The organism is Peribacillus sp. TE19612 (assembly GCF_056279465.1).
Window position 1 is genome coordinate 115,344 of the sequence record NZ_JBWCCL010000002.1, and the last position, 230,686, is coordinate 346,029.

A 230,686-nucleotide genomic window follows, 5' to 3' on the forward strand; every position below is an offset into this window, starting at 1 on the left:
ACAAATCAATATTATGTTTATTATATTATAAACTTTATAGGGAAGTGTTTGTTTAATGAAGGACGCGGAAATGTTTTGGAGCGCATCTCAGGATGAGCTTAAACAAGGGTACATCGAAGGTGAGAATCAATATGTTTGTTTGCTGTGTGGAAATGCAGTTGAAAAGGGGATAGTATACCCGAAAGATGGAGTTCTTTATGAAGCGAAGAGGTATATGCGCATTCATATTGAACATGCACACAGCTCGGTTTTTGAATATTTGATGGATCTCGATAAAAAACTTACAGGTCTCACGGACCATCAAAACCGTCTTCTTCGCCTTTTTTACCAAGGGAAGAATGATGCTGAGGTTCAGGAGGAAATGGGAATTGGCAGTCCTTCCACCATTCGGAACCATCGTTTTGTGTTGAAAGAGAAAGAGCGTCAGGCTAAGTTGTTTTTAGCCCTGATGGAACTTTTGAAAGATAAAGATGAACACGCGCCGGCATTTATCCCGCTTCATCAAAAAGCAAGGATGGTAGATGATCGTTATAACGTTACTGAGGATGAAAAGGTGACTGTACTTAAAAAATACTTCCCTAAAGGCAGTCAGGATGCATTAAAGTCTTTTCCGCCAAAGGAAAAACAAAGGCTGATCATTCTCCAAGAAATTATGAACCGTTTTGAAAATGAGCGGAAATACGAAGAAAAAGAAATCAATCAAATATTGGGTGCCGTTTATCATGATCATGTTCTTTTGAGAAGATACTTAATAGAATATGGATTCTTGGATAGAAAGCCTGATGGGAGCCAATATTGGCTGAAGAAATGATGACTGGGGGCAAGAAAGATGGATCGTAAAAAAGAATTGAAGCAATTGTATAAAGAAACGAAGGTTGAAGCAGGGGTATACCAAATCAGAAATACGGTAAATAATAAGGTCTTTATCGGAAGCACCAGGAATTTAAAGACGTTGAAGGGCAAACAATTTGAATTGGAAGTCGGGACAAACACCAATAAAGAGCTGCAAAGTGAGTGGAACCAATATGGGAAAGATGCTTTTTCTTTTGAGGTACTGGAGGTATTGAAGCCAAAAGAAACAGGATTTTTTGATGCTAAAAGGGAATTGAAAAAACTTGAAGAAAAGTGGATGGAAAAAATACAGCCTTACGAAGAACGGGGATACAATAGAATGAAGCCCTCTGACTTGTAAGTGGCCTTTAGGGATTCTCCTTGATTCCCAGCTCCCGATTTACCTTTGATGCATTTCATTCTTATTTCTTTATGAAAAATAAGGTATTATGGAAACAGATGGTAATATATATTAGTATTTATGATTAGGGGGTGCTGGGATGGAAAATGGAGATGGATATCTACGGGCGAAAAAAAGGGTTGAAAACCTTAAGGCATTCTACATTCATTTAATGGTGTATGTATTGGTGAATGTCATGTTGATTGCGATTAACCTATTGACGGATCCCGGTTATTGGTGGTTCCTTTATCCCCTTGGAGGGTGGGGGATTGGTGTTCTGATACACGGTATTACCATTCTTGCACAAGGAAACTTCGGGTCTGAGTGGGAAGAAAGAAAAATAAAAGAATATATGGAAAAGGATAAAAAGAACGGCTGAATTTGGGCGTGTTCAAAACAGGGAGTCATTTGTGGCTCTTTTTTTGTGGAAAAATAATCGGTGGATCTCACTTGTTGTAAGGTTTTAAATGGTTTAAGCTAGTAATGAGGGACCTATATGAAAAAGGGGGAAACCCTTGGAGGACCTTCACTAAATAATAATTAATCTTAGGAGTTGCGAATGAAAAAATTAGGATGGACCATAACGGGGATAGGGGCAATCATGGCGCTGGGGGCCTTGCTTTATCCTTTGAATGTTATTGATAAAACTCTATGTATATATTTATTGCTCGGCGGTGCAGGGCTAATGTTTGTCGGGTCAATGTTCAGGGCCTTTTCGCTCCTGAAAAGATGACTGATTTTTACGTTTGATAAAAACGCTCGATTAAGGTGATGACATGGACAAAAACCAATTGAAATATGCCCAGCAGCATCTGGCTAATGAACGCACCTTTTTGGCGTGGATAAGAACGGTGATTGCAATAGTGGGAGTTGGTTTTCTTGCGACAAGCCTGCATTTTACGATTGGTGTGCATCGGGATGCCCGGATTGACTTGATCAGCATCGTGCTGGGGATGTTTGCGTGTGCATTGGGACTTGTGATTACCGTTCTGGCGACAATCGGTTATCTTCAGAAGAAACGGCAAATCAATGAAGGGACTTTCCAGCCTTCAAGTGCGCACGTAATTCTAATCGCTGTTTTTATGGTCATATTATTATCGATGATCATTTTATATTTTGTTTTCATTTAAAACTGTCCTAACCTGAGTAGGACAGTTTTTTCAGTTTCTGCTATTATATACTTATTCTTACATCGTTACGGAAAGATTTCTTCCATTAATTTAATGCCATCAAAAAACGAAAGTTTGAAAAACACTGTATTTCAGGTTATGAAAGAATCATTCAAACTTAGACAAATTCGAAGAAAACGAGTTTGCCTGTAATTTTATGACGGTTACAATTTGGGCGTAGATTTCCGGTCCAGGCACTCGCTTTCCGAGGGCGGCCTGGGTGCGCCTGCGGAGTCTCGCACCTTCCTCTACAATCAACTTCGTTATGAAAATCAGATATAAATCATACTAAAGGAGTTGAAGGTATTGCTACTTTAGGTCCGTTGGTTTCGTGAGCGTCATTTGATGCAAGATACGTTTTCCGAACCCCTTCTGTCGACAAACTGAAATAATTAAAACCTTTTTATCATTAACAACAATGTTGTGCACGTTAAACATGGTGAAATTTGAAACCGGAAGGGTATATAAGAAGTAAGGAAAAGATCGATCAAGTTTAGTCTTTTGCCTTCCTTTTAAAAATATAAACCATCATTTGTTTGTGAATAAACTTCACATGGGCAATGCTAACTTTATAACCCTTGAACGTACTTGCTTTATTCAATTTCATCACGTTTTAAATATTTGTTTAATTTCCTTTTTGTGAGATATGATAAAGAGGAATTAAAAGGAGGTCATCGTGATGGTGGATATCAAAAAAGGTGAAAGTTCTTTTTTTGTCGAAGAATCTGGTGAGAAACTAGCGGAAATTACATTCTTTAAATCAGGTGATGATGAGATCACGGTCGATCATACCGTTGTTTCTGACAAGCTTCGCGGGCAAAAGGTAGGAAACGCCCTTGTTGAAAAGGTCATAGGATTCGCAAGGGAGGAAAACCTGAAAATTGTTCCGGTATGTTCGTTCGTTCAAAAACAATTTGAAAAAAATGCAGAATACGAGGATGTATTGGCTAAATGAACCAGAGAGCTGACTTAGGGGATGATTACTATCACCTATGTTCAGCCCTTTTTCATTTTTCAGATAATCTTTACACCCCCAATAAAATAATGGTAAAGCCTTTCCTCCTGCAGTTATGTTCGCATTTAATATAGGGGAGGTGCTAGGATGGCCATCAAATTACAAACCCTATTGAATCGCGCAAAGGAAAATATGGGAAGCGGTATGAACCCGGTCGTGAACGAGACGATACTCGAAGTGGTGAAATTAGCTTATGAAGCGGGGATATTTGTTCAAATAACGGCTGGTTATCGAAGTTTCCGAGAACAAAATGAACTGTATGAACGAGGCAGAACGAATAAATCCAAGCCAATTGTGACTTATGCCAGAGGGGGGCAATCCTTGCATAACTATGGCCTTGCAGTCGATTTTGTCATCGTTAGTGATGACGGCAAGCGGGCATTGTGGACAGAGGGCGAAAAGTGGACAAGGGTGGGAGCCATAGCAAAATCCCTGGGATTTGTTTGGGGAGGGGATTTTGAATTGTTCCGTGATTTTCCGCACCTTGGAATGTCAGGCGGTTTATCAACGAGAGATCTTCAAAGGGGATGGCGGCCGAATCTTGTATCAAGAGTGGCGTCAGCAATCAGTGAAAATGAAGCTGAAAGGGAAAATGGATGATTCTTTTTTTAGGAATCAGATAATTAGTGACTGACATCATGTGGATGATGCGTGACAATAATCAATTAATGGGGATATCCTATGTTTTTAAAAATTAAAAATTGAAAAAACTTTTTTTGTAAAATGTGGCCATGATAGGTATGTAAGCGGATACAACAAATCTTTCAATTTAGAATTATCAAAAAATTTAAAAAAACCTGTTGACTACTACCTGAAATACACGTAAGATAATCACAAATACAAGACATCAAACATAAGCGTTTCGAAAAATATGAATAATGCGAAAAGCATTGAAGAGGATAAGTAGTCTTTTAAAAAGGCAGTCACAGAGAGCCGGGTAGCTGAGAGCCGGTATTGTCCCGAAAGATGAACTCACCTTGGAGTTTCAGCTTGAACGTCAGACTAGTAGAGCTGAACGGGTGCGTACCAGTACCCGTTACCAAAACAGAGAATAGTGTAGTCTATTCAAAGTGCGCATGGAGTCTCATGCGAAAAAGGGTGGTACCGTGGAGTGGCTCATCAAGCCTTTTCACCCCTTTAACTTGCCGAGTGCAAGTACATTTGGGGTGAAAAGGCTTTTTTTGTATGCTTAAAAAGCTGAAAATTCTGAATCTTGAGAAAACATTCAATCAGGAAAGCGAAGGAGGTTTTTACGAAATGACACAAAAGTCAGTTGTTGCTGATCGGAAAAGTGGTAAGACACATTATAGTGGTGCCGAATTTCTGCTGGAAGCATTGAAAAAGGAAAATGTTGATGTCATCTTTGGTTATCCAGGAGGTTCTGTATTGCCGATTTATGACAAGCTTTACAGTTCAGAACTTTTTCATATTTTGACAAGGCACGAACAAGGTGCGATTCATGCAGCGGAAGGATACGCCAGGATTACCGGCAAGCCGGGGGTGGTCATCGTCACATCCGGTCCAGGGGCAACGAACATCGTCACTGGTTTGGCCGATGCAATGATCGACTCTTTACCGCTAGTTGTAATTTCGGGTCAGGTAGCTACCAGTGTAATTGGCTCGGATGCTTTCCAGGAAGCGGATGTACTGGGGATTACTACCCCGATCACAAAACATAACTATCAGGTAAGAAAGCCGGAAGACCTTCCGCGCATTATAAAAGAAGCGTTTTATATCGCTTCCAGCGGCCGGCCTGGTCCAGTATTGATCGATATACCTAAGGACATGGCCATTTTGGAAGGTGTATCGACGGATGAGGAGCCAGAAATGAATCTCCCTGGCTATCAGCCGACGACCAAGCCGAATTACTTACAGATCAGAAAGCTTGTTGAAGCCGTAAGCGGGGCGAAAAGACCGGTCATTCTTGCAGGGGCAGGTGTCCTGCATGCAAAGGCCTCCCATCTATTAAAGGAATATGTCGAGCAGCAAGGCATTCCCGTCGTTCACACTTTATTGGGTCTTGGTGGCTTTCCGGCGGAACATCCACTCTTTATCGGAATGGGTGGTATGCATGGCTGCTATGCAGCGAACATGGCGTTAGCGAAATGTGATCTGTTAATCAATATCGGTGCAAGGTTCGATGATCGATTGACTGGGAATCTAGCGAAATTCGCACAGCACGCAACGGTTGCCCATATCGATATTGATCCAGCGGAAATCGGTAAAAATGTGCCGACAAAAATTCCAGTCGTCGGAAGTGCCAAAGAAGCACTCTCGGAATTGATTGCGCAAAATGGCAAGAAACCGGAAATTGATGAATGGACAACACAGCTTACTGCATGGAATGAAGAGTTCCCATTGCGTTATACCCATGAAGAAGGCGTATTGAAACCACAGCGGGTCATCCAGATGCTTCATGAAAAAACGAATGGCGATGCCATTGTTACGACGGATGTTGGACAGCATCAAATGTGGGCAGCACAATACTATCCATTTAACAAACCGAATTCATGGGTCACTTCCGGTGGATTGGGGACGATGGGCTTTGGCTTACCTTCGGCTCTCGGAGCGCAGCTGGCGAATCCGAAAGCGACGGTGCTTTCCATATCGGGGGATGGTGGATTCCAGATGTGCCTGCAGGAACTCTCGGTCATTGCCGAAATGAATCTGCCAATCAAAATCATCATCGTCAATAACGGTGCACTAGGGATGGTAAGACAGTGGCAGGAACTCTTTCATGATAACCGTTTCTCACACAGTATTTTTCAATCGCATCCGGATTTCGTGAAATTGGCCGATGCTTATGGAATTCCGGGATACAAGGTGACGACGGAGGAAGAAGCAAGCAACTGCCTGGATGTAGCGTTAAAGACTGATGGTCCAGTGTTGATTGATTTCCGCGTAAAACAAAACGAAAATGTCTTTCCGATGGTAGCACAAGGAAAAGGGCTAGATGAAATGGAAGGAGTTTAATCAATGAAGGGAATTCTTAGCCTCACCGTGAACAACCGGCCAGGCGTCCTTAATCGGATTACGAACCTGTTCACGAAAAGAAATTATAACATTGAAGGCATGACTGTCGGACCTTCCGAACAGGATGGCATTTCAAGGATGACCTTTGTGGTCGATGTCGATGACGAAACTGTCATTGAACAGATCACCAAGCAGCTGAATAAGCAGATCGATGTTTTGAAAGTATATGATATTACGAATCAATCGATTGTGGCGAGGGAACTTGCACTCATTAAAATATTGGTGACTACACAAACCCGAGCCGAGATTTATTCAGTCATCGAACCCTTCCGAGCTTCAGTTATTGATGTCAGTAAAGATAGCGTGACAGTCCAAATCACAGGGGAATCGGATAAAATCGAAGCCTTCATTGAACTGATCAAGCCGTATGGCATCAAGGAATTGGCAAGGACAGGGACTGCCGCCATCCCGCGTGGAATGCAAATTGCACACGCTAAGAGTGCGACAATCGTATAAAACAAAAAACAAAAAACAAAAACAAAAACAATGATGAAAAGGGAGATGTAATTATTATGGCAAAAGTATATTATAACGCAGAAGCAAACGAGAATTTCTTCAACAATAAAAAGGTAGCGGTCATCGGATATGGTTCACAAGGACACGCACACGCTCAAAACCTACGTGACAGCGGTGTAGATGTAATCATCGGAATCAGAAAAGGTAAATCCTTCGATAAAGCGGTGGAAGACGGCTTTAATGTTTACACAGTGAAGGAAGCAGCTGAACAGGCAGACGTGATCATGAACCTATTACCGGATGAAACTCAGCCGAAAGTATACCAAGAAGAAATCAAACCGGTATTGCGTGCAGGTCAAGCGTTAATGTTCGCACACGGATTCAACGTCCATTTCAATCAAATCGTTCCTCCGGCAGACGTAGATGTTTTATTAGTTGCTCCAAAAGGTCCGGGACATCTTGTTCGCCGTACATATGAACAAGGTGCAGGGGTGCCGGCATTGTTCGCCATCTATCAAAATGTTACGGGTGAAGCAAGAGAATTGGCACTTGCATACGCTCGGGGAATCGGTTCTTTAAGAGCTGGCGGTTTGGAAACCACTTTCCAGGAAGAAACGGAAACGGATCTATTTGGAGAGCAAGCTGTACTTTGCGGCGGATTGACTGCCCTTGTGAAAGCTGGATTCGAAACCTTGACAGAAGCTGGATATCAACCGGAAGTAGCATATTTCGAATGTTTGCATGAACTTAAGTTAATCATCGACCTTATGTATGAAGGCGGTATGGAAAACATGCGCTATTCCATCTCTGACACAGCTCAATGGGGAGATTTCGTTTCTGGACCACGCGTTGTGACGGAAACTACGAAAGAGGCAATGAAAGCGATCTTGAAAGACATCCAAGACGGTGAGTTCGCTAAAGGATGGATCTTGGAAAACCAAGCGAATCGTCCAGTCTTCAATGCGATCAATAATCGTGAAAACCAACATCAAATCGAAGTGGTTGGCCGTGAATTAAGAAAAATGATGCCATTCGTAAAACCTCAACAAAAAGAGAAAGAAGTGGTAGCCGTTGCGAAAAATTAATATATTTGAAACCACACTTCGTGATGGGGAGCAATCCGCCGGTGTAAATTTGAATTTTACCGAAAAACTTGAAATTGCTTATCAGCTTGAAAGATTGGGTGTTGATATAATCGAAGCCGGTTTTCCGGCAGCATCCAAAGGGGATTTCAACTCCGTACAGGAAATCGCGCGCAAAATCAAAAACAGCTCTGTCACAGGGCTGGCGCGTGCTGTAAAAGGAGATATCGATGCAGCTTGGGATTCATTAAGGGGCGGCGCAGAACCAAGATTGCATACGTTCATCGCCACTTCGCCCATTCATCGTGAATATAAGTTGAAAATGTCTAAGCAGCAAGTGATTGAAAGGTCGGTTGAAATGGTTAAGTACGGAGCAGCGCGTTTTCCGATCGTACAATGGTCTGCAGAAGATGCAAGCCGTACGGAACTTGACTATTTGGCTGAAATCGTTGAAGCGGTCATTCAGGCTGGTGCCAAGGTCATTAACATCCCTGATACAGTAGGATATGCAGCTCCAATCGAATATGGCAACATTTTCAGATACCTTCGTGAGCATGTTCCTTCTATTGATAAAGTTAGTTTATCCGCACACTGCCATGACGATCTTGGAATGGCGACGGCCAATTCATTGGCGGCCATCGAAGGCGGGGCTACGCAAGTCGAAGGCACAATCAACGGAATTGGTGAACGTGCCGGAAACGTGGCACTTGAAGAAGTGGCCATGGCACTCTACATCCGTAAAGATTTCTATCAAGCGGAAACGGGTCTTGTATTGAATGAAATTAAAAGGACCAGTGATTTGGTCAGCCGCCTTACGGGAATGCAAGTTCCTGCTAATAAAGCCATTATTGGTGCCAATGCTTACGCACATGAATCAGGCATTCACCAGGATGGCGTGTTAAAAGAAAAAACGACATATGAAATCATATCACCTGAACTAGTCGGGGTTTCGTCCAATTCACTCGTTTTAGGAAAGCATTCAGGACGCCATGCTTTCAAAGAAAGATTACAAGAGTTGAATTTTACGGTAACGGATGAGGAAATGAACTCATTATTCGTCCAGTTCAAGGAATTGGCCGATAATAAAAAGACCATGACGGATGAAGATATCGTTGCGCTGGTGCTTGAAGAGAAAGCGACGGATATCAGTTTCTATGACATGATTTCCTTACAGATTTCACATGGCACCCATCAAACGGCGACTGCGACGGTCACACTGAAAAAAGGCGATAATGAAGAGATTCAGGAAGCGGCTACAGGTGCAGGAAGTGTAGAAGCCCTATATAACACGCTTGAAAGATGTTTGGGCAAAGAGATCAACTTGCTGGACTATCGAATTCAATCGGTAGGCGGCGGAATGGATGCCCTTGCTCAGGTTTTTGTGAAAATTGATTATAACGGTGTGGAAACAAGCGGCAGGGGTCTTGATCAGGACGTCTTGGAAGCATCCGCCAAAGCGTATTTGAACGCTGTGAACCGTGTGATCATCATGAAGGAACTGGAAGAAAAAGCAGTATTACAATAGGAAGGGGAGATTTCGATGAAAAGGAATATTGCGGTGCTTCAAGGAGATGGCATCGGGAAAGAAGTAACAAGAGGCGCTGTAGAAATCCTCGAAGCCGTTGCCCAAAGATATGGACACGATTTTGAATTTCAATATGGTGAGATTGGCGGAGGGGCCATCGATAGCACAGGTTCACCCCTGCCGGATGAAACAGTCGAGATTTGTAAAAACAGCGATGCGGTATTATTAGGGGCCGTTGGAGGACCTAAGTGGGATGACCAGCCTGCGCACCTAAGACCGGAACGAGGTTTGTTGAAAATCCGAAAAGATTTGAATCTTTATGCTAACATCCGTCCAATCAGCTATTATTCCAGTTTGTCGGAATCTTCTCCTCTTAAGAAGGAATTCATTGAAGATGTGGATTTCGTGATTGTCAGGGAACTAACTGGCGGCCTTTATTTCGGAAAGCCAAGTGAGCGCGTTGAAATAGAAGGGAAAGAGGCGGTCGTCGATACACTTTTCTATCAGAAAAGCGAAATGAAACGCATCATCGAACTTGCTTTTTCATTAGCATCGGAGCGTAAGAAAAAAGTAACATCCGTGGATAAAGCGAATGTTCTTGAATCCAGCAGGATGTGGCGTGAGACGGCTGAAGAAATTGCCAAGGACTATCCGGATGTAACCCTTGAGCATATGCTTGTTGATAATGCAGCCATGCAATTGATCAAAAACCCGAAACAATTTGATATTATCGTGACGGAGAATATGTTCGGTGATATTTTAAGCGATGAAGCGTCGGTATTGACTGGCTCGCTTGGAATGCTTCCTTCCGCCTCCATATCAACAAATGGTCCTAATCTATATGAACCGATTCATGGCTCTGCCCCGGACATCGCAGGCAAAAACCTGGCTAATCCGATTGGGACGATTTTATCGGCTGCTTCCATGCTGCGTCTATCCTTTGGTTTGGAAGATGAGGCGAAAGCAGTTGAGCAGGCGGTGGAAACGGTCCTTGAATATGGCTTGAGAACAGGCGATATCGCAAATGGCCAACCGACTATTACGTCTACCTCAGAGATGATTGCAGAAATAAAAGCAAATCTTTTAGACCAGGAAGCCATTTCCAACATCATGGGAGCTTACGCATAAACTTCTTTCACGGCCTAACATTAGGCCGTGTTTTTTAAAAAAAATACAAGATTGATCGAGGTGGGATAGTGATGGGTAAGTCGATAATAGAGAAAATATGGGATCGCCATATTGTAAATGAAGAGGAGAATAAACCGGATTTGATTTATATAGACCTTCAATATATTCATGAAGTGACCTCTCCTCAAGCATTCGAAGGATTGAGATTAAAAGGACGCAAAGTCAGGAGACCCGATCGTACTTTCGCGACAATGGATCATAATGTGCCAACCGTTAATCGCTATTTCATCGAGGATGATATTGCAAGGAAACAACTAGAGGCGCTTGAGCAAAACTGTAAAGAGTTCGGTATCCGACTTGCTGATTTAGACAGTCCGGATCAAGGTATCGTTCACGTTATCGGGCCGGAATTAGGGCTTACACAGCCAGGGATGACGATTGTCTGCGGAGACAGTCATACTTCCACACATGGGGCGTTTGGCTCGATTGCGTTTGGAATCGGTACGAGTGAGGTCGAGCATGTTTTGGCCACACAAACCCTATGGCAAACAAAACCCAAAACATTGAAGCTTGAGGTTAATGGCAAGCTTGGTCATGGCGTGATGGCGAAAGATGTCATTTTATATGTGATTTCTAAATTCGGCGTCGATTTCGGTACGGGGCATATCATTGAGTATTGCGGGGAAGTTTTCTGGGATATGTCAATGGAAGAAAGAATGACGGTCTGCAATATGTCTATCGAAGGCGGGGCAAGAGCAGGGCTGGTAGCTCCTGATGAAACAACGTTCTCTTATTTGAAAGGTCGTAAATATTTGCCGAAAGGCGAAGAGTTCGAGCAATGTGTTCAGGACTGGAAGTCACTTTCCAGTGATGAGGATGCTGTTTATGACCAAGAAATCATTCTTGATGGCAGCCTGATTTCACCAATGGTCAGCTGGGGGACAAATCCTGGAATGGCTAGTGGCGTGGACGGAAAAGTACCTACTTTCGCAGAAGATATCATGGATCCTAAGGAACTGAATCGAGCCATTGAGTATATGGGCCTTGAGGAAGGGATGCCGATCACGGAAATTCCCGTACAACATGTATTCATAGGATCGTGTACCAATTCACGCATTGAGGACTTACGGCAAGCCGCAGAAATGATTGATGGCCAAACTGTTCATAAAGGGGTTCGGGCGATGGTCGTTCCTGGTTCACAAAGCGTCAAAAGGCAGGCGGAAGATGAAGGGTTGGATGAGATTTTCAAATCTGCAGGCTTTGAATGGCGCGAATCGGGCTGCAGCATGTGCCTGAGCATGAACCCTGACGTGGTTCCGGCCGGCGAGCATTGTGCCTCCACAAGCAATCGGAACTTCGAAGGCAGGCAAGGAGCTGGAGCAAGAACACACCTGGTTAGTCCGGCTATGGCTGCCGCGGCCGCCATTCATGGGAAATTTGTCGATATTAGGAATTTGAATAGAACTGAACAAGTCCAATAAGAATACGAATTAACCGGAGGTGCAGAAAATGGAACCCATTACTATATATAAAGGAAGAGCGGCGGCACTTGACCGTAAAAACGTGGATACGGACCAAATCATTCCAAAGCAATTTTTAAAAAGGATTGAGCGAAGCGGATTTGGCGAATTTTTATTCTATAACTGGCGTTTTGATGAAACTGGGAAGAAACGTCCAGATTTTGAGTTGAATCAGCCCCATAATCAAAACACGTCCATATTAATAGCAGGTGAAAATTTTGGCTGCGGATCGTCCCGTGAGCATGCCCCTTGGTCTTTGAAAGACTACGGGTTCGATATCATCATCGCTCCGTCTTATGCTGATATCTTTAAAAGTAATTGCATGAAAAATGGCATGGTCCCCATCGCTTTGACCCAGGCTGAAGTTAACTATTTAATGGAGAGAGTGTCGGCACCTGATTATGAGTTGACGATCGACCTTCCCAATCAGACATTGAAAGATGGTCAAGGGTTTGAAACGAGCTTTGAAATTCATCCATATTGGAAGGAAATGCTCGTCAAAGGCTGGGATGAAATTTCGATAACGCTTCAATATGATAAAGAGATTTCTGCCTATGAATCTCAAAAAAAGGCTGTATCGAGTATATAATAGAAAAAGGTCATTTCCCGTTCTCCTTTCTTATTTGAAAGGAAGCGGGATTTTTTTATCGCGGAAAGAAGGTAAGTCGTGCATCCGTCCATATAAATTTTTGTGTTTCCAGCTATTACATGCTAAACTGTTTCTCAAAAAGCGAACGGTGAGGCGGAAAATAGGATGGATGATGAGAACAACCAAAAGAAGGCCGGAGAAACAAAGATTATCGCCTTTCCAAATCTCGGTGAGAGGCTGATAGTAAAAGGACTGGATGAGCTTGGTAACAGGAACTTTAAAGCGGCTGCACAGCTTTTCAGCCAAGCCAGGGAGTATGAGCCCGAAAATGATGAAGTTTGCATGGGACTGGTGGTCTCACTAGTTGAACTTGAGTATTACCAGGAGTCAAAAGAGTTGTGTATAGAGATGCTGAATAAAGGCATTGGCGACTATTTTCAACTGATCAATATTTATTTGATGGTACTGCTGCAATTAGGCGAGCACCAGGAAATGGTCACGACGATCGAACTGCTATTTGAAGAAAACCAAATTCCCTTTGATAAAGAGGAACATTTCGAAAAGATGCTCCAGTTCAGTAAAAGGGCCCTTGAGGATAAAAAAGAAGAGAAAGAAAGCCAAAATCAACAGCTTTCAGAGGAAATGCAGGAGGATGAACTTTTTGAAGGGAAAACGGATAATGAAATGCTTATGGTCATTTCAAAACTCACGAATATCAATATTCGACCATTTATCCCTCAAATCGAAGAATTTCTACAAAATGATGAGGGGCATCCTTTCTTCAAAACGATGCTCCTTAACATCCTTATCGACCAGGAATATAACGAGGAAATGACGGTGAGGAAATTCAATCAATCGAAGTCGGTCATCCCAAGGGAATTGAAAAGTTTGAAGGAGACGGACTTCTATAAGAAGGTAACCGGACTGGCCGAAGAGGAAATCAGTCAGGATAATCCGAGCTTATATGAAATGGTCCATAGTTTGATTGAACGTCATTCTTTTTTATTGTTTCCTTTTGAACCAGGACCTGAAAGCTTGCCTGCATGGGCAGCTGCCTACCATGCCTTGGCGGAAGAGTACATGACCGGGGAAGTTTCCGTGAGGGACTTAGCGGACCTTTACCAGGCAGATGAGGAAAGCGTTGCGGATATTCTTTCCTATATAAAAGAAATTGAAGAAATTTCTTATCCTATTATTTAAGCTATTGCTGTTGTAACAGATTAATCCTGTGGTATAATGTAGTGGTTGTAATGTATAATTCGTCTAATTTTGACGATTTCCCCATTATTTTGGGGGTATATTTGAAGGATGACTTGTTAACACTTGCAAAGCATAATCATCCAATGCTTATTATTGAAGTATATAGATTTTTGGAGGGAAACACATGTCTGTAAAATGGGAAAAACAAGAAGGTAATCAAGGCGTACTAACAATTGAAGTTGACGCTGCAAAAGTAAACGAAGGTTTAGACGCAGCTTTCAAAAAAGTAGTGAAACAAGTAAATGTACCTGGCTTCCGTAAAGGTAAAATGCCACGTCAAATGTTCGAAAAAAAATTCGGCGTAGAATCTCTTTACCAAGATGCGCTTGATATCATTCTTCCAGATGCTTATGCAAATGCTGTCGAAGAAGCTGGAATTCAGCCTGTAGATCGTCCAGAAATCGACATCGAGAAAATGGAAAAAGGCGAAAACCTGATCTTCACTGCAACTGTAACAGTTAAGCCTGAAGTTAAATTGGGAGATTACAAAGGTGTTGAAGTTGAAAAATTCAATACTGAAGTAACTGACGAAGATGTTGAAAACGAATTGAAAACTTTACAAGAGCGTCAAGCTGAACTTGTCGTTAAAGAAGAAGGACAAGTTGCTGAAGGCGATACGGTTGTACTTGACTTTGAAGGATTCGTTGATGGTGAAGCATTCGAAGGCGGAGCTTCAGAAAACCATTCATTGGAAATCGGTTCAAACTCTTTCATCCCAGGATTCGAAGAGCAACTTGTCGGTCTTGAAACTGGCGCTGAAAAAGATATCGAAGTTTCATTCCCTGAAGAATACCATGCTGCTGAACTTGCAGGTAAACCAGCAGTATTCAAAGTGAAAATTCACGAAATCAAAACAAAACAACTTCCTGAGTTGGATGATGAGTTCGCGAAAGATGTCGACGACGAAGTGGAAACTTTGGCTGAACTTAAAGAAAAAACAAAGCATAAATTAGAGCATGACAAAAAACATGAAGAAGAAAACTTCATTCAAAACACTGTAATTGGTAAAGCTGTTGAAGGTGCAGAAATCGACGTTCCTGAAGCGATGATTTCAAACGAAGTTGACCGCATGATGAATGAGTTCTCTCAACGCATCCAATCTCAAGGTCTTAATTTGGAACTTTACTACCAATTCTCAGGTCAAGACGAAGAAGCTTTAAAAGCGCAAATGAAAGAAGAAGCTGAAGGACAAGTTCGTACGAGCCTGACTCTTGAAGCAATCGCAGAAGTTGAAAAACTTGAAGCGACTGACGAAGATGTAGAAGCTGAACTTGCACAAATGGCTACTATGTACAATATGGAAGTTGACGCGATCAAACAAGCTCTTGGAAACTTAGAAGGAATCAAAGGTGATCTTAAAATTAAGAAAGCAATTGACTTCTTGGTAGAAAACAGTAAAACAGTTGACGCAAAATAATTTTTATAAATAAGTAGATTTAAATATTTCCTTTAAAAAAACAAGGCGCGAGTAATCGTGCCTTGTTTTATACATATTGAGAATTAGTGTAAATTTAAAATATCGGTTATTTCCTGATTGATTTTTTTTGGATTTCGGTGTAGATTAGTTCTAATACCGCATATACATATTTATACAGCAAATCCTGCTTTTAAAAATCCAAAGTTTTGGGCATGCTGGTAAAGGGCAAATACATATTGATTGATTATTGTACTTATTTAACAACTCGGACCGTGAGCATTTTTGTTACTAAACTTCCAAGAACATGATAAAATGCAAAACATACTAGGGATTTTGGAATGTTTAAGCAGATGTGTACCTAGTTTTTTTATTTACGATTAGGTACCGCTATGTAATAGAGTTGGAAGAGTATTTAAAGGGGTGAACGTACATGTTTAAATTTAATGATGAAAAAGGACAGTTAAAATGTTCTTTTTGCGGTAAAACACAAGAACAAGTCCGTAAACTGGTTGCTGGTCCAGGTGTCTATATTTGTGACGAGTGTATAGAACTTTGTACGGAGATTGTCGAAGAAGAGCTGGGAACTGATGAAGAAGTAGAATTCAGAGATGTTCCTAAACCTATGGAAATCCGTGAAATTCTTGACGAATATGTGATTGGACAAGAACAGGCAAAGAAATCTTTGGCTGTAGCTGTTTATAACCATTATAAACGTATCAATTCCAATAGCAAAGTCGACGATGTTGAGCTTTCTAAAAGTAACATCGCCCTAATCGGACCGACGGGAAGCGGGAAAACCCTTCTTGCGCAAACATTGGCACGTTTACTGAATGTTCCTTTTGCCATTGCTGATGCCACTTCCTTGACGGAAGCTGGATATGTTGGGGAAGATGTTGAAAACATCCTTCTCAAATTAATCCAAGCAGCTGATTATGATGTGGAAAAAGCGGAAAAAGGCATCATTTATATTGATGAAATCGATAAAGTTGCCCGTAAATCGGAAAATCCTTCTATTACACGTGACGTGTCTGGTGAAGGTGTGCAACAAGCTTTATTGAAAATTCTTGAAGGAACGGTTGCAAGCGTTCCGCCTCAAGGTGGACGTAAACATCCACATCAGGAATTCATCCAAATCGATACGACCAATATTTTGTTCATCTGCGGCGGTGCCTTTGATGGCATCGAACCGATCATCAAACGCCGTCTTGGTCAAAAAGTCATTGGCTTTGGCTCTGACGTGAAAAAGGATGATATTGCAGAAAAAGAATTGCTTTCCAAAGTCCTTCCTGAAGACTTGCTTCGTTTCGGATTAATTCCGGAATTCATCGGACGTCTTCCGGTAATTGCGACTCTTGAGCAATTGGATGAAGCGGCTTTGATTGAAATCCTTACACAGCCAAAAAATGCCCTTGTTAAACAATATCAAAAATTACTTGAGCTTGACGATGTTGAATTGGAATTCGAACAGGAAGCGCTAAGTGAAATTGCTAAAAAGGCAATTGAACGCAAAACTGGTGCACGTGGTCTGCGCTCCATCATCGAAGGCATCATTCTTGAAGTGATGTTCGATCTGCCTTCACGTGATGATGTTGCAAAATGTGTAATCACAGGCAGCACGATTTCGAAAAATGAATCTCCAAAGCTCGTCCTTAAAGACGGCACAACCATCAAAGGACAAGAAAAGAAAACATCTGCTTGATTTATAAGGAAAAGAAAGGCTGCCAGTTAATTCTGGCAGTCTTTTTGTTTATAGACCAAAGTTGATTGTAACGGAAGGTACGAGACACCTGCGGGAATACGCGTACAAGGGAGACCCTGCAGGCGCAGAGCGCCGAGGGCGGACCGCCCGCGGAAGCGAGTGCCTGTAGTGGAAATCAACGTTAAAACCTCAAAAAAGTAGGGTAAAACCAGTTAATTTCGAGTTGTTTACAGTCTGAGACTGCCAGTTCATCCTGGCAGTCTTTTTCTTTTCCTTTTTTTCAAATTGTTGTTGTACAGGATAAAAACGCCAATTTTTCAACACGAATTTCTTGGATAATTTCGCCCTTCCAAAGGAGATACTAACAGAAATGACAAACTAGGAGAGTGCAGGAGGGAATACGATGAATTGGACAGGATTGGCGTTGTTTATCCAGCTGTTTTTTGGGATTATTATTGGATTGTATTTTTTGAACTTATTGAAAGGCCAGCGGACACAAAAAGTTTCCATTGACCGTGATTCACGTAAGGAGATGGACCAATTACGGAAGATGAGATCGATTTCGTTAACAGAACCATTGGCGGAAAAAGTTAGACCAAGCACATTTAATGAAATCATCGGTCAAGAAGATGGAATTAAATCTTTAAAAGCTGCTTTATGTGGGCCGAATCCCCAGCATGTGATAATTTACGGTCCTCCTGGGGTAGGGAAAACGGCAGCTGCCAGACTTGTTTTGGAAGAGGCGAAGAAAAATGGCAAGTCCCCTTTTAAGAATTCGGCCGTTTTTGTTGAATTGGACGCCACCACAGCTAGGTTCGATGAACGAGGGATTGCCGATCCGCTCATCGGTTCTGTGCACGATCCAATCTACCAAGGAGCCGGGGCAATGGGACAGGCAGGCATTCCGCAGCCAAAGCAGGGTGCAGTCAGCAATGCACATGGAGGCGTACTGTTCATAGATGAAATAGGGGAGCTGCATCCCATACAGATGAATAAACTGTTAAAGGTATTGGAGGATCGTAAGGTCTTTCTGGAAAGTGCCTATTATCAAGAGGAAAATCAAAATATTCCCACTCACATCCATGATATTTTTAAAAATGGACTGCCCGCTGACTTTCGGTTGATTGGAGCTACTACAAGAACACCAAATGAAATCGCGCCGGCGATACGTTCAAGATGCATAGAAGTGTTTTTCCGTGAACTGGACCGGGAAGAAATAATCGCCGTGGCCAAGAATGCCTCAGATAAAGTGGGGATCACCATCAGTGAAAAAGGCTTGCAATCGATTTCGGATTATGCCCGAAATGGCAGGGAAGCTGTCAACATGATTCAGACTCTTGCAGGAATATCAATTAATGAAAACAGGACCTTCATCAGGGAAGAAGATATAGATTGGATGGCCCATAGCAGCCAGCTGACCCAAAGAATGGACAGGAAAATAGAAGCGAATTCCAAAATAGGCCTTGTCAATGGTCTTGCAGTCTATGGTCCAAACAGCGGGGCATTGCTGGAAATTGAGGTTACGGTCATGGCTGCCTCTGATGAAAAAGGTTCGATAAACATCACCGGTATCGTTGAGGAAGAAAGTATCGGCGGCGGGAGTGGCAAATCGGTTCGACGCAAGAGCATGGCGAAAGGTTCGATTGAAAATGTCATTACGGTTTTACGTTCGATGGGGGTGCCTGCCGATCAATTCGATATCCATGTGAACTTTCCGGGCGGAAGTCCAGTGGATGGCCCTTCTGCAGGAATTGCAATGGCCACAGGCATATACTCGGCCATATATAAAATCCCTGTTGACCATACTATGGCGATGACTGGGGAAATAAGCATTCATGGTGGCGTTAAACCGATTGGCGGTGTCATTCCTAAAATCAAGGCGGCTAAACTTGCCGGGGCAAAAAAGGTAATCATCCCAGCCGAAAACATGCAGCCGCTTCTATCTGAAATCAAGGATATAGAAATCATTCCTGTTTCGAATGTGAAAGAAGTGCTGGATCAGGCACTGAAAAAAGAATTGATGTCGGAACAAATCCTCACAACCTTGGACCTATCAAAAAAAGAAAGTGTATAAAGGATATGCCCCGGCTAAAAATAGTACCGGGGCATTTTAAGGACCATATTGGCGTTCACGGCCACCCTGCCGTAAAAAATAAACACGCATTCAGGCGTGCTTTTTTATCTAATATTGGAGATAATAATAGCAGTCGAAACGTGTTAAGGTAAACGAATAGACACTTCTATATAAATAGGATAGAATTGTTAAAAGGTTGAGAACATGGGTAAATAGTTTACAACGACGATACTAAATAGATGGAGGTGTCAGGAAATGACTGATAAAGAAATCATCGTCCCCCTCCTGCCGCTTAGAGGACTGCTTGTATATCCAACAATGGTACTTCATTTAGATGTAGGCCGAGATAAATCGGTACAAGCCCTTGAGAAAGCAATGGTGGAAGACCATCTTATATTTTTGACGACACAACAAGATGTTTCGTTGGACGAACCAGGTGAAGAAGATTTATTTACAATGGGAACTTTAACAAAGGTAAAACAGATGTTGAAGCTTCCGAATGGTACAATCCGGGTGTTGGTGGAAGGGTTGAACCGCGCAGAAGTCATGGAATTTTACGATTATGAGACACATTATGGTGCCAAGATTAAAATATATGAAGACAGTGATGAAAAGGATGCTGAACATCAAGCATTAATGCGCACACTACTGGATTATTTTGAACAATACATAAAAATGTCCAAGAAAATAACCGGTGAAACGTTTTCGTCCACTTCGGATATTGAAGAGCCTGGGCGATTAGCGGATATAATCGCTTCCCATTTGCCTTTGAAATTGAAGGAGAAGCAAGAAGTGCTTGAGACCATTGATATGAAAGAGCGTCTTAGCCGTGTAATCGAGATCATTAATAACGAGAAAGAAGTTCTTTTTCTCGAGAAAAAGATCGGCCAGCGTGTTAAACGTTCGATGGAACGGACTCAAAAGGAATATTATTTACGAGAGCAAATGAAAGCGATCCAAAAGGAATTGGGCGATAAAGAAGGAAAAACAGGGGAAATTGAAGTCCTGAACGAAAAGATAGAAGAAGCGGATATGCCTGAGCATATCAAAGAAACGGCATTAAAGGAATTGGACCGTTATGAAAAAGTTCCTTCGAGCTCAGCCGAAAGTTCTGTCATCCGCAACTATATCGAATGGCTGATCTCTCTTCCTTGGACCAAAGCGACCAAAGATGACTTGAATATTCATAAAGCCGAAAAAATCCTGAACCGGGATCACCATGGTTTGGAAAAGGTGAAGGAGCGTGTGCTTGAATATTTGGCCGTGCAGCAATTGACCAAATCATTGAAGGGACCGATCCTTTGCTTGGTGGGACCGCCAGGAGTCGGGAAAACGAGCTTGGCTAAATCGATCGCTTCATCCCTGAATAGGAATTTCGTCCGTATATCTTTAGGTGGGGTGCGCGATGAATCAGAAATCCGCGGACATCGCCGCACATATGTAGGGGCAATGCCGGGACGGATCATTCAAGGCATGAAAAAAGCTGGTACGATCAATCCGGTCTTTTTACTGGACGAAGTGGATAAGATGTCCAATGACTTTAGGGGAGATCCATCTGCAGCGATGCTTGAGGTGCTCGATCCAGAGCAAAATCATAATTTCAGTGATCATTATATTGAAGAAACCTATGATCTTTCCAAAGTCATGTTCGTCGCAACGGCAAATAATTTGGGATCGATCCCTGGTCCGCTTCGTGATCGTATGGAAATCATTTCGATTGCAGGTTATACTGAGATAGAGAAACTTCATATAGCCAAGGATCACTTGCTGCCTAGACAGCTTGAAAACCATGGTTTATTGAAGACACAATTGCAAGTCCGTGAGGAAGCTCTTACAAAAATCATCCGTTACTATACTCGGGAAGCCGGTGTTCGGAGTCTGGAACGACAGCTTGCAGGCATCTGTCGGAAGACTGCAAAAATCATCGTGTCCGGAGATAAAAAGCGGGTCGTCATTGCTGAAAAGAATGTCGAGGAGTTTTTAGGGAAAACCATGTTCCATTATGGACAGGCGGAGGTCGAGAACCAAGTCGGTGTAGCAAATGGTTTAGCATACACGTCGGTAGGTGGCGATACGCTGCAAATCGAGGTTTCCTTATCACCAGGTAAAGGGAAGCTGATCCTGACAGGAAAGCTTGGCGATGTAATGAAAGAGTCAGCCCAGGCTGCTTTCAGTTTTGTCCGTTCAAAAACCGAGAAACTTCAGATTGATGCGAACTTCCATGAAAAATATGATATTCATATTCATGTCCCCGAAGGTGCGGTTCCAAAAGATGGCCCTTCTGCAGGCATCACGATTGCAACAGCGTTAATATCGGCCCTTACAAATAGGCCGATCAGAAAAGAGGTAGGCATGACAGGCGAAATTACATTACGCGGACGGGTTCTTCCGATCGGCGGGCTTAAAGAAAAATCTTTAGCGGCCCATCGCGCAGGACTTACGAAAATCATCATCCCGCAAAATAACGAAAAGGATATTGATGATATCCCGGAAAGTGTCCGTAAAGCATTAACATTTGTTCCAGTTTCACACGTCGATGAAGTCCTTGAGCATGCATTGGTAGGTGTGAACGAATGAAAGTAACAAGTTCAGATATTGTCATCAGTGCTGTGAAGCCTGAACAATATCCCAATACTCCAATACCGGAATTTGCCTTGGCAGGCCGTTCCAACGTTGGGAAGTCCAGTTTCATCAACAAAATGATCAATCGAAAAAACTTGGCGCGCACATCCTCTAAACCGGGTAAGACGCAGACCTTGAATTTTTATATCATAAATGAAGCACTCCATTTTGTGGATGTACCGGGTTATGGTTATGCAAAGGTATCCAAGACGGAGCGTGATGCTTGGGGGAAGATGATCGAAACGTACTTCACTTCCCGTGACCAGCTCCGCGCTGCGCTTCTGATCGTCGATTTGCGTCATCCGCCGACAAAGGATGATATCGCAATGTATGAATTCCTGAAGCATTATGACCTGCCCCGGATCGTCATTGCCACCAAAGCGGATAAAATTCCAAAAGGCAAATGGCAGAAACACTTGAAAATCACGCGCCAAACGTTAAATATGGAAAAAGAAGATGAATTGCTTCTATTCTCTGGTGAAACAGGTGAAGGTAAGGAACAAGCATGGGGCGTCCTTAAGAAATATATGTAAAAGAAAAGGGTATTCCGCATCTGGAATACCCTTTTTCATTATGGAATCGAAAATCGTCACTTTTTTCGAACCAAAAAATAAATGCCGATCGCCATCAAGGCAAAGGGCCAAAACCTTTCGATGTTCGCGGTGGTTGTTTCAACAATCCCGAAAGACGTTGTGATTTTATCATAGAATAAGAATGTGATCGAGACGATGAATATGACCATTCCGTGAAACATTCCAGAATTTGTTTTACGTGCCCGGAGAATAAAACCCAGTGAGATGATTAAAATAAAGATACCTATATCATCCGGCCAAATCTCCAGGTTCTCGGCGATGTGGAAGTGAGCCCCGAACCCAAGTAAGATGACGCCTGGCAGGATGGACTCATATTCATTACCGCTATATGCCTGAATCAGGAAGGCGGCACCGACAATACATAATAAAGTGGGCCAGCTAAAAAAGCCCGGAAAGATTTCGATTTGGGAATGTTCAAGAAAAAAATAGAGCCCGAAACCGATTAAAACGATTCCTGGGAAAATACGATGCGTTTTCATTTTATCCTCCTATGCAATTCGATTACTTGAAGTTTTTTGCCATTTTTGATATGGTACTTTTGTACACAATGTCGAAATATGTATGTAACTTTACAAATCCCGCTTAGACACCTTTTGTAGCATTGAGGCGTTTTGGCTGTCTTTTCATGGTAGCATACGTTTTCATAAACTGTTCATATTATTTGCGTGAATCCATTTTAGTACATGGTATAATTAATTTACATGAAAAATTTTGGGGGTGCAAAACAAAAGGATGCATATTCTAGCGGTTGGTATAAATTACAAAACTGCCCCTGTAGAAATTCGGGAAAAACTATCGTTTAACGAAGCCGAACTTGCCGAGGCAATGAAAGCTCTTAAAAATAAAAAAAGCATCTTGGAAAATATTATTATTTCAACATGTAACAGGACGGAAATCTATGCGGTCGGGGACCAGCTTCATACAAGCAGGTATTATATCAAGGAATTTCTTTCGGAATGGTTTAACATCGATAAAGAAGAATTTTCTAAATATCTGTTCATTTATGAAGGCGATGGGGCTGTCGAGCATTTATTTTCAGTTACCTGCGGCTTGAATTCCATGATACTGGGAGAAACTCAGATTTTGGGACAAGTACGTTCAAGCTATTTGTTAGGGCAGAAGGAAGATACGATCGGTACCGTTTTTAACCATCTCTTCAAGCAAGCCCTTACATTAGCTAAAAAAGCTCATTCGGAAACCGAAATCAATACCAATGCCGTTTCCGTCAGCTATGCGGCAGTCGAGCTTGCAAAAAAAATCTTCGGAGGCCTGAACGGCAAGAATGTCTTGATTCTTGGGGCCGGTAAGATGGGTGAGCTGGCCATTCAAAATCTGCATAGCAATGGCGCCGACAGCATTACGGTCATTAACCGCACCTTTCAGAAAGCGGTCGACCTGGCTGAGAGATTCAATGGTACGGCCAAACAGCTGCAAGAGCTTCAATGCGCTTTAGTGGATACCGATATCCTGATTACTTCCACTGGTGCAAAAGATCTTCTTGTAACAAAAGAAATGATGTCATTCGTCAATAAGCTTCGTAAGGGCCGTCCTATTTTCATGGTCGATATCGCAGTGCCGCGTGACCTCGATCCAACATTGGCCGAGCTGGAAAATGTCTTCTTGTATGACATTGACGATCTGGAAGGGATCGTGCAAGCCAATATCGAAGAACGTAAAAAAGCTGCCGAGAAAATAGAAATGATGATCGAATCAGAAATCGTGGATTTCAACCAGTGGATTAATTTACTTGGTGTGGTTCCCGTCATTTCCTCTTTACGGGAAAAATCCCTATCGATACAAAGGGAAACGATGGAAAGCATCGAAAGAAAGCTTCCGCATTTGAGCGAACGTGACAAAAAAGTCCTGAACAAGCATACGAAAAGCATCATCAACCAAATGCTGAAGGATCCGATACTTTATGCAAAAGAACTGGCAGATGAGCCGAATGCAAAAGAGCAATTAAATAATTTCGTGAAAATCTTCCATTTAGAGGAATTGATTGAAGACCAGCTGGTTGCGGATGAAAAAGAACGGAACAGCTCCAAGTCATCCCTATTGAATCCAGTTCCTGTCCAGTAATGAGGTAGATATGGAATTACTAATGACAAGATTGCATGAAGCCACTGTTTTGCTGTATGCCATCAGTATGCTTTTATATTTTATTGATTTCCTTAATAATAACCAGAAGGCGAACAGGGTCGCCTTCTGGTTGCTTTCTATTGTTTGGGTGCTGCAAACAATTTTTTTGTTTCTGTATGTGTTGAAAACGGGAAGGTTCCCGGTATTGACGATTTTTGAAGGCCTATATTTTTATGCATGGGTCCTCATATCGCTATCCTTGATCATTAACCGATTGCTAAGAGTCGATTTTACGGTCTTTTTTACGAATGTATTAGGTTTCATGGTTATGGCCATCCATACCTTTGCACCTGTTCAGATAGAATCTCAAGTGCTTGCACAGCGCCTGGTTTCAGAGCTATTGCTCATACATATCACTTTTGCGATCCTATCATATGGGGCATTCACGCTTTCTTTCGTTTTTTCACTTCTATACTTAATTCAATATGATTTATTAAAACGGAAGAAGTGGGGAAAACGCCTGCTTCGACTTGGCGATTTAACAAAGCTCGAGCATATGTCCTATGTCCTCGCAGTTATAGGTGTTCCATTATTAGTGGTCTCCCTCATCCTGGGGATTCAATGGGCTTATATAAAAGTCCCTGGGGTATCCTGGCTGGACATGAAGATCATCGGCTCATTTATTTTGCTTATTGCTTACAGTGTGTTTTTATACTTGAAAATTCGGAAACAAATGTATGGAAGGACGCTAGCCTTTCTGAATATTGGATCTTTCATGATTGTGTTAATTAACTTTTTCCTTTTCGGAAGCCTTTCAACATTCCACTTTTGGAATACATAGGAGGAAACTATGAGAAAAATAATTGTCGGATCAAGACGTAGTAAATTAGCGATCACCCAAACGAACTGGGTTATCGATCAACTTAAAGGACTTGGGGTCCCATACGAGTTCGAAGTGAAGGAAATTGTCACAAAGGGTGACCAAATCCTTGATGTAACACTTTCCAAGGTCGGCGGAAAGGGCTTATTCGTTAAAGAAATCGAACAAGCGATGCTGGATAAAGAAATTGATATGGCCGTACATAGTATGAAGGATATGCCGGCAGTGCTGCCTCCAGGTTTGACGATTGGCTGCATACCACCGAGGGAGGACCATCGGGATGCTTTGATATCTAAGAACCATGAAACCCTTTCCGAACTGAAGCCCGGTTCCATCATAGGTACTAGCAGCTTGCGGCGTGGCGCGCAAATTTTGGCTAGAAGGCCGGACCTTGAAATCAAATGGATTCGCGGAAATATCGATACCCGTCTGAATAAGCTGAAAAGTGAAGATTATGATGCTATCATTTTAGCGGCAGCCGGACTATCAAGAATGGGTTGGGAGCAGGACATCGTAACGCAATTTTTAGATGAAGATATTTGCATTCCGGCAGTGGGACAAGGAGCTCTTTCCATTGAATGCCGTGAAGACGACAAAGAACTGCTGGCGGAACTTGCGAAGTTGACATGTGAAAAAACGAAAAGAACGGTTGAAGCGGAACGTGCCTTTTTGGATAAAATGGAAGGCGGATGCCAGGTGCCGATTGCCGGTTTTGCGGTGGCAAAAGATAATGGGTCCGTTTCCTTGACGGCTTTGGTCGCTGCTCCGGATGGAAAGGTGATATATAAAGAAATGGTTGAAGGTGCTGATCCAGAGGCGGTTGGGCATGCTGCTGCCAAACAGATTAGCGAAATGGGCGGTAAAGAATTGATCGATCGCGTTAAAGAAGAGCTTGATCAGTAATGAACCCAGTTCAACCTCTTAAGGATTATCAGGTATTGATCACCAGAGGGAAAGGACAGGCAGATGGTTTAAAAGAGTCGATCGAAAAAAATGGCGGAACGCCGCTTCTTGTGCCATTGCTTGAGTTCACTCTTCCAGATCATATGGAAGATGTGCAACAGCGGTTTGAAGAGTTGCTTACATATGACTGGATCATTCTGACCAGTCAAAATGGGGTGGATTTCTTCTTTAAGCTTCTTGGAAACCAGCCTTTGAAGCTTCCGAAAATAGCCGTAATCGGCTCCAAAACAGAAGCGGCCCTGAAACGGCATGGTTATAGGGCGGATTTCGTTCCAGCTCAGTTTGTTGCCGAAGGGTTCGTGGCGGAGTTCAATACCCTGCTTGATCCGGGTGCCCGCGTGTTGCTGGCAAAAGGAAATCTCGCAAGGGCGGTTATAGCGGAGGCGATCAATGAAGCTGGAGCAATCTGTGATGAAGTGATTATTTATCATACAGTGCTTCCTCGAAGCAGTGAAAAAAAGCTGGTTCAGCTTATAAAGAACCATGAAATCGACATCATGACCTTTACGAGTTCATCGACGGTCAATCATTTTTTACAGATCATGAAAAGCCATGAATTGGATACATACATAGACCGGATCATCATCGCCTGCATCGGGCCGATTGCCGCTAAAACGGCTGAAAAACATGGGCTATCCGTCGATGTCTGTCCAGATGTTTATACGACGGATGCCATGGTTGCGGAGATAATACGCTTTATCTTGAAAAGAAATAAAAAGGGAGGAACTTTCAAATGAAAAACATTCCATTCAATCGCCACCGTCGCTTGCGTGCAAGTGCTGGCATGAGGGCTTTAGTTCGTGAAACACAATTGCATAAAGAGGATTTAATTTATCCGATCTTCGTCATCGACGGAAAAAATGTGAAAAATGAAATCAACTCCATGCCAGGTATCTATCAGCTATCCATGGATAATCTGGGGGCCGAAATGGATGAAGTCGTGAGTCTGGGCATTAAATCAGTCATTTTATTCGGTGTCCCTTTTGATCATGATAAAGACGAACAGGGAACAGGGGCATTTCATCACAACGGACTTGTGCAAGAGGCCACCCGCTTTATTAAAAAACAATATCCTGAAGTTATTGTCATAGCGGACACCTGCCTTTGCGAGTATACAAGCCATGGCCATTGCGGGGTCGTTGAAGGGGAAAAAATCCTTAATGACGCTTCTCTTGACCTGCTTGCCAAAACGGCAATCAGCCAGGCTGAGGCCGGCGCAGATATCATTGCGCCTTCCAATATGATGGACGGTTTCGTTGCGGCCATCCGTGCAGGTCTGGATGAAGCGGGTTATGAAGATATTCCGATCATGTCCTATGCGGTGAAATATGCTTCGGCTTTTTACGGCCCATTCCGTGATGCTGCGAATGGTGCGCCACAATTTGGCGACAGGAAAACTTACCAAATGGATCCCGCCAATCGCCTTGAAGCGTTTCGTGAAGCTGAATCCGATGTTGCTGAAGGTGCGGACTTCCTAATCGTGAAACCAGCCCTTTCCTACATGGACATCATCAGGGACGTTAAGAATAACTTTAATCTTCCGATCGTTTCCTATAATGTCAGCGGTGAATATTCAATGGTCAAAGCTGCTGCCCAAAACGGCTGGATTGATGAAAAAGCGATAGTGATGGAAATGCTGACAGGCTTGAAACGCGCAGGTTCCGACTTGATCATTACGTATTTTTCAAAAGAGGTAGCACGCTGGATAAACGAAGATAATCAATGATAAAAAAATATAACCTGTAATGGAAAAAGGGGATTGAATCATGCGGTCATATGAAAAATCGAAAAAAGCGTTTGCCGAAGCAAAAAATTTGATGCCAGGCGGCGTGAACAGCCCGGTACGTGCCTTCAAATCTGTGGACATGGATCCCATTTTCATGGAGCGTGGAAAAGGCTCGAAAATGTATGATATCGATGGAAATGAATATATCGACTATGTTCTTTCATGGGGACCGCTCATCCTGGGTCACACGAATGACCGTGTCGTGGAATCATTGAAAAAAGTAGCGGAGTCAGGTACAAGCTTTGGAACCTCTACACTGATTGAGAATGAACTGGCCAAGTTGGTCATGGAACGGGTGCCTTCGATTGAAATGATCCGGATGGTATCATCAGGAACCGAAGCGACGATGAGTGCGCTAAGGCTGGCACGAGGCATAACAGGCCGTGATAAAATCCTGAAATTCGAAGGTTCCTATCATGGCCATGGCGATTCATTGCTGATCAAAGCGGGTTCCGGCGTTGCAACATTAGGTTTACCGGATAGCCCTGGTGTACCGGAAGGCATTGCAAAAAATACGATTACCGTAGCATATAATGATCTTGCTGCAACCAAATATGCGTTTGAACAATTTGGCGAAGACATCGCCTGTATCATCGTAGAACCTGTTGCAGGGAACATGGGCGTGGTTCCGCCACAACCTGGTTTCCTCGAAGGCTTACGTGAAGTGACGACCCAATACGGAGCTCTATTGATCCTTGACGAAGTCATGACAGGGTTCCGTGTCGGCTATAATTGTGCACAAGGCTATTTTGGCATCGTACCTGACCTGACTTGCCTTGGGAAAGTAATTGGCGGCGGCTTGCCTGTCGGAGCATTCGGAGGCAAGCGCGAATTCATGGAACAAATTGCCCCGAGTGGGACAATCTATCAAGCGGGAACATTGTCTGGTAACCCTCTTGCCATGACGGCCGGCCTTGAAACGCTGAGCCAATTGACTCCAGAATCTTATGATGAGTTCACCCGAAAAGGGGATATGCTCGAAAAAGGAATTGGAGCGGCAGCGGATAAGTACGGTGTTCCCCATACATTCAACCGTGCCGGCTCCATGATTGGACTTTTCTTTACTAATGAAGATGTCATAAACTATGATACAGCGAAAACATCCGATTTAGAGTTCTTTGCTTCCTACTTTAGGGAAATGGCGAATCAAGGCATCTACTTGCCGCCGTCACAGTTTGAAGGGTTATTCCTTTCCACTGCACATAGTGATGAAGATATCGAAAAAACCATTGCAGCGGCAGAACAGGCTTTTGCCAAATTAAAAAAATGATTCAAGGCTTCATGAGCTACCGCGATATTCGATAATGATAAATTTGAACTGGCTACCATTTTTCCAAAAACTTTTGGAGAAAGGCAGCCAGTTTTTTTGAATTCAATCCGTATGTGTAAGAACCGTATTTAATTGGAGGTAGGTCGAAATAATTGGTAGAAAGCAAAATTAATAGGCCGTTGCGAATTAATATGGCGGTAGGTCGAGTCGGATTTTTCAAGCTGAATGTTATTCCCGCTTTATTTTAGCCTGAAAATTGAACCTCCTTCTTTTAAAAGGTTCAGGGAATACCTAAGGAGTGCTGCAAATGAAATTAAGGAATAAACAGCTTCCTGTCTTCATAGATTGATATTGGTATAGGTACCGTTTCATGAAGCTGAAAGGAGGAGTTGTCTTGTCGCAAGAAAATGAATCGTATTTACGATTTTCTTTAGAGGAATCCGTTTGGTTCCAGAAGGGACAGGAAGTGGCTGAGCTATACTCGATTTCCCTTGATCCAAATGTGTCGATTCAAGAAAGTGATCAATATGTTTTTATACGAGGCTCGTTAGATTTAAGCGGTGAATACAAAGACTCGCAAAATGGTGAAGAAGAGGAGTTTTCGCAGACCTTTTTGCCAAAAGCGGTTCAAAAGGTCGAGAGGCATCCCAATGGACTTAATGAGTTCACACACCGTTTTCCGGTTGATATAACGATTCCGAATAATCGGATTGCCTCTTTGGATGAGGTCGATGTCTCGATTCAAAGCTTTGACTATGCCATGCCAGAGCATAACTGCCTGAAATTGCAGGCGGACCTTTTGATAACCGGAATCTATAATGATTCATATGTGGAAGAACGGTTTGATACTGAGCAGGAAGTTGGGGAAACGGAGGATCAGGAAGAAACGGATGGGGAAAATGAGTCATATATTCCTTATGCAGCTGCAGTGCCGCCAATCCCGGATTTTCAGCCCGTTTTCCGTGATGAGGAGGAAGAAGAGTTATACGCGCCTTTTACTGCAGAGTCAAAACGGGTTTCTGAAGCAAATGAAGAAGAAGAAGAGGAACCGATTTATTTAAGCGATCAGCATAATGCTCCCGTTTTTGAAATTCCCGTTTCACCATATCCTGAAGAGGAGGAATGGGAAACGGAAGTGCATAGACAGGAAGAAGTCGAAGCTGTAGAGGAAGAAGTAATTGGTGATCCGCCTGACTCCACGGAAAAGGTACCTTTCATGGGAGAGGCAAAATTGGAGGAAGAACCAAGCAGGCAGGATTCCTTGGAGATTCCTAGAGTGACATTTATAGAAGAAGAACCAAGTCAAGCAACCAATCATCAAAGTAGCCCAGTTTCAAATGTAGAAACCGAGGATGTCATCCGGCAGGAAGACGATGCCGTTGCAGCGGGTCCTATCCTTAATGAGAATGTGAAGGTGGAGCAGGAAGAGGAATCCAATTCGTCCATAAGCGATCTATTCAAAAAGAGGGAAAGGCCTGCGCCTCCGGCTAAGGAGGGTAAGAATTTCAAAGGCAGGAAACAAGCAGCGGAACGTGATGAAAAAGAAATGGCCGATCAGGATGAAAAGCAGCTTTCCATCATGGATTTATTCGGACGGAAACAAGAAGAAGAACTGGTAAGGATGAAGGTTTGCATTGTTCAGCAAGGGGAAACGCTTGATGACTTGGCTCAGCGATATGATGTTACGGTTCAATCGATACTTTTCAGCAATGAATTGGAGTCGAATCAGAACGTCCATGAAGGGCAAGTCATTTATATACCGAAGGCGGTTGCGTATAAGAATTGACCGGGACAGAGAGCAGGGCATATGCTCTGCTCCTGTTTTTTAAATGCTAGAGGAATCGGATTGTTTAGTTTTTTTAGAGAAAGTGAGTGAGTCTCGTGAGGGAAAACGAGAATCAGCAGCCTGCCAATCGGGATCGGGACACGGAGACCGTATTGAAGGAATATGCCATGTATGTACAATATATTGAGGACTTTGGGCGTGTAAAAAAAGTATACAGTGATCGCGGTACATTTGCCTTGAAATCCATGTTACCGCATAACGGCATTGATTTTATCAAAAATGTTCAAAAACTGTATCATCGCGGCTATAATCGAATCGTTCCCATTTATCAAACGATGGATCAGCGTTACGCCGTTCTTCATAATGGACGTTTGTATTACCTGATGCCCTGGCTCAATGATGAAAGGGACGGGGAGCGCGATGAAAAGCATAAGCAATTGTTCAGGGAGCTTGCTCGGATGCATACACTTTCCGTTAAGGAAATACAAGTGGATATTGAGGAACGGGAAGCCCATTATGAGCGGACGCTTGATGCCTGGAATAACGAAAAGGAATTTATAGAAGAGTATATTGTCAGCTGTGAAAAGAAGTGGTATATGTCTCCATTCGAACTGACGGTTTGTTCTTTCTACACTGATATTTCACAGGCGCTGAAGTACTCGATCAAGAAGTTTGAAACCTGGTATGAAAAAACGAAGGATAGTGAAAAGGTTCGAACCGTGGTAACGCACGGAAAGGTTTCTTTGAAGCATTTCGTTTATGATGAGCGGGGATATGGCTACTTCATCAATTTTGAGAATTCGAATACGGCTCCGCCGCATTTCGATTTACTGCCATTTCTCGTTAAATCGGCCAGGACCTATCCTGTCCAATGCGATGACTGTGTTGACTGGCTATATAACTATTTTCGTTATTTTCCGTTAAAAGAAGAAGAATTACTGCTCATGCAAAGTTATCTGGCATTCCCTGGATCAGCTTTGGAATTAGTGAAGGGTTATTCCGATGGCAGGGGCCATCGTTCAGAGCTTGATAATGTTACTCAACTGCAGCGGCAATTTTGGCTATTGAAAAATATTGAATATATGGTGATGAGAATCGAAGAAATCGAACAGAAGAAAAAGGCCGCTGCCGAGGCTGCCAAAGAAGAACAATCACCCCCAAGCTAAATATACATGATTGGATCATCTCCAGTCATGTATATTTTTTTGCTGTAAGGGAATAATTAAATCCATTCGAAATACAAAGACATGGCCAGGAAAATAAACGCGATAAGCAGGAGCATATCGAAGAAAGTCGGGAAAATCAGCGTACGTAATCCTTGGAATACGATAAAGGGGACGATGAACTGCTGGCAGACACCGCGGAATTTTTTCACCCAAGGCGGTAAAGTATAGGGAGTATATCTTCGCTTCATATTATTACCTTCCTTTTTAGGACTTCTTATATTCTATGGGTGGGCAGTGAAAAAGGTGAAACAGCCGTCACATTCACTGTTCCTGGAGGATAAAATAAAGAAAATGAACATGAATGCATCAAATGGGATGATTCCTGAGAAAGTAAGCGAAAAGATGATTGACTGGAGCCCCATGTTTTTTGTACTATATACTATATGCATTCAATGTTTTTACATATGAATATAAATCAATGCAAAGACCGGAAATAGTAAGATGAAATGCACTTTTCAGAGAGGAAACCAAATTGGTGCGAGGTTTCCAGGCAGCAGCATCCGAAGTCGTCCGCGAGCAGTCTTCGTGAACTTCTTAGTAGCGAAGGCCGGTGAAGAGCCGTTATCCGATTTGAGAGCCGAAAGGGATTTTTTTCTTTTTCGGAAAAAAGGTGGCACCGCGAACAACTTCCTTCGTCCTTTTGTGATGATGGAAGTTTTTTTTATGCCCAAAAGGAGGAAATGATATGGAAGAGAACCAAATTTCAATGCCGACTAAATATGATCCGCAGACGATAGAGAAAGGCCGCTACAAATGGTGGCTTGATGGAAAGTTTTTCGAAACGACAGGTGACGATAAAAAAGAACCATATACGATTGTCATCCCGCCGCCTAACGTTACAGGTAAGCTGCATCTTGGCCACGCTTGGGATACGACACTTCAAGATATATTGACACGCATGAAAAGGATGCAGGGCTATGATGTTTTATGGTTACCAGGCATGGACCATGCCGGTATCGCCACTCAAGCGAAAGTAGAACAGAAACTTCGTGCGGATGGCGTGAGCCGTTATGACCTTGGGCGTGAAAAATTCGTGGAAGAGACATGGAAATGGAAAGAGGAATATGCGAGCCATATCCGTGAACAATGGTCAAAGCTAGGTCTTGGACTTGATTATACACGTGAACGTTTCACTCTGGATGAAGGGCTTTCAAAAGCAGTACGCGAAGTGTTCGTTTCGCTTTATAACAAGGGCTTGATTTATCGCGGCGAATACATCATCAACTGGGATCCATCAACGAAAACGGCGTTATCCGATATCGAGGTTATTTACAAAGATGTGCAGGGCGCATTTTACCATATGAAATATCCATTGGTTGACGGATCGGGTGAAATTGAAATTGCCACCACCCGTCCAGAAACGATGCTTGGCGATACTGCTGTTGCTGTACACCCTGAAGATGACCGTTATAAACACTTGATCGGCAAAAAGGTCCGCTTGCCAATTACAGGCCGGGAAATCCCGATTGTCGGTGATGATTATGTCGATATGGAATTCGGTTCAGGCGCGGTCAAAATTACTCCTGCTCATGACCCGAATGACTTCGAAATCGGGAACCGTCACGATTTGGAGCGCATCCTTGTCATGCATGAAGATGGCTCGATGAATGAAAAGGCCGGTAAATATGAAGGCATGGACCGTTTTGAATGCCGTAAGCAAATCGTCAAGGACCTTCAGGAAGAAGGAGTACTCTTCAAAATCGAAGATCACCTTCACTCAGTAGGCCATTCAGAGAGAAGCGGTGCTGTTGTTGAACCATATCTTTCGACGCAATGGTTCGTTAAAATGCAGCCGCTGGCTGATGCTTCCGTTGAGCTTCAAAAAGGAACCGATGAGGAAAAAGTTCATTTCGTACCGGACCGTTTCGAGAAAACGTACCTGCATTGGATGGAAAATATCCGCGACTGGTGCATTTCCCGTCAGCTTTGGTGGGGTCACCGGATTCCCGCCTGGTACCATAAAGAAACAGGTGAAGTGTATGTAGGTCATGAAGAGCCTGCGGACGCTGAAAACTGGGAACAAGATACAGATGTCCTTGATACATGGTTCAGCTCGGCATTATGGCCGTTCTCGACTATGGGCTGGCCTGACAAGGACAGTGTCGATTTCCAACGTTACTATCCAACCGGGGCACTTGTGACAGGCTATGATATTATTTTCTTCTGGGTATCGAGGATGATTTTCCAAGCTCTTGAGTTCACAGGTGAACGACCATTTGAAGATGTGCTGATCCACGGTCTGGTTCGTGACGAACAGGGGCGCAAGATGAGTAAATCGCTTGGCAATGGTGTCGATCCGATGGATGTCATCGATCAATACGGTGCCGATTCCCTGCGTTACTTCTTATCTACGGGCAGCTCGCCAGGCCAGGACCTCCGTTATAGTACGGAAAAAGTCGAAGCAGTTTGGAATTTCTCCAATAAGATTTGGAACGCATCCCGTTTTGCTTTGATGAACATGAATGGCATGACGTATGACGAAATCGATTTAAGTGGTGAGAAGTCTGTGGCCGATAAGTGGATCTTGACGCGTTTGAATGAAACGATTTCCAACGTAACCAGACTTGCGGACCGTTATGAGTTTGGTGAAGTGGGCCGTGTGCTATACAACTTCATTTGGGATGACTTCTGTGACTGGTATATTGAAATGGCGAAGCTTCCGCTATATGGAGAAGACGAAGCGGCTAAGAAAACGACGCGCTCGATCTTGGCGTATGTACTGGATAATACAATGAGATTGTTACACCCGTTCATGCCGTTCATTACCGAAGAAATCTGGCAGAACCTACCGCATCAAGGTGAGTCCATCACTGTTGCCGCTTGGCCGGAAGTGAATGAAGAGTTGACAGATACAGCTGCAGCCGAGGAAATGAAGCTGCTTGTTGAAATCATCCGCTCCGTCCGTAATATCCGTGCTGAGGTGAACACACCGCTAAGCAAAAAAATCAATTTGATTTTAAAAGCGAAAGATGAGGCCATCTTAGCGACATTACAGAAAAACAGCAGCTATATCGAGCGTTTCTGTAATCCTGAACAATTGACGATCGGAATCGAAGTCGAAGAGCCTGCTCAAGCCATGACAGCTGTCGTAACTGGTGTAGAACTAATCCTTCCGCTTACAGGACTGATCAATATTGACGAAGAAGTGAAACGTCTTGAAAAAGAACTCGACAAACTTAATAAAGAAGTTGAGCGTGTACAGAAGAAATTAGGCAACGAGGGCTTCGTTAAAAAGGCGCCGGCAAGCGTCATCGAAGAAGAACGTGCCAAGGAAAAAGACTATAGCGAAAAACGCGACTCTGTAATCCACAGGATCAGCGAACTGAAACAACTGTAAAACAAAAGGATGAACCAGCTTGAAGCCGGTTCATCCTTTTTCTGTTTAAAAGCTATTTAAGAAGAGGATATGCTTTCTTTTATGAATGTAAGGTACTCCCATACGATATTCATATCACTTAGTGCACTTAGTGTCCGGCTCCCGACGACATCCTCAATTTCGTTCAGCATGAGGCTGCCATCTTCGGCAAATATGAAATCGATACCGACCAGGCCGAAATCAAATGACCTCATTACTCTTTCAACAAGGGCTAATTCAGCTGCAGTCAGCTCATATAGCGAAGCCGATCCGCCCAGCGTATAATTTGCCTTGAAACTGGAAGCGGATTCCCTGAGTACAGCAGCCTTCACTTTATTACCAACCACAAAAACGCGGATATCCCTACCGAATAAGCCAGGTTTTTGGACTATCCAATTCCCATCATTCAGTTGGGCAAGATCATCGGCATGCTCGATTAGAAATACTTGTTTCCCGCCGCGGCCGCTAGTTTCTTTAGCAATGAAAGGGAGCTCCATGTCATTGGCACTCGGCTTTCCGTTACAATAAACGGTATCGGCCATTGGAATCCCCAGCGAGGACAAATATTGATGCGTCTTTGCTTTGTCATTCGCGATTTCCGATACGAAGGAGGAGTTAAAGCAAGCAATCCCCAATTGCTCAAGTTGCTTTGTAAAAAAAGGATCGATGGTCCGGACGATGGCAAAGTCCGGCAATGAAATTGGCTGCATCTCATGTTCAACATATAACTTGTTGAAACGATGACCGATCCTAAGGTCTTCCCGAAAGTGAAAGTGTAAATCAAGATCAAGCTTACTGGCTTCGTCAAGCATCCAATCTATGTATCCTTTATTTTTCAAGGCATCCTCACGGTTATAAATCAACCAGCCTGCTTGTTTTTTCATCAGATGCACTTCCTTTTCCTAATTCTTTCAAGATATGATCGAACATGCTATCGGCGATGTTGATGCCTGTACATTCATAAATGTTCAATAAATGCGAATTTGAATTCACTTCGCACAAAAGCGGACCTTCTTCACCAAACAGCAAATCGACGCCAGCGAAGTCGGCACCCAGAATTTGCGCACATCGAATGGCAAGTTGTGCTTCTTCACTGGTGGGGATATATGGTGCAGCCTGCCCCCCGGCAGTCATATTAGCTCGGAAGTCCTGCTCGGAATGACGTTGCATCGCTGCTATGACTTGATTGCCCACGACATTCACGCGAATATCCCGACCTTTACTGTGCTCGATGAATTCCTGGATGATAAATGGTTTGTGGCCAAGATCACGGATCGTCTTTAGTAACTCATCCTCTGTTTGGATTAAATATACTTGTTCCCCAAAAGAACCGTAAGCTTCCTTAACGATAAGAGGATACCCGAGTTCATTGCCGATTTGGATAAAAGCATCCATATTGACCCTTTCAATCCCTTCGTACGTAAAAGGGGGAAATATGGTTTTCGGCATCGGTATCCCATGCCCTGTTAAGGCTTGATGTGTTTTTGCTTTGCTGTCGCATATATCGATTGCTGCACTGCTGTTATATACGGGGATGCCGAGCAATTCCAAATGGCGCGCCAAATGAATGTCTTTATCCATGAACAGAACAAAATCCGGCAGCTTATCAAAGGTTCCTTTAAGCAGCGGCACTCCTTTTTCGATTATGGGCATGAGATCTGAATTGCGGATAAGGGTTGCCATGATATCTTTTCTTTCAGCCGCCTCTTTAATGAACAAAGCTAAACTGGAAAACTTATCATGCTGTAAATAGCCGTTGACGACAATCCAACAGCGGAAATCTGAAGGTTTCATGGTAAAACACTACCTTTCATCTAGGTTAATCGTTCATATATTGATAAAATAATCTTAACGCATAAGAGCGGTATAAAGAAAGAGGAGGCTTCACGATAATGGTTACAACCATGAAAGAAATCAATCAATTTTTTGAACGGCGCCAAGTTCAATTGGGCATGAATTTTGGCCTGTCACGGATGGAAACTTTGTTAACTGAATTAGGCGACCCGCACAAGGAGCTAAAGTATATTCACATTGCAGGGTCCAACGGGAAAGGATCGACACTGCAATATATTAAAGAAATTCTGCTTGCCCAAGGGATTCGGGTCGCTTCCTTCACATCTCCTTATTTAATACGGATGAATGAACAGCTGAAGGTGAATGAGGATGAAATCAGTGATCAGGATTTCATCGATGTCTTCCGGAAGCTTTGGCCGATCATCCATGAGATGGACAGTAAGGGGAATGGTCCCACTCAGTTCGAAATTTTGACTGCCATGGCATTCTCTTATTTTAGCAAAAAGGAAGTCGATTTGGTTTTGATGGAAACCGGTTTGGGAGGCAGGCTTGATACAACGAATGTCATCCAGCCGTTTCTTTCGATCATTACCTCGATCTCTTTGGAACATACGAACATCCTGGGTAACACACTTGGGGAAATTGCTTTTGAGAAGGCAGGCATCATAAAAAGCGGGGCGCCGATCATCAGCGGAGTCACAGCCGGGGAACCAGCAAAAGTAATTGAAGAAAAGGCGTCAGCTCTAGGCGTACCTTATTACCAATTGGGTAAAGAATTTCGTGTTAGCGATATGAAGCAAAGTGAACGTGGGCAAAGTTTCTCATTTTCGCTTGCCGACAGGTCAATCGAAAATGTGGAAATGCAGATGCTGGGCCGTCATCAAATGGAGAATGCGGCACTGGCCATTGCTGCAGTCATTGTAGGAATGGAAAATATCGATGAAAAAAGCATCCTTGAAGGAATAGGGGCAGCGAAATGGGATGGACGCTTTGAAAAAATATCGGATGAGCCATTGGTGATCATTGATGGTGCACATAATCCTGCTGGCATCGACGTACTGAAGGAAACGCTAAAAGTGCATTACCCCGGCTATAAGTACCGATTCGTATTCAGTTCATTTAAAGATAAAAACTATTCCGAGATGCTTCATGGACTGGAAACGGGGGCGATGGAAATCATCATTACCGAATTCGACCACGAACGGGCGGCGGATGCGAAAACGCTTTATGAAAAATGCAGTCATCCAAATAAAAGTATAAATAAGGATTGGCAGGCGGCGATAACGGAAGGCAGAAGGAAAACGGGGGATAAAGAGATTCTTGTCATTACAGGGTCCCTTCATTTCCTTTCACTTGTGAGGGAGTTCCTAATCAGAGAAGATGCCTAAAGGATGTGCATTACCGTAATGAGGCATTTTATCATGGAAACCAAAGCAAAAGCGGTTTGCCTACAGTAGGGGGTTTGTGCAATTTAAACGTTGATTGGAACGTAAGGCACTCGCTTTCCGCGGGCGGTCAGCCCTCGGCGCCTTTGCGCCTGCGGGGTCTCCTCTGGACTCGCTTTTCCCGCAGGAGTCTCGAACACCCGCTCCAATCAACTTTGTTTTAACTTTTATAGAGAACCCCTTTGCCAAAAGTCTTTATTGTTTTCGTGAAATTGAGGCTGTCATTGACTTCACTTTCATTTATGATTTGGTGAAAGATATGTATTCAAAGGTCCTTTTCTCTTGTTAACAGAGCTTCTTGAAAAGAAAAAACTCCAATAGAGTGATTGATAACAAATCACCTAGTTTATTTGTTAAAATATGTTTATATATTGCATTCCATATGAATGTTGAATAGTGGGATCTGCTTAATAAAATGACGGGAGGGATGAGCATGAAGAACCCAATGGTTAATTACATAGCGGAAGGGACTTTTATATCAGGGTTTCAAAGAAAGGCAATCGAATCCTCATGCACTTTGTATAAATGATGGCTATCCATATCTATCTCTTCGTATTGGGCTTAATTTTAGGCTCATTCTTTAACGTTGTCGGTTTAAGTGTTCCAGCTGGTCATTCATTCGCGAATCGTCGCTCCGCCTGCCCTTCTTGCGGGCGTACATTGACATTCTTCGAGTTGATACCGGTTATTTCTTATATGTTGCAAGTCGGTAAATGCCGGGGCTGTAAAGCAAGGATATCCCCCCTTTATCCGGCCGTGGAAATGCTGACCGGTGTTTTGTTTGCCTCTGCTCCGATATTCCTTGGCTGGTCGGGCGAACTGTTGGTTGGCTGGATATTGATTTCATTATTTATGATCATCTTCGTGACTGATGTCGCCTATATGCTCATACCCGATAAAATACTGCTTTTCTTTATAGTGATTTTTATTGTTTTAAGAGTCTCATTTCCACTGACGCCCTGGTGGGATTCAATTGTCGGGGCAGCGGTTGGTTTTAGCCTGCTGTTATCAATCGCGGTCGTGAGTAAGGGTGGCATGGGTGGCGGTGATATCAAGCTGTTTGCAGTGATTGGCTTCGTATTGGGAATGAAAATGGTGCTGTTATCGTTGCTTTTTGCGTGCTTTTATGGGGCATTGCTTGGCATCATCGGGTTGCTGACCGGAATCTTAAAAAAGAAAACCCTTATTGCTTTCGGACCGTATATCGTTTTTGGGACATTGACTGCTTATTTTTGGGGCGATTCGCTATTACATTGGTATGTAACATTTTTAAGATGAGCTTAAAGGACCATCCTGATCCAAGAGGAATTTGTCAAAAATCACCTGTACAATGGCTCAGTAGGGAACCATCCCCATTTGGAGGCAAGAGATTATGAAATGATAGAGGGATGTATGTAATTGGTGAGAGTGATATGGAATGGTTTCATGAAGCAATAGTACCAGTACCTGGAATTCCTTTTTTGTTACCCATATATGAATAGGGAAATTTGACGAAACCTATTAATGACAAGACGACAAAAGTCTTGTTATTTTTTTTTACCTCTATGTTAGGATGAAAAAAATGATCTGGAGGGGAGGAAAAAAATTGGGCAAGCCGGAACAAAGCAAGGGTGTAACGATTAAAATAAATGGGGAAGAAAAAGTATTTGCCGATAAAAAAATTGAAAGTCAAGAGGCGGCGAGTAAGGAGCAGGAACAGGAACAAACTGATGAGAGTTTCGAATGGATACTCCCTGAGGATTCAAATGAAAGCAAGATTGTATTGGTACCCACACCGCCAAAGAAGAAAATGCCGAAGCTCATCGGTTTTGGTACCGGGTCACTGAAAGGCTCGGATAAAAGACCGATCAAGACATTCATGATCGCAGTCATTTGTGCTGTGTTTTTTGGGTCGATTCTTGGCTTGATCGCCGTTAAAACGATTACAAAGGAAAAAGCCGAAGTATCTTCGGTCGAGACCCCGATTCCAACTGAAGCCACCGTTGAAGATAAAAAAGCGGCAGTGACTGAACCGGGAAACCAGCTGAAGACATTCCTTGTACAGGGAGGAGTATTCAGCAGCGAGGATGCGGCAAGGCAAATTCAAAAGAAAATCATTGAAAAGCAGGTTCCTGCTGAAATCTTCAAATTGGAAGAAAGCTATTATCTATTTCTGGGATCGGCAGAGAGTCTAGCTGCAAGTAAAGAACTGGCCTTGTTCTTAAAGTCATATGATGTGGATGTATATTGGAAGGAAATCAATTTTGAAGCGGCCGGGACAAGCCAAGAAGATGAAAAAACCCTCGACAAGATGAAGGCAGTATATGCTTCGTTGGCAGAAACATCCGCAACAAAGCTTCGCGGAAAGGCAGGGACGGTAAACGGGGAAACCCTGAAAAAAAACATGGATGAACTGAAGGCGGGGAAATTATCGCCGGCGTTTTCAAAGATGAACGATGACCTGACTGCTGCGGCAAAGTCGATTGATGAATATGAGACTTCCAAAAATGAAGAAAAGCTATTCCAGGCTCAAGAAAGTCTTCTGAATTTTTTATTGAATTACCAAAAGTAAAGAAAAAAAGGGGGGCTGCCTAATGGGACAAGCCTCCCAATATGAAACCATCTGTGACACCTTTTTTATTTTCCGGGAAATACTTACAGGCATTTGTCGATTCCTAGTAAACAATAATTGTGGATTGCACCATTATTTGATAGGATAGATATGTATCTCCCTATGTAAAGAAAGGTGACTTTTATATTATGCAGCCATTGATTTTAGCTTCTTCATCACCACGTCGTAAAGAACTTCTGCAATTTCTTCAAATCCCCTTTGAAAGCATGAATTCCAATGTTGATGAAAGTATTGATGAAAACATGTGTCCTGATGCAGCGGTGAAAGAACTGGCATCCCGTAAAGCGGAAGCCATCGCAGCAAAATTTCAGGATAGCTGGGTAATCGGCTCTGATACCGTTGTAGTCCTTGATGGTGAGATCTTGGGTAAGCCGGTAAGCAGGGCGGACGGAAAAAGAATGCTGGAAATGTTATCAGGACGGACACATGAAGTATACACAGGTGTCGTCATCCTGTTCGGCAAGCATCGCAGAGTATTCGCAGAAAAAACGGAAGTGACATTTTGGGAGCTGCCAGAAGCTGAAATCGAACGATATCTGGATAGCGGGGAACCTTTTGACAAAGCTGGCGGCTATGGGATTCAAGGATACGGATCTCTTCTTGTCAAACAAATCAAAGGGGACTATTTCTCAGTCGTCGGGCTTCCGGTCTCAAGGCTGGCCCGGGAACTTAAAGCGATGCAGGAAGAGTTAGGATAATCTGATTTCCTCTGGCATCTTCCCTTTTCTAAGGAAGGGTTGATCTTTTGAGCGAAAAAATGTTGATACGGGATTACCCGAAAGAAGAGAGGCCGCGCGAAAGGTTTCTCCAGGACGGGCCGCAAAGTCTTTCCAATCAGGAATTGCTTGCTTTGCTATTGAGGACAGGATCAAGGGAAGAATCAGTCCTGCAACTATCCGGCAGACTTATCAATTCCTTCAAGGGCCTGCGCCTGTTAAAAGAAGCCTCAGTGGAAGAACTGACCGTGATTAAAGGGATTGGTGAAGCAAAAGCGATACAAATCCTGGCCTCTGTCGAACTTGGCAGGAGAATTAACAATTTGAATGACCAAGACCGTTATGTGATTCGATCTCCTGAAGATGGAGCTAATTATTGCATGGAGGAAATGCGGTTTTTATCACAGGAACATTTCGTCTGTCTCTATTTAAATACGAAAAATCAAGTGCTACAAAAAACTACGGTATTCATCGGGAGCCTCAATGCCTCGATCGTGCATCCGCGCGAGGTCTTTAAAGAGGCTTTCAAAAGGTCAGCTGCCTCTATCATTTGTCTTCATAACCACCCCTCCGGAGACCCCTCTCCCAGCAGAGAAGATATTGAAGTGACGAAAAGGTTAGTCGAATGTGGTAAAATAATCGGGATTGAAGTATTGGACCATATCATCATCGGGGAACATAAATATGTTAGCTTGAAGGAAAAAGGTTATTTATGACACTATCAAAATTTTTGACGATACGATATAATATTGTTTATGATTTTTAAAAGAGGAAACTTTTTCAAAACTCTTATTGTCAAAAAACGACAAATTATTATTTGAACTTATAAAAAGGCATTTTTGTTTACGAAAGGGAGATACCATAATGTTTGGAATTGGAGCAAGAGATATAGGGATTGATTTAGGAACGGCGAATACGCTTGTATATGTGAAGGGAAAAGGCATCGCAGTACGTGAACCATCGGTTGTAGCGGTGCAAACAGATACAAAGCAAATCGTTGCAGTCGGAAACGATGCGAAAAACATGATCGGCCGTACACCTGGTAACGTGGTTGCCCTGCGCCCGATGAAGGACGGAGTAATTGCCGATTATGAAACGACGGCTACCATGATGAAGTACTATATGAAGGAAGCTCAAAAGAAGGGCGTATTCGGCAACAAGCCATATGTCATGATTTGTGTGCCTTCTGGAATTACGGCAGTCGAGCAGCGTGCAGTCATCGATGCAGCAAGACAAGCTGGAGCCCGTGACGCATATCCTATCGAAGAACCGTTTGCAGCAGCGATCGGTGCGGACCTTCCCGTTTGGGAGCCTACAGGCAGCATGGTCGTTGATATCGGCGGAGGAACGACGGAAGTGGCCATCATTTCCCTTGGCGGAATCGTTACAAGCCAATCGATCCGTATTGCCGGTGACGAAATGGATGATGCCATTATCGTTTACATCCGTAAGAACTACAATTTGATGATCGGTGAGCGTACTGCTGAAGCGATCAAAATGGAAATTGGGTCTGCTGGAGACACCGAAGGCGTCGAAAACATGGAAATTCGCGGCCGTGACCTATTGACTGGATTACCGAAAACGATCGAAATTACAGCTGAGGAAATATCCAAAGCATTAAGCGACACCGTTTCTGCAATTGTGGATTCCGTGAAAAACACTTTAGAGAAAACACCACCTGAATTAGCCGCTGACATCATGGACAGAGGCATTGTACTGACAGGCGGGGGTGCTTTGCTGCGCAATTTGGATAAAGTCATCAGTGAAGAAACGCAAATGCCGGTGATCATCGCTGAAAATCCGCTGGATTGTGTTGCGATCGGAACGGGAAAAGCGCTGGACCACATTCATTTATTCAAGACTAAATCAAGAGATTCGCGATAAGCATTACTTCTCAAATAGGGCCGGCTCAACAAAAGGTGCAATTTTGAGCCGGTTTTCTTATGTTTTGCTGTTTCATTAAATCCATAGTGTAATTTTAAAACCATAGAGTAAATTTTAGATAGAGGTGTAATCACCATGCCACAGTTTTTTAATAAAAAGCTCCTTCTCTTGCTCGTTAGTATTATCGTTCTCGTGGCATTGATCGGTTTTTCATTAAGGGAGAGAGAAGAGTTGACCTGGCCGGAGCAATTCCTGAAAGATACGACAGGCTGGGTCGGAAATGTGTTTAATAAGCCAGTATCGGGTATAACAGGTTTTGTAGGGGGCTTAAAAGACCTTCAACATACATACGATGAAAACAAAAAATTGAAAGCCCGCTTGGATGAATATGTATTATTGAAAACCCAAGTCCAAGATTTAAAGGAAGAAAATGAAGAACTTCGCGACAACCTCAAAAAAGAAGATGACCTGCGGAAGTATTCGCCCACTCAGGCGACTGTCATCGGACGTAATCCCGACCGCTGGCATGAAATGCTGACGATCAATAAAGGGAAGCGTAATGGGGTAGAAAAAAACATGGCAGTCATCACGTCCAATGGGTTAGTCGGTAAGGTGAAATCAGCGACGGATTTCACGGCCTCGGTTCAACTTTTAAGTTCGATCGATAAAGCCAACCGTGTCTCAGCCATCGTTCAAGGTGATGATAAAGCATATGGCTTGATTGAAGGGTTCGATGATAAGAAGAACCTTTTGCTGATGAAGCGGATTCCATATGATAAAAAGATCAAGAAAAATTCATTGGTCATCACATCCGGTTATGGAGGAATCTTTCCGAAAGGTCTGCTGATCGGGAAAGTTGTCGATGTCAAAGTGGATCAATATGGATTGAACCAGACTGCATATATCGAACCTTCGACGGATTTTTATGATATTAATAATGTAATGGTCGTTCAGCGTGAAGTGGACGGTGTACCGAAAGAAAGTGAAGGGGAGGATGAAGCTGAGTGAGATATTTCATCCTTTCTTTCATAGCCTTGGTTTTTTTTGTTTTTGAAAGCATCTTCGCCCAGATGTTCGCTGGAGATGCATTCGGGGCCGATAAAATCCTCGTTCCCCATTTCATGATGATATTCGTTTTTTTCCTGACCATGTACGGGTCCAGGAAAATGGGTATGCTTTATGGGGCGATTCTTGGGTTGACTTATGATGTCGTATATACGGAAATCCTTGGAATTTACATGTTCCTGCTGCCTTTTCTTGCCTATCTGATATCGAAAAGCATGAAAATCCTGCAAAATAATATTTTGATTGCCTGCCTTACGGCGCTTTTATTCACGGCAGTTTTAGAGGTTGTCATCTTTCAGATGAATATTATCCTATCGTTTGCAGATATGGGATTTGGTGAATTTGCGGAACGGAGATTGATTCCGACATTATTATTGAATCTCACATTCATTATCATCAGCTGCTATCCTTTAAAGAGAATGATTGAAAAGCTTGATTTGCAAGGAGAATCGGAATAACGTTCCTGTGTCTTAAGAAGCAGGTGGGAAATGTATTTTCTCTTTTCCGTGTACGTAGAAAAAGGAAATTTGTTTTCCTATGTCGAATTATATTTCATTGAGGTGAAACAAACGTCATGAATAAAAGAATTCAGCAAAATGTCATGATTAAGGGAACAAAAGACGGGTTTATGCTTCATCTCGATGATTCTTGCTCATTTTCCGAATTATTGAAAGAGTTAGAAGTGAAGCTTTCGGCAAACTATCAGTTTCAAGAAAATGACCCGTCCATTTCCGTAAAAGTACATACAGGGAACCGCTATCTTGATGAACAACAAGAAGAAAAGATTAAAGAGGTCATCCATAAAAAGAAGAAGCTTTTCGTGGATGAGATAATTTCGAATGTCCTGACGAAGGATGAAGCGAAACGATGGAAAGATGAAAACCAAGTGACTACCGTGACCAAGGTGATAAGGTCGGGACAGGTTTTTGAAGTTCCCGGTGACTTACTGTTAATTGGGGATGTCAATCCCGACGGAACGGTTCGTGCGGGTGGCAACATATATATCATGGGACAGCTAAAGGGAATAGCCCATGCCGGATATAAAGGGAATAATGAGGCCATCATAGCTGCCTCTGTCATGAAGCCTGCCCAGCTGCGCATTGCCGGACAAGTGAATCTATCTCCTGATCAATATACAAAATGGGGACATGACTTGGAATGTGCCTTCATGGATGAAGAAGAAAATATCATTATAGAAAAACTGCAAGTTTTAAAGAAATATAGACCTAATTTAAATAGATTAGAAGGGGGTCTCTAATCGTGGGAGAGGCAATAGTTATAACATCCGGTAAGGGTGGTGTCGGGAAAACGACCACCTCCGCCAATTTAGGAACATCTTTAGCTCTTCTAGGCAAGAAGGTTTGCTTGATTGATACGGATATTGGTCTTCGGAATTTGGATGTGATCATGGGATTGGAGAATCGCATCATCTATGATTTGGTCGATGTGGTCGAAGGGCGCTGCAAGATACACCAGGCGCTCATTAAGGATAAACATTTCGAGGATTTGCTTTATTTGCTTCCTGCTCCGCAAAATAGTGATAAAACAGTGGTGAATGAAGAGCAGATGAGGAAACTCATAAGCGATATGAAGCCTGACTATGATTATGTCATCATTGATTGCCCTGCAGGCATCGAACAGGGTTTCAGGAATGCCATAGCTGGGGCAGACAAGGCAATTATCGTTACGACGGCAGAGAGACCGGCTGTAAGGGATGCTGACCGTATTATTGGCCTGCTTGAAAAAGAAGAGCATATTGAACCGCCTCAATTGATCATCAACCGGATACGCGGCCATTTGCTTCATGAGGATGAAGAAATGGATATCGATGGAGTTGCCGATTTTCTTAAGATTGATTTGATCGGCGTCATTCCTGATGATGACCAGGTCATTGTGGCAGCTAATAAAAAGGAACCCATTGCCTATAATCCGGACAATAGAGTCTCGCTTGCCTATCGGAACATTGCCAGAAGGATCCTTGGTGAATCTGTGCCCTTGACTCCAATTGGCAGCGAACCAAAGGGCTTCATGTCCAAGTTGAAAAAATTCTTTAGCGTGCGGTAAATCTATATTCTTTTTGTCAAGAAGCGGGGAGCATTTGATGCCCTCGCTTTTTTTTGCACGGAACTTCATGAAAATAAAAAAGACAAGCCGTATCCCGGCTTGCCTGTTCTATATGCTAAAATGCAGCGGGTTATCCGCGTCTTCCGCCTCTGCCGCCGCGTTTTGATTCAGTGCTGCGTTTAAGAGTCGATAAATTTTCTTCGCTAGTCTTTAAAAAGCGCACCATTTTATCTTCGAAATTTTCCTTTGGTTGGAAATTACCTTTTGAACGAAAATCTTTAGAACGGCTATCCCCTTGGCGTGGTGGGCGTTTGGTATAAGAAGAGGTTTGCCCTTCGGGTCTATCTATAGCCTTTTTGATGGACAAGGCAGTTTTTCCGTCTTTCTCACTAATCACTTTTACTTCAATTTGGTCGCCTACTTTAAGATGGTCATTTACGTCTTTTACATAGCTATCTGCTACCTCACTGATATGCACAAGACCTGTTGAGCCTCCTGGTAATTCTACGAATGCTCCAAAATTAGTGATACCTGTTACTTTACCTTGTACTTTGCTGCCTATTTCGATTGACATAAAAAAATGTTCCCCCTCAATAATGTTAAAACCACTTTATTATAACAAATTTCGGGGAACAATATCAATCTCAATTATTAGATTTTCTGAATCGATACAGAAATCACCTTGGAAATTCATTAGTTTCCGGATGATTTTTCATTGGAAAAAATTTTTCAGGATGTGCAGAAAGAATATCTTTTCTCCGTCATAGTCTGGACAAGTTGCTCATACGTTGTATTATAGCGCTTTGACATGAGCTGGGGGGGAAGTCTGGAATGGATGATCGCAGGAAAGATATCCGCAATCGTATCGCCAAGAGACGCAAGTTTAATGATAAACCTGCAGGAAGCAGTAGTTGGACGGAGATCAACAATGAGGAACCATATGGGATTGATTCATATAACGGGTATTCCGAAAAAGACCATCCGCTCTTCAAGAAAGAATATTTTTTCTTTAAAGTCCTTGCCAGTGTATGCCTGTTCCTGATTGTCGCGGTGATGTTCAAACACCCTTCTGTGCGGCTTGACCCTGCCAGGAGTTTTGTCATGGAGAACATGAACAAGGAATTTCAGTTCGCTTCAATCTCCAATTGGTACGAAAGTGCGTTTGGTAAACCAATCGCTTTTTTACCGAATGAAGCCAATACGGAAACTGTTGATTCGAATGAAGAATATGCAATGCCAGCTTCTGCGAAAATTACCCAAAACTTCGAGACGAACGGTGAGGGAATCATATTGGAAACGAGCAAAGGCTCAAAGGTCGAGGCCGTTAATGAAGGGGTAGTCATTTTTGCCGGTGAAAAGGAGGGGATCGGAAAGACGGTAGTCATTCAGCATGCCAATAAAACTGAATCTTGGTATGGGCAGCTGAAAGAAATTGATGTGAAATTGTATGAGTTCGTTAAAAAGGGCAATGAAGTCGGACAGGTTACACTAAGTGAAGATGGATCCAAGGGCAGATTTTATTTAGCGATAAAAGAAAATGATGCTTTCGTCGATCCTAAAAAGGTGATTTCCTTTGAGTGAATATGGGAAGTTACTGTTTAAAATCAGGGTGCACCCGACACTGTGGTTTGTCATTGGCATCGCCATCCTCACAGCCCATTTTGTTGAAGTGATGATGCTGTTGCTCATCGTCTTCATACATGAGATGGGGCATGCCGTCTGTGCGCAGCACTTCAAATGGCGGATAAAGTCAATCCAGCTGCTTCCTTTTGGCGGGGCTGTCGAGACTGAGGAATATGGAAATAAGAGTTTGAAGGAGGATTTGGCGGTGGTGCTTGCCGGTCCGCTTCAACATGTTTGGCTCATTGGTGCAGCTTTTTTGCTCTATTTCTTCACTATTATCCCATATGAGCTGTACCAGCCCTTTTTGTATATGAATCTCATGCTGCTTATTTTTAACCTGCTGCCAATTTGGCCCTTGGACGGGGGACGCTTGCTATTCATCGGTATTTCCCTATACTGCACCTTTTTGGAAGCGCAGAAACATACCCTTCACTTTTCTGCAGTATTCGCTGTCCTGGCTTTTTTGACCTGGATCATACTGGATCCGCTCAATTTGAACATCTGGCTCATCATCTTTTTCATAAGTCTCTCACTCGTCATGGAATGGCGGCAGAGGTATTACGCGTTCATCCGCTTTCTTCTGCAGCGCCATTACGGGCATACGAATGATTTGGCGAAACTGAAGCCGATATCGGTGGATTCACAAGAACCGATTTATAAAGTGCTGGAACTGTTTCAACGCGGCTGTAAACACCCCGTCATCATCATGAAAAACGGGAAAGAGAGCGGCTCATTGGATGAAACGGAAATCCTTCACGCCTATTTTTCGGAGAAAATGACGAACGGGAAAATCGGCGACCTATTATATTCTTATTAAATATGTTATCCTTTCTTCAAATTGAGGAGAGGATTTTTTTTGATGAAAAAAATGATCGCGAACCTAGCTTCACGCGAAAAAAGAGTGGCCGTCCTTGAGAATGGCGTTTTACGTAAACTTGAAATCATGCCGCCTCAAAAGCGCAGTACGGTCGGTAATATATATCTTGGGAAGGTTACGAAGGTGCTGCCGGGAATGGATGCCGTCTTCATTGATTATGGTGCAGAGAAGAATGGTTTTTTACACCGTGACGAGATTCCCTCCTTCCAGCTTACAAAAAAAAGTGATGGGAAAGCATCCATCGGTCAATTTGTCCGTCAGGGAGAAAAGCTGCTAGTTCAGGTGACTCGGGATGAAACGGGAACAAAAGGAGCTAAATTGACAGGGCTGATCGAGTTTTCAACGGAGTCCCTCGTATACATACATGGAATAGATTATGTTGGTGTTTCAAAGAAATTCAAAAACGACGATCTTCAGAAGCAATGGCGGGAAACGGCCATGCGGCATAAAAATCCTGATGAGGGATTGATTGTCCGCACCTCGATGGAGAACGAAAGTGAATCGGTTTTCCTTGACAGGTTAACTGGATTGCGGGAGCTCCATAAAGGGCTTGAAGTCAAGGCTGCATCCCTAAAGGCCCCGTCCCTTCTCTATGAGAGGGACGCTTACCTTGATATGATCATTTCCGAAATGTCGGGAACGGCGACCGGGGAACTTGCCATCGATGACTTCGAGGCCTATCGCGAGTTGAAAAAGTGGATACAGGAAAACCGTAAGGAGTGGGAAATATCACATGTATCGGGTACCAGGAATATTTTTTCCGAATGGAATGTGGAAGCGCAAGTTGAGAAAATGGCCAAGAAAATCGTTTGGCTTGATAATGGCGGATATTTAATTTTTGAAGAAACGGAAGCTTTCACCGTAATCGATGTCAATTCAGGTAAGTTCACCGGCAAGGTGGAGAAGGAAGCAACATTGTTTGCGGTTAATCAGGCTGCGGCGAAAGAGGTCGCCCGTCAACTGAGATTGAGGAATATCAGCGGAATCATCCTGATAGATTTCATCAATATGGACCAGTCCCGGCATAATCAGGAAATCATCGAAATCGTCAAAAAGGAAGCGGTGAGGGATGAGAAGCGAATCCAGGTCATCGGTTTTACGGAACTGGGCATTTTACAAATGACGAGAAAGCGAACCTCCCCGTCTTTAAGTGAAATGACGACGGTGCCTTGCCCTGTGTGCAGTGGAAGCGGTAAAATCGAGAGCCCGGAAACGGTGGCCTTCCGGTTGGAACGTGAACTGCTGGAACACAGGAAGACGGATGATGAAGCGGTATGGGTGGAGGTAAGTAAAGCGGTGGCGGACGTGCTGCTTGGTGAAAAGGAATCATATCGGCCGGCATTGGAGGAATTGATCGCTAAAAAGTTATTCCTGTCTTTTATCCCAGGTTTGACGAATGCCTATTCCATCAAGCGATTCGGAAGCATTCAGGAAATCGGGCAGGCTTTCGATTGAAGAGCGGGAATTGTTATAAATATATTGACAGCCTTTCCTGTTTCATGATAGGATTTTAATGTTATGTTTGTAGCACCCGTGCTACAACCGCTCAACATCAGGTTTTAAGCTTTTGCCTTTTTGGTAAAACGCCTGTGATTGGCGAGTCTGAGACATTTAAGGAGGTGCAAGTATGTACGCAATTATCGAAACTGGCGGTAAACAAATTAAAGTAGCAGCTGGCGAAGCGGTTTACATTGAAAAATTAAACGCAGAAGCAGGCGAAACTGTTACATTTGACAAAGTTTTATTCGTAGGTGGCGAAGACGTGAAAGTCGGTGCTCCACTAGTTGAAGGCGCTACTGTAACAGGTACTGTCGAAAAACAAGGCAAGCAAAAGAAAATCACTGTTTTCAAATACAAAGCGAAGAAAAACAATCGTAAAAAACAAGGTCATCGTCAACCATACACTAAAGTTGTTATCGAAGCAATCAACGCGTAAGGGCTGATTCTAAGATGATCAAAGTTGTATTTGATGCTCCGCAGGAACGGATTGCTTCGTTCACCTTAAGCGGACATGCTAATTTTGCTAAAAAAGGTTCTGATATCGTTTGTGCAGGTGTATCGGCTGTTTCCTTCGGGGCAGTCAATGCCATCATGTCCTTAACGGACGTAGAGCCTGAGATTGAGCAAGGGAGAGAAGGTGGCTATCTTCGCTGCGCCATTCCGGGGAATCTTTCGCCGGAATCGGAAGAGAAGGTTCAGCTGCTTTTGAACGGAATGCTCATATCGCTGCAAACCATCGAACGTGATTATGGTAAATACATGAAAATTATCCTCAACCAATAGGAGGTGGAACAAATGTTAAGATTAGATCTTCAGTTCTTCGCTTCGAAAAAAGGAGTAGGTTCTACAAAGAACGGACGTGACTCAATCTCCAAGCGTCTTGGCGCTAAACGTGCAGATGGTCAATTCGTATCTGGTGGTTCTATCCTTTACCGTCAACGCGGAACAAAAATCTATCCTGGTGAGAACGTAGGCCGTGGTGGAGACGATACTCTATACGCTAAAGTAGACGGTGTTGTTAAATTCGAACGTTTCGGACGTGACCGTAAAAAAGTAAGCGTATATCCAGTTGCACAAGAAGCATAATTGGCATCTTTGAACAGAGGCTGACTCAAAAGGGTCTGATTCCTTCTACAAGACACTATATACCGCGTCATTTTTAATAATGGTATGCTATATAGTGATGAAGGGGTCCGGCCCTTTATTTATACTATAGGAATGAACCAGCATTTTGCAGGAGACTTTAGTCATTAGTATAAGGAAACAACCTCTGACTTACAAAAGGCTCGCCAATAGGCGGGCTTTCTTAAACTTTCAGGGGGTAAATCCAAGATTATTCATCCATCCGATTTGGTTAAACCAAATAGACACTTCAATTCAACTATAATATCTCCAATTGGTGCATAAATAAGGCCCATTCTCTTTTTTAGTTCAAATGGCTCTACCATCGTCCAAAGAACTCAGGGTGTGCGGCTGTATTTTTTGGACGGGGGCTTTCATGTGAAGGCATGTGAATCGAGCTTCATTTCCTGTTTGTTGTTTTTTTGATATACTGTACAAATGGAAGTATTCAACATGATAGAGCTGAAAAAAGTTTCTTTATCATAATTGAAGGTGTTAATAATGGATAAAAATTGGACGACTATTGAAACTCTGCGTCAAACCAGGCATGACTGGCTGAATAAAATTCAAATCATCAAAGGGAATCTGGAGTTGAACAGAATTGATCGTGTCAAGGGCATCATTGATGAAATCATTGTTGAAACCCAGAATGAAGCACGACTTTCCAGTTTGAATTTACCCAAGTTCACCGAGATGCTATTGACGTCGAATTGGAATAATGGATCATTTTATTGCGAATATGAAATCATTGATGTTTTTGAAGGCTCAACCGAGATGGACGGGCTGATGTATCGCTGGACAAACGATTTCTTCAAGATTCTGGATAAAAACCTGGATCCGTTTTTTGAAAATATACTGGCTGTTTCTATGTGTAAAAAAGAAGTGAGCGATATGCACTGTACATTTCATATGCAAGGCAGGTTCATTGATCAATCCCCAGTGATCGAGTTTTTGGAAAGTTCATTAACGGCCGAGCAATCAATTGAAATTCTTGAATGTAATGAGGATGAAATATTTTTTAAGATGGATATTAACTTTTAGAGAAGTATACAGCAAGAATTGACTTGCAGAAAACAAGGAAGTGATAGCATGTTTGTCGATCAAACGAAAGTCTATGTAAAAGGCGGAGACGGTGGTAACGGGATAGTTGCTTATCGTCGTGAGAAATTCATACCTAAAGGCGGACCAGCTGGCGGAGATGGCGGTAATGGGGCCAATGTCGTATTTGAAGTGGAAGAGGGCTTGCGTACATTAATGGATTTCCGTTACCAACGTCACTTTAAGGCACCTCGCGGAGAACATGGAATGTCCAAAAACATGCATGGTGCGGCTGCAAAAGATATGGTCATCAAGGTTCCACCTGGCACCGTTGTCATCGATGATAAAACGAAGGAAGTCATTGCTGATTTAGTTGAGCACGGACAACGCGCCGTTATCGCCAAAGGTGGCCGCGGAGGCCGGGGAAATTCCCGTTTTGCCACGCCTGCCAATCCTGCACCCGAAATCGCGGAGAATGGCGAACCCGGCCAAGAACGCGATATCGTCATGGAATTGAAACTGTTGGCTGATGTCGGTTTGGTTGGTTTCCCAAGTGTAGGGAAATCCACTTTGCTTTCTGTCGTATCCGCAGCAAGGCCTAAAATTGCCGAATATCATTTTACAACGATCGTACCGAACCTCGGAATGGTGGAAACGGAAGATCACCGCAGCTTCGTCATGGCCGATTTACCTGGTTTGATCGAAGGTGCTTCAGAAGGAGTGGGACTTGGACATCAATTCCTGCGCCATATTGAAAGAACGAGGGTAATCGTTCATGTAATCGATATGTCTGGTCTCGAAGGCCGGGATCCATACGAAGACTACCAAACAATCAATAAAGAATTGGAAGAGTATAACCTGCGCTTGACTGAACGTCCGCAAATCATTGTTGCAAGTAAAATGGATATGCCGGACTCAGAAGATAACTTAGCTGCTTTCAAAGAAAAGCTGGAAGAAGACTATCCTGTCTTCCCGATTTCTGCCGTGACGCGTGAAGGGATCCGTGAGCTTCTTTATGCAATCGCTGATAAAATCGAAGAGACCCCTGAGTTCCCTCTTGAACATGAAGAAGAGAATACTGGAATCCACCGGGTTCTATATAAACATACATCACAGTCGGATGAATTTAACATTGAACGCGAACCCGATGGCAGCTTTGCCGTATCAGGATTCAAGATCGAGCGTCTATTCAAAATGACTGACTTCACCCGTGAAGAGTCCATACGTCGTTTCGCCAGACAGCTTCGTTCATTCGGCGTCGACGAAGGCCTTCGCCAAAAAGGTGCGACAAATGGCGATATCGTCCGTATCCTTGAATATGAATTTGAATTTGTTGATTGATTGGAGACCATGATGGCAGGCAAAAGGAGGCGTGCGGAGTTTGAATAAGTCCGATCAGAAATTTTTCCTCGTTCGAGAGGATGTTCTTCCCGAAGCGATGAAAAAAACGCTGGATGCAAAAGAAATGATTGAACGGGGAAAAGCGGAATCAGTTTGGGAAGCGGTACAGCGAGTAGACCTAAGCAGGAGTGCTTTTTACAAATACCGTGACACGGTTTTTCCGTTTCATACAGTTGTTAAGGAAAAGCTGATTACACTGTTCTTCTATCTTGAAGATCGTTCTGGTACTCTATCGGAGCTTTTACGGCTCGTCGCCTCATCCGGTTGCAACATCATGACCATCCACCAAACGATTCCTTTACAGGGACGTGCAAATGTCACCCTATCCCTAAATACGGGTGGGATGACGATGGATATTAATGAACTGCTCACTAAACTGCGTAAAATGGAGTTCGTCGAAAAAGTCGAAATCATTGGTAACGGCGCATGATAACAGCCTGTACATTACACATGTACAGGCTGTCAGTTTGTAGATAAAAGGTTTCCCGAACCTTTTCCAACTGATACTGAACAAAAAAGTTTGCCTATTCGTTTCATGCGGTGAGACCGTAATGGATTTATGTTGGGGACGATAGTAGCTCCGCGAAATAATCCGGAAGCCTTCATTAAGATGCAATAGTAAATCTGTTCAAACAGGTCGGTATCTTTAAAGCGTGGCTCATAATTTTTGCGAACGTTGAGAAGCAAGGCATTTATCATGGAAACCGTAACCTAAAGACCAACGGGCTACCGGACCGCCCGCGGAAAGCGAGTCCTGGAGCGGAAATCAACGTCAACGTTTAAAAACCTAAAACAGCCTGAAGACAAACTCATTTATTATCGGGTTTGTCTTCAGGCTGTTTTCATTTGTAAGAGGAAATTAACGATTAACTATTGTAAAAAATCAGAAAATGGCATAACATAAACAATAGATTTTCCGTGAAAAGGAGTTTATAATATGACAGCAAAAATTGCATTTCTTGGACCAAAAGCAACGTTCACGGATTTAGCTGTATCGCGACTATTTCCTAATGATATAAAAATACCGATGAACACGATTCCGGACTGCCTTGATGCTGTTCGGGACGGGGAAGTGAATCACGCGCTCGTGCCGATCGAGAATGCTTTGGAGGGTTCGGTAAATATAACGATGGATTACTTAGTCCATGAAGTCACATTGCCGATGAAAGGCGAAGTGACGATTCCAATCCAACAGCATTATATGGTGCATCCGGATCATGCATACCCTGGTTTCAAACCTGACATGGTTTATTCGCATTCCCATGCCATCGCTCAATGCCGCAAATTTCTACATAATGAGCTAAGGGGCATTCCATATGAGTATGTCACATCCACAGCAGCCGCTGCTAAGATGGTGATGGAGAATCCCGATATCAATATTGCTGCCATTGCAAATGATATGGCTGCAGAGGAGTACGGTTTGACGATTGCCAAACAAAATATTCACGATTATGAACATAATCACACCAAGTTTATCGTCGTATCCAACAGTGAAGTTGACTATGAAGGGCATTTGACCGTTGAAGGGGATAAAAAAACGACCTTGATGATTCAGCTGCCTGCCGACCACTCAGGGCAGCTGCACCAAGTGCTTTCCGCTTTTTCCTGGAGGAAACTTAACCTTTCCAAGATTGAATCAAGACCCATGAAAACTGGATTAGGCAATTACTTTTTCATCATCGACATAGAAATGTCCCTTGACGATGTCCTGATCCCAGGAGCGATCTCTGAGCTCGAGGCCTTAGGATGTACGGTATCGATCATGGGAAGCTATACATGCTTTAAAGTCCAAACTGGTGTACCGCAACGATAATTCATCATTTGTGAGATTTCTTTCAAAATGATGAATGGTACAAACTCAGCTAAATGAATAGGAAGATGCCCCGGGAGTTTTCCCGGGGCATTTTTTAGTGAGTATTCGTTAAGCTTTGTATGAAATATATATAGATAGGCAGCAGGATTCTAGATGCAAAACAAACACGAATTGTGCTGAAAGCAAATACAATAAGTAAATCTCGGTAGGCCACATGTGGAACTAGCAAATACATATTTTGAAAACTAATTCAGTGGATGCACCTTTTTAATCAAAAATGCAGAGAGAGGGTGGTGGTCAGCAGAGATGGATAATCAATTCAAAGAAACTTTCGGTTCGTGGACCCAAGCGATAGGAACCGTCATTTCAGCTGTTGCTGGTACACCATCAAATGTCTTGGACGAAGAATTTCGTGAGAACTTGGATTTGATTGGAAATGAACTTCAAGCAACAGGAAATGCCTTATTGGCCGACGCGGAAGAAACCTGGTCTCTAGATAAATTCGGTAATATAATACAGGCAATCGGGAATTCGACTGTTATCTTAGGCTTAGTCATTGATTTTGATGAAATAACGAAACAGGAATTAAACATCAAAGGCAATCTGATCCAAGCGTTGGGCGGAGGAACCGCTTTGGCGGGGGCATACGAGAATCCGGATGAACCGGAGCAGGCCTTCAATGCTACGGGAAATTTGTTGCAGGCGATTGGGAATTCGATGCAAGCGATAGGTGGAATTGCCGAACTTAAAAATAGCATTCTAGAAAAAGATCAAGATAAGGATCAAGAACAAGAAGAACAAGATAAGGAGCAGGAACAGCAAAAATATCAATATCCTTATTTGGAAGAGAAGCAATCTGATGCAGAATTAATCCAAGTGATGGGGGGCTGGGTTCAGGCGGTCGGTTCCGTCATTAGCCTTATTGGGCAGTTGAGAAGTAACGAAGATGAAAACTCCGGCGATGGAGCTCAAATGAAAGCAATTCCAATGATGAGTGAGTATGAGGGCCCATAAAAAAATCCTCAAAAGCCCTATCTTTTGAGGATTTTTCGTTCATTCAATCGACTAAAATGCCGGCATCCCTCAAAGCGCTCTCCGCTTCGTCGAGCAGTTCTTCAGATGATGCGCTCAGTGTATGGAGATGGATGCCGCTCGTTAGTTCCGATAAAAACGATGCATTCGTTGCCGTCACCCTTGAAAGGAATTGCTGGACCTCTTTACGGCTGCTGACCATGATGGAAGCGGTTAGGTCGCCGTATACGGGGTGCTCGATTTTGACATCTTTCACCGTGATGCCGATATCCACTAGTAAATATAGTTCTTCTTGGGTCCGGGAAGGATCGTGCTGGCAAGCGATGATCCTTTCCGGATTCTGCGTGCTCCCCGTTTGTAGGTACAGATAGCCTTGGCTTGTGGCAATGATAGGTTCATTCCGCGCTTTCAGGAGGGTAATGTCACCAACGATAACCTGCCGGCTTACATTCGTTATCTGCGAAAGCTCGCTGCCCGTTACAGGCTCCGTGCTTGTTTGCAATAAATGTAAGAGTTTCGTCCGTCTTTCTTCCCCAAGTAATTTCTTTCTTTCCATAAACATTCACCTCTTTAATTACAAACATTCTAACACAGATTGGAGGGTATTATCGAATGGAAGCTATTCCTTCGATGCAGTCCGCCAACTTGTGAATGTCGTCGGCCGTCGTGTTTTTGCCAAAGGAAAAGCGGACGAATTGATGGGCTTCATCTTCGCTTTTTCCAATGGCCATCATCGTTTTTGAAGGATCCTGTTTACCGATTTGACAGGCGCTTCCCGTCGAAACGGCAAATCCTTTCTGGTTTAATTCTAGCATGATGTACTGTCCTTGCAATCCAGCGAAGGTCAGCGCCAGTATGTGAGGCAATTGCTCGTATTTTGCTTCGATGATTTGAAAATCGATTTTCCTTTCCGTCAGCCGTTGAATCAATTGCGTCCTAAGTGCTGAAATCCGTTTTCGTTCATCTTCCATGATGTCGCCCAATTTCTTAGCAGCGGTCACGAAGGAAGCTATCCCGGGGACGTCCACTGTTCCTGGTCTGAAACCATATTCATGAGTGATGTTCGGTACCGAAGCCTTCAACTGATGGATGGCCGGGAAAATGACGGCCCCAGTCCCTTTGGGACCATAAACTTTATGACTGGAAACGGATAGTCCATCACATGAGGCGGCTATCTTGCCAAGCGGTAATTTAGCAAATGATTGGACGCAATCCACATGAAAAAAAGCCTGGTGTTTTCGAACGATTTCACTTATTTGCTCAATGGGTTGAATGACCCCGATTTCCGAATTCACATGTTGGACAATGACCAAGCATGTTCTCTCCGACATGCATTCCTGCAGATGTTCAATATCAACACGGCCATCTTCCAAATGCCGTAAATAAGTAACCTCGAAGCCATCTTGTTCAAGCTTTTCGACGAAATTGGCAAGAGATGCATGTTCAGTCCGGCTTACAATCAAGTGGTTCTGCCAGGATGGTTTCGAAGCGATGAATGTATCTATCGCAAGCATGTTGCTTTCTGATCCGCCGCTCGTAAAGATGATTCCTTCCTTTTTTATGTTCAGCATTTCTGCGAGTTGCTGCCGTGACATATCCAATAAACGTGCCGCTTCAGAGCCAATATCATGCAAACTGTTCGCATTCCCGAAAAACTTCCGGGACGCTTGGCTGAATACGTCGAGAGCCTCCTCGTCAATCGGTGTTGTAGCGGCGTAATCCAAATAAATCAAGAAATCACTTCCATCCTTTAATGTTAAAAAACTCTTGATAATAGTTTAATAATATGTAAATATAGTTGTCAAGACACCTGTCATAAACAGGAGGAATGAAATAATGGTAAAAGCGGAAATCATCGTGATAGGCAGCGGGATTGCTGCCTTGAAAACGGCATTGGAAGCAAGTGAGCATAAGCATGTGATACTCATCACAAAATCAAATATCCGTCATGGTAATTCATATTTAGCTCAGGGCGGGATTGCTGCTGCAATATCTGATCGTGACAGAGTATCCTTACATAAAAAAGATACTCTGGCGGCTGGTCAGAGATATAACAAAGTGAAGGCAGTGGAAAAACTCGTCGAAGAGGCACCTTCGGTTATAGCTGAACTTATAGAATCGGGTATGCAATTTGACCATGATCATGACGGAACTCTATTGCTTGGCATGGAGGGCGCCCACAGTGAACGAAGAATCCTCCATAGTCACGGTGATGCTACCGGAAAGTACATCATGGAACATCTTATAGGCTGCTTGAAAAAATCATCGATTACTGTGATGGAGGATGTTACTGCAGTGGAGTTGATCATCGGGAAAGATGATTCTTGCATAGGCGTCAAAGCACTTGATAAGGCAGGGGAACTCGTAACCTATCATGCTGAACAGACGGTTTTGGCAACAGGCGGCTGTGGCTCCCTATACCATTTTACTTCAAATTCACAAACGGTTTCAGGTGATGGAATCGCACTTGCATTCAAGGCTGGTGCAAAAGTTCGTGACATGGAATTCATACAGTTCCATCCGACCCTGCTTTTTGTAAATGGCAAAGCGAAAGGTCTGGTTTCAGAAGCGGTTCGCGGGGATGGTGCGAGGTTAGTGACGGAAATGGGAAAGCCAATCATGGAGGATGTCCATAGCTTGAAGGATCTAGCACCAAGGCATATTGTTGCACAGACGATCTTTTCTTATATACAGCGCGGTGAAAAGGTATTTTTGGATATTTCGATGATCAAGGATTTTAAAAATCGTTTTCCGACAGTGACCTCATTATGTGAAAAAAGCGGGCTGGACCTTGAATTGGGGAAAATTCCGGTTGCACCTGGAAACCATTTTCTAATGGGAGGGATTGAAGTGGATGAATCGGGGCAAACCTCAGTACCCTCTTTGTATGCAGTTGGTGAAGTGGCATGCACTGGTGTACATGGTGCAAACCGATTGGCAAGCAACTCGCTTCTCGAAGGACTGGTTTTTGGAAATACGCTAGGCCGTTTCCTTGCTAAAGTGCCGTCAAGGTCAATACCGCAAGAAAAAGAGCAGTCCAAGTGTTCCAGCCAAATTTCCTTTTTACCTGATTTCACGACATTGCAGGAAAAATTAATGAACGAAGCGGGAATCGTTCGAAATGAAGCGGGTTTAACTCGTCTGAAGGATTATCTTGAAACGTTTAATATTGAAAAATTGCTGCATGTGGAAGTAACGGCATTATCGATACAAGAAATAACGAAAATCAATGCCTTAATCGTGGCGTGGCTGATTGCCGAATCCGCATTGACCAGGACGGAAAGCAGGGGCGGTCATTACCGCAGTGACTATCCAAGCGAAGATGACACCCAATGGCTTGATAATTCGGTTATCCTTGCTTGCACGGATGTGAAAAACCGAGTGAAAGGGAGACAACTATATGAATATATTGAAGCTTAAGCAGATGCTGCAACAATTTTTAATGGAAGATATAGGGGAATGCGATGTAACGAGTGATACGATTTTTGATCAAGGTGAACAAGGAACCTTGACATTCATCGCAAAAGAAGGCGGGGTCTTTAGTGGAGGGGCCGTCATCCAGACGGGATTTGCATTGTTGGATGAGAAAATCGAGGTTTGCGTTTTTGTTAAAGATGGCGAAGTTTTTGAAGAAGGACAGCAGCTTGCAAAAATGACCGGCGATATGGCCTCTCTTTTAAAAGGGGAACGGGTCGTTTTGAATTTAGTGCAGCGTATGTCCGGAATTGCGACACAGGCTCATAAAGCTGCCATGATATTAGCGGGGACGAAGACGAGAGCGTGTGATACGAGGAAAACTACACCAGGCCTGCGGATGCTTGAAAAATATGCGGTCCTCTCAGGCGGGGCATTCAATCACCGTTATGGTTTATATGATGCAGTCATGATAAAGGACAACCATATTTCTTTCGCTGGGTCCATAACGAAAGCGGTACAAACGGTAAAATCCAAACTGGGACATACCACTAAAGTGGAAGTGGAAACGGAATCACCACAACAGGTGCTTGAAGCAGTGGAAGCCGGTGCAGATATCATCATGTTCGATAACCGGAGCTCCGAAGAAATCAAGCAACTAATTAAATTGGTTCCCGCCCACATCATAACTGAAGCTTCTGGAGGGATCCATTTAGACAATCTAGCCTCATATCGGGAAACAGGGGTAGATTATATTTCGTTGGGCAGCTTGACGCACAGTGTCAGGGCACTGGATATTAGCGCAAAGGTCAAAGAACGTGAGGGGATATTGAAATGAACATATTGGAGATGGCTAAGACAGCAGGAAATACATTGCCTGAAAAGTATAAAACGATGACAAGGGAAGAGATGGAGAATCGGGTCCATGACATCAAGAAACGACTGGGGAACCGTCTTTATATCCCAGGCCATCATTATCAACGGGAGGAAGTCATTCAATTTTCGGATTCAACGGGGGATTCACTTCAATTGGCTCAGCTTTCCGCGCAAAATCGAGAAGCGGATTATATCGTGTTTTGCGGCGTGCATTTCATGGCGGAAACAGCCGATATTTTGACCGAAGAAGGGCAGACGGTTATCCTTCCTGATATGCGTGCAGGCTGCTCCATGGCGGATATGGCGGATATTGAACAAACGGAACGAGCGTGGACAAAGCTTCAGGATTTATTTGGCGATACGATCCTTCCGCTGACTTATGTTAATTCCACCGCGGCCATCAAAGCTTTTGTAGGGAAAAATGGCGGGGCGACGGTGACATCCTCCAATGCACAAGGGATGGTCTCGTGGGCCCTCGCGCAAAAAGAAAGAATCCTTTTTCTTCCCGATCAGCATCTGGGGAGGAATACAGCCTTTGACCTTGGAATCCCATTGAATGAAATGGCCGTTTGGGATCCGCATAAAGATGAATTGATCTATGAAGGGGAACTCGAAGATTTGAAGGTACTTCTTTGGAAAGGACATTGTTCAGTCCATGAAAATTTCACTACGGCTAATATTGAAACGCTTAGAGCGGAGCAGCCTGAAATGAATATCATCGTTCATCCCGAATGCCGCCGTGAGGTAGTCGCCCTGTCAGATTATGCAGGTTCGACATCGTACATCATAAAAATGATCGAAAGCGCAGAACCGGGTAGTTCCTGGGCAATCGGCACGGAAATGAACCTTGTCAAGCGACTTATCGCCAATAATCCTGACAAGAACATCATCTCGTTAAATCCGAATATGTGTCCATGCCTAACAATGAACCGGATTGATCTGCCTCACCTGCTGTGGGCGCTTGAATCCATTGAAGAAGGTATAATCATCAATCCGATAAAAGTGGAGAAGAGCATTGCGGATAATGCCATCCTGGCTTTAAACAGAATGCTGGAACGCGTTTGAGTTAGTGCAAAAGACTTTGAATCATAAGAGAAAGAGGGGGAAGACACCCGTTCAGTTAGCTGACCTAATGAGGATTGAATGGTTTATCCCGAATACAATTTTATCAAGGGATTATTGCCGTGATTTTAAAACAAGACCGAGTAATAATCCACGTGTATTTTTACTGTTTTAGCTGAAACTCACAAGATGGAAGAAAATTGCGACACACCTGCCGAATAACTGGCTAGCCGAGACCCCACAGACGCTTGGCGGACAGTCGGCGGAAAGGGAGCGGATTTCTGAAATCGACTATAATTTTCACCATAAAAAAAGTAGACAAACTCGCTTTTCTTCGAATTTGTCTTCAGTCGGGAAAGGGGGACAAGCTCCCCCTTTTTTTGTTTTGAAACAAGTAAGAACTTTTAAAGGTTATTCGCTTTAAAAGTATTGCCTTCATTCATATCACCGGATTTAAATCCTTTATTGAACCACCGTTTTCTCTGTTCGGATGTACCGTGCGTGAAGCTGTCTGGAACCACGTACCCCTGTGCCTTTTTTTGGATACGGTCATCTCCCACACCACTTGCTGCATTCAAGGCTTCCTCAAGATCGCCTTCTTCAAGCAAATTCTCTCCTTGGACATGATGTGCCCAAACTCCAGCCAAATAATCGGCCTGTAATTCAAGACGGACAGAATGCCTATTATATTCAGTCTCGCTGACCTTTGACCGATCTGGCATTTCCTTTTCCGTTGTCCCTAAAAGTGTCTGAACATGATGTCCGACCTCGTGGGCAATGACATAGGCCATGGCGAAATCCCCGGGTGCCTGGAATTCTTGCTTCAACTCTTGATAAAAGCTGAGATCAATATATAGTTTCATGTCACCAGGACAATAAAATGGCCCTACCGAAGAAGCTGCCATCCCGCATGCCGATTCGACACTACCTGAATACAGGACAAGGGTAGGTTCCCTATATACCAGTCCATTTTTACGGAATTCTTCTGTCCAGACCTGCTCCGTTTCTGCAAGGACGACAGATACGAACTGCGCAAGCTCCTTCTCTTCATCCGTTTCGACATAAGAGCTGCCATTGTTCGATTCAGTAGAATTCAAACTTCCCAGCAATTCACTTGGATTACCGCCAAGGAGCGTCACGATCAAGACAATTACCAATCCGACCCCTCCGCCGATTCCGGCCATGCTTTTTCCGCTCATCCCTCTTTTGTCCTCGACGTTCGAGCTGCCCTGTCTACCTTTCCATTTCATTATTATTCCCCCCAGGAATGTAAGATAAGTACCTGAAGACAAAGCCTTAGGCCATTTACTTTCTTATACCCGGATTTCCCTGAATTTAGACAGAAGCTTGAAAGAAGCATTTCAGAACAGGTGGCTTCCTAACTAAAAAACCATTGCCTCCTCTCTTAGAATGAATGCAATGGTTTTTTAACATGTCATATCATTTATTTCTTTTCCAAAAAAGTACCTTCCATGTCCCTAAATCATTGATCCAATCATAAAAGTCATTTTTCACGCATATGTTTTCATGATAAAAATAATAGCATTTCACCCACTGCTTCATAGAATATATGGACATATGCACAGGAGGGGTTAACAGCGTGAAAATTCATATAGTCCAAAAAGGCGATACACTTTGGAAACTCGCCAAAAAATACGGCGTCAGTTTTGAAGAACTTAAAAAAGTTAACACGCAATTGAGCAACCCGGACATGATGATGCCCGGAATGAAAATTAAAATTCCAGGGACATCCGGAGCTGTAATAAAAGAAACGGGTAAACCAAACGTGAATATTCAGCCGGGAATGAAAGAATCCCAAATTCAACCGTATCAGGCTCACCCAGCACCAATGAAAGAGCAGCAAATTATGCAAAAACCGGCTGTAAAAGAACAGCCGAAATTTCAACAGCCCGTAAAAGAGCAACCGAAATTTCAACAACCGGTAAAAGAACAGCCAAAATTTCAACAGCCCGTAAAAGAGCAACCGAAATTTCAACAGCCTGTAAAAGAGCAACCAATCGTTCAAAAACCAAAAAAAGAGCAGCAAATCATTCAGCCAAAGCCTATCATTAAAGAAAAACAAAAAGTCGTTCCAAAAGAAATGCCGGTGCCGATGCCGGTAATTCCAGAAATCGATGTCAATAATTATTATATGGTCAACATGACCAATATGAGTGTGCAAAAGCCCCCTGCACCACCGCCTTTACCAAAGAAAAAAGAAGAGCCTGCAGTCACTAAAAAGAAGAAGAAAAAGCCAGCTGTACAGTCAGCTCAGGATGAGCCGGCGGATGATTGTATTCCAGTAACGCCAATCTTGCCTGGAAGCGGCTATTGCATTCAACCGCCACCGTGGGCGCAGATGCACATGCAAGGCATGCAAGCCCCATATCAAGGCGTTCAAGGGTATCAGGCGGCTCCGGAAATGCATGGTTATCATATGATGGAAGAGAGCTCTGATATTTGGGGAGAATCTCCTGACATGCCAATGATGGATCATGGATTTGTCCAAGGGGCGAGCATGAATGCACCAAGCCAGCAATATTATCCATATCAAGCCTCCGCGCCGGTTCCGCACCATTATTATGGAGGGATGAATCAACAACCTCAAGCAGGTTCATATATGCAACAAGATTATGAGTCACCAGGCGAATCACCTTCCTACAATCAAAACTTCCCTCAGTTTTCACAGACTGCCGGTGAGGAAGAGGAAGATTGCGGCTGTAATAAGGGGCTACTAGGAACTTATGGACCGGAAGGAAAGGGACAGTATCAAGGGAACCAAGGGATGGATGCACATCACCATCCGGATTATCACCAATATCAATCCGTTCAATCACAGCAACAGGCCCCATCCCCTGGGATGTCACCTAAAGAGTCTCAGATGGGAATGGATATGCAATATCAATTTGATGATGAGTCAGTAGAATCGGAAGAATTCATGATGATGGGCGGCCAAAACGGAGGTCAGCCAGGTATGATGATGGGCGGCCAAAACGGAGGTCAGCCAGGTATGATGATGGGCGGCCAAAACGGAGGTCAGCCATCAGGCATGATGATGGGCGGCCAAAACGGAGGTCAGCCAGGCATGATGATGGGCGGCCAAAACGGAGGTCAGCCATCAGGTATGATGATGGGCGGCCAAAACGGAGGTCAGCCACCAGGCATGATGATGGGCGGCCAAAACGGAGGTCAGCCACCAGGCATGATGATGGGCGGCCAAAACGGAGGTCAGTCACCAGGCATGATGATGGGCGGTCAAAATGGAGGTCAGCCACCAGGCATGATGATGGGCGGCCAAAATGGAGGTCAGCCACCAGGCATGATGATGGGCGGCCAAAACGGAGGTCAGCCCGGCATGATGATGGGCGGTCAAAACGGAGGTCAGCCACCAGGTATGATGATGGGCGGCCAAAACGGAGGCCAGCCACCAGGTATGATGATGGGCGGCCAAAACGGAGGTCAGCCGGACATGATGATGGGCGGTCAAAACGGAGGTCAGCCAGGTATGATGATGGGCGGTCAAACCGGAGGCCAGCCCGGCATAAAGGAGATGCAAATAGGGGGTCCTCCAGGGATGATGGGCGGCCAAAACGGAGATCAGCCAGAGATGATGGGCGGTCAAACCGGAGGCCAGCCCGGCATGATGGGTAGCCAAAACGGAGGCCAGCCATGGATGATGGGCGGCCAAAACGGAGATCAGCCAGAGATGATGGGCGGTCAAACCGGAGGCCAGCTCGGCATGATGGGTAGCCAAAACGGAGGCCAGCCATGGATGATGGGCGGTCAAAATGGAGGTCAGCCGTGGATGATGGGCGGTCAAAATGGAGGCCAGCCAGGGATGATGGGCGGTCAAAATGGAGGCCAGCCGTGGATGATGGGCGGCCAAAACGGAGGTCAGCCATCAGGTATGATGATGGGCGGCCAAAACGGAGGCCAGCCGTGGATGATGGGCGGTCAAAATGGAGGCCAGCCGTGGATGATGGGCGGTCAAACCGGAGGCCAGCCCGGCATGATGATGGGTGGTCAAACCGGAGGCCAGCCCGGCATGATGATGGGTGGTCAAAACGGAGGTCAACCAGGAATGATGCCTGGACAATTTGGTGGTCAGCCGGACATGATGCGCGGAAAGCTTGGGGGGCAGCCTGAAGCTATGTTACCTGGACAAATGGGAGGCCAGCCAGGCCAATTCGGGGGCGTTCGTGCACCTGAAACATTTGGGATACCGACATATGTAGATGAAAGCGATGACTACTAATTATCAAGGAGACAGTGTTTTTAACACTCGTCTCCTCTCTTATTTAAATCGTAAGCCAAAGAATGTCCACCATATTCAAAGCAGTGTCTATTTAATAACTTTTGAAAAAGGTCATTCAATGATCCTTAAAGGATTTGACAGTTTTGAAAAATGGGATCGGCAAAGAGAACTGACTTCTTTATTAAAACAAAAGGGATTTCATCAAACGTATTATATTCATCAGAATTTAATGCCCTTTCAATTTAAAGGGAAATGGTATGGCAGTATGGACTATTTTCCGCCGAACAAGAAAAAATTCAGGTTTTCCAATGATAAGGACCGCTTAGAAGGCATTCAGTTACTGGAAAGCTTCCATGATGTGTCGGAAAATCTCTCCATTAACGCGCCTGTGTTCAATCAATCAAAAAAGTGGAAAGAACGCTTATCACTATTTAAAAAGAACTTTTCTTATGTTCGCCAATATGTTTCCGAAGATATTATCAAGGAATGGATTAGATGGGGGGAATGGTCGCTAGAGGGGTTTGATAAATATCAGTCTTTATGGGATAAGGAAAAGAAAGTCATCATTCATGGTGATTGCGCCCACCATAATTTCTTGCGGAGAGCGGACGGAACTTTGACTTTAATCGATTTTGACTTAATGGCAAATGCCCCAAGGTGCATTGATTATTTACAGTATGCAAATCGAATTTCGCAACATCTGGAAGATGCGGCCAACGAGCTGTGGGAAGTGCCGCAATTGCAAAGGTATCAGTCAGACCTGGCCTTTTTATATGCTTTAACTTACCCTACCGATATCTTCCGTGAATGGAATCGTCTTAATAAAAGTTCTTCCCAGCTTCATTCGGTCTGGAAAATGACCGTGGAAGGTTTTTCGGAGCGGATGGAGATGAATGAAAAATTGGCGAAAAGGATTTCTTCCCTTAATAGGAATTAAAACGGGTTTTTGGCCGTATCTTACAGAGTACATTTCCCTTTCGACACCCATGCTAATTATGAGCGGAATATAGCTCATTCTATTGCAATGGGAGGGTTATTGGTGCAGAAAATAAAATGGGCACAGCCGCTTTGTACGGTATTGGCCGCCGTCAGTTTGGTTGGATGTGCTAATAATGATACAGCGGAAAATGAAAATATCACGAATGATACAGGGTACCATGAAAAAGATGCATTGGTACGAAACATCAATTATGAGAATATGGTGCAAGGTTTATACAATAAAGATGATGCGTACAGTAAGAGTGACCGTAACTACCATGGACATGAAAGTAAGCCGCTAAAGGCAAAATCATCTTATTATAATTCTTATGAAGGCTCTTTAGCCGACAGAGTAAATGGTGTCGCCAATAAAGTGGAGCCAGTTAGCGATGCCAGGACAATCATCATGCAAGATGAAATGCTGGTAGCCTTGCTGCTTGATGACTACAGCCAAGCAAAAGATGTCAAACAAAGAATCAAAAAGGAGATCGGACCGCTTACCAATGGCCGTACCCTATATGTAACCACCGATGAAGGTGTCTATTTCAGGACGATGACACTTGATAACAATCTTCGGGATGGCGATACGAGGGAAATGATCATTTTGGATGCCAATGACATGTTCGATAACCTTAACATCCACGAAAATCACTTAAAATAATTTGTGGGCTGACCCGACTTGGAGTCAGCTCTTTTTGATTTTTTTCTGGTTAATAATCCTTATTTGGGTCAAACTACATAAAAAGTAAACGCCTTAAGAGGTGAGTATATTGTTTAATCAACTTAGAATCCAATTTTTCATGGCACTTTTCATATTGCCATTTTGCTTAACCGTTTTTGCGGAAGAAACCGTTCAAAAGGAAAATGATCCAATTGAAAGGAAGGTCATTCTTCAGCGTATGTATTTGGATGGCGAGTTAAGTGAAGAGAAATTGACAGAAACAATTTGGTCGATGGAGGACTTTTGGGCAAAATATGAAGGATGGCAAGTAGTCGATCAAAATGAAGAGCAGATTGTCATGAAGAAAATTGAGAATGACATATCTCCGCTGTTAAAAGCGAATGGTTACCTTGGGATGAGGGAAGATGGTACATTATCCATTTTTATCGGAAGGCCTGAGCACGCCAAGATCATTCATACATTCTACCAAATAGACGTTGGTAAACTTGAAGTATACAAGCAGGAGGAACTGCAAAAAGGGATTCCGATCATGAATAAAGACCAATATAAACAGCTCATTAAAGAATATGAGCCATATTCGGTAAACTAGGGTGGGATGATGTCCCACCCTTCAGACTGTTGACTAACTCGATAATAATGGGGTTGTCTACAGTTTTTTTTTGTTTACCATTACCGTTGATTTCCACTGCTGGCACTCGCTTTCTGCGGACGGTCCACCCTTGGTGCTTTTGCGCCTGTCGGGTCTCCATTGGACGCTGGTCTTGCACGCCTGTTTCAATCAACTTTGTTTTAAGCATTACTTTGCCGATTATGAAATAACTTTTAATGAACAACACCCCCTTTTTATGATAAAATGAGAGGTACAGCAAAATCAGGGAGAGAATTAATTTGTATGATTATATAAAAGGCAAGGTCGATTATATTGGACCTGAATACATAGTTGTGGAAAATGGGGGGATCGGATATCAAGTGATGACGCCGAATCCTTTTATTTTTTCCGCTCAATACCAGAAAGAAATCCAAGTTTTTTTGTATCATTATGTTCGTGAGGATATGGTGGCATTATACGGATTTCAGACTCGTCAAGAAAAGGCGTTATTCATAAAATTATTGAATGTTACCGGAATCGGGCCGAAGGGTGCTCTAGCCATATTGGCATCAGGCCAGGTTGATCAGGTGGTACAGGCGATCGAAAATGAAGATGAATCATTTTTGGTGAAATTCCCGGGAGTCGGAAAGAAAACGGCACGGCAAATGATTCTCGACTTAAAAGGGAAACTGGAGAACATTATTCCGGATGCGTTTCCAAGCTTGTTTAACGAAGGCGTCACGGCTGCAATCAGTCCAAATGGTTATACGGAGGAATTGGATGAAGCCATTCTTGCATTGAAGGCTCTTGGTTATTCTGAAAAGGAAGTTCAAAAGGTTGCCAAGAAATTGCAGGCTGAAGATATGACGACCGAGCAATATATTAAGAAAGCATTGCAAATGATGTTAAGATAAGGAGTGGCGCAATGGAGGAGAGAATATTCAATCAGGAAGCCGATTTGAACGAACTGTCCTTTGAACAAAGCCTGCGGCCGCAAAACTTAAAGCAATATATCGGACAGGATAAAGTGAAAGCGAATTTGAGTGTATACATCGAGGCGGCAAGGATGCGTGAAGAAACGCTCGATCATGTACTTTTATATGGACCGCCTGGTCTTGGCAAGACGACGCTTGCCGTCATCATCGCCAATGAAATGGGTGTAAATATCCGCACGACTTCCGGTCCCGCCATTGAGCGGCCGGGAGATCTGGCGGCCATTTTGAGTGCACTTGAACCAGGTGATGTATTGTTCATTGATGAGATTCACCGTCTTCCCCGTGTCGTTGAGGAAGTGCTATATCCGGCTATGGAGGACTTTTGTCTGGATATAGTAGTCGGTAAGGGACCGGAAGCCCGTTCGATCAGGATCGACTTGCCGCCGTTCACCCTCGTAGGGGCCACGACACGGGCAGGCTCACTGTCTGCACCGCTCAGGGACCGTTTTGGTGTTTTGAGCCGTCTTGAATATTATACGGAAAACCATTTGACTGATATCATCATCCGTACAGCAAGAATCATGGATACGGAAATGGATGATCAAGCAGCGGCAGAGCTTGCAAGAAGGTCAAGGGGCACCCCGAGAATTGCCAATCGTCTTTTACGGAGGGTCAGGGATTTCGCCCAGGTACGCGGTGATGGGACGATAACGGCCGAGCTTGCCGATTATGCGCTTGAATTAATGCAGGTCGACCGTTTAGGACTCGATCATATTGACCATAAATTACTTAAAGGGATCATTGAAAAATTCCGTGGCGGGCCCGTGGGCCTGGAAACGATTGCGGCAACGATTGGCGAAGAGGCACATACGATCGAAGATGTGTATGAACCATATCTGTTGCAAGTCGGTTTTCTTCAGCGTACCCCTAGAGGCCGGATGGCAACACAGCTTGTTTATGAGCATTTCGGAATGGAGATGCCTGAATGATGAATATACCAAAGATGGTCATGATTTTGGGTGTGGTTATATTCGTGATTGGTTTTGCGATGAAATATATTCATCTCGGCAGGCTGCCGGGAGATATTTTTCTGAAAAAGGGGAATACGACTTTTTACTTTCCTATCGTTACATCAATCATCGTCAGTGTTGTGTTGTCCGCAATTTATTATTTGATCGGCCGTTTTAAATAATGATTACAGCTTGATAGACACGTAAGGAAGTGGAACAGATGAAATTGGATATGTTTGATTTTCATTTACCGGAGGAACTGATTGCCCAAGTTCCTTTGGAGGATAGGGAAGCAAGTAGATTGATGGTACTGGACAAAGAAACCGGTAAGCTCCAGCATGATGTATTCAGCCATATCACGGAATATATCCAACCGGGAGATTGCCTGGTGTTGAATGATACAAAAGTGCTTCCGGCCCGACTATACGGCAGTAAAGAAGGGACGGGTGCAAAAATCGAAGTATTGCTGCTTAAGCAAGAGCATGATGATGTATGGGAAACGCTTGTGAAGCCGGCCAAACGGATTAAGGAAGGCTCGACGATCGTTTTCGGCGATGGTAAGCTGAGTGCCGTCTGTACAGGTGTACTCGAGCATGGCGGCCGAATCCTTGAATTTAAATATGAAGGCATATTTTATGAAATATTGGAGAAGCTGGGCGAAATGCCGTTACCTCCGTACATCAAGGAACAACTTGACGATCAGGACCGCTATCAAACCGTTTATGCGCGGGAACGGGGATCTGCAGCGGCACCTACCGCTGGCCTGCATTTTACGGAGGATTTGCTTGAGAAACTTAAAGGGATGGGTGTCCACATCGCCTTCATCACGCTGCATGTCGGGCTTGGTACATTCCGTCCGGTAAGTGTCGACGATATTGACAGCCATGAAATGCATTCGGAATTTTATCAAATGACGGAAGGCACTGCCAGATTACTGAATGACGTGAAGGGAAAAGGCGGGAAAATCATTACGGTCGGCACTACGTCCACAAGGACATTGGAAACGATTGCGTCCCGAAATGATGGGGTTTTCAAGGAAGAGAATGGCTGGACGAGCATCTTCATTTATCCTGGTTATGAGTTCAAAGGGATCGATGCGATGATAACGAACTTCCATTTGCCTAAATCGACTTTAATCATGCTTATTTCTGCACTTGCAGGCAGGGAGCATGTCCTTCATGCCTATGAAACGGCTGTGGAAGAAAAATACAGGTTCTTTAGTTTTGGAGATGCAATGTTAATTAAGTAATATAAGAGTGAGAAGCTCTTGAAGGGAGTTATTGCGTTGACTGCAATACGATATGAGTTTATCAAAACATGTAAACAGACAGGGGCACGGCTAGGCCGGGTCCATACGCCGCATGGTTCTTTTGAAACACCGGCATTTATGCCGGTTGGAACGATGGCTACTGTCAAAACGATGTCCCCGGAAGATTTGAAACAAATGGGGGCAGGCATCATCCTGAGCAATACGTACCACCTATGGCTGCGTCCAGGGCATGAAATCATCAAGGAAGCTGGCGGATTGCATAAGTTCATGAACTGGGATCGGGCGATTTTGACCGACTCAGGCGGCTTTCAAGTCTTCAGTTTAAGCGAGTTCCGCAAAATTGAAGAAGAGGGTGTGCATTTCAGGAACCATCTGAATGGCGATAAATTATTTTTATCTCCGGAAAAAGCGATGGAAATACAAAATGCGCTTGGCTCCGATATCATGATGGCATTTGATGAATGTCCGCCATTTCCGGCGACTGAAGAGTATATGAAGAAGTCGGTTGAACGGACATCGCGCTGGGCGGAACGCTGTTTGAATGCACATGAGCGTCCAAATGACCAAGGGCTGTTCGGAATCGTTCAAGGCGGGGAGTTTGAAAATCTTCGCAAACAAAGTGCAAAAGACCTTGTCTCCCTTGACTTCCCGGGTTATGCTATTGGAGGACTATCCGTAGGGGAACCGAAGGATATCATGAACCGCGTCCTTGAGTTTACAACTCCGCTGCTGCCATCTGACAAACCGCGCTATCTTATGGGGGTCGGTTCACCGGACTCATTGATCGATGGTGCACTCCGCGGTGTTGATATGTTTGACTGTGTACTGCCGACGCGAATCGCGCGTAATGGTACGCTCATGACGAGCAATGGGCGGCTGGTTGTGAAAAATGCGAAGTATGCACGCGATTTCGGTCCAATCGATGAAAATTGCGATTGCCATGTTTGCAAGAATTATAGCCGGGCATACATCCGCCACTTGATTAAATGTGAAGAAACCTTTGGAATTCGCCTTACGACTTACCATAATCTTCATTTTCTGTTAAACTTGATGGAACAGGTCAGACAAGCTATTCGAGAAGATCGTCTTGGAGACTTTAGGGAAGAGTTTTTTGAGCAGTATGGTTTCAATGAACCAAATGCGAGAAACTTCTAATTCCATAAATATTTTAATGAACGAAAGGAGTGAATATACTTAAATGGGTTCTTTAACACAAATACTTCCGTTGATTTTAATGTTCGTATTGTTCTATTTCTTATTGATCCGTCCGCAGCAAAAACGCCAAAAGGCTACGCAAAACATGCAAAGCAGTTTGAAAAAAGGTGATAAAGTTGCTACTATCGGCGGCATGCACGGAACAATCGATGCAATCGATGAACTGCAAATCGTCATTAAATCACCAGACGGTACAAAACTGACTTTTGACCGTGCAGCAATCCGTGAAATTACGGAAAGTGCACCGAATAAAGAAACATCCCTATAAAACAAACGAAAACCGGGCCATGTGCCCGGTTTTTTGCTGTCTTTTTTTAATCGGAGCGTGAGTCGGAACTCATGTTGACCCCAAGAACGCCACCCATCATGGCCGTAATCACAAAACAGCCATAGTATATCCATTGCTTGATGGTGAAAAGGGCATCGTGACCTAAATATTGAAAAAGGAACACGACCAACAGATAAAGCAGCCCAGTGCTTCCGCCCAGGAATAGTCCTTGCTTTTTCCCTTTGCCTCCTGAAATGAATCCACCAATGAACAGCGATAAAAAGGACACGATCATGACCACGTATGTCAGGGATGATTCCGTCAGTGAAGTAAAACGAAGAAGGATGGAAACGATTAAACTAGCAATCATCGCTATGGCAAAGATGGAGCCTACGCCATAAATTACGGCGACACTCATTTTTTTAGTTTCGATGGGTATTCCTCCTTTTTAAAAGGCTGATACGTATAGCCTGTTTATGTGTTTGTACAAGCATATTCCCGATATCGAACCTTTAGACCAGGTTTAAGAAGCTTCCCGTAAAATTAGAAAAGATTATGGAGTAATTTTTCAATTCCCAAGCCATGCTATGGATGAAGGAAGTGTTGTTGAAGTGGATATCTATCTAGGGATTATTTTTCGAACGACGGTAATCTATCTGGTCATCTGGTTCCTTTTTCGAATGATGGGTAAGCGGGAAGTTGGGGAACTGAGCGTTCTCGATTTAGTGGTATCCATCATGATAGGGGACATTGCTGTGCTATCCTTTGAAGATTTGGAAAAACCGTTTATCCGACAAACTATCCCGATGTTTGTCCTCGCGATCCTCCAAATTACATTGGCATTTGCCTCATTGAAAAGTGTTAAACTTCGCTATTTCATGGACGGTAAGCCCCTAATCATCATTAATCAGGGGAAAATAGATGAAAAAGCGATGCGCAGACAACGATATAATTTTGATGACTTATTGACCCAACTTCGTGAACAAGGAATTATTGATATAAACGAAGTGCAATTTGCCATCCTTGAAACTTCAGGAAAGCTCTCAGTGATTAAAAAAAGCGACGAAGAAGGGGTGGAAAATCAGGTACCATTCCCGCTGATTGTCGACGGAGAGATACAAGAAAAAAATCTTGATAAAATTGGGAAAAATCATGTTTGGCTTTTGAATCAGTTAAAAGAACATGGAGAAACGAAGGTTAAAGAGATTTCGATTTGCGGGTACATAGATGGCCAAATTTACATCGATAAAAATGAAACGAAGAAATGAACCGAAGCCTTTGAGTGCTTCGGTTCATTTTATTTCCAAGCCAATTTTGACAAATAGCCGCCCACTACAGGAATCCTGATCAGATCTGCCTTTTTTATGCTGCCGGTCATGAGCAGGAAAAATGTGAACAGCAGGATAACGACGGTTACGGAAAGCAAAAGCCGTATGCCGATAGGCTGTGAAGAGAGGGGGAATTGATAAAGATAATAACCGCCCCATCCTGAAATTAAAGCAAGGACCAGAGCTGACATATAGCTTCGGAAATGAAGCGTGAAAGGGACAACCTTCAGTACGGTTGAAAAATGCAGGAAAGTAACGAGCATCGTACCGACAGCTATCCCGATTGCGGCTCCCATGATCCCGAAACTTTCCTTTGAAGCCAGCAGCCAGATTACACCGATTTTAAGAATGTTTCCAGCCAGGCTGTTGAACATTGCAGCCTTTGCAAGGTCCAGTGCTTGCAGCATGGATTGCAGCGGATATTGAAAATAATAAAGGATGAAAAAAGGTGCCAGGAATTTAATGAAAACAGCAGCATGCGAAGATCCATACATGACCTGTAAGATCGGTTCGGCAAAGATGAACAGAATGACGATAGCTAAACAGCCTGTGATAAAGGTGATTTTCAGGGCTTGTTGAAGCCTGTGTTCAACGAGTAAAAAGTTTCCGGTCGTACGGGCTTCGCTTACTGCCGGGACAAGTGCCGTCGCCAATGATGATGTAACGAAGGAAGGAAGCATGAGTAAAGGCAGAGCGTATCCAGTTAACTCCCCGTATTGACTGGTGGCTGCGGCCGCGGTGACTCCGGCAAGTGCCAAACTCTGGGCGACCACTATCGGTTCGAAAAACCACGATACGGATCCAATCATCCTGCTTCCGGTGGTAGGAAGGGCAATCCCCATCAATTCGGTGAACGTTCCTTTTCCAGATTTGACGTTCTTGAAGAAACCCTTTCTGAACTTAAAATGTTTCTTTATTTTAAAGCTGGTCAATAAGTAAATGAGAGACACGAGCTCACCGATAATCGATGCAAACATTGCCCCGGCTGCCGCATATTCGATTCCATATGGCAAAAAGGCTTTGGTTAGGACGGCTATGAAAGTGATTCGGGCCACCTGTTCGATAACTTGTGAGAAAGCGAAGGGCTTCATATTTTGCTTGCCTTGGAAATAACCGCGCAGTACGGATGAAATGGCGATAATCGGGACGATTGGGGCAATCGCCATAAGCGGCCATACCGTCCGTTCGTCCGTGAATAGGTATTCTGATAGAACCGGCGCGAAAAGCAGCATCGCAGGAGTGAAAATCATCGATAGAGTAAAGGTGCAGGCCAAAGAGACGACGAGGATTTTCTTGATTTTCCGTTCATCACCTCTGGCATTGGCTTCGGCCACGTATTTCGAAATGGCGATTGGCAGGCCTAACTGGGTTATGTTCACGACGAGAAAGAGTGTCGGTAAAGCCATCATATATAAACCAACGCCTTCTTCGCCGATGAAGCGGGCGATGACAATACGGTTAATAAAACCAAGAACCCTTGTAATCAGGCTTGCGATTAATAAAATCAGCGTCCCTTTTAAAAATTTGGACATTGAACTCCCTCCCTGCCTTCTCAAAAAAGCGGTTATGCTATACAATTATCTATATGCTTGTACTTGGACAAAGCATGACAAAAGTGTTTGTTTGCGTACTAACAAATGATAAGAAACCCTTCTAAGAAAATGCGCATTCATTTGAGAATCATTTTACTGGAGGCAAAATGATGGCAAAAAAGAATCATCCCTATCAAAGGTATTATCTAAAGGTGCGTCCATTTTTGAAGAGTAAGCGTGAGGAATTCCAAATGGTCGGATTGAATGCCGTAACAGAGGAAGACATATGGGGAACCTTAACCAAAAATAAATGGAAGCGCCCTCAGGAAAACATTCACCTTCATGAACTTGTCGCAGATATCGTGACATTTTCGAGCAACCAGTTCATGACCTTCCAAATGGTCGAAGCTTATAAATCACCGAACCTATTCGAGCCGCTTTCCGAAGAGGAATTGAAGGAGCTTTTGAAAGAATAACGCAAAGATATACTTAAATTGACAGCTGTTTGTATATGACTCATAATAGATATGGTTATGCTTTTTTTGGAAAAAGCATGGGAAGCTGTGTCCTTTTTCTCAAGAAACAAAGGATATGCAGTTATCATATAAACAAAAAATGACGGTTTTATTAACTTCAGGAACAGGCGTATTATAGAAAGGGGCCTACTACATAATGGTAAAAAGAAGCAGGATCGTTGCGTTTTTTCTAATCGCACTTTTGATTTTCGCAGCGATGGGGACGACTTCAAAAGGAATCCTAAAGGATATCAAGCTGGGTCTTGATCTTCAAGGCGGGTTTGAAGTGTTATATGAAGTAAAACCGCTGTCAGGGGAAAAGATCACCCCGGAAGTTTTACGGGCTACAGTAAGCTCACTTGAACGGCGTGTTAATGTGTTGGGGGTTAGCGAGCCTAACATACAAATAGAGGGGAAAGACCGGATCCGCGTTCAATTGGCTGGGGTCAAAGACCAAAACAACGCTCGGGAAATCCTTTCTACACAAGCTAAATTATCCTTCCGTGATTACAACGATAAGGAAATGATGACCGGTGCCGACCTGAAAGAAGGCGGCGCGAAACAAACGTTCCAAGAGAATAAACCGGTTGTCGAAGTCACGCTGAAAGACGTGAATAAGTTTAAAGAAATCACTCAAAAAATTTCCTCGATGGAAAGGCCGACAAATGTACTTGCAATCTGGCTGGATTTCGAGGAAGGAAAAGATTCCATTAAGGATACCTCTTCACAAGACAATATGATTTCAGCTCCAGCTGTCAGTGAAGTTTTCAATACGAATAAGGTGTTTATTACCGGTCAATTCACATTGGAAGAAGCGAAAGAGCTTGCAGCCCTTCTGAATGCAGGTGCCCTGCCTGTTGATTTGAAAGAAAAATACTCCACTTCAGTAGGTGCCCAATTCGGTGCAGGTGCACTGAATGATACCATTTTTGCAGGAATCATCGGAATTGCACTTGTTTTCATCTTCATGCTTGTGTATTACCGCTTCCCGGGATTCATTGCAGTCGTCACTTTAAGCATCTACATTTTCTTGACGCTATTAGTGTTTGATTGGATGAATGCGGTCCTTACGCTGCCAGGTATTGCGGCATTGGTACTCGGGGTCGGGATGGCTGTCGACGCCAACATCATAACCTATGAGCGAATCAGGGATGAATTGAAACTTGGCAGATCCGTAAAGGCAGCATATAAAGAAGGTACCAAGAATTCACTTGCTACAATCACGGATGCCAACTTAACGACCCTGCTGGCTGCGGCCGTACTGTTCTATTATGGAACAAGCTCGGTTAAAGGATTTGCCACCACTTTGATCATTTCGATCTTAATGAGTTTCATTACAGCCGTTTATGGTACACGCCTCTTCATGAGCCTGTGGGTGAATAGCGGGTTCCTGGACAAACGTACAGGATGGTTTGGCGTGAAGAAGAAAAATATTCACGATTTATCCGAGAAAATGGATTTAATGTCATTGCCAACACGCTTTGATAAAATCGATTTCGTGAAACATCGGAAAGTTTTTTACGGCATTTCAATCGGTGTCACCATTATCGGGATCATCTTCCTGCTCGTCTTCAGATTGAATCTTGGGATTGATTTCACGAGCGGCACCCGAATCGAGATTGCGTCCAAAGACGTCTTGACGACTCAGCAAGTCAAAACCGAAATGGAAAAGGTCGGTATCGACGAAGATGATATCAAGGATGTCAGGCTCGCTGGACAAGACAATAAAAATGCTGTCGTTCGGACAGTCGGTGTCCTCGATAAGCAAGAGATTGCTGAATTGAAGGACCATTTCAAGAAGGATTACGGAGCAGAACCGAATGTCAGCACCGTATCACCGACAGTAGGAAAAGAGCTTGCGAAAAATGCCATGTTTGCGTTAGCGATTGCCTCAATCGGAATCATATTGTATGTATCGATACGTTTTGAATGGCGAATGGCTGTACCTGCCGTGGTCGCGCTTATACATGATGCATTCTTCATCATCACGATTTTCAGCTTGCTCCGGCTCGAAGTGGATATCACCTTCATTGCTGCGGTTCTGACAATCGTCGGTTATTCGATCAATGATACGATCGTAACCTTTGACCGTATTCGTGAAAACCTGCGCTTCAGCCGTAAAATCAAAACCGCCGAAGAGCTAGAGAACATTGTGAACATCAGTATCAGGCAAACGCTGACTAGATCCATTAACACGGTTCTGACCGTTCTCATTACGGTCATCGCGTTGATGATCTTCGGCAGTGAAGCTATTCGTAACTTCTCCATTGCCCTGTTTATCGGTTTAATATGCGGCGTGTATTCATCGCTATTGATCGCTTCCCAATTCTGGCTTGATTTAAAAATCAGGGAATTGAAGAAGAAAGGTCCGCTGAATACCGCAAAAGAAAAGAAACAAAGTCTTGAAGGACAAGTTTAATAGGTGAAAGGGGGCTGGCATGATGCCAGCCTTCTTTTTGTTGAACTAGCTTATTGAATAGGGAATTACAACCAATTATGAGTTTAAAATAAAATTGAAACTGGTATATTCGTTTTGTATAATGAGTAGGTTGAGGGGTGAATAAATGTTAAAGCCAAAAACCCGGTGGAACTTGCGAACTGCCGATGAAAACAAAGTTGCTGTACTAGCTGAAGAGCTTCATATCACACCTTTGGTTGCAGCCCTGCTTGTGAATCGAGGCCTGGATACGATTGAAAGTGCCCGATCGTTTTTATTTGTAAAAAATCAAACTTTTCATGATCCATTTTTATTGAAGGATATGGATAAAGCAGTATATAGAATAAAGGAAGCCATTCAAAATGGAGAAAAAATACGTATATTCGGTGATTATGATGCGGACGGCGTGACATCGACCACCGTGATGATGACGGCGCTGACGAGATTGGGGGCCGATGTTGATTTTTATATCCCGAATCGGTTTACAGAAGGATATGGTCCGAATCCGATGGCATTCCGCCTTGCAGCCGAGCAAGGTGTGAAGGTTTTAATCACCGTCGATACCGGAATTTCCGCTGTCGATGAAGCTAAGCTTGCCGCCGAGCTAGGCATGGATTATATTTTGACTGACCACCATGAACCGGGACCGCAATTGCCTGAGGCATTGGCGATCATCCATCCTAAACTTGAGGACAGTTCCTATCCATTTAAAGAACTTGCCGGAGTAGGAGTCGCATTTAAGCTTGCACACGCCTTGCTTGGGGAATTGCCTGAGGATTTGCTAGAAATAGCGGCAATCGGGACGATAGCGGATTTAGTGCCTTTACAAGGAGAAAACCGCGTCATTGCTGCGAAAGGCATCGAGCAGTTACGATTGACTCGCCGCCCGGGACTTGTTGCGTTAATGAAAGTGGCGAATGTTCAGCAGGAAGCATTGAATGAAGAATCGATCGGCTTTGCAATGGCACCGAGGATCAATGCTGTCGGCCGCCTTGGAGATGCCGATCCCGCTGTTGATTTATTGATGTCCGCAAATCTGGAAGAAGCAATGGAACTTGCTAATGAAATCAACGATATCAATAAAGAGCGGCAGGAAATGGTTGCAGCAATGGCTGAGGAAGCGATTGCTGAAGTCGAGGAAAACTTCCCGCCGGAGTCCAATGGCGTGCTCATCATCGGCAGGGAAGGCTGGAATGCCGGAGTTGTGGGGATTGTGGCCTCTAAACTTGTTGAACGCTTTTACCGGCCGACGATTGTATTGAGCTATGATCGGGATAAGGGATTAGCAAAAGGTTCCGCTCGGAGCATCGTTGGTTTCGATCTTTTTCAAAGTCTTTCCCAATGTCGTGAAATGCTGCCTCATTTCGGTGGACATCCCATGGCAGCTGGAATGACGTTGAAAATAGAAGATGTCCAGGAGCTTAGGGACCGCATGAACTTGATTGCTAAGGAAGAACTGAACGAAGAGGACTTCACACCGATTACAAACTTGGACGGTGCTACGACTTTAGCTGAAGTTTCCGTTCAAACGATTCAGGAAATGAGCTTGCTTGCACCATTTGGGGTTGCGAATCCCAAGCCGAAGATTTTGATAGATTCCGTACAACTTTCAAGTGTCCGCAAAATTGGTGCCAACCAAAATCACTTGAAGGTTCAGCTGGAAGATGGTGAAAAACACAAACTTGACGGTGTGGGCTTCGGTCTCGGTCATTTTGTCGATGAAATAGCTCCGCACGCTGAAGTTTCGGTGATTGGAGAGCTCTCCATCAATGAGTGGAATAATATGAAAAAGCCCCAGATCTTTGTCCAGGATGTCTCGGTGGACCATTGGCAATTATTCGATTACCGCGGCAAGGGACAGGCAGAGAAGTGGCTTGCCGACATTCCTGCACAAAACCGGAAGATCGTTATTTTCTCGGAAGATATTTATAGCAGATATCCATTTTTGCAAAACCATCCAGATCTCGTTCATATCGAGAATGAACTGGATGCTGAGCAGCTCGACTGCTTCGAAGGGCATTTGGTACTCATGGACATGCCGCCCTCCAGGGAATATTTGAAACGGGCGGTTGCCAAAAAGAACCCTTCCCGTATCTACGCTCACTTTTCCCATGAACAGGACCATTTCTTAAGTACGATGCCGACAAGGGATCATTTTAAATGGTTTTATGCCTTCCTTGCCAAGAAGGGTCCGCTTGATGTGAAAAGATATGGTGATGACCTGGCCAAATATCGCGGCTGGTCAAGAGATACAGTGGATTTCATTTCTAAGGTGTTTTTTGAGCTTGATTTTGTTACAATAGAAAATGGGTTAATTATGCTCACAACCAATGCGAAAAAACGCGATCTCAGTGAATCTGAATCGTATACAAGAAAGAAAGAGCAATTTGAGCTTGAACAAGAGCTTGTTTATTCTTCCTATCAGCAATTATTCGATTGGTTCAATCATTATTTAGTTCATGAGGCAACAGACCTTGAGGAGGAAACAAAGCAATGGATTTAAAGCAATATGTAACAATTGTGCAAGACTGGCCAAAACCGGGTATCGTCTTCAAAGATATTACAACATTAATGGATAACGGCGCAGCTTATAAATACGCAACAGACCAAATCGTCGAGTATGCTCGCGATAAAAATATCGACTTGGTGGTCGGGCCGGAAGCACGCGGATTCATTATCGGATGTCCAGTCGCATACTCATTGGAAGTGGGCTTTGCACCAGTGAGAAAAGAAGGAAAACTTCCACGTGAAACGATAAAAGTCGAATATGGTTTAGAATACGGCAAGGATGTATTGACAATCCATAAAGATGCCATTAAACCGGGACAGCGTGTCCTGATTACGGACGACTTGCTTGCTACCGGGGGAACTATCGAAGCGACGATCAAGTTGGTTGAACAGCTTGGCGGAATTGTAGCTGGGATTGCCTTCCTTATTGAATTGACTGACTTGGATGGAAAAGATAAATTAGACGGCTATGATGTCTTGACATTAATGAGCTTTTAATAAAGGAGAGCACTCTGACCAGGGTGCTCTCTTTCTGTTTTCCCCATTTTAGCTGGATTTTGTCGAATTTCCAGTGAAAAAAAGCACTATTCTTAATAAAATACACGTTTAACTCTTTACATCCTTGCCTTTTTTTTCGATAATAGTAATAATAAAGAGTTTTTCTGCTAATAAGTTTATTTGCACTTTTATCCGTTTAAGCGGATTTATTTTTTTTCGCAAAAATTGTCACGTTTTGCAGAATAAAGGGAAGTGCTACCAATCATACTCAATCCGGATCATATCCGGTGGCAGTTAAAGTGGGGTTAAGGTGATTAAATGGCTAATGATCAAATATTGACTGCCGAGCAGGTTGTAGAACGGGCCAGCTTATATCTTCAGCCGGAAGAAGCTGAATTTATTCATAGAGCGTTTAAGTATGCAGAGTATGCTCACCGAGAACAATTCCGTAAATCGGGAGAGCCTTATATTATTCATCCGATTCAAGTGGCGGGCATTCTGGCTGATCTTGAAATGGACCCTGCAACCATTGCGGCAGGTTTTTTACATGATGTTGTTGAAGACACGGAGATCACTTTGAAGGATATTGAAGAAAATTTCAGTCCTGAAGTCGCCATGCTTGTGGATGGCGTGACCAAGTTAGGGAAAATCAAATACAAATCACAGCAGGAGCAACAGGCGGAAAACCATCGGAAAATGTTCGTGGCGATGGCCCAGGATATACGGGTCATCTTGATCAAGCTTGCGGACAGACTGCATAATATGCGGACATTGAAGCATCTGCCCCAGGAAAAGCAGAGAAGGATATCGAATGAGACGTTGGAAATCTTCGCACCGCTTGCCCATCGTCTCGGTATCAGCACGATTAAATGGGAACTGGAAGATACTGCACTAAGGTATTTGAATCCTCAGCAGTATTACCGAATCGTCAACCTGATGAAGAAAAAGCGTGCAGAACGTGAAAACTATCTGGAAGAAGTCATTGATGAAGTGCGTAAAAACGTTGAGGAAGTCAACATTAAGGCTGACCTATCCGGAAGGCCGAAACATATATACAGCATTTATCGCAAAATGGCTTTGCAGAATAAACAGTTCAGCGAAATTTATGATTTGCTTGCCGTTCGGATCGTCGTCAATAGCATAAAAGATTGCTATGCCGTTTTAGGGATCATCCATACATGCTGGAAGCCGATGCCTGGCCGATTTAAAGACTATATCGCGATGCCGAAGCCGAATATGTATCAATCGCTCCATACGACGGTGATCGGACCGAAAGGCGATCCGCTGGAAGTGCAGATCCGTACTTCCGATATGCATCGCATTGCCGAGTTCGGGGTTGCTGCGCACTGGGCTTATAAAGAGGGAAAAGATGTCGGTGAACAGCCTTCACTGGAAGAAAAATTGACATGGTTCCGGGAAATTCTTGAATTCCAGGATGATGCGACTAATGCCGAGGAATTCATGGAATCCCTTAAAATAGATCTTTTTTCTGATATGGTATTCATTTTCACTCCAAAAGGCGATGTCATCGAACTGCCATCAGGATCCAACCCGATTGATTTCGCTTACCGGATTCATTCGGAAATCGGAAACAAAACGATTGGTGCCAAAGTGAACGGGAAAATGGTACCGCTGGATTATAAACTGAAAACTGGCGATATCATAGAAATCTTAACATCGAAGCATTCATATGGTCCAAGTCAGGATTGGCTTAAACTAACGCAAACATCTCAAGCGAAAAATAAGATCCGCCAATTTTTCAAGAAGCAGCGCCGGGAAGAAAATATCGAAAAAGGCAAAGAGCTGGTTGAAAAGGAAATCAAGGATATGGAGTTCGACCTGAAGGAAATCCTGTCTGCCGAGAATATCAGGCGTGTTGCGGATAAATTCAACTTCCTGAATGAAGAGGATATGTATGCAGCAGTCGGATATAACGGAATAACAGCCCTTCAGGTAGCTAACCGCCTAACCGAAAAATGGCGTAAGCAGAAAATGGTCGAGCAGGAAGCGGATATTTCTGAAGCGGTAGCCGATCTGAAAACCTTCTCCAATACATCTAAAAAACGTGACTCGGGCGTACAGGTACCAGGGATTGATAACCTGCTTATCCGCTTATCACGCTGTTGCAACCCAGTACCAGGGGATGAAATCGTTGGTTATATAACCAAAGGCCGTGGAGTTTCAGTTCATAGGCAAGATTGCCCGAACCTGGATAGCGGGGATGCCGATCATCGCCTTGTACCGGTTGAATGGGAAAGTACGATTAACGAACGCAAGGAATACATCGTGGAAATTGAAATCAGCGGCTATGACCGTCGCGGCTTATTGAATGAAGTCCTTCAAGCCGTCAATGAAACCAAGACCAACATTTCAGCGGTCTCGGGTAAATCCGACAGGAATAAGGTGGCGACCATTCACATGTCGATTTATATTCATAACATTGCCCATTTGCAAAAAGTTGTCGACCGTATTAAACAAATTTCAGATGTTTATTCCGTTAGAAGGATCATGAACTAAGGAGTTTTTATTGCCATGCGTGTTGTTTTACAACGTTCCAAAGCGGCAAAAGTAGTTGTCGCAGACCAAATAATCGGACAAATCGACAGCGGTCTCGTCCTGTTGGTTGGTGTCACCCATGGAGATACGATCGATGACGCCGCCTATTTGGCCGAAAAGATTGTCAATCTTAGAATATTTGAAGATGAAAATGAAAAGATGAACCACTCACTATTGGATGTGGGAGGTTCGATTTTATCCGTTTCACAATTCACCTTATACGGCGATTGCCGTAAAGGCCGTCGACCGAACTTCATGGACGCCGCCCGTCCTGAAGAGGCAAATGAATTATATGAAGCATTTAACGAGGAACTCCGCAAAAAAGGCGTCCATACGGAAACAGGTCAATTCGGTGCCATGATGGATGTTCAGCTTACTAATGACGGTCCCGTCACCTTAATACTTGAAAGCAAAAAATGACCTGCTGCGGCAGGTTTTTTTTGTAGAAAAGCCAGCTTCGATGCGAAGCTGGCTTTTCTAGTTCTTATTTAAAATACCGTGCCAAGCCATTATAGATGGCCGATGTGATTCTTTCTTGATACTCATTCGATGTTAATGTCAACTCTTCCACTGGATTACTTAAATAACCTAGTTCAATGAGTGTAGCTACCCGTTTATTTTCACGGGTAACATGATAGTTCCCGTATCGTGATCCGCGATTGGGCACCTGCATGGTGGAACCGAGTGAATTGGCCAGTGTAGCCGCCAACGCACGCTGGTAGTCATGATAGTAGTATGTGGTTATCCCGCTGGTGATCTGGTCCTTGGTGCTATCATAATGGAGGCTGATGAAAGCATCCGCGTTATGTATATGAGAAGTGCTGACCCGGGAAGGGAGTGGAACATAGGTATTTCCGCTCCTGGTCAGGATCACTTTAGCTCCTGCCGCCTGAAGTTTGTCCCGCAGCAATTCTGCCGTTCGAATCGTCAGGTTTTTCTCAAGTGTTCCACCGACCCCGATTGTACCGCTATCCCTGCCGCCATGTCCGGGATCGATCACAATCGTTTTATCCTTTAGGTATTTCTCAACGCCAGGTCGTTGGATCTGCTCGGCATTCCCTTCGATCGTCACGATCCATCCGGCCACATAAGCTGTTTTTCCGCCCTTTAGTTTAATGGAATACCAGTCGCCTTCCATACCTGATGCCGTGAATGTTTCACCTGCATTGGCCTGCTCTACAATCCCCGAGTTGCCATCCGGCTCATTTCTAAGGATCGTACCATCATGAATGATGGTAATCTTGTTTCCTTTTACATCAGCCTTTTTTTCCTTCGCCGTTTGCTCAACATTCTCTTTTTCCAGGTACCAACTCACTACCCAGCCCTTTTTGGAACCAGTGAGTTGGATTTGTGTCATATTTCCCTTTGTTTGGAGCACGGCGTAAGTCTCATCCTTGTTCACCGAACCGATGACCTTGCTTGAGAGCGAGGCTTCATTCCTGACATTTAAACCTGTAGCGGTCACCCTTGCAGTTGCGCCTGCCGTGTCCTTTTTCATATCAACATGATCTTCGCTTACTTGTATGTAAGGTTCAGCTACCCAACCGTGGGTTCCTTGGAAATCAATTTCAGCCCATTCATTTTCAACCCTGTAGACGGTCACTGACGTATTTTTATTCAGCTTTCCGAGAGCGGCACTGCTTGTCGACGGTTCCGAACGGACATTGAGCCGGTCCACCAAAGTTACTCCGGTTTTCAAGGATTGATTCGTTCTTTTTTCCTTAGTTGGATCTTTCTTCGCTGTTTTTTCTGATGCGGAGGGAAGTGTAATGTAGTCAGAAGAGACCCAGCCTTCGATATCCGCCGTTTTGACCTTTATCCAATTCTCATTCTTTTCAATGATGTCAACAAAGGTTCCTTTACTCAAGGAACCAACCGTTTGAAATGTAGTGCCGGGACCTGTTCGGACACGGACGGAGCTGCCTGATATCGTCCCTTGTCCGGATTCCTTTTTGACCTGATTGGTATCAGACCCTGTTTGTCTCTCCACTAACCAATTGGCAACCCAGCCCGTTTTGCCGGTGCCAATCCGGATTTCAATCCAGTCGCCATCTTCATTCAGAATGGGATACGATTCCCCTTTTGACAGTTTTTTTACGATAGGGAAACTGAGACCTGCACCTTCACGGACATTGACCACTTGGGTCGTCACGATATTTTCCCCATCATCTTTTCCAAAAGCGTGATGGACGGGGAAAATCGCTGAGAATATCAGCATCAGTGTCAGGCCGAATAAACCCGATTTCTTCTTCATAAGTTGTCTCTCCCTTTTAATGTCTATATGTATGTATTCTCGTTCAATGAAAATTTCCCTCTCTCCGTGTGCAAAAAACATTTTTTTTAGGAAACAATAGAGCTTATATAACTGTAGGAGGGAAACCACATGAAATTCAGCGAAAAAGATCAAACGAGCTTAAGCGGAGGCAACCAAGTACTGGGTGTCGATTTTCACGATTTCATCCAAAAGGAACAAAGCGCAAACCTTGTTGAATTGGCATCCGAATTCGGGGTCAATGTCCGGACGATCAAAAATTTGAAAAAACGTTTGAACCAGTAAAAAGCGACAAAAATCCTCAGTCTGCCTTGACATTTGATGTTAACGTCCGTATGATTATAAAATATCAGACTTATTACTGCAATAACCAATGATGGAGAAGAGTAATTAAGAAACACATGAAAAGAGAGGAAATGCCGAGGCTGAAAGCATTCCACATGATGACTTAATGAAAGAACCCTCCGTAGGCTTCACTCCGAACGGATTTACTTAATAGGAGATGGACGTAAAACAGGCGTTAACTGTTTTTGAGCGGGGGCACTTTTTTTTGTGCTTCAACTAGGGTGGCACCACGGGATATCCAAACTCTCGTCCCTTGTAACATATACGTTACAAGGGGCGGGAGTTTTTTGTTTGGAAAAAATCAGTATAGCGTGCCGTATAAGAAAGGGCGCTTTGCTTTAAAGGAGGAAACACATATGTCTATTCAGATTCCTAGAGGTACCCAGGATTTATTGCCTGGTCAAACGGAAATTTGGCAGTATATCGAGAACACAGCGCGTGATATTTGTCACCGTTACCAATATAAAGAAATCCGCACACCGATTTTTGAGCACACGGAATTATTTTTACGCGGTGTTGGGGATACAACCGATATCGTTCAAAAAGAGATGTATTCATTTCAAGATCGCGGTGAAAGGAACTTAACCCTTCGTCCGGAAGGCACCGCATCGGTTGTACGGTCATATATCGAGAACAAAATGTTCGGGTGGGCCAATCAACCGGTCAAGCTTTATTATATCGGGCCGATGTTCCGTTACGAACGTCCGCAAGCAGGTCGATTCCGCCAGTTCGTTCAATTCGGCATCGAAGCTTTAGGAAGTAAGGATCCCGGAATCGATGCAGAGGTTCTGTCACTTGCGATGAACCTGTACAAGGAACTTGGTTTGAAAAAGCTGAAGCTAGTCATCAACAGCCTTGGTGATAAGGAAAGCCGGACAGCGCATCGCAATGCGTTAATCAAACATTTCGAACCCCGCATCGGCGAGTTTTGCGGCGATTGTCAAAACCGCCTCGAAAAAAATCCTTTGCGTATCCTGGATTGCAAAAAGGATCACGATCACGAATTGATGAACACGGCTCCTTCCATCATTGAATATTTAAATGATGAATCCCGTACTTATTTCGAAAAGGTGAAACAGCACTTAACCGATTTGGAAATCGATTTCGTCGAAGATCCGACTCTAGTGAGGGGCTTGGATTACTATAATCATACCGCATTTGAAATCATGAGTGATGCAGAAGGCTTTGGCGCCATCACTACACTATGCGGCGGTGGCCGTTATAACGGGCTGGCTGAAGAACTTGGCGGACCGGAAACACCAGGAATCGGCTTTGCACTTAGCATTGAACGGCTGATTGCTGCCCTCCAAGCAGAAAACATCGAGCTTCCGATCAAAAAGGGAATTGACTGCTATCTTGTCTCACTAGGTGAAACAGCCAAGGATTATACCGTCAAACTTGCCCATCAATTGCGGAATGCCGGTTTTACCGTCGAAAAAGACTATCAAGATCGTAAAGTGAAAGCACAATTCAAATCAGCCGACCGCCTCGAAGCAAGATATGTGGCGACACTTGGGGATGATGAATTGGCAAATAATAAAATCAATGTAAAGTTCATGGAAACCGGTGAACAAGTCCAAATGGATCTTGCAACATTCGTTGAACAATTCAAAAAGCTACAGGCTTAAGGGGGAAATACCATGTTTGGCAGAACATACTTCAATGGTGAAGTGACAGAAGCAGTTATTGGTGAAAAAGTAACATTAAAAGGATGGGTACAAAAACGCCGGGATTTGGGCGGGGTCATCTTTATCGACCTACGTGACAGAAGCGGAGTCGTCCAAGTCGTTTTCAATCCGGACATTTCGGCAGACGCGCTTGCCACAGCCGAAAAAATCCGTAATGAATACGTCCTTGATATCCAAGGGACAGTCATCAAACGTGACGAAGCCAACTTCAATCCGAACGTAACAACAGGGACCGTCGAAGTTCAAGCCGAAAACGTTACAATTTTAAACGAAGCAAAGACCCCTCCATTCATCATTGATGAAAGAACGGATGTATCAGAAGACATCCGCTTGAAATATCGTTATCTGGACCTGCGTCGTCCGGCGATGTTCGAAACATTGAAAATGCGCAACAAAACAACAAAAGCGATCCGTGATTACTTGGACGGTGAAGGCTTCCTTGATATCGAAACACCTATCTTAACAAAAAGTACACCTGAAGGAGCACGTGATTATTTAGTGCCTAGCCGCGTGCACGAAGGGGAGTTCTATGCACTTCCGCAATCACCGCAAATCTTCAAGCAGCTATTGATGGTATCCGGTTTCGAACGTTATTATCAAATTGCCCGCTGTTTCCGTGATGAAGACTTACGTGCTGACAGACAGCCTGAATTCACGCAAATCGATATTGAAACAAGCTTCATGAGCCAAGAAGATATCATTAACACGGCAGAAAACATGATGGCTAAAGTGATGAAAGACGTAAAAGGATTGGACGTAACACTGCCATTCCCTCGAATGACTTACAACGAAGCGATGAGCCGTTACGGTTCCGACAAACCGGATACACGTTTCGGAATGGAACTTAAAGATGTTTCCGAAATCGTCAAAGACAGTGATTTCAAAGTGTTCACCGGTGCTGTTGCAAGCGGCGGTCAAGTTAAGGCGATCGTCGTTAAGGGCGGAAATGCGGATTATTCCCGTAAAGACATTGATGGCTTGGCTGAATTTGCAGCGATTTACGGTGCTAAAGGCCTTGCATGGCTGAAAGTTGAAGAAGACGGCGTAAAAGGGCCAATCGCCAAATTCTTCGCAGAAGATCAAGAGCAATTAGTATCTGAATTGGAAGCTGAAGTGGGCGATTTAATTCTATTCGTGGCAGATAAGAAAGGCATAGTCGCAGATGCACTTGGAGCACTTCGCATCAAGCTTGGTAAAGAAAGAGGCTTGATCGATCAAAGCAAATTCAACTTCCTGTGGGTGACGGACTGGCCATTACTTGAATATGACGAAGAAGAAGGACGCTACTATGCAGCACACCATCCATTCACAATGCCATTCCGTGAAGACATGGACAAACTGGAATCAGACCCAGCAAGCGTCCGTGCACAAGCATATGACCTTGTCTTGAACGGCTACGAACTTGGCGGTGGATCACTGCGGATATTCGAACGCGACGTTCAGGAAAAAATGTTCAAAGTTCTTGGATTCTCTGAAGAAGAAGCAAACGCACAATTCGGCTTCCTAATGGATGCATTCGAATACGGAACACCACCACACGGCGGAATCGCCCTTGGACTCGACCGCATGGTCATGCTGCTTGCAGGCCGCACGAACCTTCGCGACACCATCGCGTTCCCGAAAACAGCAAGCGCAAGCGACCTGCTCGTTGACGCACCGAGTACCGTAAGTGATAAGCAATTGGCCGAACTTAACCTAAGGCTTGCTGCACTTAAAAAATAATTCATTTGAGAAAAATATGAAAAAATACCTAGGTGTTTTTCCTTGAAACAGAGTTAAGCATTATGCTATGATGTTTTCAATAAGTAAGAGTCCTGATGTGTTCGTTCTTTAACCTATAAGTTTTGACCGAACACTTATAGTTACCGGGAGCACTAGTTTCCTGGCCGCGTAAAAGCCTCCCTCGAAGAGGACTTACAAACGCGAGGAACCGAGCACCCACCTGCGGAGAGCGGGTTCAAAACAAAGGCGTAAACGGCACAATTGGGACTCTTACACCTTACAAAGCAACTCATGTTAAATAACATGGGTTTTTTTGTGCGTTAAAATAGTTAACTCACGAGTAAATGGGGTGAACTCACGAGTAAATAGCGGAAATTCACGAGTAAACGATCCGGACTCACGAGTAAAAGAGCCAAATTCACGAGTAAATAGCGGAAATTCACGAGTAAATAGCTGAAATTCACGAGTAAATGGCGCAAACTCACGAGTAAATGGCGCAAACTCACGAGTAAATGGCGAACTCACGAGTAAAAGAGCCAAATTCACGAGTAAAAGAGCCAGATTCACGAGTAAATGGTGCAAATTCACGAGTAAACGGCAAACTCACGAGTAAATGGCGTGAACTCACGAGTAAATGGCGTAAACACGAGTAAAAGAGCCAAATTCACGAGTAAATGGTGCAAACTCACGAGTAAATAGCGGAAATTCACGAGTAAATGGCGTGAACTCACGAGTATATGGTGCAAATTCACGAGTAAACGGCGCAAACACGAGTAAAAGAGCCAAATTCACGAGTAAATGGTGCAAATTCACGAATAAGCTACAAATCTCATGGATTAAAAAGAGTGAAATTACGGTAAAACGTCTGATTTCAGATCCTAGCAGGAAAAAAGGGCTTTAATAAAGAAGCTAAAGGAGAAGGAGTTGATGTATGGATGTTAAAACCGTGTGAAAGGCCTATGAAAATGCTCAAACTGGAGGCATTAAGCAGGAGGCTATCAGCAAATCATCCAAAACAGGAAAGAATAAAGAACGATTTCCGGAAAATCCGTACAGGATTTAACGGGGAGCGGAGTATCGGAAAGGAGTTGAAGAATCTTCCGAAAGAATATCGAGTATTTCATGATTTGAGGTTAGACCACGCTGGGAGCCGTTATTTTCAAATGGATTTCCTAATTATCACCCGGAATTACTGTATCATCATTGAAGTGAAAAACTTTGCGGGAACGCTCTATTTTGACCGCACCTACCCCCAATTGATTCGTTCAAAAGATGGACAGGAACAGGCATATCTGGATCCTCTAATCCAGGTCGACGTGCAAAAATCCCGATTAAATGATTGGCTTACTTTTCACAAATTCCCCTCGTTGCCGATTGAAACGCTAATTGCCTATGCAAATTCGAATACAATTATCAAAACTACCCCAGGTTTTACCCCCATTTTCAAAAAAATCACGGGAAAAGAAACCCTCATCACCAAAATCCATACCCTCATCACCAAAATCCATACCCTCATCACCAAAATCCATACCCTTGAAGAAAAGTATCCTTCTGAGCAATTAACCCAAAGGCAGAGCACTAGACTTTCGAACACGATTCTGCAAAAGAACACTCCACATAATCCTGATATACTCAAATTATATCAAGTCGATGAGCAAGATCTGCTAAAAAGCGTTCAATGTCCTGAATGCGCTGCTCTCCATATGCACTATCACTGGGGCAAATGGTCATGCAGTCAATGTTCTTACGCCTCCAAAGATGCCCACATTCAAACTCTTCGCGATTTTGCTCTCCTCATAAAACCCAATATAACAAATAAACAAGCACGGCTCTTTTTACAAATAGATTCAATTGATATCATGCAGCGGATGCTGTCTGCACTGGAATTGCCTTATTCGGGGCAATTTAAAAATAGAGCTTACAGACTTGATGGATTAATTCACGAGTAAATGGCGCAAACTCACGAGTAAATGGCCCAAACACACGAGTAAATGGCCCAAACTCACGAGTAAACGATCCAGACTCACGAGTAAAGACCCCAAACTCAAAGAAAACAACCAAAAAAACATCGAATATACTTCAAAAATTCCCTTTTAAGTAACATTCCGCAATATAGATTCGTAAATTATAGTAAGGTTGAGCAATAGTCAGCCAAGGATAGAAAGTAGTGAGGGCTTTGAAAGATTTATTGTATGCAAAGAGGATGGAAATGCTTCAATTAGTGGAGCGGCTAGTGAATATAGATAGTGGTTCTCATACGAAAAAGGGTATTGATGAAATTGGTTCGATTTTGAAAACGAAATTTGAAAGCCTGGATTTTATTGTGGATACCGTTGAGCAACAGAATTATGGCAATCAGCTGGTCATCCAGCATCGTGATGCGCATCAACCGCATATTCTGGTCGTTGCCCATATGGATACGGTTTTTCAGGAGGGCACAGCGCAAAAACGTCCTTTTAAAGTGAAGGGAAATCGGGCATACGGTCCTGGCGTGGCGGATATGAAGTCTAGTTTGGTTGAGCTTTTTTATGCGATCCTTTGCCTGAAACAGACGGGGCAGACAGGCTATAAGCATATCCAGATCATTCTTAATAGTGATGAGGAAATCGGGTCTCCGTCATCTGCTTCACTCATATCGGAAAAGGCAGCCAATAAGAAGTTTGCGCTTATTCTTGAACCGGCAAGGACGGACGGTTCGCTTGTCACGGCAAGAAGGGGATGCGGTCAGTTTAAAGTGGATATTGCGGGGGTGGCCGCCCATTCAGGGATCGAGCCGGAAAAGGGACGAAGTGCAATTGAAGAATTGGCCCATAAGATCATCGCCTTACATCGATTGAATGATCTGCAGAAAGGAATCAGCGTCAATGTCGGCATGATTGATGGAGGTTCCGCTGTCAATACGATCGCTTCCCATGCTGCCGCTTTTGTGGATGTGCGGATTTCGGAAAAAAGGCAGGAAGCCATCATCCTCAAGCAACTGAAAAAAATCTGTGCCGAAACCTATATTCCAGGAACGAAAACGACATTAAGCGGGAAAATGGACCGCTCTCCCATGGAAAAGAATGAGAAAACGAACTTGCTTTTAGAGACGATCCGTCAGGCTGGGAAGGAAGTCGGCATCGAAATCACGGATACGGCCACGGGTGGAGGTTCGGATGCTTCCATCACTTCTGATTTGGGCATCGCGACAGTGGATGGACTCGGGCCCATTGGAGGGAATGCACATAGTGAAGAGGAGTATTTGGAAATTCCCAGCCTTACGGAAAGGACACTCCTATTGGCAACCGTCATTCAAAAATTATCAAAAATGACCTAGCACACTAATTCCGATTAGACTGCTCATATTTCGCTTGTCATAAATGATGTTTATGATATATTGTTAATTGGGAAGCTAAATAAGAACAGAATTTATTGGAGTTGAATATATATGCTGCATCAATTTTCACGTAATGAATTGGCAATTGGCAAGGAAGGAATCGATATTCTGAAAAACACGACCGTTGCTGTCCTGGGTGTTGGAGGCGTTGGTTCATTTTCAGCCGAAGCATTGGCACGCACCGGTGTAGGCCGTATTATTCTTGTTGATAAAGATGATGTCGACATCACAAATGTAAACAGGCAGATCCATGCTCTATTATCAACAGTCGGTCAACCGAAAGCGGAATTGATGAAAAATCGAATTCAAGACATCAATCCTGACTGCGAAGTGATTGCTCTTAAAATGTTCTATACAGAAGAGACGTTTGAGGAATTCTTCAGCTATGGTCTGGACTATGTCATTGATGCATCGGATACGGTCATTTATAAAATGCATGTGATGAAGGAATGCCTGAAACGGAATATCAAGGTGATTTCAAGCATGGGGGCCGCTAATAAGATGGACCCGACGCGTTTTCAAATTGCCGATATCTCCAAAACGCATACCGATCCGCTAGCCAAGGTCATTCGTACTAGATTGCGTAAAGAGGGCATAACAAAGGGAATTCCCGTTGTCTTTTCCGACGAGAGCCCTATTGTCATTCGTGAGGATGTGCGGAAAGAAGTCGGCAATGATGAGGCAAAAATCCGTAAAGCCCAAATGCCTCCGTCTTCGAATGCATTCGTACCATCCGTTGCGGGTTTAATTGCAGCAAGCTGGGTGATCAATGATCTATTAAAAGACATTGAAGTTCGCCGTGTAAACGATTGATAAAATCAACTGACTCTACAATGGGTCAGTTTTTTTGTGTCGAATAGTAGATATTCCCTTTTAATAACTTTTTTATCCATATCATATAGACGGGGTCGAAAGAATGAGATAAACTATTTTCAGAATATTATTTTTATTCAGATATTCTATTTGTTTAAAAGAACATACAAAACAAGGGGGTTTCAAATGAAGAAGAAAAAGCTAGCAGGAGTGTTTCTATCACTTTCATTGGTTGCAGGGGCGCTGGCAGGTTGCAGCGGCGACTCGAAAACTAGCAGTTCAGGCGGGGGTTCATCAAAATCGGGTGACACCATTAAAATTGGGGCCAACCTTGAATTATCCGGAGGTACGGCATCATTCGGCCAATCGGCTGCCGATGGTTTGAAACTGGCCATCGATGAGATTAATAAAGAGGGCATCGACGGTAAAAAACTGGAGATCGTTAAGGTTGATAATAAATCTGATGCAGCAGAAGCTACAAGCGGTTCGATCAAGTTAGTCAGCCAGGACAAGGTTGTGGCTGTAGTCGGATCTGCAACGAGCACGAATACATTGGCACAGGTTCAAGTCGCACAAGATAATAAAGTTCCTCTCCTTACACCAACTGCTACAAATCCCGACATTACCAACAAAGCTGGAAAATTAAATGATTATGTGTTCAGAACTTGCTTTATCGATCCATTCCAAGGTACGGTGGCTGCCAATTTCGCATCTGACGAAATTGGAGCAAAGACGGCTGCGATCTATGTGGATAGCGCAAGTGATTATTCTAAAGGATTGGCCGCAGCTTTTAAAGAAGCATTCACTGCCAAGGGTGGTAAAATCGTGGCGGAAGAAGCTTATGTAACGAAAGATACTGATTTCCGTTCTACATTGACACGTATCAAATCGGCAAAACCTGAGTTCGTTTTCCTTCCTGGTTATTATGAGGAAGTCGGATTGATCCTAAAACAGGCACGTGAAGACGGCATAGACCTTCCATTCATGGGTGGGGACGGCTGGGATTCCCCGAAGGTCGTTGAAATTGCCGGAGCGGATGCTTTAAAAAATACGTATATCACGAATCACTATTCCCCGGAAGATGAAGATGCAAAAATCCAGGATTTCGTTGCAGCCTTCAAAAAGGAATACGATAAAACACCGGATGCCTTTGCCGCACTTGGCTATGACACTGGGTACTACCTGGCAGACGCCATCAAGAGATCTGGAGATGCTTCACCTGAAAAAATCAGACAAGCGTTGGAAGATGTCAAAGATCTTCAATTAGTTTCCGGAACGCTGAACCTTGATGAAAATCATGATCCGATCAAATCGGCGACCATCTTGGAATATGTGGATGGCAAACAAACATTCAAGACAAAAATCAATCCATAATACCTTACGTGGATAGGGGGCAAGTCCCCCCTATTCTATATTCACTTAAAAAACACCTTAACGGGGAGAGTGCAATATGGAACTGATTCAGCAATTGGTAAATGGCATTTCACTCGGAAGCATTTATGCTTTGATCGCGCTTGGCTATACGATGGTATACGGAATCGTCAAGCTCATTAACTTCGCCCATGGCGACGTATTCATGGTTGGTTCATTTGTGGGCTTTTACGCCATTACCGTAATGGACTTATCCTTCATACCGGCTTTATTGATTTCAATGACCACATGTGCCATCTTTGGCGTTTTAATTGAACGTATTGCTTATAAACCCCTTCGTAATGCAACACGGATTGCGGCCTTGATAACGGCCATCGGTGTTTCCCTTCTGATAGAAAATGGGCTGATTTACATCCGGGGCGCCCAGCCGGAAGCCTATCCAAATAATGTCCTTCCGATGGATAAACTCGATATATTCGGAGTTTCCATCAGCAGTCAATCGATATTGATCTTATCCGTATCCATCATATTAATGATCATCCTACAATTCGTTGTCCATAAAACCAAAATCGGCAAAGCGATGCGTGCCGTTTCTTTCGATTCCGAGGCGGCTAAGCTGATGGGAATCAATGTGAACAATACGATTTCCGCTACGTTCGCCATAGGTTCGGCCCTGGCAGGGGCGGCTGGTGTCATTTTTGGCATCTACTATATTAAAATCGAACCGTTGATGGGTGTCCTTCCTGGCCTTAAAGCATTTGTTGCAGCCGTCTTGGGTGGCATCGGCATCATTCCGGGAGCGATGGTCGGCGGTCTGCTGCTTGGAGTGATCGAGGCTTTGGTCAGTGCCGCCGGTTACTCATTATGGCGCGATGGTGTGGCTTTCGTCGTACTTATCTTGATTTTGATTTTCTTGCCGCAGGGACTGTTCGGTAAAAATAAAAGAGAAAAAGTATAGGGGAGACATGGCGATGACTACTTTAAAGAATTCAAAGGGTTTTTGGCTCTCGATCGTGCTCGCACTTATTTTTTTCGGAATCATGCAGTACACCATTTCAAACGGTATCCTCAATCCATTTTATATCAACACGCTCATGTTCATCGGCATCAATATCATGCTGGCGACGAGTCTTCATTTAATCATTGGAATAACCGGGCAATTCTCGATCGGGCATGCCGGTTTTTTAGCGGTTGGGGCCTATGCTTCGGCAGTCATGACAATGAAGCTGGAACTTCCTTTCATCATAGCTGTATTGACTGGGGGCGTTATCGCTGCTGTTGCGGGTATGGTGATCGGAATACCCAGCTTGCGCCTGAAGGGGGATTACCTGGCGATAGCCACCCTTGGTTTTGGGGAAATTGTCCGGATCGTCCTTTTGAATATTGAATATGTAGGCGGTGCAAGCGGGATGCAGGTATCCCACCTGACTTCTTGGCCATGGGTTTTTGCCTGTGTGATGATCACCGTCTTAGTGATCAGGAATTTCACCAATTCGACTCACGGGCGTGCATGCATATCCGTAAGGGAAGATGAAACGGCGGCTGATGCGATGGGAATCAATACGACCTATTATAAAGTGGCGGCCTTCGTCATCGGAGCTTTCTTTGCCGGAATTGCCGGATCGCTCTATGCCCATAATTTTTATATTATCCAGCCATCGAATTTCGGTTTCCTGAAATCCTTCGATATACTGATTTTCGTCGTACTTGGCGGTCTTGGAAGTCTTTCAGGTTCGGTTTTGGCCGCCATTTTACTGACGATCGTGACGACCTTCCTTCAGGATTATCCGGAAACGAGGATGATCATCTACAGTCTTGTCCTGATCCTGATGATGATTTTCCGCCCGCAGGGGTTAATGGGAACAAAAGAAATCACATCATTGTTCACACAAAAAAAAACGAAAGGGGGCCCAAAGGATGGAAGCCACAATACCGTTGCTTAAGGTAGATTCGGTGGGTATCCGCTTTGGCGGATTGAAAGCGGTGTCCGATGTGAACGTGGAATTATTTCCAGGGGAACTTGTAGGCCTGATCGGGCCGAATGGAGCTGGGAAAACGACATTCTTCAATTTATTGACGGGTGTGTATGTCCCTACAGAAGGAACGATCGCCTTGAACGGGGAAAATCTAAATAAGCAGCCGCCTTATAAAATTACCCGAAAAGGGATCTCGAGGACCTTTCAAAACATTCGCCTCTTCAGTGAGCTATCCGTGATCGATAATGTGAAGGTTGCTTACCACTCGCTTGCCAAGCATGGAATTCCAAGCTCCATATTCCGGTTGCCCGGACATTTTTCAGGGGAAAAGGAAATGGATGAAAAGGCGCTCGAATTTTTGCGGATTTTCAATCTAGACCATTTTAAGGATGAAAAAGCGAAGAACCTTCCATACGGACAGCAAAGGCGGCTGGAAATTGCCCGTGCCCTTGCCGCCAATCCGAAACTTCTTTTACTGGACGAACCGGCAGCCGGGATGAACCCCCATGAAACGAAAGAATTAATGAACCTCATTGCTTTTATCCGGAGGGAATTCAACCTTACCGTTTTGCTCATCGAACATGATATGTCACTGGTCATGGGTGTATGCGAACGGATTTATGTCCTTGATCATGGACAGCTCATCGCTCACGGAAAGCCGGAAGAAATCCGCAACGATCCAAAGGTTATCGAGGCATATCTAGGGGAGGAGGTTTCCTGATGCTGAAAATAGAGGACATCAATGTTTATTACGGCAATATCCAAGCGCTAAAAGGGGTTTCCATGGAGATAAATGAGGGGGAAATCGTGACTTTGATCGGGGCGAACGGAGCGGGAAAAAGCACGCTGCTCAAAACGATTTCCGGTCTGTTAAAACCAAAGCAAGGAAAAGTTCTGTTCGAAGGCGATTCGATTGGGGGAAAAGCGGCACAGGCCATCGTGAAAATGGGCATATCCCATGTTCCTGAAGGACGACGTGTCTTCGCCAACATGACGGTGGCCGAAAATCTGGAGCTTGGAGCTTATTTGCGGAAAGACAAAGATGGCATCAATAAGGATATGGAAAAGGTATACGAGCTATTTCCGAGGCTGCTTGAGAGAATCAAACAGCAGGCTGGCACGCTTTCAGGCGGCGAACAGCAGATGCTTGCAATGGGTCGGGCTTTAATGGCGAAACCGCGATTATTACTGCTCGATGAACCTTCGATGGGCCTTGCACCGCTTCTGGTGAAGCAAATATTCAACATCATCCAGGAAATCAGTGAGTCCGGCACAACGATCCTTTTGGTCGAGCAAAACGCCAACCTCGCCTTATCCATTGCGGATCGGGCGTATGTCGTTGAAACGGGCCGAATCGTCCTGTCGGGCAATGCCGAGGAACTAACATCAAGTGAAGAAATAAAAATGGCCTATTTAGGAGGCCACTGAACCGCCGTTTGGCGGTTTTTTTGTTTGTTGATCGGGTTATGCAAAATATGCAGGAAGATAAAAAAGCACAGGGTTTCATGCATGATTTTATACATCCAATATAGTATTATTCAATTTTGATATAGGAATTAAGACTAAAAAAACACGAAAAAACTGGGTTTAATTCCCTATCAATATACTTGTATTTTGGTAAAAATGTAATTAATAGGATGATGAAAATAAGAGGATGAATAAAATTTTTTGATCTGTAAATAAGGATTTTGTAATATCAATATAATTTAATTATCAGTTTTTTCTGATTATATCGCTTGTTTTCGCAATATTTAAAATATATAAAGATAAAAATGATATAGCACTACCTGTGAAAAATATCCTATTTAACGAAATCTTCTCGAAATTATTGTATAGACGGAATGAAAATTATGCGGTAAACTATTTTTCGAAATATTAATTTAATTTGAAACATTTCATCTAATCAATTTTTTTCTGAAGGATCATGAATAAATATTCATGCATCAGAGCTTGATTACAAAATGGGGGGATTATTTATGAAAAAGAAAAAATTAGCAAGTGCATTCCTTTCTCTATCACTTGCTGCAGGAGTGCTAGCGGGTTGTTCCGGCTCTGGTTCATCTGAAAAATCAAGCGGGGATGGAGATACGATCAAAATCGGTGTCAACCTTGAATTATCAGGCGGTGTCGCTTCATATGGACAATCGATTGCAGAAGGTCTGGAGCTTGCAACTGCAGAAATCAATAAAGAAGGCATTGACGGTAAAAAAATCAAACTAATTAAAGTTGATAATAAATCTGAAGCGTCCGAAGCGACAAGCGGAGCGATCAAGCTGACATCACAAGATCAGGTTGCAGCGATCGTAGGCGCAGCAACAAGCACGAACTCGATTGCACAAGTACAGATTGCCCAAGATAATAAAGTGCCGGTCATCTCACCTTCAGGTACAAGCCCTGAAATCACTTTTAGCAAGGATAAATTGAACGATTACGTTTTCAGGACAAGCTTCATCGATCCGTTCCAAGGGACGGTAGCTGCAAACTTTGCCGCTAAAGAAATCAAAGCGAAAAGTGCAGCCATCTATATTGACAGCTCAAGTGATTATTCAAAAGGGTTAGCAGCTGCCTTTAAAGAACAATTCGAAAAGAATGGCGGAAAAGTTGTTGCTGAGGAAGCTTACATTGCGAAGGATACTGATTTCCGTTCCACATTGACTCGTTTGAAATCGGCAAAACCTGATTTCATTTTCCTTCCTGGTTACTATGAGGAAGCTGGTCTGATCGTGAAGCAGGCACGGGAAACAGGACTTGACGTTCCATTCATGGGCGGCGATGGCTGGGATTCTCCTAAGCTAGTTGAAATTGCCGGTGCAAAAGCTCTAAATAATACGTTCATCACGAACCACTATTCTTCAGGTGATCCTGATGAGAAAATTCAGAATTTTGTGTCAGCATTTAAAGCGAAGTACAAAGATAAGTCACCGGATGCATTCAATGCCCTAGGATATGACACAGGATACTTCCTTGCAGACGCGATTAAACGTGCTGGTTCAGCGGATTCGGAAAAAATCAAAGAAGCGCTGGAAAAAACGGCTGACCTTGAGCTTGTTACGGGTACATTCACATTGGATGAAAAACATAATCCAATCAAATCTGCCACCATCCTTGAATTTAAAGAGGGAAAACAAGTATTCAACACAAAAATCAATCCTTAATTTCGGAGAACAACTCCAACCCTTTCGCCGGCCCTTCATTAATAAGAAGGTGCTGGCGAATTCTCATTTTTCAAGCATACCGGGTGCTGAACATCCCCTTAGCGGAATGAAAAGAGTCTGGACTAATCACTCATAAAATTAGATTTTCAAGGAGAGTCGAACATGGAATTGATACAACAGTTAATAAACGGGGTTTCATTAGGAAGTATTTATGCCCTTATCGCTCTCGGATATACGATGGTTTACGGGATTGTTAAATTGATAAACTTCGCACATGGCGATGTATTCATGGTCGGCTCATTCGTTGGGTTTTACTCAATAACGGTCCTGGATCTGTCATTCGTGCCCGCCCTATTAATCTCGATGACGGTCTGTGCGCTGTTTGGAGTATTGATCGAGCGTATCGCGTACAAGCCATTGCGTAACGCAACACGTATCGCGGCACTTATCACTGCCATCGGTGTTTCCCTTTTGATCGAATACGGATTCATCTACGTCCGCGGTGCACAGCCGGAAGCTTATCCGAATGATGTATTGCCGACAGACAAGTTCAATATTTTTGGAGTTTCCATCAATAGTCAATCGGTTTTGATTTTTGGAGTGGCTGTAGTCTTGATGATCATCCTTCAAATCATCGTTCATAAATCAAAAATTGGAAAAGCGATGCGTGCCGTTTCCTACGATGCGGATGCAGCTAAGCTGATGGGTATAAATGTCGATAACACGATTTCTGCCACCTTTGCAATCGGTTCCGCATTGGCTGGGGCAGCGGGCGTCATTTTCGGTATTTACTATATTAAGATCGAGCCGCTCATGGGTGTGCTTCCGGGATTGAAGGCATTCGTTGCCGCCGTACTTGGAGGGATCGGGATTATACCGGGCGCGATGGTCGGTGGCCTATTGCTAGGTGTCATCGAAGCTTTGGTCAGTGCCGCCGGTTACTCATTATGGCGTGATGCTGTAGCCTTCGTCGTACTGATTCTTATCTTGATTTTCATGCCACAAGGCTTATTCGGTAAAAACAAAAAAGAAAAAGTATAGGGGAGACAAAGCAATGACTACAATTAAGCGAGCAAAAGGTTTTTGGCTCTCGATTTCACTATCATTGATCTTTTTCGCCGTAGTTCAAGTGTTAATCGGCGGCGGATCGCTAAATCCTTTTTATCAAAATACGCTCATGTTCATCGGGATCAATATCATTCTGGCAGCGAGCCTGCACTTGATCATCGGGATAACCGGGCAGTTCTCCATCGGACATGCCGGATTCCTGGCAGTCGGTGCCTATGCTTCAGCCGTCATGACGATGAAGCTGGAAATGCCATTTTATGCGGCATTGATAGTCGGCGGTTTGGCGTCAGCGCTGGCAGGATTGATCATCGGAATTCCAAGCTTACGCTTAAAAGGTGACTATCTGGCGATTGCGACCCTCGGTTTTGGGGAAATCGTCCGGATCATGCTTTTGAATATCGATTATGTCGGCGGGGCGAGCGGCATGCAGGTTTCCCATTTGACCACTTGGCCGTGGGTATTCGCTTCCGTCATCGTAACGATCATCGTCATCCGAAACTTTACTAGCTCGACCCACGGAAGAGCCTGCATATCGATCCGCGAGGACGAAACGGCTGCCGATTCGATGGGAATCAACACGACCTATTACAAAGTTGTCGCCTTTGCGATCGGTGCTTTTTTTGCCGGTATCGCTGGGGGGCTTTACGCTCATAACTTCTATATCATCCAGCCATCGAACTTTGGATTCCTGAAATCATTTGATATTTTGATCCTTGTCGTTCTTGGCGGTCTTGGAAGTCTTTCCGGTGCCGTATTGGCCGCGATATTACTGACGGTAGTCACGACTTTCCTGCAGGATTATCCGGAAACACGAATGATCATCTACAGTCTTGTGCTTATCGTGATGATGCTCTATCGCCCGCAAGGTTTAATGGGTACCAAAGAAATAACATCCATGTTCAAACGTAAAGGAGGAAGCAGCCATGAAAAAAATAAAAACACCGCTGCTTAAAGTCGATTCGGTCGGCATCCAGTTCGGAGGGCTTAAAGCCGTTTCTGATGTTAACGTCGAGTTATATCCAGGAGAACTTATTGGCTTGATCGGGCCGAACGGCGCTGGAAAAACCACTTTCTTTAACTTGCTGACAGGAGTTTACGTCCCGACGGAGGGCACCATTTCTTTGGAAGGTGAGAACTTAAGAAAACTGCCCCCATATAAAATCACGCAAAAAGGGATCAGCCGGACATTCCAGAACATTCGCTTATTCAGTGAACTATCCGTGATCGACAATGTAAAAGTGGCCTATCATTCGCTTTCGAAGCATGGCATCTTAAGTTCGATCTTCCGCATGCCGATCCATTTTAAAGGCGAAAAGGAAATGGATGAAAAAGCGATTGAGTTCCTGAAGATCTTCAACCTTGATCAATATAAGGATGAAAAGGCAAAGAACCTGCCATATGGTAAACAAAGACGTTTAGAGATCGCCCGTGCACTTGCCGCCAACCCGAAACTGCTTTTGCTCGATGAACCGGCAGCGGGGATGAACCCCCAGGAAACGCACGAACTCATGAACCTGATTGCCCTCATCCGTGAGAAATTCGATTTGACCGTATTATTGATAGAACATGATATGCCGCTCGTCATGGGTGTTTGCGAACGCATATATGTACTCGATCACGGACAACTGATCGCTCAAGGAAAGCCAGAGGAAATCCGTAACAATCCAAAAGTCATCGAGGCCTATCTGGGCGAGGAGGTTTCATAATGTTAAAAATCGAGGACATCAACGTCTATTACGGAAACATTCAAGCCTTGAAAGGAATCTCGCTTTCTATTAACGAAGGCGAAATCGTCACCCTGATCGGGGCGAACGGTGCCGGGAAAAGCACGTTGCTGAAAAGCATTTCCGGCCTATTAAAACCAAAACAAGGGAAGATCATATACGAAGGGGATTCCATCGGCGGAAAGGCAGCACAATCCATCGTGAAAATGGGCATTTCCCATGTCCCTGAAGGCCGGCGGGTCTTTGCTAACATGACCGTCGAAGAGAACCTTCAGCTTGGTGCTTATCTGCGCAAAGATAAGGCAGGCATCAAGCAGGACATGGAGAAAGTCTATGAATTATTCCCGCGTTTGCTGGAGCGTCTGAAACAGCAATCCGGAACCCTTTCCGGCGGGGAACAGCAAATGCTCGCTATGGGCAGGGCACTCATGGCCAAGCCCCGGCTTCTGTTATTGGACGAGCCATCGATGGGACTCGCGCCATTATTGGTGAAGCAAATCTTTCATATCATCGAAGAAATAAACAAAACCGGTACAACGATTCTGCTGGTTGAACAAAATGCCAACTTAGCACTATCCATCGCGGACAGAGCCTATGTTGTCGAAACCGGCCGAATCGTCCTATCAGGCAAATCAGAGGAACTGACCGCAAGCGAAGAAATCAAGAATGCCTATTTAGGAGGACATTAAACCTGTTACAGACTGCAGACGAACTCGAGGAAAAGCGAGTTTGGCTGCAGTTTTTTATTTTAAAAAGGTTCCAGTTGATTTCAGAAATCCGCTCCCTTTCCGCCGACTGCCTGCCAAGCCTCCTCGCCTAGCGGCTGCGGGGTCTCGGCTAGACAGTAATTCGGCAGGAGTGTCGCGAATTTCTTCCATCTATTAAGGATTACAGTAAAAAAACATGAAGAATAATGTAGTCTTGTTTTAAAATCATGGTTTAGGATTAGACCAATCGGAACTCCCAGACTGACTGGAGATATATTCGAGGAAAAACGAGTTTGCTTGCAAGTTTTTTTTAAAAAAAGGTTCCAGTTGATTTCAGAAATCCGCTCCCTTTCCGCCGACTGTCTGCCAAGCCTCCTCGCCTAGCGGCTGCGGGGTCTCGGCTAGCCAGTAATTCGGCAGGAGTGTCGCAAATTTCTTCCATCTATTAAGGATTACAGTAAAAAAACATGAAGAAAAAATTTAGTCTTGTTTTAAAATCATGGTTTAGGATTAGACCAATCGGAACCCCCAGACTGACTGGAGATATATTCGAGGAAAAGCGAGTTTGGCTGCAGTTTTTTATTTTAAAAAGGTTCCAGTTGATTTCAGAAATCCGCTCCCTTTCCGCCGACTGTCTGCCAAGCCTCCTCGGCGCAAGCGCCTCCGGGGTCTCGGCTAGCCAGTAATTCGGCAGGAGTGTCGCAAATTTCTTCCATCTATTAAGGATTACAGTAAAAAAACATGAAGAATAATGTAGTCTTGTTTTAAAATCATAGTTTAGGATTAGACCAATCGGAACTCTCTTTATTAGACAAAAGTGCTTCTATCTGAATTTTTCAAACGAAGTTGATTGGAACGGAAGGCACGAGACTCCTGCGGAAAATGCGAGTCCAGGGGAGACCCCGCAGGCGCGAAGCGTCGAGGAGGCTCACGGACCGCCCGCGGAAAGCGAGTGCCTGGAGTGGAAATCAAAGTGCAAATTTTAAAGTAATCAATTATTATCAAGTTTGTCTCAGTCAATCCCTTTGTTTTAAAATTAGTTAGAACCCCATTGTGTCGACAATCTGGAACTGCTTTATAGCGGTTTTTTTTGTTGTGTAAATAAGTTAATTTAACTAGATAAAAAGGTTAGTAAAACCAAATCGGACGGTATACAATCTAGTTAGGAATAATAGTAGAATTGGTTCATGATATAACCTCATCGATAGCTATTCTTAATCATATTTTTTGGAGTGATTGTATGCACAAACTTATTCAGGCCATATTGCCGGTATTATTACTGTTTATGATTCTGGCAATCTACCAGCCAGATGCTGCGTCTGCAGAAGAGCCGCCGCAATCTGATGGTGTCATCGTCAAGTACAAAGAGACGAGCGATGAGCCGATCAACGAGTTGATAGAAAAGGTGGAGGTTCCTAAAGGGGAATCAACCGTTAACCTGATCGAGGAACTTGAAGAACAGAAGGATGTGGAATATGCAGAACCAAACTATCTTTTCAAGAAGATGGAAAGCCCGAACGATCCAGCCTACATAGACCAGTGGCACCATAAAAAGCTTGGTACGGGTGCAGCGTGGACAAAATCAATGGGATCGAAGGAATTGATCGTGGCCATCATTGACGACGGCATCGATCGCAACCACGAAGATTTAAAAGGGAGGATCGTCAATGCCTATGATACGATACGCAATCGGAAGCATATCGTCCCAAAAGGGGAGCATGGAACGCATATCGCTGGCATCATTGCCGGTTCTGCGAACAATGGCATAGGCGGAACGGGTGTTGCCCCGAACGTTAAACTAATGCCGATCAACGTCTTTGATGGAGAGTATGCCGATACGGCCGATATCATTGACGCGATACATTATGCCGTTCAGCAAAAGGCAAACATCATCAATATGAGTTTAGGCGACACAAGTTATTCGGAGTCCTTGAACAAGGCCGTCCAGGAAGCCTATAAACAAGGCGTACTGATCGTCGCGGCTGCCGGGAATGAAGGGGATATGGGCAAAAATGTACAGCGTGTGTACCCAGCTGCATTCAGCCACGTCATTTCCGTAGCAGCCACTAACTCAAGTGACAAGCGTCCCAGTTATTCCAACTACCATTCAACAGTCGATATTGCAGCCCCTGGGGATGATATCCTTTCAACCTTGCCAAATGGTAAATACGGCTGGATGAGCGGAACATCGATGGCGACGCCGATGGTGGCGGGTGTAGCGGCATTGATTTGGTCCAATGAGCCTAAGCTCAACAAAACGGAGGTTGAATACCGGCTCTATGATTCAGCCGTGGACCTAGGTACAAAAGGGAAAGACATATACTATGGAAACGGGCGGGTCAATGCCAAAAAAGCACTGGAAATGAAGACGCTGACCAAACCGTCCGTGACTGCGATATCCGATAAGGACACCAAGATCAATGGGAAAATCCCGGCTGATTTCAAAACGGGGACCGTCTCCATTTATACCGATAAAAAACAACTCGCCACAGTGAAGATCTACGGCGAAAAAACGTTTACAGCGACCATCGCAAAACAAACAGCCGGCACGACCATCTCTACTAGGCTCATCGATAAAACGGGAAATAAAAGTATACCCGTTTCATTTAAAGTCGCAGATAAAACGGCTCCTGCAAGACCGTCCGTAAATACGGTAGGTGACAATACCGTAAAAGTAACCGGCAAAGCGGAAGCAAGCTCTTCCGTCACTGTCAAAACCGGCAAAACGGTTCTAGGCAAAGCAAATTCCAACAGCGCAGGGAATTTCACCGTAACGATGTCAAAAAAACAAAAAGCCGGAAAAGTCCTATCCGTTACAGCAACCGATAAAGCAGGCAATACAAGCTCGATCAAAACCGTGACCGTCGCAGACAAAACGGCACCAAGTAAACCGACGGTCAACACAGTCACGACAAAAACGACAATAGTAACCGGAAAGGCAGAAGCTAACTCCACAGTGTACATCAGAGCATCAAAAAAAGTGATCGGCTCCGCAACAGCAACGACCAAAGGCACATTCTCGGTTAGAATCCCCAAGCAAAAAGCCGGGAAGAACCTATATATTCATGCCAAAGACAAAGCGAAAAACGTAAGCGAATCAAGAAAAGTAACAGTTAAAAAGTGATGGAAAAACAGGAACAGCCCCCAATCATCTAATTGGGGGCTGTTCTTGTTTCAATTGTAGGGGGGAAACGAAACCGTATTTGGACAAAAAATAAGCAATAGCCAAAACAAGATAAGCGGTCGAGGAAAATGAATGTAATGAAGGTGCCGCTGCAGCTTTGCAGAAATTCAATAAATCAGATCTCATCTAAATTGCCATCATCATTTAAAAAGAATACAAATAAGGTGCTGCCATTACGTAGCACCTCAGTTCTTTAAAAATTATAGTAGCCATACAAAATCCAAACTATTTATTCTTTCTTTGATTGTAACCAGTCTAAAAAGTCATCCCTGAAAACCCTCTTGGACCTTTTTAAACGAATCAAAGGAAAATCGGGATTTCCCATGTATTCATCAGCTGTTCGTTCACTAACATTTAAATAAGCTGATAAATGCTCGACAGTTAATAATTCTGGCAGTTGTGAAATCTCATCCGTTTCGTTCGTTATTATTTCTGCCCTTTTTTCATCATTAGCGTAATTTATATGCCCTTCTCCCATGCAACCTGCTACTTTCTTAGAACACTTGGGACACGTCAGTGTATCAACTTTATCTTCCATAACTGAAAAACGAGAAACTACGCCAAATAGTGTAAAACAATTCTCACATAAATATGTATATACACCTTCCACTTTCAAATTTATCACTCCTTAGACTTATCATTTGTTAAACTAACAAATTTTATAAGGAGCCAATTTGATATGTGGTAGGCTAAAGCGCTTGGTCTATATTCCCTATATAACATCAAGGAGAAATGCTTAAATCATTGGAAGAAAACCGGGATAATCCTTGCTCCAATGTAAAGTGCACACTTGCAATTTAATAATATACATATTTTCACTGGTATTCCAAGGGAATTAACATAACATTTATGTCAATTATTAAAACAATGTTACTATTTGTAAAAAGTGTGTTAAAATATATTTTATGTTTAAAAAGACACTTGTTTTTTTATAAAGTTGTAACGATAAGTACATCGCACTAGGGGCTGATGATGCTTAATAAGGAACGGTAATAAAAAACGCATTATCATGATAGTGAAATCCCTAAAAAATTTTGCCGTATTATCTACTTAAGTTTCTTACCATAAACACTTGAACTCTACAGAAGTATACCAAAGCGCTCAGGTGTAGAAACTTCGTTGCTTGACTATAATTTTTAATCACAAATAATCACCTTTGTTTGTGGTTTACTCCGAGATAAATAAGCCAACATTGGGTAACCTTTGTGACAAAGTCAACGAACTCGATTTTGCTGTTCATTGTAGCATCTGATCGAGATTCTTTAAGATGCCTTGAAAACTACTGAAAAGTCAACGATTACAATGATTGCAGGTTTACCTAGCTAACTATGAAATTACCTGCCTGATTTGGTGAGAAAAGTTGAGTTACCTATCTCAAATTCGAGATATTTTTCCATTTTTTAAAAAAATTCTTGTATAAAATACCGGGGATATTTTTGAAATCTAAAACAAGATTCTAAAGTTATATATACCAAATTCGAGTTTATATAACGGTTGAACAACATATGGGTCTTTTCCAAGCAAAAGATAAAAAACATTACGATTTTACTTATAGACAAGAGAGGGAGAACCAAAAGATGAGAGTTAAAAAAGCTATTATTCCAGCTGCAGGTCTCGGAACAAGATTTTTACCTGCAACCAAAGCCATTCCAAAAGAGATGTTGCCAATTGTAGATAAGCCTACCATTCAATATGTAGTGGAAGAGGCAATAGCATCTGGAATTGAAGATATCATTATTGTAACTGGAAAAGGAAAGCGGTCTATTGAAGATCATTTTGATTACGCTGTCGAATTGGAACAGACTCTTTTAGAAAAAGGGAAAAATGACTTGCTTGAAAAGGTACAAGAGTCTTCCAAGGTAAATATTCATTATATAAGACAAAAAGAACCACGTGGTCTTGGTCATGCAGTATGGTGTGCTCGTAAATTTATTGGAAATGAACCATTTGCAGTCCTACTAGGAGATGACATTGTCCAGGCTGAAACACCTTGTTTGGAACAACTCATAAATGAGTATGAAAGAACTTCTTCATCTGTAATTGGTGTACAAACAGTACCTGAAAATCAGACACATCGTTATGGAATTGTTGATCCTCTAATGAAAGAAGGTAATTGTTACCAAGTTCTTAACTTTGTAGAAAAGCCTTCACCAGGTACAGCACCATCTAACTTAGCAATCATGGGACGATATATATTAACACCTGAAATCTTCATGTTATTAGAACAACAAGAGGTTGGAGCTGGTGGCGAAATCCAGTTAACCGATGCAATACAACAATTAAACCAAATCCAAAGAGTTTTCGCTTACGATTTCGAAGGTACAAGATATGATGTTGGAGAGAAATTAGGATTTATTCAAACTACCATAGAATTTGCATTGCAAAATGAAGAGTTAAAGAAAGAACTTCTTGGATATATAAAAGGCATTTTAGAAAAAGAAGAGCTGTTACAGGTTAACTAATTTAATTTATATTTCTCTGTCCGCACGGAGACTTTCTAGAGGTATCAGGCTAGTTACTACTGGCTTTTTCTTCGTGTGGGAATTAGAGAAAAAACGTAAAGAGTAAAGTGAAACAGTAACCTATCATCAAGGAGAGAGCATTTTGGCAATTAAGAATCGTGACGATTATTACATTTATCTAGAATCTGATTTAGTAGCAAGAAAGTTGAAAAAGTGGAAGTACAGCTATAAAGTAATGCATCCTGAACTTTATTTCCAACGTCTACTTAGAAAATCAGAGTATTTAAAGACTAAGAAATTAAAGAGTTCATTTTCCATGTGGAGATATAACAGGTCATTGAGAAAACTTAAAAAGGTAGGATCTATGCTAGGAATATCAATACATCCAGTGTCATTCGGTCCAGGGTTAAAGATACCTCACAGTGGATCTGTAATTGTTAATAAGAAGGCTCGAATCGGTAAGAATTGTGAAATTCATTCTGGAGTTAATATTGGAGTTCATAAAGGTCAGGTTCCTAAAATCGGAAATAATGTATACATAGGACCTGGCGCAAAGATATTTGGGGGTATCAAAATTGGCCACAATGTTGCAATTGGTGCTAATTCAGTAGTAACCAAAGACGTACCTGATAATGTCACAGTTGTAGGTATTCCAGCTAAAATAATCTCTAGAAATACAGAAACTCAAGTCGTAAGAGCATATGACAAAGTGAAAAAGAAATACATGAATAACAAATAATCAATTTTTGCTATCTCTTCATATGAGCCAATGTTAATCAAATCAGAAAATTCAATCAACATGCAGTGCTTCCCTTTACAATTAGAGCTAATCATACAAAAGATAATAAGTGTATGGCTATGGGGAAAATAAAGAGGAGTAGGAGTATCAAAATGCGTGAGAGAAAAGAAAATGAACTGGCATTTAATAATGTCACCTGGGATGGGGTAAATCTACAAATTACTTTTGCTAAAGAAATTTTAGATAATATGGATACATTTCAACTTCAAATTCAAAGTCGGTATAGTAATAAGAAAAGAATTGTATCTTACAAGCGTAAAGCGTTTTTAAAGGAGCACATAATTATAATTCCTTTAAAGGAACTTGAAGGGTTAGACAAGGGACGTTGGGACTTCTTTATTGAAGTTGAAAGCAATAAAGATGTTCGTAAGAAGAGAATAGGCCTATATGCTGCACGTGCAGCTTCTGAATTGATACGCTATTTAAAGCCCATTATTAATAATGGAACACAGGCTCTTATTCCTTATCTAACAGAAAAAAATGGTTTATCTATACACTGTGCTAATATGCTGCAACTGGAAGACATTAGTTATAATGTTATACGTCTTTCTAAACAAGTATTGAGTGTAAAAGAAACAGATACAAAAGTATTCCTCAACTTTTCTGAGACTCTAAATAATAAAATAAACGATACGAGACTTGTGATGAAAAGTGGGGACAGTGTTTTTGTTCTTCCCATGAATATAGATACTGATGGAAAAACTCTAATAGTCAGTAAAAAAGACCTTCATTCGGTTTCACTAAAAGGAAAATGGAACTTATATTTACAAATCACCAAAGGGCATATACTAGAACGCTATGGTATAAATGTTCAAGTGAAATACCAAGATGATGAAATGAAGTTTCTTGTAAGAAAACAAGTAAAACAAATGTCCACGATTATTCAACATATTAAAGGGCAAGTGGATGCAGAAAATCTAAGGGTCGAGGATGGATATATAACATTTGATATATCGTCAAAAGAATTGAAGCATGCAAATAAGGTTGAGTTTTTTCTAAAGAAAAGACAAGAGCCTGAAATAATAACACTTGATGTAAAAAGGACCGTAACTGGGGGGAAAGAACAGATCATCATTCCGGCTTCACAGTTAAAAGATAAGATTGCTGTTATAAGCCGTTGGGATTTGTATATGGAACTCTCCTATGATCACGTGAAAGTGAACAGACGGATAGGAAACTACAACGTTATGCCTTTGTCAGAGAAAGATAAGCGTGCAGGGTATTTAATGCTAAATGAAGCCGTAGGTATATCACCATATCTGACAAAAGATAACGAGTTCTCATTATATTTTTGTACTGAAGAACAGTATATGAATTCAAAGTATCCTGCAAAAACAAAACTTCATGAAGTATCTATGAATAAGGAAGGATTACTACAACTTACTGCGTCTATTCATGTAAAAGAAACAAATGATTTTGTAGTAGACCATGTAACACTAAGGTTACGACAGGATAAGAGCCAGGTAATTCAGGTCCCTTGTGCTGAAGAGGTGTCACAGGACAAGTATAGTAGAAAGGTCAAAGCAGAATTAAATATTAGTCAGTTAGAATTAGAGCAATTTTATTGGGATTTTTTCATTACAATTACTCTAGGTAATGGTGATAAACGCCATGTACGTCTTAACAATGATAATTATTTAATTAGTAAAAAATTGAAACATGGTATGTTTCGATATACGATAAATACCCCGGATGAATATATGATTTATCCCTACATTACTATGAATGATTGTCTGAGTTTAACCTATCGACAAATAGGTGAATTTGAGTCTTTCAAGCATAAGATTAACGAGTATACGGCCTATTTCCTATACATTCTTTTGGGTTGGTACTTTGCATGGAAGCCAATTTGGCTTATTCATGAAAAATATTCCGAAACGGCTCAAGATAATAGTTACTATTTCTTCAAATATTGTTATGAAAATCATTATAATAAAAAGATATACTATGTGATTAAAAAGGGATCAGCTGATGAAAAAAATTTAGCCCCCTATAAAAAGCGCATCGTTTATTTTATGAGTGTCAAACACCTCCTACTATTACTTGGATCAAAGCTAATTGTATCTTCGGAGACAAAAGGTCACGGGTATGCATGGAGGGTTTCCCAAGGAGCTATCCGTGAATTTTTAAATGAGAAAAAATATGTGTTTTTACAACATGGAGTACTAGGTTTGAAAAGAGTCGATAATACATTTAAAGCAAATTCATCCAACGGTGCAGACCTATTTGTAGTATCCTCTGATTTTGAAAAAGAAATCGTAAAAAGCTATTTTGGATACAATGAAGAAAACGTCATTGTTACAGGCCTGTCAAGATGGGATGCATTAGAGGATAAATCGCTTCAAAATACAAAAAAAGAGATTTTCTTAATGCCTACATGGAGAAATTGGCTTGAAGAGGTAGAGGATGATAAATTTGTTTTATCAGATTATTATCATGAATATAACAGTTTAATACAATCAGAAAAGCTCTCCCAATTATTAAAGGAAAATGATATCACATTAAACTTCTATGTCCATCCAAAATTTATGCCGTACGTTGCAAATTTCACTAGTTCTCATGAGCATATTAATGTTATACAATTTGGCGAGGCAAAAATTAATGATTTAATTATGCGTTCAAGTTTATTGATTACAGATTACTCTAGTGTAGCTTGGGAGACATATTATCAAAAGAAACCCGTTCTCTTCTTTCATTTTGATTTGGATAAGTATATAGAGAATCAGGGTAGCTACATGGATTTAAGAAAAGATGTTTTTGGAGAGGTTGCTTACAACTCTTCAGAGTTAGTTGATAAACTAAGAGTTTATATAAACAATGGGTTTAAAGAAAAAGAAGAATTCAGTTCAATTAGAAACAATTATTTTAAACATGTTGATCACGATAACAGCTCAAGGATTTATAAGTATATCAGTGAACGTGAAAAATCACTTGTTAAATCGGATGGAATTCTAAAAATCTTGAAAAGAAGTTACCTTCTTAAATATGTTTGGAGAAAGTACAAGCAAAATCCAATTGTTGGCCGGATTGGCATGAGCATGTTAAATATATTAAGGTGAAAACTTGAAATGCCGTTAGTTTAAAATTTTAACGGTAAAAATAAAAGCCCCTAGTATTTGAACTAGGGGCTTTTATCTATGGATTAGGTACCGGCTAATCAGCTGCAGTATTTGTTTCTAATGATTTTGAGGGTGAATTAATAAAGGAATTTGAAGAAGCATTCACATTCTTTCTGAATTCTATAGTTTTCCCATATAGAACTATTGGGGAACCTAATGTATCCACGAATTCATTATTGTGTATTTCAAACTTAGCAATCACTAATGCCCCTTTTGAGCTTTTATCCTTTCCATTCTTCGAATAGTAATAGTTACCTAGACTATCAATCTGAATTCCTTGTGCACATTCTATGAATTGATTTTCTTTTATAAGAATGTCTTTCCAATTATGTCCCCGTATAGCTGCATATGTCATTTTTTCAAAGGTATTGTCTATAATTTGAATGTTTGTGTATGGTCTATTATGGGACGCTGAATGACTGCCTACGCCAACCCCCCACGGATTCATATTTCTTACGTGCGAATTCCCAAAATAGTTATGTTCTATCCTAACGTTTTTAGTTACAGTAAAGTCTACACTCCCAAATCGTCTAAATGCTTTATCAGATATCATCCCATCAATCTGAATGGCTTCTGTGTAATCATCATTACTCGAACGAGATCCTAAAAACTTACTATTTTGTATGAGAACATTTTTATTACCTGCTAAATCTATTGCATGGCCACCTACTATGTTCTTTAACACGGTATCCCGGATAAGGATATTATGACTATGGGCAAAACCAAATACAGAAGGAGTTCGTAGTTTTATATCCGCTCCTCCAGCGTCCCAAATCCCGCCATCTATAATAATGTTGGAATTTCCATTATAACCATGGTAAGTAGCTTTAAAATCTCCATTCAACAACATAATGTCATTATTTGAGTCAGCTTTTTGCAGAATTGTTTTAGATGGAATTTTAAGCCATGTATTACTATAAATGTGTAATGATTTCTTCAGTGTGTATTTCCCTTTAGGCAATATTACTTTAATAGGTGTATCCGAATCTCTTGCAGTGTTCAATGCTTTTTGAATCTGTTTACTTGCATCACTTCCGTGTGGGATTGATACTGGGATTGTCTTATAATCTTTTTTCAAAAGGTGCAGTATTTCCTCCGTAAAAGGTTTCTGAATTGTAGATTGCTCGATTGTCTTTCCTGAAGACCTATCCGGGGTGGGAGGTGAAAAAGGATTCCATAATTTGAACAGCACTACGGAGCCTACAATAATAACTAAGATGACTGATATTTTCTTCAATTTTTTCAACCTTCATTCTTTGGGTATGCTACCGATAATTCCTTGCATCATGCAGTCTTGGAGAGGTATGGTTTATCGGCCTTCACTAATGGAATAAAATTTATTGAGCAATTTGCTTACACCAGCCTTTCGATCCTTATGAAAATCTTCTTATGACGCTGAAGCTAGGCGTAATTAAACCACGTGAATTTCATTTTTCCTCATTAGAGAAGAATTCTTTTTGTGTGTAATGAGTTGCCATGGCAGAAAGCGATCAGGATATAGTAAATTGAATATCATTGGAATCCAATAGGTGTTTTTCTACATCTATATTAGAAGGAGATATGACAGACACGCCATGCTAATCTACAGAAGTATATAAAGTTTTGAGACGTTGGCTTCTCGTGAGTGTATACGGTATCGTTTTATTTCCAAATTGCATAGAGTTCTTCGACCATCTTTCCTTCGTTGGTCTATTATAACATCATCCTAGTATTAAACACTTCCTAACTATTAGGAAAATGTATAGGCTTGGTAAAAGTGAAACGCTTACATTAATATAAGTGTGAGGAGGAAATACTAATGAAAAAACGTTACACTAAGTTATTGGAATATTTAGAACAATCTAACGATGACTTTGTAAGTGGAAGCGAACTTGCTAATCTATTTAATGTAACGACAAGAACAATTAGAAATGACATTAGGGAAATAAATGAAACTTTTTTAGATAAAGTAATAATTACTGGTAGTACTCAAAAAGGGTATAAATTAGTTGGGGATTTATCAAGTATTCAGCAAAATGAAGATGATTACGATGAACGAGCTTTTCATATTATAAAAACACTTTTATCTGAAACTGGTTTTATAACTTATGATGAACTGGCAAAAAAACTTTATTTTTCTACTCAAACAATTAGGAAAGACGTACAAAGATTATTTCAAATAATCCAAGCCGAAAAATGGAACATTGAGGTTGAAGCAATTATCTTCCAAGGAGTAAGGCTTAAGGGAAGTGAAGTAGAAAAACGACTATTACTAAAAAAATTAGTAACAACAAATTGTTTAAAAAGAATGTCGCTTGATGAAGCGCTGCAATACTATTTTGGTGATTGGTTTAGTCAGTCCTCCATTCAATTAGTATATTCTTGTATTGAAGAAGAAGTCACTAAGTATAATTTGTTACTAAGCTCTGAAGAACTATTCGCAATATGTGTGAACATACTGATTAGTTTAAAACGAGTAGGCCTTCATCAAAAAATTGCTGAAAAAGACATGAGGTTAGATAATACGTGCTTTGAAGAATTAAAAATAGCAAAGTTAATCCTTAGTCGTTTAGCTAAGGAAATGAATGTACCGTTTGACGAATATGAATATCAGTATTTATGCTACTTGTTAATTTCTTTGCAAATATTACCAAAGAAAAATGAAGTAACTTTGCATGAACACTCAGATGAAATAGAGGAAAAAGTTAAAGCGGTTATAAAAAATGTTGGAGATCGATATGGCTTTTCAAGTCGAAAGAATGAAAAGTTATTTAATCGCCTATTGGTACATATTACAAAGTCATTATATCCATTAAAATATTACTTTCCTTTAGAGAATCCATTTATTTCTCAAATTAAGACGGAATATATGAATGCTTATAATATTGCAGTGGTTTTAGCGAAAGAATTACAATTTTGCTTAAATATTAAGATACCAGAAAATGAAATCGGTTACTTGACACTTCATATTATGAATATTATTGAAAATTCCCAAGAAACAAGGAAAAGAATTGCAATTATTTATGGGAAAAATCCGTTAGTAGGTAAGCTAATAGAAAGAAAAATAAATTTATACTTCCCAAATATTAAAATTGATGGTTTATTTGCAAATCATGAAATCCATTTAATTCCTGAAGAGATAGAAACTATAGTAACTACTAGTGTAATCCTTGAGGAACAACACCTAAATGTGAAAAATTGTATTCGTGTTAGTGAAATGATTACAAATGAAGATATGAAGACTATTTCTAGTTCATTAAATCGTGGCTTACTAAAGTACTATTTATCTCCGAATGATATTTATTTCTTAGATGAAGAGAATCAAATAGATTTATTAAAAACCCTTACGCAGTTTGGAGATATTCAACATCTGTATACAAGCATTAATGAGAGAGAAAAGATGTCGAGTACTAATATTGGTAACTTAGTGGCCATGCCGCATCCATTTGATTGTGGAAATAACAAAAAATTACGAGTGTTAGTAGCAATAAATAAACAAAAAATTTTGTGGGGAGACAGAATGGCTCAAATTATCTTTCTATTTATCCCTCCAAAAAATCAAAAGGTAAATAATACAAAGTTTTTTGAAGAGATTCATGATGTGTTTAAGCAAACAAACATGACAGAAAAATTATTAAATGTAACCAATTATGATGAGTTTTTGGAAGTTTGGTCTTCCAAATAATATTAGGAGGAATAAAAATGTTAATGAATATGAAAGATTTACTTTTAGTAGCTTATGAGAATAAATTTGCAGTTGGGTCATTTAATGTAGCAAATAGTGAATTTGTCAAAGTTGTAGTAAGTGCTGCAGAAGAGCAAAAATCTCCTGCCATACTTCAAATTCACCCGAATGAAATAAATTTAGTGACTGATGAATTTGTGGCCTATGTACGAGAAGCTGCGTCAAAGTCTAAAGTTCCTTTTGTTATTCATTTAGACCACGGTGCAACAATCCAAGATATTACTCGATCTATTAGAAATGGCTATACGTCAGTAATGATGGATGCGTCACATTTACCATTTGAAGAAAATATGGCATTAACAAAAAAAGCAGTAGAACTTGCTCATATGGTAGGTGTGTCTGTAGAGGGTGAACTAGGTACTATTGGAAGTAATGAGGGTAGTTCAGAAGGCGGAGCAGATGAGATTTTATATACGAATCCCGATGAAGCAGTCATTTTTGTTGAAACAACAGGAATTGATACGCTTGCTGTTGCTGTAGGAACTTCACATGGCTTATACCCAGAAACGAAAGATCACTCTATTAAAATTGATCGATTAAAGAAGATTCATGAAAAAGTAAACATTCCTTTAGTTCTCCACGGTGGATCAGACAACCCAGATGAAGAAATAAGACAAGCTGTGAAACATGGTATTGCCAAAATCAATTTATCAACAGATATGAAGAGAGCGTTTTATAACCAATTAAGAGCTACGCTTGATGAAAATCCAAATGCTTACGAACCAGATATATTAATGCCTGAAGCAACGAAGGCCGCTATTGAATTAGTAAAGAAGAAAATGGATCTATTTGGTTCAACTGGAAAAGCATCACTCTATAAATTAGGAGAAATTTAAGAGGAGGGATAAATATGATGACTTCTAGTGTCCTAAGGCCAGAAAACATAATATTAGACTTAGTTGCTGAAACGAAAGAGGACTTAATTAATGAGCTTGCAGAAAAATTAAATACTAACGGCCACTTACATGATCTTGAACAATTTAAACAGGATATTTGGGCACGAGAAGATCAGGTTCCAACAGAAGTAGGGTTTGGTATTGCTATTCCACATGCAAAATCTGCTGGAGTTAAATCGCCCGCTATTATTATGGGAAGATCTTTAAGTGGAATTAAGTATAGTTCTGAGAAATGCAATTTATTTTTCATGATAGCAGCCGGCAAGGATTCTTCAACTGAGCACTTAAAGACTTTATCTAAAATCTCCACTTTTCTAATGGATGAAACCTTTAGAGCTAAGCTCATACTTGCCAAAGATAGTCATGAAGTTGTCCAGCTATTTGCAAATGCTGAAGAAAAAATGGTACAAGTAGATGCGAATGATAAGAAGTATTTTGGTAAGAAATTGGTCGGAGTAACTGGATGCCCTACTGGAATAGCACATACATTTATGGCTGCAGAAGCATTAAAAAATGCTGCTGAGGAGCTTGGCGTTCAAATAAAAGTTCAAACCAATGGATCGACGGGAATACAGAACAGATTAACTCAAGAAGATATTGATGAAGCAGATGGCATAATTGTTGCTGCAGATGTTAAAGTGGACATGGATGTCTTCGGTGATCGTAAGGTCATTAAAACGTCTGTTAAAAATGGGATACATCATGCTAAGGATTTAATTGAAGATGCTATTTCTGGAAAAGGTACGGTTTTAAATCAGGGGAACAATAAGTTAAAGGAAGCAAAAGAAAAAACACGATTAAAACAACCTAAAATATACAGCCATATAATGAATGGGGTATCTTTTATGATTCCATTTGTTGTTGCCGGCGGTATATTAATCGCAATCTCCTTTATGTTTGGCATTCATGCTTCAGACCCGACTAGTTCAGAATATAATGCATTCGCCGCTTTTCTAGGTACAGCAGGTGGCAGTGCAGCCTTTGCACTAATGGTTCCAGTACTAGCAGGATATATTGCGTATAGTATTGCAGATCGTCCAGGTTTAGCACCAGGTATGATTGGTGGTATGATGGCAACCCTTGGTGGTTCAGGATTTTTAGGTGGTATGATTGCCGGTTTTATTGCTGGTTATACAATCTTAGGATTGAAAAAATTATTAAAAGGCATTCCAGATTCATTACAAAGTCTTTCACCGGTACTTATACTTCCTTTATTGGCTACGTTTGTAACAGCCTTTATTATGCACTTTGTAATAAATAATCCGATGGCGTGGATTAATGAGTCGTTACAAGGTTGGTTAAATGGTTTAACTGGTTCGAATGCAATTTTATTAGGAGCGCTTTTGGCAGGAATGATGGCATCTGATATGGGCGGGCCTATCAATAAAACAGCATCTGCATTTGGCTTAGCGATGTTTGCAAATCATATTTACGAACCATCTGCTGCACTAATGGTTGGAGGAATGGTCCCTCCATTAGGAATTGCATTAGCAACAACACTATTTAAAAATAAATTCTCACTTGAAGAACGCAACGCAGGAAAAGCGGCTTATATTATGGGGGCATCTTTTATTACTGAGGCAGCCATTCCGTTTGCTGCAAGCGATCCATTAAGAATAATTCCAGCAAATATTGTTGGTTCAGCAATTGGTGGAGGGATTTGTATGGCATTAGGAATTTCTTTACAGGCTCCTCATGGCGGAATCTTTGTAATTCCTATTGCTTCAAGCAGTCCATTGTTATACATTGTATGTATTTTAATTGGTTCAATTATTACAGCTTGTATAATTGGAGTATTAAAAAAACCTGTTTACAGAACACAAGATAATACTAGTGAGAAGTCAGGAAATAAAACAGTAGCAATTGAAATTAAAGCAGTATAATTTATACGAGTGAAAATGACATTGGTGATGTTCAAAGCTACGGAAAAGTCTTTGCTCTGAATCACGAGTTCCATCCGAGTGCAATCCTGCATTCTGACCAAGGCTTCACATGTACTAATTTAAAGGATGTGAAGGAAGAAGTTGATCGAGTTATTGAAGAATACTATGAGTTTCGTTATCAATAGGGACTAAAGAAAATGGTCCCGGTACAATACCGGGACCACTTATTATCTTCATAGGCACTTTTTATACTGTCCGAAAAATGGGGCACAGTTTAATTTTGGAAATTTTTTTATTTTAGGATCTGTTAACAAGTGTTGTTGATTTTCTGAACTCATTAAGTACTTCTTAATGCTCGATTACTCGCAGGATTTCACCGATTACCTGAAACCCAACACCTGCTCATACCACTTAATCGAAGCATCCAAATTAGGTACAGCCAATCCAACATGAATTGCTGTCATATGTATCCCCCCTGATCATAAAATACCCTATTAATGTTAGGGGCAAACGGCACCGTTTTTGGACAAAAAAAAGAAGCAATAGCCAATATTGCTTCTGGTTTACATATATCGACCTCATGAATTTCTTTAAATCTCACCCTCTTCAAGCCTCCTATTATACTCAACTTTACTAATTAATCCCTTTGCATTACAGGTAAGACAATCTGTATAAATATCGTAGGCACCTGTACCTGCACAAACATGGCATTTAACATGAGTTTCCGGTATATCCTTATGCATGAATGAAAAAGCTTTTCCAATATACTGCAGAATAATCATTCCCAAAACTCCTTTTTTTTCTATCATACAACGAAAAAGAGAGAAGGAAACAGGGAATACAATAACATTACTTAAAACTAATAAAACCATAACATAGTTTACATGGGGTTAAAATTTTGTTTGATATGAAAAGTTCAAATGAAAGGATATAATATCTCGCTTCGAAAGTAAACAAATTGTCTGTGTACTCCAAAAATCGTGAAAGAGAAAATTAAGTACGATTATTTTATCCATTTTAATCGTTAATAGGGCAAAGTATAAATTCATTATAAAACTAAACTACGTTTAGGCGCATAATTAAGTAAAAAAATAAAAGGAGCAAATTTCTCAATCGAATATTACTTCTTTTATTTTGTATTGTTTTAACTACTTCGCTTGATGGTCTACTGCAAGTTAAAACCTTTATATTACCGCCTTCAAGCATCCTAAGATACTATACCTCATGCCCTTTTTCAAGTAAGACAGGCAGAGTAAATATATACGCACCAGTTGTGTCACAGATACTCATTTAATAATATTTTTGGTATTTAGTATAGTATACGTGGAAATTCCATTCCAAAACCCCTTTTGTTTCAAGCATACGACTAAAAGTTACAATACTAACAAGGATGCTGATTGAATTATCAAATAATACTAATTTTATTCGAATTAATGGGGAGTGTAGGAGGATGTAAGTAGGGCTTCAAACATGTAATTTCCTTTAAAGACTGGTTTCCTAATTATTTTGTCCAGTTTGTTCCAAAAATGGTCTACGCCTGAACAGTCCATAAACCAATCATTTCTGTGATTACCCATGTCGTATCATCCATCCGTTTAATTGTTACCCTTGCTCCTTTTTGTGTACTTTGAATATATTTCCCGTTTACTTCGGACAATGGTGCGATTGTTGAAAATGACTGTGGTTGTATCCGCAATCCAACTGAATTCTCAACTATAAATGTCATTTGTGGATGATTGATAAATATATCATCAGACAAGGTAAATGTACTTAGTGTAGTAAAATTTTTGTTGGAAATATCCCTTCTATAATTTTGATTCCTAACTGTATAACCATTTGATGGTTCATAACGAGACGATTCAAAAAGATCTATTACTACGGCTTCACTATAAAAAGCAAATGGCAAAGTTAATGATAATTTTACAGGGTTAGATACCTTTATTTTCTTTCCTGTCTTACCAGTCAAATCCCTTACAAACACACTATATTCCATTAATGGTGTCTGTCTATTGTCTACGACGTTAGGTTCATCAATGAAGACATTCCCAATATTAAGCGCTCTGGTATCTGTAGTTTCTTTATAAATTACTATTCCACTAGCGTACTGTGGTGCTGAATTATTAAAACTGTTAGGGTTTATCACAGTAGGTTTCACTATATTAATAACAGCTCCACTTACATCATAGTCACGAATCGAAATTCCTTGTTGTTTGTTATTTTCATAGTAAGGGTTTATTAAATTTATTTTCCCACCAACCCCCCCACTAGTAGATGATACGCTAAAACCACAAGCACTTCCTCTATCAACATGGTTTTGAATTGTAATGTCAATATTCTTACCACTCCCGCCGAATTTACTAAGGCCTATGATAATACCTTGATTTACATTATTTTGAGTATAAGGATCAATAATCAAAATTCCTTCTAAAAGTCCATCAACACTATTCGGTTCTATATCTATTCCACATTGCGGATCAGTTCCATTTGTGTTTGTTACTTTGGGTCTAATTATTTTTAGCATTTTAACACTTATAACCGAAATACCCTGCCTTCTGTTGTTATCGCATTCTATATCTATAATTTTTACATTCTCACTATACTTCTTTATTCCTGATCCAATGTAAATTCCATCACCCCAACAGTCTTTTATAACTGTTTCTCTTATTGTGATATTCTTGCACCCTTTGATATTAATACCTATCCCATGCTCACCTGTTATTCCAAGGTGCTCATTTCTTTCACCTTGAATCGTTCCACCTGTAATTTCTACGTTTTCAACATTTAATAAGTTTAATATCTTATATGTGCTGTTTGATGATGGTTTTGCCTTTATAATAGCAAAATTAGAAAGAGTTATTTTTCTGTTGCTCGGAACATTCAACATCGTTACTGGATCAACTAGAAAAGTTCCGTCTGGAATGTGAATGGCTTTGTAATTTGTTAAAGCATATTGAATAATATCGGTTACTTCAGTATTACCGGTATTATCAGCCCCCAAATCAACAACAATATCAATTAATTGCTTCTTATTATTCATTTAGTCTGAAAACCTCCTTAAATACCAAATTTTTTAAAAAAGTTTAGTGTTTTTCTCCATAATTACCATATGCAATAATGATTAGTGTTTCTTGTATATATATCATGATTACCTTTTTTATATTTTTAAAAGTCGACCCAATTATGTCTAAGGAGCATATCTGCTCGTTATTGTTGTTAAATTAAAAGGTAGAACTTGAATAAAATATAGTTTTAAAACTCGAATATACTCTTCTGGTGGTAGGAAATAATAAAAGGTAGGTTAGGTTTTCTTTCTGTTTGATATAAAAGTGTTAAGTTGCTCTTCAATCGTTAATTCTTATTCGTCGCAGTTAAGGCCACCTGTGCGGCAAGTGAGTTTCTTTTCATAAAAAAACCCCTCAAGGATCTCCTATTATATATACTCAATTTACTTTTTTCTCAAAATCCATAAAAAGCAAAAATGGAAATCAGAACTGAGACCGCTGCCATTATGTAAATCTTCCAAAGTTCTAAAATATGGAAAAATTTATCCAAAAAGTAAGGAGTCGAAACCTAAGATTAAATAATGAACAGAATATAGCATTGGCTAAGAAATTGTACGGCACACTACGATTTTTTCAAAAATGACAATTAATTTTACGGGAGCAGAAGATTGTTGTACTGCGTCCTTATTGAAATAGTCAAAGCCATGATTCAAGCGTCTATGCTTAATAACAGCAAAATAAAAACAAGTTTAAGGATTTTTTTAATTTCCATTTACAAGATTTTTGTGGAATAAAATGTTACTGGAGAAGGATGATTCTTTAATAGCCGGGGAAGAAACCATATGGTTGTTAAACTAAACTCTGAACAACTATATGGTTTTATACAAAAATCGGCTTATGTAAGAGAGTTTTTTTGTTAACCTTTTACATTCATGAATATAAGACGGAACTTTTAACTATAATTCAGGTGGTAGACTTCTAGAAGTCTTGAAATTGGTTAATTGATTGTTATATTTAATCCAGCAGAGGTGTAGGATTTTTTTGATTCTAAATATAGGTATATTTATGAGGGAATTGGTAATTATCAAGTCGAGTGATGTCGGAATTAATTGGAAAATTATCCTTTATTGCCGTTGTTTCAATAGTTATAATAAATATAACAGAAGAACATATAAAAATAATAAATAATAAACGCCAATAAAAAGAAATAAAGGTTAAATAATTGTTGTTAGTTAATAGTATTCATAAAGAGAATTCTAATGTTAAGACTTCCATGTCATTCCATAACGTTCAAAAATTTGGAGGTAAAGATGAAGAAATATGGGTTATTATTTATTGCTGGAATTTGTTTGGTAGTATTTGCATTTGGTCATCTTCATTGGAAAAACATGATTCAGGCAGCGGGAATAGAGGGTAAAAAAGCTGAAGTAAGAATAAAAGAAAAGGAAAAAGAAGAAAGGGAAGCTTTGTTACAAAGTTTAAAACCAGAAAATAATAAAAAGAAGTCACTAATAGATTACTTGCATTATAAGGCGCTTACACAAGATAAGGTTATTGTATCCCTTATAGGCAGTAATGGTACTTCAGGAACCGGTTCGACTAATTCTTCAAATAGTTGGACAGGACGCTTGGAGAAGAGTCTACGTTCAGAAAGGGATGAATTGGAAAAGCTAGGTGTAATCAATCATGGGAAAGAGGGTTACACAACAAATGATTTGTTAGAAGGTAAAAAAATTGATGCGGTCATACATGATAAACCTGATTTAGTTATTTTTGAAAATCCACTGATTAACAATCAATATCAATCGATTAGTTTGGAACAGACGGAAAAAAATTTAAAAAACATTATGTCAAAGTTACAAAAAGAGCTGCCGAATGCAAAGATTCTAATCATTTCACCAAACCCAGTCGCAAATGGTAAAACGGAGAATAGTTTAGGTTTGAATTATTCTGATTATATTCAAGCATCCGAGCAGGTCATCAAAAAAAATAAATGGACTTATCTGAATAGCAAAGAAGAAATAGAGAAGAAACTAAGTAAAAAGAATTTGAGATTGGCTGATATCCTGACAAATGATAACATCCATCCCAATGACCAAGGGCATTACATATGGTTCGAAGTTTTGCAGGAATATTTTAAGTTGAAGAAGTAGTAAAAGGGGAAAAATGGCTATAACCACTTTTTCCCCTTTTTTTTGGATTCTTCTAAAAGAAAGCGTTATCATAGTTTCGAAATCCTTAAAGACATCACTTTCTATCTTGAATGAATTCGCGCATTTCCTCTTTCGATATTCCTGACCCCATAACATCCTGCATGATTTCCATCCACTCTTCATCCATGCTCTTGTCTGGTTGTTCATTCAAAAGAGCATCGACCTTAATACAAAGGATTCTAGAAATTTTTTCCAAAACTAATATAGTAGGGTTTGTTTGAAGGTTTCTTTCCAGTGAGCTTATATAGGATTTGGCAACGCCGGATTTTGCGGAGAGTTCACTAATTGACATTTTCCTTTCTTCCCTAAGCGACTTAACTCGGTAACCTATCATATTGACCACACCTAACCATTAATATGAAAATTATAAAATGATTTTTAAACTATACTTTCAGTTTACACATATTCCTTTCGATTTTAATGATAACTACGCACTAAAATACTTGACACAATTATATATATAAACGAATTTTCATGTATTGGTAGGCATTTAGTTAGGTTTATTACAAGTAAATATTGTAAAACTAATAAAACAAATTGGGAAGATTGATTTATTGTATAATTAAATTTATTGAAATTTAAGTCACAAATATTCTGGAAAATGGGTTATATATATGTGATTAATGCAATATTTTAAAAAATAGAAATAATTTCCTTTGTGTTGCCGTTTTCTATTTTGTAAAATTACTTTGGCATTTGAAAAGTATTCTTAGATTGTAAGTTTCATGTAAATTTTCTTGGAAATAGATAAATATAGGTAATATTATGGTATAATGCAATAGGTCATTTTTAACATAACAGGAGGATAAAATGGAAGAAACTATTAGTATTAATGATATTTTTAAAACATTAAAGAAACGTTGGAAGCTAATCATGCTGCTGACATTAATTGCCGCTTTGATTAGTGGATCAATTTCCTATTTCTTATTAACCCCCGTTTACGAATCTTCAACACAGATTCTAGTTAATCAGAAGCAATCGGAGAACCAATTGGACTCTACTCAAATACAATCCAATATCGACATGATCAATACATACAGTGTGATCATAAAAAGCCCTGCCATTTTGGAAAAGGTCATTGATGAGCTTAAACTAGACCAAAGCGTAGATCAACTTAGTCAAAAAATTACGATCAACAGTCAAGAAAATTCGCAAGTCTTCTCTTTAACGGTTCATGATAGTAATCCTACAAAAGCAGTTGAGATTGCCAATACAGTTTCTTCAATTTTTCAAAAGGAAATTAAAGATATTATGAAAGTCGACAATGTTAGCATACTTGCTAAGGCAGAGATTAAGGAAAATCCTACTCCTGTAAAACCATCTCCATTATTAAATATAGCTATTGCGGTGGTGGTCGGATTGATGGCTGGAATAGGCTTGGCATTCCTGCTAGAGTATTTGGACAATACAATTAAGGACGAGGATGATATAGAGAGACTCCTTGACTTGCCATTACTTGGATCTATTCAAAAAATATCGCAACATAAATAAAGAACCATTCAGTTGACATTAAGAAAGGAAGTGGGATTTTTGAGAAGTAAAGATGAAAAACAAATGAATTTAATTGCGCAGACTAATCCTAAATCGCCTATTACTGAACAATATCGATTAATTAGGACAAACATACAATTCTCTTCAGTAGATAAAGAAATAAAAACGATTGTGGTTACTTCATCCGAGCCTAATGATGGGAAATCGACTACAGCTGCCAACCTAGCGATTGTGCTTGCTCAAGAAGAGAAAAAAGTATTACTTGTGGATGCAGACTTAAGGAAACCTTCGATTCATTATGCTTTTAACCTTAGTAATATACATGGACTTACTAGCGTATTGACAAAGAAAATGGACTTAAGAAAAACTATCTTGAATTCAAATGTTTTAAATTTAGACATTTTAACAAGTGGGCCGATACCACCTAATCCTTCAGAGTTATTAAATTCTAAAGCGATAGAAACAGCCATTGATGAACTAAAAGGAATGTATGATTATATCATTTTTGATACACCGCCCGTTCTGGTAGTGCCGGATTCCCAGATTGTAGCCAATAAATGTGATGGCGTGATCATGGTAGTGGCGAGCGGCAAGACAAACAAACAAAGTGCAGTGAAAGCAAAGGACCTTTTAATGAAAGCTAACACATCCTTGCTTGGAGTCGTTTTGAATGGCGTTGAAACGGATAACAGCAATTATTATTACTATCAATCTTAAAGAAATAAAACAATTTTCGACAAAATAACACCCTGTTTAATAGCAGTTTTATATGCTACTATAGTCAGGGTATTAATTCCTATCTGATTTCTTAGTGATTAAGTCTATTATCCCGATTTTGAAAAAGGAAGTGTGTGAAATTTGATCGATATACATTGTCACATTCTCCCAGGGGTTGATGATGGATCCGCGGACATGAAGGAAAGCTTGAATATGGCAAGAAAAGCGGTAGAAGCAGGAATCACACATTTATTTGCCACGCCACATCACTTAAATGAGAAATATGTAAATGTTAAAAGAGACATAATTGACCGTGCAGTGAGGTTAAATGATAGCTTACAACAAAACAATATTCCTCTTATCATTCACCTCGGACAAGAGGTAAGAATACACCGGGACATATTTACTTCACTTGAAAAGGAAGAAATCCTAACGTTAGACGATAACGGTAAATATTTACTGCTAGAGCTACCATCAGGAAAGGTTCCTACATACACAAAAGAAGTGATATATGAGCTGCTACTGAAAGGTATTACACCAATTATCGTACATCCGGAGAGAAATAAGGAATTGATCGAGAATCATAAACTATTATTTGAATTGGTCCAGGAGGGAGCGTTAACTCAACTAACTTCTGGCAGCATTAATGGGAACTTCGGAAAAAAAATCCAATCCTTTTCAAAAAAAATAATCGAACATAACCTGTCTCATTTTATTGCCACAGATGCCCATAATATAATATCTAGAGGGTTCTCGTTACAACATGCTTATGAGATAATCACAAAAGCATATGGAATCGAACGGACATTTTATTTCAAAGAGAATGCGGAACAACTTATAAAGAAGCAAAGTCCTTTTATTGAAAAACCAGTTCCGTTTAAAAAGAAGATCTTTGGTATCTTTTAGTATTAAAGTATATTGGGAAACGCTTTCATCATTATAAATAATATACGATAATGTGTAAAGTTTTTTAGGGGTTATTTGAAATATTGGATTCAGTATAAGTGGAATTAAATAAGGAGTTATGATTCGTTTGAAAAGGTTTGATGATTATCCGAAATCTATAAAGAAGGCACTGCGTTATATACAACAAGACGCTCCTTTAATCTTATTAGACCAATTAGAAACAAGCCTGTCACAGTCTATTAAGAAAAGAAAAGAAGCTCTACAAAAAAAGGAAAAGAAACTATGAAAGTTATTTAAAATATTATTAAATTTTTACCTGAAAGGCAAAGACCCTGAACATTAGAGTATGGCTTTTTCCGATATATAAAAAGTGAGTATCCTGAATCCATTATAAAAGGGGGAAATTTGGTTGGCCTACCGAAATCGACTAACACTGTTAGCACTATTAGATTCTTTAATTGTATTATCGGCCATTTATGTAAGTTATCTAGTGCTACATCCATATTTAGAAATATTTAAGCTTACAGCACTCTTAGTCAGCTCAGTCGCTCTATTAATTAGCCATCATATTTTTGCTTCAATTTATAAGTTATATAAAAAAGCTTGGGAGTATGCAAGTATCGGAGAGTTAATATCAATAGTAAAAGCTGTTACCTTATCAGTTATCACTGTGGTTATCATTCAGGTTTTAGCTTTTCAGGATGTTTATGTAAGAGCTATGGCATTAACGTGGATGATACATGTAATCCTTATTGGTGGTTCCCGTTTTTCTTGGAGAATGCTACGTGACCGTTTTATAAATAATCAATTGGAAGTAAAAAACACATTGGTTATTGGTGCTGGATCAGCAGGAACCATGGTTGTTCGTCAACTTCTTAATAATCATGATACGGAACTCAAACCTGTTGCCTTTATTGATGATGACCCTAAAAAAGATAAATTAGATATCTTGGGTATACCCGTTGTTGGCAACTCTAAACATATTCCTGAAATGGTAGAAAAATACCATATAGATAATATTGTCATTGCAATTCCTTCATTAAGTAAAAAAGAATTAAAGGTCATCTTTGATGAATGTGTAAAAACAAATGCAAAAACACAGATCATGCCTATGATCGAAGATATTATGTTAGGAAACATAGCGGTAAACCAGTTTAAAGAGGTGGAAGTAGAAGATTTATTAGGAAGAGAACCCGTTGAATTGGATATGAATAGTATCTCGGGAAACGTTACTGGTAAGACGATTCTTGTAACTGGTGCAGGTGGTTCAATTGGTTCGGAAATTTGCCGTCAAATATGCAGATTCTCTCCTAAAAAAATAGTATTACTCGGACATGGTGAAAATAGTATTTATCTGATTGATATGGAATTGAAAAGATTGTATTTAGAACAAATAGAAATCGTCCCTGTTATAGCAGATATTCAAGATAGAGATAGAATTTTTGAAGTAATGGACAACCAAAGACCAGATGTTATCTATCACGCGGCTGCACATAAACATGTCCCACTTATGGAATACAACCCAAGAGAAGCAGTGAAAAATAATGTTATAGGTACAAAGAATGTTGCGGAAGCTGCAGATACATATGGTGTACACACATTTGTAATGATTTCATCAGATAAAGCGGTAAACCCAACTAATGTAATGGGATCTACTAAACGGATTGCAGAAATGGTTATACAGAATTTAAATAAGCATAGTTCCACAAAGTTTGTCGCTGTTCGATTCGGAAATGTGTTAGGGAGTAGAGGAAGTGTTATTCCATTATTCAAAAAACAAATACAAGCGGGCGGACCTATAACGGTTACTCATCCTGATATGACAAGATATTTTATGACAATACCAGAAGCTTCTAGGTTAGTTATTCAAGCGGGTTCACTTGCCAGAGGAGGAGAAATCTTTGTTCTAGATATGGGGGAACCCGTTAAAATCGTGGATCTAGCTACTAATCTAATCCAGTTATCAGGGTATACAATAGATGAAATCGGAATTGAATTTTCTGGAATTAGACCAGGGGAGAAGATGTTTGAGGAATTATTAAATGAAAATGAAGTTCATGGCAAACCGATCTTCCCAAAGATATTTATTGGGAAATCTGTTGAAAGTGATTATCAATTAATTAGCAAATTGGTTAATAATTATCCCGATTATACACAAGAATACATTAGAGAATATGTATTGTCTCTAGCTAATAAGAAAGAAGATAGATTAATATTTGCAAAATAAAGGAGACTGTCGTGGAATGAAAAAGGTATTAGTAACAGGTGCAGCTGGATTCATCGGTTTTCATCTTTCGAATCGCTTATTAAAAGAGGGTTTTAAGGTAATAGGCATTGATAATTTAAATGATTATTACGAGGTGAACTTAAAATACTCTCGTCTTGGATTACTCCAAGAACATGAAAACTTTACTTTTGAAAAGGCTACATTAGAAGACAAAGAAGCAGTGGATTCGGTATTTTCTAATTACAAACCTGAAATTGTAGTAAACTTAGCTGCGCAGGCTGGGGTACGATATAGTTTGGAAAATCCTCAAGCATATATTGAATCTAATATAGTAGGGTTCACTAACATTCTTGAAGGTAGCCGTCATCATAAAGTCGATCATTTGATTTATGCATCATCAAGCTCTGTATATGGCGCAAATACAAGTTTACCATTCTCAGTTCATGATAATGTAGACCATCCAATTAGTTTATATGCTGCTACAAAAAAAGCTAATGAATTGATGGCTCATACCTATAGCCATCTTTATGGTATTCCAACTACCGGTTTAAGATTCTTTACAGTATATGGACCATGGGGCCGACCAGATATGGCGTTATTCTTATTTACCAAAGCCATTATTACTGGCGAACCAATCAAGGTATTTAATAACGGTAATATGATGAGAGACTTTACATATGTTGACGATATTGTTGAAAGTATTTATCGATTAACTTTAAGAACACCTGAGCCAAACCTTGAATGGAACGGAAAAACCCCTGACCCTGGAACTAGTTATGCGCCATATAAGGTTTATAACATTGGTAATAATAACCCTGTGAAATTAATGGATTTTATTGAGGCTATTGAAAATAAACTAGGTATTGAAGCTAAGAAGGATTTCATGCCTTTACAAGCAGGGGATGTTCCTGAAACATATGCAGATGTCGAGGATTTATTTAGGGACATAAACTTCCGTCCACAAACTTCTATCAAAAATGGTATTGGTAATTTTATAGATTGGTATCTAGAGTATTACAAGATTAACAAACATGATTTATAAGATTTTAGAAAGGGTGTTTACGTGAAAGTTTATCCAATAATCAAAAGGTCTTTAGACTTTATACTTTCATTTACTGCAATGTTTTTTCTCTGGCCAATCTTTTTAATTTTAGCAGTAATAATAAAAATGGACTCTAAGGGACCGATATTCTTCAAGCAAAAGCGTGTAGGAAAAAACAAAGAGCATTTTCATATACTTAAATTCAGAACAATGAGGTCGGAGACACCAAAGGATATGCCTACTCATTTGTTACAGAACCCAGATGCATTTATAACTAAAAGCGGAAAGTTTTTAAGGAAAACAAGTCTTGATGAACTACCTCAGATTATTAATATTCTAAAAGGAGATATGAGCATTATAGGACCTAGACCTGCTCTATGGAATCAGTATGATTTAATTACTGAAAGAGATAAGTATGGATCTAATGACATATATCCTGGACTAACAGGTTGGGCTCAAGTAAACGGCAGGGACGAGCTACCTATAGAAGTTAAAGCGTCATTTGATGGAGAATATGTTAAAAAAATGAGTCTGTCCTTTGATACAAAGGTCTTTTTTAAGACTGTATTTAGTGTTCTGAGAAGTGAGGGAGTTAAAGAGGGGAGTAGTGAAGAAAAAACTGAACTAAAGAAAAAAATTAATAGTTAAAGTATTGTAGGGGGGAATTATGCTATTAGTTACAGGTATTACAGGGCATACAGGTAGGTATTTTCTTCAAGAACTAGTGAAAAATAACTACAAAGACCCAATAAGGTGTATTGTAAGGAAAAATAGTAATGTTGAGTTATTAAAAAGAAGTGGCCTTAATATTGAAATTGTGGTAGGTGACTTGAACGACGAAAATTTTACAAATGAAATTATGAAAGATATTCACACTGTGATGCATATCTATAATATTCATCATTCTCCTAGTATAATACAAGCTGGTATTGCTAATAAAATAAAAAGAGCAATCTTAGTTCATACCACAGGTATTTATTCTAAATTTAAAGATGCTTCAATTGAATATATCAAGGTAGAGTCAGAAGTATTAGAATTAGCCAAACAGAACAGATTGAATTTAACTATATTGAGACCTACAATGATTTATGGTGACATGTGTGATCATAATATGAGTAAGTTTATAAAAATGATAAATAAAATGAAAATATATCCATTAATCGATAGTGGGAAAGGGTTAATTCAGCCTGTAAATGCCAGAGACTTAGGACAGGCATATTATAATGTTTTAATGAACCCTGAATTAACAAGTAATAAGCAATACAATTTATCTGGGGATAAGCCAATTAGCATAAAAGTAGCACTTTCTATGATAAGCAATAAATTAAATAAAAAAACATTATTTATTCCTGTTTCATTAAAGTTAAGTTCTTATGCTGCAAGCGGAATTAAAATTCTATCTCTTGGAAAAATCGATATAGTTGAAAAAGTCCTACGGATGGGAGAGAATCGGGCTTATAATCATGAGTTAGCTAAAAAAGACTTTAACTTTACGCCTATGGACTTTGAAAAAGGAATAGAAATTGAAATAAATGAGTTTAAAAGTTTAGAGAATAAATAACACTAAAAATGAAAGTTGGCCTCTTTTATGAAAGTTATGATTTTATCAAGTTACGCTCCTACTTTGTTCTATTTTAGAGAAGATATGATGAAAGCAATGATTAATAATGGCCATGAAGTGATAGCAGCTGCTCCTGAACCAGTGGAAGAATGGGGGCATAAATTTAAAGAACGTAATATAAAATATGTTTCTATTCAAGGAATAGAGCGTACTGGGACGAATCCAATAAAAGATATTAATGGTTTTTTTTCAATTCTTAAACAAATAAAAAAGGAAAAGCCAGATAAAGTTTTTGCTTATCAAGCAAAGACTATTATATATGGTTGTATAGCAGCTAAATTTGCAGGAGTAAAAGGAATTTATGCCCTAATGGGTGGGCTTGGTTCTGTATTTCGTAATAATGATCGAAAAAGTATTGCTAGAGATATTCTTAAAACAGAGTATAAATTTGCTTTTAAACTATGCAATAATGTCTTTTTTCAAAACAAAGATGATTGTAATGAAATGGAAAAGTCCGGTCTGATACAAAATGAAAAGATAGTAATGATTAATGGATCAGGTGTTAATCTAGTTAAATTTAAAGACAAACCAATTACTCAATTTCCTGTATTCTTATTTGTGGGTAGAATCATAAAAGATAAAGGTATAATAGAATATTTAGAAGCTGCAAAATTAGTGAAAGAAAAATATCCTGAAGCAAAAATCCAGATAGTTGGGTATTTTGACACGAACCCAACAGCAATTAAAAAAGAAGAGATATCTAAATATATTAATCAGGGCATAATTGAGTATTTAGGACCTACTGATGATGTGAGGCCATTTTTGGAAAATTCCACGGTTTATGTATTGCCGTCTTATCACGAAGGAACTCCTAAAAGTGTACTCGAAGCAATGGCCACAGGAAGACCAATTATTACTACAGATGCTCCTGGTTGTAGGGAAACTGTGGTAAATGGTCTAAACGGTTTCTTGGTACCTATAAAAAATTCAAATAAACTAGCAGAAAAAATGATTTGGATGATAGAGCATAGAGTTGAAGCGGATAGAATGGGAAAAGAAAGTCTTAAATTGTGTAAAGAAAAGTTTGATGTGAATACAGTTAATAAAGCAATTTTAAAAACTATGAATTTATAGTATATCTTTAATCATTATGGTGATATTAGGAAATTGCTAAGATTTAAAAAAACTTAAATTAAAAAACATAGAATGGAGACATAAAAAATGGATAGAAAAATTGCCGTTGTAGGTTTAGGTTATGTAGGTTTGCCAGTAGCAGTAGCATTTGGTCAAAAAGAAAAGGTAATAGGATTTGATGTTAATGAGCATAGAATCAAATCATTAAGTGAAGGATTTGATTATACTAATGAGGTAGATACAGAAAGTCTTCTTTCAGCTAATATAGAATTTACAGGAGATTCTAATCACCTTGCTAATGCAGACTTTATAATTGTAGCTGTTCCCACACCAATCAATAAGAATAAACAGCCTAATCTTACTCCTATGTTAAAAGCTTCAGAAACAATTGCAAAGAATATGAAAAAAAATACAATTGTAGTCTATGAATCTACAGTATATCCAGGTGTAACAGAAGATTCATGTGTACCAGTTCTAGAAGCATTTTCAGGATTGAAGTGTGGGGAAGACTTCTTTGTTGGTTATTCGCCAGAACGAATTAACCCTGGTGATAAAGAACATACATTTACAAAAATAACAAAGGTAGTTGCTGGTCAAAATGAAGAAATCACGGAAATCATCGCTGGAGTATATGGTTCTGTGGTCGATGCAGGTATACATAGAGCAAGTTCAATTAAAGTGGCTGAAGCTGCAAAGGTTATAGAAAATACACAACGTGATCTGAACATTGCTTTAATGAATGAATTAGCTGTGATTTTTGATAAATTAGAAATTGATACTGACGAAGTACTTAAAGCAGCAGGGACGAAGTGGAATTTTCTTTCTTTTTCACCGGGGTTAGTTGGGGGACACTGTATTGGTGTTGATCCTTACTATTTGACTCATAAAGCTGAAGCAATGGGCTATCATCCAGAAGTTATTTTAGCTGGTCGAAGAATCAATGATAATATGGGGAAATTTATTGCTACTTCACTTATTAAGCAAATGATTAATAAAAATATGCTTATACAAGGAGCAAAAGTAACAGTTTTAGGTTTAACGTTTAAAGAAAATGTGCCTGATTTAAGGAACTCAAGAGTAATAGATGTAATACGTGAATTAATGGAATTTGGAGTCGAAGTGCAAGTTACAGATGTAGAAGCAGATACAAAAGAAGCAATGCAAGAGTATGGTATTGAATTAATTCCATATGAAAAACTTACACCTGCTGATGCAGTTATATTTGCTGTACCACATAATTTTTATTTAGAAAAAAGCTGGGAACAATTCTCATGGATGCTAAACCGTGGAAAAGGAATAGTTGTCGATGTTAAAAGTAAATTAATAAAACAAAATTGTCCTGAGGAAATAACTTTATGGAGATTGTAAAAATAGGAATGGTGTAGAAATGGTATTAAGTCAAAAAGCGATAAAAGGGGCTACATGGACAGCTTTATCTACATTTATTATAAGTGGATTATCTTTTGCACAAATATTTATAATCTCTATGTTACTAGGTCCCAAAAGTCTAGGTATCATAAGTATATTATTAGTGGTTATTGGCTTTGCACAAATGTTATATGATATGGGTTTATCTAATGCAGTGATACAAAAAAAAAATATGAAAATAGAAGATTTATCAACTCTTTATTGGACTAATTTTATAGTTGGCATTGCATTTTTCTTCTTGATAATGGCTTTTAAAGGAGTTATTGCTGAGTTTTACATGAATCATGAAATTGAAAGTTTATTATCAATGTATTCAATAGTTTTTCTTATAATTCCTTTTGGACAACAATATGAAATATTGTTGAAAAAAGAATTAGCTTTTAATATTCTTTCGAAAATAGATGTAACATCTAACCTTATTGGTACCTCTACTTCTATTTTACTTATGGTTTGGGGTTATGGTATAAAGTCTGTGGTTATTGGCTATTTATTAATAACTTTTGTTAAAACAGTACTTTTGGTTTATGTTGGTAAGGAAAAATGGAAACCAAAATTTCTTTTTAAAATTGTACACTTGAAAAGTTATTTAAATTTTGGACTATATCAAATGGGTGAAAGCTCTATAAATTATTTTAGTAAAAATTTAGATTTTCTTATAATAGGTAAGGTACTTGGTACTGTAGATTTAGGATATTATACCCTAGCATACAATATTGTAATGATACCAGTGTCTAAACTTAACCCTATTGTTACCAAGGTACTCTTTCCATTATTTTCGACTATACAAGATAATTCTAAGCAAATAAAGAGAGGTTACCTAAAAATGCTAGATTTACTGGGTACTCTAAATATCCCTATTTATATTGGTATTATTATTACAGCTTCTAGTTTTATTGAATTATTTTTTGGAGAAAAATGGAGTGCAAGTTTAATATACTTTCAACTTTTAGCTTATGTCGGTTTAATTAGAACGTTAGAAAACCCTGTAGGAACTGTTATATTAGCTAAGGGGAAAGCTAACTATGCTTTTTATTTTAACCTAATTAAAATGATTATTATGATACCAGTGCTAATTTCTTCAGCTAAATTATTTGGAGGAGTGGGCATTGCTAGTAGTATGATCGTTATTCAGTTGGTATCTTTTTTTGTTAGTTTAATTTTGCTTTACAAACTTATTAATTTGAATTTCAAGGAAGTATTTTCAGCACTAAGAAAACCATTTTATATGAATTTAATTATGCTTTTTGGAGTAGTAGGTGTAGGCTTTTTCTTTAATAGGATTGATATGAAATTTATTTTTCAAATTGTTTTAGGAGTTACATTATATTCGTTTTTGGTCATTAAATATAACAATTGGATATATCAATTACTTCCTATTACTAAAACAAATAAATGAGGAGGATGAAAATGAACGTTGGCATTGTAACAACTTGGTTTGAAAGAGGTGCAGCTTACGTATCTAAACAATACCAACAGGCTATATCTCAGGGGCATAATGTATTTATATATGCAAGAGGTGGTGAAAGTTACGCAATCGGGCAGACTAACTGGGACCATAATAATGTAACATGGGGGAAAAAGCCAATAAATCCAGTTAATACAGCTATAAACTTAAAAGATTTTAGAAATTGGATTATGAATAATAGTATAGAAGTGGTAATTTTTAACGAACAAAACTGGTGGAGGCCAGTGGAAATGTGTAAAGATATAGGAGTGAAAGTGGGTTCTTATATAGATTATTACACAGAAGAAACAATACCTCTTTTTAACTTATATGATTTCCTGTTATGTAACACTAAACGCCATTACGAAGCATTTAAATGGCATCCTCAATGCTATTATATACCTTGGGGAACAGATATAGAGCTTTACAAACCTAAATTGGATCAAAGAAAACATATAAATAGTGACTCATCATTAGTTTATTTTCACTCATGTGGACATAACCCTTCAAGAAAAGGAACATCTGAGATTATTAAAGCTTTTACCATGTTGGAAAATTCCAATTCAAAAATTATTATTCATTCACAAGTTAACCTTAATAACTTCTATCCGGATTTAAAAATAGAAATAGAAAACCTTATTGACAAAGGGCGTTTAGAAATAATTTACGAAACTGTTCCAGCCCCAGGACTATATCATCTTGGAGATGTATATATATACCCATCTTACTTAGATGGAATAGGACTTACAGTGGCTGAAGCACTGGCATCTGGATTACCTGTTATTACATCAAATAATGCTCCAATGAATGAATTCGTAATTGATGGTATGAATGGAAAACTTATAGATATAGAAAGGTTTTTTGCTAGGTCTGATGGATATTATTGGCCTCAATGTAAAGTTAGTCAAGAAAGTTTGTTAAATACAATTAAATATTTTGAAGAAAATAAACATAAAATTGATATTTACAAGGAGAATTCTAGAGCATTTGCAGTAAAAGAATTAGATTGGCAATTAAATTCGAAAAAAATATTAGAAATATTACCAACTATAAAGCTAAGAAAAAAAGAAGAATGGCTTGATACAATTAAGTTAATTAAAAAATATGAATATAAAAGATTTCCTTTACAAAAATACCCTAAAACATTAATAATTGCCACATTCATAAGTAGAACTATAAAAAAAATAAGAGAAAAGTGGATTAAATAAATGTTAAAGGTTTTATTAAATAATAGATTTGTCATTTTCTCTATTATTATAACCGCATCAGTTTTAATAGGAATATTAGCTACATTTCAAATAATAAATTATACGGTTCTATTAATGGGGTTAATAATATTATACTTTTTGATTATTAAAAAAGAACTCTCTCTAATCTATCTCGTATTGTTTAGCTCTATTTTGTTACCTTATATAAATCTTGGTTCATTTATAGCTACAATTAGATTTGAGGACTTGATAATATTTTTAATGGGAACAAAGATTATTCTTGATTCATTTTATGCTAGGAAATTTCAAATGAGTTTAATTGAGGTTTTATTATTATTATTATTTTTCATCTTAATATTAAGTTCTAGTTATAGCCTTTTTTATTCAGGATCTAGTGAACTTTTAATTATTGGGCATTTGAAATTTTTAATTGTATTTTTTCTATTTAATTTTGTAAGGAAAAGAATCCATAAAGAAGAGGATATAAAAAAAGTAATAAAAGCTTTTATTACTTTTTCTTTAGTATCACTAATTATTGGAATACTAGCTTATCAAAGATGGTTTGGAGTATTTGATTTAGTAAATATACTTTACCCTAGTCCATCCGGGAGTATCTCAACTTTAAGAGCTACAGGTACCTTTGATGGGAATCCAAATTATTTCGGCACATTATTATTATTACTATTTTGCTTTAGCTTTAGTTTTTTTATTAATCAACAAAAACGTTATAATCAGATAATCCTGCTAGTAATAGCTCTATTGTCTTTATATGGGATTTTTATTACAAGGTCAAGAGGAGTTTTCTTAGCACTAATTATTTCATTTATTGTTATAGCTTTATTTAAGAAGAAGGTTGCACTTCTCGTTGGAACTATATTTTTTACAATAGCTATAGCTTTAGTTAACGATAACATTCTATCCTACTTTACATCGATAACGACAACTTCTGGTGTGAAAATGAGTAGAATAGGGTCAATTACTGATAGAATTAATATGTGGGAAGGTGGATTGAAGGAATTTGCTGAAAGAAACTTAATGGGAAGTGGTTTGTCCAATCATATTGTAGTTGATAATTACTACTTAGATATTTTATTCACATATGGTTTTTTGGGACTGTTATTTCAATTATTAATAATAATATCTTTGATTTATTATGGGATAGTAGTTATAAAAAATTCAAAAAAACATTTTATTATTTCTTTTTCAGTTTGTTATGTTAGTTTTTCAATTGGATTATTAGTCCAATCTATTAGTGCTAGTCCTATAACAAACGAGCGAATTTCCATACTTTATTGGATATTCAGTGCTATAGTGTATACTATTTATTCTAACCAGAAAAATAGTGAAATAGAAGGGAAGGTACTATGAAAAAGGTATATTTATTATCAAACTCCTATCTTCCAGAATTTGGTGGTCTGGTTAGTTATCTTCATAATGTCTCAGGAATTTTAAAATCTGAATATAAATCTAAATATGATGTTGAAATAATAACACTAACTAATAAGGATTTAAACCCAACTGAGATTATAAATGGTGTAAAAGTAAATAGAGTGAATTTTAAAAAGAAATTTATTTTTCAATATTTATTTTCACCATTTAATACAGTAAACAAAATAAAAAGCTTCTTTAATTCACATATAGAAAAAGATGCATTATTTATAACTAGGCATTTCTATTTTGCATATATTTTAGGAAAGTTATATCCTGAAAACTCAATATATTTAGTGCCAGTGATAGCACCAAAATTACAAAAGATTCATGAATCACAAGTGAAATGGATAAAAAAAATATATTTTAAAATAATAAGTCCTCAAATACACTATATAGAAAAGAAAGCAATTACAAGTGGTATGAATATTGCGGTCTTAAGTGAGTCAAAGAGGAGTGAACTCTCGGATTTTTATAATGTACCAAGAGATCGAATTATAGTTGTACCACCTGGTGTAGATATAAAAAGATTCAGACCTATAAAGTCGACAGATGAAAAAAACAAAATTCTTAAGAAAATATCAAGAACTAATGATGAAAATAAATTTCTTTTACTTAGTGTATGTAGATTATCAAAAGAAAAAAATCTTCAGTTATTAATTAATACTATGGATAAGTTAAGACATGAAAATGTTATTCTTTATATTGTAGGTAGTGGGGATATGGAACTAGAGTTAAAGCAGCAGGTTATTAATAAAGGACTACAAGATCACATTATATTTTTTGGTCAAAGATCAGATGTAGAGGATTTTTACAGAATTGCTAATCTATTCATATTACCTAGTGTTTATGAGGGATTTGGACATGTATTTCTAGAGGCTTTATCTTCAGGAACCCCATGTATTGGATTAAAGAGCTCACCTCCTAATGTGATTACTGCTACTGATGAAATAATAAATAATAATTTAAATGGGTTTATTATTAATAATAATTCACAAGAACTAACAGATGTAGTGAAACAAAATTTAATTCAAATAAATGCCCTGCTTAAGATGAGGGAACATTCGAGAGAAGTAATTCTAGAGAAATTTACATGGAACAAGCATATCAATACTATACTTCATATATTAGGTGAGAAAATTGATTCAAACTAACGATATAATAATAAGTATTGTTGTAATCTGTAAAAATGAAGAGGGAAAAATATTAAAATGTTTGAATTCAATTTTTCATTGCTTGGAAATTTCGGATTTTAAATTTGAGGTTATATTAGTTGATTCTAATTCTACTGACCGAACTATAGAAAAAGCAATCAATCAGTACAGTCATAATCCCTTCTTGCATATTTATCAAATAACTGAGGCTGATTTATTTAGTGCATCATTAGGTAGATACGTGGGATTACATAAATCAAAGGGGAAGTATATTTTGTTCCTTGATGGTGATATGGAACTAGAAGATCAATTTTTACCACAAGCGATATTGAAATTAGAAAATTCTCCTGAAAGCTGCGTAGGCATTATAGGAATCAGAAATGATATTCTGACAAAGGAAAATAATCAGATGAAAATTTCCAATGTCTACAATACTACTATTGAGAAGAGAGCAGCTCATTTTGGTGGAGCACTATTAATTGAAAGAAAAATATTGGATGAAGTAGGAGGGCATAACCCTAATTTAATTTCTAATGAAGAACCTGAACTGTATTTGAGATTAATAGAGAGGAATTATTATATAAAAGAAATTCCTATTGAAATGATAAATCATTATGATAAGAAAATTGATATTAACGATAAAATAAAAGCTCTTTTTTCAAAAAGAAGTCTTGGTATAGGACAGTGTATAAAAGCATCTTTACTTAGAAAATCATTTTCACCTTTGTTCCAGCACAACCAGATTAAACAGTTTATAATTCCGATTTTATTTGATATTGTAAGTGTATTTACATTTATATTATATCTTGTAAATGGACAAGTTCTATTTTTATTTTTAACTGTTCTTTTGCAAATATTAAATGCAGTAATTTGTACAACTTTATATAAAAGTTCTAAATTTATATTAAGCAAAGTTTTTCTTATACCTACTATTATAGCATTAATCAATTTTAAGAATACAACACAACACTTTATAGTGAAGAAGATTCAGTAATACTTTATTTTGTTAAACTGTTAATGATATTTAGAAAGTAATAAGAAAAACAACTTCTAAAGGGAAAATATTTAGGTGTCTGTTATTACTTATTTGTTGAATAAATAAGTGATAATAGATCGATATTTGGTTATATGCTTATGTCTCAACTAAGCGTGTAATTAGAAGGATTAATATATCTAATAAGCTATCTTACTTCATAACTGGTCTGGTTTTTCAAATGAAATTATTTTCTAGTATTTGTTTAAACGTTTTATATGAAAAAGTTGAAATAAAATAAAACAATAATATTGATTGTTATTTTGATTATATGATTTTTTCTCTATTTTAAATTCGAGGTGTGGTAAGTATGAGCAGAAAAATAAAGATAATGACAATTTTTGGAACTAGACCAGAAGCAATTAAAATGGCTCCTTTGGTAAAAGAATTAGAAAAACATTCTGATTTTATTGAATCGATCGTGACTGTAACAGCTCAGCACAGAGAGATGTTAGATCAGGTTTTAGATGTTTTTAATATTGTTCCGAATTATGACTTGAATATTATGAAAGAAAGACAGTCTTTGACAGGTGTTACTATAAACGCATTACTAGGCTTAGATAATATAATGAAAGAAGTGCAACCAGATTTAGTTTTAGTGCACGGGGATACTTCAACAACATTTTCTGCAAGTCTCGCAGCTTTTTATAACCAAATTTCAGTGGGGCATGTTGAGGCAGGTTTAAGAACTTGGAATAATTATTCGCCATTTCCAGAAGAGGTAAATAGAAAATTAACAGGAGTAATTGCAGATTTACATTTTGCTCCAACCGTTCAAGCAAAAGAAAATCTTTTACTTGAAAATAAAAAACGAGAATCAATAATTGTAACGGGTAATACTGCAATAGATGCATTAAAAACAACTGTATCAAATTCTTATAAAAATGATTTTTTTGACAAAATAGGGTCTGATAGATTGGTTTTGTTAACTGCTCATAGACGTGAAAACCTTGGTGATCCTATGAGGAATATATTTAAGGCAACAAAGCGATTGTTAGCAGAAAATAGTGATATACAAGTAGTGTATCCAGTACATCTTAACCCTGCTATTCGAGAAATTGCAGATGAAATTCTGGGAAATGATAAAAGAATACATCTTATTGAACCATTAAGTGTCATAGATTTCCATAATTTCGCATCCCATTCACATCTTATCTTAACTGATTCTGGAGGGATTCAAGAGGAAGCTCCATCCTTGGGAGTTCCTGTCCTCGTACTTAGGAATACTACGGAAAGACCTGAGGGAGTTGAAGCGGGAACATTAAAGTTAGTTGGCACTGATGAAGAAATTATATACCAGGCCTCACATAATTTATTAAATAATGAAGAACAATATAATATTATGGCTAAAGCAGCAAATCCTTATGGTGATGGAGAAGCATCATATCGAATTGTTCAAGAAATTCTATTTCGATTTGGTAAAATTGAAAAAGCTCCTTCTGAATTTCAAATTAAATTGTAGTATTCTACATACATAGAAGAAATCTCGTTATAAGGAAGATTTTTATCACATTCTTAGAGATGTTAAGAAAAGAAAGAAAAGTCACAGAGGGTTGTAATTAGCAATATGACGATAATCTATGGAGAAGAGGAGGGGAACCTCCCCTTTTAATACTCTAGCAATGAAAAAAGCTTTCTTTATAAATTTGGAAAGCCAACTTCAGTAAAGTTCTAACTAATGAAATTATTTTAGAATCCAGATGTGTAATTATTGGTAATGCATACATAGAAAGAATAGAGTATAGTTTGCCTCAGTGTTTTAGTACTATAGTGACCCCTTAATGAGAAGAACCTAGTTAGTTGACATAGTAAGTGGGACTTGAAAAATGAATGTGAAAAGGGAACAAAATGTCGACTGAAATACTTGTCTAGAAACTACAGATACTATTAATATCGAGAGAACGGATATTAAAATGGACAAATTTTAACCACCTTTTTTATTCAGTTATTAATCGTCTTCATATATCGGAGATTCTATTCAATAGTTGTTTAGTTAAGTCTACTTTACCTTTTCTAGATTAATTTATCTATACTCCCTTTAGATGCTTTTGGACTCCGCTATTCTTATTACGTTCAACTATTCAATTAATATTCAGAATGTTTTTGAAATTAAATGCGTTGTTTTCAAACTCCCTCCAAAATGTTAATTGAAGAATAACTGTGGAGAAAAAAATGCTTAATTTATAGTTGGATACAAAAACACCTTCCCAATTTTCCTAACAATTTTTTAATCAAGCTGCAAGTGAGAGTAGATGAAGTTTATTATTAACATATTTATATTAATTGTTTAGTTACGATCGATACTTGAATATATATTTAGAGAGTGATTTTACTTAGAGAACGAAAGGTGAGGTTAATGGAAGAACAAAGTCTTAATTTGTCAAGCATAACTAAAGAATTAACATTATTACTTGAAATTTTAAAGATAGAACAAGAGGATAATATTGTGTCATTTCAAAGTGAATTATTTACACACGTTGATTGGGACTCATTTCTCCAATTAGCAATACATCATCGTGTTTATCCAGTAATATATCCAAAGATAAAAAAATTAGAAGATAATAGGATTCCTACATACGTTATTCAGACACTATACAAAGAATACAAACAAAATACCTTTGACATGCTTCACCTAAGCAGAGAAATGGAACTAATGAGTAAATTATTTAATGAAAATCAGATTCCTCTTCTCTTTTTAAAAGGCCCAGTAATTGGTGCGGAGCTTTATGGAGATATTTCTCTTCGTACTTCAAAGGATTTAGATATGTTAATTCCAATGGCTAGTCTTGAAAAAGTAGAGAAGGCACTTCTAAGTATTGGATATATTAAAGATGTGGTACCCAATTTATTGAACGACTGGAAATTGAGGAACCACCATATAGTTTATTTCCATCCTCAAAAAAATATACAACTTGAAATTCATTGGAGATTACAACCTCTTCCGATGAAAGAACCAAAATTCAACGATTTATGGGAACGGAAAAGGGTAAGTAATATCACAAGCTATCCTACTTATTTTTTGGGAAAAGATGATCTGTTTTTATATCTCGTTTCTCATGGTGCCCGTCATGGTTGGTTTCGTCTTCGGTGGTTGTTAGATATCGATAAGATTATCAGAAAAGGGATAAATGTTAAAAAAATTAATCTTATCCAAATAAAATATAAAAATAAACATTTGGTAGGACAAGCAATTTTATTATCTTCTCAACTATTGAATACACCAATAAATAAAGATATACAAGTATTAATGGCACAAAATCGTTCGAAAAAATTAGCGCAAAAAGCTATTTGCTTTATTAAAGAAACTAATTCCTTAGATAATATTATGTCTACTACCTACTATAAGGTATATCTATTTTCATTAAAGTCAATTCTACAGAAATTCCTCTCCATTTTGATTTTATTTTATCCTAGAATAGCGGATGCAAAGACATTAAATTTACCTAAAACTTTTCAATTTTTATATTTTCCTTTACGCCCTTTTTTATGGGTTTGGAGACAGTTAACAAAACCCTGATCATGCCCCCCCCCTATGGGGGGTTTTTAGTTAAAACATAAAAGGTGAGGGGAAATAAAAATATTCATAGCTCTTAATTAATAAATTTTTCCTAATTATTCTAGTAAAATAAGTTATATTAATTGATAGACTTTTACAGTAAAGTACAAAACACGATTAACAAATTATAATAATTGAAAGATATTTGGATAGGTCTTTTTATGTTAATTGTAAAATTAAATGTAACACATAACAAAGAAAAACATTGTTATCTCGTGTATCATAAATATTGAATAAAAAGTTAATTCTAAATAATTAAAATAATAGTATAACAAAGGCTATATTTCATTTACACTTGACAGGTTCAGAGAAAAGGGAAATCCTTAATCACGAAATTTCAGCTTCACAAAAGTAGTCTTTCTCCACAAGAAATCGAATTGAATAAGGACTATTTCTCAAGAGCGCAAATGCGGTTTACTAGATAAATTGATACATATAAACTTTGTTAAAATAGGTACTCCTATATAATGAAAGAAAGAATATAATATAGGCCTTACATTATCTTTAACTCATTTTATCTCCTTTATTTAACAAATGGAAAAATAGTTTCTATTTTTTAATAAAACTACCAAGGGATTCTATGAACTTAATTCCCCCCTTCTGTCAAACAATTTAAACAAAGCTGACTGATAAGGATATAGATTTAAAAATTAAAGTCAGGTGGTGCACAAAAAGAACGGCCTCCCTTAAAAAGGTTTTTTTGCTGAAACCGGAGATGAATTTGACATAGGGAATTTTAGTATATATAAGAACGAGCTTTACTAACCCTATCAGGCGAATACCACGAAAATTATTTCTCTAATGGATTCTAAGCAAAACTGCTACTAGTGTAGAATCTGCTTTGAAAATGTTTTTAAAATCAGACAAAATTTTCTCCCAAGTCTTAACAGCTAACAATTGATTCGTATTTAAGAATATCAGATTAGGAAAAAGAGGAAGACACCTTAATCTATTTTATGTATCCTTACAATCATACGAACGTGTTCGATTGAAAAGAAATAGAATAATTATTTCTTAAGTAAAGGGAACCCATTTAACAAAAGCAATAAAGGGAGGTTCTCATTAAGACCCTAAGGGAGTTGTATTTAATTTACCAATTTAGGTCTTTTTTTAAAATATATATATCGAAATAAAAGTTATTGACATAGGTATTATTAGATGATACTTTTAGCTTATGTAATTCTTAATAACGAACAACATTTTCGTGTGATAGAACAAAGTGGCGAGTTCATTACTTAGGAAATAAGTTTAATTATGAACTTACTATAAGAACCATATAAAATACTGAAAGTAAAAAACAGAAAGCAAGTTTAAAGCATTCCTTAAATTGATGAAGAAAGAATGAATATAATGCCTCTATTACAAATGAAAGAAATATGGACACCCTTAAAATTAGTTGGGGTGAAATTTTTTAAATCAGATAATAGAAGTGTTTTCATCAAAATTTTTAACCAGCACCGAAGGAAGATAATGTGATTTATTTACATAACAAAACAAGTAGGGGGAAAACATGAGTGCAATAGCCGGTATTTATCATTTTAATGAAGAGCTTATAAATCTTCAACAATGCCATTATATGATGACGGCTTTACAAAAGTACCCTGCTGATTCTATCCAAATGTGGCATTCAGATAAGATTTTTCTTGGTTGTCATGCTCAATGGATTACTCCTGAATCTGTAGGTGAACTGCTTCCGTTCCACGATTCTGAAAGGCAGTGTACAATCACCGCTGACGCTATTATTGATAATCGTGAAGAATTATTCGACAAACTACATATTAGTAAAATAGATAGAAGTATTCTAACTGATAGTCAACTTATTCTATTAAGTTATCAAAAATGGGGTGAAGAAGCTCCTAAGCATTTAATCGGTGACTTTGCATTTATGATTTGGGATCAGAAGAAAAGAAAGTTATTTGGGGCAAGAGATTTCGCAGGGAGTAGGACGCTTTATTATCACAAAAATCATGAGAAATTTGCTTTTTGTACAACTATTGAACCCCTTCTTAAATTACCATATATCGAAAAAAAACTGAATGAGCAATGGTTAGCGGAGTTTTTAGCAATTCCAGGGATGAATGATACTGTAGATGCTTTTTCGACAGTCTATAAACATATAGATCAAATACCTCCCTCCCATACAATATCAATCGTAGAAAATAAAGTAATGCTTTCGAGATATTGTTCCGTGGTAGATAGTGAGAAATTGCACTTGAAATCAAATAACGAATACGAAGAGGCTTTTAGAGATGTTTTTCAAAGAGCAGCTACTTCGAGATTACGGACACACCGTAAAGTGGGAGCCAATTTAAGCGGTGGATTGGATTCAGGATCGGTTGTCAGCTTTGCTGCAAATACCCTCCGAAACCAAAACAAAAAATTATATACCTTTAGCTCTATCCCTATTGATGAATTTGATGATTGGACCCCAAAACAACGATTAGCAGATGAGAGTCCACTTATTAAATCTACAGTTAATCATGTTGGAAATATCAATGCTAAGTATTTAAAGTTTGAAGGCCAAAGCTCATTATCAGTACTAGATGATTGGCTAGAAATAATGGAAATGCCCTATAAGTTTTTTGAAAATTCCGTCTGGGTGAAGGGGATATATGAAGAGGCTAACAAGCTTGGAATAGGAGTATTGTTAAACGGTGCAAGGGGAAATTTCACAATTTCTTGGGGACCGACTTTTGATTACTATGCCTTATTATTAAGAAAAATGAGATGGATCCGCCTTTATCATGAAGTAAATTCTTATAGCAAAAATATGGGTGTAAAAAGATCGAGAGTAATGAAAGTGATTGGAAGAAAGGCTTATCCTTTTCATCCTAATATCAAAGCAAATAATCAAGATGATTCGCCATTATTAATTAATGATGATTTTGCTCGGAGAACTAAAGTTTTTTCTAAACTAGAGGAACAAGGAATCAATATAATGGGCGTTAATCCTACAAATATTAATGAGATTAGGAAAAATCACTTTGGTTATCTGAATATGTGGAATACAACGGGAACAAGTGGAACTAAATTATCCTTGCTGTATTCATTACAGGGACATGACCCTACGAATGATTTACGAGTTATTCAATTTTGTTTATCTCTTCCTTTGGAACAATTTGTGCAGAATGGTTTAGATCGATCACTCATTAGACGATCCACAAAAGGGTATTTGCCTGATGACATTAGATTAAACCAGAAAACCCGGGGAGTTCAGGGTGCAGATACCATTGCTAGAATGCTCCCTAACTGGAAGGAGTTTGTTGGTGAAGTGGAACAGCTTAGTCAGGATCCGTTTATAGCTAATTTTTTGAATATGGGAGTAATTAAGAAGGCAATTAACAAGTTTCGCACAGAACCTCAACCTAATGTTGCCTTTGATTCTGAATTTAGAATTTTAATGAGAGGTTTAATTGTTTATCGTTTTCTTAAAAGGCAATGTTTATGATGATGATCGTTGAAAAAAGAGAATTAACCATATAGTTTAACAGAGCCTATTAAATAACCTCATTGAAGGGGGGTGACAAAAATGAAAAAAGAATGGCAAACTCCAAAATTAGAAGTACTTAACATCAACATGACTATGGGAGGTCCCGGTATAATGATCCCTGATGGTGTGCAGAATGATCCAGATGAAATGGTTCACCATAGTTAATTAAAGATTTGATTGTTTTCCCCAGTAATAACTGCTCTTATACAATTTTTAAGGTATAAGGGCTTTGATTAATTTTTCTAGTATTTGGAGTGAAAGAGATGGTAGAGATTGTACAAAATTTAGGTTATAGAGCTTTCGGATTGAACCTTTTTAGTGAAATACTCCTTCCAGAGGTACCCAAACTCGGAATTTCTAAGGACATGACCGATGTGGAAATTGAATACGGGGATTTATCAGAGCTTTGGGAGAAGCAAGTACTTTTGCCAAAACAAAAATATGTTGTTGAGGATCATATGGTTATGTTTGAAGTTCCCGGCATTGCCATATTCAAGATTCAAGAAGGAAAGAAAATTATCGTTTCCCCTATATCGAATTCTGATGAGGATCATATTCGACTATATATTCTTGGAACATGCATGGGGATTATCTTACTTCAGAAAAAAGTATTACCTTTGCATGGAAGTGCAATAGATATAAATGGGAAGGCATATGCTTTTATTGGTGATTCAGGGGCGGGGAAATCAACACTTGCTGCTGCCTTTTTAAAAGAAGGATTTCAACTTTTAAGTGATGATGTTATCCCTGTTTCTCTATCAAAAGACAATAAACCCTTTATAACTCCCTCATATCCACAACAAAAACTATGGCAAGAAAGTTTACAAGCTTTTGGAATAGAAAAGAAAGATTACCAGCCTTTATTTGAAAGGGAAACAAAATTTTCTGTACCAGTTGCATCTAGTTTTTCAAATGAACCTTTACCATTAAGCGCTGTATTCGAACTAGTAAAAACAAATCATGGAGAAGTTACACTACAAAAAATAAATCAACTAGAACGTTTCCGAACTTTATTCTCTCATACATACCGTAATTTTTTAGTCCCACGATTAGGCTTAATGGAGTGGCATTTTATGGAGTCGGTAAATATTTTAAATAGTATCCATATGTATCAATTGCATCGGCCTAACATAGGATTTACAGTCAATAATCTTGTATCTCAAATATTAGAAAATATAAACGAGGAGGATTCTTTATTTTGAAAACACAACAAATTACGTTAGAAAAAGCAATTGTACAAAGAGAGGGTAACATTGTTAGTGATATGGATGGAGAAAAAGTGATGTTAAGTGTTCAAAAAGGAAAGTATTATAACTTAGGTAAATTGGGTGGAGAGATATGGGATCTAGTGAAGGAGCCCGTTACGATTCAGGAGTTAGTTACAACATTACAGTCTCAATATGATGTAGAACAAACTGAGTGTGAGGAACAAGTCACGGACTTTATAAATAAATTGTTAGAGCAAGGCCTAGTTAAAATAGAAGATAGAATCAATTCCTAGTATCATGAATGACTAGCTCTAGGAGGAAACAATGAATATCACAAAGAAAGCTCGCAATTTTCTTCGATTGAACTTTAAAACCAAGCTGCTGCTTATTGAGGCCTTTTTACATTTAGGTAGAGCCCGCTATCTTAAGAGCATCTCATTTTCAAAAGTTGCTCCATCACTTGGTGAACAAATGAAAGAGACTTCATATACCTCCAATTCATCGGATAAAGAGGTACTAGCCAGCATATCGCGAGCTATTCATATTATGAGTCGTTATACTTTTTGGGAAAGCCAATGCCTTGTAAAAGCGATGGCTGGAATGAAGATGCTGGAGAAAAGAAATATTGATAGTACTCTTTATTTAGGTACAGCTAAAGATGAGAATGGAGAACTCATTGCACATGCTTGGCTACGCAGCGGTCCTTTTTATATAACCGGTGCTGAAGTGATGGATAGGTTCACTGTCGTTTCTAAATTCGCTAAAGAGAACAGTATTGAATAGCTGGAAGAACAAGAATCTAGATAAAGCTCACGATACCTATTATAACAGGGGGAACGTTTAACACGATCTCCTCCGGAAATGGTTGCTTATCATAGCGAGTATATTACCTTTTTCTACGAAGCACCAACCCCATTTGTATTATATTATATCCATTTAGGTAGAAGTTCTTATAAACCTACAATGTGCCCCAATACCTTTTCTTCAAATGTCGTAATTTAGTAATATTACAAAAAGCTCTGTAGACATTCGGGATAACGAAGAAACAAGCTCTGTGATAGGAGGATATGGTTTTGAAGCATCTCTTGCATTTTACCAAGCGGATACATGATTATTCGGGGAAAATTCTATATATCAATCTTATTTGTATGATTTTAATAGGTTTTTTAGAGGGGGTAGGAATTTTCTTATTAATCCCGTTGATTGGTTTGACCGGTATTTTAGATATTAGTACAGAGGAAGTTCCTTTTTTAAGTTGGGTTAATGAATTATTCATAGGAATTCCTGAAACGATTAGTCTTATATTGATACTGGGAGTTTACGTGATTTTAATGGTAGGACAAAGCATTTTTAAGCGGAATCAAACAATCTTAGGAGTGAAAATCCAACAGGGTTTTATTAGACATTTAAGAGATGAGGCCTATGGAAGTTTGCTGCAAGTAAATTGGGGATTTTACCTGAAAAAGAGGAAAACGGATATCATCAACATCATGACAAATGAAACGTTCAATGTTAGTGCGGGTATTAATTTATTCTTACAGTTTTTATCTTCTCTTATTTTTACGTTCATTCAAATCTGTATAGCTCTTTATTTATCTGTTACAATGACTAGTTTTATCATAGTTTTTGGATTGATCCTAATCTTCTTCTCCAGGAAATTCATCAAAAAGTCTCAGTCTTTAGGAAAAGAAACTTTTCAACTAACACAAACATATTTAGCGGGTATTACGGATCACCTTAATGGAATGAAGGATATCAAAAGTAATTCATTAGAAGATTCTCATTTGAGTTGGTTTCATTCCTTAACTGAAAAAATGGAAAAAAACAGAATCAAGTTAACGACTTTAAATACGACGTCCCAAATGATCTTCAAAATTGTATCTTCAGTCTTAATTGCAATTTTTGTCTTTTTTTCAATAAAAATGTTCTCGGCCCAGCCAGCACAATTAATGCTGATCATGGTTATTTTTTCAAGGTTATGGCCAAGGTTTACAAGTATCCAATCTAATTTAGAACAATTAGGATCTACTCTTCCATCTTTTAAAGCATTGTTAGATTTACAAAATGAATGTAGGGAAGCAAGAGAGTTATATGAATCGGATTATAAAAATATAAAGTCAATCGAAATAAAAAAAGGGCTAGATTGCCGTCATGTTTATTTTAGATATAATCCTAATGAAAGTACCTATGCCCTTAAAAATATAAATGTACACATACCATCTAACCGTATGACGGCTATAGTAGGCCGATCAGGGGCAGGAAAAAGTACTTTAATTGATCTATTAATGGGATTAAATCAACCTGATCGGGGTGAGGTCAGGATAGATGATATCTTACTTACTAGTGATAACTTATTATCACTAAGGAAATCGATTAGTTATATACCGCAGGATCCCTTTCTATTTAATGCAACTATACGGGAAAATTTGATGATTATTGACCCGAATGCAAGTGATGAATCCATTTGGGAGTCTTTGGAGTTCGCTGCTGCTGATGATTTTGTCAGTAAGCTTCCACAAGGTCTTGATACACTCATTGGTGATAGAGGAGTTCGATTGTCAGGAGGAGAAAGACAGCGACTTGTACTGGCTCGAGCCATTTTACGTAAACCAGCAATCCTTGTCTTAGATGAGGCAACAAGTGCATTAGATACGGAAAATGAAGCTAAGATACAAGCCGCCATCGAAAGATTAAAAGGGACCATGACCATTATAGTTATTGCTCATCGGTTATCGACGATTCGCAATGCGGATCAAGTATTGGTAATGGATCAGGGAGAAATTATTCAAGTCGGTGAATATAACCAATTAGCGAGTGAAAAAAGAGGGATGTTTAGCAATTTACTAGGCATCCAAATGGAATCAAGTATGTGATTCTCTAATTAAATCCGATTTGCCGACCTTTCTTTATAACATTGAGTAGACACAAGAAAATGAATTTCTATTATGTGGATTAATCAATTAAATAATGGGTATTATTATATGAATTAAATAAAGAGTAACTATTTAAAGCAATGACTCATACCTATAGAGCGGTTGCTCTATTGACTGGGTTAATTAAGAAAGGGTGAATTTTTTTAATATGCCTTTATACCAAATGAGAGAAATATGGACACCCTTAAAATTAGTTGGAGTTAAGTTTTTTAAATCAGATGATAGTAGTATTTTCATCAAGATTTTTAACCAACATAGAAGAAGGTTAAAGTGAGAGAACAGAACTAGATAAGTCATCATATCAAAGGAAAATATAAGAATATGTCACATGGGGAAGGCTGTTAATCAGCCTTCTTTTTTATGAACTGTTTTCTAATCAACTACAAACTGTTTAAGTATTATTATCTTGATATAAAAGACTTTTGGGTATAATGGAAGATTTTGAATTAATATATTTTGTAGATTTATAGTAAACTATATGATAAAGATCAGATATTAATTTATTAAATCTAGCTCAGTATAAAAATAGTGAATAATACAGTTAATATTTTTTCTGATTTGACGATACTTTAATATGAAGATCAAGCAAAGGGATTTCGCAGAAGTCGATGTAAGCGCCATCAAAACACAAGGAGAATTTGATGTCAAAAAACAAGTTTATTACGTTTGAGGAAGCTCATGAAAAGAAAGAAAGAAGTAAGAAAATTTTTATTGGGTCTTATATTACTATTATTTTAATTTTGATTTCTTTATTGACTTTTTTTCTTGGAAATACGTAATAGGACTGAGAAATCAGGCCCTTTTTTGTTAAGAAGGTGAATGAGTAAATATACAGTGAGCTCTCCTTTGGCGAAATGGATAGTCTAAGGAGCTAAAAGTCTAAAACTACTATAAAAGAGATGATCTTTTATTTTCAGCAGTTCTTGTTTTGGGACTATTGTGGGGAACGTTTTTAAGTTTTCAATGGTGATTGTTATTTCTCGGTTTGACCAAAAATATTTGAAGTTCACGAAACAGTCAGGTTACAGCCATATTATGGTTTGTAATGCTGGCTTTTTTTCTTAGGGTAAATAAATTAAAATTGAATCACTTAGCACGCTTATTTCGAAAGAATATTTTTGTAAAATAGTAAATTCAGCTTTTTTATGCTATTATAAATCTATTATTAATAAAAGAGTTGTAAAGAAAGCGCATTATACCAGTGTTTTTACATTGTAATGTCACTTTTTGATGAAAGATGTTGAAAAATGACATAAAAATACGAATAGTATTAAGTGCTATTATTACGTTTTTAAGTATAATTAACATTAATATAGTTTTAATTAAGGGGAAATGTTTTAGGGAAAGATGGTTTATTTAGTACCATGGAAATAGGATTCAAGAGATTTATTAATCTTGGTTAATAATAATGTAAAATATTCTTGAGAAAGGCAAACCTATTGAAAAGTAGGGACGCAAAATTACAGGTCTAAGGCTACATGCTAAGACGGCTGTGTTACCACAAGCTGGGTGGGGTTTATCATGGAAGCTAACAATGAACGGGAAGAATGGGTTTATCTAGTTTTAGAGGCTAAAAATCTAGGATTATCTATTGAAGAAGTGCGAGAGTTCATAAAAGGAAAATGAAATGGAAAACGCAAATCAGGGGATAAAAATTATGTTAGGGAAGGCTGTTATACAGTCTTCTTTTTTTGTTTTCATTAACTTAAAAGGTATCCAGAATAAAGAACTTGGCGAAAATAATAAAAATGCAACCTTATTGAGGGGGATTTTTATTATGGATGTACCTATTGCCTTTTTGAAGGGATTAATGTGGGGAACTTTATTCAGTGTACCGTTATGGTTGGCATTTTGCGGTTGGATAAAAATAATCATGAATTTTATAAAGTAAGCGCTTAATAAATTTAAATATTAAAATGATACCTAGGCAGGATTTAACAGGATGATCATAGAACCTAGTTAGTATACATAATGCTTTAGTCGTAACCTGCTATAAAAATAAGAAATATAACCTATAAAAAATAGTTAATAATACCTAAAAGTTTTTGGTTATGTGCCGATACTAAATTATAGAGATCAAGCAAAGGGACTTCGTAAAAGGCGATGTCAGACAAAAAACAAATTCATTACGTTCGAGGAAGTTTATGAAAAGAAACAGAGAAGTAAGAAAATTTTTATTGGCACTTATATTACCATTACATTAGTTTTGATTTCATTAATGACATATTTTATGGGACAATCATAATATGGGTATCGAAAGGACTGAAGAATCGGTCCTTTTTTGTTTTTTATCTCACATATTCACTAGTAGTATTCCTTCCCTTGAATATTAAAGGAATGTTAAACTTTAGTTACTTTTCTGATAATATAGTAGAATCCGCTTGCCAATCCCTACTATATATGTGATTATCAAATAAATGAGCTATATTCCTTATTTTTGAAAAAAGGATTAGGACAACAGTATGAAATGGTGGCTCAATTAAATATTGGAGTGGAAATTTCGAATGGATTTTTTTGATATTTTAAAAGACACTTTTGCCAAGGGTGAGTCTGGACAAGATGTTACTGTAAATGAACTTGTGGAAGAGATTAAGGAGAAATTAAGCGGGATCATTGAACAACCTGATAGTATATGATTCGTAGATACTTCATCCTTATTTTGCTCGTTTCATGGGCAATGGTCATCTTCTTTTTTTCCTCGCAGACATATGAGGAGCAAAGTATTTCCCCTTTTTTAACGCAGTTCAATACGCCATATTGGTATGATAAGCTGAGTGGCATTTCATTCATGTATGGAGGGGTTGAGGTGAGTGCCCAAACAGCTGGAGTAAATGGCTTTTTGGAGTTTTTTCTTCGGAAGGGTGCCCATCTTTTTATCTTTTTTGTGTTTGGATTATTGATGTATCGTGTTTGGGGCCGTTTTGTGAAGAAGCCTGTTCTTTCGTTTTCAGGCGCTCTTTTATGTGTCCTTTTATATGCGAGTGCAGACGAACTGCATCAAAAACTAACCGGTGGCCGAACTCCCTTGTGGCAAGATGTCATATTGGATACGTTTGGCGGTTTGCTGGGAATCTTCTTTTCTCTTTTCTGGTATCGAAGGAGAAGGCGTCAATGAATCTAAGAAATCATTTCCGATATATATACTACTTAAGGAGCATGTTTGTCAACATGCTTCTTTTTTATGGTTTTCCATTATATATATTAATGATACATAACCTGTAAGGGTGGTGAGGAGACAAAATAAGATTCCAATAGGAGTATTGACGGCTATTCTTGTGGTTTTAGCTGCAGGAGCCTGTATCATTTTTCTTTTTCCCAGCGGATCAAAAAGCGTGGTTGAAGAATTATATCAGTATGAAAGTGAAGCGGAGTTCGGGAAGTCCTGGGGAATTGTTAAGTTCTGAAATGAAGCAGCGGTTTCCGAATCGGGCAGATTATGTGCAAAATCGGTCACATGTATTTTTACAGCATATGGATGTAGAAATCTTTCAGTATAATGTCCCAAAGATAGTGAAGAACTGGAGTCTGAATTAGTTTTTGGGAGGCAGCATAAATCGGCCTATGAAATACCAGAGTCACACAGGTCTTCATTTCTCGCTATGGGGTGTTTATTTTGGAATAAAATTGCTATGTCGTAAAGGAAAAAGGCGAATGGTGTTTGTTATGGGATTATCAGTTTGAATAGATTCCTCTCCTTTTTCAGGCTCAAGTTCGTTTTATTGAAAAGGGAGAGGCGATGCTCTCATGTAATGGCGAAAAGATCTACTTCTCATGAAACATATTTCATTTTTGAACGGTCACTGATGGCTTTCAGAATAAACATTTTGTCCTGTTTGCTTAGCATAGCCCAGCTGCCTGCTTTGATTTTCATTTAAATCCACTCCTTTTGTTTAGGACATTTATTATAGTTGATGAATGATGGTTGATGGAATTCCGGGTCCAAAGAATAATAGTGTCAAGTGATGAAAGGGGCAAGGGGAAGATGGAATTGTCAGCTCATATTAGATTATACCGTCTTTTCATGCCTAATAAACAACAAAAATTCCAACAAATCTCTACATTTGGTGTTCGTTTTTTGTCAGAATATTGGACGGGGAAAATGAAAAAGCTGTCAGGATGCGGGTCCGGACAGCTCTTACATTTTTTCTTATTTGATGGATAATTGTTCTTTTAATTCGGATTTAACCTTTTCTTTTTCTTCATCCGACACAATATAGTAGTAGATTCCGTCGATTTTCGTTCCATTGCCATTTATGGACGACTGGGTAATGCTTTTGCTTGCGTCCCTGTAGTTCTTTTGGATGTCCATCATGTCATCAAACGTCAAATTCGTCTGGATATTATTACCGAGTGCATCGAAGACTTCATCGAATTTCGTCAGGGAGGAAAGGCTTGCACCTTCCTTGATGACTGCTTCGATGATGGCACGTTGTCTGGATTGACGGCCGAAATCACCACTCGGATCATCATGTCTCATTCTTGAATATGCAAGGGCTTCTTTCCCGTTAAGGGTATGCGTACCTTTTGCAAAATGAATGCCATCGGATGTGAAGTCCAAATCGTTTTGAACGGTCACGCCGCCGACTGCGTCAACGATATCCTTAAAGCCTTCCATATTGATCTTCATATAATAGTCGATTGGGATATCTAGGAAGTTTTCAACGGTATCCATGGACATTTTCGCGCCTCCGAAGGCAAATGCATGGTTGATTTTATCCTGAGTCCCATGACCGACGATCTCGGTCCTTGTATCACGCGGAATGCTTAGCATTTTGACTGATTTCTTTTGTGGATTGACTGTCAAGACGATCATTGTATCTGAACGGCCTTTGTCGCCATCACGTTCATCGACACCAAGCATGAGCATCGAGAAGGGCTCCTGATCTGATAGTGCAAGGTCTTTCGTTCGTTTATCCGTGGTACGGTCTATTGGTGTATGCATCGTTTCAACGGTTTTTGTCAGTGAATTCCATACGGAGTAGGCAAAGGCTCCCCCGGCTAGTATAAAAAGTAGGACAATTATCCCGACTACCTTCAGCCATGTCCGTTTTTTTTTCTTCTTTTTTTCATGTCTCATAGTTTACTTCCTTCCTCTTTTTGTAACCACTTCATCTATTATATTTAATTTCATAGTAAAAGAATAGTATATTTTGCTATTTTATAATACCTTTGACATGTTTAGTAGCCAATAAAAGGTTTCTGTAGCGACTTGAAAGTTTAATAGTTCTTAATTTTTGTTTAAAGTTTTATGAAATGAATGCTAATCTAGCAGTGTTTTATAAGCAATGGCCTTGAAGAAGCACGCTATATAAAGTCTGGATTTCATCTAGGTAAATTGTCATGGGGTTTTTCAAGGTTTCATGGGAAGGCCGTATTGAAAACGTTGCTTCCAAAGTACCTTTTCATTTCTCGGTGACATAGAAAGGGTAACGAATTTAAAAAAGGACGGTTATAGGGGTATTGAGTATAGAGTGATTAATAATACCGATAGTGGACTGTTAATTGTAGCAAAGGAAGAAGAAGTTAAGAAAGAAGCATATCCACTTCAAATTTTCACCATTCCAGATGAACAGTAATCTCACAGTAGGCGGAAACTGTGAAGAAAGTGAATGGAGCTACGCCAGATGTAAATAGGAACGTCACAATCGAAGTTCCAGAAGTTGATACAAGCACATTGGCAACTAAAACAGAATTGAATGCAGTTGCTAGTGGTTCGCCTAAAGGAGCTTATGCTACATTAGCAGACTTACAATCTGCTTTCCCAACAGGGAATGCAAACATGTATGTGGTATCAGCCGATGGTAAATGGTATACATGGAATGGGTCAGCATGGACAGCCGGTGCGATTTATACGTCAGCTGTTACTAGTCCATCCATTGTAAAAAATAAAACATTTGCAACTGCCGATAATCGTTTTGAAGAAATTGAAAATGATACGTACTTTCTTGCTGGCAATAAAGTTAAAAATGGAGATTTCAGTAACGGTAAAACAGATTGGTACATACCTTATAGTACAAGTACAGTTGCCAATAATGAATTATCTGTTGTCCTTACTTCAAAAAGTGCGGCAGGAAGGATAGAGCAACTTACTTTCCTCCCGATTGCTGGACATAAGTATTATTTAAGAGGGGGACATTAAACCTAAATATGCCAGTATCACATCAATCGGATTTGGTAGTAAAGTTATTGAAAGACCAGTCATAGCCAATCAATGGAATACAGTCTCTTCAATAGTGACAGCTTTAGATTCAACAAATGCGTTTAGATTTGTTCATAATACAGTTTTGAATTATGCAGTAGGCGACACTATTCTATTTAAAAATTTAATCGCTATTAATTTAACAGAAGTGTTTGGGGCAGGACTTGAACCAAGAAAAGATGAAATCGAGACATTTTTGAGCAATTTCCCTAATTCGTGGTTTGACGGGGTTAAACAACTAATCAATCCTAAACAAATGTTTAAACTAGCTGCTAAACCATTCAAGGCGAAGACCTCCGTGCATTTTGGTGATAGTATAACAGCCGACATTTACCCCGAAGGAACGGAATATACGGCTACCATTGCAAAAGAAACAGGTCTTAACACTATAAATGTAGGATTTGGCGGCTGTATGATGTCAAAACACCCTGCGCCAGAGTACGATGCATTTTCTATGTATTAGTTAGCAAACAGTATCGTTTCCAACAACTTCACTTTACAAGAAGGGAAAGTTGGTCAGGTTCCAACGTATTACACGGAAAGAATAAATCGATTAAAAGCGCTTAATTGGAATGATGTGTCTTATGTAACAATCGCATATGGAACAAACGATCACGGAAACCCAGTGCTTAATTCTGCCGATGAATTTGATATCACCACATTTAAGGGAGCATTAAACCATTCTCTAAAAACGCTATTAACAACCTATCCACCCCTGAAAATCATCATGGTTCCGCCAACTTTTAAATTTAGAGTAGGGTATACGGGGACAGATAGTGATAATTGGGAAAAAAGCGGGGTCAAAATAACAGATTACATTACTGCCATTAATGAATTAAAGAACATTTATAAATATCCGGTTGTTGATTCGTATTACGGTTAGGGAATTAATAAATACAATCAATTGTATTATATTCCTAGCGATGACGGTATACATTTGAACGAAATAGGACGGGCGCTGTTAGGTAGAAAGATTGCTGGTGTTATTAAAGGTCAGTAATAGGTAACAAGGCATCCTTTCCGAGGGTGCTTTTGCTAAAGAAAGGATGGTAGTATTTATTAATGCCCAGATTAATCAAATTGCGGTACACGTTGATAATTTCGGTGCTAAAGGTGATGGGAATACGGATGACTCCTTTGCGATACAACAAGCTATTGATTATGCAAATGCTAATAAAATAGGTAACGTGTATTTTTCAAATAAGACCTATATTGTTAGTAAAAAGATAAAATTGAGAAGCAATATTAACCTAGTCGGTGGTAATGGTACTGTTTTAAAAGTATCTGATACATGTACTGGATTCTATGGATTGCTGGCTTTGGAGTACGTTGAAAATGTATCGATTAGAAATTTAATTATTGATGGGAATAGAGAAAGGCCGGCTAAATATAATATAGATTATAAAAATGGCGGTAGACCAGAAATACTAGTGTATTTGGTTAGCGCTAAGAATATTCACATAGAAAACAATACTTTTAATTCGTGCGGAATATGGACTATTTCTTGTGAAACAGGTTTGGAAGATCCATACAATGATTTTGTTTATATTAGAAACAATAAAATCAATTACGACATGGGTAGAAATACAAAAACCCCTAATCCCATAACAGGGGAAACAGTTGATACAACACAAATGTATATCGATGCCAAGAATTATTGGATTGAAAACAATGTAATTAAAACGGCTAATACTATTGCGAGAACAGCAATCGAGACTCATAGAATGGATGGTGTAGCTTCTAACAATATCATTGAGGGCTTTATGAATGGTGTTCTAATTGTACCATCTGTCAATTTGGTGGAGTCTTCAGATGTTTCTAGGATTAGTGTCATGGAAAACAAAATGAGTGATGTGTGTAATGGCATTATTCTGTGGCCAGTACCACAGAGAAGCCTAGAAAACGTATTTATTTCCGATAACAGCATTGAAATTAATCCAGGCAGGTTTTCTGGCGCGTCTTCAAGTAAGGGTATTTCTAATTTAAGCACTCTTCCAGCTCAGAATAATGCGATAATTGATGTCAAAATAACCGAAAATACAATAAAGTTCAAGGAATTTATTACACCTTTTTCTGACCCTGGGAATGTAGTAAACTTTTGCGGAATTTCACTTTATTCGTGGGTATCCCTGGAGAACATTAAAGTGTCAGATAATATGATAATAGACGCACCATGTACCGGAGTGTTAGTTGGTAGTCGCTCAAATTCAGCATATATTAACTACACTAAAAACATCTTAGTGGAGGATAATCTCATTATTAATGCAGGTAAAAATGAAAATATTGCTACTCAAAGTTATAATCCACGGTCTTCCATTAGGGTAAACGGAAGTAATACAGAATATGTAAAAGATACAGTGGTCAGAAATAACACAATAGTGGATAATCATGATTCAATTACCTATTTCACTAAACCGACTTATTTTGTAGCTTATGATCCGTCTAGTTGTGATTTCCATAATAATCGCATTTTAGCAAATGGGTTTACCGTTAAAGATAGAGTGACGAATTTTGACATTAACTTAAATTGGGATAATCAAGTCGGAACACCGGTATTCATAAAAGATGCGAGTTATATTTTGAAAGAAAATTATGTTAAGTTTTTTGGGAGTATTGAGATTAAGGGCATGGGAACATTCACACAAGGATTTGGGAGTAGTATTGTTCTACCGTTCCATTCTAATGAAACGAGAGATGTACCTATTATAGTGACTAATACAATAGGAGATACCGTTAGTCAGTGGTACATTAAATTGACAAAAGGTTCTAAAATCGGGTTAATATCTTGTTTGAAACATAATAACACCGTGTCCACATTGACCTATTCAACAGTTAAAGTGGGTACTAGATTATCTTTTGGATACGATTACCTAGTTCAATAACGATTTCACTTTAGGAACAAACCGTGAAGAAAGTAAATGGTGCTGAAGTAGGAAGCTAGTGCTTTATTTATAAATGAAAAATGCGTCAATTTACTAAAAATTATATGCAAGTATGGTCAACTCTCTTTTTTTTACATTATATTAGTTAAGTAGTATGAAAAAGGAAGAGAGTTGGTTATTATTAATGCAAATGTCCCACTTAAAAATAAGCGATTAAACGAGATAGTCATTTTAAGATCTATCGCTTGTCTAAGTGTAGTATTGCTTCATTCAATCAAATTTTCAGTAGGTTACGACTATAACGGTGATGTAATTAACTTTATATTATTAACTATTGCAGGGATGCTTTCTTTTGGTACACCGACTTTTGTGTTTATTTCTGCATTAATTTTGTCCTATACTTCTCCTAATAGTTTGCCAAAGGGGTTTTATTTAAAAAGAGTAAAGTTTATTCTTCTGCCTTATATTTTTATGGGACTATTTTATTCGGTATTTTTCAACTATAAAAACGTTTCAGAGATACCTCTAAGCTTTGTATTTAATGCTTTAGGAAATTATCATGGCTGGTTTGTGTTGGTGATTTTCCAGTTCTACTTTTTACATCATTTATTTATAAAGCTTGATGACAGAATTTCACCTAAGTTAGTTTTATTTGTGGCTTTCGTTATTAATATAATTTACTTAGGGTATTTCAATTTTTATCAACCACCATTCGATAATGGTACTTTTAATTATATATGGGATAGAGGTTACTGGATGCCGTTTATAGGGTGGTTTTTTTACTTTGCTGTTGCCTACTATTTCGGAAAGAATTACAAAAAGACTATCGGTTATCTTGAAAAGTATAAAGTTTGGGTATTCTCATTTTTACCTTTTACAACCTTATTGGTAATTTATAATAGTTTTAATAGTGATATTGCTTCGGGATCAAAAAGGTTTGACATGGTGTTTTATACCATGAATTTAATCTTTGCTCTACTAGTGGTATTTTATAAGGTTAAAAAAATCCCATCTATAGTTGAATTAATTAGTAAATATTCATATGGAATATATTTAGTCCATTGGTTCTGTTTGACAGCATTAACGAAGGTGATTGAATCTATTGGTTTAGACTTAGGGTATTTCAAAATTGTTTATCTATTTATTGGGGGAATCATTTGTTCCATAATTATGATTTACACTATTAACAAATTGCCTTTTGGTAAATATATAGTTGGTAACATAAAAATTACTCCGCGATTAAAAGAACAAAAAACAAAGATGGCTGTTTAAATAAAAGATCAGATTAGCTATGTGAAATAAAGGATAGTGGAGAAAACTGTGTGGTATTGAAAAAGTAAATAGCATTTAATTAAACTCCTCCAATAGGGCAAGCAAATGATAAAACCGTGACATAGAAATTGAATCTATAATAATATCGGTCAAACATTACAACTTAAGTTGACATATTATGTTTGGATATTTGCTATGAAGTTAATGCATGGATTAAGGTTAATAAGGATATTAAGGAATTATTAAACTAACGGATACAATGATTGAAGTTGAATATATGGATATTGGTTCAGATTAGTGAGGAATAAAACACTAAAATTCAGGCATCGCAAATTGCGGTGCTTATTTTATTGGAGAAAAACACTTTGGTGATCCTACAAGTAAACAACACGAACACCTTTGAATGGCTTCCAATTCAAAGGTGTTATGAAAGTTGTAAACAGCATCATTAAGGGGCATTGTGAAGACGAACTTTGAAAGAACTATTCGGTGTAACTTTTGACAATACAGATATTCGTGATGTGGATCTAGCATAAGTCAATTCAGAATTCATTACTAGCGGAGTGAAGTCTTCCGAAACTTAAATGCCGAAATTACCTAACAGAGCATTCGAATTGCTAGCGGTTTTATGTAATGTTGATCTCAATGTTTCAAAGGTTGTCAAAAATTCGATGACGTACTTAATTTTTAAGATGCGATTCTTGAAGAAAATGAAATCAAGCCATTTACCAACAGTGTAAAAAAGTTTTTCGCTCTAACCCAAGGGCGACACCAACTCGAGAGACGTAAGGTTAATCGAAACCCTGGTGTTCGCTCTTTCTACTATTTGGAGAGATCGTACTAAGTTTTAAAAGCTCCGGTCATAGAAAGCCTTGAGTATCTGTTAATGTTGCGTGTAAGAACGAGGCCAAAGCTCAAATAGAAGATGTAGACAGATACAATTCTCTCTTGTCAGCTGTTTGTGGCCATTACTTTTTATAAGAAAAATTGCTGAAGTATCTCCGGGGAAATTCCGGAGTTTTTTATTAAAAAGTAAGGAACTTTTTTTTAAAAGTGTTTATTCATGAAAATTTTCAAGCGTGAAAATATTACTTCAAAATGGGTGATAAGCAAAGTCCCTCCATGAAAGAAGGCGCATATATATGCAATACGGATATCCTTAAAGAATAAATAAACCTTGGAGGCTAAGCACAAATGGAATATTTAACTGAAAGTTCATCATACGAAGAAAGTAATTCAACGGAAAGTTCATCATACGAAAGTGATTCAGCGGAAAGCTCATCGTACGAGAGCGATTCAACGGAAAGCTCATCGTACGAGGGTGATTCAACGGAAAGCTTATCGGACGAGGGTGATTCAACGGAAAGCTCATCAGACGAGGGTGATTCAACGGAAAGCTCATCGGTCGAGGGTGATTCAACGGAAAGCTTATCAGAAGATGAAAGTAGTTCAACTGAAAGCTAATCAGATTTAACAACTAGTTAAATTAGAATGAAGATTTACTTTAAAATGGGTGATAAGCAAAGTCCCTATTAGAAAGTAGGAACATATATATGCAGTACGGATATCCCTAAAGGATAAATAAATTTTGGAGGTTAAAGAATAAATGGAATATACAACGGAAAGTTCCTCGTACGAAAGCGATTCAACGGAAAGCTCATCGTACGAAAGCGATTCAACGGAAAGTTCATCAGATGAAAGCAGCTCAACGGAGAGTTCATCAGATGAAAGCAGCTCAACGGAAAGTTCATCAGATGAAGGCAATTCAAATGAAATCCTTTCCGAGGCCGCAGAAGAAGAAGAAGAAACTGAAAATTCAGCCGAGGGTGAGGGAAATGGCAGTCCTCGTCGTGTGAATATATTTAAGAAAATGTGGCTGGATAATATGATTAAAGCATCGAAGGGTATCTATAAAGACGAAGATTGACCATACAGGTACAGCAACCAAAGAGTTGTTGTGCCTTCTTTTGTAAAAGGACATGCCGCTAGAATCGTAATTGACGCTAGGATTGTAATCCATTTACTAGATACGGGAAGCCTGTTTTTTCTGCGGGAAAAATTGGCCAAGCAAGGCAATTCAAAAGGAATTTAGCCTAAGCGTTTTCTTAAGAAAGGACCTAGCCGGGGTGTTTGGCTGACAATTGTACATATTGCTTAGAACACAATTGGTTTACTGGTGGTTTTTTACAGAATAATAGTCAATATATTGAACGCATGTTGAAAGTTTTCAAAAAAAAAACTCCGGATTTGAAGGGATCCGGAGTTATTTCTTTTTCTCGATATTTTCATAGACCGAGGCAAGTGCTTGTTCAAATTTCCCGCTCTTTTTTGGTTTGTAATATTTTTTGCTGCGCAGCTTGTCCGGTAAGTATTGCTGTTTCACCCAGCCATTCTCGTAGTCATGCGGATAAAGGTAGTCGATGCCGCGGCCTAGTTCTGTGGCCCCTTTGTAATGGGCATCCTTAAGATGATCTGGTACATCGCCGCTATGGCCGCTGCGAATGTCTGATAGAGCTGCATCGATTGCGACAATGGCCGTGTTCGATTTAGGTGATAGGCATAATTCGATCACTGAGTTGGCCAGTGGAATCCGGGCTTCAGGGAAACCGAGTCGTTCAGCGGCTTCGACTGCAGCGAGGGCCCTGGGGCCAGCCTGGGGATTGGCAAGAGCTATGTCTTCGTAAGCGATGACTACCAAGCGGCGGGCGATGCTTACAAGATCGCCGGCTTCGACTAAACGACCCAAATAATGAAGGGCTGCATTCACATCACTGCCGCGAATTGATTTTTGGAAAGCCGACAGGACATCATAATGGGCATCTCCATCCTTGTCATGCGAGAAGCTTTTTTTCTGCATGCATTCCTCGGCAATTTGCAGATCTATATGAATGGTTCCGGACTCATCGGGTTCTGTGGAGATGACGGCGAGCTCAAGTGCGTTAAGGGCACTGCGGACATCTCCGTTCGAAGCAGTCGCGAAATGGGTAAGGGCATCAAAGCTGACCTCGGTTTTATATGCACCAAGTCCCCGCTCTTCATCATGAAGTGCCCGTTCCAGCGCTTTGGTTATATCATCGGTTACCAATGATTTGAGCTCGAAAATCTGGCACCGGCTTCTGATGGCCGGATTGATGGCATGATAGGGATTGCTGGTCGTTGCACCGATCAGGGTGATCATCCCGTTTTCAAGATAAGGCAATAGGAAATCCTGCTTCGCCTTATCGAGCCGATGAACCTCATCAAGCAGCAGAATCACTTTACCGGACATTTTAGCTTCGGCTGCCACGATTTCCATATCCTTTTTATTATTGGTCACTGCGTTCAGTGTCCGGAACGCAAACTTCGTGCTTCCGGCGATCGCACTTGCGATCGATGTTTTGCCAATTCCCGGGGGACCATACAGGATCATGGAAGAAAGCTGCTTGGCTTTTACCATCCTTGCGATAATTTTTCCTTCACCGACCAGATGCTCCTGCCCGATGATCTCATCAATCGATCGAGGCCGCATCCGGAAAGCAAGCGGTTTAATATTCATTGCGCACCTCTCCTTTTTATATAAGGTATCACAACTGATGGGGGAAATGCGCTATTATGCTATAAAAAGAGGGTGATTTCCCATTATGGCAGTCTCTTTGGGTATTTAATGTGTGCTGTAGGGTATCAATCGATCTAGCCTCACGAGCGAATAACTTGATCATGCCCCTCGATCGGTTTACATTTCATTCTTTATTTTCACTTTTCCTATCTCTCCAATTAGGATAATTTGACAAAGGAAGGGCGGGTGAATGCATTTCCGGCGGGAATATGCTATAATTTCATAAGAATTTAGAAACGGATAAATAATTTGAGGTGTATATGTATGAAGATATCTACTAAAGGCCGTTATGGTTTGACGATCATGATCGAGCTTGCTAAACATTATGGAGAAGGCCCGAAGAGTTTGAAATCGATTGCCCAGACGCATAATTTGTCAGAGCATTATTTGGAGCAGTTGATTGCGCCGCTTCGTAATGCGGGGTTGGTGAAGAGTGTCCGAGGTGCGTATGGCGGGTATATCCTGTCTAAAGATCCTCAGGAGATTACTTCAGGTGATGTCATTCGTGTATTGGAAGGGCCGATTACGCCTGTTGAGGGAATCGAGGATGAAGAGCCGGTGAAGCGTCAGCTTTGGATCAGGATTCGCGATGCCGTGAAGGATGTATTGGATAATACGACGCTTATGGATTTGGCGAGCTACAAGGATACGGGTGAAATCGATTCTTATATGTACTATATTTAATTGATCAGCAATGCGCCTCTTATGTAGGCGCTTGCGTTTTTTAATGGAGGCGACAAAAAAGTGGACAGAATATATTTAGATCATGCTGCGACTTCACCGATGCATCCGAATGTGATCGATACGATGATGAGGGTCATGAGCAATGATTTCGGAAATCCGTCGAGCATTCATGCTTTCGGACGGGAGGCGCGGCATGTTTTGGATGAGGCGCGTTCGAGTATTGCAGCGAGCATCGGTGCTGGGCGGAATGAAATCATTTTCACGAGCGGCGGAACCGAGGCTGATAATACGGCGATCATTGGTGTTGCGAATGCTTATAAAGAACAAGGGAAGCACATCATTACGACGGAGATTGAGCATCATGCGGTCTTGCATACTTGCCAATACCTTGAGAAGTCTGGCTTTGAGGTCACATATTTACCTGTGAATGAGGCGGGGCTTATTTCAATTGCCGATTTAAAGGCGGCATTGAGGGACGACACGATTTTGGTTTCGGTCATGTTCGGCAATAATGAGGTGGGTACGATCCAGCCGATTGCTGAAATAGGGCAGGTGCTCAAGGGTCATCAAGCCATTTTCCATACGGATGCGGTTCAGGCATATGGTTTGATCTCTATCGACGTTCGTGAGTTGGGTGTGGATTTGCTGAGTGTATCCGCGCATAAAATCAACGGTCCCAAGGGAATCGGCTTTCTTTATATTCGTGAAGGATTGAAGCTGAATCCGCATTTATATGGCGGGGAACAAGAACGCAAGCGCCGTGCTGGTACGGAGAGTGTGCCGGCAATTGCCGGTTTTTCAGAAGCTGTTTTAATTGCACAGAGCACGATGGAAAAGAAAAAGGAGCAATACAAGCGATTCAAAGACGTATTGCTTGCCGTCTTTGATGAGGCGGATGTACAATATGAAATTAACGGATCCATGGAACAGTCGCTGCCGCATTTGCTGAATGTCAGTTTTTCGGGTACGAATGTGGAATCGATGCTCGTAAATATGGACTTGGCAGGTGTTGCTGTATCGAGCGGGTCCGCTTGTACTGCCGGGTCAATCGATCCGTCGCATGTGCTTGTGGCGATGTTCGGGAAAGATTCGGAGCGGACGAAGAATTCGATTCGTTTCAGCTTCGGTTTGAACAACACGGAAGAGGAAGTAAGGCAGGCGGCTGAAACCACCGTTAAAATCGTTAATAGATTAGTGAGAAGATAATTCTTACTTTAAATAAATGAGGTGACAGAATGAGAAAAGCACCACAGGACACCCGCGTCGTCGTGGGTATGTCAGGAGGCGTGGATTCTTCTGTGTCAGCCCTGCTATTGAAGAATCAAGGCTATGATGTGGTCGGGATTTTCATGAAGAACTGGGATGATACAGATGAAAACGGAGTCTGTACGGCAACGGAAGATTACAATGATGTAATTGCCGTTTGTAATCAAATCGGCATCCCTTATTATGCAGTCAATTTTGAAAAGCAGTATTGGGATAAAGTTTTCACTTATTTCTTGGATGAGTATAAAGCGGGCCGTACCCCGAATCCGGATGTAATGTGCAATAAGGAAATCAAGTTCAAGGCTTTTCTTGAACATGCGGTAAGCCTTGGTGCCGACTATGTGGCTACAGGTCATTACGCACAGGTTGAATACCGGGATGGCGAATACAAAATGCTGCGCGGTGTCGATAATAATAAAGATCAAACGTACTTCTTGAACCAGCTTACTCAAGAACAATTGGAAAAAGTCATGTTTCCGCTTGGACATATTGATAAGAAGGAAGTCCGTGAAATTGCGAAAGAAGCGGGTCTTGCCACGGCAACGAAAAAAGATTCTACAGGGATCTGCTTTATCGGTGAACGCAATTTCAAAGAGTTTTTAAGCAATTACCTCCCAGCTCAGCCCGGTGATATGGTCACGATGGATGGCAAGGTTATGGGCAAGCATGACGGATTGATGTATTACACGATCGGTCAGCGTCACGGTCTGGGAATTGGCGGCAGCGGCGATCCTTGGTTTGTTGCGGGAAAAGACTTGAAGCGCAATGTACTGTATGTGTGTCAAGGCTTTGATAATGATGTGCTGTATTCCAATTCCCTTCGTGCAGTGAATGTCAGCTGGGTAGCGGAACATGCGCCTGCTGATGAATTTACATGCACGGCAAAATTCAGGTACCGTCAAGACGATAGCGGTGTTAAGGTGAAGGTCTTGGACAATGGTGATGTTGAAGTCATCTTTGACGAGCCAGTCCGCGCAATCACACCTGGACAAGCAGTCGTCTTCTATGATGGTGAAGTGTGCCTTGGCGGCGGTACGATTGATGAAGTATTTAAAAAAGGTGAAAAACTGACTTACGTAGGGTAAAATAAGCATGTCCCCAGCTGTGTTTGCGGTTGGGGACTTCTTTTGGATTGCGGGTGACCGCCTGAATTCGACCACTGGCTTATGCTATACTTTTTAATATAAAAATGGAGTGTGAATGGATATGGATAAGAATCAACAAGGTATTGAATTTATGCAGCAAGGGAAATACGAAGAAGCGGCGAAAGTTTTTAATGAGGCGATCGAGGAAAATCCGAATGAGCCTGTTGCTTACATAAACTTTGGGAATGTATTGACTGCCGTTGGTGAAACGGATAAAGCGGTCAAGTTTTACAAAAAGGCGATCGAGCTGGATGAAAATGCAGCAGCGGCGTACTATTCATTAGGAAACTTATATTATGAATCCGATTCTAAACTGGTCGAAGCGAAGGATATGTTTGAAAAGGCCATCCGTCTGGGACTGGATAACAGCGATGCTTACTTCATGCTTGGATTGACATTGATGGCCTTGGATCAACCGAAATTGGCGATGCCTTATCTGCAGAGAACGGTGGAGCTGAGCCCTGAGGATGTTGATGCGAGATTCCAATATGCGTTATGTCTTGCTAATGCGGAATTGTATGATGAATTGATCAATCAACTGAATAAAGTTGTGGAACAGGATCCGGGCCATGCGGATGCTTATTATAATTTAGGTGTTGCGTTTGCAGGGTATCGTGAGGATGCGAAAGCCGCAATGGATTATTTTGATAAGGCTCTGGAAGCACAGCCTGACCATATGCTTGCTGCGCACGGTAAGAAACTGTTGGAAGAAATGAATGCTGAGTAAATAAAAAGCATATGCATGGAAAGGTGGGGAGAAGAGTTGAGCCAGCAAGATTCGTTGGATTTGTTTTCAGAAGAGAAAATGTTCATGAAAGGCAGTCATTTAGTGACGATCTTTCATAATGAAGAAAATATGTACTCGGTTGTGAGAATTCGTGTGCATGAAACGAATCTGAATTATGAAGAGAAGGAAGCGGTCGTAACAGGTTATTTTCCAAGGATGCATGAAGATGAGATCTATATTTTTTATGGGGCCATGAAGGAACATCCGCGTTTTGGCCTTCAATTTCATGTAGAGCATTTTCGCAAGGATCTGCCTCAATCCAAGGAAGGCATCGTCAGTTATTTATCAGGTGACCTTTTCAAGGGCATTGGGAAAAAAACAGCCGAAAGCATTGTTGAGACACTGGGTGAAAAGGCCATTTCAAAAATTCTGGCTCAGCCTTCGCTGCTTGATGATATCCCGAAGCTATCAGGGGAAAAGGCAAAAGGCCTCTATGATACATTAGTCGAGCATCAAGGTCTGGAGCAGGTGATGATCGCCCTGAATCAATATGGCTTCGGTCCGCAGCTGTCGATGAAAATCTATCAAATGTATAAGCAGGATACGATCACGATGGTTCAGGGAAATCCGTATAAGCTCGTAGAGGATATTGAAGGGATTGGGTTTGGACGGGCGGATGAGCTTGGGCATCAGCTGGGCATTTCCGGCAGCCACCCCGACCGAATCAAGGCTGCGTGCTTGTATACGCTTGAATCCCAATGCCTCCAGGACGGAAATATCTACATAGAAGCCGAGCAGCTTTTGGAAGCGGTCAAACGGCTGCTGGAGGAAAATAAACGTGATCGCATTGAGTTCACCAACATTTCCTCGGAAATAATCGAATTGACGCAAGAGGGGAAAATAGTTGTCGAGGATCAACGAATTTATCCGCCTTCGCTTTTCTATTCGGAAAAGGGAATCGTGATGAACATCAAGCGGCTGCTTGCTCAAACCGAGTATGAGGACCAGTTCCCCGAATCGGAGTTCTTGCTGGCACTTGGGGAGCTGGAAGAGCGGCTAGATGTTTCCTATGCCCCGGCCCAAAAGGAAGCGATCCAGACAGCCCTGCAATCACCGATGTTAATCTTGACGGGGGGACCGGGTACCGGTAAGACGACAGTCATCAAAGGCATCGTTGAGCTATATGCAGAGCTGCATGGTGTATCCATGGACATTAACGATTATAAAAAAGAAGGAAGCGATCCGTTTCCATTCGTACTTGCGGCTCCTACTGGCCGTGCAGCGAAACGCATGGCCGAGTCGACGGGGCTCCCCGCAGTCACGATCCACCGTTTGCTGGGGTGGAACGGGAGTGAAGGCTTTTCCCATGATGAGGATAATCAGCTGGATGGCCGTATCGTGATCATCGATGAGGTTTCGATGGTGGATACGTGGCTGGCCCATCAATTGTTTAAAGCTCTGCCGGAAAATGTCCAAGTGATATTGGTTGGTGATGAAGATCAGCTGCCATCTGTTGGCCCTGGGCAGGTTTTAAAGGATTTACTTGCATCGAATTGTGTCCCGACTGTCAGTCTCGAACATATATATCGTCAAGCTGATGGCTCATCGATCATTGAATTGGCCCATGAAATCAAAAAAGGAAGGCTCCCGGATGATGTCACGAAACAGCAAGAAGATCGATCGTTCATTCGCTGCCAAACCAATCAAATCCCCCAAGTAATCGAGAAAGTGGTTGCCAATGCCAAGACGAAAGGTTTCACGGCCAAAGATATACAGGTGCTGGCCCCCATGTATAGAGGGCCTGCCGGAATTGATGCACTGAATAAAATGCTTCAGGAAGTGTTCAATAGCAATGCGAATGAAAAGCGGCGGGAAATAAAATTCGGAGATGTGATATATAGAACCGGGGATAAGGTGCTTCAACTGGTGAATCAGCCAGAGGAGGGTGTCTTTAATGGCGATATGGGGGAAATCGTGTCCATATTGTTCGCTAAAGAAAATACCGATTCTGTCGATAAAGTGATCATATCGTTCGAAGGCATCGAAGTGACTTACACGAAACAGGATTTGAACCAGATCACACATGCCTATTGCTGCTCCATCCATAAGTCGCAGGGAAGCGAATTCCCCATCGTCATTTTACCTGTAGTGAAAAGTTATTACCGGATGCTCCGCCGTAATTTATTGTATACGGCAATTACCCGCAGTAAAAATTTCTTGATCCTATGTGGTGAAGAAGATGCATTCCGTTTAGGGATCGAGCGTAATGATGAGATGCGCCGGAAAACGACTTTGCGTGAAAAGCTGCGAGAGATCTTGAGTGAAGAAGAAATGCCGGTTGAAAAGGGAGAGGTGCATCAAGAAGCAAGTTATCTTGATATTCTTATGCATGCCGACCCGATGATCGGGATGGAGAATGTCACGCCATATGATTTTATGTAGATTCTTTTTGATTAATTTTGTTTAAAATTCATGGTTTTGGTGGAACTAATAAGGATATAACTTATATGTGAGCAGGGGGGGATTTGATGAAAAAAGGTTGGATAATCGGGATAGTCGTTGTCGTTCTACTGGTCATTTATGGCGCATCTTCCTACAACGGACTTGTAAGTGCCAGTGAAGACGTCGATAATAAATGGTCACAGGTGGATAACCAATTAAAACGAAGAGCGGATTTGATTCCGAACCTTGTCGAAACGGTGAAGGGGTATGCCTCGCATGAAACGGAAGCCATTAAAGCGGTGAGTGATGCACGCTCGAAGCTGGCAGGTGCCAATTCGACCGAAGATGCGATTGAAGCCGATCAAGAATTGAGCGGGGCCTTGAGCCGTCTTTTGGTTGTTGTCGAGAACTATCCGGACTTAAAGGCCAATGAGAACTTTAAGGGTCTCATGGATAGTTTGGAAGGAACGGAAAATCGGCTGACGGTAGCACGAAAAGACTATAATGATGAAGTTACCAACTATAATAAGATGATTAAACGCTTTCCGAAGAATATGATGGCAGGAGCGTTCGGGTTCGATGCCAAACCATATTTTGAAGTGACCGATCAAGAAAAAGAAACGCCAAAGGTTGATTTCGGGAGCGATAAATAATGAAAAAACTCGCTGTGTTTGCGCTATTCTTCATTCTTACGTTCAGTTTAGCAAACGTGGCCGCAGCACAACCTAACATTCCTGAACCAGTTGGGGATATATATGTTCAGGACTTCGCCGGAGTCCTGGATGATCAGGAAAAATCCGAACTCATCGAACTTGGGAAACGACTGGATGATGCCACAAAAGCACAAATTTCCGTTTTGACGGTTGATTCGATGGAAGGATCCGAGATCGAGGAGTACTCGGTCGAAGCATTGAGATCATTCAAGCTTGGTGATGCCGAGCTGAACAATGGAGTCCTCATCGTGCTGGCCATGGAAGAACAGAAAATCCGAATTGAAGTGGGCTACGGTTTGGAAGGGGCCATTACCGATATAAAATCTGGACAGATTTTGGATGATGTGGCTATCCCCGCGCTGAAAGATGGTAAATATGATGTTGCCCTGACGGAGACCTATAAGGCTGTATATAACGACGTCACGAAAGAATACAACCTAGGTGACGAGTTTTATCAAGATCTCTCCGTTCAGCCCGAGTCAGAAACCTTTCAGCCATCAGGTTTACAGATTTTCCTCATTATCATCGTCGTCATCATCGTATTCATCCTCGATGCCAAGTTCTTTAAAGGGTTTTTCCTTCAAACGCTAATCAATATCCTTTTGATATTCATAAGTCGCGGAGGCGGCGGCCGTGGTGGCGGGAGCGGCGGTCCACGGGGCGGCGGCGGAGGAAGTTCCGGTGGCGGAGGTGCCAGCAGGGGCTGGTGAAAACAGGTGGATCTGACCGGGAAACCGGTCTTTTTTTTATGTATGGCCCATGTGTTGAACCAACAATGGAAAACCTTTCAGCACATCTATTTTCAGTAGTAAAGAGATAATAAAAATGTTCGGAAAGGCGGGATGACCTTGCGGACGTTTTCTTTATTGAAAGGAATGCCGGTTTTTACAATCAAAGGAGATAGAATCGGCACGGTCCACGATTTATCAATTTCTGAAATGGGACAGGTAACGGGGTTGGTCGTTCATCAGCAAGCATTGTTCAAAAGAGCTTTTCATTTAAAACTTGACGATATTTCTTCATTCGGTCCAGATGGGATCGTCATCAGCCAGCAAGATTCAACCTTAAGGAAAGTGCCTGCGGATTCCATTTGCCTATCGAAGGACGAATTATTGGGACGCATGCTGTTTTCTGAAATGGGCGAAGAACTTGGTTTACTGCAGGATGTATATTTCAAGGAAAAAATGGGCACGATTATAGCGTATGAAACAACGGATGGGTTTTTCTCGGAGTCGACAGTGATAGAATCAAAACAGCCGCCTGCATTAGGGAAGGACACCATCATAGTTTCAGTTTATGAACAGTGAGGTGTCCATTTTGGAAATTAAATGTCCGAATTGCCGCAGTAAAGATGTTGGGAAGATTGGCGTAAATCAATATTATTGTTGGAATTGCTTTATTGAAATGACTCTGTCCGAAGGGCTCATCAATACGCACCAAGTCGAGGAAGATGGAAGTTTAAGCTCATTGGACGATTTGTTTGAGGAAAATGACCGCCGCTTCGGTATGTAAATAACGGAAGAGGTGTTTTCAATGGCTAGACGTTCACGCAATACTCTAATGAATATGGGTTCGGACTTGATGAACTCGAAGATGATTAAACGGAACATGAAGAAAATACGCAAAAGATTAAAGTCATTATTATAGCAGGAATGGGTGTCCTGATAATGAGGGCACTCTTTTTTATGTATGAAAACCTTCCGCCTTTCGAAGAATAAATGAGCGGGGGGTGTTTATTGTGAGTATTCGGCTAAAGTGGTTTTATCGCCTGGGTTTTTTATTGCTCTTATTTTTCGTCATCTATATTTTTATGAAACTTAAGCCCATGTGGGGACCTGCCGTTTCTGTATGTGTGACGGTGCTGCTGCCCTTTTTGATCGGTGCGTTCATCAGTTACTTGCTGCACCCTGTTGTGGAATATTTAAATGAGAAAGGGATGCGTCGCTGGCTTTCGATCACGATCATCTATTTGTTGTTTTTCGGGGGGATCGGTTTTGCCGTTTATAAAGGGATTCCAGTGATGGTCAGTCAGGTTCGCGAGCTGTCGGAAAGCGTGCCGGAACTGGTTGAACAGTACCGGGGCAGGATTGATAAGCTCAATCATCAAACGGCGGCCTGGCCGTTCGGAATTCATGAAAGATTCGAAGAGGGTATCACCCTTTTCGAAGGGTGGCTGAAGCGTATACCTGAAAAGGCGATGGAGTATGCAATGAAGATGATTGATTTCATCGTCCTGATTGCGTTGATTCCATTCATTGCTTTTTATATCCTCAAAGATTTCACCGTTTTAAAAAAAATGGCATGGTATATGACCCCGAAAAAATGGCGCAATCAGGGACGGGCATTCGTTCGTGACGTCGATGCATCGCTTGGCGGCTATATCCGCGGACAAATCATCGTCTGTGTCGTGATCGGTTTGATTTCCTCGCTGCTCTTCTGGATAGCCGGAATGAAATATCCGCTTCTTTTGGGGGCGATAATCGGGATAACGAATGTCATTCCGTATTTCGGACCGATTATTGGGGCCATTCCTGCGGTGGTCATCGCCGCGACAATGTCAGTTAAAATGGTGTTGATCATCGCGGTCATCGTGCTTGTCCTTCAATTTCTTGAGGGAAATATCCTGTCGCCGCTAATAGTCGGTAAAAGCCTTCATATGCATCCGCTGTTCATCATGCTTGCATTATTGGCCGGAGGCGAAATAGGCGGTATCGTCGGCATGGTCCTTTCGATTCCCATCTTGGCTGTGTTGAAAGTTTTTGTACTTCATGCCCGCGTTCACTTTAGAAAGAAGCCGCCCCTTATTGACAAATAAAAGTCTTGTGAATATAATCCATAACATAAGATAATTCGTTGAAGGATGAAGTATGCTGAAGTCCATCTAAAGAGAGGGGTCCCCCAGGCTGAAAGGGACTGCCAGGTGAAGAGCAGCAGAAAGCTAGTCCTGAGAGCAGCTAATACCTGCCGTCACGCCGCGTTAAGGCTTTTATGAAGGTGATGGGCCTGGGATGAATTCCTGCGTCCATAATCAGGGTGGTACCGCGAGTCAACTCTCGTCCCTGTTTTTGGGATGGGGGTTTTTTGTGTGCTCAAAATTACATAATTTTTAAAAGGAGGATATATATATGAAGTATTTAACTGGTGCTCAAATCCGCCAAATGTATTTAGACTTTTTTAGTGAAAAAGGACATAACATCGAACCAAGTGCGTCATTGGTTCCTCATGAAGATCCATCATTGCTTTGGATCAATTCCGGGGTGGCGACGTTAAAGAAATATTTTGATGGACGGGTGATTCCTGAAAATCCAAGGATTACGAATGCTCAAAAGGCGATCCGTACAAACGATATTGAAAACGTGGGGAAAACGGCACGTCATCATACGTTTTTCGAAATGCTCGGAAACTTCTCCATTGGTGAATATTTCAAAGAAGAAGCCATCACATGGGCATGGGAATTTTTGACCGATGAAAAATGGATTGGGTTCGACAAAGATAAATTGGCTGTGACGATCCATCCTGAAGATGATGAAGCATTCGAACTTTGGAATAAGAAAATCGGTGTTCCTGCTGAAAGGATCATTCGCCTGGAAGAAAACTTCTGGGATATCGGGGAAGGTCCAAGCGGTCCGAATACGGAGATTTTCTATGATCGCGGACCAGCATATGGCGATGATCCGAATGATCCGGAACTATATCCAGGCGGGGAAAATGAACGTCATCTGGAAGTATGGAATCTTGTATTTTCTCAATTCAACCATAATCCGGACGGTTCTTATACACCGCTTCCAAAGAAAAATATCGATACAGGGATGGGCCTTGAACGTATGGCTTCCGTCGTTCAAGATGTGGCGACGAACTATGATACAGATTTATTCATGCCAATCATCCGCGCAGTCGAAGAGATATCCGATGTGAAATATGGTGTTGATACAGAAAAGGATGTGGCATTCAAAGTCATTGCCGACCACATTCGTACGGTAGCCTTTGCAGTAGGTGACGGGGCTCTTCCATCTAACGAAGGCCGCGGTTATGTATTGCGCCGTTTACTTCGCAGAGCGGTTCGATATGCTAAGCAAATCAACATCAACCGACCATTCATGTTCGAGCTAGTGACGGTCGTCGGTGAAATCATGAAAGACTTCTACCCTGAAGTCCTCAAGAATAAAGAATTCATTGCAAAAGTAATCAAAAATGAAGAGGAACGCTTCCATGAAACCCTGAATGATGGACTGTCCATCCTTTCTGAGGTCATTAAAAAGGAAAAGGAAAAAGGCAATACGACCATTCCAGGCAGCGATGCATTCCGTTTATATGACACATATGGTTTCCCGATTGAGTTAACGGAAGAATATGCAGAAGAAGAAGGCATGACGGTCGATCAAGCTGGATTTGAAAAAGAGATGGATGCTCAGCGTGAACGTGCCCGTTCAGCGCGTCAAGATGTTGATTCCATGCAAATTCAAGGCGGGGTATTGGGCGATATTAAAGTTGAAAGTGAATTTGTCGGATATGATCAAGTTGCTGTTGAAGCCAAAGTTGCTGCCATCATACAAAATGGCGAGCTTGTAACGGAGGCACAAGAAGGAGAAGAAGTTCAAGTGATATTGGACAAGACTCCTTTCTACGCGGAAAGCGGCGGACAAATAGCCGATATAGGAACGATGGCCAGTGAATCCGTTAAGGTTGATGTCCTTGATGTCCAAAAAGCTCCTAATGGCCAAAATCTGCACCGTGTAACAGTTACTGCCGGCACATTAACAGCAGATTCCAATATCGTTGCTGCGGTAAATCAAGAAAATCGCATCCATATCACGAAAAACCATACAGCGACGCACCTTCTGCATCAGGCGTTGAAAGATGTGCTTGGTACACATGTCAACCAAGCGGGTTCACTCGTACAGGCTGAGCGCCTTCGCTTCGATTTCTCTCATTTTGGCCAGATAACGGCGGAAGAGATTGAACAAATCGAAACGATTGTAAATGAAAAGATTTGGCAAAGCTTACAAGTGAATACGGACTATAAAAACATCGAAGAAGCCAAGGCTATGGGCGCAATGGCCTTGTTCGGCGAAAAATACGGCAAGATTGTACGTGTCGTTCAAATAGGCGATTACAGCTTGGAACTTTGCGGCGGTGTCCACGTTCCGAATACAGCGGTGATCGGCTTATTCAAAATCGTTTCCGAAAGCGGCATCGGTGCAGGGACTCGCCGTATAGAAGCGGTAACGGGTGCCGGGGCGTACAAATTGATGACCGATCAAATCGGTGTCCTGAAAGATGCGGCTGCTAAATTGAAAACGAACTTGAAAGACGTACCTTCAAGAATTGAAACGGTACTGGCTGAAGTGAAGGATCTTCATCGTGAAAATGAAAGCCTTACTGCAAAATTAAGTAATATTGAAGCAAGCAGCCTTGTTTCTAACGTAAAAGACGTAAATGGTGTTCAAGTATTGGTGGCGAAGGTTCAAGCTACCGACATGAATAATCTGCGTGCCATGGCGGATGATTTGAAACAAAAGCTCGATTCTGTCATTATCGTATTAGGTTCTGCCCAAGGCGATAAAGTCAATTTGATTGCCGGGGTGACCAAGGATTACATCGACCGCGGTTTCCATGCTGGTAAATTGGTCAAAGAAGTTGCTTCCCGTTGCGGCGGTGGCGGTGGCGGACGTCCAGATATGGCCCAAGCCGGCGGAAAAGACCCTGAAAAATTGGATGCAGCACTTAATTTTGTTGAAGAATGGGTCTTATCGATTTCATAATCAATGGAAAGTGTTGTACAATGTAGGTAATAGTGGATTTGGACGCTGAGGAGAGGTGCATGTTAATGAGTTCCTTTGATAAAACGATGAAATTTAATTTTCCCGAAGAACCATTCGAAAGAGATGTACAAGAAGTATTGTCTCAAGTGTATGTTGCACTTCAGGAAAAAGGTTATAACCCGATAAACCAGATTGTCGGTTATCTATTATCTGGTGACCCGGCCTACATCCCGCGCCATATGGATGCTCGAAACATTATTCGTAAGCTTGAACGCGATGAAATCATCGAAGAATTGGTTAAATCGTATCTTAAGAACCATCGAGAGGAATACTAATGCGCACAATGGGACTTGATTTAGGTTCAAAAACCATCGGCGTCGCCCTGAGTGACGCGATGGGCTGGACTGCACAAGGATTGGAAACGATCAAAATTAACGAAGCTGGAAATGACTTCGGCTTTAAACGCCTCAATGAAATTATAAAAGAGCATGATGTTTCTAAAATTGTCCTCGGTTTACCTAAAAACATGAATGGGACTGTTGGACCGCGAGGCGAGATCAGCCAAGATTTCGCTAAACGATTAGAAAACAAATTCAAGCTGCCGGTGTTTCTCTGGGATGAACGGTTGACAACTATGGCGGCTGAACGTGTCCTTCTTGAGGCGGACGTGAGCCGAAGCAAACGCAAGAAAGTCATTGATAAAATGGCAGCTGTCATGATTCTGCAAGGATTCTTGGACAGACAAACAAATTCAATATGAGGTGAATACAAATGGAACACGGCGAAAACAACATTACAGTAGTAGATGAAAACGGAAACGAGCAGCTTTGCGAAATCCTTTTCACATTCGACTCAGATAAATTCAACAAATCTTATGTACTTTACTATCCGATGTCTGCAGAAGATGAAGAGGAAGAAATTGAAATCCACGCTTCATCATTCGTACCGAGCGAAGATAATAAAGATGGTGAACTTACACCGATCGAAACAGAAGAAGAGTGGGATCTTGTCGAAGAAATGTTAAATACATTCCTTGACCAAGAAGAAGCTGAAGAAGAATAAAAGAAAAAAACCGGCCCCTAGAGGTCGGTTTTTTTTTTGAAAAGAGACTCAATCTAAAATTTAATAACAAAATTGATTGGAGCGGGTGTGCGAGACTCCTGCAGGTAAAGCGTGTCTAAGGAGATCCCGCAGGCGGAAGTCGAGGAGGCTCCCGAGACCGCCCGCGGAAAGCGAGTATCTGGAGTGGAAATCAACGTTCGAATTGTAAAAACCCGTAAAAAACTGTAGACATGAAGGTGGGTTTTTTCATTTATGTACCAGTAACCCCTTATCTTTTCTTTGCTAATAAAAGCATAAAAGTAGCGAACGGGCCCAAAAATAATGATAGCAAGAACCAGTTCAGCGCCGTTCTATTTTTTCCTTGAGCAAGTCCGGCGTTTATGAGTGCCAATGTCCCCCAACCTACAAAATAAGACTGATCCAACTCCTTCACACCTTTCCTTTTCCTCAAATTATTATGGCATTCCTATATGAATATTTCTGTAATTCCCTAAAATGCCAACATATGCAGGAAACATTTTAAGCTGAGTATAATTAAAACAAAGTTGATTGGAGCGGGTGTGCGAGACACCTGCGGGAAAAGCGTGTCTAAGGAGACCCCGCAGGCGGAAGCCGAGGAGGCTCCCGAGACCGCCCGCGGAAAGTGAGTACCTGGAGTGGAATGTAAGTCCACCACCAAATAATATTTCATGGTTCAGGGTTTGAACATGCCGAGCCACTTTTTTAGACAAGAGGGTTACAATCTGAATTTTTTATAAAAATTTTATTGGAACGGAAGGTCGAGACTCCTGCGGGAAAAGCGTGTCTAAGGAGACCCCGCAGGCGGAAGCCGAGGGCGGACCGCCCGCGGAAAGTGAGTACCTGGAGTGGAAATCAAATCCACAACCAAATAACATTTCATGGTTCGGTTGTGAGCATTCCGAACGACTTTATTAGACAAAAGGGTTACAATCTGAATTTTTTTATACAAAGTTGATTGGAGAGTAATGTGAGAGACTCCTGCGGGAAAAACGCATCAAAGGGAGTGCCTGAAGCGGAAATCAATATACCCTCAAGAAAACTTTAGACAAAGATATCACTATTTTCCTATTAAATAATACCTGTATATTGACAAAACTAGTGCGTTTTTGCCATAAATAGAGTATTGATGAATGTAGTTTTACAAAAAACATGTAATTATTTGTTGATTTTAGTATAATGTTCGAAGCAAAGATTAATTAGAGAAAAAGCATCATCTAGAAACCATTCTGTAGTTGGTGTGAGTTTGCAGGGGGAATGAACATGGATGAAAAAGATAAAAATCTATCTAAAAAGGAACATATCCGAATGAAATTGTTAGAACAGCAAGGAGAAGCCAAGCTGGTTCGTAAAATCATCATGATTACGATCGCTTCGCTTATTTTACTAATTGGGATAGTTGGTCTTGTGGGCTTTTTATATATCAACTCAGCCATGAAACCAGTCGATCCGGATGATGACACCATCAAGAAAGTGAAAATCCCGATCGGTTCATCCGTTAACGGAATTTCAACTCTGCTTGAAGAGCAGGGAATAATCAAGGACGCACGCGTATTCAAATATTATATTAAATTCCGCAATGAATCCGGTTTTCAGGCAGGGGAGTATAAATTATCACCTTCGATGCCGATTGAGGATATTGTCACAAGCATCAAAACCGGAAAACTCATGAAGGAAGCGGCAATGAAGATAACGATTCCTGAAGGGAAGCAGCTAATCCAAATTGCCGATATCATCGCGGGGAAGACGGGTGAAGATCCGAAAAAGGTCTTCAAGAAATTGAATGATAAGAAGTTCGTTAATTCCATGCAAGAGCAATTTCCGCAGCTATTGACCTCGGAAATTGAAAATGAAAAGGTTTTATATCCGCTTGAAGGGTACCTTTTCCCAGCTACTTATGATTTTTATGAGGAAAAGCCGACCCTGGAATCAATCGTCATCGAGATGCTGAAGAAAACCGAAGAGACATTGCAGGCTTACGAGGGCCAAATGGACAAGAACGATTATTCCGTACACGAGATGCTGACCTTCGCTTCGCTTGTCGAAGAAGAGGCGACGGCACAAGTCGATCGCGGAAAGATAGCTTCCGTCTTTTACAATCGTATTGAGGAAGATATGCCGCTTCAAACGGATCCGACCGTTTTGTATGCGAAGGGTTCACATAAGAGCAGGGTGTATTATAAGGACCTTGAGGTGAAATCCCCTTATAATACGTATAAGAACAAGGGGCTGCCGCCAGGGCCGATTGCAAATGCTGGAACGACATCGATCGATGCGGTATTGAAACCTGAGAAAACGGATTACCTGTACTTTTTGGCAACACCTGAAGGCGAAGTCCTTTACTCCAAGACCTTGGATGACCACAATAACAAAAAGGCAGAGCATATTTCCAATAAATAAATAAAAAAATGCAAGGACACTGAGGGGGGAGAGATATTACTTTCCCCTTGTTTTTATGATAGAATAGTACAAGTGAATTTTTGATCCGATTCTAATCGGTGACGTAACTCGGCGAATGCCGGGTTTTATTTTGAAAGATAAGGAAATGTAGATCGTCAAGCATACTTGTTTCAGCTCCTTGTGAAGAAATTGTTCAATCAATTTTTTTCATGTTACTGACCAAGCGCTTTTGTTTTCCTTATAAATGGAGGAAACGTTTTGAACGGAAAAATAGAACAATATCTTCATTCCTTAATTCCGGAGCGTACGGGTTTGCTTAAGGAGTTGGAAGATTTTGCGATGGAAAATAATGTGCCGATCATGGAGCCCGAAGGAATTGAAGTGCTGCTTCAGATTTTAAGGCTTCATCAGCCAAAGGCGATATTGGAAGTAGGTTCGGCAATTGGTTATTCGGCCATAAGGATGGCTGAGACCCTTCCGGAAGCTGAAATCGTCACACTTGAACGGAATGAAGCCCGAATTGAGCAGGCAAGGGCTAACTTCAAGAAGGCGGGACTGTCGGAAAGGATCACCCTCATTGAAGGGGATGCCCTTGAAGCGGGAACGAAAGTGATGGAGCATGGCCCGTTCGATATCATCTTCGTTGATGCAGCTAAAGGGCAGTACAAGCGATTCTTTGAACTGTTTGAACCATACCTTGCTGATGCTGGCATTATCATTACTGACAATGTTTTATTCAAAGGCTTGGTTGCCGAAAACATTGAAGAAATGGAAATGACGAGAAGAAAGCGAGCTCTTATCAAAAAAATCAGAGACTTTAACATCTGGTTACATGATCATCCCCATTTCGATACTGTAATTTTGCCGATTGGTGATGGTGTGGCCATTAGTAAACATAGAGGTGACAAAAATGAAAAAGCCTGAATTACTCGTGACTCCGACAAGTGTCGATCATATAACAGAACTCATCGATGCTGGTGCTGACGCCTTCGTCATTGGCGAACAACGTTATGCGTTAAGGCTGGCAGGGGAGTTCAATCGTGAAGATGTAGGGAAGGCGATTGAGCTTGCACATGCTGCGGGCAAGAAAGTGTACGTATCCATGAACGCCATTTTTCATAATGAAAAAGTGGACGAGCTTGAAGGGTATGTTACATTCCTTAAAGAGGCTGGTGCCGACCGGATCATTTTCGGTGATCCCGCAGTCTTGATGGCTGTCCGTGCCGTGGCACCTGATATGCCCCTGCACTGGAATACAGAGATGACGGTAACGAACTGGTACACATGTAATTACTGGGGAAAACGCGGTGCTGTCCGTGCCGTTGCTGCTCGTGAGATAAGTCTGGACGAGATCGTGGAAATGAAGGAAAATGCCGAAGTGGAGATTGAAGTGCAAGTGCATGGCATGACATGCATGTTCCAATCGAAGCGTACGCTCCTAGGTAATTACTTTGAATACCAAGGCAAGGCATTGGAAGTGGAAAATCGGAAGGAACAAAGAAATATGTTCTTGCATGATAAGGAACGCGAAAATAAATACCCGATTTATGAAGATGAAAATGGTACACATATCATGAGTCCGAATGATATGTGCATGATTGATGAACTTCAGGAATTGATTGAAGCGGAAATTGATTCACTGAAAATCGAAGGGTTACTGCAAACACCGGAATATGTCATTGAAATGACAAAGTTATATCGGGAAGCGATTGACGTATGTGCTGAAGACCCTGACCGCTATGATGATATCAAATCGGAACTTTTTGAAAAAGTCAAAGCGGTTCAGCCGGATAACCGTGAGCTGGATACCGGGTTCTTCTTTAAAGAATCAGTTTATTAAAGAAAAGGGTAAGAGAAAGAGGAGGAATAGCCTTGAATGCTATTGCTGATAAAATTTCCAAGATCGTTGATGGAAAGAGAGTCATTGTAAAAAAACCGGAATTGCTGGCTCCGGCCGGCAACCTGGAAAAATTAAAAATTGCCGTCCATTACGGCGCGGATGCCGTGTTCATTGGCGGTCAGGAATATGGTCTTCGTTCCAATGCCGGTAACTTCACGTTTGAGGAAATGAAGGAAGGCGTCGAATTCGCTAATAAGTATGGTGCCAAAGTATATGTAACTACAAATATCTTCGCACATAATGAAAATATCGATGGTCTGGATGAATACCTGGAAGGCCTTCAGGAAGCAGGGGTTCATGGTATCATCGTCGCCGATCCATTAATCATCGAAACCTGTAAAAGGGTCGCTCAGAAGGTCGAGATCCATTTAAGCACACAGCAATCGCTATCGAACTGGAAGGCTGTTCAGTATTGGAAAGAGGAAGGCTTGGAGCGTGTTGTTTTGGCTCGTGAGACGAGTGCTGATGAAATCCGTGAAATGAAGGAGAAGGTCGATATCGAAATCGAGGCTTTCGTTCATGGGGCCATGTGCATTGCCTATTCCGGACGCTGCACCCTTTCGAACCATATGACGGCTCGTGATTCGAACCGGGGCGGCTGCTGTCAGTCTTGCCGTTGGGATTATGATTTATATGAGTTGGATCAAGATGGGGAAAAGGCTTTATTCGATAAAGAAGATGCTCCATTCGCAATGAGTCCAAAAGACTTGAAACTGATTGAATCACTGCCTGGCATGATTGAAATTGGCATAGACAGCTTAAAAGTCGAAGGAAGAATGAAATCGATTCATTATATTGCAACGGTTGTCAGCGTGTATCGTAAAGTGATTGATGCGTATTGTGCTGATCCTGACAATTTCAAAATTAAACAAGAATGGCTGGAAGAGCTTGATAAGTGTGCGAACCGTGAGACGGCATCATCGTTCATGGAAGGGGAAATTCCTGGGTATAAACAGCAAATGTTCGGGAATCATACCGTAAAGACTCGCTTCGACTTCGCAGGATTGGTGCTTGATTACAACGAGGAAACTAAAATCGTCACCATGCAGCAACGTAATTTCTTCAAGCCTGGGGATGAAGTAGAGTTTTTTGGACCGGAAATCGAAAACTTCACTCAAAAAATCGGTACGATCTGGGATGAGTCAGGTAAGGAGCTGGAGGCAGCCCGCCATCCGCTTCAAATTGTCCGCATTCAAGTAGATAATAGAGTTTATGTGAACAATATGATGCGGAAGGAGAATTGATATGACAAGAAAGAAACCAGTGGTCATCGGAGTTACCGGAGGGTCGGGTTCAGGTAAAACAAGTGTTACCCGTTCCATTTTTGAATTCTTCCAAGGACATTCCATCTTGATGATCGAACAAGATTATTACTATAAAGATCAAAGTCATCTGCCTTTTGAAGAGCGCCTGAAAACGAACTATGATCATCCGCTTGCATTTGATAATGATTTGCTAATCGATCACATTAACGCTTTGCTGCGCTATGAAACGATAGAAAAACCCGTTTATGATTATGCGATCCATACGCGTTCGGAAGAAGTCATCACAGTTGAGCCCCAGGATGTCATCATCCTTGAAGGGATTCTTGTACTGGAGGATGAGCGCCTCCGAGACCTGATGGATATGAAGCTATATGTCGATACGGACGCAGACTTGCGGATCCTTCGCCGGATGGCCCGTGATATTAAAGAACGCGGCCGTTCCATAGATTCCGTCATCGAACAATACATCAGTGTAGTCCGTCCGATGCATAATCAGTTCATAGAACCGACGAAGCGTTATGCCGACATCATCATACCAGAAGGCGGTCAGAACCATGTGGCGATTGACCTTATGGTGACAAAAATTCAAACAATCCTTGAACAAAAGTCTTTTTTGTAATAACATAGCATAAATAATGATAGGTGCCATTTTCCTCCGTTTATTTAAAAATCCCATTTATTTAATGGGAAAGACTGGACAAATGTTGGAAAACGCAATACTCTATTCTTGATACAGAACGAACCGGCTGCTCACCGCAGTCGGTTTATATACTAAGGAACGGATTGTTTCTTAGTATCGAAGCGCGACTTTTTAAGTCGCGCAATTATATATTTTGACTCGATTTAGGGTTAAGCACGATATAGTACATAAACTTGTCACAGCGAATGCTTGCTGTAAAGAATTTGAAGGAGTGAAGGGTTTTGGCAATCGAAAAAGAATATCCAATGACTAAAGAAGGTAAGTTAAAGCTTGAACAGGAACTGGAACAGTTAAAAACGGTTAAACGTAAAGAAGTGGTGGAAAGAATCAAAATCGCCCGCAGTTTTGGGGACCTTTCCGAGAACTCAGAATACGATTCCGCAAAAGAAGAGCAGGCTTTCGTTGAAGGACGTATTACAACAATCGAAAACATGATCCGCAATGCAAAAATCATTGAAGGCAATGATTCGAATACAGATACAGTTTCACTTGGAAAATCGGTAACATTCGTGGAACTTCCAAATGGTGATGAAGAAACATATTCCATCGTAGGAAGCGTTGAAGCAGACCCATTCGAAGGAAAAATCTCCAATGATTCCCCGATTGCGAAAAGCCTGATAGGGAAAAGGGTCGGCGACAAGGTATCGATCATGACACCTGGCGGCGAAATGAGCGTCAAGATTGTATCCATCGACTAAATAAAATGCAAAAGGGGATGTCCATCGGGGCATCCTCTTTTTTATGGAAAAGTGCCGCGTTAAATTTGTTCATAATTGTTTAAAAATTCGCACCTCGTCAACAATGGTTACCGAGGTGTATTTTATGAAAAAGAAACGAATGAGGTTGCTGGCTCTTTTTTTGACCACTTTCATGCTGATGCTCATAGGCAGGCTTGCCTACATCCAACTTGTATCGACAGAATCTTTTTCAAAGCATGATGTGAACCTGTTGGAAGCAAGCGTGAATCAACGTTCACAGATATTAAAGATTGATGATGGACGCGGAAAGTTCTATGACAGAAATGGAGAACCGCTAGCACATGAAGAAATCCCGACACTCGTCCTTTTTCCATTTTTGAAAAAAATGACATGGCCCATAGATGAAGTGGCTTCGATAATAGGAAAATCGGAAGCGGAGTTAAAACGGGCGATAGAAGAAGCGGATGAACCATTCGTATTTGGCGGGGATGAACCGATAGAGTTGACGTCCAGCCAATCGAAGGCAATCAATGAATTGAAGATTCCCGGGGTCTTTGCCGTGAATGAGAAATTATATCATGATCAAACGCCTGCAGCACAATTGATCGGAACGACGAACATATCTGATGCGGAAAAGAAAAAACGTTATCCGGACATGAATTTATCTCCTGAAACGAAAATAGGCAATACGGGACTGCAAAGGACCTTCGATGAGTTCTTGCTTTCCGCTGGGGAATCGAAGCTCGTTTTTCACGTGGACGCCAGCGGAGGACCAATGTTCGGTGTCGATGTTAAATATGTGGAACCTGCAAATCCGCTTTACCCGGTGAAGGTCATGACGACGATCGATAAAGAAATTCAGGAGAAAGCGGAGAAGCTAGTCGATGAACGCGGGATAAAAAAAGGCGGTCTCGTACTGATCGATATCGAAAAAAGTGAAATCGTCGCCATGGTATCACGTCCGGCGCTTAATATAAAAGATCCGAATGGCGAAGGGGCCGTCAATATGATGCTGACTCAAAAAACGCCGGGTTCCGTCTTTAAAACGGTCACGGCAGCAGCGGCCATCGATTATGAAGCGGCCAGTCCCACCCGGACATTTAATTGTAATTTGACGATAGACGGCAAAACGGATAAACAGAGGGAACTGGGCGTACTTAATTTTGAAAATAGCTTTGCCCAAAGCTGTAATAGGACGTTTGCCGAATTGTCACAGGAAATAGCCGAGAAGGATCCGGACTTTTTGGACAAATATGCAAAAATGTTAGGGCTGGTTGGTGAAACAGGCTGGCAAGGGGACGTATATCACACGGAAGTCACTCAGCTGCATCATGAGCAAACAGGAAAGGTCTGGCATGATGACGATTTAAAAAAAGATCCTAAAATGGTTGCCAAAACGGCAATTGGCCAGCAGGATGTCCAAACGACGCCGCTTGCGATCGCGAATATGATGGCCACGATTGCCCGCGGCGGCAAGAAGGAACAGGTCAAAGCCGTTTCTAAGGTCGAATTTAACAATAGTACGACCGTAGTCGATTTTCCCAATCAAAGTATTGGCGGCGAGACACTGTCTCCATATACAACGATGAAGATGCAGCATCTTCTTAGGAAGGTCGTGACGGAAGAGAAAGGGACGGGCGCTTCCTTGAGTGATTTGCCTGTGGAAGTCGCCGGCAAGTCCGGGACAGCTCAGACCAATATCGAAAAAGGGGAGCTCAATAAATGGTTTGCAGGCTACTTTCCATATAAAGATCCCAAATATGCTCTTGTTACCGTAAGTTTTGAAACGAAGGAAAACAGTTCCAGCATGACGCCTCTTTTTTCAGATATTGTAAAAGTCCTGTACTCGAAGGACCAGGACAATAGCGAGAATTGACGAAAAGTGTAGGAAACCCTTCCCTTCTATCTCTGGCTAAATCATGTTAAAATGAGGCAGTAAGAAATGGTAAGGGGAGGAATGGACCTTGGGCTCACGTTTCAATCAGAGAGATCAAAAAAGAAAAGTAAATAAAATATATAATATTGCAATCACCATCGTTTCCATTTTAATCGTCATTGTCGCAGTCTCGATTTTCTTAAGTGATGATGGCACCGATTCAAAAAAAGCCACGACTGAACCAAAGCAAGTCGCCGAGACAGAAAAAGGGAAAGTAGTGGACAAACCTTCTGGCAAAGAGGAAGAAACGGATTCAGAGAAGGAAGACGCAGTAGGTGATAGTGAAGCAACAGAAGAAGATGCCGAAAAAGAAGATAGTAAAGCAACAGAGGAAGATGCAGAAGAGAAGGCTGAAGAAGATGCAGATCCAGAAAAAGCGGGAGATGCCGAACTTGTGGAAGTGGAAGGCAGCGGCGATGGCAATGTTGCGTCTACATATACAAGTGAGAGCTGGAAACCAGTAGGGACGGAGCAATCCGGGGAGCACACTACCAGCTTCGAAAAGGGCTCGGTCGATTGGAATGAAATGAGTAAAGCGATTGCAAGCGGAGCTGGAATCGATGAAGGCAGCATGAAGCTATGGTGGCTGCAAAACGGCGGTTCGCCGACCACGGCAATCGGTACGGTTTCTGAAGGAGACAACCCTAAAACCTTCCGGGTTTATATTGAATGGGTGGACGGATCAGGTTGGAAACCTGTAAAAGTCGAAGAGCTGAAGACAAACGATAAAAGGTAATGGTCAAAAATGTATAAACGAAAAACCCCCGAAAGGAATTCCTCTTTTCGGGGGTTTTTCATGATGATCATTTTTTAGCTTTAAAGTGGACGACTGCACTATAAAAACGTCTGCCTTCATCACTTACATACATTTGGTGTGACACGGATTCCACCTGAAGCATGATCGCTTTATTGATTTCAATTTGTGATTGGATTTTTTCTTCAAGATTCTTGATGCTTTCTGCCTCGAAAAATTCTATTTTATCTTCGAATAAGTTTAAGTCGAGTTGAAAACTCATGACTGTTCCCCTCCAACATTCAGATACTGTTAGTTTACCACCATTTTGTCCGAATCTGAACCTAATGAATTTGCCTAAAAACAAGAACTGTTTCTCTGTTTATTTCATATTATGCTTATAGGTTTTATTATCTTATTATAAAAGGTGATTAAAAATGGGCAGAGAATTTATCGATTTATTTGAAGAATGGTCGAAATCGTATGATGATACGGTTGGTGGACACGATATTGAGTATCAAGAGGTTTTTAAACATTATGATGGCATATTGGACAGCGTCACAGATCGGGCTTTTGGTCATGTGCTGGAGTTCGGAGTGGGTACCGGGAATTTGACGGAAAGACTTTTGAAGAAGGGCCTAAAGGTATCGGGAATAGAACCTTCACCTGCGATGAGGGAAATAGCGGTAAGCAAGCTGAGCGGAAAAACGGAAATTGTAGATGGTGATTTTATCGATTTTCCGAAGCCGGAACAGGTTGATTCGATCGTGAGTACGTACGCGTTTCATCATTTAACCGATGAAGAAAAAGAAAAAGCGATAACCCACTATGGAAAGTTACTGAATACTGGTGGTAAAATAGTGTTTGCTGATACAATGTATCAATCAAAGGAAGCGCATGAACGAGCGATTCAAGATGCAAGGCAGGCAGGCTTTCATAATTTGGCGAACGATTTGCAAACGGAATATTATACTACGATTCCTTTTTTGGAAAAAGTGCTTGAAGCAAATGGATATAAAGTGAACTTCGAGCGCTGCAATCAATTCGTCTGGATCATGGAGGCGGAAAAATTATAGGAAGAGGTTTTTACTAATGAAGGTAGCCATAATCGGAGCAATGGAAGAAGAAGTTACGATTTTACGTGATAAATTGGAAGGGTTGGAGCAGGTGACCATTGCCGGTTCCGAGTTCAATACAGGCACACTGAATGGTATCGAGGTCATTTTACTTAAATCGGGTATCGGTAAAGTGAATGCGGCAATGTCCACTGCAATCCTGTTAGAAAAATTCCAACCGGATGCGGTCATCAATACTGGCTCTGCCGGCGGTTATCATCCAGAATTGAATGTAGGGGATGTGGTCATATCCTCGGAAGTGCGGCACCATGATGTCGATGTGACGATTTTTGGATATGAATACGGTCAAGTCCCTCAGCTGCCTGCAGCTTTCACACCGGATGAAAAGCTTTTTGCAATCGCAGAAGAAGCAGCAAAAGAAATCGAGGATATACAAGTGGCGAAAGGGTTGATCGTGACAGGGGATTCTTTCATGAATGATCCTGACAGGGTTGAATTCGTCAGAGGGAAATTCTCTGATTTATACGCGGTGGAAATGGAAGCGGCAGCCATTGCACAGGTGGCCTTCCAATTCAAAACACCGTTTGTCATCATTCGTTCCCTTTCGGATATCGCAGGTAAGGAGTCCAATATTTCCTTTGATAAATTCCTGGAAACTGCGGCTCTTCATTCAGCGGCACTGATTTTGAAAATGGTTGAAAAAATGAAATGAATGGTAAGTGATCAGCGGAAGCTTTTCTGCTGATCATTCTTTATTGCATAATCCTTATTAAATTGGTAGGATAACTATGAAAGGATGTCCGAATATGAAAGTCTTTAAAAACATTCATGAGTTGATAGGGGAAACGCCGATGATGGAAATCACCCATTTCCCGCTTCCGGATGAAGTCCGTATCTTTGCCAAACTGGAATACTTCAATCCGGGAGGCAGTGTGAAGGATCGGCTTGGTCAAGAACTGTTAGCCAAAGCGCTGCAGACAGGGAAGGTGAAAAAGGGCGGGACGATCATCGAACCGACTGCCGGGAATACCGGGATTGGCTTGGCGTTGGCTGCGATAAACAGTGGAGTGGACGTGATATTTTGCGTTCCGGAGAAATTCAGTACCGAGAAACAGGAATTGATGCGTGCCCTTGGAGCGAATGTGATCCAAACCCCGACAGAGGAAGGGATGACAGGAGCAATCGCCAAGGCTAAGGCGCTGCTGGCTGAAATACCGGGATCATATTGTCCCCAGCAGTTCGCCAACCCATCCAATCCTGATGCCTATTATAAAACGCTGGGACCTGAAATATGGGAACAGATGGAAGGCGATGTGGATGTGTTTGTTGCCGGAGCCGGAACGGGCGGGACATTCATGGGAACATCGCGATATTTGAAAGAAAAGAACGCTGCTGTCAAAACGGTCATTGTCGAACCAGAAGGATCGATTTTAAACGGCGGAAAAGCCGGACCCCATAAAACTGAGGGGATCGGAATGGAATTTTTACCGGCCTATATGGATGAAACGTATTTTGACCAAATCCATACGATAAGCGATCGTGACGCTTTCGATATGGTAAAAGAATTGGCGATTAAAGAAGGCCTTCTTGTCGGCAGTTCTTCAGGTGCGGCATTTGCAGCGGCCATGAAAGAAGCGGCCAAGGCTTCCCCGGGGGCGAATATCATCGTCATATTTCCGGATTCAAGTGAACGTTACTTAAGTAAAAAAATTTATCAGGGAGGAATGTAAAATGAGAAAAAAAACACAATTGATCCATGGCGGCATTTTTGGTGATGAACAAACAGGGGCGGTTTCGGTGCCGATTTATCAAGTGAGCACCTATAAACAGGATGGTCCGGGAAATCATCGCGGCTATGAATATTCCCGTACAGGCAACCCGACCCGCCATGCCCTTGAAGAATTGATCAAGGATCTCGAGGAAGGAAAAAGAGGTTTCGCCTTCGGATCAGGAATGGCAGCGATGACTGCGGTTATGATGCTGTTCAGTCATGGTGATCATGTATTGATGACAGATGATGTTTATGGAGGTTCTTTCCGGGTCATCACTAAAGTGCTTAACCGCTTCGGGGTGGAAGCTACTTTCATCAATACGAGTGACATACACTCGATCGAAAAAGAGATAAAGGACAATACGAAAGCACTGTTCATTGAAACTCCGACGAATCCATTATTGAAAATCACCGATTTGGAAGAAGTATCAAAAATAGCTAAAGAAAACGGCATCCTCACCATTGTGGATAATACCTTCAGTACGCCATACTGGCAAAATCCGCTTTCACTTGGTGCCGATATCGTGCTTCATAGCGCAACGAAGTATCTGGGGGGACACAGCGATGTTGTAGCGGGTCTTGTCGTGGTGAATGATGAAAAGATTGGCAATGACCTTCATTTCATCCAAAACTCCACAGGAGGCGTGCTAGGGCCCCAGGATTCATGGTTGCTGATGCGAGGCATTAAAACGCTGGGAATCAGGATGGAAGAACATGAAAAAAATACATCTCAAATCGTTCGTTTCCTATCCGGGCATGAAGGCGTTTCGAAAATCTATTACCCAGGTCTTGAAAACCACCCAAATCATGATATTGCCAAAAAACAATCGCGTGGATTCGGCGGTATGGTTTCATTTGATGTCGGGAGTGCGGAAAAGGCCGAGTCCGTTTTGAACAAAGTGAGATACTTTACACTTGCGGAAAGTCTGGGGGCAGTGGAGAGCTTGATTTCCATTCCGGCTTTGATGACACACGCTTCCATTCCGGCTGAGCGTCGTGCAGAACTTGGGATAACGGATGGGTTGATTCGTATTTCAGTAGGTCTGGAAGATGTTGAAGACTTATTGGAAGACTTGGAACAAGCGCTGCAAGGATAATCGTTTAGGGACCGCTTCATAGCTGACTGCCATTATTTACACCCTGTCATTTGGAATAAATATGGTAGAATGAGATATCGATATCTTATTAGCTTGAAAGAAGGTGGAATGGCATGAAAAACCGCAAAAAACAAACGGCGGCAATGCTGCGTTCGAAAATGGTCGATTTTAAACAATTTGCGATCACTTTGTTATGTGTGGGTTCGTTCTTCTATATAGGAACCATCCTTCCCACTGGCGACAAAGCGATGACTGACACATATGTCTATATGGGAGCGACAATCATGTTCCTGGGCATATCCATAATATTTTTCTCATTATCAAAAAAATATAAGAAGATCTTGGCCGAAATGGATGACCAGGACACTTTACAACAATAGAAGCAAACCTTAGTTTAGACAAAGGGGTTTTATCTAAATTACAAAACAAAGTCGATTGGAACGGAAGGTGCGAGACTCCTGCGGGAAAAGCGCGTCGAGGGGAGACCCCGCAGGCGCAAAAGCGCCGAGGAGGCTCCCGGACCGCCCGCGGAAAGCGAGTGCCTGAAGAGGAAATCGACGTTCGAGATTTTACAAACCCTTATTAAATCTGTAGACAAACTCGAGTTTGTCTACAGTCTGTCCTGATTCTTTTAAAGAATCAGGTTTTTTTATTTTTCTAGTGTTGTATCCCATTAAGGGGCAGATTTAACATACAAATTACCTCCTTTAGGTAATAATAGCTCATGAAAATGGGTAGAAAGATTGAAATTTTCAAATAAATAGGCAAAAGCCGTTTACAAATATCGAATTTGTGGATATACTTACCAAGTAATAAAAAATATTCCAAAGGAGGTCGAAGAAAATGACATTGTATCTACATGGAGTCGTCGCAATCAGCCGGTCCGTTTCAAATGACAATCACATAACATTCGACCTGTGCCAAGCGGAATATTTCTAAAGCAATTTGGCTTTATTAATCATTCAGACATAGCGGCCGCAGGGAGAAGTGTTTTATCCTGCGGTCTTTTTATATTCTCTAAAAAAGCCCGCAGGAGGACGTAACTTTCTGCGGCCTTTTTATGCCTTTTTGTTGGGCCGCTCCCTTAAAGGAGGTGATATTATGACACTGAATATGCTTTTTTTCACAATCACGATTAAAATGAAAAAAATGACTGCCGAGGAATGTTTGCAACAGGAGAGAATCCACAAGATTCGAGAAGAACATCTAGATAAAGCGATGAAGCATCGTCCTTTTTTCTAAAAACATATGAGGTAGGTATTCCGTTCATAAAAAAATTAAAGAAAGGTGGAGGTTAATATGTTGAACTTGTTTTACGTAAAAGGAGAGAAGCGTTGCTATTGGCAGGAGAAGGATACCGGCTAACGGATTTGCCGGTGCATGGGCAGCATTGTCATGGTTTGTATGTATTGAAGAGATGTTGATCAAGATGGTCCTGACGCTGATCAACTCGAAACGGCAACGTTAGATATAAATAGGTAAAATGGGAAAACTCGGCCCTCGGGCCGAGTTTTTCTTTGCCTGAATCAGCAGCACGGACCTGATCCTCCATAACCAAATCCACATCCCGGCAACTACCAAAACCCGAAAATGAGCAATAAAATCAGGAGGACAATAAACAGGCCATAACCAAAGCCGTAACCGGCCCCTGCATAACAAGGCGCAGGAGCCGGATAACCATAGCTGCATCCGTATGGTCCGTAGTTATATCCCATCGAAAAAACCCCCTTTCCCTAAAAAATTCCCTATCATTATATGAACATTTGCCTTTGTTCGTTTGTGAATTCATCCAGGCTGGTTTGAACATTTAACACTTTCGTTATTTCTTTTGGTGGGACAGACACGAACAAGCCCACCGTTGCATAGGTATGAATAGGGGAACCAAAGAAACGGGGGATGAAGCCAATGCCCGGAATACTTACAGTTGTCGGTTATATTATCAAAGAATTTTACTTATTTGTTTCCTATGTGAAAAACAATGCTTTTCCCCAGCCCTTGTCATCTCAGGATGAAAAGAGATATCTGAAGCTTATGAGTGAAGGGGACGGTGATGCCCGCAACATCCTGATCGAACATAATCTCAGGCTTGTTGCCCATATCGTCAAGAAATTCGAGAATACGGGCGAGGATACAGAGGATTTGATTTCGATTGGGACTATTGGTTTGATAAAGGCCATTGAGAGTTATTCGGATGGTAAGGGTACGAAGCTTGCCACATATGCGGCGCGATGCATTGAGAATGAGATCTTGATGCATTTACGTGCGACAAAGAAAACGAAGAAAGATATTTCCCTGCATGATCCGATCGGTCAGGATAAAGAAGGTAATGAAATCAGTTTAATCGATGTGCTGAAATCGGAATCGGAAGATGTCATCGATACGATTCAGCTCAATATGGAAATTGAAAAGGTGAAAAAGTATATTGATATTTTGGATGAACGCGAAAAGGAAGTCATTGTAGGCAGGTTTGGACTGGATTTGAAAAAGGAGAAAACCCAGAGGGAAATCGCTAAAGAGCTTGGCATTTCCCGCAGTTATGTATCAAGGATCGAAAAACGTGCTTTGATGAAGATGTTCCATGAATTTTACAGGGCAGAAAAAGAGAAGGAAAAGAAAGCTAAAGGATAGGAATGGTAAACAAAGAGAGTGCGGGGAAATTCCCCGCACTCTTTTTTTAATATTTATTTCTGATCAAATCTGTAAATGCATGATAAATCTCGATTCCCTGAAAAAGGAACAGACGTGAAGCGGTTAAAGAAAAGACCCCTATCATAATTAGTCGAAACCACATATGAATCACTCCTCCATTTTATTTTTTATAAAATGTCAGAGCGTGAGGCTACGTAATTCGCCTGATAAAAAACGGGACTGAGATATCGTCGTCGAAGATTCGAGTGAAAATAAAGAAAGCCCAAAATGGAAAATTCGAAAATGAGTATTACGATAAGTGACTGCCATGAACTAAAGGACGGCACGAAAGGCTGTTTCTTGTCGGCCTTATCCCAATGGTGAACATCGGTATGTTCTTCAATGGTTAGCTGCTGTGCATGATGGTGGAACTGTACGGGCAGTGTCCAAAGGAGCAGGATGATGGCAGACATGTGAATAAAGAATTTCATATGAATCAACCACCCCTTTCCCAAGAATATATTCATCATAACATGCTTTTAATCTGGGATATAGAAAAATGTTCTGAAAAATACTGAAAATTCCTTTTAGTTAGAAAAATATTGAATGAACCTCTATAATGGGGTTAGTGATAAAAAGGGGGGCAATGCGGGATGGGATATTCTATGACATGGGATTTGGATATCTTTTTTAAAGGAGGAAGCTCTTCAAATGAGTTCCTGACTTTTTTAGATGAAATCAACGAAGAGGTAAAAGAATTAGACCGACTTGTAAGCAATATCAATGCAGAAGGAAATGATGAAAGCAGTTTAATCCAGGCATTTGATCTTTATAAAAATACAAATATGAAATCTTCGCAGGCAAGTGCTTTCATTGGATGCCTGGAAGCTCAAAATTCGCAGGATAAAAAGGCTGGTCAGCTGCGGATCAAACAAATGAAGATAGTCGCTTCACTAAAAATGGTGTTAAGCAAGCTGGATGAAAAGTTGATACAGCATGATGATGCATTTTTTGAAAAAATCCTCGAAAAAGAACCATTGAATGAATTGAAATTCGTATTGAATGAACGTCGGGAAAAGGCAAAGGAAAAGCTTTCCGTGAAGGAAGAAGCATTAATCACCCAATTGGCCATGGACGGTTTCGAAGGTTGGAGCCAAATGTATGATACCATCGTCGGTTCAATGACCATCCCTTATAAGGGTGAAAAGCTTTCTGTAGGCCAAGCGGCGAATAAATTTTCTGATCCTGATGAAAGGGCCCGGAAAGAATTATTTACTGCGTGGGAACAGGCTTGGGAGGAAAAAAGTGACCTGTTTGCCCGGACTTTGAACCACTTGGCTGGCTTCCGTCTCAGTGTGAATGAAAAAAGGGGCTGGGATGATATTTTGAAAGAGCCTCTTGAAATAGGAAGGATGAAAAAAGAAACCCTCGAAAGCATGTGGAATGTAATTGCCGATCATAAAGAGCCGCTTGTGAGGTTTTTAAAAAGGAAAGCGGAGTTACTGGATTTGGATAAATTAAGTTGGGCGGATTTGGATGCACCGCTCGCTGTTACGGCAGAATCCAAAGTAATGGATTATCAAGAAGGTGCAGACTTCATCATCCAGCAATTCGCTAAGTTCGGCTCTCAATTAGCGAACTTCACCCAAAAAGCTTTTGAAGACAGCTGGATTGAAGCTGAGGACAGACCAGGTAAGAGACCAGGCGGTTTTTGCACCGGCTTTCCATTAAATAAGCAGTCAAGAATTTTCATGACGTATTCGGGCACACCGTCCAATGTATCTACATTGGCTCATGAATTGGGTCATGCATTCCATTCTTATGCGATGAGGGATATCCATCCATTGAATCGGTCATATGCAATGAATGTGGCGGAAACCGCCTCGACTTTTGCTGAAATGGTCGTAGCGGATGCAGCTGTTAAGGAAGCAGCCAGTGAGGAAGAAAAGCTGGTGCTTTTAGAAGATAAAATTCAGCGTTCCGTGGCATTATTGATGAATATCCATGCCCGCTACTTATTCGAAACTAGGTTTTATGACGAGAGGAAGCAAGGATATGTCAGTGCCGAACGGTTGAATGAACTGATGGTCGATGCACAAAAAGAAGCTTATGGCGATGCTTTAAGTGATTATAATCCAACGTTCTGGGCTTCAAAGCTCCATTTTTATATTACAGGTGTACCATTTTATAATTTTCCGTACACATTCGGTTACTTATTCTCATTAGGCATATACGCGAATGCCCTGAAAGAACCTGCAGGTTTCGAAGAAAAATATATCGCTCTATTAAAGGATACCGGTTCCATGAAGGTCGAGGATTTGGCGGAGAAACATTTAGGCGTCGATTTAAAAAACCGGGATTTTTGGGAAGAAGCGGTCAATGCCTGTATGGAGGATGTAGAAGAATTCATGCGTTTGACCGACCCATTAGTCCGAAAAGCATAAGATGGGTTTAGGCTGGAATAGGAACAAAAAAGCGGATGTCCGGTTTAGGACATCCGCTTTCTTATTAAACTTTCTTCAGTTTAAATGGACTGACCATAAGTAATGATAATATAATCATGAGGGATAAGAAAAAGACCGGATGGAAATACGGGATGGCTAGATAACTTAAAGTAGCGATGCAGCCCGCAACCGTAATGGGCACTCCTGTAAAATATCCATTGCTTTCACTTATATTGAAGCGGGCGAGACGAAACGCGCCACAGCCAATATAGAAAACCGTGAAGAGTGTGCCAGGTGCTCCGAATTCTATCAATATTCCTTGGTATAATAATAGAGCCGGTGCGACGCCAAAGGATATGATGTCACACATGGAATCAAGTTGCTTACCCAATTCCGATTCAATGTTGAATTTCCGTGCAACCATACCGTCAAAGCGATCTGCAAGGGCAGCCAGGAAGATTAAAAGCAAGCTTAAATTCAATTGGCCGTTCATCACGGCAATTATCGCAAATCCACCAAGGGATAAATTAATTAAGGTAAGTATATTTGCTGTTTGTGCTTTCACTTTTTTAATGGTTTGATCTAGGGCGTGTAATAAAAACATCTTTTCACTCCTTTCAAATGAAACAAATTAAAACAAAATATAGTAAACATAAGTATTTATTATATAATAATATTTTATTTAATACAATTTATGCAAGGTAATTTTAGAATAATTTTACAATTTTACAATTTGGAGTGGTTATATTTTGTTTCAGTCTTTGTATCGCGTTCTTATTGAACTTACGAATGGTCAGTATTCATCAGGTTTATTAAAACACTTTAGCCAATCTCGTTGGAGCAGGCCCTTAATTTTACTTTATGTAAAAACATTCAACCTTAATCAACAGGAATTTGGTAAGGAGTTAAAAGCATATACCAATTTACACGAGTTATTTACAAGGCAGTTAAAGGCTGACGCGAGGCCAATTACGGCAGTTCCGTCTGCGGTAGCTTGTCCCGTGGACGGTGTACTTGAGGACTCAGGGGAGATACACGCTGATAAAAAGATCGTCGTTAAGGGAAAGGTATATTCAATGGAGGAAATGCTCGGGGATGAGCTTTTATTGGAAAAGTACTTAGGCGGCAAATATCTCGTGTTATACTTAAGCCCGAGTCATTACCATAGGATCCATGCGCCAATCAAGGGTTCCGTGGTCAAACGATGGACGCTTGGAAGGAAATCATACCCCGTTAATAAATGGGGGATGAAATATGGAAAAGAGCCTTTATCAAAAAATTACCGGACAATAACTGAACTTCAAAATGAGGCGGGAAATCTGGCAATGGTGAAAGTCGGGGCCATGTTCATAAATTCGATCGTCATTACTGATGATTCGGATGAATTGGAAAAAGGACAGGAATTTTCTTATTTCAGTTTTGGGTCCACAGTTGTGCTTCTTTTTGAAAAAGGAAGTTTTGAACTTGAAGGAAACATATCCATTCCCGCAGATGTCCGTGTAGGTGAAACAATCGGATTCATGAGAGCCGTCTAACTTCAAATGAAAATAAGAGGCTGACATTTAATGTCAGCCTATGTATTACATATTAAAATATGGCTCGGATTTTATGTGTTAGGGACCTTCGATGAATTTCCGTTTCTATGAGGCGGATGAAATCGGTACTCAACTTTAAATTCTGTGCTTTAAAATAGGATTCAAGCAACAGGTCATCAGATAGTTTTTGCATCAGAACGCCACTTATGGGCTGCTCACCTCCTGTAGGGATTGCGGGGAATAATTTGGTGTTTACTTGCATATATTGATAAGTCTTCCTTGATGTACCCCTACTGTATCAGAAATAAACGTGGAGAACAATCGTTCTGTTATCCACAGTAAAAAGTGGATAACCTGTGGTTAAGTTGTTTACAAGGTGAACGAAATGGTGCCCATCAGTATGGGAAATGTTAGTAAAGTTATCCACAGGTTGAATAAATGAAATTTTTGTCGAAATCTTTTATGAATAATTAGTTCTTTGGTTCTGGTCTGCCTGCAAATTTCCCATTATTTAATGAAAAATGCCTTTCCATATCAGAAAACATACATTATGATGTTTCTTTACCGTCAGCCATTCTTTCCTATTTTTTTTTGAAAGTGGGCTGAAAATTCGATATGATGGAAACGGTAAATTTTAATGAAAATATAGAGGTGCCAATATGCTTAAATTATTTTTGCCGAGTGAACATGTTAAAAGCATTTTTAATATAGATCCTCAAGAATTGAAAAAAAGAGGGATTAAGGGCGTCATTACCGATTTGGATAATACACTCGTTGAATGGGACAGGCCCACTGCCACCCCCGATTTAATCAAATGGTTCGACAATATGCGGAATCATGGGATTTTAGTGACGATTGTGTCCAATAATAATGAAAATCGGGTTCGGGCTTTTTCCGATCCGCTTCACATTCCGTTTATCTTCCAGGCCAGAAAACCGATGGCAAGGGCTTTCCATAAAGCCCGTAAGACAATGGGGTTGAAATTAGAAGAAACGGTGGTAATCGGCGATCAGTTATTGACGGATGTATTGGGAGGGAACAGAGGCGGGTTTCATACGATCTTAGTGGTCCCTGTCGCACAGACCGACGAATTCAGAACAAGGATCAATCGTTACTTTGAAAGAAAGATCATGGCGTTTTTTAAACGAAAAGGAATGATAGAATGGGAGGATCACAATTGAACAATCATCAAGAATTAGTGTGCATCGGCTGCGGTGTGAAGGTCCAGACTGAAGATCCGAAGGAGTTGGGCTTTGCCCCTAAATCGGCTCTGGAAAAAGAGAGCATCGTTTGTCAGCGCTGCTTTAAATTGAAACATTATAACGAAGTTCAGGATGTATCCTTAACAGACGATGACTTCTTGAAAATCTTGAATAAAGTAGGCGAAACCGACTCTTTAATCGTCAAAATCGTCGATATTTTTGATTTCAATGGAAGCTGGCTGCCTGGCCTTCATCGATTTGTAGGAAGAAATGATGTTCTTCTGATCGGAAATAAGGTCGATTTATTGCCTAAATCGGTAAAACCGAACAAGTTGATCAATTGGATGAAGCAATCGTCCAAGGAATTGGGTCTTAACCCGATCGATGTCCTGCTTGTCAGTGCGGAAAAGGGAAAGCACATACTTGAAGCGGCGGATGCGATCGAGCGGTATCGCAGAGGAAAAGATGTCTATGTCGTGGGCTGTACGAATGTAGGAAAATCGACTTTCATCAACCGTCTTATAAAAGAAGTGAGCGGTGAAAGTGATATCATCACGACTTCCCACTTCCCTGGGACTACCTTGGATATGATTGAAATTCCTTTGGATGATGAACAGGCATTGATCGATACACCTGGAATCATTAATCATCATCAAATGGCTCACTATGTGGACAAACGGGACTTCAAGGTGATTATGCCGAAAAAGGAAATCAAGCCGAGAGTGTACCAACTGAATGAAGGGCAGACGTTATTTTTCGGAGGGTTGGCCAGGTTGGACTATGTCTCAGGCGGAAGGCGTTCATTGACTTGCTACCTTTCGAACGAATTGAATATTCACCGTACGAAACTGGAAAATGCCGATGAATTGTATAAAAACCATGCCGGGGAATTACTGACTCCCCCACGGCCGGAACAAATCGAGGAGTTTCCGAAGCTGATTCCACATGAATTTTCCTTGAAAGATGGTAAAATGGATATTGTGTTTTCTGGTCTTGGCTGGGTGACGGTCAATGAGCCAGGGGCGAAAATCGTTGCACATGTTCCAAAGGGCGTCAATGTGATCGTTCGCAAATCATTAATCTAAATATAGGGGTCGTCTAGTCTATGAAAAAGATATATGGGGTAATGGGAGATCCAATTGCACATTCGATGTCACCGGACATTCATAATGATGCATTTGAAAAAGAAAATATAGAAGCGGTTTATCACCATTTTCATGTGACGAAAGAAGGTTTGAACGATGCCGTGAAAGGCATGAAAGCCCTTGGTATAGAAGGGTTTAACATCACGATCCCTCATAAGACTTCAATCATCCCTTTCCTTGATAAAGTGGATGAACTGGCCCTGGCAATCGGGGCTGTAAATACGGTTGTTAACAAAAATGGTCGGTTTATAGGGTATAATACAGACGGAAAAGGATTTTTTAAATCTTTATGCGATGAAATATCAGGTGACATCAAGGCTAAAAAAACGTTAGTGATCGGAGCGGGCGGTGCTGCGCGTGCGATTTATTTTACCCTCGTGAAAGAAGGGGTAAAGCAAGTTGATATTGCAAACCGGACAAAGGAAAGAGCGGCCCAGCTTGTTTCTGATTGCCCTTATGATAAAGTATCGAAGGCACTCTCGATTATCGAAGCGGAAGAAAGCTTATCACAATATGATTTAATCATCCAAACGACTTCTTCTGGAATGAGTCCTGAACTGGATCATTCGCCGTTAAAGGTCGACCAGCTTAAAACCGGTGCAATTGTCAGTGATATCATCTATAACCCTCTGCAAACCAAGCTGCTGCGTGAAGCTGGGGAAAAAGGGGCGGAAACGCAAAATGGTCTGGGAATGTTCATCAACCAGGCTGCGCTTGCATTTGAGATATGGACAGGCATTATGCCGGATACAGCAAGAATGACAGATATTGTCTTGAACAAACTAGGAGGTAACACATGTTAACAGGAAAACAAAAAAGATTTTTACGATCAAAGGCCCATCACCTCAATCCAATTTTTCAAGTTGGTAAAGGCGGAGTCAATGATAATCTCATCAAGCAAATTGGTGAGGCGCTTGAAGTACGTGAATTAATCAAGGTCAGCATCCTGCAAAACTGTGAAGAGGACCGCAATGATGTGGGGCTTACTTTATCAAAAGGTGCACGGGCGGAATTGGTTCAGATTATCGGCAACACAATTGTGCTATATAAAGAATCAAAAGAAAACAAACAACTTAAATTACCTTAAGGAACCTATCTATGAAAAAAATTGGAATTCTTGGCGGTACATTCAATCCTCCGCATATCGGGCATTTAATTATAGCCAACGAAGTGCTGGATGCCCTTGAGCTAGATGAAATCAGGTTCATGCCAAATCACGTTCCTCCACATAAGGAAAAATCGGAGGAAGTAACCGATATGGACAGGCTGGCCATGTTGGAAAACGCGATAGCCGGAAACCCATCTTTTTATATTGAGGGTATTGAAATAGAAAGAAAAGGCACATCTTATACGTATGACACGATAAAATTGCTTAAAGAACTTGAGCCAGCCAATGAGTTCTATTTCATAATTGGCGCAGATATGATTGAGTACTTACCGAATTGGCATCGTATCGACGAGCTGGTGCATATGGTCAACTTCGTCGGGGTGAAGCGCCCTGGATATAATGAGAATACCGTATACCCGATCACGATGGTGAAAGTCCCGCAGATGTTCATTTCGTCTTCCATGATACGAAGGAAGTTAAGAACAGGGAAAACCGTGAAATATTTAATAGCAGATCCAGTGGTGAAGTATATTAAAGGGAATGGTTTATATGAATCGTGAGAAAGCATTGGCGCTGGTCAAAGAACAAATCACCGAGCGCAGGTACATTCATACCTTGGGTGTGGTCGAGTCAGCAATTGAACTTGCTGAACGGTATGGTGCCGACGTCAAAAAAGCGGAACTTGCAGCCATTTTCCATGATTATGCAAAATTTCGTCCTAAAGAAGAGATGGAGCAAATAATCATCGCTGAAAAAATGGACCCGGCGTTACTTGAATACAATATGGAGCTGTGGCACGCTCCTGTCGGGGCTTATCTGGTGAATAAGGAAGCAGGCATTCAGGACGCTGAAATCTTGGATGCGATTGCCTATCACACGTCTGGCAGGGTTGGCATGAGCCTTTTGGATAAAGTCGTATACCTTGCTGATTATATCGAGCCGGGACGTTCTTTCCCCGGTGTCGACGAAGTCAGGCAGACAGCAAAGCAAAATTTGGATCATGCTGTCATCCAGGCTTTAAGGAATACAGTTGTTTTTTTAATGAAAAGAAATCAGGCAATTTACCCTGACACATTTAAGACATATAATGATTTGATCATGAATTTGAAGGAGAAGATGTAATGACTGAACGTGAACTTCTTGTAATTGCAGCAAAAGCGGCGGATGATAAAAGAGCGGAGGATATCGTGGCATTGAACATGCAAGGTATTTCCCTGGTAGCGGATTACTTTTTGATCTGCCACGGTAATTCTGAAAAACAAGTACAAGCAATAGCTCGTGAAATGAAGAGCAAAGCTGATGAATCAGGAATCAATGTAAAACGTCTTGAAGGTTTTGACGAAGCGAAATGGGTGCTTGTGGATCTTGGCGATGTAGTGGCCCACATTTTCCATAAAGATGAAAGAAACTACTATAACCTTGAACGTCTATGGGGAGATGCACCTTTTGAAGATCTAGAGAGTGAACTGACTTCATGACTTACGAACGCTTTGCCTATGTATACGATGAATTGATGAAGGACGCACCTTATGAAAAATGGCTGATGATCCTTACGGCGAAGCTGGAACAGTATGGAATTGGTGGAAGGAAAGTTCTGGATTTAGCGTGTGGAACCGGGGAAATGACAGTAGAATTGGCGCAGCACGGATTCGAAGTCACCGGCGTGGATTTATCTGATGAAATGCTTCTTGTTGCTAATGAAAAAGCGGTTAAGCTTGGTTTATCGATTCCGCTTTTCCAGCAGAATATGGCAGAACTCGAAGGACTTGGCCAATTTGATTGTGTCACGATTTTTTGTGATTCGCTGAACTACCTTCGCGACGAAGAGGATATAGTCAAGACGTTCAGCCGGGTTCATGAGCATTTGAAGGATGGCGGATTATTCATGTTTGATATCCATTCCCTTTATAAAATGGAAGAAATCTTTCGTGATCATACGTTTGCTGTCAATGGTGAAGAAGTATCCTATATATGGGATTGCTTCCCGGGTGAAGAACCTTACAGCGTGGAACATGATTTAAGTTTTTTCGTAAGGGATGATGAAAGCGGTCTTTATGACCGTTTTGATGAGTTGCATTATCAACGGACCTATCCGGTTGAACAATATAAAAAGTGGTTGGAGCAAGCAGGTTTCACGGTTTCTGAAATTCTGGCGGATCTAGAAGAAGCACCGCTCGTAACGGAAACCGAAAGAATCTTGTTTGTAGCCAGTAAATGATAAAGAGGTCAAGATCCCCGTTCGTACAAGTACGAGTGGAGGTCTGACCTCTTCTTTTTTTTACTTTTAGAAGGAATTGAGATCTTGATTACGAATATTAATAAGGATGGCCGAACTGTTTTTCAACTTCGTGAAGATCCTCTGCAAACTTTTCATGTGTCGCTTGAAAAAGATGGTGGAACATTTCCCCGGTTTCAGCTTCTAAAACCTTGATCCCCTCACCTGTTATTCCACCTTTTACACAAACCTTTTCCTGTAAGGTCGGCAATGTATAAACCCCTTTACCGAGCAATTCCCCTAAGCCAACCAGCATATTCTCAGTCAAAGTCGTAGCCGTTTCTTTATCTATCTTCGTCGTTTGGCAAGCCGCGTCAATGAAAGCTTGAGCTAAATAGCTGAAGAAGGCAGGTCCGCAGCTGACAATATCGGAAGCTACCCGGGTGATATCATTCTCAATGATGACCGGTGCCGATATGGCGGAGGCCAAATCGAATAAAGCTGACACTTTCTCCTTACTGCAGCTCTCGCTGAAACTCAGTAACGATACGCCTGAACCCACACGGTTCGTTATGCTCGGGATAAAACGGGCACAGGGTGCATTCACTGCCGATTCGAGCTGGGAGACGGAAAGCGGGCTTGTGATGGAAATAACCAGCTGATCCCTTTTTATATGCTGTTTGATGCCTTGTAATAGGCTGTTAATTTGCAATGGTTTTACACAGAGAAAGATAAAGTCCGCTTGTTCGACGATTTCGGCTGCGCTTTCCGCAACCTTGATACCCGGGTGTTTCTCTTTCAGCACCAATGCTTTGGAAAGTGTGCGATTTGTAATGATTAGATCTGCCGGATTCAATATTTTTGCCTCCAGCCATGCCTCGATTAAAATGGTACCCATATTTCCGGTTCCGATAACACCGATTTTCTTCAATTCCGATCAACTCCTCTCACTTAAAGCGATTGATTCTCCTAAAAACACTATGTATTTTTAATCTGTCCTATGACAATGTATCGTGCGAAATCCAATAAGGAGGTAAAGAAATGGAAGGGATTTTAAAAAGGAAAATGACGATGATTACCGTTGCCGTGGCATTTGTGGCAGGGGGCATTTACTTTTTTTCTCAACAAGGGGAGGGTCCGGCTGATACGGAAGATATATTTTCCGTTACTGCAAAAGAAGCTGAAATGGAACAAAGTGTAAATGAATCGGCTGCCGAACCTGAGATCATTAAAGTGGACGTTAAAGGAGCGGTCAAGTCCCCGGGCATATTTACAGCACAGGCAGGTGACCGGGTGATTGATTTGATTTCGTCTGCGGGCAGTTTTACGGAAAAGGCCGACACGGATAAAATTAATTTTGCCCAAATCATCGAAGATCAAATGGTCATTTATGTTCCGGAAATAGGTGAAGAAGACAAAGGGAACTTGGAGAATATACAAGCCGGGACGTCTGGTGATGCCGTCACTAAGGGTACGTCAGGAGGACTGGTGAACTTGAATGCTGCTACACAGGAAGATTTGCAAACCTTGACGGGAATTGGACCATCCAAAGCGAATGCGATCCTGGAATACAGGGAGACGGTAGGGAAATTCAAGGAGATCGATGAATTGAAGCAGGTTACGGGAATCGGCGATAAAACGTTTGAAAGGTTGCGGGATTCCATTTCTGTTAAATGAATGATTGAATATGCTACACAAATGGACAGGAAGAGGGTAAAATTGAAGAAAATCATTCTAGTGGTAAGGGGATACAACATGAACAGAATTAGTTGGGATCAATATTTCATGGCACAAAGCCATTTATTAGCTTTAAGAAGTACATGTACACGCCTCACTGTAGGGGCGACCATCGTCAGGGACAATCGAATCATTGCCGGGGGATATAATGGGTCCATTGCGGGAGGGACGCATTGTATTGATGACGGCTGTTATGTAATTGATAATCATTGTGTCAGAACGATACATGCAGAAATGAATGCACTTTTACAATGTGCGAAATTTGGGGTGCCGACTGATGAGGCGGAAATATATGTGACGCATTTTCCGTGTCTTCAGTGCTGTAAATCACTCATTCAAGCTGGCATAAAGGCTGTTTATTATGCCGAGGATTACAAAAATCATCCATATGCCCTCGAATTATTCAAACAGGCGGGTGTCAAGACCGAGAAGGTTGAAGCAAAAGGGGCCATCGATGTTAATGGAAAACAAAAAAAGGACTTTGTATTCTCATTGCTAGCTCAACTTGAACGAAACGGTCTGGGAAAAGAAGATTTATTGGAACTGGAAAAGCAGGCCAATCAGATATTCGAAAATTAAATAGAACGGGGGGCAGGCATGGCCAGACATCTTATCTTACTGGCCGTTTCAGCCACATTTGGTGTTACGGCCCATTCTCTTTTACATGTAAGGCTGCTGATCATTATCCTTATTTTTCTCTGTTTCCTTTATTTTTCGGTGGGCTTAAGTGTGAAGGCCCTAAGTTTTCATTTGGTGATCATGGGGATATTTTTAGGGGCCGCCTCCTTCTCCGATCACCGAAACAAAACTGCCTATCATGGAACGGAAAGCCAATTTATCATCACATTTACCGACCAACCGAATATAGATGGAAATTCATTAAAAGGATTCATTGGCAGTGAGAAAGGCGAACGGCTAGTGCTTCGTTATAAAATCACGACCGAATTGGAACAGGAAAAGCTGAGTCAGTTTCTGCGAATCGGTTTATCATGTCCGGCTGAAGGGACATTGCAAATTCCCGAGAAAAACAGGAATGAAAACAGTTTCGATTACCAGCGTTATCTTTTCCGCCAAGGCACCCATTGGATATTCAAAGCGGATTCCATTTCATTTCAAGAATGCAAAGAAGGTGGAAACTCGATTTTGGTTTCGATTCGTAATTTGCGCCTGAAGGGGATTGCATATATTAGAGAACACTTTCCTGAAGAATCGAGCGGTTTTGTCACAGCGCTCATATTCGGTGACCAGAGATATATAGATGAAGGGGACCTTACTAATTATCAGCGGTTGGGTTTGGTTCATTTACTGGCGATTTCCGGTCTTCATGTCAGTTTTTTAACGGGGATGTTATTTTACATCGGCATCAGGGTTGGGATTACACGGGAAAGAATGATGGTGGCCATCTTACTCTTCCTTCCGGTTTACATGTTACTTTCAGGTGCCAGTCCATCAGTGGTGAGATCCTGTTCAATGGCTATGCTTTTCTTTCTACTCCTCCTATTCAAGAAGCGGATTTCGGCGGGTGCCGCAATCGGATCGACTTATATGGCACTTTTGTTTTTTCGTCCCAATATGCTCTATGATATAGGTTTTCAGCTTTCATTCGCGATCACATTCTCCATTATCATGTCTTCAAACATCTTCTTGCAATACCCGAAGAAATCGATGCAGCTATTCATCCTCAGTTCCATCTGCCAACTGGCAGCCCTTCCAATTTTGCTTTTTCACTTCTTTGAAGTATCTATACTTGGCGTGTTTCTGAACGTATTATATGTTCCGCTTTATTCCATCATATTGCTGCCATTTTCATTGATTTCCCTCCTCATTCATTTATTACTGCCTTCCTTTGGTCAACCTCTCATATCATTATTGAATTTCACCTTCGTACTCTGCAATAAAGCCGCAGATGCAGCATCGGAATTGCCGCTCGCCTCGATTCCGTTTGGAAAGCCACATGTCCTCATGATGTTACTACTTGTTGTTTCCCTTATAGGGTTATGCCTGACATGGGAAGTATCCTTTGAAAAAAGTAAAATCTGGTGCGGAATAATAATCGTCCTTTTACTTTTGCAATATAACTTACAAAGGTTCTCGCCTTTTGGTGAAGTGCAAATCATCGACGTTGGACAAGGTGACTCCATTTTAATTATCCTGCCTTTCAATCGCGGTAATTATTTGATTGATACGGGCGGGCAAATAACATTTCCAATCGATACGTGGGCGATAAAGCGAAAGAAGTTCAACACGGCGGATGATATCATTATTCCATTATTGAAAAGTAAAGGAATTCACCAATTGGACAAACTGATTTTAACTCATCCGGATGCAGATCATATGGGAAGTGCAAAAGAACTAATAGATAATTTTAAAGTTGCGGAGATCATCATTGGAGGCTGGAGTGAAGAGCAATACAGGGATATGGATTTTGTAACCGTGGCGAGAGAGAAAAAAATGAAAATGACCGTCCTGAAAAGGGGGGACCAATGGGTGGCGGGCGGAGCGCGGTTTGCTGTGCTAAGTCCATTTGAGCAAGAAGAAAATAAGAATGATTCATCCATCGTTCTATTCACGGAGCTTGGGGGAGTGTCATGGTTATTGACCGGCGATATGGGAGAAGAAGGGGAAAGGGAACTTTTGAGAACATTTCCGCAGTTGCAGGCGGATATCTTGAAGGTCGGTCACCATGGCAGTAAAACTTCTTCTTCCGCGCCCTTCCTTGAACAGCTGCAGCCGAAAGCAGCGCTTATTTCAGTTGGAAAAGATAACCGCTACGGGCACCCTCATGGAGACGTAATTGGGAATTTGGAGGGGAATGGCATAAAGGTGTTCAGGACGGACGAGGATGGTTCTATTATTTACAAGTATTACAAAAGCAGTGGAACCTTTCGGAAGACTCTCCCATAGTATATAGAAAATCAAAAAGAAAGAGACTGCAGCAGCAGCCTCCATCAGGAAAAATAAGTGCATGTAATGAATGAAATCAGGATCCGACAGCTTTAATGACGACAGCTATGGTGAACATGGCAGCGAAAAATACAAAAGAACCGATGAATCCTATAGCGGAATCAGCGACGTCATCTGTCTTTGATTGAACATTCTTTTCGAATTCGTTCATTATTTACCCCTCCTATTTCTGCTAATAGTATAAAACATTACCAAAAAAAAATCTACAGGCTTCATTCCTTCATTTCCTTTACTGACAAGAGTTGTCACAAATAGTTTGGGATTTTGAGGTCAAAATAAAAGTACAAACAAAGCAAGCGAAAACGAAAAGCTCATTTGTTCTACATGAATACTCTACCCGCTTTCAAGGGAGATTACCCGGGCCTTTCTTGAAAGTGTTCATATAGATCCGGAATTAGCCCTTTTAAGGGCTAGTTCCCTTTATAGCTTGTCAAATGGTCCATCCACCTATACCATTAGAGAAGAATACATAGTAAAGAGGCGGATTCTATTGGTATTAGACGTTTGGAAAAGTATAAAAAAAGGGCAATTCGCGCCAGTATACTTGTTATATGGGACGGAAGCCTATCTAATTAATGAAACGAAGCAGCTATTGATCGAGAATGTCCTTCACGAAGATGAGATGGATTTTAACTTTTCTCAATTTGATTTAGAAGAGACGCCTGTTGAAACTGCGCTTGAAGATGTCGAAACCCTCCCGTTTATCGGGGAAAGGCGCCTTGTCTTCATGCAAAACCCATTTTTTTTGACAGCTGAAAAAACGAAGTCAAGAGTTGAGCATAATGTGAAAAGACTGGAAGCGTACTTGGCTGACCCGGTTCCATATTCTATTGTCGTATTGACCGCACCTTATGAGAAACTGGATGAACGGAAAAAAATCACCAAGGAACTGAAGCGTAAGGCGGTTCTCGTTGAAGCGAAGAAGCTTGGTGATCATGAGTTAAAGGGGTGGGTGAAGGAGAGGGTCGAAGCTTCTTCAGTCCGAATAGATGAGCAGGCTACAGAGCTTTTACTTGAACTTGCAGGAACGAATCTGATGATGCTGACGAATGAACTGGATAAAATGGTGCTTTATACGGAAGCTGAGAAGCACATTACAGTCGAGGTAGTGGAAAAGCTGGTCGCTAAATCCCTTGAACAGAATATCTTTACACTTGTTGATCATGTGTTACAGAGAAAAATGGAGAGTGCCATGACGATACTGCACGATCTTCTCAGGCAGAATGAAGAGCCGATCAAGATCTTGAGTGTCATGGCAGGTCAGGTCAGGCTCATGTATCAAGTGAAGGAGCTTTCCCGTCAGGGCTATAGCCAGCAAAAAATTGCGGGTCAACTGAAGGTGCACCCTTACAGGGTAAAGCTGGCACTTGAAAAGACGGGGAAATTCCAGGAACGCGAGTTGTTGAGCATCATGAACGACTTAGCGGAAGCGGATTATAAAATGAAGACCGGCCAAGCAGATAAGGCAATCACGCTTGAGCTGCTGCTTTTAAAAATTAGATGATAAAAACGGTGGCAGATATCCTGTCACCTTTTTTATGCAAAAAACGGCACAAAAAAAACGATCCGATTGGATCGTTTAATTTTTTGTCATTATGCGTTAAGAGCGTTAAGTCTTTTCGCTAAACGAGATTTTTTACGGGCTGCCGCATTTTTATGGATTAATCCTTTAGATGCAGCTTTGTCTAATTTCACAGCAGCTGTTAAAAGAGCTTCTTTAGCAGCTTCAACGTTTTCACCAGCTAATGCAACTTCAGCGTTTTTCACTGTAGTACGCATAGTTGATCTAACAGTAATGTTATGAACGCGTTTTTTGTCGTTGATTTTTACACGTTTAATAGCAGATTTAATGTTTGGCATTCCGTTCACCTCCTACAAAGAAATCGAGATTATATGAACTCGACTTTTCAAATCCATATCAAATAGCACAAGTGATATTCTATCAGACTGCTCATAAATATGCAATACTTCAGATTGAGAATCGAAAAGGAATTATAAAAGGAATTATAATTTCAGTAATAAATTCATCTCGTCATCATTCATTGTACCAAAAAAATGAATAATAAAAAAGCAAAAACGACAGAATGTTTAAGAGAGACTATTGAAAATACTAGATTAGATACAATTCAAACATCAGGAGGCCGTTATGGAAAATAATTTGGACCTTAGTGAATACGGAATTCGAACAGATTTGGCGATTGAAGCAAAGGAGATTGCCCTTGAACATAAAGGTGTAGTAGAGGAAGTGGATGTTTCCCGCATCGAAGGGGTCATTATTAAGGAAAAAGAAGTGGATGATCTGAAGGTATCCTTAGTTGAGGTCACGGCTGAGGGAGAAAAAGAAATCGGTAAGAAACAGGGCAGTTATTTGACCATCGAAGTGCAGGGAATCCGCCAGCAGGACACGGATACGCAGCAACGGGTGGAAAAGGTGTTCGCCAACGAACTGGCTTACTTCTTGAAACGGAATAAAATCACAAAAGAAAGCAGTTGTTTGGTTGTCGGTCTTGGTAATTGGAATGTTACCCCCGATGCCTTGGGGCCTGCAGTCGTTGAGAACCTTGTGGTCACAAGACATTTGTTCGAATTGCAGCCAGAGTCCGTCAAGGAAGGCTATCGGCCGGTCAGTGCGATTTCCCCTGGGGTGATGGGGATTACCGGAATCGAGACAAGTGACATCATAAAAGGCGTCATCGAAAAAAGTAATCCTGATTTCCTTATCGTCGTTGACGCATTGGCTGCCCGTTCCATCGAACGGGTGAATTCTACGATTCAAATTACGGATACAGGGATCCATCCAGGGTCTGGTGTGGGAAATAAACGAAAAGAATTGAGCCAGGATACGCTGGGAGTTCCTGTTATAGCAATTGGAATACCTACTGTCGTGGATGCCGTATCCATTGCCAGTGATACGATAGATTATATTTTGAAGCACTTTGGCAAGGAACTGAATGAAGGGGACAGGCCATCACGCTCGTTGGCACCAGCTGGATTCAGTTTTGGGAAGCGTACAAAGCTGACCGAGGAGGATATGCCAGGTGAAAAGGAACGCCAAACCTTCTTGGGAATGATAGGTGTCCTCCCTGATGAAGAGAAACGGAAACTGATTTATGAGGTACTGTCACCGCTTGGTCAAAATTTGATGGTTACACCGAAAGAAGTCGATGTTTTCATTGAGGATATGGCCAATTTGATAGCCAATGGTTTAAATGCAGCCTTGCATCATTCAATAAATCAAGATAATGCCGGCTATTACACCCGTTAAATCACTTTCAGTGCCCAAAAATGGTGTTCTACCCTTTCTAGCAAAGTCATAGGTATTAATAGACAAGCTATAGAGAGGGTGGAAGGATGAAAAGAAGAAATTCCCCAGGAATCATAACAGCCATTCACGGATCAACAATAATAAAAACTTTTCTAGGTATTCTCGCCTTGCTTCTTTTTGTTTTTTCAGTCAGTGGGGTCATGACTTCCCTAAGACCGGAGTATCGGATATCTTCTAACTCCGTACATACTGTAGCCAATCAATTCTCGGGAAAAATGCTGTTTTCGATGCTGGCCAACGAAAATCATTATCTTTTTAATGCCCTGCCGGAAGGTAAGCAGGAATCGATCATCACGAATCAATTGATAAAAGTCTCGACCAACATTTCACTTGAGGACCCGCGAAGTTTACTGGGAAGGGAGCTTCCTGGCTTTTCGATTTTTGATAATGAGATCCTCGTTGCTGGGGAAGGAACGAATTATACGAATATGCCGTATGAATCTTCACCGCCAGTGGATGTCCTGAATGAAGAAAGGGATGCATCCCTGCAAAACCTGGATGAGATTGAAGAACCGGATAAAGGAGTGACCAATCAGCCGAATCAAACGACCAATGGCCGGAAAGTGGTCGAGATATACCATAGCCATAACCGGGAGTCATATCTTCCATATTTAAAAGGGGTGACCGACCCCGACCTAGCCTACCATTCTAAAATCAATATTACGAAACTCGGGGAACGGATGGTTGAAGATTTGGCTGATAAGGGGATCGGCTCCTCGCTCGATAAAACGGATATCATGGGAAATCTGAATAATAAAGGATTGAATTATGCCAAATCGTATCAAGAATCACGGAAATCCGTCGAGACTGCATTGGCCAATAACAAAGATTTAGAATATCTGATTGATATCCACCGCGATTCAAAGCGGAAGAAACATACGACAATTACAATCAGAGGTAAAGAGTATGCCAAGATCGCCTTCGTGATCGGGGGGAATAACCCGAACTATGAAAAAAATGCCGCGCTTGCCAATAAAATTCATAAAGCTCTGGAAAAAAAATATCCCGGAATTTCACGAGGGGTTATGAAACAGGGCGGAGCGGGTCAAAATGGAGTATATAATCAGGATTTATCCGGCAATGCCATGCTTATTGAAGTTGGCGGTGTTGATAATACTTTCGAGGAAATGTACATGACCGTTGATGCCTTTACCGAGGTTTTCAGTGAATTTTACTGGGATGCCAAAGCAGTGGATAATCCGACCGGGGATTCGGAAGCGAGGTAATTTGAAAGGAGTTCTCTTATCATGGTTCGATTTTGGTTGAAATGTACAGGGATTGTGCTCGTATTGTTTTTAGGTGTTTTAATCGGGATGCAGCAAGCCAACGACGGGATGAAAAAAATGAAGGGGTATGAAGATCCCTCTTTGAATAGTGCATTCATCATTAACCAATCGGACCAAGGGGAGATGGAAGCGGATATCCTTGGCGAAAAAGTGACGAGTCATGATTTGGAGACGAAAAAAGAAAAGCTTGAAGAAATGAAAGCTTTCAACTTTTTCTCATCGATCGGCAAAACGCTTGGAGAAACCATATCAGGTGCCTTTCAGGCCCTTATTGATATGATTTAGGTAGGAAATAAGTTGATTGTGCCCTGCAAAAGGCTGCATCCGAATCCGGGATGCAGCCTTTTTTTATGCTTTGTCCTGCAATGATGCTTCTTTTGTAACTATTCTGTTGAATCTTGCATTTTCTATTGATATAATAAAAAATAGTGTATTGTGTCGACTAGTGGGAGTGAACGTCATGAATAGAGAAGAAAAATTAAAAAGACAATCAAAAATTCGTAACTTTTCCATCATCGCTCATATCGATCATGGTAAATCTACATTGGCGGATCGTATCATTGAAAAAACGAACGCCATGACTCAGCGTGAAATGAAGAGTCAGCTGTTGGATTCCATGGATTTAGAGCGTGAGCGTGGAATTACGATTAAATTGAATGCGATTCAATTGAAATATAACGCGAAAGATGGAGAAGAATACATCTTCCATCTTATTGATACACCGGGACATGTCGATTTTACGTATGAAGTGTCACGAAGCCTTGCAGCTTGTGAAGGTGCTGTCCTTGTTGTCGATGCGGCACAGGGAATTGAGGCCCAAACGCTTGCAAATGTGTATTTAGCTTTGGACAACAACCTTGAAATCATTCCGGTCATCAATAAAATTGATTTGCCGAGTGCAGATCCGGAACGGGTGCGCGGAGAAATCGAGGAAGTAATCGGATTGGATGCTTCCGATGCAGTTTTGGCTTCGGCCAAAGCCGGAATCGGAATCGAGGAGATTTTGGAACAGGTCGTTGAATTGGTTCCAGCTCCGCAAGGTGATCCGGATGCTCCTTTCAAGGCGCTTATTTTCGATTCACTGTTTGATGCGTACCGCGGTGTAGTTGCCTATATCCGTGTTGTTGAGGGTTCCATTAAAGTGGGCGACAAAATCAAAATGATGTCCACTGGCAAGGAATTCGATGTTACCGAATTGGGTGTTTTCAACCCTAAAACACAGCTTTTGGATGAACTGAACGTCGGTGATGTAGGTTTCCTTACGGCATCCATTAAAAACGTTGGTGATACGACTGTCGGTGATACGATAACGAGTGCCGTGAATAGTGCGACAGAACCATTGCCGGGTTACAGGAAGATGAATCCGATGGTATATTGCGGTCTATACCCAATTGACGCATCGAAATTCAATGATTTACGGGATGCATTGGAGAAATTGGAATTGAACGATTCAGCGCTGCAGTTCGAAGCGGAATCATCGCAAGCATTGGGCTTCGGTTTCCGTTGCGGATTCCTTGGGCTCCTTCATATGGAAATCATCCAGGAACGGATTGAACGTGAATTCAAAATCGATTTGATCACCACTGCACCGAGTGTTATTTATGATGTGGTGCAAACGGACGGAACGGTCCTGAAAGTGGATAACCCGTCCAATATGCCTGATGCTCAAAAGATCGAACGTGTCGAGGAGCCGTATGTCAAAGCGACGATGATGGCACCGACGGAGTTTGTCGGGGCAATCATGGAAATCTGTCAAAATAAACGCGGTAACTTCATTGATATGGAATATATCGATGAGACTCGTGTGAGCATTCATTATGAAATTCCATTATCGGAAATCGTGTATGATTTCTTCGATCAATTGAAATCCAATACAAGAGGCTATGCTTCATTCGATTATGAGCTGATCGGCTACAAACCGTCCAAGCTTGTGAAGATGGATATCTTACTGAATGCTGAAACTGTGGATGCTTTAAGTTTCATCGTTCATAAGGACTTTGCTTATGAACGCGGTAAAGTCATTGTTGAAAAATTGAAGAAATTGATTCCAAGGCAACAATTCGAAGTGCCGATCCAAGCGGCGATCGGGCAAAAAATCATCGCCCGTTCTTCGATTAGTGCAATGCGCAAAAACGTATTGGCTAAATGTTACGGCGGCGATATTTCCCGTAAACGTAAATTGCTCGAAAAACAGAAAGAAGGTAAAAAGCGGATGAAACAAGTAGGTTCCGTTGAAGTTCCGCAAGAAGCTTTCATGGCTGTTTTGAAAATGGATGATACGACACCCAAAAAATAAATAAAATAAACGATAGTTAGAAAAAAGAGGGTAGAGGAAATCTAGCCTCTTTTTCTATCGACTCATTCGATTAAAAGGTTGTGAACACAATGATCAAAAGCGCCTACCTCCATATACCATTTTGTGAACATATTTGTCACTATTGTGATTTCAATAAAGTATTTTTGCAGGGACAGCCGGTCGACGAATATTTACAGATGATGAAAAGGGAAATGATGATGCAGCTTTCCAAATACCCGACTGCAGGTTTGGATACGGTTTTCGTCGGTGGAGGGACACCGACCTCACTGGATGAAAAGCAGCTTGCATTCTTATGTGAAGCAATCAATGAAACCCTGCCCTTTGATCCTAAGAAGGCAGAATATACATTTGAAGCCAATCCCGGGGATCTTTCAAGGGAAAAACTCAAGATACTTTATGATTCAGGGGTCAATAGACTTAGCTTTGGAGTGCAAAGCTTCAATGATGAATTATTAAAACGAATTGGCCGGACTCACCGGGCTTCAGAAGTATATGAAACGATCCATTTGGCTCAAGAAGTTGGCTTTACGAATATAAGCATCGACTTGATTTATGGATTGCCGGGCCAAACGATGGAAGATTTCAAGGATACGCTGGATAAAGCGATCGCGCTTCAATTGCCCCACTACTCAAGCTACTCATTGATCGTTGAGCCGAAGACGGTTTTTTATAATCAGATGCGAAGAGGTAAATTAAACCTGCCGCCGCAGGAGCTCGAGGCTTCGATGTATGAGAGGCTGATGGAAGAGATGGAGAAGAATGGTCTGCATCAATATGAAATCAGTAATTTTGCCCGGGCTGGGTTTGAAAGCAGGCACAACCTGACATATTGGGATAATGTGGAGTATTATGGGATTGGTGCTGGTGCACATGGCTATACTGGAGGTAAAAGGGTGGCCAATCATGGGCCTGTGAAGAAATATATCACTCCATTGCTTTCGAACGAACTGCCTGTGTTGGAAGAACACCCAGTACCGCTTCATGAACGGATGGAAGAGGAGATGTTTTTGGGTCTCCGGAAAACGCAAGGAGTTTCATTGGAAATCTTCAAGAATAAATTTTTTGTAGAAATGACGGAGATTTTCAGGAAACCGCTCGAAGAAGGATCGGCAAAGGGTTTGCTTAAGGTGGAAGGCGGGTTCGTGCGCTTGACTGAGCGGGGCAAACTGCTAGGAAATGAAGTGTTCCAAACATTTTTAGGCGTTATTGATTCCGACTGAAGGAAATCCATGTTATTTTAACGATGAATTAGCGGTTTTCATTGTTGACATCATAAGCTGCATTTGATAATTTATTAGTATATTAGCACTCGATGAGACAGAGTGCTAACAGAGGTGATCATACATGCTAACTGATCGTCAATTATTGATTCTACAAGTGATAATCGAGGATTTCATCCATTCTGCCCAGCCAGTCGGGTCACGAAGCTTGTCGAAGAAAGATGAAATCACGTTCAGCTCTGCCACAATTCGCAACGAAATGTCTGACCTTGAAGAAATGGGATTTTTAGAAAAAACTCATACTTCTTCCGGTAGGATTCCTTCTGAAAAAGGGTATAGATATTATGTGGATCATTTACTTTCTCCTCAAGCTCCGAAAAAGAATGAAGTGAAGATATTAAAATCCGTTTTTGTAGAACGAATTTATGAATTGGAAAAGATCGTTCAGAAGTCAGCGAAAATACTTTCGGAACTGACGAATTATACGGCGATTGTACTCGGACCAAAAGTGAATGAGCATAAGCTGAAAAAAATCCAGATCATTCCCTTAAGTCCTGAAACGGCAATTGCCATCATTATTACGGATACAGGTCATGTGGAAAATCGAATGATTTCCTTACCGCCTTCTTTTGATATAAACGAAATTGAAAAGATGGTGAACATATTGAATTCCCGTTTGGTCGATGTTCCGCTAGTTGATCTAAAGGATAAGATTTATAAGGAAGTTGCCGTTCTATTGAGCCGCCACATTCATAACTATGGATCGATGGTCTCGGTCCTTGCGGAGACCCTGACGGACACAAAGCCCGAAAAAATATTTTTCGGCGGGAAAACGAATATGCTGAGGCAGCCGGAGTTCCATGATATTACGAAAGTAAGCACGCTTTTATCGATGATTGAGCAGGAACAGGGATTTTATGAACTAATTACTCAAAATCCATCGGGCATCCACGTCAAGATCGGCCGTGAAAATCAAAACACAGTGCTCGATGACTGCAGTTTGATTACGGCAACCTACTCAATCGGGCAGGAGCAAGTTGGCACATTGGCCATATTGGGTCCAACGAGAATGGAATATTCGCGAGTGATCAGTTTGCTTTCGTTTTTCTCGAAAGATTTAACGGCCCTGATGACCAAACTGTATCAAAAATAGTAGCAAAGGTAATATTGTTAAGGTGGCGGAGGAGTATATTCCGCGGCCTGGCATATTACTTTAGCATAAATTGTATAACCCTTTTAGGGAGGTGAGATTGTGACAGAAAATAAAAACGAAGAACAAATATTGGAAAATGAAACAATCGAGGAAAGCGCTGCAGAAGCAGTTTTCGCTGAAGAAGAAATTCCAGCGGAAGAAAACGATGGTCCGGTTGAAAAAGATGAACTTCAATTGGCTCATGAAAAAATTGCCGAACTTGAGGCGAAAATCGAAGAAATGGATAACCGTTATCTTCGTCTGCAGGCCGATTTTGATAATTCAAGACGCCGTGCCAAGCTTGATATGGAGGCGGCTCAAAAATATAGAGTTCAAAGTATTGCTAGTGATTTAGTGGAGGCTCTTGATAATTTTGAAAGAGCAACAAAAATCGAAGCGGAAAATGAACAGACGAAATCCTTGCTATCCGGCATGGAAATGGTCTATAAAGCGATTACTGGTGCATTGGCTAAAGAAGGCATCGAACCGATCAGTTCGGTTGGTGAAGAGTTCGATCCGCGTTTGCATCAAGCGGTCATGCAAGTTCAAGATGAAAACTTCGGTTCGAACATCGTCGTCGAGGAATTCCAAAAAGGATACCTTCTTAAAGACCGTGTGATTCGACCTGCAATGGTAAAAGTGAACGAATAGGATTTTTACATATAAATAATTGGGAGGTAGTGAAACTATGAGCAAGATTATTGGTATTGACTTAGGTACAACAAACTCTTGTGTATCTGTACTTGAAGGCGGGGAACCAAAAGTAATCCCGAATCCGGAAGGAAACCGTACAACACCATCCGTAGTGGCATTCAAAAATGGAGAAAGGCAAGTTGGGGAAGTGGCAAAACGCCAAGCGATTACAAACCCTAACACGATCATTTCCATTAAACGCCATATGGGTACCAACCATAAAGAAGTAATTGAAGGAAAAGAATACTCACCTCAAGAAGTTTCTGCAATCATCCTTCAATACTTGAAATCATACGCTGAAGAGTATCTTGGCGAAAAAGTCACAAAAGCGGTTATCACTGTACCTGCTTACTTCAATGATGCAGAACGTCAAGCAACTAAGGATGCTGGTCAAATTGCCGGCCTTGAAGTGGAACGTATCATCAACGAACCGACAGCTGCAGCACTTGCATACGGTTTGGATAAAACGGAAGAAGATCAAACGATCCTTGTATTCGACCTTGGCGGCGGTACATTTGATGTGTCCATCATGGAACTTGGAGACGGCGTTTTCGAAGTTAAGTCCACAGCTGGCGACAATCGTCTAGGTGGGGATGATTTCGACCAAGTCATCATCGATTACCTGGTTGAAGCATTCAAGAAAGAAAACGGCATCGACCTTTCAAAAGATAAAATGGCGGTTCAACGTTTGAAAGATGCAGCTGAAAAAGCGAAAAAAGATCTTTCCGGCGTAACGTCAACTCAAATTTCTTTACCATTCATCACTGCTGGAGAAGCTGGACCGCTTCACTTGGATGTAACGATGACTAGAGCTAAATTCGATGAGCTTTCCACAGGTCTTGTGGAACGTACTATGGGACCGACTCGTCAAGCATTGAAAGATGCTGGTCTTTCAGCATCTGAAATCGACAAAGTAATCCTTGTTGGTGGGTCTACACGTATTCCTGCTGTCGTTGAAGCGATCAAAAAGGAAATCGGTCAAGAACCAAGCAAAGGTGTAAACCCTGATGAAGTGGTGGCTATGGGTGCTGCAATTCAAGGTGGCGTATTGACAGGTGATGTTAAAGACGTTGTCCTTCTTGATGTAACTCCACTTTCACTTGGAATTGAAACGATGGGCGGAGTATTCACGAAACTGATTGACCGTAATACTACGATTCCGACAAGTAAATCACAAGTATTCTCGACAGCGGCTGATAATCAAACGGCAGTTGATATCCATGTCCTTCAAGGTGAGCGTCCAATGTCAGCGGATAACAAAACTCTTGGTCGTTTCCAATTGAGTGACATTCCACCGGCACCGCGTGGAGTTCCGCAAGTTGAAGTGACATTCGATATCGATAAAAACGGTATCGTGAACGTTCGTGCGAAAGATCTTGGTACGAACAAAGAACAAGCAATCACCATCAAATCATCTTCAGGCCTTTCTGATGAAGAGATCGAACGCATGGTACGTGAAGCGGAAGAAAATGCCGATAGCGATAAACAACGTAAAGAAGAAGTTGAACTGCGTAACGAAGCAGATCAATTAGTTTTCCAAACGGAAAAAACGCTTAAAGATTTAGAAGGTAAAGTGGACGAAGCGGAAGTGACAAAAGCGAATGAAGCGAAGGATGAACTGAAAGCTGCAATCGAGAAAAATGAGCTTGAAGAAATCCGCGTGAAAAAAGATGCACTTAACGAAATCGTTCAAGCTTTGACAATGAAGCTTTATGAAGAAGCGGCAAAAGCTCAGCAAGCTGGCGAAGCGGGTGCTGGCGAGTCTGCTCAAGACGATAATGTCGTTGATGCTGAATACACTGAAGTAAACGAAGAAGAGAAAAAATAAAAAGTGCCCCAATCGGGACACTGATATATCGGGCAGTATTCTGCTCCATTGTAAAAAAGTCAAAGTCAGGTTATCTTGACTTTGGCTTTTTTTACAGTGAATGGAAACATTGTTGCAATCACTGATGGGGAATCGTGGGATTTTAGAGAAAAATGTGTGCAAATTGGGGCTGGCAATGCCATTTGCAAAAATGTGTTAAAGCCGTTTGTACTTTTCTAGTTGATTATTATCTTCGTTCAGTGATAATATTACCTTTATGTGAATCGAATCGGGAGTGGATTTTAGATATGAGTAAACGCGATTATTATGAGGTGTTAGGCCTTTCGAAAAGTGCTTCGAAGGATGAAATCAAAAAAGCGTATCGAAAGCTCTCCAAACAATATCACCCTGATATTAATAAAGCGGACGATGCTGCGGATAAATTCAAGGAAATCAAGGAAGCTTACGAAGTATTGAGTGACGAACAGAAAAAAGCCCATTATGACCAATTCGGACATACAGATCCCAATCAAGGCTTTGGCGGTCAGGACTTTGGCGGTTTCGGCGGTTTTGAAGATATTTTCAGTAGCTTCTTTGGTGGCGGCGGACGCAGGAGAGATCCTAATGCACCGCGTCAAGGAGCGGATTTACAGTATACGATGACGCTTTCGTTTGAAGAGGCTGCATTCGGAAAAGATACTGAAATCGAAATTCCGCGTGAAGAGGATTGCGGTACATGTAAAGGATCCGGTGCCAAACCAGGTACAAAGGTGGAAAACTGTTCACATTGTCATGGAACCGGTCAATTGAATGTTGAACAAAACACAGCGTTCGGAAGGATTGTGAACCGGAGAGCATGTCACCATTGTCAAGGAACAGGAAAAATCATTCCTAATAAATGTTCAACATGCGGCGGCGACGGAAAAGTCCAAAAACGTAAAAAAATCCAAGTCAAGGTGCCAGCAGGAATTGATGATGGCCAGCAGTTGCGTGTAACAGGCCAAGGCGAGCCTGGAATCAATGGCGGCCCCGCAGGAGACCTGTATGTAGTCTTCCATGTGCGCAGCCATGAATTCTTTGAACGGGATGGCGATGATATTTATTGTGAAATGCCGGTTACTTTTGCCCAGGCAGCATTAGGCGATGAAATAGAAGTTCCGACGCTGCATGGAAAAGTGAAGCTGAAGATTCCAGCAGGTACACAAACTAGCACTCGTTTCCGTTTAAAGGGCAAAGGAGTTCCGAATGTCAGAGGATATGGCCAAGGAGATCAGCATGTGGTCGTATTGGTTGTCACGCCTAAGAAATTAACGGAAAAACAAAAGGACTTGCTTCGTGAGTTCAGTGATATCAGCGGTCAAGGTGTAGATGAACAAGATGATGGCTTTTTCTCAAAAGTGAAGCGTGCTTTTAAAGATAGGTGAATAAAAGTAAAAAGAACAAATTGGGAGTTGGTAGATTATGAAGTGGTCTGAATTTGCAATCCAAACAACGAATGAAGCGGTTGAACCTGTTTCGAATATTCTTCATGAGGCAGGTGCGAGCGGTGTTGTCATTGAGGATCCTCTAGAATTAGTCAAGGAACGTGAAAATGTTTTTGGCGAAATCTACCACTTAAACCCCGATGATTATCCGGATGAAGGTGTAGTCATTAAGGCTTATCTGCCCGTTAACAGCTTCCTTGGCGATACCATTGATGCTATTAAGGAATCAATCAATAATCTCCTTCTTTTTGATATTGACCTTGGGAAAAATGTTGTTTCAATTAGTGAAGTGAATGAAGAAGAGTGGGCGACGGCTTGGAAAAAATATTATAACCCCGTTAAGATATCCGAACGTTTTACCATCGTGCCAACGTGGGAAGACTATACTCCGGTAAGCAGTGACGAATTGATCATTGAACTTGATCCAGGCATGGCCTTCGGAACGGGAACACACCCGACGACGGTCATGTGCATCCAAGCGCTGGAACGAACAGTAACGCCTGGGGATTTAGTCGTTGATGTAGGAACTGGTTCTGGTGTTCTAAGCATTGCAGCTGCATTATTGGATGCAAAACGAATCCAGTCACTTGATTTGGATGAAGTGGCAGTACAGTCAGCCAAGCAAAACGTTGAAATAAATAACGTGCAGGATAAAGTGTCCGTGTCACAAGGCAACTTACTGGATGGTGTAAATGAACAAGCGGATATCGTCGTGGCTAATATTCTTGCCGAAGTGATCATGCGTTTTACGGATGATGTAGCGAAAGTCGTTAAACCTGGCGGATATTTCATCGCTTCCGGAATCATTCAAACTAAGAAACAAGATGTGAAGGAAGCGATTATAGCATCTGGTTTCACCGTTGAGGAAACGATCTTGATGGAAGATTGGGTGGCAATAATCGCAAAAAGAAATGCTTAATTGGAAAAGTTACTCTGATTATCGGTTTTTTTGATAGTCAGAGTACCTTTTTTTAGCTTGAATCTTTGCACGGCTTGCATTCTGGATTCCTGACTGTTAGCCTGTGAGTTATTTAGACTAGACGAAGTAGGTGGCAGTGTGCAACGGTATTTTCTTAACGAAGCAGATATCAATGGAAACATGGTGACGATATCAGGTGATGATTTTCACCATATCGCCAGAGTGATGAGAATGGGACCAGGTGAGCGGATCATCACGGTGAAAGGTAATGGCATGACAGCTATCGCGGAAATTTCGGAAATTACTGATGATGCTGTAATAGGTACGGTAACCGAATGGAAGAATGAAGAGAAGGAACTTCCTGTAAGGGTAGTGATTGCGAGCGGTCTGCCTAAAGGGGATAAATTGGAATATATCGTTCAAAAGGGCACTGAACTGGGTGCCGTTGAATTTATCCCTTTTATTGCTGCTCGTTCGGTGGTAAAATGGGACCACAAAAAGGTAGGCAAGAAATTGGAGAGGCTCCAGAAGATTTCAAAAGAGGCGGCTGAGCAATCTCACCGCACGGTTATCCCTGCCATCAAGGAACCGATGACGGCAGATCAGCTAGCTGGGTATGCTTCCGGTTTCAATCATAAATTAATCGCTTTTGAAGAAGAGGCAAAGCGGGGGGAAACTTCTGTACTCGCTTCTGTCTTGAAAGATATTACTGCTGGGCAATCCATCCTATTCGTTTTTGGGCCTGAAGGTGGTTTAGCAGATAAGGAAATTGAAAAACTGACTGATGCCGGTTTTATGGCTTGCGGTCTTGGACCAAGAATATTAAGAACTGAAACAGCACCTTTATATGCACTTTCCGCTGTTTCTTATCATGTAGAACTTTTGAGGTGATGAAAAATGGCAACGGTCGCTTTCCATACATTAGGCTGTAAAGTGAATCATTATGAAACAGAGGCTATATGGCAATTATTCAAAACTGGGGGATATGATCGTGTTGAGTTTGAAAATACATCAGATGTATATGTCATCAACACATGCACGGTGACAAACACTGGCGATAAGAAAAGCCGTCAGGTCATCCGTCGTGCCATTCGTAAGAATCCGAATGCCGTCATAGCGGTAACGGGATGTTACGCACAGACATCGCCGGCAGAAATCATGGCCATACCAGGTGTGGATATTGTTGTAGGAACACAAGACAGGGTTAAACTGCTTGATTACATTGAGCAATTCAAGGTTGAGCGTGAACCAATCAATGCCGTAGGAAATATCATGAAAAACCGTGTTTACGAAGAGTTGGATGTACCTGCTTTCACAGACCGTACACGCGCTTCACTGAAGATTCAGGAAGGCTGCAATAATTTCTGCACTTTCTGCATCATTCCTTGGGCACGTGGCTTGATGCGTTCCCGCGATCCAAAGGAAGTCGTTCACCAGGCTGAACAGCTTGTCGAGGCAGGCTATAAAGAGCTAGTCCTTACCGGAATTCATACGGGCGGCTACGGAGATGATTTGAAAGACTATAATTTGGCGATGCTGCTGCGGGACTTGGAAAAAGTCGATGGGCTGAAGCGTATCCGTATTTCATCCATTGAAGCCAGCCAAATTACAGATGAGATCATTGAAGTGCTGACGAATTCGAAAAAAGTGGTACGTCATTTGCATATACCAATCCAATCGGGTTCCGATACCGTTCTAAAACGGATGAGACGTAAATATACGATGGATTTCTTCGGTGATCGAATCGAAAAGCTGAAAATTGCACTTCCGGGTCTTGCTGTTACCTCTGATGTCATCGTAGGTTTCCCGGGTGAAACTGAAGAAGAATTCATCGAGACATATAACTTTATAGAAAAATATAAATTCTCCGAACTTCATGTTTTCCCTTATTCAAAACGGACAGGGACTCCGGCTGCCCGTATGGGAGATCAAGTGGGTGAAGATATCAAAAATGAACGAGTCCACCGCCTTATTACGTTGTCGGATCAGTTGGCAAAAGAGTATGCCTCCCGATTCGAGGGGGAAGTTCTGGAAGTCATTCCTGAAACGAAGTTGGAAAATGGCCTTTATGAGGGCTACTCCGATAATTACATGAAAGTCGTCTTCCCGGCATCGGAAGAAATGGTCGGTGAAATCGTCAAAGTTAAAATCACAAAATCTGGCTATCCATTTAGTGAAGGTCAGTTCGTGACGGTCGTGAAGGATTTTCCGTTGCAACAAGCATCCAATATCTAAGACAGCGGTTAATCGCTGTCTTTTTTTATTATCCTTTTTTAGATGTGTTTTCTTGGCACTTTCGGGTAAAGACTATATATATCGTCAAAATGGTTAAACTATGGTATCATGAGAGGTACGTACAACTAGGTATAGATTGTTTTTGAGGAGGATTTATTAATGTCACAAAATGTAGCAGGTTTAATTGACCACACGTTATTAAAAGCAGATGCAACCAAAGAGCAAATAAAGGTATTGTGCGAAGAAGCGAGAGAGTATAACTTTGCTTCCGTATGCGTAAACCCAACTTGGGTGAAATATGCAAGTGAACTTTTGGAAGGTTCAGAAGTGAAGGTTTGTACGGTTATCGGCTTCCCTCTAGGTGCAACCACACCGGAAACCAAAGCTTTTGAAACGAAAGATGCCATCGCCAATGGTGCTCACGAAGTCGATATGGTGATCAATATCGGCGCATTGAAGGACAAGGATGATGAGTTGGTAGAGCGGGATATTCGTGCTGTGGTAGCGGCATCCACTGGTAAGGCTCTTTCAAAAGTGATCATTGAAACTTCTTTATTGACCGATGAAGAAAAAGTCCGTGCATGTGAATTGGCCGTAAAAGCCGGAACGGATTATGTGAAAACATCAACTGGTTTTTCGACCGGCGGAGCGACAGTTGAAGATATCGCGCTTATGAGAAAAACGGTTGGCCCGAATATCGGTGTCAAAGCTTCAGGCGGGGTCCGCAACACGAGCGATGCCCAGAATGTGATTGAAG

The 230,686-nt window shown here is 40.8% G+C and carries 213 protein-coding genes, 1 other RNA gene, 1 riboswitch and 4 other annotated features (1 of these 219 running past the window's edge); of the genes, 185 read left to right on the forward strand and 29 right to left on the reverse strand.

Annotated elements, in window-relative coordinates:
• Positions 1–55 precede the first annotated feature (55 nt).
• The 20 genes from ACZ9AO_RS03895 (at position 56) to yihA (ending at position 22,353) form a co-directional block, all read left to right on the forward strand.
• Entirely contained in the window at positions 56–811 is a 756-nt protein-coding gene (locus tag ACZ9AO_RS03895; RefSeq protein WP_251539752.1) for a DUF2087 domain-containing protein, read from the forward strand.
• A gap of 18 nt (positions 812–829) precedes the next feature.
• A complete protein-coding gene (locus ACZ9AO_RS03900; RefSeq protein WP_048688862.1) occupies positions 830–1,192 on the forward strand; it encodes a GIY-YIG nuclease family protein in 363 nt (120 codons plus the stop codon).
• 139 nt (positions 1,193–1,331) lie between these two features.
• Entirely contained in the window at positions 1,332–1,610 is a 279-nt protein-coding gene (locus ACZ9AO_RS03905) for a 2TM domain-containing protein (protein ID WP_034308952.1), read from the forward strand.
• Positions 1,611–1,790: 180 nt separating this feature from the next.
• Positions 1,791–1,964, forward strand: coding sequence for a hypothetical protein (locus tag ACZ9AO_RS03910; RefSeq protein WP_251539751.1), 174 nt, complete (start codon positions 1,791–1,793; stop codon positions 1,962–1,964).
• A 43-nt stretch (positions 1,965–2,007) separates the two neighbouring features.
• On the forward strand, positions 2,008–2,361 hold the full coding sequence (locus ACZ9AO_RS03915) for a YidH family protein (protein WP_251539750.1): 354 nt from the start codon (positions 2,008–2,010) through the stop codon (positions 2,359–2,361).
• A gap of 718 nt (positions 2,362–3,079) precedes the next feature.
• Positions 3,080–3,355 (forward strand): GNAT family N-acetyltransferase, encoded by a 276-nt coding sequence (locus ACZ9AO_RS03920; protein ID WP_063594337.1) that lies wholly within the window; start codon positions 3,080–3,082, stop codon positions 3,353–3,355.
• Between the two features lie 147 nt (positions 3,356–3,502).
• Positions 3,503–4,015 carry a M15 family metallopeptidase gene (locus tag ACZ9AO_RS03925; RefSeq protein ID WP_476108517.1) on the forward strand — a complete coding sequence of 171 codons (513 nt, stop codon included), beginning with the start codon at positions 3,503–3,505 and terminating at the stop codon, positions 4,013–4,015.
• 281 nt (positions 4,016–4,296) lie between these two features.
• Positions 4,297–4,555: a binding site (T-box leader), on the forward strand.
• Positions 4,556–4,672: 117 nt separating this feature from the next.
• On the forward strand, positions 4,673–6,388 hold the full coding sequence (gene ilvB / locus ACZ9AO_RS03930) for an acetolactate synthase large subunit (protein ID WP_048688868.1): 1,716 nt from the start codon (positions 4,673–4,675) through the stop codon (positions 6,386–6,388).
• A 3-nt stretch (positions 6,389–6,391) separates the two neighbouring features.
• Positions 6,392–6,904, forward strand: coding sequence for an acetolactate synthase small subunit (gene ilvN, locus ACZ9AO_RS03935; protein ID WP_034308941.1), 513 nt, complete (start codon positions 6,392–6,394; stop codon positions 6,902–6,904).
• Positions 6,905–6,960: 56 nt separating this feature from the next.
• On the forward strand, positions 6,961–7,989 hold the full coding sequence (gene ilvC, locus ACZ9AO_RS03940; protein WP_048688871.1) for a ketol-acid reductoisomerase: 1,029 nt from the start codon (positions 6,961–6,963) through the stop codon (positions 7,987–7,989).
• Positions 7,976–9,511 carry a 2-isopropylmalate synthase gene (locus ACZ9AO_RS03945; protein ID WP_048688874.1) on the forward strand — a complete coding sequence of 512 codons (1,536 nt, stop codon included), beginning with the start codon at positions 7,976–7,978 and terminating at the stop codon, positions 9,509–9,511. Before ilvC ends, ACZ9AO_RS03945 begins: the two co-directional genes overlap by 14 nt.
• Before the next feature lie 15 nt (positions 9,512–9,526).
• Positions 9,527–10,639 carry a 3-isopropylmalate dehydrogenase gene (leuB, locus tag ACZ9AO_RS03950; RefSeq protein WP_476108518.1) on the forward strand — a complete coding sequence of 371 codons (1,113 nt, stop codon included), beginning with the start codon at positions 9,527–9,529 and terminating at the stop codon, positions 10,637–10,639.
• 71 nt (positions 10,640–10,710) lie between these two features.
• On the forward strand, positions 10,711–12,120 hold the full coding sequence (leuC, locus tag ACZ9AO_RS03955) for a 3-isopropylmalate dehydratase large subunit (RefSeq protein WP_476108519.1): 1,410 nt from the start codon (positions 10,711–10,713) through the stop codon (positions 12,118–12,120).
• A gap of 28 nt (positions 12,121–12,148) precedes the next feature.
• Positions 12,149–12,748, forward strand: a complete 600-nt coding sequence (leuD, locus tag ACZ9AO_RS03960) for a 3-isopropylmalate dehydratase small subunit (RefSeq protein WP_063594334.1) — start codon at positions 12,149–12,151, stop codon at positions 12,746–12,748.
• 165 nt (positions 12,749–12,913) lie between these two features.
• A complete protein-coding gene (locus ACZ9AO_RS03965; RefSeq protein ID WP_251539748.1) occupies positions 12,914–13,948 on the forward strand; it encodes a tetratricopeptide repeat protein in 1,035 nt (344 codons plus the stop codon).
• Positions 13,949–14,132: 184 nt separating this feature from the next.
• Positions 14,133–15,425: a trigger factor gene (gene tig / locus ACZ9AO_RS03970; RefSeq protein WP_251539747.1), complete on the forward strand. Its 1,293-nt coding sequence runs from the start codon at positions 14,133–14,135 to the stop codon at positions 15,423–15,425.
• Positions 15,426–15,855: 430 nt separating this feature from the next.
• Complete coding sequence (gene clpX, locus ACZ9AO_RS03975; protein WP_034308926.1) at positions 15,856–17,124, forward strand: ATP-dependent protease ATP-binding subunit ClpX; 1,269 nt, start codon at positions 15,856–15,858, stop codon at positions 17,122–17,124.
• 403 nt (positions 17,125–17,527) lie between these two features.
• Complete coding sequence (gene lonB, locus ACZ9AO_RS03980) at positions 17,528–19,198, forward strand: ATP-dependent protease LonB (RefSeq protein WP_048688888.1); 1,671 nt, start codon at positions 17,528–17,530, stop codon at positions 19,196–19,198.
• Positions 19,199–19,453: 255 nt separating this feature from the next.
• A complete protein-coding gene (gene lon / locus ACZ9AO_RS03985; RefSeq protein ID WP_054400085.1) occupies positions 19,454–21,775 on the forward strand; it encodes an endopeptidase La in 2,322 nt (773 codons plus the stop codon).
• Positions 21,772–22,353, forward strand: coding sequence for a ribosome biogenesis GTP-binding protein YihA/YsxC (gene yihA, locus ACZ9AO_RS03990; protein ID WP_034308918.1), 582 nt, complete (start codon positions 21,772–21,774; stop codon positions 22,351–22,353). The genes lon and yihA overlap by 4 nt, the downstream gene beginning before the upstream one ends.
• Positions 22,354–22,409: 56 nt before the next feature.
• Here yihA and ACZ9AO_RS03995 read toward each other — a convergent pair whose 3' ends face one another.
• Positions 22,410–22,892, reverse strand: a complete 483-nt coding sequence (locus tag ACZ9AO_RS03995; protein WP_034308917.1) for a LiaI-LiaF-like domain-containing protein — start codon at positions 22,890–22,892, stop codon at positions 22,410–22,412.
• A 253-nt stretch (positions 22,893–23,145) separates the two neighbouring features.
• On the opposite strand from ACZ9AO_RS03995, the gene hemA reads away from it, so the two are divergent.
• From hemA to ysxE, 8 genes are all read left to right on the forward strand, one after another.
• Positions 23,146–24,492 (forward strand): glutamyl-tRNA reductase, encoded by a 1,347-nt coding sequence (hemA, locus tag ACZ9AO_RS04000; RefSeq protein WP_063594332.1) that lies wholly within the window; start codon positions 23,146–23,148, stop codon positions 24,490–24,492.
• 10 nt (positions 24,493–24,502) lie between these two features.
• Positions 24,503–25,333 (forward strand): cytochrome C assembly family protein, encoded by an 831-nt coding sequence (locus tag ACZ9AO_RS04005; RefSeq protein WP_048688893.1) that lies wholly within the window; start codon positions 24,503–24,505, stop codon positions 25,331–25,333.
• 9 nt (positions 25,334–25,342) lie between these two features.
• Positions 25,343–26,275 carry a hydroxymethylbilane synthase gene (hemC, locus tag ACZ9AO_RS04010; RefSeq protein ID WP_476108520.1) on the forward strand — a complete coding sequence of 311 codons (933 nt, stop codon included), beginning with the start codon at positions 25,343–25,345 and terminating at the stop codon, positions 26,273–26,275.
• Positions 26,275–27,072 carry a uroporphyrinogen-III synthase gene (locus tag ACZ9AO_RS04015; RefSeq protein WP_251539744.1) on the forward strand — a complete coding sequence of 266 codons (798 nt, stop codon included), beginning with the start codon at positions 26,275–26,277 and terminating at the stop codon, positions 27,070–27,072. The genes hemC and ACZ9AO_RS04015 overlap by 1 nt, the downstream gene beginning before the upstream one ends.
• Positions 27,069–28,061, forward strand: coding sequence for a porphobilinogen synthase (gene hemB / locus ACZ9AO_RS04020; RefSeq protein WP_048688903.1), 993 nt, complete (start codon positions 27,069–27,071; stop codon positions 28,059–28,061). The genes ACZ9AO_RS04015 and hemB overlap by 4 nt, the downstream gene beginning before the upstream one ends.
• A gap of 40 nt (positions 28,062–28,101) precedes the next feature.
• The gene (gene hemL, locus ACZ9AO_RS04025) at positions 28,102–29,391 is read left to right on the forward strand and encodes a glutamate-1-semialdehyde 2,1-aminomutase (RefSeq protein WP_476108521.1); all 1,290 of its coding nucleotides are present in this window, start codon (positions 28,102–28,104) and stop codon (positions 29,389–29,391) included.
• A gap of 394 nt (positions 29,392–29,785) precedes the next feature.
• Positions 29,786–31,177: a stage VI sporulation protein D gene (gene spoVID / locus ACZ9AO_RS04030; RefSeq protein WP_476108522.1), complete on the forward strand. Its 1,392-nt coding sequence runs from the start codon at positions 29,786–29,788 to the stop codon at positions 31,175–31,177.
• A gap of 95 nt (positions 31,178–31,272) precedes the next feature.
• The gene (gene ysxE / locus ACZ9AO_RS04035; protein ID WP_226990545.1) at positions 31,273–32,343 is read left to right on the forward strand and encodes a spore coat protein YsxE; all 1,071 of its coding nucleotides are present in this window, start codon (positions 31,273–31,275) and stop codon (positions 32,341–32,343) included.
• Positions 32,344–32,399: 56 nt separating this feature from the next.
• Here ysxE and ACZ9AO_RS04040 read toward each other — a convergent pair whose 3' ends face one another.
• A complete protein-coding gene (locus ACZ9AO_RS04040) occupies positions 32,400–32,591 on the reverse strand; it encodes a hypothetical protein (RefSeq protein WP_034308896.1) in 192 nt (63 codons plus the stop codon).
• A 226-nt stretch (positions 32,592–32,817) separates the two neighbouring features.
• Positions 32,818–33,046 (forward strand) — a binding site (T-box leader).
• A gap of 42 nt (positions 33,047–33,088) precedes the next feature.
• Between ACZ9AO_RS04040 and ACZ9AO_RS04045 the strand changes: the two genes are divergently transcribed.
• A complete protein-coding gene (locus ACZ9AO_RS04045; RefSeq protein WP_034308891.1) occupies positions 33,089–35,740 on the forward strand; it encodes a valine--tRNA ligase in 2,652 nt (883 codons plus the stop codon).
• A 56-nt stretch (positions 35,741–35,796) separates the two neighbouring features.
• On the opposite strand, the gene ACZ9AO_RS04050 is transcribed toward ACZ9AO_RS04045, so the two are convergent.
• Positions 35,797–36,642: an ATP-grasp domain-containing protein gene (locus ACZ9AO_RS04050; RefSeq protein ID WP_476108523.1), complete on the reverse strand. Its 846-nt coding sequence runs from the start codon at positions 36,640–36,642 to the stop codon at positions 35,797–35,799.
• Positions 36,611–37,552 carry an ATP-grasp domain-containing protein gene (locus ACZ9AO_RS04055; RefSeq protein WP_476108524.1) on the reverse strand — a complete coding sequence of 314 codons (942 nt, stop codon included), beginning with the start codon at positions 37,550–37,552 and terminating at the stop codon, positions 36,611–36,613. The genes ACZ9AO_RS04050 and ACZ9AO_RS04055 overlap by 32 nt, the downstream gene beginning before the upstream one ends.
• Positions 37,553–37,650: 98 nt before the next feature.
• Here ACZ9AO_RS04055 and ACZ9AO_RS04060 point away from each other — a divergent pair, with 98 nt between their 5' ends.
• From ACZ9AO_RS04060 to minD, 10 genes are all read left to right on the forward strand, one after another.
• Positions 37,651–38,940 (forward strand): bifunctional folylpolyglutamate synthase/dihydrofolate synthase, encoded by a 1,290-nt coding sequence (locus ACZ9AO_RS04060; protein ID WP_476108525.1) that lies wholly within the window; start codon positions 37,651–37,653, stop codon positions 38,938–38,940.
• 582 nt (positions 38,941–39,522) lie between these two features.
• Positions 39,523–40,275, forward strand: coding sequence for a prepilin peptidase (locus ACZ9AO_RS04065; protein ID WP_476108526.1), 753 nt, complete (start codon positions 39,523–39,525; stop codon positions 40,273–40,275).
• A gap of 307 nt (positions 40,276–40,582) precedes the next feature.
• A complete protein-coding gene (locus tag ACZ9AO_RS04070) occupies positions 40,583–41,548 on the forward strand; it encodes a hypothetical protein (RefSeq protein WP_251539737.1) in 966 nt (321 codons plus the stop codon).
• Between the two features lie 188 nt (positions 41,549–41,736).
• A complete protein-coding gene (locus ACZ9AO_RS04075; RefSeq protein WP_048688933.1) occupies positions 41,737–42,306 on the forward strand; it encodes a Maf family protein in 570 nt (189 codons plus the stop codon).
• A 59-nt stretch (positions 42,307–42,365) separates the two neighbouring features.
• On the forward strand, positions 42,366–43,040 hold the full coding sequence (gene radC, locus ACZ9AO_RS04080; protein WP_053537324.1) for a RadC family protein: 675 nt from the start codon (positions 42,366–42,368) through the stop codon (positions 43,038–43,040).
• Between the two features lie 148 nt (positions 43,041–43,188).
• Complete coding sequence (locus ACZ9AO_RS04085; protein WP_034308871.1) at positions 43,189–44,208, forward strand: rod shape-determining protein; 1,020 nt, start codon at positions 43,189–43,191, stop codon at positions 44,206–44,208.
• 135 nt (positions 44,209–44,343) lie between these two features.
• A complete protein-coding gene (mreC, locus tag ACZ9AO_RS04090) occupies positions 44,344–45,216 on the forward strand; it encodes a rod shape-determining protein MreC (RefSeq protein WP_034308869.1) in 873 nt (290 codons plus the stop codon).
• Complete coding sequence (mreD, locus tag ACZ9AO_RS04095; RefSeq protein WP_476108527.1) at positions 45,213–45,731, forward strand: rod shape-determining protein MreD; 519 nt, start codon at positions 45,213–45,215, stop codon at positions 45,729–45,731. Before mreC ends, mreD begins: the two co-directional genes overlap by 4 nt.
• Before the next feature lie 116 nt (positions 45,732–45,847).
• Positions 45,848–46,531, forward strand: a complete 684-nt coding sequence (gene minC, locus ACZ9AO_RS04100; protein WP_048688939.1) for a septum site-determining protein MinC — start codon at positions 45,848–45,850, stop codon at positions 46,529–46,531.
• Positions 46,532–46,533: 2 nt separating this feature from the next.
• Positions 46,534–47,337 carry a septum site-determining protein MinD gene (gene minD, locus ACZ9AO_RS04105; protein WP_034308862.1) on the forward strand — a complete coding sequence of 268 codons (804 nt, stop codon included), beginning with the start codon at positions 46,534–46,536 and terminating at the stop codon, positions 47,335–47,337.
• A 130-nt stretch (positions 47,338–47,467) separates the two neighbouring features.
• Here minD and ACZ9AO_RS04110 read toward each other — a convergent pair whose 3' ends face one another.
• On the reverse strand, positions 47,468–47,911 hold the full coding sequence (locus ACZ9AO_RS04110; RefSeq protein ID WP_034308861.1) for a S1 domain-containing RNA-binding protein: 444 nt from the start codon (positions 47,909–47,911) through the stop codon (positions 47,468–47,470).
• 257 nt (positions 47,912–48,168) lie between these two features.
• Here ACZ9AO_RS04110 and ACZ9AO_RS04115 point away from each other — a divergent pair, with 257 nt between their 5' ends.
• The 11 genes from ACZ9AO_RS04115 (at position 48,169) to ACZ9AO_RS04165 (ending at position 57,725) form a co-directional block, all read left to right on the forward strand.
• On the forward strand, positions 48,169–48,918 hold the full coding sequence (locus ACZ9AO_RS04115) for a peptidoglycan DD-metalloendopeptidase family protein (RefSeq protein ID WP_476108528.1): 750 nt from the start codon (positions 48,169–48,171) through the stop codon (positions 48,916–48,918).
• Positions 48,911–49,777 carry a M50 family metallopeptidase gene (locus tag ACZ9AO_RS04120; protein WP_134782366.1) on the forward strand — a complete coding sequence of 289 codons (867 nt, stop codon included), beginning with the start codon at positions 48,911–48,913 and terminating at the stop codon, positions 49,775–49,777. Before ACZ9AO_RS04115 ends, ACZ9AO_RS04120 begins: the two co-directional genes overlap by 8 nt.
• A gap of 42 nt (positions 49,778–49,819) precedes the next feature.
• Entirely contained in the window at positions 49,820–51,292 is a 1,473-nt protein-coding gene (locus tag ACZ9AO_RS04125) for an Rne/Rng family ribonuclease (protein WP_476108641.1), read from the forward strand.
• A 75-nt stretch (positions 51,293–51,367) separates the two neighbouring features.
• Positions 51,368–51,451: a sequence feature (ribosomal protein L21 leader region), on the forward strand.
• A 13-nt stretch (positions 51,452–51,464) separates the two neighbouring features.
• Positions 51,465–51,773: a 50S ribosomal protein L21 gene (gene rplU, locus ACZ9AO_RS04130; RefSeq protein WP_034308849.1), complete on the forward strand. Its 309-nt coding sequence runs from the start codon at positions 51,465–51,467 to the stop codon at positions 51,771–51,773.
• Between the two features lie 14 nt (positions 51,774–51,787).
• Entirely contained in the window at positions 51,788–52,120 is a 333-nt protein-coding gene (locus ACZ9AO_RS04135) for a ribosomal-processing cysteine protease Prp (protein WP_048688952.1), read from the forward strand.
• 12 nt (positions 52,121–52,132) lie between these two features.
• Entirely contained in the window at positions 52,133–52,423 is a 291-nt protein-coding gene (gene rpmA / locus ACZ9AO_RS04140; protein WP_048688955.1) for a 50S ribosomal protein L27, read from the forward strand.
• A gap of 537 nt (positions 52,424–52,960) precedes the next feature.
• Complete coding sequence (locus ACZ9AO_RS04145; protein ID WP_054400099.1) at positions 52,961–53,500, forward strand: Spo0B domain-containing protein; 540 nt, start codon at positions 52,961–52,963, stop codon at positions 53,498–53,500.
• Positions 53,501–53,548: 48 nt separating this feature from the next.
• The gene (gene obgE / locus ACZ9AO_RS04150; RefSeq protein ID WP_048688961.1) at positions 53,549–54,838 is read left to right on the forward strand and encodes a GTPase ObgE; all 1,290 of its coding nucleotides are present in this window, start codon (positions 53,549–53,551) and stop codon (positions 54,836–54,838) included.
• Between the two features lie 40 nt (positions 54,839–54,878).
• On the forward strand, positions 54,879–55,328 hold the full coding sequence (locus ACZ9AO_RS04155) for an ACT domain-containing protein (RefSeq protein ID WP_034308837.1): 450 nt from the start codon (positions 54,879–54,881) through the stop codon (positions 55,326–55,328).
• Between the two features lie 507 nt (positions 55,329–55,835).
• On the forward strand, positions 55,836–56,711 hold the full coding sequence (gene pheA / locus ACZ9AO_RS04160) for a prephenate dehydratase (protein WP_034308835.1): 876 nt from the start codon (positions 55,836–55,838) through the stop codon (positions 56,709–56,711).
• 306 nt (positions 56,712–57,017) lie between these two features.
• Positions 57,018–57,725 (forward strand): DUF6944 family repetitive protein, encoded by a 708-nt coding sequence (locus ACZ9AO_RS04165; protein WP_476108529.1) that lies wholly within the window; start codon positions 57,018–57,020, stop codon positions 57,723–57,725.
• Between the two features lie 43 nt (positions 57,726–57,768).
• Here the strand turns inward: ACZ9AO_RS04165 and ACZ9AO_RS04170 are convergent, their stop codons facing one another.
• Both ACZ9AO_RS04170 and ACZ9AO_RS04175 read right to left on the reverse strand, forming a co-directional pair.
• Positions 57,769–58,299, reverse strand: coding sequence for a transcription repressor NadR (locus ACZ9AO_RS04170; RefSeq protein ID WP_323596466.1), 531 nt, complete (start codon positions 58,297–58,299; stop codon positions 57,769–57,771).
• A 49-nt stretch (positions 58,300–58,348) separates the two neighbouring features.
• Positions 58,349–59,476 carry an IscS subfamily cysteine desulfurase gene (locus ACZ9AO_RS04175; RefSeq protein ID WP_476108530.1) on the reverse strand — a complete coding sequence of 376 codons (1,128 nt, stop codon included), beginning with the start codon at positions 59,474–59,476 and terminating at the stop codon, positions 58,349–58,351.
• 103 nt (positions 59,477–59,579) lie between these two features.
• Between ACZ9AO_RS04175 and nadB the strand changes: the two genes are divergently transcribed.
• Genes nadB through nadA form a run of 3 tightly spaced genes read left to right on the forward strand, consistent with a single transcriptional unit; the run spans position 59,580 to position 63,098 of the window.
• Complete coding sequence (nadB, locus tag ACZ9AO_RS04180; protein WP_251539733.1) at positions 59,580–61,163, forward strand: L-aspartate oxidase; 1,584 nt, start codon at positions 59,580–59,582, stop codon at positions 61,161–61,163.
• On the forward strand, positions 61,144–61,995 hold the full coding sequence (gene nadC, locus ACZ9AO_RS04185) for a carboxylating nicotinate-nucleotide diphosphorylase (protein WP_476108531.1): 852 nt from the start codon (positions 61,144–61,146) through the stop codon (positions 61,993–61,995). Before nadB ends, nadC begins: the two co-directional genes overlap by 20 nt.
• Positions 61,992–63,098, forward strand: a complete 1,107-nt coding sequence (gene nadA / locus ACZ9AO_RS04190) for a quinolinate synthase NadA (protein WP_476108532.1) — start codon at positions 61,992–61,994, stop codon at positions 63,096–63,098. The genes nadC and nadA overlap by 4 nt, the downstream gene beginning before the upstream one ends.
• A gap of 401 nt (positions 63,099–63,499) precedes the next feature.
• Here the strand turns inward: nadA and ypfJ are convergent, their stop codons facing one another.
• Entirely contained in the window at positions 63,500–64,345 is an 846-nt protein-coding gene (gene ypfJ / locus ACZ9AO_RS04195; RefSeq protein WP_251539730.1) for a KPN_02809 family neutral zinc metallopeptidase, read from the reverse strand.
• A gap of 350 nt (positions 64,346–64,695) precedes the next feature.
• Here ypfJ and safA point away from each other — a divergent pair, with 350 nt between their 5' ends.
• The 10 genes from safA to yajC all read left to right on the forward strand — a co-directional run bounded on the left by safA (position 64,696) and on the right by yajC (position 74,297).
• Positions 64,696–67,350: a SafA/ExsA family spore coat assembly protein gene (gene safA / locus ACZ9AO_RS04200; protein ID WP_476108533.1), complete on the forward strand. Its 2,655-nt coding sequence runs from the start codon at positions 64,696–64,698 to the stop codon at positions 67,348–67,350.
• Positions 67,340–68,287: a phosphotransferase gene (locus tag ACZ9AO_RS04205; RefSeq protein ID WP_476108534.1), complete on the forward strand. Its 948-nt coding sequence runs from the start codon at positions 67,340–67,342 to the stop codon at positions 68,285–68,287. The genes safA and ACZ9AO_RS04205 overlap by 11 nt, the downstream gene beginning before the upstream one ends.
• A gap of 102 nt (positions 68,288–68,389) precedes the next feature.
• The gene (locus ACZ9AO_RS04210; protein WP_251539727.1) at positions 68,390–68,989 is read left to right on the forward strand and encodes a YhcN/YlaJ family sporulation lipoprotein; all 600 of its coding nucleotides are present in this window, start codon (positions 68,390–68,392) and stop codon (positions 68,987–68,989) included.
• A gap of 100 nt (positions 68,990–69,089) precedes the next feature.
• The gene (locus ACZ9AO_RS04215) at positions 69,090–69,599 is read left to right on the forward strand and encodes a BofC C-terminal domain-containing protein (RefSeq protein WP_476108535.1); all 510 of its coding nucleotides are present in this window, start codon (positions 69,090–69,092) and stop codon (positions 69,597–69,599) included.
• 299 nt (positions 69,600–69,898) lie between these two features.
• Positions 69,899–70,513, forward strand: coding sequence for a Holliday junction branch migration protein RuvA (ruvA, locus tag ACZ9AO_RS04220; RefSeq protein WP_251539725.1), 615 nt, complete (start codon positions 69,899–69,901; stop codon positions 70,511–70,513).
• Positions 70,514–70,524: 11 nt separating this feature from the next.
• Complete coding sequence (ruvB, locus tag ACZ9AO_RS04225; protein WP_034308811.1) at positions 70,525–71,523, forward strand: Holliday junction branch migration DNA helicase RuvB; 999 nt, start codon at positions 70,525–70,527, stop codon at positions 71,521–71,523.
• Positions 71,520–71,726 (forward strand): DUF2905 domain-containing protein, encoded by a 207-nt coding sequence (locus tag ACZ9AO_RS04230; RefSeq protein WP_476108536.1) that lies wholly within the window; start codon positions 71,520–71,522, stop codon positions 71,724–71,726. Before ruvB ends, ACZ9AO_RS04230 begins: the two co-directional genes overlap by 4 nt.
• 38 nt (positions 71,727–71,764) lie before the next feature.
• Positions 71,765–72,793, forward strand: a complete 1,029-nt coding sequence (queA, locus tag ACZ9AO_RS04235; RefSeq protein WP_476108537.1) for a tRNA preQ1(34) S-adenosylmethionine ribosyltransferase-isomerase QueA — start codon at positions 71,765–71,767, stop codon at positions 72,791–72,793.
• A 30-nt stretch (positions 72,794–72,823) separates the two neighbouring features.
• Entirely contained in the window at positions 72,824–73,969 is a 1,146-nt protein-coding gene (gene tgt / locus ACZ9AO_RS04240; protein WP_251539838.1) for a tRNA guanosine(34) transglycosylase Tgt, read from the forward strand.
• A gap of 43 nt (positions 73,970–74,012) precedes the next feature.
• Positions 74,013–74,297 (forward strand): preprotein translocase subunit YajC, encoded by a 285-nt coding sequence (gene yajC / locus ACZ9AO_RS04245; RefSeq protein WP_048683727.1) that lies wholly within the window; start codon positions 74,013–74,015, stop codon positions 74,295–74,297.
• Positions 74,298–74,343: 46 nt separating this feature from the next.
• Here yajC and ACZ9AO_RS04250 read toward each other — a convergent pair whose 3' ends face one another.
• Entirely contained in the window at positions 74,344–74,715 is a 372-nt protein-coding gene (locus ACZ9AO_RS04250) for a TIGR04086 family membrane protein (RefSeq protein ID WP_096337820.1), read from the reverse strand.
• 193 nt (positions 74,716–74,908) lie between these two features.
• Between ACZ9AO_RS04250 and ACZ9AO_RS04255 the strand changes: the two genes are divergently transcribed.
• Entirely contained in the window at positions 74,909–75,565 is a 657-nt protein-coding gene (locus ACZ9AO_RS04255; protein ID WP_251539723.1) for a DUF421 domain-containing protein, read from the forward strand.
• A 29-nt stretch (positions 75,566–75,594) separates the two neighbouring features.
• Here ACZ9AO_RS04255 and spoVB read toward each other — a convergent pair whose 3' ends face one another.
• Entirely contained in the window at positions 75,595–77,157 is a 1,563-nt protein-coding gene (gene spoVB, locus ACZ9AO_RS04260; protein WP_251539722.1) for a stage V sporulation protein B, read from the reverse strand.
• A 170-nt stretch (positions 77,158–77,327) separates the two neighbouring features.
• Here spoVB and ACZ9AO_RS04265 point away from each other — a divergent pair, with 170 nt between their 5' ends.
• From ACZ9AO_RS04265 to dtd, 6 genes are all read left to right on the forward strand, one after another.
• Positions 77,328–77,633 (forward strand): post-transcriptional regulator, encoded by a 306-nt coding sequence (locus tag ACZ9AO_RS04265; protein WP_034308797.1) that lies wholly within the window; start codon positions 77,328–77,330, stop codon positions 77,631–77,633.
• A gap of 196 nt (positions 77,634–77,829) precedes the next feature.
• Positions 77,830–80,091 (forward strand): protein translocase subunit SecDF, encoded by a 2,262-nt coding sequence (gene secDF / locus ACZ9AO_RS04270; RefSeq protein ID WP_251539721.1) that lies wholly within the window; start codon positions 77,830–77,832, stop codon positions 80,089–80,091.
• A gap of 145 nt (positions 80,092–80,236) precedes the next feature.
• Positions 80,237–82,612: a single-stranded-DNA-specific exonuclease RecJ gene (gene recJ / locus ACZ9AO_RS04275; RefSeq protein ID WP_476108538.1), complete on the forward strand. Its 2,376-nt coding sequence runs from the start codon at positions 80,237–80,239 to the stop codon at positions 82,610–82,612.
• Complete coding sequence (locus tag ACZ9AO_RS04280; protein WP_034308789.1) at positions 82,603–83,115, forward strand: adenine phosphoribosyltransferase; 513 nt, start codon at positions 82,603–82,605, stop codon at positions 83,113–83,115. The genes recJ and ACZ9AO_RS04280 overlap by 10 nt, the downstream gene beginning before the upstream one ends.
• Positions 83,116–83,433: 318 nt before the next feature.
• Positions 83,434–85,632: a RelA/SpoT family protein gene (locus tag ACZ9AO_RS04285; RefSeq protein ID WP_251539719.1), complete on the forward strand. Its 2,199-nt coding sequence runs from the start codon at positions 83,434–83,436 to the stop codon at positions 85,630–85,632.
• Between the two features lie 15 nt (positions 85,633–85,647).
• Positions 85,648–86,091 (forward strand): D-aminoacyl-tRNA deacylase, encoded by a 444-nt coding sequence (gene dtd, locus ACZ9AO_RS04290; protein WP_053535817.1) that lies wholly within the window; start codon positions 85,648–85,650, stop codon positions 86,089–86,091.
• A 64-nt stretch (positions 86,092–86,155) separates the two neighbouring features.
• On the opposite strand, the gene ACZ9AO_RS04295 is transcribed toward dtd, so the two are convergent.
• Complete coding sequence (locus ACZ9AO_RS04295) at positions 86,156–87,925, reverse strand: SH3 domain-containing protein (RefSeq protein ID WP_476108539.1); 1,770 nt, start codon at positions 87,923–87,925, stop codon at positions 86,156–86,158.
• Between the two features lie 129 nt (positions 87,926–88,054).
• Here ACZ9AO_RS04295 and ACZ9AO_RS04300 point away from each other — a divergent pair, with 129 nt between their 5' ends.
• The 4 genes from ACZ9AO_RS04300 to ssrS all read left to right on the forward strand — a co-directional run bounded on the left by ACZ9AO_RS04300 (position 88,055) and on the right by ssrS (position 91,970).
• On the forward strand, positions 88,055–88,228 hold the full coding sequence (locus tag ACZ9AO_RS04300) for a hypothetical protein (protein WP_034308777.1): 174 nt from the start codon (positions 88,055–88,057) through the stop codon (positions 88,226–88,228).
• 79 nt (positions 88,229–88,307) lie between these two features.
• Positions 88,308–88,545 (forward strand) — a binding site (T-box leader).
• A 99-nt stretch (positions 88,546–88,644) separates the two neighbouring features.
• Positions 88,645–89,916, forward strand: coding sequence for a histidine--tRNA ligase (hisS, locus tag ACZ9AO_RS04305; protein WP_034308774.1), 1,272 nt, complete (start codon positions 88,645–88,647; stop codon positions 89,914–89,916).
• Between the two features lie 12 nt (positions 89,917–89,928).
• Entirely contained in the window at positions 89,929–91,698 is a 1,770-nt protein-coding gene (aspS, locus tag ACZ9AO_RS04310) for an aspartate--tRNA ligase (RefSeq protein WP_476108540.1), read from the forward strand.
• 86 nt (positions 91,699–91,784) lie between these two features.
• Positions 91,785–91,970, forward strand: a non-coding RNA gene (gene ssrS, locus ACZ9AO_RS04315) — 6S RNA.
• A 22-nt stretch (positions 91,971–91,992) separates the two neighbouring features.
• Here the strand turns inward: ssrS and ACZ9AO_RS04320 are convergent.
• On the reverse strand, positions 91,993–92,286 hold the full coding sequence (locus tag ACZ9AO_RS04320; protein ID WP_476108541.1) for a hypothetical protein: 294 nt from the start codon (positions 92,284–92,286) through the stop codon (positions 91,993–91,995).
• Positions 92,287–92,322: 36 nt separating this feature from the next.
• Positions 92,323–92,511, reverse strand: a complete 189-nt coding sequence (locus ACZ9AO_RS04325) for a hypothetical protein (RefSeq protein ID WP_476108542.1) — start codon at positions 92,509–92,511, stop codon at positions 92,323–92,325.
• A 122-nt stretch (positions 92,512–92,633) separates the two neighbouring features.
• On the opposite strand from ACZ9AO_RS04325, the gene ACZ9AO_RS04330 reads away from it, so the two are divergent.
• From ACZ9AO_RS04330 to ACZ9AO_RS04395, 14 genes are all read left to right on the forward strand, one after another.
• Complete coding sequence (locus ACZ9AO_RS04330; protein ID WP_476108543.1) at positions 92,634–93,647, forward strand: NERD domain-containing protein; 1,014 nt, start codon at positions 92,634–92,636, stop codon at positions 93,645–93,647.
• Between the two features lie 218 nt (positions 93,648–93,865).
• Positions 93,866–95,014 carry a M20 family metallopeptidase gene (locus ACZ9AO_RS04335; RefSeq protein ID WP_476108544.1) on the forward strand — a complete coding sequence of 383 codons (1,149 nt, stop codon included), beginning with the start codon at positions 93,866–93,868 and terminating at the stop codon, positions 95,012–95,014.
• Between the two features lie 111 nt (positions 95,015–95,125).
• Positions 95,126–95,887 carry a tRNA threonylcarbamoyladenosine dehydratase gene (locus tag ACZ9AO_RS04340; protein WP_054400119.1) on the forward strand — a complete coding sequence of 254 codons (762 nt, stop codon included), beginning with the start codon at positions 95,126–95,128 and terminating at the stop codon, positions 95,885–95,887.
• Between the two features lie 186 nt (positions 95,888–96,073).
• Positions 96,074–97,261, forward strand: coding sequence for an ABC transporter substrate-binding protein (locus ACZ9AO_RS04345; protein ID WP_251539714.1), 1,188 nt, complete (start codon positions 96,074–96,076; stop codon positions 97,259–97,261).
• 76 nt (positions 97,262–97,337) lie between these two features.
• Positions 97,338–98,216: a branched-chain amino acid ABC transporter permease gene (locus ACZ9AO_RS04350; protein ID WP_063594259.1), complete on the forward strand. Its 879-nt coding sequence runs from the start codon at positions 97,338–97,340 to the stop codon at positions 98,214–98,216.
• Between the two features lie 13 nt (positions 98,217–98,229).
• A complete protein-coding gene (locus ACZ9AO_RS04355) occupies positions 98,230–99,201 on the forward strand; it encodes a branched-chain amino acid ABC transporter permease (protein WP_476108545.1) in 972 nt (323 codons plus the stop codon).
• Positions 99,176–99,955, forward strand: a complete 780-nt coding sequence (locus ACZ9AO_RS04360; RefSeq protein ID WP_133349410.1) for an ABC transporter ATP-binding protein — start codon at positions 99,176–99,178, stop codon at positions 99,953–99,955. Before ACZ9AO_RS04355 ends, ACZ9AO_RS04360 begins: the two co-directional genes overlap by 26 nt.
• On the forward strand, positions 99,955–100,662 hold the full coding sequence (locus ACZ9AO_RS04365; RefSeq protein ID WP_063594257.1) for an ABC transporter ATP-binding protein: 708 nt from the start codon (positions 99,955–99,957) through the stop codon (positions 100,660–100,662). The genes ACZ9AO_RS04360 and ACZ9AO_RS04365 overlap by 1 nt, the downstream gene beginning before the upstream one ends.
• Positions 100,663–101,210: 548 nt before the next feature.
• Positions 101,211–102,389 carry an ABC transporter substrate-binding protein gene (locus tag ACZ9AO_RS04370; RefSeq protein WP_048684380.1) on the forward strand — a complete coding sequence of 393 codons (1,179 nt, stop codon included), beginning with the start codon at positions 101,211–101,213 and terminating at the stop codon, positions 102,387–102,389.
• A 162-nt stretch (positions 102,390–102,551) separates the two neighbouring features.
• A complete protein-coding gene (locus ACZ9AO_RS04375; protein WP_095390668.1) occupies positions 102,552–103,430 on the forward strand; it encodes a branched-chain amino acid ABC transporter permease in 879 nt (292 codons plus the stop codon).
• A 13-nt stretch (positions 103,431–103,443) separates the two neighbouring features.
• Positions 103,444–104,409 carry a branched-chain amino acid ABC transporter permease gene (locus ACZ9AO_RS04380; protein WP_034308749.1) on the forward strand — a complete coding sequence of 322 codons (966 nt, stop codon included), beginning with the start codon at positions 103,444–103,446 and terminating at the stop codon, positions 104,407–104,409.
• Positions 104,381–105,163 carry an ABC transporter ATP-binding protein gene (locus ACZ9AO_RS04385; protein ID WP_034308746.1) on the forward strand — a complete coding sequence of 261 codons (783 nt, stop codon included), beginning with the start codon at positions 104,381–104,383 and terminating at the stop codon, positions 105,161–105,163. Before ACZ9AO_RS04380 ends, ACZ9AO_RS04385 begins: the two co-directional genes overlap by 29 nt.
• The gene (locus ACZ9AO_RS04390) at positions 105,163–105,870 is read left to right on the forward strand and encodes an ABC transporter ATP-binding protein (RefSeq protein WP_034308744.1); all 708 of its coding nucleotides are present in this window, start codon (positions 105,163–105,165) and stop codon (positions 105,868–105,870) included. Before ACZ9AO_RS04385 ends, ACZ9AO_RS04390 begins: the two co-directional genes overlap by 1 nt.
• A gap of 1,258 nt (positions 105,871–107,128) precedes the next feature.
• On the forward strand, positions 107,129–109,012 hold the full coding sequence (locus ACZ9AO_RS04395; protein ID WP_476108546.1) for a S8 family peptidase: 1,884 nt from the start codon (positions 107,129–107,131) through the stop codon (positions 109,010–109,012).
• A 289-nt stretch (positions 109,013–109,301) separates the two neighbouring features.
• Here the strand turns inward: ACZ9AO_RS04395 and ACZ9AO_RS04400 are convergent, their stop codons facing one another.
• Positions 109,302–109,688 (reverse strand): helix-turn-helix domain-containing protein, encoded by a 387-nt coding sequence (locus ACZ9AO_RS04400; RefSeq protein ID WP_476108547.1) that lies wholly within the window; start codon positions 109,686–109,688, stop codon positions 109,302–109,304.
• A 961-nt stretch (positions 109,689–110,649) separates the two neighbouring features.
• Here ACZ9AO_RS04400 and galU point away from each other — a divergent pair.
• The 3 genes from galU to ACZ9AO_RS04415 all read left to right on the forward strand — a co-directional run bounded on the left by galU (position 110,650) and on the right by ACZ9AO_RS04415 (position 115,392).
• Positions 110,650–111,534, forward strand: a complete 885-nt coding sequence (gene galU, locus ACZ9AO_RS04405) for a UTP--glucose-1-phosphate uridylyltransferase GalU (protein WP_258249706.1) — start codon at positions 110,650–110,652, stop codon at positions 111,532–111,534.
• 142 nt (positions 111,535–111,676) lie between these two features.
• Positions 111,677–112,273: a serine O-acetyltransferase gene (locus ACZ9AO_RS04410; protein WP_476108548.1), complete on the forward strand. Its 597-nt coding sequence runs from the start codon at positions 111,677–111,679 to the stop codon at positions 112,271–112,273.
• Between the two features lie 152 nt (positions 112,274–112,425).
• On the forward strand, positions 112,426–115,392 hold the full coding sequence (locus ACZ9AO_RS04415; protein WP_476108549.1) for a CDP-glycerol glycerophosphotransferase family protein: 2,967 nt from the start codon (positions 112,426–112,428) through the stop codon (positions 115,390–115,392).
• A 94-nt stretch (positions 115,393–115,486) separates the two neighbouring features.
• On the opposite strand, the gene ACZ9AO_RS04420 is transcribed toward ACZ9AO_RS04415, so the two are convergent.
• On the reverse strand, positions 115,487–116,689 hold the full coding sequence (locus ACZ9AO_RS04420) for a glycoside hydrolase family protein (RefSeq protein WP_476108550.1): 1,203 nt from the start codon (positions 116,687–116,689) through the stop codon (positions 115,487–115,489).
• Positions 116,690–117,250: 561 nt separating this feature from the next.
• Between ACZ9AO_RS04420 and ACZ9AO_RS04425 the strand changes: the two genes are divergently transcribed.
• The 3 genes from ACZ9AO_RS04425 to ACZ9AO_RS04435 are packed head-to-tail and all read left to right on the forward strand — an operon-like array spanning position 117,251 to position 121,955.
• Positions 117,251–119,116 carry a BglG family transcription antiterminator gene (locus ACZ9AO_RS04425; protein WP_476108551.1) on the forward strand — a complete coding sequence of 622 codons (1,866 nt, stop codon included), beginning with the start codon at positions 117,251–117,253 and terminating at the stop codon, positions 119,114–119,116.
• 17 nt (positions 119,117–119,133) lie between these two features.
• A complete protein-coding gene (locus tag ACZ9AO_RS04430; RefSeq protein ID WP_476108552.1) occupies positions 119,134–120,012 on the forward strand; it encodes a ketose-bisphosphate aldolase in 879 nt (292 codons plus the stop codon).
• A gap of 14 nt (positions 120,013–120,026) precedes the next feature.
• Positions 120,027–121,955, forward strand: a complete 1,929-nt coding sequence (locus ACZ9AO_RS04435; protein ID WP_476108553.1) for a PTS fructose transporter subunit IIABC — start codon at positions 120,027–120,029, stop codon at positions 121,953–121,955.
• 380 nt (positions 121,956–122,335) lie between these two features.
• On the opposite strand, the gene ACZ9AO_RS04440 is transcribed toward ACZ9AO_RS04435, so the two are convergent.
• From ACZ9AO_RS04440 to ACZ9AO_RS04450, 3 genes are all read right to left on the reverse strand, one after another.
• A complete protein-coding gene (locus tag ACZ9AO_RS04440) occupies positions 122,336–122,419 on the reverse strand; it encodes a VOC family protein (RefSeq protein WP_476108642.1) in 84 nt (27 codons plus the stop codon).
• 126 nt (positions 122,420–122,545) lie between these two features.
• Positions 122,546–122,737, reverse strand: coding sequence for a hypothetical protein (locus ACZ9AO_RS04445; RefSeq protein WP_034308728.1), 192 nt, complete (start codon positions 122,735–122,737; stop codon positions 122,546–122,548).
• A gap of 749 nt (positions 122,738–123,486) precedes the next feature.
• Positions 123,487–124,992: a glycoside hydrolase family protein gene (locus ACZ9AO_RS04450; RefSeq protein ID WP_476108554.1), complete on the reverse strand. Its 1,506-nt coding sequence runs from the start codon at positions 124,990–124,992 to the stop codon at positions 123,487–123,489.
• Positions 124,993–126,267: 1,275 nt separating this feature from the next.
• On the opposite strand from ACZ9AO_RS04450, the gene ACZ9AO_RS04455 reads away from it, so the two are divergent.
• A complete protein-coding gene (locus ACZ9AO_RS04455; RefSeq protein WP_252296131.1) occupies positions 126,268–127,110 on the forward strand; it encodes an SGNH/GDSL hydrolase family protein in 843 nt (280 codons plus the stop codon).
• Between the two features lie 94 nt (positions 127,111–127,204).
• Here ACZ9AO_RS04455 and ACZ9AO_RS04460 read toward each other — a convergent pair whose 3' ends face one another.
• A complete protein-coding gene (locus tag ACZ9AO_RS04460; RefSeq protein ID WP_476108555.1) occupies positions 127,205–127,504 on the reverse strand; it encodes a helix-turn-helix domain-containing protein in 300 nt (99 codons plus the stop codon).
• 476 nt (positions 127,505–127,980) lie between these two features.
• Here ACZ9AO_RS04460 and ACZ9AO_RS04465 point away from each other — a divergent pair, with 476 nt between their 5' ends.
• The 27 genes from ACZ9AO_RS04465 to ACZ9AO_RS04595 all read left to right on the forward strand — a co-directional run bounded on the left by ACZ9AO_RS04465 (position 127,981) and on the right by ACZ9AO_RS04595 (position 158,245).
• Positions 127,981–128,661, forward strand: coding sequence for a YveK family protein (locus ACZ9AO_RS04465; protein ID WP_476108556.1), 681 nt, complete (start codon positions 127,981–127,983; stop codon positions 128,659–128,661).
• A gap of 63 nt (positions 128,662–128,724) precedes the next feature.
• Complete coding sequence (locus tag ACZ9AO_RS04470) at positions 128,725–129,378, forward strand: CpsD/CapB family tyrosine-protein kinase (RefSeq protein ID WP_476108643.1); 654 nt, start codon at positions 128,725–128,727, stop codon at positions 129,376–129,378.
• A gap of 141 nt (positions 129,379–129,519) precedes the next feature.
• Positions 129,520–130,284: a tyrosine-protein phosphatase gene (locus ACZ9AO_RS04475; protein WP_252296128.1), complete on the forward strand. Its 765-nt coding sequence runs from the start codon at positions 129,520–129,522 to the stop codon at positions 130,282–130,284.
• A 118-nt stretch (positions 130,285–130,402) separates the two neighbouring features.
• Positions 130,403–130,570 carry a hypothetical protein gene (locus ACZ9AO_RS04480; protein ID WP_476108557.1) on the forward strand — a complete coding sequence of 56 codons (168 nt, stop codon included), beginning with the start codon at positions 130,403–130,405 and terminating at the stop codon, positions 130,568–130,570.
• Between the two features lie 123 nt (positions 130,571–130,693).
• Positions 130,694–132,511, forward strand: coding sequence for a polysaccharide biosynthesis protein (locus ACZ9AO_RS04485; protein WP_476108558.1), 1,818 nt, complete (start codon positions 130,694–130,696; stop codon positions 132,509–132,511).
• A gap of 16 nt (positions 132,512–132,527) precedes the next feature.
• A complete protein-coding gene (locus ACZ9AO_RS04490; RefSeq protein ID WP_252296126.1) occupies positions 132,528–133,553 on the forward strand; it encodes an NAD-dependent epimerase in 1,026 nt (341 codons plus the stop codon).
• A 21-nt stretch (positions 133,554–133,574) separates the two neighbouring features.
• The gene (locus ACZ9AO_RS04495; RefSeq protein ID WP_286675577.1) at positions 133,575–134,201 is read left to right on the forward strand and encodes a sugar transferase; all 627 of its coding nucleotides are present in this window, start codon (positions 133,575–133,577) and stop codon (positions 134,199–134,201) included.
• Positions 134,202–134,220: 19 nt separating this feature from the next.
• Positions 134,221–135,114, forward strand: coding sequence for an SDR family oxidoreductase (locus tag ACZ9AO_RS04500; protein ID WP_252296125.1), 894 nt, complete (start codon positions 134,221–134,223; stop codon positions 135,112–135,114).
• Between the two features lie 27 nt (positions 135,115–135,141).
• Positions 135,142–136,248: a glycosyltransferase family 4 protein gene (locus ACZ9AO_RS04505; RefSeq protein WP_252296124.1), complete on the forward strand. Its 1,107-nt coding sequence runs from the start codon at positions 135,142–135,144 to the stop codon at positions 136,246–136,248.
• An 87-nt stretch (positions 136,249–136,335) separates the two neighbouring features.
• Positions 136,336–137,616 (forward strand): nucleotide sugar dehydrogenase, encoded by a 1,281-nt coding sequence (locus ACZ9AO_RS04510; protein WP_252296123.1) that lies wholly within the window; start codon positions 136,336–136,338, stop codon positions 137,614–137,616.
• Positions 137,617–137,635: 19 nt separating this feature from the next.
• Positions 137,636–139,072, forward strand: a complete 1,437-nt coding sequence (locus tag ACZ9AO_RS04515; RefSeq protein ID WP_252296122.1) for an MOP flippase family protein — start codon at positions 137,636–137,638, stop codon at positions 139,070–139,072.
• 11 nt (positions 139,073–139,083) lie between these two features.
• The gene (locus tag ACZ9AO_RS04520) at positions 139,084–140,328 is read left to right on the forward strand and encodes a glycosyltransferase family 4 protein (protein ID WP_252296121.1); all 1,245 of its coding nucleotides are present in this window, start codon (positions 139,084–139,086) and stop codon (positions 140,326–140,328) included.
• On the forward strand, positions 140,329–141,696 hold the full coding sequence (locus tag ACZ9AO_RS04525) for an O-antigen ligase family protein (protein ID WP_476108559.1): 1,368 nt from the start codon (positions 140,329–140,331) through the stop codon (positions 141,694–141,696).
• The gene (locus ACZ9AO_RS04530; RefSeq protein WP_252296119.1) at positions 141,693–142,910 is read left to right on the forward strand and encodes a glycosyltransferase family 4 protein; all 1,218 of its coding nucleotides are present in this window, start codon (positions 141,693–141,695) and stop codon (positions 142,908–142,910) included. The genes ACZ9AO_RS04525 and ACZ9AO_RS04530 overlap by 4 nt, the downstream gene beginning before the upstream one ends.
• Positions 142,897–143,904, forward strand: coding sequence for a glycosyltransferase family 2 protein (locus ACZ9AO_RS04535; RefSeq protein ID WP_252296118.1), 1,008 nt, complete (start codon positions 142,897–142,899; stop codon positions 143,902–143,904). Before ACZ9AO_RS04530 ends, ACZ9AO_RS04535 begins: the two co-directional genes overlap by 14 nt.
• Before the next feature lie 349 nt (positions 143,905–144,253).
• Positions 144,254–145,405, forward strand: a complete 1,152-nt coding sequence (gene wecB, locus ACZ9AO_RS04540) for a non-hydrolyzing UDP-N-acetylglucosamine 2-epimerase (protein ID WP_252296117.1) — start codon at positions 144,254–144,256, stop codon at positions 145,403–145,405.
• A gap of 894 nt (positions 145,406–146,299) precedes the next feature.
• Positions 146,300–147,460 carry a nucleotidyltransferase domain-containing protein gene (locus ACZ9AO_RS04545; RefSeq protein ID WP_476108560.1) on the forward strand — a complete coding sequence of 387 codons (1,161 nt, stop codon included), beginning with the start codon at positions 146,300–146,302 and terminating at the stop codon, positions 147,458–147,460.
• A 1,549-nt stretch (positions 147,461–149,009) separates the two neighbouring features.
• Positions 149,010–150,947: an asparagine synthase-related protein gene (locus ACZ9AO_RS04550; protein WP_476108561.1), complete on the forward strand. Its 1,938-nt coding sequence runs from the start codon at positions 149,010–149,012 to the stop codon at positions 150,945–150,947.
• An 81-nt stretch (positions 150,948–151,028) separates the two neighbouring features.
• Complete coding sequence (locus ACZ9AO_RS04555; protein ID WP_053535780.1) at positions 151,029–151,154, forward strand: paeninodin family lasso peptide; 126 nt, start codon at positions 151,029–151,031, stop codon at positions 151,152–151,154.
• A 98-nt stretch (positions 151,155–151,252) separates the two neighbouring features.
• Positions 151,253–152,191: an aldolase gene (locus ACZ9AO_RS04560; protein ID WP_476108562.1), complete on the forward strand. Its 939-nt coding sequence runs from the start codon at positions 151,253–151,255 to the stop codon at positions 152,189–152,191.
• Entirely contained in the window at positions 152,185–152,490 is a 306-nt protein-coding gene (locus ACZ9AO_RS04565; protein ID WP_476108644.1) for a lasso peptide biosynthesis PqqD family chaperone, read from the forward strand. The genes ACZ9AO_RS04560 and ACZ9AO_RS04565 overlap by 7 nt, the downstream gene beginning before the upstream one ends.
• A gap of 31 nt (positions 152,491–152,521) precedes the next feature.
• Positions 152,522–152,980, forward strand: a complete 459-nt coding sequence (locus ACZ9AO_RS04570; protein WP_476108563.1) for a lasso peptide biosynthesis B2 protein — start codon at positions 152,522–152,524, stop codon at positions 152,978–152,980.
• 290 nt (positions 152,981–153,270) lie between these two features.
• Positions 153,271–155,070: an ABC transporter ATP-binding protein gene (locus ACZ9AO_RS04575; RefSeq protein ID WP_476108564.1), complete on the forward strand. Its 1,800-nt coding sequence runs from the start codon at positions 153,271–153,273 to the stop codon at positions 155,068–155,070.
• Positions 155,071–156,549: 1,479 nt separating this feature from the next.
• Positions 156,550–156,633: riboswitch (cyclic di-GMP riboswitch) on the forward strand.
• 18 nt (positions 156,634–156,651) lie between these two features.
• Positions 156,652–156,756: an anti-repressor SinI family protein gene (locus ACZ9AO_RS04580; protein ID WP_336866457.1), complete on the forward strand. Its 105-nt coding sequence runs from the start codon at positions 156,652–156,654 to the stop codon at positions 156,754–156,756.
• A gap of 1 nt (position 156,757) precedes the next feature.
• Positions 156,758–157,021, forward strand: coding sequence for a hypothetical protein (locus ACZ9AO_RS04585; RefSeq protein ID WP_336866456.1), 264 nt, complete (start codon positions 156,758–156,760; stop codon positions 157,019–157,021).
• Positions 157,022–157,634: 613 nt separating this feature from the next.
• Entirely contained in the window at positions 157,635–157,766 is a 132-nt protein-coding gene (locus tag ACZ9AO_RS04590) for a YwzD family small protein (RefSeq protein ID WP_255294649.1), read from the forward strand.
• Positions 157,763–158,245, forward strand: coding sequence for a VanZ family protein (locus ACZ9AO_RS04595; protein ID WP_476108565.1), 483 nt, complete (start codon positions 157,763–157,765; stop codon positions 158,243–158,245). Before ACZ9AO_RS04590 ends, ACZ9AO_RS04595 begins: the two co-directional genes overlap by 4 nt.
• A 1,032-nt stretch (positions 158,246–159,277) precedes the next feature.
• Here ACZ9AO_RS04595 and tagU read toward each other — a convergent pair.
• Positions 159,278–160,207, reverse strand: coding sequence for a polyisoprenyl-teichoic acid--peptidoglycan teichoic acid transferase TagU (gene tagU, locus ACZ9AO_RS04600; RefSeq protein WP_476108566.1), 930 nt, complete (start codon positions 160,205–160,207; stop codon positions 159,278–159,280).
• A gap of 519 nt (positions 160,208–160,726) precedes the next feature.
• Between tagU and ACZ9AO_RS04605 the strand changes: the two genes are divergently transcribed.
• The 7 genes from ACZ9AO_RS04605 to ACZ9AO_RS04635 all read left to right on the forward strand — a co-directional run bounded on the left by ACZ9AO_RS04605 (position 160,727) and on the right by ACZ9AO_RS04635 (position 167,410).
• Complete coding sequence (locus ACZ9AO_RS04605; RefSeq protein ID WP_476108567.1) at positions 160,727–161,269, forward strand: hypothetical protein; 543 nt, start codon at positions 160,727–160,729, stop codon at positions 161,267–161,269.
• Positions 161,270–161,363: 94 nt separating this feature from the next.
• The gene (locus ACZ9AO_RS04610) at positions 161,364–161,792 is read left to right on the forward strand and encodes a hypothetical protein (RefSeq protein WP_476108568.1); all 429 of its coding nucleotides are present in this window, start codon (positions 161,364–161,366) and stop codon (positions 161,790–161,792) included.
• Positions 161,793–161,906: 114 nt separating this feature from the next.
• A complete protein-coding gene (locus ACZ9AO_RS04615) occupies positions 161,907–162,212 on the forward strand; it encodes an SGNH/GDSL hydrolase family protein (RefSeq protein ID WP_476108569.1) in 306 nt (101 codons plus the stop codon).
• Positions 162,213–162,375: 163 nt separating this feature from the next.
• Positions 162,376–164,211, forward strand: coding sequence for a glycosyl hydrolase family 28-related protein (locus ACZ9AO_RS04620; protein ID WP_476108570.1), 1,836 nt, complete (start codon positions 162,376–162,378; stop codon positions 164,209–164,211).
• Positions 164,212–164,382: 171 nt separating this feature from the next.
• The gene (locus ACZ9AO_RS04625) at positions 164,383–165,483 is read left to right on the forward strand and encodes an acyltransferase family protein (RefSeq protein ID WP_476108571.1); all 1,101 of its coding nucleotides are present in this window, start codon (positions 164,383–164,385) and stop codon (positions 165,481–165,483) included.
• A 1,194-nt stretch (positions 165,484–166,677) separates the two neighbouring features.
• Positions 166,678–166,947: a hypothetical protein gene (locus ACZ9AO_RS04630; RefSeq protein ID WP_289350465.1), complete on the forward strand. Its 270-nt coding sequence runs from the start codon at positions 166,678–166,680 to the stop codon at positions 166,945–166,947.
• Positions 166,948–167,089: 142 nt separating this feature from the next.
• Complete coding sequence (locus tag ACZ9AO_RS04635) at positions 167,090–167,410, forward strand: hypothetical protein (protein ID WP_476108572.1); 321 nt, start codon at positions 167,090–167,092, stop codon at positions 167,408–167,410.
• A gap of 336 nt (positions 167,411–167,746) precedes the next feature.
• On the opposite strand, the gene ACZ9AO_RS04640 is transcribed toward ACZ9AO_RS04635, so the two are convergent.
• Complete coding sequence (locus tag ACZ9AO_RS04640; protein ID WP_063594216.1) at positions 167,747–169,018, reverse strand: replication-associated recombination protein A; 1,272 nt, start codon at positions 169,016–169,018, stop codon at positions 167,747–167,749.
• Between the two features lie 324 nt (positions 169,019–169,342).
• Between ACZ9AO_RS04640 and cymR the strand changes: the two genes are divergently transcribed.
• The 22 genes from cymR to ACZ9AO_RS04750 all read left to right on the forward strand — a co-directional run bounded on the left by cymR (position 169,343) and on the right by ACZ9AO_RS04750 (position 192,532).
• Positions 169,343–169,762 carry a cysteine metabolism transcriptional regulator CymR gene (gene cymR / locus ACZ9AO_RS04645; RefSeq protein ID WP_076365115.1) on the forward strand — a complete coding sequence of 140 codons (420 nt, stop codon included), beginning with the start codon at positions 169,343–169,345 and terminating at the stop codon, positions 169,760–169,762.
• Positions 169,763–169,822: 60 nt separating this feature from the next.
• Entirely contained in the window at positions 169,823–170,968 is a 1,146-nt protein-coding gene (locus ACZ9AO_RS04650; protein WP_476108573.1) for a cysteine desulfurase family protein, read from the forward strand.
• A 29-nt stretch (positions 170,969–170,997) separates the two neighbouring features.
• Positions 170,998–172,113, forward strand: coding sequence for a tRNA 2-thiouridine(34) synthase MnmA (mnmA, locus tag ACZ9AO_RS04655; RefSeq protein WP_034308651.1), 1,116 nt, complete (start codon positions 170,998–171,000; stop codon positions 172,111–172,113).
• 121 nt (positions 172,114–172,234) lie between these two features.
• Positions 172,235–172,900 carry a tetratricopeptide repeat protein gene (locus tag ACZ9AO_RS04660; RefSeq protein ID WP_340876958.1) on the forward strand — a complete coding sequence of 222 codons (666 nt, stop codon included), beginning with the start codon at positions 172,235–172,237 and terminating at the stop codon, positions 172,898–172,900.
• Between the two features lie 36 nt (positions 172,901–172,936).
• On the forward strand, positions 172,937–175,342 hold the full coding sequence (gene recD2, locus ACZ9AO_RS04665; RefSeq protein ID WP_476108574.1) for an SF1B family DNA helicase RecD2: 2,406 nt from the start codon (positions 172,937–172,939) through the stop codon (positions 175,340–175,342).
• Between the two features lie 83 nt (positions 175,343–175,425).
• The gene (locus tag ACZ9AO_RS04670; protein ID WP_372464783.1) at positions 175,426–175,995 is read left to right on the forward strand and encodes a LemA family protein; all 570 of its coding nucleotides are present in this window, start codon (positions 175,426–175,428) and stop codon (positions 175,993–175,995) included.
• The gene (locus tag ACZ9AO_RS04675) at positions 175,995–176,765 is read left to right on the forward strand and encodes a TPM domain-containing protein (RefSeq protein WP_476108575.1); all 771 of its coding nucleotides are present in this window, start codon (positions 175,995–175,997) and stop codon (positions 176,763–176,765) included. The genes ACZ9AO_RS04670 and ACZ9AO_RS04675 overlap by 1 nt, the downstream gene beginning before the upstream one ends.
• Before the next feature lie 138 nt (positions 176,766–176,903).
• Complete coding sequence (locus tag ACZ9AO_RS04680) at positions 176,904–177,362, forward strand: PRC-barrel domain-containing protein (RefSeq protein ID WP_063594210.1); 459 nt, start codon at positions 176,904–176,906, stop codon at positions 177,360–177,362.
• Positions 177,352–177,567 (forward strand): hypothetical protein, encoded by a 216-nt coding sequence (locus ACZ9AO_RS04685; RefSeq protein ID WP_034311361.1) that lies wholly within the window; start codon positions 177,352–177,354, stop codon positions 177,565–177,567. The genes ACZ9AO_RS04680 and ACZ9AO_RS04685 overlap by 11 nt, the downstream gene beginning before the upstream one ends.
• 226 nt (positions 177,568–177,793) lie before the next feature.
• A complete protein-coding gene (locus tag ACZ9AO_RS04690) occupies positions 177,794–178,870 on the forward strand; it encodes an AI-2E family transporter (protein ID WP_476108576.1) in 1,077 nt (358 codons plus the stop codon).
• Between the two features lie 310 nt (positions 178,871–179,180).
• On the forward strand, positions 179,181–181,817 hold the full coding sequence (alaS, locus tag ACZ9AO_RS04695; RefSeq protein WP_063594208.1) for an alanine--tRNA ligase: 2,637 nt from the start codon (positions 179,181–179,183) through the stop codon (positions 181,815–181,817).
• Positions 181,818–181,882: 65 nt separating this feature from the next.
• On the forward strand, positions 181,883–182,152 hold the full coding sequence (locus tag ACZ9AO_RS04700) for an IreB family regulatory phosphoprotein (protein WP_034311358.1): 270 nt from the start codon (positions 181,883–181,885) through the stop codon (positions 182,150–182,152).
• Positions 182,152–182,577, forward strand: coding sequence for a Holliday junction resolvase RuvX (gene ruvX, locus ACZ9AO_RS04705; protein WP_034308633.1), 426 nt, complete (start codon positions 182,152–182,154; stop codon positions 182,575–182,577). The genes ACZ9AO_RS04700 and ruvX overlap by 1 nt, the downstream gene beginning before the upstream one ends.
• A gap of 11 nt (positions 182,578–182,588) precedes the next feature.
• On the forward strand, positions 182,589–182,879 hold the full coding sequence (locus ACZ9AO_RS04710; protein WP_034308630.1) for a DUF1292 domain-containing protein: 291 nt from the start codon (positions 182,589–182,591) through the stop codon (positions 182,877–182,879).
• A 1,281-nt stretch (positions 182,880–184,160) separates the two neighbouring features.
• On the forward strand, positions 184,161–185,297 hold the full coding sequence (gene mltG / locus ACZ9AO_RS04715) for an endolytic transglycosylase MltG (RefSeq protein WP_370021597.1): 1,137 nt from the start codon (positions 184,161–184,163) through the stop codon (positions 185,295–185,297).
• A 258-nt stretch (positions 185,298–185,555) separates the two neighbouring features.
• A complete protein-coding gene (locus tag ACZ9AO_RS04720) occupies positions 185,556–186,221 on the forward strand; it encodes an O-methyltransferase (protein ID WP_476108577.1) in 666 nt (221 codons plus the stop codon).
• Entirely contained in the window at positions 186,208–187,137 is a 930-nt protein-coding gene (locus tag ACZ9AO_RS04725; RefSeq protein WP_251539658.1) for a peptidase U32 family protein, read from the forward strand. The genes ACZ9AO_RS04720 and ACZ9AO_RS04725 overlap by 14 nt, the downstream gene beginning before the upstream one ends.
• 32 nt (positions 187,138–187,169) lie before the next feature.
• Entirely contained in the window at positions 187,170–188,441 is a 1,272-nt protein-coding gene (locus ACZ9AO_RS04730; protein WP_476108578.1) for a peptidase U32 family protein, read from the forward strand.
• 1 nt (position 188,442) lies between these two features.
• Complete coding sequence (gene udk, locus ACZ9AO_RS04735) at positions 188,443–189,081, forward strand: uridine kinase (protein ID WP_251539656.1); 639 nt, start codon at positions 188,443–188,445, stop codon at positions 189,079–189,081.
• 302 nt (positions 189,082–189,383) lie between these two features.
• A complete protein-coding gene (greA, locus tag ACZ9AO_RS04740; protein WP_034308617.1) occupies positions 189,384–189,860 on the forward strand; it encodes a transcription elongation factor GreA in 477 nt (158 codons plus the stop codon).
• Positions 189,861–189,984: 124 nt separating this feature from the next.
• Positions 189,985–191,736: a peptidoglycan D,D-transpeptidase FtsI family protein gene (locus ACZ9AO_RS04745; RefSeq protein WP_251539655.1), complete on the forward strand. Its 1,752-nt coding sequence runs from the start codon at positions 189,985–189,987 to the stop codon at positions 191,734–191,736.
• Positions 191,737–191,824: 88 nt separating this feature from the next.
• The gene (locus ACZ9AO_RS04750) at positions 191,825–192,532 is read left to right on the forward strand and encodes a YrrS family protein (RefSeq protein WP_476108579.1); all 708 of its coding nucleotides are present in this window, start codon (positions 191,825–191,827) and stop codon (positions 192,530–192,532) included.
• A gap of 67 nt (positions 192,533–192,599) precedes the next feature.
• Here the strand turns inward: ACZ9AO_RS04750 and ACZ9AO_RS04755 are convergent, their stop codons facing one another.
• Complete coding sequence (locus tag ACZ9AO_RS04755) at positions 192,600–192,812, reverse strand: DUF2536 family protein (RefSeq protein ID WP_289350454.1); 213 nt, start codon at positions 192,810–192,812, stop codon at positions 192,600–192,602.
• A gap of 154 nt (positions 192,813–192,966) precedes the next feature.
• Here ACZ9AO_RS04755 and ACZ9AO_RS04760 point away from each other — a divergent pair, with 154 nt between their 5' ends.
• From ACZ9AO_RS04760 to ACZ9AO_RS04785, 6 genes are all read left to right on the forward strand, one after another.
• The gene (locus ACZ9AO_RS04760) at positions 192,967–193,605 is read left to right on the forward strand and encodes a class I SAM-dependent DNA methyltransferase (protein WP_476108580.1); all 639 of its coding nucleotides are present in this window, start codon (positions 192,967–192,969) and stop codon (positions 193,603–193,605) included.
• A 16-nt stretch (positions 193,606–193,621) separates the two neighbouring features.
• Positions 193,622–194,317, forward strand: a complete 696-nt coding sequence (gene mtnN, locus ACZ9AO_RS04765; RefSeq protein WP_476108581.1) for a 5'-methylthioadenosine/S-adenosylhomocysteine nucleosidase — start codon at positions 193,622–193,624, stop codon at positions 194,315–194,317.
• A gap of 94 nt (positions 194,318–194,411) precedes the next feature.
• On the forward strand, positions 194,412–195,335 hold the full coding sequence (locus ACZ9AO_RS04770; protein WP_251539653.1) for a PLP-dependent cysteine synthase family protein: 924 nt from the start codon (positions 194,412–194,414) through the stop codon (positions 195,333–195,335).
• Between the two features lies 1 nt (position 195,336).
• Positions 195,337–196,473: a bifunctional cystathionine gamma-lyase/homocysteine desulfhydrase gene (locus ACZ9AO_RS04775; protein ID WP_034308604.1), complete on the forward strand. Its 1,137-nt coding sequence runs from the start codon at positions 195,337–195,339 to the stop codon at positions 196,471–196,473.
• 113 nt (positions 196,474–196,586) lie between these two features.
• A complete protein-coding gene (locus ACZ9AO_RS04780) occupies positions 196,587–196,853 on the forward strand; it encodes a YrhC family protein (protein ID WP_251539652.1) in 267 nt (88 codons plus the stop codon).
• A 721-nt stretch (positions 196,854–197,574) separates the two neighbouring features.
• Positions 197,575–197,715: a YrzI family small protein gene (locus ACZ9AO_RS04785; protein ID WP_072273247.1), complete on the forward strand. Its 141-nt coding sequence runs from the start codon at positions 197,575–197,577 to the stop codon at positions 197,713–197,715.
• Between the two features lie 151 nt (positions 197,716–197,866).
• Here ACZ9AO_RS04785 and ACZ9AO_RS04790 read toward each other — a convergent pair whose 3' ends face one another.
• Entirely contained in the window at positions 197,867–198,025 is a 159-nt protein-coding gene (locus ACZ9AO_RS04790) for a hypothetical protein (protein ID WP_476108582.1), read from the reverse strand.
• A 22-nt stretch (positions 198,026–198,047) separates the two neighbouring features.
• The gene (locus tag ACZ9AO_RS04795; RefSeq protein WP_476108583.1) at positions 198,048–198,188 is read right to left on the reverse strand and encodes a YjcZ family sporulation protein; all 141 of its coding nucleotides are present in this window, start codon (positions 198,186–198,188) and stop codon (positions 198,048–198,050) included.
• A gap of 190 nt (positions 198,189–198,378) precedes the next feature.
• Between ACZ9AO_RS04795 and sigK the strand changes: the two genes are divergently transcribed.
• Both sigK and ACZ9AO_RS04805 read left to right on the forward strand, forming a co-directional pair.
• Positions 198,379–199,101, forward strand: coding sequence for an RNA polymerase sporulation sigma factor SigK (gene sigK, locus ACZ9AO_RS04800; RefSeq protein WP_048682796.1), 723 nt, complete (start codon positions 198,379–198,381; stop codon positions 199,099–199,101).
• A gap of 653 nt (positions 199,102–199,754) precedes the next feature.
• Positions 199,755–201,545 carry a M3 family oligoendopeptidase gene (locus tag ACZ9AO_RS04805; protein ID WP_476108584.1) on the forward strand — a complete coding sequence of 597 codons (1,791 nt, stop codon included), beginning with the start codon at positions 199,755–199,757 and terminating at the stop codon, positions 201,543–201,545.
• 64 nt (positions 201,546–201,609) lie between these two features.
• Here the strand turns inward: ACZ9AO_RS04805 and pssA are convergent, their stop codons facing one another.
• Complete coding sequence (pssA, locus tag ACZ9AO_RS04810) at positions 201,610–202,149, reverse strand: CDP-diacylglycerol--serine O-phosphatidyltransferase (protein WP_048682807.1); 540 nt, start codon at positions 202,147–202,149, stop codon at positions 201,610–201,612.
• 145 nt (positions 202,150–202,294) lie between these two features.
• Here pssA and ACZ9AO_RS04815 point away from each other — a divergent pair, with 145 nt between their 5' ends.
• Positions 202,295–203,080 (forward strand): phosphatidylserine decarboxylase, encoded by a 786-nt coding sequence (locus ACZ9AO_RS04815; RefSeq protein ID WP_063594199.1) that lies wholly within the window; start codon positions 202,295–202,297, stop codon positions 203,078–203,080.
• Between the two features lie 52 nt (positions 203,081–203,132).
• Here ACZ9AO_RS04815 and ACZ9AO_RS04820 read toward each other — a convergent pair whose 3' ends face one another.
• Positions 203,133–203,273 carry a sporulation histidine kinase inhibitor Sda gene (locus tag ACZ9AO_RS04820; RefSeq protein WP_285856448.1) on the reverse strand — a complete coding sequence of 47 codons (141 nt, stop codon included), beginning with the start codon at positions 203,271–203,273 and terminating at the stop codon, positions 203,133–203,135.
• A 466-nt stretch (positions 203,274–203,739) separates the two neighbouring features.
• Between ACZ9AO_RS04820 and ACZ9AO_RS04825 the strand changes: the two genes are divergently transcribed.
• Genes ACZ9AO_RS04825 through ACZ9AO_RS04860 form a run of 8 tightly spaced genes read left to right on the forward strand, consistent with a single transcriptional unit; the run spans position 203,740 to position 208,753 of the window.
• Positions 203,740–204,261, forward strand: coding sequence for a YqeG family HAD IIIA-type phosphatase (locus tag ACZ9AO_RS04825; RefSeq protein WP_249594856.1), 522 nt, complete (start codon positions 203,740–203,742; stop codon positions 204,259–204,261).
• Positions 204,258–205,367, forward strand: coding sequence for a ribosome biogenesis GTPase YqeH (gene yqeH, locus ACZ9AO_RS04830; RefSeq protein ID WP_222619913.1), 1,110 nt, complete (start codon positions 204,258–204,260; stop codon positions 205,365–205,367). Before ACZ9AO_RS04825 ends, yqeH begins: the two co-directional genes overlap by 4 nt.
• A 20-nt stretch (positions 205,368–205,387) precedes the next feature.
• Positions 205,388–206,230 (forward strand): shikimate dehydrogenase, encoded by an 843-nt coding sequence (gene aroE, locus ACZ9AO_RS04835; protein ID WP_476108585.1) that lies wholly within the window; start codon positions 205,388–205,390, stop codon positions 206,228–206,230.
• Positions 206,224–206,514 (forward strand): ribosome assembly RNA-binding protein YhbY, encoded by a 291-nt coding sequence (gene yhbY, locus ACZ9AO_RS04840; protein ID WP_034308574.1) that lies wholly within the window; start codon positions 206,224–206,226, stop codon positions 206,512–206,514. The genes aroE and yhbY overlap by 7 nt, the downstream gene beginning before the upstream one ends.
• A gap of 11 nt (positions 206,515–206,525) precedes the next feature.
• On the forward strand, positions 206,526–207,095 hold the full coding sequence (locus ACZ9AO_RS04845; protein WP_048682820.1) for a nicotinate-nucleotide adenylyltransferase: 570 nt from the start codon (positions 206,526–206,528) through the stop codon (positions 207,093–207,095).
• Complete coding sequence (yqeK, locus tag ACZ9AO_RS04850) at positions 207,085–207,657, forward strand: bis(5'-nucleosyl)-tetraphosphatase (symmetrical) YqeK (protein ID WP_054400178.1); 573 nt, start codon at positions 207,085–207,087, stop codon at positions 207,655–207,657. The genes ACZ9AO_RS04845 and yqeK overlap by 11 nt, the downstream gene beginning before the upstream one ends.
• The gene (gene rsfS / locus ACZ9AO_RS04855; RefSeq protein ID WP_034308569.1) at positions 207,657–208,013 is read left to right on the forward strand and encodes a ribosome silencing factor; all 357 of its coding nucleotides are present in this window, start codon (positions 207,657–207,659) and stop codon (positions 208,011–208,013) included. The genes yqeK and rsfS overlap by 1 nt, the downstream gene beginning before the upstream one ends.
• Positions 208,010–208,753: a class I SAM-dependent DNA methyltransferase gene (locus ACZ9AO_RS04860; RefSeq protein ID WP_034308566.1), complete on the forward strand. Its 744-nt coding sequence runs from the start codon at positions 208,010–208,012 to the stop codon at positions 208,751–208,753. The genes rsfS and ACZ9AO_RS04860 overlap by 4 nt, the downstream gene beginning before the upstream one ends.
• Positions 208,754–208,850: 97 nt before the next feature.
• Here the strand turns inward: ACZ9AO_RS04860 and comER are convergent, their stop codons facing one another.
• Positions 208,851–209,681: a late competence protein ComER gene (comER, locus tag ACZ9AO_RS04865; protein WP_222619912.1), complete on the reverse strand. Its 831-nt coding sequence runs from the start codon at positions 209,679–209,681 to the stop codon at positions 208,851–208,853.
• Between the two features lie 110 nt (positions 209,682–209,791).
• Between comER and ACZ9AO_RS04870 the strand changes: the two genes are divergently transcribed.
• The 3 genes from ACZ9AO_RS04870 (at position 209,792) to ACZ9AO_RS04880 (ending at position 213,391) form a co-directional block, all read left to right on the forward strand.
• Entirely contained in the window at positions 209,792–210,427 is a 636-nt protein-coding gene (locus tag ACZ9AO_RS04870) for a helix-hairpin-helix domain-containing protein (protein ID WP_476108586.1), read from the forward strand.
• Positions 210,428–210,505: 78 nt separating this feature from the next.
• Entirely contained in the window at positions 210,506–211,066 is a 561-nt protein-coding gene (locus tag ACZ9AO_RS04875) for a ComE operon protein 2 (protein ID WP_251539648.1), read from the forward strand.
• Positions 211,067–211,084: 18 nt separating this feature from the next.
• Entirely contained in the window at positions 211,085–213,391 is a 2,307-nt protein-coding gene (locus tag ACZ9AO_RS04880; protein WP_476108587.1) for a DNA internalization-related competence protein ComEC/Rec2, read from the forward strand.
• Between the two features lie 76 nt (positions 213,392–213,467).
• On the opposite strand, the gene ACZ9AO_RS04885 is transcribed toward ACZ9AO_RS04880, so the two are convergent.
• The gene (locus ACZ9AO_RS04885) at positions 213,468–213,602 is read right to left on the reverse strand and encodes a YqzM family protein (RefSeq protein ID WP_034308559.1); all 135 of its coding nucleotides are present in this window, start codon (positions 213,600–213,602) and stop codon (positions 213,468–213,470) included.
• Positions 213,603–213,941: 339 nt separating this feature from the next.
• Here ACZ9AO_RS04885 and holA point away from each other — a divergent pair, with 339 nt between their 5' ends.
• Positions 213,942–214,955, forward strand: a complete 1,014-nt coding sequence (holA, locus tag ACZ9AO_RS04890) for a DNA polymerase III subunit delta (RefSeq protein ID WP_034308556.1) — start codon at positions 213,942–213,944, stop codon at positions 214,953–214,955.
• A gap of 89 nt (positions 214,956–215,044) precedes the next feature.
• Here holA and rpsT read toward each other — a convergent pair whose 3' ends face one another.
• Positions 215,045–215,311 carry a 30S ribosomal protein S20 gene (gene rpsT, locus ACZ9AO_RS04895; RefSeq protein ID WP_034308554.1) on the reverse strand — a complete coding sequence of 89 codons (267 nt, stop codon included), beginning with the start codon at positions 215,309–215,311 and terminating at the stop codon, positions 215,045–215,047.
• Between the two features lie 286 nt (positions 215,312–215,597).
• On the opposite strand from rpsT, the gene gpr reads away from it, so the two are divergent.
• The 13 genes from gpr to deoC form a co-directional block, all read left to right on the forward strand.
• Positions 215,598–216,716 carry a GPR endopeptidase gene (gene gpr, locus ACZ9AO_RS04900; protein WP_063594195.1) on the forward strand — a complete coding sequence of 373 codons (1,119 nt, stop codon included), beginning with the start codon at positions 215,598–215,600 and terminating at the stop codon, positions 216,714–216,716.
• Between the two features lie 86 nt (positions 216,717–216,802).
• Complete coding sequence (gene spoIIP / locus ACZ9AO_RS04905; protein ID WP_251539645.1) at positions 216,803–218,002, forward strand: stage II sporulation protein P; 1,200 nt, start codon at positions 216,803–216,805, stop codon at positions 218,000–218,002.
• 21 nt (positions 218,003–218,023) lie between these two features.
• Positions 218,024–218,347 (forward strand): YqxA family protein, encoded by a 324-nt coding sequence (locus ACZ9AO_RS04910; RefSeq protein WP_053535740.1) that lies wholly within the window; start codon positions 218,024–218,026, stop codon positions 218,345–218,347.
• Between the two features lie 175 nt (positions 218,348–218,522).
• Positions 218,523–220,358 carry a translation elongation factor 4 gene (lepA, locus tag ACZ9AO_RS04915; RefSeq protein ID WP_053535739.1) on the forward strand — a complete coding sequence of 612 codons (1,836 nt, stop codon included), beginning with the start codon at positions 218,523–218,525 and terminating at the stop codon, positions 220,356–220,358.
• An 89-nt stretch (positions 220,359–220,447) separates the two neighbouring features.
• Complete coding sequence (gene hemW / locus ACZ9AO_RS04920) at positions 220,448–221,599, forward strand: radical SAM family heme chaperone HemW (protein ID WP_476108588.1); 1,152 nt, start codon at positions 220,448–220,450, stop codon at positions 221,597–221,599.
• A gap of 124 nt (positions 221,600–221,723) precedes the next feature.
• Positions 221,724–222,752: a heat-inducible transcriptional repressor HrcA gene (gene hrcA, locus ACZ9AO_RS04925; protein ID WP_251539643.1), complete on the forward strand. Its 1,029-nt coding sequence runs from the start codon at positions 221,724–221,726 to the stop codon at positions 222,750–222,752.
• A 99-nt stretch (positions 222,753–222,851) separates the two neighbouring features.
• Complete coding sequence (grpE, locus tag ACZ9AO_RS04930) at positions 222,852–223,442, forward strand: nucleotide exchange factor GrpE (protein WP_063594191.1); 591 nt, start codon at positions 222,852–222,854, stop codon at positions 223,440–223,442.
• Between the two features lie 37 nt (positions 223,443–223,479).
• Complete coding sequence (gene dnaK, locus ACZ9AO_RS04935) at positions 223,480–225,312, forward strand: molecular chaperone DnaK (RefSeq protein ID WP_034308533.1); 1,833 nt, start codon at positions 223,480–223,482, stop codon at positions 225,310–225,312.
• Between the two features lie 287 nt (positions 225,313–225,599).
• Positions 225,600–226,715: a molecular chaperone DnaJ gene (dnaJ, locus tag ACZ9AO_RS04940; protein WP_063594190.1), complete on the forward strand. Its 1,116-nt coding sequence runs from the start codon at positions 225,600–225,602 to the stop codon at positions 226,713–226,715.
• 37 nt (positions 226,716–226,752) lie between these two features.
• Positions 226,753–227,694 carry a 50S ribosomal protein L11 methyltransferase gene (prmA, locus tag ACZ9AO_RS04945; protein ID WP_034308530.1) on the forward strand — a complete coding sequence of 314 codons (942 nt, stop codon included), beginning with the start codon at positions 226,753–226,755 and terminating at the stop codon, positions 227,692–227,694.
• Between the two features lie 138 nt (positions 227,695–227,832).
• On the forward strand, positions 227,833–228,585 hold the full coding sequence (locus tag ACZ9AO_RS04950) for a 16S rRNA (uracil(1498)-N(3))-methyltransferase (RefSeq protein WP_251539642.1): 753 nt from the start codon (positions 227,833–227,835) through the stop codon (positions 228,583–228,585).
• A gap of 6 nt (positions 228,586–228,591) precedes the next feature.
• Positions 228,592–229,929 (forward strand): tRNA (N(6)-L-threonylcarbamoyladenosine(37)-C(2))-methylthiotransferase MtaB, encoded by a 1,338-nt coding sequence (gene mtaB / locus ACZ9AO_RS04955; RefSeq protein ID WP_476108589.1) that lies wholly within the window; start codon positions 228,592–228,594, stop codon positions 229,927–229,929.
• A 159-nt stretch (positions 229,930–230,088) separates the two neighbouring features.
• Positions 230,089–230,686 carry the 5' portion of a deoxyribose-phosphate aldolase gene (deoC, locus tag ACZ9AO_RS04960; protein WP_048682875.1) on the forward strand. Its footprint extends 74 nt past the window's final position, so 598 of the gene's 672 nt are visible here — the first part of the coding sequence; its start codon is at positions 230,089–230,091; its stop codon lies off the right edge, out of view.

Coding starts and splice junctions, on each gene's coding strand:
- ACZ9AO_RS03895 (WP_251539752.1), top strand. CDS start 56: ATGAAGGACGCGGAAATGTTTTGGAGCGCATCTCAGGATGAGCTTAAA.
- ACZ9AO_RS03900 (WP_048688862.1), top strand. CDS start 830: ATGGATCGTAAAAAAGAATTGAAGCAATTGTATAAAGAAACGAAGGTT.
- ACZ9AO_RS03905 (WP_034308952.1), top strand. CDS start 1,332: ATGGAAAATGGAGATGGATATCTACGGGCGAAAAAAAGGGTTGAAAAC.
- ACZ9AO_RS03910 (WP_251539751.1), top strand. CDS start 1,791: ATGAAAAAATTAGGATGGACCATAACGGGGATAGGGGCAATCATGGCG.
- ACZ9AO_RS03915 (WP_251539750.1), top strand. CDS start 2,008: ATGGACAAAAACCAATTGAAATATGCCCAGCAGCATCTGGCTAATGAA.
- ACZ9AO_RS03920 (WP_063594337.1), top strand. CDS start 3,080: ATGGTGGATATCAAAAAAGGTGAAAGTTCTTTTTTTGTCGAAGAATCT.
- ACZ9AO_RS03925 (WP_476108517.1), top strand. CDS start 3,503: ATGGCCATCAAATTACAAACCCTATTGAATCGCGCAAAGGAAAATATG.
- ilvB (WP_048688868.1), top strand. CDS start 4,673: ATGACACAAAAGTCAGTTGTTGCTGATCGGAAAAGTGGTAAGACACAT.
- ilvN (WP_034308941.1), top strand. CDS start 6,392: ATGAAGGGAATTCTTAGCCTCACCGTGAACAACCGGCCAGGCGTCCTT.
- ilvC (WP_048688871.1), top strand. CDS start 6,961: ATGGCAAAAGTATATTATAACGCAGAAGCAAACGAGAATTTCTTCAAC.
- leuB (WP_476108518.1), top strand. CDS start 9,527: ATGAAAAGGAATATTGCGGTGCTTCAAGGAGATGGCATCGGGAAAGAA.
- leuC (WP_476108519.1), top strand. CDS start 10,711: ATGGGTAAGTCGATAATAGAGAAAATATGGGATCGCCATATTGTAAAT.
- leuD (WP_063594334.1), top strand. CDS start 12,149: ATGGAACCCATTACTATATATAAAGGAAGAGCGGCGGCACTTGACCGT.
- ACZ9AO_RS03965 (WP_251539748.1), top strand. CDS start 12,914: ATGGATGATGAGAACAACCAAAAGAAGGCCGGAGAAACAAAGATTATC.
- tig (WP_251539747.1), top strand. CDS start 14,133: ATGTCTGTAAAATGGGAAAAACAAGAAGGTAATCAAGGCGTACTAACA.
- clpX (WP_034308926.1), top strand. CDS start 15,856: ATGTTTAAATTTAATGATGAAAAAGGACAGTTAAAATGTTCTTTTTGC.
- lonB (WP_048688888.1), top strand. CDS start 17,528: ATGAATTGGACAGGATTGGCGTTGTTTATCCAGCTGTTTTTTGGGATT.
- lon (WP_054400085.1), top strand. CDS start 19,454: ATGACTGATAAAGAAATCATCGTCCCCCTCCTGCCGCTTAGAGGACTG.
- yihA (WP_034308918.1), top strand. CDS start 21,772: ATGAAAGTAACAAGTTCAGATATTGTCATCAGTGCTGTGAAGCCTGAA.
- ACZ9AO_RS03995 (WP_034308917.1), bottom strand. CDS start 22,892: ATGAAAACGCATCGTATTTTCCCAGGAATCGTTTTAATCGGTTTCGGG.
- hemA (WP_063594332.1), top strand. CDS start 23,146: ATGCATATTCTAGCGGTTGGTATAAATTACAAAACTGCCCCTGTAGAA.
- ACZ9AO_RS04005 (WP_048688893.1), top strand. CDS start 24,503: ATGGAATTACTAATGACAAGATTGCATGAAGCCACTGTTTTGCTGTAT.
- hemC (WP_476108520.1), top strand. CDS start 25,343: ATGAGAAAAATAATTGTCGGATCAAGACGTAGTAAATTAGCGATCACC.
- ACZ9AO_RS04015 (WP_251539744.1), top strand. CDS start 26,275: ATGAACCCAGTTCAACCTCTTAAGGATTATCAGGTATTGATCACCAGA.
- hemB (WP_048688903.1), top strand. CDS start 27,069: ATGAAAAACATTCCATTCAATCGCCACCGTCGCTTGCGTGCAAGTGCT.
- hemL (WP_476108521.1), top strand. CDS start 28,102: ATGCGGTCATATGAAAAATCGAAAAAAGCGTTTGCCGAAGCAAAAAAT.
- ACZ9AO_RS04040 (WP_034308896.1), bottom strand. CDS start 32,591: ATGAAGCGAAGATATACTCCCTATACTTTACCGCCTTGGGTGAAAAAA.
- ACZ9AO_RS04045 (WP_034308891.1), top strand. CDS start 33,089: ATGGAAGAGAACCAAATTTCAATGCCGACTAAATATGATCCGCAGACG.
- ACZ9AO_RS04050 (WP_476108523.1), bottom strand. CDS start 36,642: ATGAAAAAACAAGCAGGCTGGTTGATTTATAACCGTGAGGATGCCTTG.
- ACZ9AO_RS04055 (WP_476108524.1), bottom strand. CDS start 37,552: ATGAAACCTTCAGATTTCCGCTGTTGGATTGTCGTCAACGGCTATTTA.
- ACZ9AO_RS04060 (WP_476108525.1), top strand. CDS start 37,651: ATGGTTACAACCATGAAAGAAATCAATCAATTTTTTGAACGGCGCCAA.
- ACZ9AO_RS04065 (WP_476108526.1), top strand. CDS start 39,523: ATGATGGCTATCCATATCTATCTCTTCGTATTGGGCTTAATTTTAGGC.
- ACZ9AO_RS04075 (WP_048688933.1), top strand. CDS start 41,737: ATGCAGCCATTGATTTTAGCTTCTTCATCACCACGTCGTAAAGAACTT.
- radC (WP_053537324.1), top strand. CDS start 42,366: ATGTTGATACGGGATTACCCGAAAGAAGAGAGGCCGCGCGAAAGGTTT.
- ACZ9AO_RS04085 (WP_034308871.1), top strand. CDS start 43,189: ATGTTTGGAATTGGAGCAAGAGATATAGGGATTGATTTAGGAACGGCG.
- mreC (WP_034308869.1), top strand. CDS start 44,344: ATGCCACAGTTTTTTAATAAAAAGCTCCTTCTCTTGCTCGTTAGTATT.
- minC (WP_048688939.1), top strand. CDS start 45,848: ATGAATAAAAGAATTCAGCAAAATGTCATGATTAAGGGAACAAAAGAC.
- ACZ9AO_RS04110 (WP_034308861.1), bottom strand. CDS start 47,911: ATGTCAATCGAAATAGGCAGCAAAGTACAAGGTAAAGTAACAGGTATC.
- ACZ9AO_RS04115 (WP_476108528.1), top strand. CDS start 48,169: ATGGATGATCGCAGGAAAGATATCCGCAATCGTATCGCCAAGAGACGC.
- ACZ9AO_RS04125 (WP_476108641.1), top strand. CDS start 49,820: ATGAAAAAAATGATCGCGAACCTAGCTTCACGCGAAAAAAGAGTGGCC.
- rplU (WP_034308849.1), top strand. CDS start 51,465: ATGTACGCAATTATCGAAACTGGCGGTAAACAAATTAAAGTAGCAGCT.
- ACZ9AO_RS04135 (WP_048688952.1), top strand. CDS start 51,788: ATGATCAAAGTTGTATTTGATGCTCCGCAGGAACGGATTGCTTCGTTC.
- rpmA (WP_048688955.1), top strand. CDS start 52,133: ATGTTAAGATTAGATCTTCAGTTCTTCGCTTCGAAAAAAGGAGTAGGT.
- ACZ9AO_RS04145 (WP_054400099.1), top strand. CDS start 52,961: ATGGATAAAAATTGGACGACTATTGAAACTCTGCGTCAAACCAGGCAT.
- obgE (WP_048688961.1), top strand. CDS start 53,549: ATGTTTGTCGATCAAACGAAAGTCTATGTAAAAGGCGGAGACGGTGGT.
- pheA (WP_034308835.1), top strand. CDS start 55,836: ATGACAGCAAAAATTGCATTTCTTGGACCAAAAGCAACGTTCACGGAT.
- ACZ9AO_RS04165 (WP_476108529.1), top strand. CDS start 57,018: ATGGATAATCAATTCAAAGAAACTTTCGGTTCGTGGACCCAAGCGATA.
- ACZ9AO_RS04170 (WP_323596466.1), bottom strand. CDS start 58,299: ATGGAAAGAAAGAAATTACTTGGGGAAGAAAGACGGACGAAACTCTTA.
- nadB (WP_251539733.1), top strand. CDS start 59,580: ATGGTAAAAGCGGAAATCATCGTGATAGGCAGCGGGATTGCTGCCTTG.
- nadC (WP_476108531.1), top strand. CDS start 61,144: ATGAATATATTGAAGCTTAAGCAGATGCTGCAACAATTTTTAATGGAA.
- nadA (WP_476108532.1), top strand. CDS start 61,992: ATGAACATATTGGAGATGGCTAAGACAGCAGGAAATACATTGCCTGAA.
- ypfJ (WP_251539730.1), bottom strand. CDS start 64,345: ATGAAATGGAAAGGTAGACAGGGCAGCTCGAACGTCGAGGACAAAAGA.
- ACZ9AO_RS04205 (WP_476108534.1), top strand. CDS start 67,340: ATGACTACTAATTATCAAGGAGACAGTGTTTTTAACACTCGTCTCCTC.
- ruvB (WP_034308811.1), top strand. CDS start 70,525: ATGGAGGAGAGAATATTCAATCAGGAAGCCGATTTGAACGAACTGTCC.
- ACZ9AO_RS04230 (WP_476108536.1), top strand. CDS start 71,520: ATGATGAATATACCAAAGATGGTCATGATTTTGGGTGTGGTTATATTC.
- queA (WP_476108537.1), top strand. CDS start 71,765: ATGAAATTGGATATGTTTGATTTTCATTTACCGGAGGAACTGATTGCC.
- yajC (WP_048683727.1), top strand. CDS start 74,013: ATGGGTTCTTTAACACAAATACTTCCGTTGATTTTAATGTTCGTATTG.
- ACZ9AO_RS04250 (WP_096337820.1), bottom strand. CDS start 74,715: ATGAGTGTCGCCGTAATTTATGGCGTAGGCTCCATCTTTGCCATAGCG.
- spoVB (WP_251539722.1), bottom strand. CDS start 77,157: ATGTCCAAATTTTTAAAAGGGACGCTGATTTTATTAATCGCAAGCCTG.
- ACZ9AO_RS04265 (WP_034308797.1), top strand. CDS start 77,328: ATGGCAAAAAAGAATCATCCCTATCAAAGGTATTATCTAAAGGTGCGT.
- secDF (WP_251539721.1), top strand. CDS start 77,830: ATGGTAAAAAGAAGCAGGATCGTTGCGTTTTTTCTAATCGCACTTTTG.
- recJ (WP_476108538.1), top strand. CDS start 80,237: ATGTTAAAGCCAAAAACCCGGTGGAACTTGCGAACTGCCGATGAAAAC.
- ACZ9AO_RS04280 (WP_034308789.1), top strand. CDS start 82,603: ATGGATTTAAAGCAATATGTAACAATTGTGCAAGACTGGCCAAAACCG.
- ACZ9AO_RS04285 (WP_251539719.1), top strand. CDS start 83,434: ATGGCTAATGATCAAATATTGACTGCCGAGCAGGTTGTAGAACGGGCC.
- dtd (WP_053535817.1), top strand. CDS start 85,648: ATGCGTGTTGTTTTACAACGTTCCAAAGCGGCAAAAGTAGTTGTCGCA.
- ACZ9AO_RS04295 (WP_476108539.1), bottom strand. CDS start 87,925: ATGAAGAAGAAATCGGGTTTATTCGGCCTGACACTGATGCTGATATTC.
- ACZ9AO_RS04300 (WP_034308777.1), top strand. CDS start 88,055: ATGAAATTCAGCGAAAAAGATCAAACGAGCTTAAGCGGAGGCAACCAA.
- hisS (WP_034308774.1), top strand. CDS start 88,645: ATGTCTATTCAGATTCCTAGAGGTACCCAGGATTTATTGCCTGGTCAA.
- aspS (WP_476108540.1), top strand. CDS start 89,929: ATGTTTGGCAGAACATACTTCAATGGTGAAGTGACAGAAGCAGTTATT.
- ACZ9AO_RS04330 (WP_476108543.1), top strand. CDS start 92,634: ATGTTAAAACCGTGTGAAAGGCCTATGAAAATGCTCAAACTGGAGGCA.
- ACZ9AO_RS04340 (WP_054400119.1), top strand. CDS start 95,126: ATGCTGCATCAATTTTCACGTAATGAATTGGCAATTGGCAAGGAAGGA.
- ACZ9AO_RS04345 (WP_251539714.1), top strand. CDS start 96,074: ATGAAGAAGAAAAAGCTAGCAGGAGTGTTTCTATCACTTTCATTGGTT.
- ACZ9AO_RS04350 (WP_063594259.1), top strand. CDS start 97,338: ATGGAACTGATTCAGCAATTGGTAAATGGCATTTCACTCGGAAGCATT.
- ACZ9AO_RS04355 (WP_476108545.1), top strand. CDS start 98,230: ATGACTACTTTAAAGAATTCAAAGGGTTTTTGGCTCTCGATCGTGCTC.
- ACZ9AO_RS04360 (WP_133349410.1), top strand. CDS start 99,176: ATGGAAGCCACAATACCGTTGCTTAAGGTAGATTCGGTGGGTATCCGC.
- ACZ9AO_RS04365 (WP_063594257.1), top strand. CDS start 99,955: ATGCTGAAAATAGAGGACATCAATGTTTATTACGGCAATATCCAAGCG.
- ACZ9AO_RS04370 (WP_048684380.1), top strand. CDS start 101,211: ATGAAAAAGAAAAAATTAGCAAGTGCATTCCTTTCTCTATCACTTGCT.
- ACZ9AO_RS04375 (WP_095390668.1), top strand. CDS start 102,552: ATGGAATTGATACAACAGTTAATAAACGGGGTTTCATTAGGAAGTATT.
- ACZ9AO_RS04380 (WP_034308749.1), top strand. CDS start 103,444: ATGACTACAATTAAGCGAGCAAAAGGTTTTTGGCTCTCGATTTCACTA.
- ACZ9AO_RS04385 (WP_034308746.1), top strand. CDS start 104,381: ATGAAAAAAATAAAAACACCGCTGCTTAAAGTCGATTCGGTCGGCATC.
- ACZ9AO_RS04390 (WP_034308744.1), top strand. CDS start 105,163: ATGTTAAAAATCGAGGACATCAACGTCTATTACGGAAACATTCAAGCC.
- ACZ9AO_RS04395 (WP_476108546.1), top strand. CDS start 107,129: ATGCACAAACTTATTCAGGCCATATTGCCGGTATTATTACTGTTTATG.
- galU (WP_258249706.1), top strand. CDS start 110,650: ATGAGAGTTAAAAAAGCTATTATTCCAGCTGCAGGTCTCGGAACAAGA.
- ACZ9AO_RS04415 (WP_476108549.1), top strand. CDS start 112,426: ATGCGTGAGAGAAAAGAAAATGAACTGGCATTTAATAATGTCACCTGG.
- ACZ9AO_RS04425 (WP_476108551.1), top strand. CDS start 117,251: ATGAAAAAACGTTACACTAAGTTATTGGAATATTTAGAACAATCTAAC.
- ACZ9AO_RS04430 (WP_476108552.1), top strand. CDS start 119,134: ATGTTAATGAATATGAAAGATTTACTTTTAGTAGCTTATGAGAATAAA.
- ACZ9AO_RS04435 (WP_476108553.1), top strand. CDS start 120,027: ATGATGACTTCTAGTGTCCTAAGGCCAGAAAACATAATATTAGACTTA.
- ACZ9AO_RS04440 (WP_476108642.1), bottom strand. CDS start 122,419: ATGACAGCAATTCATGTTGGATTGGCTGTACCTAATTTGGATGCTTCG.
- ACZ9AO_RS04445 (WP_034308728.1), bottom strand. CDS start 122,737: ATGATTATTCTGCAGTATATTGGAAAAGCTTTTTCATTCATGCATAAG.
- ACZ9AO_RS04450 (WP_476108554.1), bottom strand. CDS start 124,992: ATGAATAATAAGAAGCAATTAATTGATATTGTTGTTGATTTGGGGGCT.
- ACZ9AO_RS04455 (WP_252296131.1), top strand. CDS start 126,268: ATGAAGAAATATGGGTTATTATTTATTGCTGGAATTTGTTTGGTAGTA.
- ACZ9AO_RS04460 (WP_476108555.1), bottom strand. CDS start 127,504: ATGATAGGTTACCGAGTTAAGTCGCTTAGGGAAGAAAGGAAAATGTCA.
- ACZ9AO_RS04465 (WP_476108556.1), top strand. CDS start 127,981: ATGGAAGAAACTATTAGTATTAATGATATTTTTAAAACATTAAAGAAA.
- ACZ9AO_RS04470 (WP_476108643.1), top strand. CDS start 128,725: ATGAATTTAATTGCGCAGACTAATCCTAAATCGCCTATTACTGAACAA.
- ACZ9AO_RS04480 (WP_476108557.1), top strand. CDS start 130,403: ATGATTCGTTTGAAAAGGTTTGATGATTATCCGAAATCTATAAAGAAG.
- ACZ9AO_RS04490 (WP_252296126.1), top strand. CDS start 132,528: ATGAAAAAGGTATTAGTAACAGGTGCAGCTGGATTCATCGGTTTTCAT.
- ACZ9AO_RS04500 (WP_252296125.1), top strand. CDS start 134,221: ATGCTATTAGTTACAGGTATTACAGGGCATACAGGTAGGTATTTTCTT.
- ACZ9AO_RS04505 (WP_252296124.1), top strand. CDS start 135,142: ATGAAAGTTATGATTTTATCAAGTTACGCTCCTACTTTGTTCTATTTT.
- ACZ9AO_RS04510 (WP_252296123.1), top strand. CDS start 136,336: ATGGATAGAAAAATTGCCGTTGTAGGTTTAGGTTATGTAGGTTTGCCA.
- ACZ9AO_RS04515 (WP_252296122.1), top strand. CDS start 137,636: ATGGTATTAAGTCAAAAAGCGATAAAAGGGGCTACATGGACAGCTTTA.
- ACZ9AO_RS04520 (WP_252296121.1), top strand. CDS start 139,084: ATGAACGTTGGCATTGTAACAACTTGGTTTGAAAGAGGTGCAGCTTAC.
- ACZ9AO_RS04525 (WP_476108559.1), top strand. CDS start 140,329: ATGTTAAAGGTTTTATTAAATAATAGATTTGTCATTTTCTCTATTATT.
- ACZ9AO_RS04530 (WP_252296119.1), top strand. CDS start 141,693: ATGAAAAAGGTATATTTATTATCAAACTCCTATCTTCCAGAATTTGGT.
- wecB (WP_252296117.1), top strand. CDS start 144,254: ATGAGCAGAAAAATAAAGATAATGACAATTTTTGGAACTAGACCAGAA.
- ACZ9AO_RS04545 (WP_476108560.1), top strand. CDS start 146,300: ATGGAAGAACAAAGTCTTAATTTGTCAAGCATAACTAAAGAATTAACA.
- ACZ9AO_RS04550 (WP_476108561.1), top strand. CDS start 149,010: ATGAGTGCAATAGCCGGTATTTATCATTTTAATGAAGAGCTTATAAAT.
- ACZ9AO_RS04555 (WP_053535780.1), top strand. CDS start 151,029: ATGAAAAAAGAATGGCAAACTCCAAAATTAGAAGTACTTAACATCAAC.
- ACZ9AO_RS04560 (WP_476108562.1), top strand. CDS start 151,253: ATGGTAGAGATTGTACAAAATTTAGGTTATAGAGCTTTCGGATTGAAC.
- ACZ9AO_RS04570 (WP_476108563.1), top strand. CDS start 152,522: ATGAATATCACAAAGAAAGCTCGCAATTTTCTTCGATTGAACTTTAAA.
- ACZ9AO_RS04580 (WP_336866457.1), top strand. CDS start 156,652: ATGGAAGCTAACAATGAACGGGAAGAATGGGTTTATCTAGTTTTAGAG.
- ACZ9AO_RS04585 (WP_336866456.1), top strand. CDS start 156,758: ATGGAAAACGCAAATCAGGGGATAAAAATTATGTTAGGGAAGGCTGTT.
- ACZ9AO_RS04590 (WP_255294649.1), top strand. CDS start 157,635: ATGGATTTTTTTGATATTTTAAAAGACACTTTTGCCAAGGGTGAGTCT.
- ACZ9AO_RS04595 (WP_476108565.1), top strand. CDS start 157,763: ATGATTCGTAGATACTTCATCCTTATTTTGCTCGTTTCATGGGCAATG.
- tagU (WP_476108566.1), bottom strand. CDS start 160,207: ATGAGACATGAAAAAAAGAAGAAAAAAAAACGGACATGGCTGAAGGTA.
- ACZ9AO_RS04620 (WP_476108570.1), top strand. CDS start 162,376: ATGGTAGTATTTATTAATGCCCAGATTAATCAAATTGCGGTACACGTT.
- ACZ9AO_RS04630 (WP_289350465.1), top strand. CDS start 166,678: ATGGAATATTTAACTGAAAGTTCATCATACGAAGAAAGTAATTCAACG.
- ACZ9AO_RS04635 (WP_476108572.1), top strand. CDS start 167,090: ATGGAATATACAACGGAAAGTTCCTCGTACGAAAGCGATTCAACGGAA.
- ACZ9AO_RS04640 (WP_063594216.1), bottom strand. CDS start 169,018: ATGAATATTAAACCGCTTGCTTTCCGGATGCGGCCTCGATCGATTGAT.
- cymR (WP_076365115.1), top strand. CDS start 169,343: ATGAAGATATCTACTAAAGGCCGTTATGGTTTGACGATCATGATCGAG.
- mnmA (WP_034308651.1), top strand. CDS start 170,998: ATGAGAAAAGCACCACAGGACACCCGCGTCGTCGTGGGTATGTCAGGA.
- ACZ9AO_RS04660 (WP_340876958.1), top strand. CDS start 172,235: ATGGATAAGAATCAACAAGGTATTGAATTTATGCAGCAAGGGAAATAC.
- ACZ9AO_RS04675 (WP_476108575.1), top strand. CDS start 175,995: ATGAAAAAACTCGCTGTGTTTGCGCTATTCTTCATTCTTACGTTCAGT.
- ACZ9AO_RS04685 (WP_034311361.1), top strand. CDS start 177,352: ATGAACAGTGAGGTGTCCATTTTGGAAATTAAATGTCCGAATTGCCGC.
- alaS (WP_063594208.1), top strand. CDS start 179,181: ATGAAGTATTTAACTGGTGCTCAAATCCGCCAAATGTATTTAGACTTT.
- ACZ9AO_RS04700 (WP_034311358.1), top strand. CDS start 181,883: ATGAGTTCCTTTGATAAAACGATGAAATTTAATTTTCCCGAAGAACCA.
- ruvX (WP_034308633.1), top strand. CDS start 182,152: ATGCGCACAATGGGACTTGATTTAGGTTCAAAAACCATCGGCGTCGCC.
- ACZ9AO_RS04710 (WP_034308630.1), top strand. CDS start 182,589: ATGGAACACGGCGAAAACAACATTACAGTAGTAGATGAAAACGGAAAC.
- mltG (WP_370021597.1), top strand. CDS start 184,161: ATGGATGAAAAAGATAAAAATCTATCTAAAAAGGAACATATCCGAATG.
- ACZ9AO_RS04725 (WP_251539658.1), top strand. CDS start 186,208: ATGAAAAAGCCTGAATTACTCGTGACTCCGACAAGTGTCGATCATATA.
- udk (WP_251539656.1), top strand. CDS start 188,443: ATGACAAGAAAGAAACCAGTGGTCATCGGAGTTACCGGAGGGTCGGGT.
- ACZ9AO_RS04745 (WP_251539655.1), top strand. CDS start 189,985: ATGAAAAAGAAACGAATGAGGTTGCTGGCTCTTTTTTTGACCACTTTC.
- ACZ9AO_RS04755 (WP_289350454.1), bottom strand. CDS start 192,812: ATGAGTTTTCAACTCGACTTAAACTTATTCGAAGATAAAATAGAATTT.
- ACZ9AO_RS04760 (WP_476108580.1), top strand. CDS start 192,967: ATGGGCAGAGAATTTATCGATTTATTTGAAGAATGGTCGAAATCGTAT.
- mtnN (WP_476108581.1), top strand. CDS start 193,622: ATGAAGGTAGCCATAATCGGAGCAATGGAAGAAGAAGTTACGATTTTA.
- ACZ9AO_RS04770 (WP_251539653.1), top strand. CDS start 194,412: ATGAAAGTCTTTAAAAACATTCATGAGTTGATAGGGGAAACGCCGATG.
- ACZ9AO_RS04775 (WP_034308604.1), top strand. CDS start 195,337: ATGAGAAAAAAAACACAATTGATCCATGGCGGCATTTTTGGTGATGAA.
- ACZ9AO_RS04780 (WP_251539652.1), top strand. CDS start 196,587: ATGAAAAACCGCAAAAAACAAACGGCGGCAATGCTGCGTTCGAAAATG.
- ACZ9AO_RS04785 (WP_072273247.1), top strand. CDS start 197,575: ATGACACTGAATATGCTTTTTTTCACAATCACGATTAAAATGAAAAAA.
- ACZ9AO_RS04790 (WP_476108582.1), bottom strand. CDS start 198,025: ATGGAGGATCAGGTCCGTGCTGCTGATTCAGGCAAAGAAAAACTCGGC.
- ACZ9AO_RS04795 (WP_476108583.1), bottom strand. CDS start 198,188: ATGGGATATAACTACGGACCATACGGATGCAGCTATGGTTATCCGGCT.
- sigK (WP_048682796.1), top strand. CDS start 198,379: ATGCCCGGAATACTTACAGTTGTCGGTTATATTATCAAAGAATTTTAC.
- ACZ9AO_RS04805 (WP_476108584.1), top strand. CDS start 199,755: ATGGGATATTCTATGACATGGGATTTGGATATCTTTTTTAAAGGAGGA.
- pssA (WP_048682807.1), bottom strand. CDS start 202,149: ATGTTTTTATTACACGCCCTAGATCAAACCATTAAAAAAGTGAAAGCA.
- ACZ9AO_RS04820 (WP_285856448.1), bottom strand. CDS start 203,273: ATGCAAAAACTATCTGATGACCTGTTGCTTGAATCCTATTTTAAAGCA.
- ACZ9AO_RS04825 (WP_249594856.1), top strand. CDS start 203,740: ATGCTTAAATTATTTTTGCCGAGTGAACATGTTAAAAGCATTTTTAAT.
- aroE (WP_476108585.1), top strand. CDS start 205,388: ATGAAAAAGATATATGGGGTAATGGGAGATCCAATTGCACATTCGATG.
- yhbY (WP_034308574.1), top strand. CDS start 206,224: ATGTTAACAGGAAAACAAAAAAGATTTTTACGATCAAAGGCCCATCAC.
- ACZ9AO_RS04845 (WP_048682820.1), top strand. CDS start 206,526: ATGAAAAAAATTGGAATTCTTGGCGGTACATTCAATCCTCCGCATATC.
- yqeK (WP_054400178.1), top strand. CDS start 207,085: ATGAATCGTGAGAAAGCATTGGCGCTGGTCAAAGAACAAATCACCGAG.
- rsfS (WP_034308569.1), top strand. CDS start 207,657: ATGACTGAACGTGAACTTCTTGTAATTGCAGCAAAAGCGGCGGATGAT.
- ACZ9AO_RS04860 (WP_034308566.1), top strand. CDS start 208,010: ATGACTTACGAACGCTTTGCCTATGTATACGATGAATTGATGAAGGAC.
- ACZ9AO_RS04870 (WP_476108586.1), top strand. CDS start 209,792: ATGGAAGGGATTTTAAAAAGGAAAATGACGATGATTACCGTTGCCGTG.
- ACZ9AO_RS04875 (WP_251539648.1), top strand. CDS start 210,506: ATGAACAGAATTAGTTGGGATCAATATTTCATGGCACAAAGCCATTTA.
- ACZ9AO_RS04880 (WP_476108587.1), top strand. CDS start 211,085: ATGGCCAGACATCTTATCTTACTGGCCGTTTCAGCCACATTTGGTGTT.
- ACZ9AO_RS04885 (WP_034308559.1), bottom strand. CDS start 213,602: ATGAACGAATTCGAAAAGAATGTTCAATCAAAGACAGATGACGTCGCT.
- rpsT (WP_034308554.1), bottom strand. CDS start 215,311: ATGCCAAACATTAAATCTGCTATTAAACGTGTAAAAATCAACGACAAA.
- gpr (WP_063594195.1), top strand. CDS start 215,598: ATGGAAAATAATTTGGACCTTAGTGAATACGGAATTCGAACAGATTTG.
- spoIIP (WP_251539645.1), top strand. CDS start 216,803: ATGAAAAGAAGAAATTCCCCAGGAATCATAACAGCCATTCACGGATCA.
- ACZ9AO_RS04910 (WP_053535740.1), top strand. CDS start 218,024: ATGGTTCGATTTTGGTTGAAATGTACAGGGATTGTGCTCGTATTGTTT.
- lepA (WP_053535739.1), top strand. CDS start 218,523: ATGAATAGAGAAGAAAAATTAAAAAGACAATCAAAAATTCGTAACTTT.
- hemW (WP_476108588.1), top strand. CDS start 220,448: ATGATCAAAAGCGCCTACCTCCATATACCATTTTGTGAACATATTTGT.
- hrcA (WP_251539643.1), top strand. CDS start 221,724: ATGCTAACTGATCGTCAATTATTGATTCTACAAGTGATAATCGAGGAT.
- dnaK (WP_034308533.1), top strand. CDS start 223,480: ATGAGCAAGATTATTGGTATTGACTTAGGTACAACAAACTCTTGTGTA.
- dnaJ (WP_063594190.1), top strand. CDS start 225,600: ATGAGTAAACGCGATTATTATGAGGTGTTAGGCCTTTCGAAAAGTGCT.
- prmA (WP_034308530.1), top strand. CDS start 226,753: ATGAAGTGGTCTGAATTTGCAATCCAAACAACGAATGAAGCGGTTGAA.
- mtaB (WP_476108589.1), top strand. CDS start 228,592: ATGGCAACGGTCGCTTTCCATACATTAGGCTGTAAAGTGAATCATTAT.